The following is a 219,693-nucleotide window of genomic DNA, read 5'->3' as shown; positions in this document are numbered from 1 at the left end:
GGCGGCGCCATCTTTGCTCATGCCTGCGATTCTAGGCGCGCTGATAGCGCTACCGCGCGCTGGCCGACACGGCTACTTCTCGAGGTGCCGGCGCTGGTCGTAGGTCGGCTGCACCGGCAGGCCCTCGAGGTGCCGCGTATCGGCCCAATCGACGATCTCGATGCGATCGGGCGCGGCGGCATCGCCCAAGCGGATGCGGTTGAAGCCGGCATTGGGGATCTGGCTCTGGCGCGGGCCATTCAGCCCCAGACCGCGGGCGGTGCGCCAGACCATGTCGAGCACCCCGCCATGCGTCACCACCAGCACGGTCTGGCCCGGGTGCGCGGTGGCGATGCTGCCGAGCGCATCCATGATCCGCGCGTGGAACTGCCGTGCGGACTCGCCTTCGGGCATCGCATGGTCTTCGCGGAACTGCAGCCAGTCTTCCCATGCGCGCGGATGCAGGCTCTGGATCTCCTCGGCGCGCATGCCTTCGACGACGCCGAAGTTCTGCTCGCGCAGCGTGACCGAGGTGGCGATCGCGAGCTCGAGCTGCGCCGCCGCCGGAGTGGCGGTCTGCTGCGCGCGCATCAGGTCGCTGCTGACGAGATATTGCACAGCCTCGCGCGCCAGCCGCAGGCCCAGCCTGCGCGCCTGCTCGTGGCCCGTGTCGTTGAGGGGCACATCGATGTGGCCCTGAAATCGGAGTTCGCGGTTCCAGTCGGTTTCGCCGTGGCGGATCAGGATAAGTTCAGTGGGCATTGGGGCCTATTGTCCGCGCACCGGGTGACGTCGCGGTGTCCGCACGCAATCGCGGAGAATTCACGCATGCCACGTCTTGTCCTGTTGCCCGGCCTCGCCTGCGACGAGCGCCTCTGGGAAGCGCAGATCCCCGCCCTGCCGCCGACGCTCGATGTTCGCGTCACCGACGTGCACATGCGGCACGGCCGCATCGAGGCGATGGCGACCGCGCTGCTCGCCGAGCATCCCGGACCGCTGATCCTCTGCGGCGCATCGATGGGCGGCATGATCGCGATGGAAGCGGCCCGCCAGGCGCCCGGGCGGATCGCGGGACTGGCCCTGCTCGGCACCAACGCACGCCCCGAGACGCCCGAGATGTACGAGCTGCGCGAATCGGCGATCGAGCTGTTCGAGCGCGGCGAGGCGCGCGACGTGATCGAGTTCAACGCGGGCTTCGCGTTCCATCCGGTGCAGGCGCGCGACGCTGCACTCATCCGGCGCTACGTCGACCTGATCCTCGATGCGGGCGCGGCGCAACTGATCCGCCAGAACCGCGCGCTGATGGAGCGGCCCGACGCGCGGCCGCACCTCTCGCGCCTGCGCTGCCCGACGCTCGTGCTCTGCGGCGACGGCGACCGGCTCACGCCGCCCGAGTGCTCGCAGGAAATCGCATCGCTGATGCCCCACGCGGAACTCGTCTGGGTCGCCGAGTGCGGCCACATGCTGACGATGGAAAAGCCGGCCTTCGTCAATGCCACGCTCGGCCCGTGGCTGATGCGCGTTGCCGAGAGCGCTTGCTAGTGCAGTTGGCCGCCGATCTCGCGCACGTCCTCGCGTACGGCCAGTGACGTGCCGACGGCGATGCGCAATGCGGCGATCACGGACTCGAGCGACATGCTCGGCATCCCCGGAAACCGCGCCGCCTGCTCAGGCAGATAGGGAATGTGGATGAACCCGCCGCGCATGCCGGGCACGGGCCGGGTCGCGATGCGGTGCATGAGCCCGAAGAACAGGTGGTTGCACACGAAGGTGCCCGCCGAGTTGGACACCGCCGCCGGAATGCCTGCCGCGCGCAGGTCGCGCACGATCGCCTTGATCGGCAGGCTCGAGAAGTACCCCACCGGCGCCCCGGCGACCACCGGCTCGTCGATCGGCTGGCAACCGGCGTTGTCGCAGATGCGGCCGTCGTCGATGTTGATCGCCACGCGCTCGGGCGTGATCTCGCTGCGGCCGCCGGCCTGGCCGACGGCGATCACGAGTTGCGGCCGAAGCTCGTCGACGGCCGCATCGAGTTCGCGCAAGGCCGCGCCGAACACGCACGAGATGCGGCGCGCGTGCACGGTGGCGCCTTCGATGCGCCAGCCATCGAGCGCGCGCACCGCCTCCCAGGACGGATTGATCGCGTCCTTGTCGAAGGGCTCGAAACCGGTCAGGAGGATGTTGTTCTTCACGATGCGCGCCGGACCGCTTCAGGCTGTCGCCGCGACGGTGATCCCTTCGGCCGCGAGCCGTTCGCGGATGCGGCGCGCGAACGCCAGCGCATGCGCGCCGTCGCCGTGCAGGCACACCGTCTGCGCATTGACCGGCACCACGCTGCCGTCGATCGCAGTGACCTTGTGGTCGCGCACCAGCGAGAGCGTCTGCGCGAGCGACCTTTCTTCTTCCTCGATCAGCGCACCGGGCTGGCTGCGCGGCACCAGGCTGCCGTCGGGCTGGTAGCCGCGATCGGCGAACACCTCCTCGACCGGGGTGAGGCCCGCGCGCTCGGCCGCCGCGATCATGCCGCTGCCGGCGAGGCCGAAGAAGCGCAGCCTGGGATCGAAACGCCGCACCGCCTCGCAGATCGCATCGGCCAGCACCGGGTCCTTGACTGCCTGGTTGTAGAGCGCGCCGTGCGGCTTCACATGCGCGAGGGTTCCGCCTTCGGCCTTCACGATCGCCGCGAGCGCGCCGATCTGGTAGAGCATGCCGGCGACGATCTCCTCGGGCGGCAGGTTCATCGTGCTGCGGCCGAAGTTCTCGCGGTCCGGGAAACTCGGGTGCGCGCCGATCGCCACGCCTTTATCGATAGCCCAGCGCACGCACTGCCGCATGGTGCTCGCGTCACCCGCGTGCCAGCCGCAGGCGATGTTGGCCGAACTCACCAGCCCGAGCAGCGCCTCGTCGTTGTCGCAGCCTTCGCCCAGGTCGGCATTGAGATCAATCCGCATGCGTTTCTCCATGGGTGGAATTCTGCGCCGGCGCAAGCCACCCCATCGACACCAGGCCTTGCGCGAGGTGCGCGAGATAGCGCTTCTGCGCGTCCCATGCCGCGAGCGCCTCGGCGGCATCGACCACCCGGAAACGCAGGCGGCCATCGAGCGGCGCCTGCGCCAGTACCCAGAGGTCGGCGCGGATCACCACGCCGATGCGCGGGTACCCGCCGGTGGTTTGCGCGTCGCCCATGAGAATGATCGGCTGCCCCGAGGGCGGCACCTGGATCGTCCCTGGAATCACGCCTGACGAGAGCATGTCGCCGCTGCGCTTGCGCTTGAGTTCGGGGCCTTCGAGCCGGCTTCCCATGCGGTTGCTCTGCGGCGTGATGCGCCATGCATCGCGCCAGAGTTGTTCGCGCGACGCGACGGTGAAGAGCTCGAACTCGGGGCCCGGAAGAATGCGAAGCTCGATCACGCCATCGGCCGGATCGGCCTGCCACGCCGGCAGGCGCCCGCCGAACGGACGCGCCCCCAGTTGCGCGGCAGTGAGGGAGGATGCACCGCAGACCAGCGTGTCGCCGGCCTTCAGCGCCCGGCCCTCGTGGCCGCCGAAGCCGGCTTTCAGGTCGGTGCTGCGCGAACCGAGGATCACCGGAACGTCGACGCCGCCGGCAACCGCCAGCCAGGTTCGAATGCCTGCCTTCCTGGCGGACCGGTTGGCGCGTCCGAACTTGAGGATCTGCCCTGCGCGCACCGGCAGGCTCCAGCCCGGCCACACGGGCCGGCCGTCGAGCCGGGCATCGAAATCGTCGCCGGCCCATGCGATGCGCGTCGGCGCATCGAAGCGCAGTTCGCAGCCGCCCATGGTGATCTCCATCCCCGCCGCGCCGTCGGGATTGCCGACCAGGCGGTTCGCCAGCACCAGCGCCAGCGTGTCGAGCGCGCCACCGGGACAGATGCCGAGTTGCCGATGGCCGTGCCGGCCCAGGTCCTGCACCGAAGCCAGCATGCCCGGGCGCAAGACCGTGAACGCGGCCGTCATCATCAGAGTTCCACCCTTTCGGCGACGAAGCGAACACGGTCGCCGGGGCGCAGCAGCGTGGGCGCGTCGGCCAGCGGTTCGAACAGAGGCACCGAAGTCCGACCGATCAGGTTCCACCCGCCCGGCGAGACGATCGGATAGACCCCCGTCTGCTCGCCGCCGATGCCCACCGAACCCGCGGGCACCGCGACGCGGGGCGCGGCGCGGCGCGGCGTGGCGAGTTCCGTCGCGAGCCCGCCCATGAAGGCGAAGCCCGGCAGGAAGCCCAGCAGGTAGACGATGTAGTCGCCCTCGCTGTGCCGCCGGACGACCTCCGCTGGCGCGAGGCCGGTGTGCGCCGCCACGTCGGCCAGATCGGGCCCCCACTCGCCGCCATAGATCACGGGGATCTCGATGCGCCGTCCCTCGATCGTCGCCGCCGCGAGCTGCGGCCACGCCGACAGCACCTGCATCTCGAGCTCGACGCCATCGATCTCGTCGGGGTCGAAGAGCAGGCTCAGGTTGTTCATGCCGGGCAGCACCTCGCGCACGCCGCGCCATTGCATGGCTTCGGCCGCCAGGGCCCAGATCTGCCGTTGCTGCGCGAGCGTCGCCGGCGGCGGCAGTTCGCACACCAACGCCGCCTCGCCCAGGGGGTGCAGGCGAGGCAACGCCGCGGCGCTCGCGGCGCTCATTCAGCCCCCACGCTCGGCACTGCCGTGTCCTCGCTGCCCCCCGAGGGGGCCTGAGCTTGCTTGGGGCGGCCCGGCGCGGCGCTCATTCGCGCCCGAGGTTGCGTACCTTGGCGAGCAGGGCTTCCTGCACTTTCGGCGAGACGAACTTGTCGACCTCGCCGCCGAGCATCGCGATCTCGCGCACGAAGGTGCTGGAAATGAACTGGTACTTGTCGCTCGGCGTGAGGAACACCGTCTCCACTTCCGGCATCAGCGAACGGTTCATGCCGGCGAGCTGGAACTCGTAGTCGAAGTCGGTCACGGCGCGCAGCCCCCGCACCATCGCCTTGCCGCCGCGCGCGACGACGAAGTCGCGCAAGAGCCCCGAAAAGCTCTCGACGGTCACCTGGTCGCTGTATGCGGATACTGCGTTGCGGGCCATGTCGATGCGCTCCTGCAGCGTGAAGAGCGCCTTCTTGTGATGGCCTGCGGCGACGGCGACGATGACCTTGGAAAAAAGCTGGGTCGCGCGCCGCACCACGTCTTCGTGGCCGAGCGTCATCGGATCGAATGTGCCGGGGTATACCGCGATCACCTTGCTGGTCATGGTTGCTCCTCTCATGCAGCCGCTCGCGGCCCTGTGTTTCGGCGGATTATGCAGCCGCGTCCGCGTCACGCTGAAGAAGGTGCGCGTGCACCGCGCCGGCCCTGAAGTGCCGGTACACGACGAGGCCCAGCGAGGACAAGGCCTGCTCGTCCCACTGCCGTGCGGCTTCGAGGTAGATCACGCCGTCCGGGCGCAGCGCGCGTGCAGCGGCGCTCAATGCGGGCGCGTAGAGGGCCTCGTTGTCGAACGGCGGATCGAGGAAGACCGCATGAAGGCTGCCGGCGGGTGTGCGCTCGAGCGCAGTGACGCCGTTGCCGCGCTCGACGCGCACCGCTTCGGCCGAGAGCTTGGTCTTGAGCGCCTGCAATTGCAGGGCCAGCGCAGGGTCCTGCTCGCACAGCAGCACCGACCCGGCGCCGCGCGACGCGGCTTCCAGGCCGAGCGCGCCGGTGCCGGCAAAGGCATCGACACAGCGCCATCCAGGCAGCTCGCCGCCGCCGGCGCCCGCGAGGCTGGCCAGCCAGTTGAAGAGGGTCTCGCGAACCCGGTCGGGCGTGGGACGCAGGCCGGCCTTGTCGGCGACCGCGAGACGGGTTCGCTTCCATTGGCCGCCGATGATGCGGACGAAATGCGGCGCCTTGGACGAGGCCGCAGGGGAAGGCGATCGGGCGGGGACGGATTTTCGGGGCGCTGGCTTCACGCCCAAAGCTTAACGGCATCGAAGGCGCGAATCGCGCCTCCGAGCCCTCAGGGCTGCTTCGCCCCGACGATCACCGTCACCATGCGATCCGGCTGCAGCTTGCGCGCGAACGCCGCCTTGACGTCGGCCACCGTGACCGCGTTCATGCGGGCGGTCCAGGTTTCCAGGTAGTCGAGCGGCAGGTCGTACCAGGCGATGTTCGCGACGTTGCCGAGCAGCTTGCGATTGCTGTCCAGCAGCAGCGGGAAGCCGCCGATGAGGTTGTCCTTCGCGGCCTTGAGCTCGGCTTCGGTCGGCCCTTCGGCGACGAACTTCGCCAGCACTTCGCGCGAGACCTTGACCGCTTCCTCGGTCTGGTCCGGCCGTGTCTGGAACCCGATGCGGAACGCGCCCGCCTGCAGGCCCGGCGAGAAGCCGCTGTAGATGCTGTAGGTCAGACCGCGCTTCTCGCGCACCTGCTCCGTGAGCCGCGCAACGAAGCCGCCGCCGCCGAGCACGTAGTTGCCGAGGTTCAGCGCGAAGTGATCCGGGTCGGACCGACGGTAGCCCGGCTGGCCGATGAGCACATGCGCCTGCGCCGAATCGAAGGGAATGCGTTGCTCCTTCGCTGCCGCGAGCGGCTCGACTTCGGGCACCGCGGGCAGCTCGGGGCAGGACGCCGAGGACGGCAGGCGCGACAGCAGCGTCTTCGCGATGTCTTCCGCCTGCGCACGGGTCACGGCGCCGACGATGCTGATCCTGGCGCGGCAGGGCAGCATGAGTTGCTCGTAGCGCTTGCGCATCGTCGCCACGTCGATCTGCGCGAGCGTCGCCTCGGTCGTCTCGACGCCGTAGGGATGCGCGCCGTAGACCGCCTGCGCGAAGGCGCGTTCGGTGACGGTGGCGGGCTTGGTGTTGGCTTCCCTGATCGCCGCGTTGAGCACTTCGCGCTCCCGCTTCCAGACATCCTCCGGAAATGCCGGCTCGCCGATCTGGCGCGCGGCGAGCCGCACGGCCTTGTCGAGCAGCGCCGGCCGGGCCAGCGTGCGCAGCGTGAAGCTGGTGCGCTCGCCACCGGCGCTGACGTCGAAGTTGGCGCCGAGATCGGCCCAGGCTTCGCCGAGCGCGTTCTCGTCCATCGCCGGATCGCTGCCGCTCGCGCGGATGCCCTTCTCGACCATCGTGGCGCTCGCGCTGGCGAGGCCGGCCTGGACCGCGGGATCGCGCCGCGAACCGGCGTCGAAATCGGCCTGCACATCGACGATCGGCAAGGCGTTGGTGGCGGCGAGGTAGATCCTGGCGCCGTTCGGCAGGGTCCAGTGCTGGATCGGGATGGCGGCCTGGGCGCTCGCGCCGATCAGCAATGCGCCGCCAAGGAAGAAGGCGCGAAGGCCGCTTGTCGGGAACTTGAACATGGGTCTTTGGCCTTCCATCAACGCATTTCGCCCGAGGGCGCGGCGAATCCGCGCGGACGGCGGTTCGCTTCGGGGGGCAGCGGGCGCAATGTCGCGACCGTGAGCTGGTCATCGCCGAAGTACCTGGCGGCTGCGGCCTTCACCTGCTCCGCGGTGACGCTCTGGAGCCGCTCGATGATGCGCGCGCTCGCATCGAGCGCAAGCCCCTGCACCCAGTTGCTGCCGAGCTCGCGCGCCTGAGCCATCACCGAGTCGAGCTTGTAGGTCTCGCTCGCCACCCACTGGGTCTTGACGCGCGCGAGTTCGGCCTCGCCGACGCCTTCGCGCGCGATCTTCGCGACCTCGGCGCGCAGGGCGGCTTCGACCGCTTCGGCCGTCTTGCCGGCGGCGGGCACGCCTTCGAGCACGAACAATTGCGGCCCGCGACCGACGAAGCCCGAGTAGGCGCCCGCCGAATCCGCGACGCGATCCGGCCCCTGCGTCAGGGCGCGATCGAGCCGCGCCCCCGGATAGCCGTCGAGCACCGCGGCCAGCACCACGAGCGCGTAGGGATCGATGTCGCCCTTGAAGTTGTCGTCGGCCGTATCGATCTGCGGCACGCGGAAGGCAAGCGAGACATAGGCCTGCTCGGCCGGTGCCTTGTATTCGACGCGGCGGATGCCGCGCTGCGCGGGTTCGGTGCGCGGCTTGCGGGTCGGCACGGCGCGTGCGGGGATCGAGCCGTAGTACTTCTCGGCCATCGCGCGGACCTGCGCCACGTCGACGTCGCCCACCACCACGATCGCGGCGTTGGCCGGCGTGTACCAGCGCTCGATGAAGGCGCGGACATCGTCCGGAGTCATCGCATCGAGATCGCTCATCCAGCCGACCACCGGGCGGTGGTAGGGCGAGGCGGTGAACACCGCGGCGTTCTGCTGCTCGCCGAGCAGGGCGCGCGGCTGGTCGTCGGTGCGCATGCGGCGCTCTTCCTTGACGACCTCGATCTCGCGCTTGAACTCGTCGTCCGGCCACCGGTTGCTGGCGAAGCGGTCGGATTCGAGCTTCATGACCTGCTCCAGCTTGTCGACCGGGATCTGCTGGTAATAGCCGGTGTAGTCGCGCGTGGTGAAGGCGTTCTCGCGGCCGCCGAGCGCGGCGACACGGCGCGAGAATTCGCCGGCCTTGAGCGCCTTGCTGCCCTTGAACATCATGTGTTCGACCGCGTGCGCGACGCCCGAGGTGCCGTCCACTTCGTCCATCGAACCGACCCGGACCCAGAGCATCTGGACCGCGGTCGGTGCGCGCCGGTCGGGCTGCACGATCAGGGTCATGCCGTTGGCGAGGGTGAATTTCTCGGCGGCCGGCGTGCCGTTGGACGGCGACGCGGCGGCGGATTTCGAGGGGGAGGATTGCGCGAAGGCGGGCAACGCCCAGGGTGCCGAGAGCACCAAGGCCAGCACCGCACCCAGCGCAGCGCGGCGTGGCGAGGGGTGTTTCATAGAATGGCTCGGATTGTAAAAACCCGCCAATGTTCAGTTTCTTCAAGAAAAAACCGCAGCCCGATGCCGCCCAGGCACCGGCGCCTTCTCCCGAGATTTCATCGGGCGAAACAGCGGCGGCTCCGGCCACGCCAGCCAGGTCGGTCTTTTCGCCATCCAGCTGGTTCGGCAAGGCCGCAGCGCCGGCGCCGGCCGCCGCCGAGGTCGAATCGGCACCTCCGCCCACGGTTGCGCCCCAGGAGCCGGCGCTGCGGGCGCCCGAGCCGGCGTCTCCGGTCCAGGTCGAAATCCCCCGGCCGACGCCCCCCGTCCCGGCTCCCGTTCCCGCTCCTTCCCCGGCGGTCGTTGCATCCGCTCCCGCCCCGGCGCCCGAGCGCAGCGGCTGGCTGGGCAAGCTCAAGAGCGGCCTGCGCAAGACCGGCAACAGCATCACCGCCGCCTTCGTCAACGCCCAGATCGACGACGCGCTCTACGAGGAACTGGAAGCGGCGCTGCTGATGGCCGACACCGGCGTCAAGGCCACCGAGCATCTGCTGGAGGACTTGCGGCGGCGCGTGAAGAGCAACATGGCCACCGAGGCCAGCCAGGTCAGGACGCTGCTGGCGGACGCGATCGCCGATCTGCTGCGCCCGCTCGAAAAATCGCTGGTGATCGGCGAGTACACGCCGACCGTGATCATGGTGGCCGGCGTGAACGGTGCCGGCAAGACGACATCGATCGGCAAGCTGACCAAGCATCTGGCCAACGAAGGCGCCTCGGTGCTGCTGGCCGCTGCCGACACCTTCCGGGCCGCGGCACGGGAGCAATTGCTCGTCTGGGCGGACCGCAACACCGTCGAGATCGTCAGCCAGGAAGGCGGCGACCCCGCCGCGGTGAGCTTCGACGCGGTCAACGCCGGCAAGGCGCGCGGCAAGGACGTGGTGCTGGTCGATACGGCCGGCCGGCTACCGACGCAGATCCATCTCATGGATGAGCTCAAGAAGATCAAGCGCGTGGTCAACCGGGCCGACGCGACCGCGCCGCATGAAGTGCTCCTGGTCATCGACGGCAACACGGGCCAGAACGCGCTGGCGCAGGTCAAGGCATTCGACGAAGCGCTCGGCCTGACGGGCCTGATCGTCACCAAGCTCGACGGCACGGCCAAGGGCGGCGTGCTGTGCGCGATCGCGCGCGAGCGGCCGGTTCCGGTCTATTTCATCGGGGTCGGCGAAAAGCTGGAGGACCTGGAAACCTTCGACGCCCGGGAGTTCGCGCAGGCGCTGCTCGGCTAAATAGACGGTCGGGTTCATCCCCTTGGAGGCGCCTGGACCGGTCTGGCATCATGACCGCGGCACCAGAACAAGGAAACAGCATGGACACCACCACTGCCGCCCCGCTCACCGGCGCCGACCGGAAGGTCGACCGCCTGCTCGCCCACTATGAGGAGAGCCACCGGAACCCGGTCCACGAGGCCATCCACATGGTGGCGATCCCGGCGATCATGCTGAGCATCGTCGGGCTGCTGTTCGCCTTGCATCCCTGGGTCGCCTATGCGTTCGTGGCTGCCAGCCTGGTCTATTACGCGAGGCTCCACGCCCCGGTTTTCCTGGTCACCATGCTCGTCGGCACCGTGGTGCTTCTGGCCGTGGTGCACGCAATGGGAAGCCTTGTTTTGCCAGTTTCCGCCGCCATCTTCGTGGTGGCATGGATTTTCCAGTTCGTGGGCCACAAGATCGAGGGCAAGAAGCCCTCCTTCTTCGAGGACATCGAGTACCTCTGGGTTGGACCACTTTTTGTACTTTCCAGGATTTTTCAGCGCCTTGGTATTCGCTGGTGATACTCCAGACGCTGAGTCGGGGCGCCGAAGTCGGCGCTGTCAAGCTATCGCCACCATAGAGGCGGCGTGGGAACCCTTGTCTTAGCACTCCCTCTAATCGAGTGCTAACATGGCCAAGAACAAAGGAGTTCCCCGAATGACAACACTGTCTGGAGCCTCTGCCAACCAGCTGGCCGTCGCCAATCCGTGGTCGATGGTCCCTCCGCTGGGTAACCTGGACGCCTATATCTCGGCAACCAACCGGTTGCCCTTGCTGACGCTCGAGGAAGAGCAGGGCTACGCGCGCAAACTGCGCGACCACAACGATCTCGAAGCCGCCGGTGCGCTGATCCTGTCGCACCTGCGCCTGGTCGTCTCCATTTCGCGCCAGTACCTGGGTTACGGCCTGCCGCACGGCGACCTGATCCAGGAAGGCAATGTCGGCCTGATGAAGGCCGTGAAGCGCTTCGATCCCGATCAGGGCGTGCGGCTCGTGAGCTACGCCATGCACTGGATCAAGGCCGAGATCCACGAGTACATCCTGAAGAATTGGCGCATGGTCAAGGTCGCGACGACCAAGGCCCAGCGCAAGCTGTTCTTCAACCTGCGTTCGATGAAGCAGGGCTTCAAGGCCGGCGCCGCCATCGATGGCGAGACCTACCGCGACACCCTGAGCGCCGACGAGGTCACGCAGATGGCGACCCGCCTGAACGTGAAGCCGGAAGAAGTGCTCGAGATGGAAACCCGGCTTTCCGGCGGCGACGTGGTGCTCGACCCGAGCCCATCCGACGACGGCGAAGAAGGCTTCGGCCCGATCGCCTACCTGGCGGATGCGAGCCAGGAGCCGACGGCCCTGCTGGAGTCGCGCCAGCGCGACCGGCTGTCGACCGACGGCATCACGACGGCGCTCGAGGCGCTCGACGACCGCAGCCGCCGCATCGTCGAAGAACGCTGGCTCAAGGTGAACGACGACGGCTCGGGCGGCATGACGCTGCATGACCTGGCCGAGGTCTACGGCGTGAGCGCCGAACGCATCCGCCAGATCGAGGTGGCGGCCATGAAGAAGATGAAGAAGGCCCTCGCCGAATACGCGTAAGGCGCCTTTGCCGCCACAGGCCCGGCTCTCGCCGGGCTTTTCTTTTTCAGGACTTCAGCAGCGCCTTGATGTCGGCCACCATCGGCGGAATGCCGGCGCCGTAGCGTGCGTACAGCCTCAGGCGGCCCTGCGGGTCGTAGATGAAGCTGGCGGCGGAATGGTCCATCGAATAGCTGGTCGGCGTCTTGCCGTCGACCTTCTTGTAGTAGACCTTGAAGTCCTTGGCGAGCGGCGGCAACTGCTCGGCCGTCGGGATCAGCGCGACGAACGAGGGATCGAACGCGCCCATGTAGGCCTTCATGACCTCCGGCGTGTCGCGCTCGGGATCGACCGTGACGAACAGCACCTGCAGCTTGTCGCCGTCGCTTCCGAGCTCTTGCTTGACCTGCGCCATCTCGGTCATGGTGGTCGGACAGACGTCCGGGCACTGGGCGTAGCCGAAGAACAGCACGACCACCTTGCCCTTGAAGTCCGCCATGGTCCGCACGCGGCCGTTCGCGTCGGCGAGGGAGAAGTCCTTCGCGTAATCCGCGCCGGTGATGTCGACCGCGTTGAAGCTCGGCTTGGATTCGGAGCAGCCCACGAGGTTGACGCCCGCGCAGGCGGCCGCGACCGAAGCTGCCGCCATGGCGATCCGGCCGAGGGCCTGCCGCTTGTTGATGGATGAAGAAGTCATCGGAGATAGTGGTCGACGAGCAGCGCGGCGAACAGCACGCTCAGGTGGATCAGTGAAAAGCGGAAGGTCTTGCGCGCCAGCGCATCCGAGTAGTTGCGCCACAGCGCGAACGCATAGCCGGTGAAGCCGATGCTCACGCCGAAGGCCACCACGAGGTAGAGCCAGCCGCTCATTCCGTAGATGAAGGGCAAGAGGCATGCCGCGAAGAGGATCAGGGTGTAGAGCAGCACGTGCAGCCGCGTGAACTCGTTGCCGTGCGTCACCGGCAGCATCGGCAGGCCGGCCTTGCGATAGTCCTCGACCCGGTAGAGCGCCAGCGCCCAGAAGTGCGGCGGCGTCCAGAGGAAGATGATCAGGAACAGGATCAGCGCCTCGGGGCTGACCTCGCCGGTCATGGCGGCCCATCCGAGCACCGGCGGCATTGCGCCGGATGCGCCGCCGATCACGATGTTCTGCGGCGTCAGCGGCTTCAGGATCACGGTGTAGATCACGGCGTAGCCGACGAAGGTCGCGAAGGTCAGCCACATCGTGAGCGGGTTCACGGCGAACCAGAGGATCGCGGAGCCCAGGGCGCACAGCACCATCGAGAAGAGCAGCGTCTGGCGGTCGCTCAGCTCGCCGCGCGCGGTCGGGCGCCATGCGGTGCGCTTCATCTTGGCGTCGATGCCCTTTTCGACGAGGCAGTTGAACGCCGCCGCCGCGCCGGCGACCAGCCAGATGCCGAGGCAGGCCAGGACGGCTTGCTGCAGCTCGGCCCAGCCGGGAACGCCCGGCACGGCGAGCACCATGCCGATCAGCGCGCAGAACACGATCAACTGGACCACGCGCGGCTTGGTCAGCGCGTAGAACTGGCGCATCACGCTGGCGGTGTGCGAGCGGTGGATGGAAGCCGGTGCGCTCATGCCGCCTCCATCCCTTCGCGCCGGCCGGCGGCCGTCGCCGCCACCGTTGCGCGCTCGCGCCGGCTCTCGCACAAGGTCCAGGTCAGGACCACCGCGAGCGCCGCGGCGCCGCCGGTGTGCAGCACGGCGGCAGCGAGCGGCCAGCCGAGCAGCACATTGCCGAGGCCGGTCGCAAGCTGAAGCAGCGCGAGCCCGGCCAGCCAGCGAGCCTGCGGTCGCAGCGGCCGCACGCGAAGAAGGGAACGCACCAGCAGCGCAATGGCGACGAAGACGAGATAGGCCATCAGGCGGTGGACATAGTGAATCGCGGTCAAGGCAGCAAAGTCGATGGGGGCGCCGTCCGCCGTTTCCCCGAGGTGGCGCCAGATCTGGAATCCCTGCGCGAAGTTCATCGGCGGCCACCAACTGTCCTGGCAGGTCGGGAACTGCGTGCAGGCGAGGACGGCGTAGTTCGTGCTGACCCAGCCGCCGAGCGCGACCTGCAGCACCAGCAGCAAGGTGGTAGCGATCAGCAGGTTGCGCAATGCCGAAGGCACCGGCGTCGGCAGGCGCCCCATCGCATCCTGCTGGTAGCGCACGGCCTGGATGCACAGCAGCGCCAGCAGCACCATGGCGCCCAGAAGATGAAGGGTGACGATGGCGGGGAACAGTTTCCATGTCACGGTCAGCGCACCGAAGGCCCCCTGCAGGCAGACCCACGCCAGCGTCGCCGCGGGCCACCAGGCGCTGAGCGGCCTCGCGCCGGTGTGTTCCGCACGCTGTCGCCGCCGCGCAAGCCAGGTGGCGACGGCCAGCGCGAGGATGAGCGCGCCGACGCCGGTCGCCAGGTAGCGATGGACCATTTCCACCCAGGCCTTGCCGTGGGTGACCGGGCCGGTCGGCTGCGCGGCCTGCGCCATCGCGATCTCGTGCCGCGCACCGACCGGGCTTGCATTGCCGTAGCAGCCGGGCCAGTCGGGGCAGCCGAGGCCGGAATCCGTGAGGCGGGTGAAGGCGCCGAAGAGGGTGAGGTCGAAGGTCAGGAACAGCGTGAGCACCGTCAGCGCATGCAGCCGACGGGCCGGCCCGGAGCCGGCATTGCGCCGCCAGACCCAGACGAGGGGGCCGAGCGCGAGCAGCACGCCGACCGCCAGCAGCCAGGCGATCGGGGTGAGGTCATAGAGCGAGGTGGTTTCCATGGCCAGATCAGCGCCCCGGCTCGTCCCACGACGCGGAGGCGCGCATCAGCCGGTCGAGGTCGCGCTTGGCGCGGCTCGCACCGGCGGTATCCATGCGCGGCGGGAAACGCATCATCCAGTGGCCCATCGGATCGACCAGGTAGAGGTGATCCGGCAGCGCATGGCCGGCGGCGGGCGCCAGCCATTGCGCCAGCTGGGCCTCCGGCACGCGGACGACTGTCGCACCGCGCAGGCCGTTTTCGAGGCGCTTCGGAAGCGGCGCCGCGTCGCTGACGATCCAGACGCGATCGAGACGGTCCTTCTCACGCCCGAGGCTTTCGCGCAGCTGGCGCTGCAGGTAGAGCTGCTGCTCGCAGACCGAATCGCAGGCGGCGTCGGCCACCGCGATCAGCAGCCACTGCCCTTGCAGCGCCTGGAGCGGGATCGTCGCACCGTCGGCCGAGGTGGCCTGGATGTTCGGCATCGGGCGCTGCGGATCGATCAGCTCGCCGTAGACGCTCCGGCCCTCCGGCCGGATCACGTAGTAGGTGAAGTAGGAGGCGATAACCGGCGCCGCGCAACACAGCAGCACCAGGATCATCTTCCACCGCCCCGTCACCGTCCGCCGCGTCGCCGCAGCGTCGAGCGCCTGGCGCGGCGACGGCATCGAATGGACCGTCAGCCCGAGCGGCTCGTCAGCCACGGCGGGCAAGGCGTGAGCGGCGGTAGGGGGCGATGAATTGGAACCAGACATAGAGAATGAGGACGAGGGCCGACAACCCGAACCACTGGAATGCATAGCCGTAGTGCTTTTCGACACCCAGCGCGGGAGCCGGCCAGTCCCGCTGCAGCCCCTCGGAAGCCTCGCCGGTCTGCTGCAGGGAGATATCGGTCCGCAGGGGCAGACCGGTCTCGGTCCGAAACGCTTCAAGCTCGAGATTCTGCCGGATGGGGGAAGACCCCGCGCCATCCGGCATTGGTGCGCCCGGCTCGGATTTGCCCAGTTCCAGCAGACGCGCCGGCGGCGGCGCGATACTGGCCGTCACCTCGACCAGGCCAGACGGCGTCACGACAGGCTGGAGCTGGGTCCTGTCGGTGAAATTGCGCTGGATCCACCCCCTTTGCACCATCACGGTCTGATTGGAGCCTTCGATGGCGAACGGCGTCAGCACGTAGAAACCGGGGATGCCATGCATCTGCCGGTTGTCGAGATAGACGGTGTGCGGCGCGAGCCACAGCCCGCGCAGGCGAACCGGTCGGTGCAGAGCCGACGACGAAGCGTCGTCCAGCGCCATGAACTCGGCCTGCTCGAGCGGAGGCAGACTTTTCTGCGCATCGATCTCCGCCTGGATGGCCTCCTTCTGCGCAGCGCGCGAGAGCTGCCAGCGCCCGAGCGAGACGGTGCCCGCGAGGGCGATGACAGCCACCAGCGTGACCACCCAGAAGTATGAGCGGCGTGCGGGGGATGCGGCGACAGGGATATCTGTGTTCAAACCGTGAGGCCGTCTCTGCGGCCGATAATGTGATTCATGAAGTACTTTGTCGCCCTCGCCTTCGCGGGCATCCTGGCGAGCCTCGGGTTCGCGCTGTTCTTCATGCTGAGGGACGGGCGCAACGGCCGGGCCAAAAGCGGCGGCATGGCGCGCGCGCTGACGGTTCGGATCGGGCTGTCGGTGGTTTTGTTCCTGTGCATCCTGGTGGCCTGGAAACTCGGATACATCCAGCCAGGGGGTTTGCCGGTGGGCAAGTAGATCGCTCTCGTTGCCTGAGAACCATGAAAAAAGCGCCTTGCGGCGCTTTTTTATTGTGCCGTCGATGCTGCTCAAAGCCAGTAGACCGTGATGTAAAGGCCGAGCCACACGACGTCGACGAAGTGCCAGTACCAGGCTGCCCCCTCGAAGCCGAAATGACGCTCGGGCGTGAAGTGACCCGCACGAATGCGCAGGGTGATGAAGAAGAGCATCAGCATGCCGATGAACACGTGCAGGCCGTGGAAGCCGGTCAGCATGAAGAACGTCGAGCCGTAGGTGCCGGAACTGAGCTTGAGGTTCAGCTCGGTGTACAGGTGGTGGTACTCGTAGCCCTGCACGCAGAGGAACGCCAGGCCCAGCAGCACCGTCAGCCACATGAAGCGCACCGTCTGCGCACGATGGCCGGCACGCAGCGCGTGGTGCGCGATCGTGAGCGTCACGCCGGAGCTCAGCAGCAGCGCGGTGTTGATGGTCGGCAGCCAGAACGGACCCACGGTCTGGAACGGCTCGACGGTGTCGGCGGGCGACCCGGTCACGCCGGCGGCGACGGTCGGCCAAACGGCCTTGAAGTCAGGCCACAGGATGGCGTTGTCCAGGCTGCCGAGCGACGGCAGCGCATGCGTGCGGGCCCACCACAGCGCGGTGAAGAAGGCGCCGAAGAACATCACCTCCGAGAAGATGAACCAGCTCATGCTCCAGCGGTACGACAGGTCGACCTTGTAGCCGTACTTGCCGCTTTCGCTTTCGCCGATGGCGGTCCGGAACCACACGAACAGCGTGCCGAGCCAGACGATCATGCCGAGCAGCAGCGACCAGGCGCCCCACTGGTGGCCGTTGATCCACTGGGCCGCCCCGAAAATCACGAAGAGCAGGCCGGTCGCGGCCATCACCGGGTAGGCAGAGGGCGCGGGCACGAAGTAGTAGGGCGTGGTGCCGTTCGTCGTTGAACTCATATCAGGTCCTGGCTTTCTTCTCTCTCGGTTCAGTTTCTTGTGGGGTTGATCTTCACGAGGTGGCGACCCAGCGGACGAGCAGGATCAGCGCGCCGACAAAAAGCACCACGGCCACGAGGCCGACCGCGATGATGTGAAGCGGGTTGAGCTTGGTGAGGTCGTCCTGGAATCCGCTGCCCTTGCGCACGCCGAAGAACGACCAGCCGACCGCACGCACCGTGCGCCACAGCGATCCCTTGGGCGGCGTTTCGGGCGACGCCGTCATGAGCGCGGCTCCGTCGAAGGCGGCGTCGCAACGTTGGCCGCCACCGGCGCCGGGGGCGTCTTGCCGCCCACCTCGAAGAAGGTGTAGGACAGCGTGATCGTCTTCACGTCTTTCGAAATCTTGGGATCGATCACGAACGCGACAGGCCACTCCTTCTTCTCGCCCGGATCCAGCGTGTACTGGTTGAAGCAGAAGCATTGCAGCTTGTTGAAGTACGGGGCCGCCTGCTGCGGCGCGTAGCTCGGGATCGCCTGCGCGGCCATGCGGCGGTTCTGCACGTTCTGGAATTCGTACATGACCGTGTGCAGCTCGCCGGGATGCACCTCTATCGAGCTTTGCGCGGGCTTGAAGTCCCAGAGGCCATGGGCATTCGCATCGAACTCGACGGTGATGGTGCGGCTCGTGTCGACCTGCGTATTCGCGGGCACGCGCACGTCCTTGCCGCCGGAAGCGCCGCCCGGCACCTCGAGTTCGGACAGCGCGAGGATGTTGATGCCGGTCATCTCGCAGATGGCCCGGTACATCGGAACCAGCGCATAGCCGAAGCCGAACATGCCGGCCGCGACGACGGCCAGCTTGCTGACCATGCGGACGTTTTCCCGGCGGATACGCTGGCCGATGCCCATGGCGGTGCCCCTTAATGCCCAACCCAGACCATGCGGACGATGAAGCCGATGAAGAACATCAGCGCGATGGAGGCCAGTATCAGCCCCAGGCGGCGGTTGCTCTTCTTTTGCTCGGGTGTCATCACGCGCCTTGACTCAGCCGATCACCTTGGTGGCGGTGGCATCGAGCTTGGGCGGGGTCTCGAAGGTGTGGAACGGTGCCGGCGAAGGCACTTCCCACTCCAGGCCCTCGGCAGCCTCCCACGGCTTCTGGGTCGCCTTCTCGCCCTTGCCGAGCATCGTCGGCAGCACGATGAAGAAGAAGAAGTAGACCTGCGCCAGACCGAAGGCGAACGCGCCGACCGATGCGACTGCATTGAAGTCGGCGAACTGCATCGGGTAGTCGGCATAGCGACGGGGCATGCCGGCCAGACCCAGGAAGTGCATCGGGAAGAAGGTGACGTTGAACGAGATCAGCGACCACCAGAAGTGGACCTTGCCGCGCGCTTCGTTGTACATCACGCCGGTCCACTTCGGCGACCAGTAGTAGAAGCCGGCGAACATCGCATAGAGCGAGCCGGCCACGAGCACATAGTGGAAGTGGGCGACGACGTAGTAGGTGTCCTGCAGCTGCGTGTCGATCGGCGCCACTGCGAGGATCAGGCCGGTGAAGCCGCCCATCGTGAACACGAAGATGAAGCCGACCGCGAACAGCATCGGCGTCTCGAAGGTCATCGAGCCCTGCCACATGGTCGCGATCCAGTTGAAGATCTTCACCGCGGTCGGCACCGCGATCAGCATGGTCGCGTACATGAAGAACAGCTGGCCGGTGAGCGGCATGCCGGTCGTGAACATGTGGTGCGCCCAGACGATGAACGACAGGATCGCGATCGACGAAGTGGCATACACCATCGACGCATAGCCGAAGAGCTTCTTGCGCGCGAAGGCCGGGACGATCTGGCTGACGATGCCGAACGCCGGCAGGATCATGATGTAGACCTCGGGGTGGCCGAAGAACCAGAAGATGTGCTGGTACATCACCGGGTCGCCGCCGCCGGCGGGGTTGAAGAAGCTGGTGCCGAAGTGGCGGTCGGTCAGCGTCATCGTGATTGCGCCGGCGAGCACCGGCATCACCGCGATCAGCAGGTAGGCGGTGATGAGCCAGGTCCAGCAGAACATCGGCATCTTCATTAGCGTCATGCCGGGGGCGCGCATGTTGAGGATGGTCACGATGATGTTGATCGAGCCCATGATCGACGAAGCGCCCATGATGTGCATCGCGAAAATGCCGGCGTCCATCGAGGGGCCCATCTGCAAGGTGAGAGGCGCATACAGCGTCCAGCCCGCGGCCGGTGCGCCGCCGGGCATGAAGAACGAGCCCACGAGCATGATCGCCGCGGGGATCAGCAGCCAGAAGCTGAAGTTGTTCATGCGCGCGAACGCCATGTCCGAGGCGCCGATCTGCATCGGGATCATCCAGTTCGCGAAGCCGACGAAGGCCGGCATGATCGCGCCGAACACCATGATCAGGCCATGCATCGTGGTGAACTGGTTGAACAGCTCGGGGTTGACCAGTTGCAGGCCGGGCTGGAACAGCTCGGCGCGGATCAGGAGCGCCAGCACGCCGCCCACCATCAGCATGGTGAACGAGAACAGCAGGTACAGCGTGCCGATGTCCTTGTGGTTGGTCGCGAACACCCAGCGGCGCCAGCCGGTCGGCGCGTGGTGATGGTCGTCGTGGGCATGGTCGCCGTGGCCGTGTGCTTGACCGTGGGGATCGAGGACTGCGCTCATCTTGGTATTCCTTGCAAACTCTTCGTCACGGGGCGGGCGGCTTACTTGCCGCGCTCCGCCAGCACTTCGGCCGGTTGCACCAGCTGGCCGGTCTTGTTGGACCAGGCGTTCTTCGTGAAGGTCACCACGGCAGCGATGTCGGTGTCGCTCAGCGCCTTCCACGAAGGCATGGCGCCGTTGTTCTGGCCATTGAGCACCGTGTGGAGCTGCAGCTTGTGGTCCGCGTTGAGCACGGTCGGCGAGCCGTCCAGCGGCTTGATCGGGCCGGCGCCCTTGCCGTTGGCCTGGTGGCAGGCGGCGCAGTTGGCGGCGTAGACCTTCTCGCCGCGCGCCAGCATGTCCGGCAGCGTCCAGACCTTGTTGGGATCGTCCTGCTTGGCCGCGGCTTCCTTGCGCTTGCCGTCGACCCAGGCGGTGTAGTCGGCGGCGGCGAGCACCTTCACGTGGATCGGCATGAAGGCGTGCTCCTTGCCGCAGAGTTCCTGGCACTGGCCGAAGTAGTCGCCGACCTTCTCGACACGGAACCAGGTGTCGCGCACGAACCCGGGGATCGCGTCCTGCTTGACGCCGAACTGCGGCACCGCGAAGGCGTGGATCACGTCGTTGGCGGTGACGATGACGCGGACCTTGGTATTGACCGGCACGACCAGCGGGTTGTCGACCTTGAGCAGGAAGTTGTCGGGTACGTCGCCGTGGGCGCCCGCATCGGACAGCGCGCGGTGCGATGCGTCGAGCGTCGAGATGAACGAGAGGCCCTCGCCCTCGCCCTTGAGGTAGTCGTAGCCCCACTTCCACTGGTAGCCGGTGACCTTGATGGTGAGGTCGGAATTGGAGGTGTCCTTCTGCGCCACCAGGACCCGGGTCGCGGGCAGCGCCATCAGGATCACGATGATGAAGGGCACGACCGTCCAGATGACTTCGACCACCACCGACTCATGGAAGTTGGCCGCCTTGTGGCCGACCGACTTGCGGTGCTTCCAGATCGAATAGAACATGACCGAGAACACGGCCACGAAGATGATGGTGCAAAGCACCAGCATCACGGTGTGGAGGAAGTGTTGCTCCTGGGCGATCTTGGTGACCCCCACCGGAAGATTCAACTGACGCACCGACGGGCCGCCAGGCAGGTCGTTGACTGCGTGTGCTGCGCCGCTGAACGCCGCACTGGCCGCCAGCAGCAGATTCGCTGGCCAAATCTTGTTCCGCCAATTGCTCTTCATCGTGTTCACTTTTTCATTTTCCAGTTAACCCACCGGTCCCCACGGTGATGCATTCCGGCGCCCCCTCAGGCGCTGCGCAATGCCATGCGAATTTCGCGCGCCAGCGCCGCGCGCAACTCCGGGCGCACATAGCGCCCCACCCTGACCGAACGACCTTGACCCGAGACCTCGATCAGCGAACGGTCGCTGTCCTGGGGCTCGACCCGCACCTGGTGCGGCAAGAATTCCGTACGTTCGCAGTGGCCGCCGCTCTCGAGCTCGACCACCAGCCGCCCGCCCTGCAGGGCGATCTTTTCGCCGTCAGTGGCGTGGCGCGCGTAAAGGATGAATGCGATCCCGACCGCGGTGAGTTCGAGCCAGGTGAATGGTAGGACAAGGCGCGCGCCGCCCCGCCAGAAGAAAGCGCCGATGCCTAGGGAAACTACGCAGATAGATGCATACAGCCAGCCGAGCTGGCTCGGCGTGACCGAGCAATTGCGTTTCAGAAACCAATGAACGCTCTGTCCTGAAACGGTGGCAAAACGAAACACGGAATTCGACACGGGCGAGTTCAGCAAATCGGTGCGTCGATCGCTGTCAAACCCATGTTCGACAGGCCTCGGTCACGGGACAATACCCGGAGTTCACGCAGCGCCGGATTGTAGCGGTGAACAAGCGCCGCCTCACGCACCCGGGCGACCGCGTTGAAGCATCTCGCGCATCTCGCGCAGCGAGACCGCGCTCTCGCCGGAAAGCGCCACCCGCGGCGCGGGCTTGAAGGCGTGTCCGTAGATGATTTCGAAGGTCAGCGCGATCTTGCCTGCGCCCTCTTCGGCTGGCGCCAGCTCGGGCAGTGCCGCACAGAGCGCCTGCCGCCAGCGCTTGCCGCGCAGCGCCGGAAAGCGCGCCGGATGGAGGTTCCGGCCCAGCGATCGCAGTTCGGCCAGCGCCGCGTCCGCGCTGGTCCAGGTCAGGACGATGCGCTCCATGTCCATCACCGGCTCGGCGAAGCCGGCCCCGACCAGCATGTCGCCCCAGTCGTGCATGTCGGTGAACTGGTGGCTCGCCGGCGGCCAGCCGAGGCGCTCGTGGAGCGCGCGCAATTCCCGAAGGGTGTCCGGCCCGAAGCACGAGAACATCAGGAAGCCGTCGGTCGCCACGCGCTTGTGCCACTGGCCGATCAGCGCCCCAGGATCGGCCGCCATGTGCAGCGCCATGTTGGCCCAGAGCAGATCCACCCCGTCTTCCGGCGGGGCCTCGAACGTCGGCTGGCCACCCTGCCACCGCCGGGCGGTCCACCACGGGGCGGTCAGCGACTTCCCGGTCGGTACGACGAGCGAGGGCTCGGGCTCGATGACGTAGGCGGTGGCGTCCCGGTAGCGGCGCGCCACCCGCTCGTGGGTTTCCAGTCCGCCCCGAAGCGGCGACCAATCGGCCCAATGGCGCGGGCGGGACTTGATCCACTGGAGCCGGTCCTCCATGCGGCGCCCGATCTCCTCGTGCAGCCACGCAGATCCCGAAGACGGCGCGAGCCGGTTCCACCGCGCGGCCGCCGGGGCATCGATGGTCGGCGGGCGATGGGGAGGGACTGGGGGCATGGGCCGCTCAGTATATTGAGGGATGCTCAGACGCTGGGCCCAAAGGGCTTTCCCATCGATCGCGGCCGGACTGCCGAGCCAATGTGCCGTCTGCCGCGCCTGGCCGGCCCAGCCGATCTGCGATGCGTGCGTGGCGCGCTTTGCGTCGCCGATGCCGCGGTGCATCAGCTGTGCGCTGCCCGTCCCTGCGGGCGTTTCGCGCTGCGGCGCCTGCGTGTCGGACCCGCCGCCGCTCGACGCCTGCCTCGCCGCCTGCGCATATGCATGGCCCTGGCCGGAGCGCATCGCCGAATTCAAGTTTCGCGGCAACGCCGGACTCGCCTCCCCGCTCGCCACGCTGCTGCGAAGCGCGCCCTGGATCGAAGCAGCGATCGAACAGGCCGACATCGTGCTGCCGATGCCGCTGACCTCCGCCCGGATGCGCGAGCGTGGCTTCAATCAGGCGCACGAGCTGGCCAAGCGGCTCGCACCGGACACCACCGACCCCGCGATCCTGCTGCGCACGCGCGACGCCCCCGCCCAGAACCGGCTGACACGCGCGGAACGGCTGCGCAACCTGCGCGGCATGTTCGCCCTCGAGCCGCTGCGGGCCGCCGCCGTGCGCAACCGGCGTGTCGTGCTGGTGGACGATGTCATGACGACCGGCGCATCGGTCTTCACTGCCGCCGAGGTGCTGCGCCGGGGCGGCGCCTCGCACATCACGGCGATCGTGCTGGCACGAACCGACCTGCCGGCCTGATCGCCGCGCCGGCGCGGACAATCGCCGCCATGTTCCATATCGTTCTCGTCGAGCCCGAAATTCCGCCCAACACCGGCAACGTCATCCGGCTGGCGGCCAACACCGGCTGCACGCTGCATCTGGTCGAACCGCTCGGTTTTTCCATGGACGACAAGCTGCTGCGTCGCGCGGGCCTCGACTATCACGAGTACGCGAAGGTGCTGCGGCATCCGAGCTGGCAGGCATTGCTGGACAGCGAACGGCCTCCCGCCGACCGGATGTTCGCGCTCACCACGCGCGGCTCGCGGCCGGTCCACGACATCGCTTTCCGCCCCGGCGACTGGTTCGTCTTCGGCGCCGAGACCCGCGGACTGGCGCCCGAACTGCGCGATTCGTTCCCGCCGGCCCAGCGCCTGCGTCTGCCGATGCGCGAAGGGCAGCGAAGCCTGAACCTGTCGAACGCGGTGGCGGTCACCGTGTTCGAGGCCTGGCGGCAGAACGGATTTGCGTAAGGACGGTCAGGGATAGCGCCGCGCCACCGATTCGGCGACGCAGGCCGGCTTGGCCGATCCTTCGAGTTCGATCGTGACCTCCCAGGTCATCTGGAGCCCGTGGTTTGCGATCGGCTCCGACGACAGCAGCTTCAGGCGACCGCGCACCCGCCCGCCGACCGGCACCGGCGACATGAAGCGCACGCGGTTCAAGCCGTAGTTCACGCCCATGCCCGACTCGACCACGCTGATGGAGGAATCGAAGATGCGCGGCACCAGCGAGAGCGTCAGGAAACCATGCGCGATCGGTCCGCCGAAGGGCCCGGCCTTGGCCTTTTCGACATCGACGTGAATCCATTGATGATCGCCGGTCGCTTCGGCGAACAGGTTGACCTGTTCCTGCGTGACGGTGATCCACTCGCTCACCGCGACTTCCTGGCCGACGCATGCGGCCAGATCCTGAAGGGTCTGGAAGGTCTTTTGCATGCGGTTCACTTTAGCGGCGGGTCTGCGCGGCTCTTGTCCGCGCGGCGACATGCGCCTCTAGGGAAAACCAGCACCCGGCGAAGTCACTGGTCCAGCCAGCGGCAAATGGGCTCCCATTGCTCCAGATCGCGCTGGACCCGGCCGGGCGCGATGTCGAACAGCGTCAGCCCACGCGCCGCGAGCTGCACATAGTGCTGCGTGTCGCGCAGTTCGCCGAGAACCGGCACGTCGAGGCCGGCGACGAATTCGCGCAGCCGGTCGGCCGCGAGCGTGCGCGCATCCACCCGCATGCCGACCAGCGCGATCTGGGTCTTCTCGGCGCGGCGGTGCGAAAGCAGCTTGTCCAGGAAGTCGCGCGTCGCGTAGATGTCGAAGATGCTCGGCTGAAGCGGCACCAGCAACTTGTCGGCGAGCGCGACCACCTCCTTGAAGCGCGAACCGTGCAGCCCCGCCGGCGTGTCGATGACGGCATGCGTCGTGCCGCGCGGCGGCCGGACCACGTCGCCGTCCTCCGAAGCCTCCCAGGTCCTGATCTCGCGCGCCTCGGGGGGCCGCAGGCCAAGCCAGAGCCGGGACGACTGCTGGCGATCGATGTCGCCCAGCATCACCGCATGGCCGCGGCTGGCGAAGTACCCCGCGATGTTCGTCGCAAGCGTGGATTTTCCGACCCCACCCTTGGGATTGGCGACCAGGACCACCGGCATCTGTGACTCCTCGAGGCTGAAGACAGGCGTCATGGTAGCTGCCAGCCGAGTGCGCTATGTTCCGGGAATGCCCACAACAACAAGCACGGAAAGCGCCCCCCGCATCTATGTGATCGCCGCGCACCCCCGATGGCGCGATTCGCGCGTCAACCTCCAGTTGCTCAAGGCGTCACGCGGCATTCCGGGCGTCGACGTGAACGACCTCTACGACAGCTACCCCGATTACGCGGTCGACGTGAAGACCGAGCAGGCCCGCCTCGCCCGCGCCGAAATGCTGGTGCTGCTGCATCCCATCCAGTGGTACTCGATGCCGTCGCTGCAGAAGCTCTGGCTGGACGACGTCTTCAGCTACGGCTGGGCCTACGGCAAGGGCGGCAACAAGCTCGAAGGCAAGGACTTCTGGCTCGTCGCGACCACCGGCGGGCCGGAAGAGAGCTACCACCCGCAGCGCTACAACCGCTACTTCTTCGACGCCTTCCTGCCGCCGTACGAGCAGACGGCCGCCCTGTGCGGCATGCGCTTCCTGCCGCCGCTGATCTTCCATGGCGCGCGCAGCGCGTCGGATGCCGCGGTGGCCGAACACGTGGCCGTCTTCCGGGACCGGCTGCAGACCTACCCGACCTGGCCCGAGCTGGAAGACCTCGGCGAATGTGCGAGTTGCGTGGTGCCTGAAACCGACCGGCCTGTCGGCCAGGAAGAGACCTGACGATGGAACACCACCTGCCGGGCTGGCTGCTCAACTCGCTCATCTACCTCGGTGCCGCGGTGCTGGTCGTGCCGCTGTCCAAGGCGATCGGGCTGGGTTCGATCATCGGGTACCTCGCGGCCGGCATCGCCATCGGTCCGTGGGGGCTCGGGCTGGTGACGAACGTCGAGGACATCCTCCATTTCGCCGAGTTCGGCGTGGTGCTGATGCTGTTCCTCGTCGGCCTCGAGCTGGAGCCCAGGCGCCTGTGGAGCCTGCGCGGACCGATCTTCGGCTGGGGCTCGGCGCAGGTGCTGGGCTGCGCCGCGGTGCTCTTCCTGGCCGGCTGGCTGGCCGGGGCCAGCTGGCGCGTCGCGCTCGTGGCCGCGCTGGGACTGGCGCTGTCCTCGACCGCGATCGCGCTGCAGGTGTTCGGCGAGCGCAACCTGCTGCCGACGCCAAGCGGGCAGGCGGGTTTCTCGATCCTGCTGTTCCAGGACGTGGCGGCGATCCCGATCCTCGCGCTGCTGCCGCTGCTCGCGGCCGGCCACGATGCCGACACGGGCCTCGGCGGCATCGCCCGGCTGGTGGAGGGCCTGAAGATCGTCGCGGTGATCGCCGCCATCGTGATCGGCGGCCGGCTGGCCCTGCGGCCCCTGCTGCGCTGGATCGCGCGCAGCAAGTCGCCGGAGATCTTCACGGCCGCCTCGCTGCTGCTGGTGGTCGCCATCGCCGCGCTGATGCAGTCCATCGGCCTGTCGATGGCGCTGGGCGCCTTCCTGGCCGGCGTGCTGCTGGCCGAAAGCGAGTACCGGCGCGAACTCGAGACCGACATCGAGCCTTTCAAGGGCCTGCTGCTCGGCCTCTTCTTCATCGCGGTGGGGATGAGCATCGACTTCGGCGTGCTGCTCGCGCATCCGCTGCTGATGGCGATGGTCGTCGTCGGCTTCATGGTGCTGAAGGCCGCCGTGATCCATGGACTCGCCAGGCTGATGCACCTGGCTTACCAGGAACGTCCGGTGTTCACGCTGCTGCTCGCGCAGGGTGGCGAATTCGCCTTCGTGGTGTTCCAGGCGGCCGGGCCGGACGTGCTGCCGCCCGACGTGGCCTCGTTCCTCATCGGCGCGGTCGCGCTGTCGATGCTGCTTTCGCCGCTGCTGCTGGTGGCGATCGACAAGTGGGTGCTGGCGCGCCACGGCATCCAGGCGCCGAGCGCCATGGAGGAGATCTCCGAGCAGCAGGATGCGAAGGTGGTCATCTGCGGATTCGGCCGCTACGGACAGATCATCGGCCGCATGCTGATCGCGCAGGGACTGAAGATCACGGTGCTCGACCACGATCCGGACACCATCGAAAGCCTGCGCGAATTCGGTTTGCGCGTCTTCTATGGCGACGCGACCCGGCTCGACCTGCTGCGCACCGCCGGCGCGGGCACCGCCAAGGTGGTGGTTGTCGCCGTGGACGACATCGAGCAGTCGCTCAAGATCGTCGACCTGCTGCGCGAGCATTTCCCCAACGCCAAGATCGTCGCGCGGGCGCGCAACGTGGCGCATGTCTACCAGCTCCTCGACCGCAAGATCGAGACGGCCGAACGCGAAATGTTCGAGTCATCGCTGCGCAGCGGCCGCTCGGTGCTCGAAGGGCTGGGCTGGCCGGCGCACGAGGCGCGCGAAACGGCGATGCGCTTTCGCCTGCGCAACATCCAGCTCATGCACGAGACCTATCCGCACTACAAGGACCGCGCCAAGCTGATCGCGGTGGCCAAGGAAGGCCGCCAGCAGTTCCAGGAGCAGATGGCGCGCGAGCGCGAAGAGCGGCGGCAGCGGACCCATGTCGACTGGGACCGAAACTGAAGCTCACCCCCAGCCTCGCCCACTGCGTGTGGCTCGGACACCCCCTCTCCGGGGGCAACCCCGGCGGCCCGGCAGAGCCGGTTCCGCGGGGTTCCTGGTCTCGGCTGTACTGCTACGAACCTACTTGGCGGCGAGCTTCAGCAGGCGCACTGCGTTGTCCTTGAGGATGCCGGGCATCACCTCGGGCTTGAAGCCGGCTTCCTCGAAATCCTTCATCCAGCGGTCGGGCGTGATCAGCGGGTAGTCGCTGCCGAAGAGCACGCGGTCCTTGAGCAGCGTGTTGGCGTACTGCACGAGCTGCTTCGGAAAGTACTTGGGGCTCCAGCCGGAGAGGTCGATCCACACGTTGGGCTTGTGCGTCGCCACGCTGAGCGCCTCGTCCTGCCACGGGAAGCTCGGGTGCGCCATGACGATCTGCATGTCGGGGAAGTCGATCGCGACGTCGTCGAGGTGCATCGGGTTGCTGTACTCGAGCCGCAGCCCGCCGCCGCAGCGCATGCCGGAACCGATGCCGCTGTGGCCGGTGTGGAACACCGCCGGCAGGCCGTATTCGGCGATGACTTCGTAGATCGGCCAGGCCATCCGGTCGTAGGGGTGATAGCCCTGCACCGTCGGGTGGAACTTGAAGCCCTTGACGCCGTGCTCCTCGATGAGCCGCCGCGACTCGCGCGCGCCCATCTTGCCCTTGTGGGGATCGATGCTCGCGAAGGCGATCATGATGTCCGGGTTCTTCTGCGCCGCCTCGGCGATCTCCTCGTTCGGGATGCGCCGGCGGCCGAGGTTCGACTCCGCGTCGACCATGAACATCACGAGGCCGATCTTGCGTTCGCGGTAGTAGTCGATGCTTTCCTGGATGGTCGGGCGGCGGCTCGAACGGAAGTATTTGTCGGCCGCGCGGTCGTATTCCTCGCCATAGTTGTCGAAGGGGTTCCAGCAGCTCACTTCGGCGTGCGTGTGGGTGTCGATGGCGATCAGGTTCTCGTAGTCCATGGCGTTGTCTCCAACGGGTTTTAGGCTTAGGGTAAGTCCTCATGCCGCGGGTCCATGTGCGGCTTGAATTGGTTATTTTTCATAACCATAATCGATCGCAACCCGGAATGCAATCATGACCCACACCGATCTCCAGCTCGAACTCCAGGACGACATCGCCATCGTCCGCCTCACCCGCGCCAGCAAACGCAACGCGCTGTCCGACGCGCTGATCCTGGCGCTGCGCAACACCTTCGAAAACCTGCCGTCCTCGGTGCGCGCCGCGGTCATCGACGGCGAGGGCCCGCATTTCTGCGCCGGGCTCGATCTGTCCGAGCTGCAGGAGCGCGACGCCGGCCAGGGCCTCATCCATTCGCGCATGTGGCATGCGGCGCTCGACCTCGTGCAGCACGGCCCGGTGCCGGTGATCGCGGCGCTGCACGGCGCGGTGGTCGGCGGCGGCCTGGAACTCGCCAGCGCCTGCCACATCCGCGTCGCCGACAGCACCACCTTCTACGCACTGCCCGAAGGCTCGCGCGGCATCTTCGTCGGCGGCGGCGGTTCGGTCCGCATTCCCAAGCTCATCGGCGCGGCGCGCATGACCGACATGATGCTCACCGGCCGCGTCTACAACGCCGAGGAAGGCGAGCGCGCCGGCTTTGCGCAATACCTGGTTGCCGAGGGCGCCGCTTTCGACAAGGCCGTCGAACTCGCCAGGCGCGTCGCGACGAACGCACCGCTGACCAACTACGCGCTGATGCACGCGCTGCCGCGCATCGCCGAGCAGCCGGCCGACCACGGCTTCTTCACCGAAGCCCTGATGGCCGGCATCGCCCAGAGCGCGCCCGACGCCAAGGAGCGCGTGCGCGCCTTCCTGGAAGGCAAAGCGAACAAAGTGCAGAAGAACTGAGACATTCCGGAATCCCCATGTCAGCCACTCGCCAACCCACCATCTCGCCGCGCTACCGGCCGGTCACTTTCGGCGTGCGCCACGTCAACGTGCGTGAAGGCGCCGCCGGCGTGCGCTATCTCGAAGCGGCCGAGCCGCTTGGCAGCTATGCCGAGCGCATCACCGATCGCCTGATGCATTGGGCCGAGACCGCGCCCGACCGCAGCTTCATGGCCCGGCGCCAGCAGTTGGCAGACGGCACGACCGGCGAATGGCAGCACCTCAGCTACGCGAAGGTGCTGCAGGACGCGCGCCGCATCGGCCAGGGGCTGCTCAACCGCGGCCTCAACGCCGAGCGGCCGGTGATGATCCTGAGCGAGAACAGCCTCGAGCATGCGCAGCTCGCGCTCGGCTGCATCTATGCCGGCATCCCCTATTGCCCGGCATCGCCTGCCTACTCGACCGTCAGCCAGGACTACGAGAAGCTGCGCCACATCTTCAACACGCTGACGCCGGGGCTGGTGTTCGCGAGCGACGCGGCGCGCTTCGGCCGCGCGATCGCCGCCGTCGTGCCGGCCGATGTGGAAGTGGTGCTGCACCGCGAAACGCCGTCGCCCGATCTCGCGGGCCGCGCGGTCACCACGTTCCAGAGCCTGCTCGACACCCCCGCCACGCCGGCGGTCGATGCGGCCATGGCGGCCACCGGGCCGGACACGATCACCAAGTTCCTCTTCACCTCGGGCTCGACCAAGATGCCCAAGGCGGTGATCAACACGCAGCGCATGTGGTGCGCCAACCAGGTGCAGATCGCGCAGTCGATGCCCTCGCTCGCCGACGAGCCGCCGGTGCTCGTCGACTGGCTGCCCTGGAACCACACCTTCGGCAGCAACCACAACGTCGGCATCACGATCTACCACGGCGGCACGCTCTACATCGACGACGGCAAGCCGACGCCCGCGGGCATGGCCGAGACCCTGCGCAATCTGCGCGAGATCGCGCCGACGGTGTACTTCAACGTGCCGACCGGCTTCGAGGCCATCGCCAATGCGATGCGCACCGATGCGCAGCTGCGCAAGACGCTGCTGTCGCGCGTGCGCATGTTCTTCTACTCCGGCGCGGCGCTGGCGCAGCCGGTGTGGGACCTGCTCCATTCGATCCAGGAAGCCGAGATCGGCGAGCGCATCGTGATGGCGACCGGCCTCGGCATGACCGAATCCGGCCCTTCGGCGATGTTCATCAACAGCCCCGACGTGCGCGCCGGCGATGTCGGCGTGCCGACGCCGGGCATGACGCTCAAGCTCATCGAGGTCGACGGCAAGGTCGAGGTGCGCTACCGCGGGCCCAACGTCACGCCGGGCTACTGGCGCTCGCCGGAAGCCACGCGCGAGGCCTTCGACGAGGAAGGCTTCCTCTGCACCGGCGACGCGGTGAAGTGGATCGACGAGAACGACGTGCACCGCGGCCTGCGCTTCGACGGCCGCATCGCCGAGGACTTCAAGCTCGCCACCGGCACCTTCGTGAGCGTCGGCCCGCTGCGCGCGAGGATCATCGCCGCCGGTGCGCCCTACGTGCAGGACGTGGTGCTGACCGGCCTCAACCTGAAGGAAGTCGGCGCGCTGATCTTCCCGACGCAGGCGGTGCGCCAGCTCGCAGGCCTCGCATCCGACGCGCCGATGCAGGACGTGGTCGAAAGCGCGCCGGTGCAGGCGCAGCTGCAGCAAATGCTCGACACGCTCGCCGCGTCGAGCACCGGCAGCGCCAACCGCATCGCGCGCGCCCATATCGTTTCGGAGCCGCCCTCGATCGACAAGGGCGAAGTGACCGACAAGGGCTCGATCAACCAGCGCGCCGTGCTCAAGCACCGCGGCGAACTGGTGGATTCCCTGCATGCCGACACGCTGCCTTTCACGTTGAAGCCCCAGTAACAGACCCCACGGAGACACAAGCCATGAACATCCAAGGACAAGCCGCGCTCGTCACCGGCGGCGCCTCCGGCCTCGGCGAAGCGACCGCGCGCGAGCTCGCGCGACTCGGCGCCAAGGTCGCCGTACTGGACGTGAACGCCGCGCTCGCGGAAAAGGTGGCGGCCGAGATCGGCGGCATCTCCTGCGTCTGCGACATCACGCAGGCCGACAGCGTCAACGCGGCGCTCGACAAGGCCGAGGCCGCGCACGGCCCCGCGCGCATCCTGATGAATGTCGCCGGCATCGGCAGCGCCAAGCGCATCGTGGGCAAGGATGGCAACGCCGCACCGCTGGAAGACTTCGTGCGCGTGGTCAACGTCAACCTGATCGGTGCCTACAACATCAGCCGCCTGTACGCAGCACGCTGCGCGAAGCTCGAACCGCTCGAAGGCGGCGAGCGCGGCGTGATGCTGTTCACCGCATCGGTCGCGGCCTTCGACGGTCAGGTCGGCCAGCAGGCCTACAGCGCCTCGAAGGGCGGACTGGTCGGCATGACGCTGCCGATGGCGCGCGACCTCGCGCAGCACGGCATCCGCGTGTGCACGATCGCGCCGGGGCTGTTCGCGACGCCGCTGCTCAAGGAACTGCCGGAGCCCGTGCAGCAGTCGCTCGCCGCGTCGATCCCCTTCCCGCCGCGCCTTGGCAAGCCTTCGGAATTCGCCGAACTGGCCTGCCACATCGTGACCAACGGCCACTTGAACGGCGAAGTCATCCGCCTCGACGGCGCGCTGCGCATGGCCCCGCGCTGAACCACTTTCGTAGCGACCCCAAGGAGACAGTCAACATGAACTTCAAGAAAGCAACCCTCGCTGCCGCGCTCGCGCTCGGCCTCTTCGGCATCGCGCATGCCGACCTCACCGTGGGCGTGGTGCTGCCGCTCACCGGCCCGGCCTCGGGCCTCGGCATTCCGATGAAGAACCAGATCGCGCTGTGGCCCAAGTCCATCGCCGGCGAGAACCTCAAGGTCGTGGTGCTGGACGACGCCACGGACCCGACCACCGGCGTCAAGGATGCGCAGCGCCTCGTGACCGAGGACAAGGTCGACGTCATCATCGGCTCGGCCGCGACGCCGGTCGCGATCCCGATGGCCGACGTGGCTGCCGAATCGGGCACCGTGCAGCTCGCCGCGTCGCCGGCCGGCCTGCCGCCGGGCAAGGACAAGTGGACCTTCCGCCTGCCGCAATCGAATGACGTGATGGCCTACGCGGTGGTGCAGCACATGAAGAGCCAGAAGGTGAAGACCATCGGCTTCCTCGGCTACACCGACGCCTACGGCGAACTGTGGCTCAAGGCGCTGACCGCCGAGGCCGAGAAGAACGGCATGAAGATCGTCGCCGCCGAGCGCTTCGGCCGCGCCGACACCAGCGTCACCGCCCAGGTGCTGAAGCTCACCTCGGCCAATCCCGATGCGATCCTGATCGTGGCCTCGGGCAGCGGCGCCGGCATGCCGCAGAAGGCGGTGATGGAGCGCGGCTACAAGGGCAAGGTCTACCAGACCCATGCCGCCGCGACGCAGGACCTGATGCGCACCGCCGGCAAGGATGCCGAGGGCACCTTCGTCGTCTCCGGCCCCGCCACGGTCGCCGAGCAGTTGCCCGAGACCCATCCGTCGAAGAAGCAGGCGGTCGCCTTCGTCACCGGCTACGAGAAGGCCTACGGCCCCAACTCGCGCAACCAGTTCGCCGCCCACAGCGCCGATGCGCTCACCATCCTCGAAAAGGCGGTGCCGATCGCGCTCAAGAAGGCCAAGCCCGGTACGCCCGAATTCCGCGCCGCGCTGCGCGATGCGCTGGAGACCATGGGCCGCACGACGATCGCGCACGGCGTGCTCGAGTGGACGCCGCAGAACCACTGGGGCTACACCAACGAGACCGGCGTGATGCTGAAGGTCGTGGGCGGCCAGTTCAAGGTCGAGCAACCCCAGTAAGCGCAGCCAGCGAATCGCGCAGAGCCCCGCCATGGACTTCTCAATTGCCAGCATCCTGACGCTGGACGGACTCACGAACGGGGCGATCTACGCGCTGCTCGGCATGGGCATCGTGCTCGTGTTCACGGTGACCCGCGTCATCTTCATCCCGCAGGGCGAGTTCGTCGCCTATGGCGCGCTCACGCTCGCCATCTTCCAGACCGGCAAGGTGCCCGGCACGGTCTGGCTGCTGCTGATCCTCGCGGGCGTCGCGGCCGCCATGGAGCTCGTCGGCACCTGGCGTCACCGCGGCCGCATCGCGCCGGCGATCAAGGCGGCCGCGCGCATCTTCGTGCTGCCGGCCGTCGTCTGCGCGGTGTCGGCGTGGGCCGCGCCGCGCAACCTGCCGCTGGCGGTGCAGGCGTTTCTCACGCTCTGCATCGTCACGGCCTTCGGGCCGCTGGTCTACCGCGTGGCGTACCAGTCGCTGGCGGGCGCGAGTTCGCTGGTGCTGCTGATCGTCTCGGTCGGCGTGCATTTCGCGATGACCGGGCTCGGGCTGCTGTTCTTCGGCGCCGAAGGATTCCGCAACCCGCCGTTCTGGGACGACCGCTTCTCGATCGGGCCGCTCAACGTCAACGGACAGGCCGTGATCATCTTCCTCGCCTCCGCCGCGCTGATCGTGATGCTGTGGCTCTACTTCGAGCGCACGCTCTACGGCAAGGCGCTGCGCGCGACCGCCGTCAACCGGCTCGGTGCGCGGCTGATGGGCATCTCCACGCAGGCCGCCGGGCAGCTCACCTTCGCGATGGCAGCATTGATCGGCGCGCTCTCGGGCCTGCTGATCGGGCCCACCACCACCATCTTCTACGACTCGGGCTTCCTGATTGGCCTCAAGGGCTTCGTGGCCGGCGTGATCGCGGGGCTCGCAAGCTATCCGGGCGCGCTCGTGGGTGCGCTCGGCGTCGGGGTGATCGAATCCTTCGGCTCGTTCTGGGCCAGCTCGTTCAAGGAAGTGATCGTGTTCACGATCATCCTTCCGGTTCTGTTGTGGCGCTCGCTGCGCAGCGGCCACTCGGATGAGGATCATTGACATGCAGGCCACGTTGAATCTCCCCGTCGCGAATGCGCGCAAGAACCGACTGCGCACCTGGGGCCCGCTCGCACTGGTGGCCGTCCTCGCGCTGCTGCCGCTGCTTCCGCTGCCCAACTTCTGGATCATCCAGCTCAACTACATCGGCATCTACACGCTGCCGGTGCTGGGACTCGTGCTGCTCACCGGCGTGGGCGGCCTCACCTCCTTCGGGCAGGCGGCCTTCGTCGGCATCGGCGCCTACACCACCGCCTACCTGAGCGTGAACTACGGCCTCTCGCCCTGGCTCACGCTGTTCATCGGCCTGGCGCTGACGGGCATCAGCGCCGCGGTCATCGGCGGCATCACGCTGCGGATGTCGGGCCACTACCTGCCGCTCGCGACCATCGCCTGGGCGCTGTCGCTCTACTACCTGATGGGCAACCTCGAGGCGCTGGGCAAGTACGACGGCATCCTCGGCGTCAAGGGCCTCGCGCTCTTCGGCCTCGAGGTCGGCCAGCAGCGCGGGTTCTACGCCGTCACCTGGGCCTTCGCGCTGCTCGCGGCGTTCGCGGTGATCCGCCTGCTCGATTCGCGCAGCGGCCGCGCCATCCGCGCGCTGGCCGGCGGCTCGCAGATGGCCGAGGCGATGGGCGTCAACACGCTGCGCCACAAGGTCGGCATCTTCGTGCTCGCGGCCATGCTGGCGTCGGTCTCGGGCTGGCTCTTCGCGCACTTCCAGCGCACGGTGAACCCGTCGCCCTTCGGCATCAAGATGGGCATCGAGTACCTCTTCATGACGGTGCTCGGCGGCGCGGCGCATGTCTGGGGCGCGATCGCCGGCGCCGGCGTGGTCAAGCTGCTCGAGGACCAGTTGCAGGTGCTGCTGCCCAAGCTCATCGGCACCAGCGGCAGCTACGAGCTGATCGTCTTCGGGATCATGATCGTGCTGGTGCTCAAGTACCTGCCGGACGGGCTCTGGGACTTCATCGACCGGCGGCTGCCGCGCAGGCAGCGCGTGGTGGACTGGCAGGACGCGGCGGATCTTCCGGTCCGCACCAAGCCCGCGCCAGGCGAGGTCGTGCTCGACGTGCAGTCGATCCGCAAGACCTTCGGCGGCCTCGTGGCGGTGAACGACATCAGCTTCCAGACGCGCGCGGGCCAGGTGGTCGGCCTGATCGGTCCGAACGGCGCGGGCAAGTCGACCACCTTCAACCTCGTCACCGGCGTGCTTTCGCTCTCGGGCGGCCAGGTGCGCTTTCGCGGCGAAGCCATCGGCGGTCTTTCGTCGCGCGCCATTGCCGAGCGCGGCGTGTCGCGCACCTTCCAGCACGTGAAGATGGTGCCGGACATGACGGTGCTGGAGAACGTCGCGCTCGGCGCGCATCTGCGCGGCGGCAAGGGCGCCGTCGCCGCGATGCTGCACACCGACCGTGCCGAGGAGCGCCAGCTGTTCCGCGAAGCCGAGCGGCAACTGCAGCGCGTCGGCATGGGGGACTACCTGCACGAACTCGCGGGCAACCTCGCGATGGGACAGCAGCGCCTGCTGGAGATCGCCCGCGCGCTGTGCGCCGACCCGGCCCTGCTGCTGCTCGACGAGCCCGCGGCCGGCCTGCGGCACAAGGAAAAGCAGGCGCTGGCCGACGTGCTGCGCACCTTGCGCAACGAAGGCATGAGCATCCTGCTGGTCGAGCACGACATGGACCTCGTGATGGACATCTGCGACCACATCGTGGTGATGGAGTTCGGCACGCACCTGATGGAAGGCACGCCGGCCGAAGTGCAGGAAAGCCCCAAAGTGCGCGCGGCGTATCTCGGAACGGAACACTGACATGACCACGCCCCTCCTGCGAATCCGCAACCTGCGCGCCGGCTACGGCCGCGCCGAGGTGCTGCACGGCATCGACCTCGAAGCCGGCCAGGGCAGCGTCGCCACCGTGATCGGCCCCAACGGCGCGGGCAAGTCCACGCTGCTCAATGCGCTGATGGGCGTGCTGCCGTCCAAGGGCGTGATCGAGTTCCGCGGCCAGCCGATCGACGGCCTGTCGCTCGAAGAGCGCGTGATGCTCGGCATCGCGCTGGTGCCCGAGAAGCGCGAACTGTTCGGCACCATGCCGGTGGAAGACAACCTCGTGCTCGGCGGCTTTCGCCAGGTGCGCCTTGGCAACCGCCAGTGGCGCGAACGCATCGACGAGGTCTACACCATCTTCCCGCGCCTGAAGGAGCGCCGCACGCAGCTCGCGGGCACACTCTCGGGCGGCGAGAGGCAGATGCTCGCGGTGGGACGCGCGCTGATGTCGCGGCCTTCGCTGCTGATGCTCGACGAACCGAGCCTCGGCCTCGCGCCGCTGGTGGTGCAGGAGATCTTCCGCACCGTGAGCGCATTGCGCCAGACCGGCGTGACGATCCTGCTCGTGGAGCAGAACGCGCGCGCGGCGCTCGAAGTCGCGGATCACGGCTATGTGCTGGAGATGGGCAGCGTGAGTGTCGAAGGCGAAGCGCGCCAGCTCGCGAGCGATTCGCGGGTGATCGACACCTACCTCGGCGCCAAGCGGCGCTGATACGACAACGAGGCGAATCGTCGCCGGGAGACGCAAAGATGGATGCACGGATGAAGCTGCCGCTGTGGACCGCGGCATTGGGCTCTGCTGCCCTGATCGCTGCATGTGCCAGCGCGGGGGGCTCACCGCCGAAGCTCGGCGCGGCGCGGCCCGGTGCGCTGCAGTCCTGCAACGACCTCGCCGCCAAGGCCGCGTTGCCGGGCACGGTCTACACGCAGGTCTCATCGGTCGCGGCAGGCACGATCGGCGTCGGCAACGCGAGCGTCCCGGTGCCGGCGCACTGCCTCGTGCAGGGCCACATGAACGAACGCACGAGCCCGGTCGACGGCAACCGCTACGCGATCGGCTTCGAGATGCGCCTTCCGCTCGCATGGAACGGCCGCTTCTTCTACCAGGCCAACGGCGGGCTCGATGGCGTCGTGATCCCGGCGACGGGCGGCATCGGCGGCGGCGGCCCGACGACCACTGCACTGCAGATGGGCTTCGCGGTCATCAGCTCCGATGCGGGCCACGCGGGTTCGCTCGGCCCGCGCTTCGGCATCGATCCGCAGGCGCGGCTCGACTACGGCTACAACGCGGTCGCGCAGATCACGCCGATGGCGAAGAACCTCATCGCGCAGGCCTACGGACGCGGCCCCGACCGGTCGTACATCGTCGGCTGCTCCAACGGCGGACGGCACGCGATGGTCGCGGCGGCGCGCACGCCCGGGCAGTACGACGGCGTCCTCGCCGGCGACCCCGGCTACAACCTGCCGCGCGCCGCGGTGGCCCAGCTCTACGGCGCGCAGCAATACGCCAAGGTCGCAAGCGCAACCACCGCGGCCGGCCAGCCCGATCTGCAGAGCGCCTTCACGCCCGCCGAGATGAAGCTGGTCGCCGACCGCGTGCTCGCGCGCTGCGATGCGCTCGACGGCCTCGCGGACGGCATCGTCTCCGACGTGAAAGCCTGCCAGGCACGCTTCCACCTCGATACCGACGTGCCGACCTGCACCGGCGCGCGCGACGGCCAATGCCTCACCCCACAGCAGAAGACCGCGCTCGGCAATGTCTTCGCGGGTGCGCGCAACAGTGCCGGCAAGCCGATCTACAACAGCTTTCCGTTCGATTCGGGCGTGACCGGCAGCAACTGGCGCGAATGGAAGTTCGCGAGCCCGCCGACGCGCGATGCGGGCGCGGTCGGCTTCATCTTCACGACGCTGCCGCTCTCGAACCGCCCCGGCGGACTGCCGTTCGCGCTCGGTTTCGACATGGACAAGGACGCGCCGCTGATCGATGCCGCCAGCGGCATCTACCGCGAATCGGCGATGTCCTTCATGTCGCCGCCCGATGCCTCGAACCTTTCCCAGCTCCGCGACCGCGGCGCGAAGCTGATCGTCTACCACGGCACGAGCGACCCGGTGTTCTCGTCCGACGACACCGCGGCCTGGTACGAGCGGCTGCAAGGCGCGAACGGTGGCGATGCATCGGCCTTCGCACGCTACTTCCCGGTACCGGGCATGAACCACTGCGCCGGCGGTCCGGCCACCGACCAGTTCGACATGCTGAGCGCGCTGGTGAACTGGGTCGAGCAGGGCCAGGCCCCCGAGCGCGTGATCGCCTCCGCGCGCGGCGCTGGCGCTACGGCGGTCAATCCCGAGATCCCGGCCGACTGGTCGCCGCGCCGCACGCGGCCGCTGTGCCCCTATCCGCAAGTCGCGGTCTACACCGGCGGCGATACGGAGTCGGCAGCGAGTTTCGCCTGCCGCACCCGCACGCCTTGAAGTCGATGCCATGAACTACCAACCTCGCCCCGAAGATGTGGGCTTCATCCTCAATGCGGTGCTCCGCACCGTGCCCCGCCTGAACGCCCTGCCCGCCTTTGCCGACTACGACGAAGCGCTGCAAAGCCAGGTGCTCGAGGAAGCAGGCAAGTTCGTTGCCGAAGTCATCGCGCCGATCAACCGCGACGGCGACGAGATCGGCTGCCGGCTGATCGATGGCGCAGTCGTCACGCCGCCGGGCTTTCGCGATGCGTACCGCGCCTTCGTCGATGGCGGCTGGCCGGCACTCTCGGCCGCGACAGACGACGGAGGCCAAGGACTGCCCTCGGTGCTCGAAGCGGTGCTCTACGAATGGCTCAGCGCCGCGAACCATGGCCTGACGATGGCGCCCGGCCTGCTGCATGGCGCCTACGAGTGCATCCGCCACCATGGCAGCGATGAGCTCAAAGAGCGCTACCTTGCGAAGATCGCGACCGGCGAATGGCTCGCGACGATGTGCCTCACCGAGGCCCATGCCGGCAGCGATCTCGGCCAGGTGCGCACGCGCGCCGTCGCGCAGGCCGACAGCAGCTTCCGCGTCTCGGGCGGCAAGATCTTCATCTCCGGCGGCGAGCACGACCTTAGCGACAACATCGTCCACCTCGTGCTGTGCCGCCTGCCGGACGCGCCGGCGGGCCCCAAGGGCCTCTCGCTGGTGCTCGTGCCCAAGGTGCTGCCCGATGGTTCGCGCAACGCGGTGCACTGCGAGCGCATCGAGGAAAAGATGGGCCTGCACGGCAGCTCGACCTGCGTGATGCGCTTCGACGATGCGACCGGCTGGCTCATCGGCGAGCCGAACCGCGGGCTGGCCGCGATGTTCGTGATGATGAACGCCGCGCGCCTGCACGTCGCCCTGCAGGGCATCGGCCTGCTCGATGCGGCCTGGCAGAAGGCCGACGCCTATGCGCACGAACGCCGCCAGATGCGCGCGCCGGGCCCGGCCCCCGCGAGCCGTGGCGGCGAATCGGCCGACCTCGTGGCGGAGCACCCGGCGATCCGCCGCATCCTCGATACGCAGCGCGCATGGATCGACGGTGCGCGCGCCATCGCATACCGCACCGCGGTGCAGCTCGATGTCGCGCGCCATGATGCAGACGGCAAGGCGCGCGAACTGGCGCAGCGCTGGTGCGCGCTGGTCACGCCGGTCATCAAGGCGGCCTGCACGCAGCAGGCCTTCACCGGCGCGAGCGAATGCCTGCAAGTGTTCGGCGGCCACGGCTACGTGCGCGAATGGGGCATCGAGCAGGTGGTGCGCGACTCGCGCGTGACCATGATCTACGAGGGCACCAACGAGATCCAGGCGATCGACCTCTTGGTGCGCAAGGTGCTCGCCGACGGCGGCGCCGGCATGTCGGGCCTGCTGGTCGAACTGCGCGACGAGCTCGATGCCTCGCGCGAGATCGATGCCGACGTGCAGCGGCGGCTCGCGCAGCTGCGCTATCTCACGACCACCATCGCCATGGCGGCGCAGAAGGATGCGCAGCTTCCCTACGAGGTGGCCGACGACTACCTGCGCGTGGTGATGCTGGCATTCATGGCCTGGGCCTGGGCCCGGCTCGAACACGCCGCGCCGGGCGACGCCCGGTGGGCCGCACCGGCCGCCGCCTTCCGGCGCTGGGTGCTGCCCGAGTTCGAGATGCGGCTTGGCATCATCAAGCGTGCCTGCGAGGCGGCGACCCTGCCGTTGCCCGCCTGAACCGCCCGGGAAAACGCCGCCTGCATGGGCCCCGAAGGCAGTTACCCTCGCATCCATGCCAGCACCCCGCAAGAAAACCGCGCCCGTCGTCCCCCACCATGCACAGGCCCCTCGGTCCGATCGTCTGGATACCCGCGTGCTAGAGACTTTCGTCGGCTACAACGCGCGCAGGGCCTGGCTCGTGGTGACCCAGGTGTTCGCCGAACGCATGGCCGCCTACGGGCTCAAGCAGGCGGATTTCTCGGTGCTGTCGCTGCTCGCGCACAACCCCGGCGCGACCTCGCGCCAGCTTTGCGCCACGCTCGACATCCTGCCGCCCAACCTCGTGAGCCTGATCGCCGCGATGGACAGCCGCGGCCTGATCGAGCGTCGCCCGCATCCGCACGACGGGCGCGCGATCGGCCTGCATCTCACGCCAGCCGGCGAGGAACTGATCCGCGAGGCGGAGCGTACCGTGACGCAGCTCGAAGCCGATGCCAGCGCACGGCTCACGGCGCGCGAGCGCGAGACGCTCATCCGTCTGCTGCAGAAGATCTACCTGCCGCAGTCCTAGGGCTGGGACGCTAGACCGGAGTTCCCGCCCTCTGTAGTCACGCCAACGGCGGCAAGTACCTGTCGCTGCTGATAAATCCTCCTCTGTGGAGGATTTTTTTGGATGTAACATGTAGTCACTAAAATAGGTTGACTATTGGAGATGCATCGCCTAAAGTGATCAGCATGGCAGCCCGCACCGGTACCGCTCACGTCGTCACTACGACTCGCATCTACAAGGACCAGGTCTATCGCACCCACCTGCTGCGTCGCAGCTACCGCGAGGACGGCAAGGTCAAGAACGAGACGTTAGGCAATCTCTCGCACCTGCCCGATGAACTCATCGAGATCATCCGGCGCTCGCTGCAGGGCGAGACCTTCGTGCCGGTGGCCTCGGCGTTCGAGATCACGCGCTCGCGCCCCCACGGCCATGTGCAGGCCGTTGGCGCCGCGATGGCGGCCCTGGAGATGGCCTCGCTGCTCTCTTCCAAGCCCTGCCGCGAGCGCGACCTGGTGCTCGCGATGATCGCCGCGCGCATCGCAGCCCCCCACACCAAGCTCGCGACCACGCGCTGGTGGCACACCACCACGCTGGCCGAGGACTTCGGTGTCGCCGACGCCGACGAGGACGACCTGTACGCGGCGATGGACTGGCTGCTCGCGCGCCAGGATCGCATCCAGAAGAAGCTCGCCGCGCTCCACCTGGGCGCTGGCGCCCTGGTGCTGTACGACCTGTCGTCGAGTTACTTCGAAGGCAACTGCTGCCCTCTGGCCAGGCTCGGCTACAGCCGAGACGGCAGGAAGGGCATGCTGCAGGTCAACTACGGGCTGCTCACCGATGCGCGGGGCTGCCCGGTGGCGGTGTCGGTGCACGAGGGCAACGTCGCCGACAGCCAGACCTTGCTGCCCGAGGTCAAGCGGCTGCGCGAGGCCTTCGGCGTCCAGCAGTTGGTGATGGTGGGGGACCGCGGCATGATCTCCAGCAAGGCCATCCAGGAGATGCGCGAGTGCGAGGGCGTGGGCTGGATCAGTGCGCTGAAGAGCGCCTCGATCCGCGCGCTGGTCGAGCAGGGACACCTGCAGCTGGGCTTGTTCGACGAGCGCAACCTGCTCGAACTGAGCTCGCCGGACTTCCCCGGCGAGCGCCTGGTGGCGTGCCGCAATCCGGAGCTTGCCAAGCTGCGCACGCACAAGCGCGAGGAACTGCTCGCAGCCACTGAGGCCAGCCTCGCGAAGATCAAGGCCCGGGTGGATGCGGGCAAGCTCGCCGGCAAGGACGAGATCGGCCTGCGTGTGGGCAAGCTCGTCAACCAGTACAAGGTCGCCAAGCACTTCGAATTGGTGATCGGCGAGAACGCCTTCACCTTCGCGCGCAGGACAGACGCCGTCGCCGCCGAGGCGGCGCTGGACGGCATCTACATTATCCGCACGTCGGTGAGCGCGGCGCAGATGGACTCGGCTGAGTGCGTGCGCAACTACAAGTCCCTGGCCAACGTCGAGCGTGCGTTCCGCTCGCTCAAGACCATCGATCTGAAGGTGCGCCCCATCCATCACCACACGGCCGATCGGGTGCGCGCGCACATCTTCTTGTGCATGCTCGCCTACTACGTCGAGTGGCACATGCGCGAGGCCTGGCGCGCGTTGATGTTCGCCGACACCGACCAGCAGGCCAAGGCCGCGCGTGACCCCGTGGCACCGGCCACGCGCTCCAAGGCCGCTCAGGCGAAGGCGTCGCACCACGCACTGGAGGACGGCACGCCCGCGCACAGCTTCTCCACCCTGATGGCCGAGCTCGCCACCCTCGTGCGCAATACCTGCCGCGCGCCCAACGCAGCCCCCGAGGCGCCCACCTTCGAGCTGCTCACCAACGCGCAGCCACTTCACCTGCGCGCCCTCGCGCTCGTGCAAAACATCAAGCCGTAGACAGAAAACTTCCTGGCCAACTCAAGCAAGTGCTTGAGTCACAAAGGAATCTCGCTCGCCGCTTCGGGGAACTTCAGGCTAGAAGCGCTCCGTCATGCGCAGCACTTCGTGTGCGGCCTCGGCGACGCGCGCGGGGTTCGGGTAGTAGAGCTCGCCGTTGAAGTCGTGGCGCGCGTAGGCGGAACGCGCCTCGTGGTAGCGCTTGCGCGCCGTTTGCATCGCCGGCTTGCGCCAGCCGGGCTGCATCGCCTCCAGTCGCGCCCAGTGCGCGGCCGACAAGGTCGGACAGTCCGGCACCGGCGCGGCGCTCTCGCGCATCAGGAGCTCGCGGGCCTCGCGCGTGATCGGGTCGAGCACGCGAGCCCGGTCCCGAAAGTAGGCGAGGATATTGGACAGGAAGGTCGCCCCGAACAGGCTCAGCAGTGCCAAGCCGATACTGAAATCAATCGTACTCACCAGAACTTCCACCAGGGCGTCTTGCGCGCATACATCGAGGAAGCGGCCGGCGGCAGGGTCTGCAGGCCGGTATCGCGAATGCGGCGGCGTTGCTCCGCCTCGAGCGCCTGCGCCATGCGAAGCGCAAGCTGATCACCCTGCATCGCGCGAATACGCCACTCCGACGCGAGGTTCTGGAGCTCGTCGTCATTGAGGTTGGCGGGCGTCGTCGACGGGGCGGACATACCGAAATTCTGCCCCACACGCGGACATCGCGACAATCGTAGAGATTTGCATTACATCGCTCGCCGGTCACGCGACGAAGCCGTCCCACGTGAGCTTGATGCCGGTCAGCAGCATGCCGAGGTAGACGAAGCGGTAGAACCACCTGGCATCGATGCGGCGAGCGATGCGAACGCCCACCCACACGCCCAGCGGCGCGATCGGAAGCAGCACCAGCGAGGTCGCGAGATTGCGCCAGTCGAGCAGGCCCAGCCACGCATACGGCACCCACTTGCTGAGATTCACGACGAAGAAGAAATAGGCCATCGTGGCGGTGTAGGCCAGCGGCGACAGGCGCAGCGGAAGCACGTAGGCTGTCACCGGCGGCCCCCCCGCGTGCGCGATGAAGCTGGTGAAGCCGCTGATCGCGGTCAGCAGCGCGCCGGTGGTCTTCGAGGGCAAGGGCGAGTCCGGCTTCGACGGGAACATCAGCCGCTGTGCAAGGAAGACCAGCGTGAACACCCCGACGATGCCCGCGACGGTGTGCGCGGGCAGCACCTTGAAGAGCAGCGTGCCGGCCAGGGTGCCGATGAGCCCGCACGGAACCAGGAACCACAGCAGCCGCCTGTCGAAGTCGCGCCGGAAAGCGGCGAGCCCCAGCAGGTCCATGAGCAGCAGCACCGGCATGAGGATCGCGGCCGCCTGCGGAACGGTCACGGCCAGAGCCATGAGCGGAACCGCGAGGGAACCGAAGCCGGCGCCGAAGCCGCTCTTGCTGACACCGAGCAGCAGCACGGCAGGAATGGCAACCGCATAGAAGTGCGGGTCGGTGATGGCGGGAAGGCTCAAGATGAGGACGGCCGGCAGCGCGGCAGAGGGGAAGCGCGAAGGCTACATTCTCCACTCATGCAGACCTTCGACGCGAAGCGGACCGGCGCCCACCTTGCCTTCGACCGGCTCGTGCCTGTCTTGCGCGAAGCGTTCGCGGCCGACACCTCGGTGCCGCCGCGCCATGTGCACACCGTCGCGTGCGGCGATGACCGCGGCACCGTGCTGATCATGCCGGCGTGGAGCGAGGCCGGCTTCCTCGGCATCAAGACGATCAACATCTTTCCCGGCAACGGCGCGCATGGACTGCCCGGGCTGCACGCGACCTATGTGCTGTACGACGCGCACACCGGCGTGCCGCTGGCCCAGATGGACGGCAACGAGATCACGGCGCACCGGACTGCCGCGGCATCGGCGCTGGGCGCTTCGTATCTCGCGCGCGAGGATGCATCGACGCTGCTGGTGCTCGGCACCGGCCGCATCGCGCGCCTGCTGCCGGCGGCCCATGCGATCGCACGGCCGATCCGCCGGCTGCGCGTCTGGAATCACCGGCCCGAGGGCGCGCGCTCGCTGGCTGCGCAATGGCGGCAGGCGGGCTGGGATGCCGAAGCGGTCGACGACCTGCCGGCCGCGGTGCATGCCGCCGACATCGTGAGCTGCGCAACCCTCGCGACCGCGCCGCTGGTCCGCGGCGAATGGCTTGCGCCCGGATCGCACCTCGACCTGATCGGCAGCTTCACGCCTGCGATGAAGGAGGCCGCCCCCTCCTGCTTCGCCGATGCGCGCGTCTTCGTCGATACCGATGAAGCGCCCACCAAGGCCGGCGACCTGCTCGACGCATTCGCCGCCAAGACGCTCGCGCCGGATGGCATCCAGGCCACGCTCGCGCAGCTCTGTCGAGCCGAACGGCCCGGGAGGCTTTCGGCGTCGGAGCGCACCGTGTTCAAGGCCGTCGGCAGCGCGCTCGAAGACCTCGCCGCCGCGACGCTGGTGTGGACCGGCGCCGCGGGCGAAGGAATCAGACGCGCTCGAGAATGACCGCGATGCCCTGGCCGACGCCGATGCACATCGTGCACAGCGCATAGCGGCCGCCGCCCTTGTGCAGCTGGTTGATCGCGGTGGTCGCGAGGCGGGCACCGCTGGCGCCCAGCGGATGGCCGAGCGCGATCGCGCCGCCGTTGATGTTGACGCGGGCGTCGTCGTCCTTGAGGCCCAGCAGGCGCAGCACCGCCAGACCTTGCGCGGCGAAGGCTTCGTTGAGCTCGATGACGTCGATCTGGTCGAGCTTGAGGCCCGTCTGCGCGAGCACCTTCTGCGTCGCCGGCGCGGGGCCGATGCCCATGATGCGCGGCGCCACGCCGGCGGTCGCCATGCCGACCACGCGGGCGCGCGGCGTGAGGCCGTTCCTGGCTGCCGTCGCTTCGTCGGCGAGCAGCAGCGCGCAGGCGCCGTCGTTCACGCCGCTGGCATTGCCGGCAGTCACGGTGCCGTCGGGGCGCACCACGCCCTTGAGCTTGGCCAGCGCCTCGAGGCTGGTGTCGCGCGGATGCTCGTCCTTGGCGACGATGATCGGATCGCCCTTCTTCTGCGCCACGCTGACGGGCACGATCTCGGCGACGAAGAAGCCGGACTTCTGCGCCGCGACGGCGCGCTGCTGCGAAGCCAGCGCCATGCGGTCCTGCGCCTCGCGCTCGATCTTGTAGTCGGTGGCGACGTTCTCGGCCGTCTCGGGCATCGAATCGACGCCGTACTGCGCCTTCATCAGCTTGTTGACGAACCGCCAGCCGATGGTGGTGTCGTACACCGCGTTGTTGCGGCTGAAGGCGCTCTCGGCCTTGGGCATCACGAAGGGCGCGCGGCTCATGCTTTCGACGCCGCCCGCGATCATCAGGCCGGCTTCGCCCGCCTTGATCGCACGCGCGGCGCTGCCGACCGCATCGAGGCCCGAGCCGCACAGGCGGTTGATGGTGCCGCCGCCGACTTCGATCGGCAGGCCCGCGAGCAGGCCGGCCATGCGCGCCACGTTGCGGTTGTCTTCGCCGGCCTGGTTGGCGCAGCCGTAGAGCACGTCGGCGACCGCTTGCCAGTCGACGTTCTTGTTGCGCTCCATGAGGGCCTTGATCGGCACTGCGGCGAGGTCGTCGGCGCGAACGCTAGCGAGCGCGCCGCCGTAGCGGCCAAAGGGCGTGCGGATGGCGTCGCAGATGAAGGCTTCATTGGTCATGATGTGTGTCTCTCTCGAGTCGGTTCAGGGATTCGATTCAAACGGCGATCGGCAGGCCGACCAGCTTTTCGAGTTCGGCATGCCCGAGGCCGTCGACCTTGTCGATCAGCTTCAGGCCCGAAGGCGTGCATTCGATGGTCGCGAGATCGGAGTACACCCGCTTCACGCAGGCGATGCCGGTCAGGGGATAGGTGCATTTCTCGACGATCTTGCTTTCCCCCTTCTTGGTCAGCAGATCCATCATGACCCAGGTCTGCTTGGCGCCGATCGCGAGGTCCATCGCACCGCCCACGGCGGGAATTGCGCCCTCTTCGCCGGTACTCCAGTTCGCGAGGTCGCCGGTGGCCGACACCTGGAACGCGCCGAGCACGCAGATGTCGAGATGGCCGCCGCGCATCATCGCGAAGCTGTCGGCGTGGTGGAAGTAGGCGCCGCCCGGCAGCAGGGTCACGGGCTGCTTGCCGGCGTTGATGAGGTCGTAGTCCTCCTGCCCTTCGGCGGGCGCAGGGCCCATGCCGAGGATGCCGTTCTCGCTGTGCAGGATCACTTCGCGGCCGGCCGGCAGGTGGTTGGCGACCAGCGTCGGCTGGCCGATGCCGAGGTTGACGACGGCGCCGTCGAAGATGTCCTGCGCGACGCGCGCGGCGAGCTGGTCCTTGGTGCGGCGGACGTAGTTGGTCATGGTCATGCCTCCCGCCGAGCCGCCTCAAGGGAGGCATGCGCCCCCTCGGGGGGCAACGAATACACGAAGTGATGAGTGTGGGAGTACATGTTCATGCCTTCTTGAAGCCGCCCGCCTGGGTGGCGACGCGGTCGATCTTGACGATCCGGTGGACGAAGATGCCGGGCGTGACGATGGTCTCGGGGTCCATCTCGCCGAGTTCGGCTATCTCGTGCACGGTGGCGATGGTGCGGCTCGAGGCCATGGCCATCACCGGGCCGAAGTTGCGCGCGGCCTTGCGGTAGCTCAGGTTGCCCCAGCGGTCGCCGCGCTCGGCCTTGATGAGCGCGACGTCGCCACGGATCGGGTATTCGAGCACGTACTGCTTGCCGTCGATCTCGCGCGTTTCGCGCTCGCCCGCGAGCTCCGTGCCGAAGCCGGTCGGGCAGAAGAAGGCGCCGATGCCTGCGCCGGCGGCGCGGATGCGCTCGGCCAGGTTGCCCTGGGGCACCAGTTCGAGTTCGAGCTTGCCCGTGCGGTACAGCTCGTCGAAGACGTAGCTGTCGGCCTGGCGCGGGAAGCTGCAGATGATCTTGCGCACGCGGCCCGCCTTGAGCAGCGCGGCCAGGCCCGTGTCGCCGTTGCCTGCGTTGTTGTTGACCACGGTGAGGTCCCTGGCGCCCTGCTCGATCAGGCCGTCGATGAGCTCGCCGGGAATGCCGGCGGTGCCGAATCCGCCGATCAGCACCGTGGCGCCGTCCTGGATGCCGGCCATCGCGTCGGCGATCGAGCGCGCGATCTTGTTGATCATGAATCTGTCTTTCGGGAAGGGAAGAAGCCGGTTGAGAACTCGAACGCCCTGGCTTGGGAACATGTCGTCGATTTGTTCGATAGACGAACAAGTGTTCGTATAATGAATTCTAGAGAAGATCCCCACCCATGGCAACCCACAAGAAACAACCCGTTGCACCCGCACCCGGCGACAGCTACGTGCAGTCCTTCGCCCGCGGGCTGCAGGTGATCCGCTCCTTCAGCTCGAAGGCGCCGCGCCAGACGCTCACCGAGGTCGCGGCCGCGAGCGGCCTCACGCGGGCAGGGGCGCGGCGCATCCTGCTCACCCTGCAGACGCTGGGGTATGTGGCGTCCGACGGCAAGCTGTTCAGCCTCACGCCGCGCATCCTCGACCTGGGGTTCGCGTACCTCTCGTCGATGCCGATCTGGGACCGCGCCGAGCCCGTCATGGAAGCGCTGGTCCAGCAGGTGCGGGAATCGTGTTCGGCCGCAGTGCTCGATGCGACCGACATCGTCTACGTGCTGCGCGTGCCGACGCAGAAGATCATGCGGCTCAGCCTCGGCGTGGGTTCGCGCCTGCCGGCCTACTGCACCTCGATGGGCCGGCTGCTGCTCGCCGATCTCGACGACGACGAGATCCACGAGCGGCTGTCCGCTTCGACGCGCGAGGCCTTCACCAAGCACACCGTGACGGACCTCGACGCGCTCTTCGCCAAGGTGATGCAGGCGCGGCGGCAGGGCTGGTGCCTGGTCAACCAGGAACTGGAGGAAGGCCTGATCTCGATCGCGGCGCCGATCGTCGATCGCGCCGGCCGCACCGTGGCGGCGCTCAACATCAGCGGACAGGCCAACCGCACGAGCGCGAAGGTGATGCAGGAAACGATGCTGCCTGCGCTCCTGGATTCGGCGCGGACGATTTCGCGCCTGCTGTAGCGGCGCCTAGGCGTCCGAGCGGATGCCGCGCATCAGGATCACGCCACCGAGCTGCGTGGTGTCGGTGCGCATGCGGTAGGCCAGCGACTGCGGCGTGCCCGCATTCGCCTGCCAGCCGGCGGATAGCAGGCGCTCCTTGACTTCGGTGGAGTGGACGACCTCCAAGAGCGCGGCATTGAGCTTGGCGACCGCGGCCTGCGGCAGGCTCGCAGGCGCGGCGATCGCGGTCCAGATTTCGAGATCGGCGCCACGCACATTGGCCTCGCGCAGCGTCGGCAGTTCGGCAAAGAGCGGACTGCGTTCCGGCGAGGTCACGCCCACCGCCTTGAGCTTGCCCGACTTCACGTGCGGCTTGGCCAGGCCCGGCGGCAGCAGCGCCAGCTGGATCTTGCCGGCGAGCATCGCCTCGATGACCTGGGGGTTGCCGGTGAACGGCGCATGCACCGCGCGGATGCTGGTGCGGGTCTTCAAGAGCTCCATGCCCAGGTGGCCGACGGTACCGACGCCCGGCGTGCCGTACTTGCCCGTATCGCCGAGGTTGCGCGCCCACAGCAGCAGTTGTTCGGGATTGGAGCCCTCGGCGTCGCCCGACACCGCAAGCACCAGCGGCGCGGTGCCGATCAGGCTGACCGGCGAGAAGTCCTTCTCGGGATCGAAGGGCGTCTTCGGATTGAGCAGCTTCGCGATCGTGAGATTGCCGTTGATCAGCGCGCCGATGGTGTGGTCGTCCTGCGCCTTCGCGACCTGGTCGGCCGCGAGATTGCCGCTCGCGCCGGGGCGGTTCTCGACCACCACCGGCTGGCCGAGCAGCTTGGACAGCGGCTCGGCGATGGCCCGGGCCGCGAGGTCCGGCGAAGCGCCGGCCGGGAACCCGACCAGGAGCCGCACCGGCTTGTTCGGCCACGCCGCGGGGCCCGCGGCAGCGCGGGGAGCGCTGCGTGCACGCGACGCATCCTGGGCCCAGGCGCCCGAAGCGCAGAAGGTGGCGGCGAAGGCTTGCAGGAGGCGGCGTTTCGTGAGCATGAGGGCGGGGAAATCGTCAGTCTGGAAAGTAACAGGACGTTACGCGACGCCCCCTCCCCGTGCAAGTCAGCCCAAATGATTCGTTTCGAGCGTCCCACCCCCGTGACGGTTCGCTGAAAGAGTGGCGCGACCAGCGCCACGGGTCTAGACTTTTGGCCCCTTATCTGCCAACGGAGGCAGCATCATGGCCACTTTCATTTCCCTCCTCAACTTCACGGACCAGGGCATCCGCAACGTCAAGGAGTCGCCCAACCGTGCCGAAGCCTTCACCGCCCTGGCCACGAAGGCGGGCCTGAGCGTGAAGAGCATCCACTGGACCTCGGGCAGCTACGACCTCGTGGTCGTGACGGAAGGCAGCGACGAGGCGGCGATGGCTTCACTGCTGAGTCTGGGTGCGCTCGGCAACGTCCGGTCGCAAACGCTGCGTGCCTACGGCGCGGCGGAGATGAAGAAGATCATCTCGCAGATGCCGTGAGACTCAGGCCGGCTTGACCGCCGTGTACTCCGAGAAGATGCCGAGCTCGGTGTGGCGGTCGACCTGCTCGAAGCCCGCGTTGCCGAGGGCTTCGAGCACCAGGCTTGGGACGATGCACGCCTCGATCGTGTCCCAATAGAAGCGCCAGAGTTCCGCCGTGTCGTGCCGGTGGGCCACCACCTTGGCGATCACCGGCACCACGCTGCGCATGTAGGCCTTGAGCACCGCCGTGCCGACGCGGCCCGCGGGCTTGGTGATTTCGAGCACCAGCAGACGCCCGCCCGGGCGCAGCACACGGAAGAACTCGGCGAACGCCGCGTTCACGTCAGAGATGTGCCGCAGCGCGTAGCCCATGCTGACGAAGTCGCAGCTCGCATCGGGCCGGGGCAGTGCTTCGGCGCGGCCCTGCACCAGTTCCACGCCGGCGAGCGCCACCTCGCCCATCATGCCGGGGCTCGGGTCGACGCCGACCAGCCGGCCCTCCGGCCCGATGAGCCTCTGCGCCTCGCGCGCGACCAGCCCGGTGCCGATGCCGACGTCGAGCACCTCGTCGCCCTCGCGCAGCCCGGCGCGCTGCAGCGCCGCGCGCCGGTACCAGGGGCCCGAACCCATCGCGAGCACGCGCTCGATGCGGTCGTAGTCGGGTGCGGTGTCGTCGAAGATGCGGCGCAGGAACCGCTGGTGGTCCGCTTCGTCGCCGTAATAGTCGTGCAACGGCGCGTGGGGGGGCAGCGCCTCGTTCGAGGCGGCGGGGGAATGCGGTTCCTGCATGCGGGCGATTATGGCGGTCCGCCAGACCGGCGTCGATCAGTGCGGGCCAGGCTCCAGAACGAATTCGAAGCCCAGCGTGTGGAAGCGTCCCGCCTGCCTGCTCCCGTCCGGCGCGACGCCGTCGGGGCGCGACGCGAAGTTGCCGATGAGCGAACTGCGCACGCCGAACACCGCATCGCTGTCGAGGTAGGGATCGTCGCCGCGGAACACATGCGTGATCAGCGTCTCGTAGCCCGGCGCCTGGATCATGAAATGCACATGCGCGGGACGCCACGGATGCCGCTTCGTGGCCTTCAGCATCACGCCCACCGGGCCGTCGGTCGGGATCGGGTAGGCCACCGGCATCACGCCGCGGAACCACAGGCGTCCCTTCGCATCGGTGCGGAATACCGCGCGCCCCTGCGGCCGGTCGAGCCCGGCGCGCTGCACGTCGTAGAAGCCTTCGGCATCGGCTTCCCACACATCCACTACGGCATCGGCGACGGGCTCGCCATCGCGCCCGCGCACGGTCGCGTTGACGAACAGCGGCTCGCCCTTCGCGCCGCCGGAGATGTCGTCACCCAACGCCAGTTGTGGCGCACCCTGCACATGAAAGGGCCCGAACACGGTCGCTTCGGTCGCCTCTGCGCTCTTCGCGTGGTTGAGCGCGACGACCAGCATCGACAGCCCCAGCGTATCCGACAGCAGGATGAACTCCTGCCGCTTGTCGCTGCACTTGTGGCCTGTCGCGGTCAGGAAGTCGATGCCCGCGGCCCATTCGGCCTCGGTCAGCTTCACCTCGCGCGCGAAGTCGTGCATGTGGCGCACCAGCGCCGACATGATTTCCTTGAGGCGAGGACTCGGGCACTCCGCCATGCGATCGAGCACGGCCGCGGTGATGGTGTTCTCATTGATGTTTCGCATGAGCATGGAACTCCAGGTTGGATGCATGGGACGAGGGAGCCGCCGGCATCGCGCGCTTGGGCATCGCCGCATCGCGCAGCACCAGCCGCCGCTGCTTCGGGAAGAGCGACCAGCCCCAGCGCTGCTGGGCGAAGCCCCACAGCCCCTGCTTGAAGAAGATGGTGGTCACGATCGCGAGCAGGCCCAGGCCGAGCAGATACCAGGTGCCGTAGTCGCTCAGGAACTTGTTGAGCGCCCAGAAGATGACCGCCCCGACGATCGGCCCCTCGATGCGCCCGATACCGCCGATCACCACCATGAAGATCGCGAACGCGGTCCAGTTGACGCTGAAGGCCGCATCGGGGCTGATGCGCAGGTTGCCGACGAAGTAGAGCGCGCCCGCGAGCCCCGCGCCGAAGGCCGCGACGACGTACACCGCGAGCTTCATGCGCGCGACCGGGATGCCTTGCGACTCGGCCGCCACTTCGTTGTCGCGGATCGCGAGCAGCGCCAGGCCCCGCTTGCTGCGCAGGAACAAATACACCAGCGCAACCGCCGCCACGACGCAGGCCAGCGCCATCCAGTAGGTGACGCTCTCGCGCGTCGCGCGCTCGATGCCGCGCAGCGCCGTGAGCGTGGTGCCGGAGCCGCCGCCCACCGCCGACACATTGGCGAAACTGAGCCGGAACACCTCCGCGATCACCCAGGTGCCGATCGCGAAGTAGCCGCCAGACAGCCGGAACGCCACGAACGACACCGGCACCGCGATCAGCCCCGCCGCCAGCGCCCCGATCGGAATCGCGATGAACGGATTGAGTCCGGCGAAGTTGCCGAGGATCAGCATCACGTAGCCGCCGAAGCCGAAGAAGGCCTGCTGCCCGATGCTCACCATGCCGCCGTAGCCCGCGAGCAGGTTCCACATCATCGCGAAGATGAAGTAGCAGGCGATCTCGACGAACTCGCGCATCCAGCTCGATTCGCCCCAGAACGGCAGACTCGCCGCAACGGCCACGAGCGCGACCGCCAGCCACGCCGCCAGGCGGCTCGCGGCCGTGTTGCGCACCACGTCGAAGGAAGGAAGTGCCGTCATCTCGTCATCCACGGGTTTTGGGGAACAGTCCCTGCGGCCTCAGGACCAGGATCAGCAGGAACACCAGATGCCCGACCCAGATGCCCCAGCCCGGGTCGAGACGGAAGCCGATCTGCTGCGTGATGCCGAGGATCATCGCGCCGGCGAGCGTGCCCCAGAAGGAGCCCATGCCGCCGATGATCACGGCCTCGAACGCAAAGAGCAGCAGCAGCGGCCCATCGGAAGGCGACACCGTCGTGCGCATGCCTTGCAGCGCACCGGCGATCGCGATCAGCACGAAGGCGATGGCGGTCGCCAGCGCATAGACCTTCTTCGCATTGAGCCCCATGAGCTCGGCGATCTCGCGATCGTCCGACACCGCACGGAACGAACGCCCGATCGCGGTGTTCGCGAACAGCCATTGCAGCCCGCCCGTCGCGACCAGCGCGACCGCGAGGATGATCAGCGGCAGCACGCCCACCGACAGCGATTCGCCCAGGTGCAGGCCCTGCGTGTTGAGCCCGCCGGTCTCGATCGAGCGCGGATCGGCGGAGAAGAGTTCCAGGAGCAGGTTCTGGATCACGATCGACAACCCGAAGGTCACGACCAGCGAAGGCAGCGGGTCCTTTCCCAGCGTGCCGTTGAGCACGTAGCGCTGCAGCACGTAGCCGAAGCCGAAGGCCAGCGGCAGCACTGCGAGGGAGATCATGAGCGGCGCGTCACCGAACAGCGCGGTGCCCGCGATCACGGCGAAGGCACCCAGGATGATGAAGTCGCCCTGCGCGGTGTTGGTCAGGCGCATGACGCCGAACATCAGCGACTGGCCGAGCGCGAACAGCGTGTAGAGGCCGCCGAGCAGCACGCCCTGGACGATGGTTTCAAGCACTGAATGTCTCCCCGCTCAGAGGCCGAAGTAGGCCTGCGAGATCTGTTCGCGCGTGAGCGCATCGGAACGCCCCGAAAGCGACACACGCCCTTCCTGCAGGCAATAGATGCGCCTGGACACGCGCTGCGCCATGGTCACGTCCTGCTCGACGATCACCACGGTCATGCCTTCGCGCACCAGCGTCGGCATCGCGGCGTAGATCTCGTGGATCACGATCGGCGCGAGGCCGAGCGAGAGTTCGTCGCACAGCAGGAGCTCGGGGTTGCTCATCAGCGCGCGTCCGAGCGCGACCATCTGCTGCTGCCCGCCCGAGAGCGCGGTGCCGGGGTTGTGGCGCTTCTCCGCCAGGATCGGGAACAGCTCGTAGACGCGCGCAAGGCTCCACGGCCCCTTGCGGGCGGTGAGTCCGCCGATCTGCAGGTTCTCCTCCACGCTCAGGCTCGGGAACAGGCGCCGGCCTTCCGGCACCATCGCCAGCCCCCTCCGCACGATCTCGCCGGGCGCGAGGCCGCCGATCGCCTCGCCCTTGAACTGGATCGCCTCGCGCGGCGCGCGCACCAGCCCGGTGAGGCACTTGAGCAAGGTCGACTTGCCCGCGCCGTTGGCGCCGATGATCGCGACCACCTCGCCCTGCGAGAGCGAGAAGTCGACGCCGAACAGCGCCTGCGCGTCGCCGTAGAAGGCCTTGAGCCCTTGCGTAGCGAGTAGTGCCGTCATGCTTCCACCCCCATGTACACGCGCCGCACTTCGGGGTCGTTCATCACCGCCCGCGGCTCGCCCTCCGCGAGCTTCTGGCCGAAGTTGATGACGAAGAGCCGGTCGGCCAGCGAGAGCAGCGCGTGCACCACGTGCTCGATCCAGATCATGGTCACGCCGCGCGCCTTGATCTGCCTGAGCTCCTCGACGAGCTGCTTCGCCTCGGGCTCGGTGAGCCCGCCCGCGATCTCGTCGAGCAGCAGCAGCTTGGGCCGCGTCGCGAGGGCGCGCGCGAGTTCGAGCCGCTTGCGATCGAGCAGCGTCAGCCCGCCGGCCGGCTTGTTGGCATGCGCCATCAGGCCGGTCTGCACGAGGACTTCGTGCGCGGTCTGCCATGCCTCCTGTTCGCGCTCCTGCGCGCCGAAGCAGGCGGCGGTCACGAGGTTCTCGAACACGCTCATGTTGCCGAAGGGCTGCGGCACCTGGTAGCTGCGGCCGATGCCCGCGTGGCAGCGCTGGTGCGGTTTCAGCGCGGTCACGTCGGCGCCGTCGTATTCGACGCGGCCGGCATCCACGCGCGCATCGCCCGAGATCAGGTTGAACAGCGTGGTCTTGCCGGCGCCGTTGGGCCCGAGGATGCCCAGCGTCTCGCCCTCGGTCACCGCGAGCGAGATGTCGTCGGTGACCTTGAGCGCGCCGTAGGACTTGCTCACGGCATGAAGGACCAGGAGGGGCATCGCTCGAATTCCTCTTGTCGTGGCGCGATCAGGTCGGCATCGCCCGGAGCGTGCCGGCGGTCGGAATACTGGGCGCCGCCTCGTTGTTCACGATGGTCAGCTCGTACTTGAACTTCTTGCCCTTGCCCCACTGCCCCAGCACCAGCGGCGTCTTGCTGACGTTCTTGAACGGACCTGGCCCGCCCCACTTCACCTGTCCGACGACGGTGTGGAGCGAGGTCGCCGCCACCGCGTCGCGCACATCCGCCGCCTTTGTCGACTTGGCGCGCGAAAGCGTATCGGCGGCCACCTCGAAGAGCGCATGCGCGAAGCCGATCGGCTGCGTCCACTGCTTCTTCGTGCCGGCCTCGTAGGCCTCGGAGAGCGACTTGGCGCTCTGCTTCGTCAGGCTCGAGGTGAAGGGATGCGACGGGCTCCACCAGACCTCGGTCGAAAGGCCATCGCCCAGATCGCCGAGCGCCTCGATCGCGCCCGGGAACAGCAGCGCCTTGCCGAGCGTGATGACTTTCGGGCGGAAGCCTTGCTGCCTGGCCTGCGTGAGGAAGGTCTTGGCATCGGGCGGGATCACCACGCCGGTGACGATCTCGACGCCGCCGCTCTTGAAGGCTGCGATCTGGGCGCTGAAGTCCTGCGTGCCGTTCTGGAAACGGCCCGGATCGATGAGCGTGAAGCCCATCTGCGACAGGGGCTTCGGAAAGCCCAGCTCCTTGTCGCCCCAGGCGTTGCCGTCGCCGTCGTTCGGGAACAGGCCGCCGACCTTCTTGTTGGTCGGCACCGTCTTCCAGCCGTTGGTGAAGTTCGCGATGACGTCCTCCAGCCCCCAGAACAGGTGGTACGTCCAGTCGAAGCCCTTGGCCGGATTGCCCTTGCGGCCGAAGAACCACGGCTGCCAGGGCACCACGCTGGAGATGCACGGCAGCTCGTTGAGCTCGCAGGCATCGCTGACCGGATTGGCGGTCTCGGGGGTGCCTGCGGTGAGCACCAGCGCCACCTTGTCCTTGAGGATCAGGTCGTTGGCCACTTCGCCCGCGCGGTTCGGGTTGGACTGGCTGTCCTTGAGCACGATCTGCACCGCGTACTTCTTGCCGCCGATCGGGATGCCGTCCTTGAAGGCGGCCTTCATCTGGTCGATGACCCACTTGTCGGCCTCGCCGAAGGGCGCGAGCGGCCCGGTCTGCGGCGACACGTAGCCGATCTTGATGGTGTCGGCAGCGAAGGCGCGCGGCACGGCACTGGTGGCGGCCAGCGCAGCGGCGGCCTGGGTGAACTGTCTGCGATTCAATGTCATGGTCGTCTCCTTTTCTCTTCTTTCTCTTCCAGCACAAAAAATCGCGGGGATTCAGCGCGGCGGATCGCCGTCGAAGGCGCGCTGCAGCAGCGCGCGGATCGCATCGCGCTCGGCGGCCCCGAAGGGCCGCGGGTTCCAGTAGGGGTTGCCGACGGCAATGTCGGCGGCGCGGTCGAGGTCCTCGGCCTTCATGCCGATGTCCTTGAGCGCGATGGGGGCGCCGTTGTCGCGCGCCAGCGCCTGCAGGCCCGCCGGGGCGGCTGCGGCGCCGAGCGCCTTTGCGATGCGCGCCATCGCGCGCGGCGCGGCCTCGGCGTTGAAGGCGATCGCATGCGGCAGCACCACGGTGTGCACTTCGGCATGCGGCAGGTTGAAGCTGCCGCCGAGCGTGTGGCAGAGCTTGTGATGCAGCGCCATGCCGACGCTACCGAGCACCGTGCCGCAGAGCCAGGCGCCGTAGAGCGCATCGGCGCGCGCCTCGATGTCGTCGGGCTGCCGGCGGATCAGCGGCAGCGCGCGGGCGATCGCGGCGATGCCTTCCTCGGCCATCAGGTCCATCACCGGATTGCTGTCCTGCGCGTAGAGCCCCTCGGCCGCATGCGCGATCGCGTTGATGCCGCTGGTCACGCTCAGGCCCACCGGCAGGCTGCGCGAGAGCTCGGGGTCGTAGATCACGGTGCGCGGCAGCACGCGCGGGTCCTTGCCGGTCTTCTTGAGGCCGGCTTCGGTGAGGCCGTAGATCGGCGTCATCTCGCTGCCCGCGTAGGTGGTCGGTATCGCGAGGATCGGCAGGCCCGAATCGAGCGCGATCGCCTTGCCGAGCCCGGTGGTCGAGCCGCCGCCGATCGCCACCGCGCAGTCCGCACCGAGCCGTCTTGCGACCTCGCGCGCCTCACGCGCCGTCTCGATCGGCACATGCATCACCGCGCGATCGAAAACGCCAGCCGCATGCGCGCCGAGCATGTCGGCCACGCGCTCGGCCTGGCCGCGCTGCTCGGGCGTCGACAGCACGAGCGCACGTTTCGCGCCCAGCGCATCGATCTCGCGTGCCAGGTGACGCAGCGAGCCCGCGCCGAAGACGACTCGTTGCGGATGGCTGGTGTAGACGAAGTCGCGCATGGCGTTCTTCTTCAGCGCACGAAGTGCGGCGGGACCTGCGCGTCGATGTTCACCCACACGCTCTTGACCTGCGTGTACTCCCGCATCGCATCGAAGCCCATCTCGCGGCCATAGCCGCTCTGGCCGACGCCGCCGAAAGGCGAGCCGGGGTTCACGCGCTTGTAGCTGTTGATCCAGACCATGCCCGCGTGCAGGTCGCGCGCCACCTTGTGGGCGCGCTGCAGGTTGCTGGTCCACAGGCCGCTGCCGAGGCCGTAGTCGGTGCCGTTGGCGATCTCCATCGCCTCCTCGTCGTTGCTGAAAGTGAGCACGGTGACGAAGGGGCCGAAGACTTCTTCCTGCGCCACCCGGTCGCGAAACGACTTCGCGCGCACGATGGTCGGCTCGACATAGCAGCCGCCCTGCAGCTCGCCGCCCGGCGCCTTGCCGCCGGCGAGCACGTCGCCGCCCTCGCCCTTGGCGACCTCGACGTAGCTCAGCACGCGCTCCTGGTGCTGTGCGCTGGTGAGCGGGCCCATCTCGGTCGCATCGTCGAGCGGATTGCCGAGGCGGATCGACTTCGCGAGCGGCAGGAACCTGTCCAGGAATTCGTCGGCGATCTTCTCGTGCAGCATCAGCCGCGAGCCCGCGATGCAGGCCTGCCCCTGGTTGTGGAAGATGGCCCAGGCGCTGCCGTTGACCGCGGCGGGCAGGAAGGCATCCTCGAACACGATGTTCGGCCCCTTGCCGCCGAGTTCGAGCTGCACCTTCTTCAGGTTGCCCGCGCTGGCCTGCACCACGCGCCTTCCGGTCGCGGTGCTGCCGGTGAAGGCGATCTTCGCGATCTCCGGATGCTCGGCGATGTACTGCCCGACCACATGGCCGAGCCCCGGCACCATGTTGACCACGCCGTCGGGCATGCCGGCCTCGGCCATCAGCTCGACGATCTTGAGCGAACTCAGCGGCGTGATTTCCGCCGGCTTCATCACGATGCAGTTGCCGGCCGCGAGCGCCGGGCCCATCTTCCAGCTCGTGAACATCAGCGGGAAGTTCCACGGCACCACCTGCCCGACGATGCCGACCGGCTCGCGCAGCGTGTAGTTGAGGAAGCCCGCCTCGACCGGAATGGTCTCGCCCTGGAACTTGTCGGCCATGCCGCCGAAGTAGCGGAAGCACGCAGCCGTGCGCGGCACGTCGAGCTTGCGCGAATCGCGCACCGGGTGGCCGGTGTCGAGCGATTCGAGGCGCGCGAGCTCTTCGGTGTTGGCTTCGATCAGGTCGGCCAGCTTCAGCAGGATGCGCCCGCGGTCCGCCGCCGCCATGCGGCTCCAGGCCGGAAACGCGCGCTTCGCAGCCGTCACCGCCTTGTCGACGTCGGCCTTGCCGGCCAGCGCGACATCGGCAATGGTCGAGTTGTCGTGCGGATTCAGCGTCGCGAGCGTCTCGCCCGACTCGGCATCGACGAAGCGGCCGTCGATGAAGAGCTGGTGGCGGATCGGTGTCTTCAGGCCCGCGGCCTGCTGGATGTCTGCGAGGTTCATGGCGTCAGGTGTTCATTCGGTCTTGCCGGCAAGCCAGGGATAACGGGCCGTGTCCTTGCCCGCATAGTCGGGGTCGAGATAGATGAAGCAGCGCTGGATCAGCCAATCGCGCACCTCGAACACGTCGCACCAGCGGCCCGCGCCCCACTCGGGCACGCCGGCGCGCCAGGGGCCGTCCGCGTGCTCGCCGTAGCTCGTGCCTTCGCAGGCGAAGAGGTCGGTGTGCGTCATGATCCAGTTGAAGCCCGCGTAGTCGTGCCGGATGGACTTGCCGCGGCTGCCGACCTCGCCGAACAGCTTGCCGATCTGCTCCTTGCCGTTCGCGAGGCCCCACTTGGGGAAGTACACCTGCGCGTCGTCCGCGAACAGATCGAGGATCGATCCGCCGGAGGACGTGACGCCGCCGTTGTCATAGGCCTTGAGGTATTCGAGGGCCACCGACTTGCGCTGCTCGTCGGTCATGGTTTGACGTGTGAGTGCCATGGTGCGTCTCCTTGCTTGGGTTGAGTCACTTGAGCGATTGGATGTAGTCGACCAGCGCGGCGCGCTTCTTCGGGTCGTCCTGGAAATAGGCCATCGTGCTGCCCGGAGCGACGGCCTGGGAGTCCGTCAGCCAGCGTTCGAGCAGGGCGCGATCCCAGGTCTTGTCCTTCATGGCCGCGACGTACTGCTTCGAATAGGTGAAGCCCGGGCTCGCCGCCGCCTGGCGGCCGAGCAGGCCGAACAGGTTCGGCCCGACGCCGTTCGGTTCGCCCTTGCCGAAGGTATGGCACTGGGTGCAGGCGGCCTGCGCGAGGCGCTCGCCCGGCGACTGGGCATGCGCCGCGATCGCCCAGAAGGCCAGCAGGCCGAGCGCGAGGGTGGAGGCAAGTCGGCGTTTCATCATGCTGCGCTCGCGGTTTCGGCGTGCGCCGCGTTGGCGGCACGGTACGAGAAGGCGATGATCGGACCCAGCGTGGCGCCGCCCGCCCAGTAGGCGCGGCCCGAGGCCGAGGCCACGCAGTTGCCGACGCCGTAGAGCCCCGGGATCGGCTGGTCGCGCGCATCGAGCACGCGGCCGTGCGTGTCCGTCTTCGGGCCGCCCTTGGTGTCCAGGGTGCCCGGCACGACCAGCGCGGCGTAGTACGGCCCCGCGTCCGAGATCGGCCACATGGTGGGGTTGCTGCGGCCCGGCTCCTCTTTCACGTCGCCATTGAACAGCAGCTCGACCACGCGCTCGCCGCGCTTGAAGTCCAGGTCCTTGCCGGTCTTGGCGAATCCGTTGAAGCGCGCGATCGCGGCCTGCAGGTTCGGCAGGAAGTCTGCCGAGAGCTTCGCACCGCCGGTCACGCCTGCGTACTTGGCCATGCGTTCGTCGATCGCCCGGGCCAGCTCCGCGAGCGTGGCGCCCTTGATCACGTGGCGGTCGTCGGTGCCCGGCGGAACAATCAGCCGGCCGTACTCGGCGCTCGCCGAATGGTCCTGCGAACGCTGGTCCCACACCGCGACGCGGACCAGGTTGGGGTACTCGGCCCTGGCGCCGTCCCATTCGAAGAAGGTCTGGGCCAGCTCGTTGTACTGCAGCTTCTCGTTGGCGGTGCGCCGGCCGTACTTGTTGACGAAGATCATCGAGTCCCCGGCCACCGAGAACATGCCCGACATCGATCCGTCGCGGGCCACCGCCTTCTCGAGCGGCACGGGGCAGCTCCAGGCGTAGTTCATGTTGCGCAGCTGGGCGCCCAGCGCACCCGCCATCTGGACGAAATCGCCTTCGTTGCTGGGTGCGGCGCAGCCACCGTAGATCGGGCCGCTCAGGAAGTTCTTGCGCAGTTCCACGTTGTGCGTGAATCCGCCGGTCGCGAAGATCACGGCCTTGCGGGCGCGGATGCGCGTCACGGCACCGAGCTCGTCCTCGGCCTCGACGCCGATCACGCGGCCGGCCGGGTTCTGCAGGATCTTTTTCACCCGCATGCCGGTGCGGATCGGGATGCCTTCCTGGCGCGCCTTGCTCGACATGGTGCGCACCGCGACCAGGCCGCCGTCGGACATGCTGGGAATGGCCTCGGCCGGCACCAGCACACGGCCCTTGGGCGCCTTGTCCTCGGGCAGTTCGGCGAAGTAGTCCGGCACGTCGGGCACGTGGCGGTAGGGCAGCGCGCCCTTGGCGGCGAGCAGCTCGGCCGCCGGCGAGGCGCTGTCGTAAATGGCGCCGCACATGTCGTATTCCCACTGCGTCAGGCCGTAGCGCGGATGTGCGGGATCGAAGCCCTGCGGATTCGACAGCCGCGCCACGTACTTCAGGAAGTCCGGCTTCGGATCGGCGATGCCGGCCTTCTTCATGGCCTCGTTGTTCGGAACCCAGTACCAGAAGGCCGCCTTCGCGGTGGTGCCGCCGATGCTGCCCGCCTTCTCGAGGATCACGGCGGTGTTGCCTTGCCAGCGCGAGAAGAGCGCCGAGGCCAGGCCGCCGCAGCCGCTGCCGCAGACCACCATGTCGTAGCTTGCGTCGAAGGCCTGTGCCGCTTCGGCGGGGGCTGCCGACAGCCCCAGCGATGCGGCAGCGACGGCCGCCGAGCCAATGCCTGCCTGTTGCATGAAAAGTCGGCGCGAGGCTGCGCCGGCACCTGACCGGATGGGGTCTGCCATGTCGATGTCTCCTTGTGGTGGCGCCGCGCGGCCGGGCCGCGCGCGGGCCGGGGCGAACTAGAACTGGACCGGGATCTCCGGGCTCTCGCCCTTCTGGATCTCGTAGACGAGGCTGGGCGACCCGTTCTCCCAGACCAGCAGCATCGAGCGCTTCGGGCTGTAGCCCTGATGGCGGCAGTAGGCGGGCATGGCGGCCATGTCGCCGGCCTTCATGATCACGCGCGCCATGGGCTTGCCGGTGTTCTTGTCGCCGCAGTCCCAGTGGATCTCGTCGGTCATCTGGAAGAACCACTCGACGCGGTCGTTGCCGTGGATGATCGGCAGGATGTGCTCCTCGGTGGTCGGGCACATGTAGCTGTACTTCACGACCGAGGTGAAGCTCGGGTTCCACGTCACCTGCGAGCGGCTCAGGAAGCCGAAGAGGTTGAAGGCATGCACCTCGTTCTCGAAACCGGGCTCGGGATGCAGTTCGGGCTGGCTCTGCGGCACGTCGGCGAAGGCGCGGTTGATCGGGGCGCCGCGCTCGTCGCTGCGCAGGTCGAGGTCGCCCTTCAGGCCGACGCAGCGCTTGGCCAGTTCGCGGGCGCGGGTGATCTTCGCGGTGTTGTTGCCGTTCTTGCGGCCGTAGGGCGTGCCGGTTTCCTGCGGCGCGGCGAAGGGGTCGAAGGTCTGGTTGGTCCAGTCGTCGAGCATCGCCTCGAAGGTGGCGCGGATCTGCGCGGTCGGGAAGTTCTCCAAGAGGTCGATGCCGGCCTCCTTCATCGTGCCGTTGTAGCTGCCGGCGTAGAGGTCCACCGACTGGTAGTGGTTGACCGTGCCGACCACGTCGTCGAAATTGACCCAGCCGTAGAAGAAGCCCCAGGCCACGTCGCGCATCAATGCGCGCAGGTAGTTGCCGACGTCCATCGTGTGACTCATCGGCCGGCCGTCGCGGGTCTTCCAGGTGATGTGGGCGAAGTACTCGTCGCGGTGGAAGCCGAAGCTGCCAAGCGTGAAATCCTTGTAGCCGAGCGTGGCGTCCGGCTTGGACGCGATGACCTTGGCGAGTTCAGCGGGTGCGTTCATGTTTGTCTCCTGGTCAATGCGTCTGGCAGATGTCGGCCCACTTCTCTACGGAGAGGTCGCCCTTGCACGTCTGAAGGACGATGACGCCGGGCTCGCCGGCGACGCGGAACTGGTAGGCGGTGTTCTTGGGCAGCAGGCCCTGGTGCCCGCGCGTGAGCTTCATCCAGCCCATCGTCTGGCCCTTGGGCTCGCCCTTCACGAGCACGGCGCCGTTCTTCTCGGTGTCCTGCACGGTCTGGCCGGCGTCGAGCTTCACGAGGTGCACCTCGACCTCGCCGTCCATCACCAGCGCGAACTCGTCATGCGCGCTGGTGTACCAGGGCGACGTGCCTTCGGCGCGCAGCGTCTCCAGCACATAGATCTGGTTCTGGCCGAACACCACCTTCTCGTAGGGCTTGCTCTTGTTCGCGATGTCGAAGCAGTTCGAAAACGCGTAGTGGCGCACGTCGTCGGCGATCGGCTCGACGTGGCCCTTGTCGTAATGCTTGAGCGACCCGAAACGGGTCTGGTAGGCAGCGGTCATGTGGGTCTCCTGGGGTGCCAACGGTGCAGCGATCGGGCTGCGGTGAAGGAACTTTAGGAAACGGAACCCGCCTTTGGTAGGGATCAAATGCGGGCCGCATTGTTCGGTGGATCCGATCAATCGGCAGGGTTTACCCGGGATACCTCTACTGCCAATTGCCGCTTTTCTGCCCGGCTTTGAGCCAAGCGAATTCGTCTATTTCAGGAGAAATTTCTTCCGCCCATTTCTACCCGCGGAGGAATGACTCGTAATTAGGATGAAATCTCACATTTTTGAAAGGCTTGGCGTTACTCGCTCCAGGCTTCCGACGCCGTTCTTGATTTACCAGCCGATGAAAGGAATATGAGCGTACTGTTAATAATCATCTGCACAGTGGCCGCATACGAGTTTCATAAAAGAAAGAGACACGCTATCGCTCTCATCTTTGAAGCTATCGCTCTCATCTTTGATGCGGCTTCCATAATTTTCATAGTTTTGTCTCTAGAGGCGTATGAGACTCGCTGGTAGTTTGACCTTGGCTGCATCGTTGGCGCTTGCCGGCTGCTTCGCCTCGACGCAGACCGTGGAGGTACGCATCACGCCCGATGCGTATCAAGTAGGTGACGTCAAATCGGCGCTCGCAACGCCCGCCGTGGACGAGGTGGTGCGCATCAATCCTCGCCGGGTTTGGTGATGTGCCGCACCACACCGCCGGCCAAGATCATTCAATTCGAGATCGAACTCAGAGCGCGCAACAAGGCCGAACTACAAGGGACTCACACGGACCAAGGATGTCCGGCATAGCGACCGTCCAGCCCGCGGCGTTGCAGAGCCGGATCGAGTGATCGGCGTCAGTCCGCAATCAGCCCCTCGGGGATCATTCCGCGATCGATCATGGCCGCATCCCAAGGCGGCACCTTCGTGAATGCAGCCGTGAGATGCTCGATGAAGAGCCGCAGCTTGAACGCATTGCGCGAGGTCCCCGCGTAGACCGCATTGAGCGAGAAAGACGACAGCTGGTGCTCGGCCAGCACCACCTGCAGCTCGCCGCGCAGGATCGCGTCGCCCGCCACCAGCGTGGGCAGGCACACGATGCCGGCGTGCTCCATGGCGTACTCGCGCAGCAGGTGCACGCTGTTGGTCAGGAGCGCGGCGCTCATGTAGAGCGTGACCTGCTCGCCCGCGTGATGGAAGGTCCAGCGGTCGCGTGTCGGGTAGCCCGAATAGAGCCCGAGCGTGTGCTTGTGCAGGTCGCGCGGGCTTTCCGGCACGCCGTGCGCGCGCAGGTACTCGGGCGTGGCGCAGAACACGCGGCGCACCGGGAAGAGCGGACGCGACACGAGTTCGGTCGAGGCGGCCGGGAAGATCTGCAGCGCGCAATCGACGCCGGCCTTGACCGGATCGACCACGGCATCGCTCACGATCAGCTCGAGGTGGATGTCCGGGAAGCCGACCTGGAACGCGCGCAGCAGCGTCGCGAAGTGGCCGAGCACGAAGCCCGTCAGCGCATGGATGCGCAGGGTGCCGGTCGGACCGGCGCGTGCGTCGCGCATCTGGTCCATGAGGTCGTTGGCCCGCCCGACCAGTTCGGTGCAGTCGCGCAGGAACGCCTGGCCCACGTCACTGAGCCGCACCACGCGCGTGCTGCGGTGAAAAAGGGGTGCGCCGACGTGGTCCTCGAGCTGCTTCACGCGAGTGGTGACCACCGACTTGGCGACGCGCATCTGCCGCGCGGCCTCGGCGAAGCTCTGGGTCTGCGCGACGCGCACGAAGGTCTCGATGTTTTCCAGGCGATCCATGAACCGGCAATGTAGCCGCGGGCCGGCCTGTGCGCAGTGAGGGTCGGTGCTAACCTCTGCCCATGTTCAATCCCACCCAGGAAGAAGTCCGCCGCTTCTTCTGCGACGTCTTCGCCAAGAGCCGGCGCGGCGAGCCGATGGAAGCGCTCGAGATCATCGCCGCCCGCTGGATCGACGAGCACCCCGAATACCACGCCGACCTCGCCGATGCCGATGCGGCCGCCCTGCGCGTCTACGACGGCAAGGACGGGCGCGAGAACCCGTTCCTGCATCTGTCGATGCACCTGTCGATCAGCGAGCAGTGCTCGATCGACCAGCCGCGCGGCATCCGGCAGGCCGTCGAGCTCTTGGCCAAGCGGCGCGATTCGCTGATGGACGCCCATCACGAGGCCATGGAATGCCTCGGCCAGATGATGTGGGAGAGCCAGCGCGCCGGCCGCGCGCCCGATGGCGAGGGCTACGTGGCCTGCGTCCAGCGGCGGGCGACACGGGACTGATCCGCCGCGGTCGCCACACAAACGACAAAGCCCGCATTTCGGCGGGCTTTGATTCTGGTGAAGCGATGCGCGAGGCTTACTTGGCTTCGTGGAAACGCGATTCCGGCACCGTCTTCAGGTCGCCGGGCAGCGCGCTGATGTAGCTCGTGAGCTCCTTGATTTCCGCATTGGTGAACTTCTTCGCCTGGCTGCCCATCACGGGGTGCGCGCGGCCGATCTGCATGCGGTTCTGGACCTTGTACGACTTCAGCGCGACATAGAGATAGTCGGCATGCTGGCCGGCCAGCTTCGGGACCGAGCCGTCGTTCGGCGTGTTGAAGTTGGCGCCGTGGCACTTGGTGCAGGAGTTGTCCTTGTCGCGCGCGATCAGGTCCGCAACGCGCGGGCTCGGCGCGGCGGCGGTGGCCGGCGGCGGCGCGTCGCCTTCCTTGAGACCGAGCTGGCTGTAATAGGCGGCCAGATCGGCGATGTCCTGCTCGCTCAGGGTGTCCGCGATGGCGTGCATGGTGGGGTGCTTGCGCTCGCCGCCCTTGTACTGGGTGAGCGCGGAAACGATGTAGGTGGCGCTCTGGCCCGCAATCATCGGGACCTTGTGGATCTCGGGGAAGCTGGCCTGGTAGCCGATGATGCCGTGGCAGCCGGTGCACATGGCAACCTTCTTGGCGCCTGCTTCCGCGTTGCCGGTGATCTTCTGTGCCTGGGCCGAGACCGTCACGCAAGCGACAGTGAAGGCAAACATCGTGGTCAACAACTTCTTCATTTTGCGCGCACAATCTCGTGGAGTTTTAGGGCAAATCAACGTTTGATTATATGGGTCGCCCTTGTCGGAACCCATGCGGCGGCCTCCCCGAGCGGCTCGCATCGCGAATCGATGTTGTGTTCCACCAACCAACCATCCCGCTCGAAGCCATCCATGAAATTCAAGGGTTCAGACAACTACGTCGCCACACAGGATCTGATGCTCGCGGTCAACGCGGCCATCACGCTCAAACGACCGCTGCTCGTCAAGGGTGAGCCGGGCACCGGCAAGACGATGCTCGCGGAAGAAGTGTCGCAGGCGCTCAACCTGCCGCTCCTGCAGTGGCACATCAAGTCCACCACCAAGGCGCAGCAGGGCCTCTATGAATACGACGCGGTGAGCCGCCTGCGCGATTCGCAGCTCGGCGACGCGCGCGTGAAGGACATCCACAACTACATCGTCAAGGGCGTGCTGTGGCAGGCGTTCACGGCCGACGAGCCGGTGGCGCTGCTGATCGACGAGATCGACAAGGCCGACATCGAATTCCCCAACGACCTGCTGCGCGAGCTCGACCGCATGGAGTTCTACTGCTACGAGACGCACGAGCTGGTTCGCGCCAAACACCGGCCGGTGGTCTTCATCACCTCCAACAACGAGAAGGAACTGCCCGACGCCTTCCTGCGCCGCTGCTTCTTCCACTACATCAAGTTCCCCGACGCGGAGACGATGAAGAGCATCGTCGCGGTGCACTTCCCCGACCTCAAGCACGAGCTGCTCGCGGCGGCGATGAAGACCTTCTACGACGTGCGCAACCTGCCCGGCCTGAAGAAGAAGCCCTCGACCTCCGAGCTGCTCGACTGGCTCAAGCTGCTGGTCGCCGAGGACATCCCGCTCGAGGCGCTGCAAAGCAAGGACGACAAGGTCGCCGTGCCGCCGCTGGTGGGCGCGCTGCTCAAGAACGAGCAGGACGTGACGCTGTTCGAGAAGCTCGTCTTCATGCAGCGCCACAACCGCTGAAGGCTGCGATGGCCTTCGTCGAACCTGTCACCCTCAAGGCGCGCGGCATCGCGCTGGTGCCGCTCTCGCTCGACCACGAAGAAGGCCTGCGCGCAGCGGCGGCCGACGGCGAGCTGTGGAACATCCGCGTGACCTCGGTGCCAGAGCCGCACGAAACGCGCGCCTACATCGAGAGCGCACTGAAGATGCGCGAGGACGGCAACCGCTTCGCCTTCGCAGTGACCGACGAGGCCACCGGCACGGTGCTCGGCAGCACGAGCTACCACGACATCCTGCCGGCCGTGAAGCGCGTCGAGATCGGCTACACCTGGTACGCCAGGCGCTGCCAGCGCACGCACGTCAACACCACCTGCAAGCTGCTGATGCTCACGCATGCCTTCGATGCGCTCGGCTGCCATGTGGTGGGCTGGCGCACCGACAACTTCAACCATGCATCGCAGCGCGCCATCGAGCGCCTCGGCGCCAGGAAGGACGGCGTGATCCGCGGCCACGCGCTGCGCCGGGACGGCACGATCCGCGACACCGTGATGTACAGCCTGCGCTCGGGCGAATGGCCCGAGGTGCGCGCCCAGCTGAATTACCTGCTGGACAAGCCCCGGCCGCAGGGAGAGGAGTGATTCGCCATGCTGATCGACTTCTTCTACACCCTGCGTTCGGCCAAGCTGCCGGTGTCGGTCAAGGAATACCTGACCCTGCTCGAAGCGCTGCAGGCCGATGTCGTCGGTCCCAATTCCGATGATGCGTTCAGTCTCGACGACTTCTACTACCTCTCGCGCACCGCGCTGGTGAAGGACGAGAAGCACTTCGACAAGTTCGACCGCGCCTTCGCCGCCTACTTCAAGGGCGTGGAGATGCTGACCGACTTCACCAAGGACGTGCCGCTCGACTGGCTGCGCAAGACACTGGAGCGCGAGTTCACCGCCGAGGAAAAGGCCAAGATCGAGAAGATGGGCTGGGACGAGCTCATGGAGACGCTGAAGAAGCGCTTCGAGGAGCAGAAGGAACGCCACGAGGGCGGCAGCAAGTGGATCGGCACCGGCGGCACCTCGCCCTTCGGCCATGGCGGCTACAACCCGCAGGGCGTGCGCATCGGCGGCGCGGGCAAGAACCGAAGCGCGGTGAAGGTGTGGGAACAGCGCGCCTACAAGGACTACGACGACAGCCAGGAACTCGGCACGCGCAACATCAAGATGGCCTTGCGCAAGCTTCGCAAGTTCGCGCGTGAAGGCCACGAGGACGAGCTGGATCTCGAAGAAACCATCAGCAAGACCGCCGCCAATGCGGGCTACCTCGACATCAAGATGCGGCCCGAGCGCCACAACAACGTGAAGGTGCTGCTGCTGATGGACGTGGGCGGCACGATGGACGAGCACATCCAGCGCGTCGAGGAGCTGTTCTCGGCCGTCAAGACCGAGTTCAAGCACCTGGAGTTCTACTACTTCCACAACTGCGTCTACGACTTCATGTGGAAGAACAACCGCCGGCGCTACTCCGAGAAGTTCCCGACCTGGGACATCATCCGCAAGTACAACAAGGACTACAAGCTGGTCTTCGTCGGCGACGCCACCATGAGCCCCTACGAGATCCTCCAGCCCGGCGGCAGCGTCGAATACAACAACGAGGAAGCCGGCGCGGAGTGGCTCCAGCGCCTCACGCACGCCTTCCCGAAATTCGCGTGGATCAACCCCGAGCCGCAGGGCGTCTGGCAATACCGCCAGAGCATCGCGGTGATCCAGCAACTGGTGTCGAACCGCATGTTCCCGCTGACCCTGCGCGGACTCGAGGACGCGATGCGGCTCTTGTCCAAATAGTTCGCGCCCGAAGCGGCGCCCCATGCTGTCAGAATCGGCAGCGTGCGTCGGGTTGTTTCATCTCTCACGCCGGCTTGGATGCCGGCGTTGTTGTTTGCAGGCATCCTTCTTCTGCAGGGATGCAGCCTGCTGCCGCAAAAGGAACCCGAGGAACGCGACGCGGCCGCCAGTCCCATCGCTGGCGAATCGAGCGCCTCGGGGCGCGAAGCCTTCACCGTCGACGTGCAGGCGCCCGACTCGGTGCGCGACTTCCTCACGCGCAACCTGGAGATCCAGCGTTACCGCGGACTCGAGGATCTCGGCGCGATCGAGCTTTCGCGCCTGATGGTCGCGGCCGAGTCGAACGCGCGCGAGCTGCTCAACACCATGGGCTTCTTCACGCCCACGCTCACGCTGGAGCTGCGCGAAACGCCCGGCGGCAAGGCGCCGCGCGAAGTCAGGATCACCGTCGTGCCCGGCGAGATCACGCACGTGAGCGATGTGCAGGTCGACTTCACCGGCCCGATCGCAGAGACGTCGGAATCGGAGGCCAGGCGCAATGCGATCCGCACCGACTGGCCGCTGCGCAGGGGCCAGCCCTTCAGCCAGCAGGCCTGGGACAACGCCAAGTCCACCACGCTGCGCAGCCTCACGGCCAGGCGCTACCCCACCGGCAGCATCGTCACCAGCCGCGCCGAGGTCGATGCCGATCGCAGCGAAGCCCGCCTCAGCGCGACCTACGATTCCGGACCGGCCTACCGCTTCGGCCCGCTGATGGTGCGCGGCTTGCAGCGCTACGACCCCGATGCGATGCGCCGCATCGCGCGCATCCCGACCGGGTCCGACTACGACCAGCAGCAACTGCTCGATGCCCAGCAGCGGCTCGCGAGCAGCGGCTACTTCAATTCGGTGTTCCTCACGCTCGACACCACCCACAACGACCCGCAAACCGCGCCCGTCATCGCGCAGGTGCAGGAGGCACCGCTGCAGAAGATCGTCGCCGGCGTGGGCTACACCACCGACAGCGGGCCGCGGCTTTCGCTCGACCACATCCACAACCAGATGCCGCTGCTCGGATGGCGCGCGGTGTCCAGGCTCTATCTCGATCGCGACACGCAATCGCTCGGCACGGAATGGAGCGCCATTCCGCGCGACAGCGGCTGGCGCACCTTCACGGCGGCACAGCTCAAGAGCGAGGTGTCGGGCGACTACAAGGTCGACAGCGGCCGGCTGCGCGGCGGCGAGAGCAAGGCCAGCGACCACATCGACCGCAGCCTCTTCGTGCAGTACGACTACGCGAGGAGCCGCGGCTTCAATCCGCCGCCGACGGCTTCGGCGCTGAGCCTGAACTGGAACTGGACCGGCCGCTACTTCGACAACGCCAATGCGCCGACCCGCGGCCAGGGCGTCGCGCTGGAGCTCGCCGCGGGCTACACGCTGACCGGCGAGCGCCTGCCCTTCACGCGCACCTATGCGCGCTGGGTGGGCTTCGTGCCCGCGGGCACCGTCTACAGCGACGACCGGACGCAATCGCGCAGTGCCCGCATCCAGTTGCGCGCCGAGCTCGGCGCGCTGGTCGCCAAGGACAGCGCGCAGATCCCCAGCACGCTCGCCTTCCTGACCGGCGGCGACACCACGGTGCGCGGCTACAGTTTCCGCTCCATCGGCACGGTGCGGCCGGGCGGCACCGTCATCGCCGGCCGCTACATGGGTGTCGCGAGCGTCGAGTGGCAGCGCCCCTTCGTCTACAACGGAAAGCTCAGCGACTGGGAAAGCACGGTGTTCGTCGACGCCGGCTCGGTCGCGGACAAGGTCGGCAACCTCGAAGCCAAGGTCGGCGTCGGTGTCGGCGCGCGCTGGCGCAGCCCCATCGGGCCTATTCAGATGGACCTCGCGTATGGCGTCGACGTGAAGGCATTCAGGCTGCATTTCCGCTTCGGCTTCACTTTCTGACCATGGCCGACGAAACGCCCGCAACACCGCCCGCAGCGCCGAAGCGCTCGCGCATGCGCCGCGTGCTGCGCGGGTTCGCCTGGTTCATCGGCGGACTGGTGACGCTGGTGATCGCGCTGGCCGCCGGCGCCTGGTGGTGGCTGGGAACGGACGAATCGCTGGCCTTCGCGCTGTCGCGCACCGCACGCTTGCTGCCTGCGGACCAGACGCTGGAAAGCCGCGACGTCTCGGGGTCGCTGCGCGCAGGCGGCCGCATCGGCTGGCTGCGCTGGCAAGGCCCGACGCTGGCGGTCGAAGTGAGCGACGCGCGCATCGGCTGGCGGCTCGCGCCGCTGTTGCAGCGCCGCGTGCAACTGGGCGAAGTGCACGCCGGCCAGGTGGTGATCGAGCGGCGCGGCACGCCCGAGGAGAAGCCGGTCGAGCCGCTCGAGCAGATCGTGCTGCCGGTGCAGATCGAGCTGCCCTTCTCGATCGACGACCTGCGCTGGACCGGTCCGCCGGCATTGCAGGCCACCCGGCTGGCCGGCAGCTACCGGTACACCAGCGAGCACCATCACGTCCTCGAGATCACCGGCGTGGACGTGGCCGAAGGCCACTACGGCGCGCAGGTCGATCTGCAAGGGCCGGCGCCGATGGCGATCGACGCCAGGATGAACGGCCGGATACGCGCCTCGCTCACCCAGGAGAACCCCCCGCTCGACGTGCTCGCCAATGCCAGCGTGACGGGCACGCTGTCCGGCGCGGAGGCCCGCCTCGCGGTCGCCGCGGATCTGCAGCCCGTCGACGAAAGCGCCGAAGCGCCGATGCGCGCGCAGCTGCGGGCCCACATCGCCCCCTGGCAGCCGCAGCCCGTGATCGACGCCGAGGCGGAACTGGAGAACGTGGATCTCGCCCGGCTGTGGCCCGACGCGCCGGCCACGCTCCTCACCGGCCACGTCGAGGCCGGCCCCCAAGGCAGCGCGAACAACACGAGCTGGAAAGCCAGCGCCGACATCCGCAACGCGATCGCCGGGCCGTGGGATGCCGGCAAGCTGCCCGTCGAGCAGGTCGAGGCGCAAGCCGCCTACGATGGCACCACATGGATGGTGCCCGAAGCCACCGTGCACCTCGGCGGCGGACGCATCGAAGCCCAAGGGAGCTGGAGCCCCGCGCCCGAACCCTGGCAGGCGCGCGCCACGGTGCTCGGCGTACAGCTCGGACAACTGCATTCGGAGCTCGGCGGCGCGCCGCTGGGCGGAACCATCCAGGCCGATCAGGCGGGCGACACGATCCGCTTCGACGTCGCGCTGCGTGCCGAAGGCGGCGCCGGCGTGCAGGGTGTGCTCGTCGAACGGGCCATCGCGCAGGGCCAGTGGCAGAACCAGGTGCTGGACCTCAAGACGCTGCGCGTCGAAGTCCGCCACGCCACGCTCGAGGGCCGCGTGCAGGTGCAGGTGGCCGAACAGGGCGGCAGCGGCGACCTCCGCCTCGTGGTGCCGGGCGGCAAGCTCCAGGCGCAGGGGCGCATCGCTCCGGCGAGCGGCAGCGGGCAGATTCGCGCGCAGATCGATGACGCCGCCGCGCTGCAGCGCTGGATCGAATCCCTGCCGGAAATGGAAAGGCGCTTCGGCGGTTCGCTCGTGCAGGGCAGCGCACGGCTCGAAGCGAGCTGGAAAGGCGGCTGGCAGGCGGTGCAGCGGCGCCTGCAGGCCGCGAACGAGCCGGCCCCGCGCGGCACCGCCGAACCGACGATCGACGCCACGCTGACCGTGCCCCAGCTCGACGTCGCGCTCGCGCCGACCGAAACGGGCGAGGCGACCCGCATCGCCCTCGCCAATGTCCGCGCCGAGCTGGCGGGCAGCCTTGCGCAATCCACCGTGGCGCTCAAGGGCGAAGCCAGCACGGGCACGCACAAGCTCACGCTCGACGCGCGCGGCGGCGGCGGCATCGATCGCGCCAACCAATGGCGCGCCGCGCTCGCCACCTTCCGCGCCCAGTACACGGACAGCACGCGGCCGGGCCCGTGGACGCTGGCGCTGAACCGCGCCTTCAGCGCCACCATCCGCTCGGTCGACGGCGGCGCGCCGCGCCTCGAAGTCGAGGCATCGGCAGCCGGCGCGGAAGTGACCGGCCCTGTGCCGGGCATGCTGAAGATCGACTGGCAGCCGCTGCGCTTCAGCCAGAGCGGCTCGGGCGCGACCCGTTCGACGCGGCTTCAATCCAAGGGCCAGTTCCAGGGCCTGCCCATGGCCTGGGCCGAGGCCTTCGGCGAGACCGACACGCTCGAACGCATCGGCTTCAGCGGCGACCTGCTGTTCAACGGCGAATGGGACATCGACGCCGCCGACACGCTGCGCGGCCATGTGCGCATCAATCGCCAGAGCGGCGACCTTCGCGTGCAGGCCGGCGAGGCGGCGCTGGTCACGCGCGTCCACAGCACCGGCACCGGCGCGCGCAGCGAGATCACCATGGACGCGGCGGGCGCGGGCGTCAGCACGCCGGCCGGATTGCGGCAGGCCGAGTTCCGCCTCGATGCCGAGGGCGACACGGTCCGGGGCCTTCTGGCGTGGGAGAGCGAGCGCGCCGGCCAGATCCGCGTGGAGGCGAGCACGCGCCTGCTGCAACGGCCCGGCGGCTGGCAGTGGGCCGCCGACGCGCCGCTCGCGGGCCGCGTCAGCGCGAAGATGCCCAACCTCGGCGTGTGGTCGATGCTCGCGCCGCCGGGCTGGCGCATCGCCGGCACGCTGCAGGCGGATGCCACCCTCTCAGGCAACCGCAACGACCCGCGCTGGAACGGCACGCTCGCCGCCGACCAGCTCGCCGTGCGCGCGCTGGTCGACGGCCTCGACCTGCGTGATGGCCGCCTGCGCACGACGCTGGCCGGCAACCACGTCGAGGTCAACGAGTTCACCCTCCAGGGCGGCCTCGGCAGCCAGACCCGCATCCCCGGACAGGGCGGCAACCTCAGCACCGCCGCGAGCGAAGCCGCGAGGGGCGGCGGCACGCTCACCGTGCGCGGCGACATGTCCTGGGGTCCGGCGCCGGCCCCGGGCGCCGGCAGCGGGATCCGGATGGCGATGCAGGCGCAACTGCGCTCGCTGCGCACCCTGGTGCGATCCGACCGGCAGCTGACGCTCTCGGGCGACGTGCAGGCGCGGCTCGACAACGGCCAGTTCACCGTGCGCGGCGATCTGCGCACCGATCGCGCCGTCATCATCCTCCCGGACCAGACCGCGCCCAGCCTCGGCAGCGACGTCGTGGTCCGCTCGGCGGTGCGCGACCGCGAAGCGAAGGAAGATGCCGAACGCGCCGCCGAAGCGACCGAACGCCTCGGCGCCCGGCCGCAGACCGCGAAGCCGCCGGACGTGATGGTGAGCTTCGACCTCGGCGAGGACTTCGCGGTCCAGGGCCGCGGCATCACCACGCGCCTGGCCGGCAAGCTCAACATCCAGGGCACCGCACTGGACGCCCCGCCGCGCGTGACCGGCGAAGTGCGCACCGTCGCCGGGCAGTACCGCGCCTACGGGCAGCAACTCAACATCGAGACCGGCATCGCCCGGTTCAACGGGCCCATCGACAACCCGCAGCTCGACATCCTGGCGATCCGGCCGAACATCCAGCAGCGCGTCGGCGTCGCCATCACCGGCACGGCGCAATCGCCGCGCGTGCGCCTGTACTCGGAGCCCCAGCTCTCCGATCAGGAAACGCTTTCATGGCTGGTGCTGGGACGCGGCTCCGCGACCAGCGGCAACGAGTCGGCCGTCCTGCAGCAGGCCGCGCTGGCGCTGCTCGGCGGCCTGGGCAGCGGCGGCACCGGGGGCGGGCTGGCGAGCCGCTTCGGACTCGACGAAATCGGCTTCCGCGGCCCGAGCAACGGCAGCGAGGTGCGCGACTCGTCCGTCACCGTCGGCAAGCGCATCGCGCGCGACTTCTACGTCACCTACGAACGCAGCCTCGCGGGCACGCTCGGCACGCTGTTCGTCTTCTATGACCTCACGCGCAACCTCACGCTGCGCGCACAGGCCGGCCAACCGAGCGGGATCGACCTGATCTACACATTGAAGTTCGACTGAACTGGTACAGTTGCGGGCCTTCGTCCTCGTAGTTCAATGGATAGAACGGGGTCCTCCTAAGACTCAGATACAGGTTCGATTCCTGTCGAGGGCACCAGCCCGCACCGCCATCCTCAGCGGCCCACGAGCGCGTAGTCCGTGTACTCGGCGTGGCTCCAGCGGATCGTGACCTTGAGCCTGGCCTCGGTCGGCTGCGCAGCGGGCACGGCAAAGCGACAGTTGAGGCTCACGTCGCCGTCCTCGCCGAACAGCTCGTTTCGGCTGCCCTCCTCGCAGGTCAGCGGCTGACCGCCCAGCGCCGGGCGGATGCTGACCCTCGTGTCGTCGTGGCTGCCCGAGAAGCGCGCGATGAACTCGAAGCGTCGCTGCATCGCTTCGCCGGCCGGAATGATGCAAAGCACGTCCTTCGAATCGAAGGTCTGGGACTCGATGCTGCATGCCGGTTGACTGGCTTCGGCAGGGTTCGAGAAGACAAGAATGCAGAGCAGGAAAGGCAAGACGCGTCGCATGAATCCTCCAGGCCAAGGCCCGTCGCCTGGGCCGAAGGCCGGCATCTTGCTGCAAGCGTGTGACAGCAGCTTGAAGGCCGCCCGAACACGGCCCGTGCGGACCGCGAATCGGGATAGGGGCCGGTCACGAAGACCGGACCCCTCCCACACCACCCGGCATGCGGGTCCGCACCGGGCGGTTCGAGAAGTTGAGGTCAGCATAGCCGGGGAATGCCGAAGTTGTCGAAGTACGCGTTGGTCAGCACCCGATTGACGAGGTTGGCGCTGCAATACCACCAGCGACGGGCGTGGGCAGCCACTTGCGCGGCCAGATCGACAGAAGCGCCCAAGGCGCGAAGTTCCCGGAATACGGTCGTTCCACGGCACCAGAACTTCAACTGGATCGCTCTGAGCCGATGGCGCAGCCAACTGTCCAGTTCGCGGAACGTGCTGGGCGTCTGCGTCAACCGGAAGTAGGCCTTCCAGCCGGGCATGAATGCCTGCAAGTCCTTGGCGATCTGATCAAAGCTGCGGCCGGTCTGCCGCCGGGTGAGTTGCCTCACCCGCTGACGGTAGCGCTGTAGCGCTGCCGCCGCCACATCCCTATGGACTTTGCCTGTGGTCTTCGAGAGCCAGAAGCAGTAGCCCAGAAACTTGCGTTTCCAAACCAGCGCCACTGCCGTCTTGGCCTCGTTGACCGACAGGCGCAGTTTCGCGTAGCAGCGCCGCAGTCCTGCCAGCACCCGCTTACCCGCCGCGATGCTCTTGACGTAGACATTGCAGTCGTCGGCATAGCGCACGAAGTTGTGCCCCCTGCGTTCGAGTTCGCGGTCCACTTCGTCGAGCATCACGTTGGCCAGCAGAGGCGACAGAGGCCCGCCTTGCGGCGTGCCCTCGTGGCGCTCCAGTTGAAGCCCGCCGTCCATGATCCCGGCCTGAAGATATTTGCGGATCAGCCACAGCACCGCCTTGTCGGCGATGCGTCGGGCCAGTCGCTCCATCAGGATGTCGTGGTTCACGCGGTCGAAGAATTTCTCTAGGTCCACGTCCACCACTACCGTGCATCCCTGCTGGACATAGCTGTGCGCCAGCAATACGGCCCCGTGCGCGCTGCGCCCGGGCCGGAACCCGAAGCTGTGCTCGCTGAATGTAGGGTCGATCACCGGTTGCAACACTTGCAGCAGGGCCTGCTGGATCAGTCGATCAACAACCGTAGGGATACCCAACTCCCTGTACTCACCGCCCAGTTTCGGAATCTGCACGCGGCGCACCGGACTGGGCCGGTACGTTCCAAGCAGAAGACTTTGCCGGATGTCAGGCCAGTGGCGCTTGAGGTACCCCTCGGTCTGCTCTACCGTGCGCCCATCGACGCCGGCGCTTCCCTTGTTGGCTTTGACGCGTTTCCACGCCGCCGCCATGTTGCGCTTCGCCAGCGCCTGCCCAAGCAGGTCCTCTGGCCCCCAGTGCGTTTGTTCATCCCGCGCCGGTCGCGATTCATCACGTGCGGGCTCACACCGGGCTTCACCCTGTGCGCGGCCTACGCGCCCCGCTGAACCAGCGGGCTTCTGATGCGATTCACTTCCGAGCGACATGTCTCGTCACTGTCCTTCTCGTTTGGCCCTTCGTCAGGTCGCCCCGACTACTACGACCGCTGCTGACTTCTCGCTCCGGACAAGCCCGTCGCCCTTTCAGGCATAAGGCGAGATCTCCCCAGGTAAGAACGCGATCCTTCACCGCACAGTCGCCCCATTTACGCCACCTCGCCTTGACCACAAGAGCTTCGCAGCCTTTTGCCTGCTCGCCCTGCTCGGCAGCGCCTCAGATGAGGTTCGTGTACCTCGACTCACGGTTTACGCTCCACGCTTCCTTTCCACGCTCGGTCGCCCTCACGCAGTTGCGCTTCGCTTGCCTCACTGTGGTCAGCTCGGCCGGGGACTTCCACCCCGAAGATCGCGCCCATGCTGGGCGCACAAAAAGAAAACCCGCCGAAGCGGGTTCAAAACAGCCGAGACATGGAAGGCTGTCATTGCCGAGCATCGCAGACGGGCCTGACCGGGGCCTGAGTTCCCTCTGGCGCTCCCCGCCGCTAGCATGCCGGGATGAGTTTCCTCGTCGGCACCGCCTCGTGGACTGACAAGACGCTGATCGAGTGCGGGCGCTTCTACCCTCCGGCCTGCAGGACGCCCGAAGCGCGCCTGCGCTACTACGCGTCGGTCTTCCCGCTGGTCGAGGTCGACAGCAGCTACTACGCCATCCCGACGCCGATGACGGCGCAGCAATGGGCCCTGCGCACGCCCGATCACTTCGTCTTCAACATCAAGGCCTTTCGCCTGTTCACCGGACACTTCACCGAGACGCGGGTGATGCACAAGGACCTGCAGCAGGCGCTTGGGGTGGACCGGAAGCTCTACTACAAGGACGTGCCGGAAGACATCCGGGCCGAGCTCTGGAAGCGCTTCGTCGAAGCCCTTGAGCCGCTGCGGCTGGCGGGCAAGCTGGGGCTGGTCCACTTCCAGTTTCCCCCGCGGCTGAAGTTCAGCCGGGAAGCGATGGCGCATATCGAACGTTGCATCGCATGGATGCCCAACTGCACCCTGAGCATCGAGTTCCGGCACAGGTCGTGGTGGGAGGGTCCGGCGCGCATCGCGAGCACCCTGGCCTTCCTGCGGGAGCATGGCCTGGTGCACACCATCGTCGATGGCCCCCAGGGCGCGGACAACAGCGTTCCGGCCGTCTGGGAGACCACGCATCCGGACTACCTGCTGCTGCGGCTGCATGGCCGGAACATGGAGGCCTACAACGCGCCGGCGCAGACCGCGGCCGAACGCTTCGACTATGACTACCCCGATCGTGAACTCGGAGAGCTCGCGGCCGAACTGGTGCGCATCGCCTACAAGGTGCGCAACAAGCACGTCATCTTCAACAACTGCGACGAGGACAAAGGCCAGCGCAATGGCATCACCTTCCTGAAGATGCTGCTGGCGCATGGCTGAACTCCGAGATTTCTCCCAGATGGGCCCGCAAACTCCGTCCTGCAGCCGGAAGTCTTCACAGACCCCTCCACTCCCTCCACCATCCGGCTGTTTCAACCCGCTTCGGCGGGTTTCTTTTTGTCCGCTCGAACCCCAATGCCCTGGGTTTTCCCTCTCCTCTGGGGACAAGCTTGGGGACAACAGCACTGGATTCGCATCGGATCGACCTCTGGAGCGGCTCCGAACACGATGCCCACGAATTAGGCAATCGCCCGGCGGCGGCCCCGACCTGGAGGCGCGGCTAGAATCCGGGGCTCATGCCCCGCTGGCTCATCGCCTCTTTCATCGCTTTCGTGCTTTGCTGCTTCGGCTTCGCTGCCGCCGCGCAAGCCAGGACGGGCGAAGTCCACCCTGCGGACGACTGCAAGGCGACGGTGGCATCGATCCAGCAAGACAAGGCCCCGGCCGACGATGCATCCTCGGCGGACACGAGCGACGAGGTCGCGGATCTCGACGAACCCGGGGACTTCAACGAATTCCTCACGGGCATTCGCCCGCTCCTCGTCCCGGCGGTCGCCGCGGTGTGGCCACCCCGCCTGACACCGCTCGGCGCGCCCCTGCCCCCGCTCGAGCGGCCCAAGCGGCCGCCTCGCGGCAGCGTCTTCCTCGTCTAGCTCGCAAGCTCGAAGGCCTTGGGCCTTCGTCTTCTCGATGCGAGCCCCTGCATCGCGGCGCCGGCGCGCGCGATGCGATCGATCCGGCGACCGACCGCCGACCCCGTCAGGAACAAGTAGGAAGGAATCAACGATGCGTCTCACCACCAAAGGCCGTTTTGCCGTCACGGCCATGATCGACGTGGCGCTGCAGGGCTCGGCAGGGCCCGTCAACCTGGGCTCCATCAGCCGGCGCCAGCGGATTTCGCTGTCGCATCTCGAACAGCTCTTCGCCAGGCTGCGCCGCCACGATCTGGTCGAATCCACGCGCGGCCCGGGCGGTGGCTATTCGCTCAGCCGCAAGCCCGCCGAGATCACCGTGGCGAACATCATCCAGGCGATCGACGGCGACGGCCAGGAAAAGACCCGGCCCCTGCAACCCGCGCTCCCGGGTGCGGTGAACCGCCACGCCACCGACGAGCTGTGGGCCTCGGTCAGCCGGCGCGCGCTGGAATTCCTCGACACCGTCACGCTGCAGAGCCTGGTGGACGAGCAGATCGCGCGCGGCGTCGAGGTCGAACGCGAACGCAGCGCGCGGCGCCTGCCGCTCCCTACGACGCGCGTCAAGCCCCAACCGGTCAATGCGCCGAACTCAGTCTTCGCGCTGGGCGCGATGCTCGCGAAACGTTCCTGACGCGGCACGGCGGCGCCGGGGACGCGCATCCGATGGCCGGCACGGGACTGGCATGGGCCGAGCGCCTATGCTTGGCATCCTCATGACCGCTTCCATTTCCCGCCCTCACGATCTCGCGGTCCTCATCGGCCGCTTTCAGCCTTTTCACAACGGTCATCTCTCGCTCCTCACGCAGGCGCTCGATCTGGCGCCGCGCATCGTCGTCGTGATCGGCTCGGCGTTCGGTGCGCGCTCGCCGAAAGTGCCTTTCGACTGGCAGGAGTGCGCACGCATGATGCGCGACGCGGCCCCTGAATCCGAACGCGCGCGCATCCTCTGCGTACCGGTGCGCGATCACTTCGACGAGGCGCGCTGGGTGGCCGCGGTGCGCGGCGCGGTCGCGCAGGTCCTGGCGGAGCACCACGCGGCACCCCCCGCATCGACGGTGCTGGTCGGCCACTTTCGCGATCCGACGCGCGATTACCTGCGTGCCTTTCCGGACTGGACGCTGCACCTGGCCGAAGAGACGCCCATCCGGCGCGCGAGCGCCCTGCGCGGCGCCGTGTTCGAGCACCCCGAGAAAGGGCTGGCCGGCATTTCCGGCGAGGTGCCGGCGAGCACCGTCCGCTTCCTGCGCGAATGGAGCGCCCGCCCCTCCTTCGAGGCCTTGCGGCAGGAAGCGGCCATCCTGCGCGAGTACGACATCGCGTGGTCCGTCGCGCCCTATCCGCCGATCCTGGTCACCGTCGACTGCGTGGTGAAGTGCCGCGACAGGGTGCTGCTGATCCAGCGCGGCCACTCGCCCGGCAAGGGCCTGCTCGCGGTGCCGGGCGGATTCCTGGAGCAGCGCGAAAGCACTTTTCAGGCGGCCCTGCGCGAACTCGACGAGGAAACGCACCTCGCGGTGCCGCACGCGATGCTACAAGCCTGCCTCAAAGGTAACGACGTGTTCGACCGCCCCGACCGGAGCCAGCGCGGCCGCACCATCACGCACGGCTTCTTCTTCGATCTGGGCGATCGCGAACCGCCGCCGATCCGCGCGGACGACGATGCCGCGGCGGCGAGCTGGACGCCGATCGACCAGCTCTGTGCGAGCGAGGATCGCTTTCTGGACGACCATTTCCAGATGCTCGACCACTACCTCGTGCTGCTGCCGCGCCAGGCCGCCCTGTAGGCACCCGCCGACGCCGTCCCCCAGTCTTCTCCGGCAGCGGGCGCGACGAGCAGCGCCTATCTTGTTTTCAAACGCATACCGAACTCTTGCCGATGAAGGGCAATATCCACTGAGCGACGATTCCTCCTCCCGGCGCTTCCCTGCGCCGTTCTACAGCGCCCCCCGGGGCGCTGTTTTTTGGGTGCACCGAGCGCGTGCCTACTTCAGCTCGCGGCGCAGTTCCTGGACGTCGTCGTGCAGGCTCTTGGCCCAGGCGCGCCGTTCTCGGCCATGCGAGGACTGGGGCTCGCCGAAGCGCACGATCGCGAGCAGCGGCGGCGCCTTCAGCGTGTTCCAGACGGACGAGAGCAGGTTGTCCTCGCCGATGTAGCGCGGCGCGTAGCTCGTCTCGCCGGACTCCGCATCGGCAAAGCGCAGCGCGGCCGGCTGCACCGGGGCGCCGCAGGAAATCGCCGCCTGCAGCAAATTGGCATGGAACGGCAACAAGGTGTGGCCATCGCTGGTCGTGCCTTCGGGGAAGACCGCGATCACATCGCCGTCCTGCAGCGCTTCCGCCATGTGGTGCACCACCCGCATCGCGTCGCGCCGCCGCTCGCGCTCGATGTAGAGCGAGCCGGCACCGTCCGACAGCGTGCCGATCACCGGCCAGTGCCGCACATTGGACTTCGACACGAAGCGCACATGCCGCGCCGCGTGAATGGTGAGGATGTCCAGCCACGACAGGTGGTTGCAGATCAGCAGCACCGGCCCGTGCGCCGGCGGCGTGCCCTGCACGCTGAGCCGGATGCCCAAGAGGTTGAGCATGCGCTCGGCCCAGCGCTGCACGTGCGCCTGGCGCTCGGCAACCGAAAGCGCCGGAAACCTCGTGCGGATGATCCACCAGCCCCGGGAGATATGCGCGATGGCGCGCAGCAGCTTCAGGCTGGCGGAGAGTGCGTGCATCGGGCGAGCTGGCTCTTTCAGTCGTGGTTCAGTCGTGGACGACACGGCCGCCGACCAGCGTGAAGCGCGCGCGGCCGTGCAGCGCATAGCCGCCGAAGGGGGTGTGCTTGCCCTGGCTCTTGAGCGCTTCGGGCGTGACCTGCCACTCGTGCGCCGGGTCGACCACGCACAGGTCCGCCGCACCGCCTTGCGCCAGGCGGCCGATACCGTCGGTGCCGATCAGGCCGGCAGGCGCGGCGGTGACCACCTCGATCGCGCGCATCAGGCCGGCGCCGCTGTGCTCGCCCCATTGCAGCGCGAGCGGCAACAGCAGTTCGAGACCGGTCGCGCCCGCTTCGCTTTCAGCGAAGGGCAGCGTCTTGGCATCGGCTTCGACCGGTGTGTGGTCGGACACCAGTGCATCGATGGTGCCGTCGGCCAGCGCGGCCGAGAGCGCATCGCGGTCGCGCTGCTGCCGCAATGGAGGACTGAGCCGTGCGCGGCTGTCGAAATAGCCGATGTCGGTATCGACCAGGTGCAGCGAGTTGATGCTGACGTCGCAGGTCAGCGGCAGCCCTTCCGCCTTGGCGGCGCGCACCTGCGCCACGCCGGCCGCGCTCGAGAGCCGGCACAGATGCACGCGCGCACCGGTCGCGCGCATGAGCTCGACGATGGTGAAGATGGCGATCGTCTCCGCCGCCGCCGGCACGCCGGCGAGGCCGAGGCGCGTCGCGAGCGGACCGCTCGCCGCCACGCCCTTGCCCAGGTCGCGATCCTGGGGGCGCAGCCACACGGCGTAGCCGAAGGTGCTCGCGTACTGCAGCGCACGTTGCAGCACCTGCGTGTTGCCGAGCGGAACATCGGCCTGCCCGAAGGCCACGCAGCCGGCCTCGGTCAGCTCGGCCATTTCGGTCAGCACCTCGCCCGCCAGAGCGCGCGTCAACGCGCCTTGCGGAAACAGGCGCGCGCGCTGGAGCTTCTCGGCGCGGAACTTGAGCATCTCGACGAGGCCCGGCTCGTCGAGCACCGGGTCGGTGTCGGGCGGGCACACGAGGCTCGTGACGCCGCCGGCCACGGCCGCGGCCATTTCGCTTTCGAGCATGCGCTCGTGCTCGTAGCCGGGCTCGCGCAGCCGCGCCGAGAGATCGACGAGCCCCGGCACGACGAGGCAGCCCTGCGCATCGAGTGTGCGGTCCGCGCGGAAGTCGCTGCCGACGTTGCCGATCGCGACGATCTTTCCGTCGGCGATCGCCACGTCGGCCTGTCGATCGAGCCTGGATGCCGGGTCGACGACGCGCCCGTTGGTGATCAGGACTGTGCTGCTGCTCATGACTCGTTCCCTGCGACGATGCTCATCACGGCCATGCGCACCGCGATGCCGAAAGTGACCTGCGGCAGGATCACGCTCTGCCGTCCATCGACCACGGCGGAGTCGATCTCCACGCCGCGGTTGATCGGCCCCGGATGCATGACGATCGCATCCGGCTTGGCGAGCTGCAGCTTGTCCGGCGTGAGGCCGTAGGTCTTGAAGAATTCCTGCGAGGACGGCAGCAGCGCGCCGCTCATCCGTTCGTTCTGCAGGCGCAGCATGATGACCACGTCGCAGTCCTTGATGCCTTCCTCCAGCGTGTGGCACACGCGCACGCCCATCTGCGCGAGATCGCCCGGCACCAGCGTCTTCGGGCCGACCACGCGCACCTCGGCGCAGCCCAGCGTGGTCAGCGCATGGATGTCGGAGCGTGCCACGCGCGAATGCAGCACGTCGCCGACGATCGCGACGGTGAGGTTCGCGAAGTCCTTCTTGTAGTGGCGGATCGTGTACATGTCGAGCAGGCCCTGCGTCGGATGCGCATGGCGTCCGTCGCCCGCATTCACGACGTGCACGTGCGGCGCGACGTGCTGCGCGATCAGGTAGGGTGCACCCGATTCGCTGTGGCGCACCACGAAGAGATCGGCGGCCATCGCGCTCAGGTTCGCGATGGTGTCGAGCAGCGATTCGCCCTTGGACGCCGACGAGCGCGAGATGTCGAGGTTGATCACGTCGGCCGACAGCCGCTTGGCCGCGATCTCGAAGGTGGTGCGGGTGCGCGTGGAGTTCTCGAAGAACAGGTTGAACACGCTCTTGCCACGCAGGAGCGGCACCTTCTTGACCTCGCGGTCGCTCACGCTGGTGAAGTTGGCCGCGGTGTCGAGGATGTGGGTGAGGATGTCCTTGGGCAGGCCCTCGATCGAGAGCAGATGGATCAGCTCGCCGTTCTTGTTGAGCTGCGGGTTTCGCTTGTAGAGCATTAATCAGGCCTCCGCGAATACACGAAGTGATGAGCGTGGGGGTCCATCAGGTCTCCTCCACTTTGAAGCTGAACGCGCCCGAATCCGATCGCGCGAGCGCGAGCAGCTGGGTTGCGGGCAATTCGAGCTTCTGCGCCGCGAAGTCCGCGGCCACCGGCAGCTCGCGTCCGCCGCGATCGATCATGACGGCGAGGCGCACGCACGCCGGACGGCCGAAGTCGAACAGCTCGTTGAGCACGGCGCGGATCGTCCGGCCGGTGTAGAGCACGTCGTCGAGCAGCAGCACGTCGGCGCCTTCGACGTCGAAGGGCAGCGAAGTCTGCGCGCTCGCGGCGAGGCCGCGGCGCGCGAAATCGTCGCGGTGCATCGCGGACGAGATCACGCCGGGCGCACCGGCCAGGCCCAGGTCTTTCTGCAGCCGCTCGACCAGCCAGGCGCCGCCGGAGGTCACGCCGACGAGGTGGGTGTCATCGCGCATCAGGGATTTCACGCCGCGCAACAACTCGAGGTAGAGCGCTTCGGCGTCAGGGATGGAGTTCACGGAAGGCTCCTCAGGAACTGTTCAAGGATGATGCAGGCCGACGCGGCGTCGGCGTCGCGTGCGCCCGAGGCGAGCGCCTCGGTGGTGCTGTAGCGCTCGTCGACCTCGTACACGGGCAGCTTGAAGCGGCCGTGCAACTGGCGCGCGAAGCGCTGCGCCGCGCGGGTGTTGTCGTGCGGCGCACCGTCGGGATGGCGCGGCACGCCGACGACGAGCGCGTCGGGTTGCCACTCGCGGATGCGGGCTTCCACCTTCGCGAAGCGGGCGTCGCCTTCGGCCTTGATGGTGGCCTGCGGCGTCGCGGTTTTCAGCAGGCGGTTGCCGCTCGCGACACCCGTCCGCTTCTGGCCGAAGTCGAAGGCCAGAAAACTTTGGAAGTGGGAAGGAACGGAAAGCGGAGGGGCTGCGCGGTCAGGCATCAGCGCTGCGCTCATGCATGCCCCGCGTCGGGCGAGAGCGTCCAGGCCTGAAGGCCCAGCAGCGACAACGCCTTGTCGTAGCGCTGCTCGACGGGGGTGTCGAAGATCACGACCGGATCGGCGCCGACGGTCAGCCAGCTGTTCTCGGCCAGTTCGGATTCGAGCTGGCCTTCGCCCCAGGCGGAGTAACCGAGCGAAACAAGCACCTTGCGCGGACCGGCGCCGGTGGCGAGCGCCTCCAGCACATCCTTGGAAGTGGTCATTTCCAGCCCGCCGGGGATGGTCATGGTCGAGGCGTAGACGGATTCATTCGGCTTGTCGGAGCGCGCGAAGACCGGCTCGTGGAGCACGAAGCCGCGCTCGGTCTGCACGGGGCCGCCCTGGAAGACCGGCGCCTTGCCGAGTTCGGGGCTGGCGAGGTGCAGTTCGATCTTCTCGAACAGCGCGCCGAGGTTGATGTCGCTGGGCTTGTTGATCACCAGGCCGAGCGCGCCGCGCTCGCTGTGTTCGCAGAGGTAGACCACGCTGCGGCTGAACGCCTTGTCTTCCAGACCCGGCATCGCAATCAGGAAATGATGCGTCAAGTTCATCGGGGCAGAATCAGAGGCCATGCCGCCGATTTTACTTGCCGTCGACAAGATCTATCCCAAGGGGCTTATGTGGTTTCGTCGCGATCTCCGGGTCGACGACAACGCGGCGCTCTACCAGGCGCTGCGGGCCTGCCGGCAGGTGGTTTGCGTGTTCGTCTTCGATCGCGCGATCCTCGATGCGCTGCCGCGCGCGGACCGGCGGGTGGAATTCATCCGCGAATCGCTGGTCGAGCTCGACGCAGAGCTGCGCACGCTCGGCGGCGGGCTGATCGTGCGGCACGCGGTCGCCGAAGACGAGATCGCAGCGCTCGCCCGCGCACTGGACGTGCAGGCGGTGTTCGCGAACCGCGACGACGAGCCCGAGGCGACGGACCGCGACGCCAAGGTGCTGGGCGCACTGGCGAATGCCGGGATCGCCTTGCACACCTACAAGGACCAGGCCGTCTTCGACCGCGACGAGGTGGTGACGCAGCTCGGGCAGCCCTACACCGTCTTCACCGCCTACAAGCGCGCGTGGCTCGCCAAGGTCGATGGGTTCTACCTGAAGGCCTATCCGGTGCGCAGCTACGCGGAGGCGCTGGCCCCTGCGCCCGAGAAGTACCGGGCACCGGTCCCGGAGCTGGCGCAGCTCGGCTTCGAGAAAACCAATCTCGCCGAACTGGAGATTCCCACCGGCAGCCAGGGCGGCTCGGCGCTGTTCGACGACTTCTCCCGGCGCATCGACCGCTACCACGACGCGCGCGACTTCCCCTCGGTGCGCGGGCCGAGCTACCTGGGCATCCACCTGCGCTTCGGCACCGTGTCGATCCGGCAACTCGCGGGCGCGGCGCACCAGTTGGCGCAACAGGGCGACCCGGGTGGCGCGAGCTGGCTCGGCGAACTGATCTGGCGCGACTTCTACTTCCAGATCCTGGCGCACCATCCCCACATGGTGGAAGGCGGCAAGCGGCGCAGCTTCAGGCCCGAGTTCGACCGGATCCAGTGGCACCACGGCAAGCACGCCGACCTGCTCTTTCACGCCTGGTGCGAGGGCCGGACCGGCTACCCGCTCGTCGATGCCGCGATGGCGCAGATCAACCAGACCGGCTACATGCACAACCGGCTGCGCATGGTGGTCGCGAGTTTCCTGTGCAAGGACCTCGGGCTCGACTGGCGGCGCGGCGAGCGCTACTTCGAGCTCCATCTCAACGACTTCGAGCTGTCGTCGAACAACGGCAACTGGCAATGGGCGAGTTCGAGCGGCTGCGTCGCCCAGCCGTACTTCAGGATCTTCAACCCCGTCACGCAGAGCGAGAAGTTCGACCCCGAAGGCAGGTTCATCCGGCGCTATCTGCCGCAGCTTTCCAACCTGTCCAATGCGGCGATCCATGCGCCCTGGACGGCAGCGCCGCTGGAGCTGGAAGCGGCCGGCGTCAGACTCGGCGAGAACTACCCCAAGCCGATCGTCGACCACGCCGAAGCGCGGGAGCGCACGCTCCTGCGCTATGCGGTGGTGAAGGAGGCGCAGCGCGATTCGCGCTAGCGCCCCCCGCCACGTCGATCAGGCCACGAGCGCCACGGGCAGCTCCACGCCCGTGTAGCTGCGCACCAGTCGCAGCAGCTCCTCTTCCGAATACGGCTTGCCGAGGTAGTGATTCACGCCCAGCGCACGCGCGTGGTCGTGGTGCTTCTCGGCGATGCGCGAGGTGATCATGATGATCGGCAGGTCGGCCAGCGAAGCGTCCGCGCGGATGTTGCGCGCGAGGTCGAAGCCATCCATGCGCGGCATCTCGATGTCCGACAGCACGACCGCGGGGCGCTCCTGCTGCAGCCGTTCGAGTGCCTGCAGGCCATCCGCCGCCAGCGCGACCCGATAGCCTTCGCGCTGCAGCAGACGCTGCGTGACGCGCCGCACGGTGATCGAGTCGTCCACCACCAGCACCAGCGGCACCTGCGACGGCGCGTGGGCGACCGGTGCCGTCGGCTGGGCACCGCCCGTGTCCCGGGTCGCGACGGCGCGGCCCGCTGCAGCCTGGAAGCTGCGCGCCTTCTCGCCATGGACCGAGGCCAGCGCCACCGGGTTGTAGATCAGCGCGACCGCACCCGATGCGAGCACCGAGATCGCCGCCATGCCCGGCAGCCGCGAAAGCTGCGGACCGAGGTTCTTGACCACGACTTCCTGGTTGCCCAGCACTTCGTCCACGTGCAGCGCCACGCGCTGCGCCGCGCTTCGGACGACGACGATCGTGTTCGCCTTGCCCGGCGCGCGTTCGCTGCCCGGAGACGACTGCAGCAGCGCACCGGCCCAGTAGAACGGCACTTCCTCACCGCCGAACGGGTAGTGGCTGTCCAGATAGGCCTTCTCGAGCTCCGATGCACCGGCGCGCAGCACCAGTTCGACGAGGTTGGAAGGCACGCCGATGTTGACCGCGCCGGCGCGCATCATCACCACGTGCGTCACCGCCGTCGTGAGCGGCAGCACCAGCTTGAAGGTGGTCCCCTGCCCCGGCTTGCTGTGGGTCTCGATGCGGCCGCCGAGGCCGGCGACCTGCGCGCGCACCACGTCCATGCCGATGCCGCGGCCCGCCAGTTCGGAGACCTGCTCGGCGGTCGAGAAGCCGGGCTGATAGATCAGCTCCGCCGCCTCCTGGTCGCTGATCTGCTGGCCCTCGGCGACGAGGCCGAGCGAGCGCGCACGGGCGACGATCCGGTCGTACTTGAGGCCGCCGCCGTCGTCCTGGAAGCTCACCGAGACGTCATTGCCTTCCTGGTGCAGCTCGATGACGATCAGGCCGCTCGGATCCTTGCCGGCCTTTTCGCGCACCGCCGCATCCTCGATGCCGTGCGCCACGCAGTTGCGCAGCAGATGCTCGAAGGCCGGCGTCATCCGTTCGAGGACGCCGCGATCCATCTCGATCGAGCCGCCAGTGATGTCGAGCCGTACCTGCTTGCCGGTGTCCTTCGAGGCCTGGCGCACCACGCGATACAGGCGGTCGGAAATGCCCTCGAATTCCACCATGCGCGTGCGCAGCAGGCCGCGCTGCAGTTCGCGCGTCTGGCGCGCCTGCGCGCTCAGGTCGTCCTCGGTCGCCTGCACGGTCTTCTGGAGCGTGCGCTGCACGGTCGCCACGTCGTTGACCGACTCGGCCATCATGCGGGTGAGTTCCTGCACGCGGGTGAAGCGATCGAACTCGAGCGGATCGAAGCCCTGCTGCGAATCCTTGGCCTGCGCGAGGCGGGACTGCATCTGGCTTTCGGCCTGCAGCTCGATGTCGCGCAGCTGCTGGCGCAGGCGGTCGAGGTTGCCCGTGAGATCCGCGAGCGAACTGCGCAACTGCCCCAGTTCGGCCTCGAGGCGCGAGCGCGTGATGATGACTTCGCCCGCCTGGGCCACCAGGCGATCGAGCAGGTGCGTGCGGATGCGCACCGCCTGGCTCGACACCGCGCGCAGCGGCGTGAGCACCGAGGGCGAAGGCATCGCGACCGCCGCGCGCGCCACGAGCGGCTCTGCGGGGGTCGCTTGCTCGACCGGTATCGGCTCGGCGGCAGCCGGCACCGCATCGTGCTCGGGCGCGGCCGCCTCGACCACCGGTGGGGTCGCCGGGGCTTCCGCTTCCGGCGCGGCCACGGTGACGACCGGCGTGACAGACGTGACGGGCGTGGCGGCAAGCTGGACCAGCTCGGCCTGCGTCGCATCGTCCGCGGCCCGCAGCGCATCGAAGTTGGCCTGCAGGGCGTCGAAGCGCGTGAGCAGCTGCTCGATCGCCTGCCGGTCGGCGCCCTCGGAACCGATCGCCTCGATGTCCGATTCCATGCGATGGGCGCGCTCGCCCAGGCGCATGGCGCCGGCCAGGCGCGCACTGCCCTTCAGCGTGTGCAGCGTGCGCAGCGCGCTGCTGCGCGCAGCCCTGTTGTCGGGGTTCTGCGCCCAATCGCGCAACGCGGCGCCGAGCTGCGGCAGCAGGTCGCCCGCCTCTTCCTCGAAGATCGGGAACAGGTCCATGTCGACCGCATCGACGACGTCGGAGCCTTCGTCGGCATCGTCGAGCAACACATCCGACCCGGCATCGCGCACCAGGTGAAGCGGCGCGGCGGCAGGCTCGACGACCGCTTCCGGGGGCGGCAGTTGCGAGGCGGCGACGTTGCGCAGCGCCTCCAGCGTGTCTTCAGCCGGGTCGCGCAGGAATCCGGCCGCGAACTGGTGCAGCAGGCGCCGTTGTTCCTCCGCGGCGGCGACGAGGATCGCGCCCTGTTCCGGCGTGCCGCGGCCCAGCGTGTGCAGATGGTCGAGCGCGGTCTCGAACAGCCGCGCCATGCCCGAGAGGCTCTGGAACCCCACGGTGGCGGAGCTGCCGGCCAGCGAATGCGCCAGGCTGATCGCCGACATCGGGACCCGCTCGTGGGTTTCGAGCGCCCATTCGCCCACCTCGGTCGCGAGCTGGCGCGACCATTCGTCGGCTTCGTTCAGATAGACGTTGTAGAGCGCGATGCCGATGCGCAGCGGGCCGATGACCTTGACCTGCTCCTCGGCACTCGGCGCTGGCGTGGGTTCCGGCTGGGGCGCCTCGGGCGCTGCCGCAAGGGCTTCGACGGGCGCTGCCTCGACGGGCGGCTCTGAGACGACCGCGGGCGGGAGCTCTGCGGTCGCGAACTCGAGCGGCGCTTCGTCATGAACAGCCGGCGGCTCCTCGATGACGGGCGTTTCGGCCACGGCGGCAGCCTCGACTTCGGGCTCGAGGCTCAACGCAAATGCAAGCTCGGGCTCGGGGGCGGATGCCACTTGCGGCTCGGGCAGAAGCTCTTCTGCTGCCGGCTCGGGTTCGGGCTCCGCCTCGGGCTGCGGGGCTGCGGCGACCTCGGGCTCCAGCGCCAGCGCGGGCAGTTCTGCGGGCTCGGGTTCGGGCTCAGGCTGCGGCCGCGACGCGGCCGCCACGAGCGAGGGCTCGAGCGCGGTATGGACGGTTTCGAGGAAATCGACGTCCTCGTAGTCGCCCAGCGCCACGGACTGTTCGGGCGGCGGCTCGGGCTTGCCATCGAAGTCGAGGAAGTCCGTCGATGCAAATCCGTCGTCGGAACGCGGAGCCTCCGAGGCCGGCGCGACTGCCGCCTCCTCGGAAGGCGGCTGGTCCTCCTCGCCCTTCAGGTCGATTTCGAGTTCCAGATCGCGAAGATCGGGCAGCTCCGGCAGCGGCACGGGCTCCAGCGCGGGCGGCGGCACTTCGGCGGCGGACTCCGCCGCGATGTGGCGCGCGGCGGCAACGAGCGCCTCGGCGTCGGCGACACGGGCCGGGATCTGCAGCGGCTCGCCGGTGCGCAGCGATTCGGCGATCGCCAGGAAAGGCGCCGACTTCCAGGGGTGCGACCCGCCCGCGGCGATCGCTTCCACCCACTTGGCGAAGTCCTGGAGCGCATTGCGTGTGCCGGTGAGCAGTTCCGGCGTCGCCGGGCGCTGGTCGGCCAGCCAGGTGTTCAGCACCTGTTCGAGGGACCATGCGGCCTCGCCGAAATCCATCAGCCCGACCATGCGCGAGCTGCCCTTGAGCGTATGGAAGGCACGCCGCAGGATGGTCAGCTCGCCTTCATCGTCCGGGCGCGTCCCGAGCGCCGACACCGCCGCCAGGCCGTTGTGCAGGACTTCGCGGGCTTCGTCGAGGAAGATGTTCTGGAGGTCGTCTTCCTCCAGTTCGGTCACCTCGGTGTCGGGCAGCGCCTCGAGCGGCGCGGGGCCGGTGATCTTGGAGGTCCAGCTCGTGGCCGCCTGGCTGAATTCCTCGATCGGCGACGGCGCCGGCTTGCGCGCGCCGGGGGTCGCGAGCGCGGCCAGCTTGGCGGCGATCTGCGCGTCGACTTGCTCGACGCTCATGACCGCCTCGGTCACCGCGACCGGGCCGGATGCCGCTGCGAAAGCCGCGGGCGCAGCCGCCTCGGAGGAGGCATCGCCGGCCTGGCGCCCCATGAGCGGCTTGAGTTCGCCAATGTCCGCATCGAACACGAACAGCCGCTTGGCCAGCGCCGGCTGGTAGCTGAGCATGTCGATCAGGAAACCGAGTGCGCCCAGGTTGTTGCCGAGCGAATCGAAGGCGCGGATCTCGTCGGCCGGCGACTCTTCGGTCAGCAGCTGGTCGACGTTCTCGCGCATGCGCTGCACGGTCTGCGCGGCCTGATCGAGGCCGAGCACCGAGAACACCCCGCGCATCTGCAGCAGCTGCGAGGGCACGTTGCGCAGCAGGCTCTTCTCGGTCGGGCGGCGGAAGAACTGATCGAGCGATTTTTCGAGCTCGCCCAGGTGGCTGCGCAGCTCGCCGACCACGGTGCCCATGGTCTGGCGGTCGCTCACGCGGCGATAGAGCTCCTCCATCCAGGGCTCGAGCGGCTCCGAGCGCCCGCCGTCGCGCGCGCGGTCGATGCGCCCGGCCAGCTGGACGGTGCGGGCGGTGAGCTGCCGGTCCTGCGGATCGAGATCCTCGAAAGCGGCTTCGAGATACAGCACCGAGGTGGCGACTTCCATCGCGAGCTCGGTGCCGGGCGCCTTGCTGGAACGGACCGAGGCGTCGACCGCGTTGTTCAGTGCCTGCACCATCGGCAGGCTGGGCGGATGCAGTTTCTGCAGCGACTCGCCGAGCTGCGCGAAGGTGTCCACGACCTGCCGCATGCGGCTCACCTCGCCGCCGGACAGCGCCGACCACATTTCCTTCGCGGTCTCGATGCGCTTGCGCGCCTGCGCGAGGACCACCGGGTCGAAGCGGCCGAACTGCTCGACGGTGTAGTCGACCTTCTGCTCGTTGGCGACGCCCCAGGCCGCGCGCACCGCGCGCAAGGTGGCGGCTTCGTCGTTCGCTCCCGGAACGGCCTGGGCGCAGAAGAAGAGCAGGTCCCGGCCGAGGCGGTCGGACACTGTGTTGTCGCCGCGTGCCAGCGTCGCGTACTGCAGCAGCACGCGCGATGCGGCGCGCTTGACGTGCGAATCGGCCGGAATCAGCGCCAGCGCCAGCGCCTCGAAGAAGCCGGCGGCAAGCGTCCAGAAGCTCGCCACCCGCGGCACCGAGGCGCCACGGCCGAGGCCGAGGCACAAGGCCTGCAGCCGGCGTGCCGCATGGTCGTCGCCGCTCTTGACGACCTGCAAGACCTCGCGATCGAGCTTCGAGCGGACGGCGGGGTCGTACACCAGCGCGGCCTGGGTCGGCGCGGGCTTGATCTCGACCCAGCGCCAGGTCATGTTCCACAGATCGGCCGGGTGGACGCGCTCGTTGCCGACCAGTTCGAGCACTTCGCGGTACTGCGGGAACAGCGCGACGGACGAAACCGCCTTGCCTGCGACCACCGCGTTCAGGAAATCGGCGACGGCGAAGCCGGCCCGCTCGATCTTCTGGACTGCGGCGTCGTTGCAGCGCAGCGGCTCGGTAACGAAGCTCTGGACCGCGAACTCCATCGCGCCCAGCACCAGGGCGGGCGCCGTGTGGCCCACCATCTGCAGCGCGCCGACGGCCTGATGCAGCTGCTGCCGGGCCTGTCGCACCGGCAAGGTGTCGATCTCCGAACCCGGCAGGGCCGACGCGGCGTCGCGCGAGAAGCGCCGCAGGGTCTTGCCCACGGCATCGAGCGACTTCTGGATTTCTCCGAGAACCCAGGCCAGCGGCCCAAGATCCTCCGTTGCCGGCGCATTGCCGGCGATGTGGGCTGCGGGACTTTGCATCGACACGTTGGACGCTCGGCGTTCAGGAAATCTTGAAACGAGCCACCGACTGACGCAGCTCCTCGGCCATGTGCGAGAGCTCGCGCACCTGCTGGGCCGTGGTGCGCGTGCCTTCGCCGGTCTGCTCGGTCACGGCGAAGATGTGCTGGATGTTGGCGGCCACCACGTTGGCGGAATCCGCTTCGCGGGATGCCGAGAGCGAGATCTGCTCGATCAGGTCCGCCAGACGGCGCGACACGCGGTCGATCTCGGAGAGCGCCGTACCGGCGTTGTCGGACAGCTTCGCGCCCTCGACCACACCCTGCGTGGAACGCTCCATGGCGCCCACCGCATCCTGCGTGTCGGTCTGAATCGCCTTCACCAGCGCCGAGATCTGGCGCGTCGCGTCCGCGGAGCGTTCGGCCAGTCGCTGGACTTCTTCCGCCACCACCGAGAAGCCGCGGCCGGCCTCGCCGGCGGATGCGGCCTGGATGGCGGCGTTGAGCGCCAGCACGTTCGTCTGTTCGGTAATATCCGAGATCAGCTCGGTGATTTCACCGATCTCCTGCGACGATTCGCCCAGGCGCTTGATCCGCTTGGAGGTTTCCTGGATCTGGTCGCGGATGGCGTTCATGCCGCCAATGGCGTTCTGCACCGCCTGCAGGCCCGACGAAGCGGCCTGCAGCGACTGGCGCGCCACCGTTGCCGATTCCTGCGCCTGCGAGGACACACCGTTGATCCGCTCGGCCATCGTGAGCACCGACTGGCCGGTTTCGCGGATCTCGCGAAGCTGTTCGGTCGATGCGGCGAGCAGTTCGGTCGAGGTGTTTTCCACCTGCGACGTGGTGTGGGCCACGCGGGTCGCCGTGTTCTGCACGTTGCCCACCAGGAGGCGCAGTTCTTCCACCGTGTAGTTCACCGAGTCGGCGATGGCGCCGGTGATGTCCTCGGTCACGGTCGCCTCCTGCGTCAGATCGCCTTCGGCGACGGTCTGCAGTTCGTTCATGAGTCGCAAGATCGCGGCCTGGTTGGCGGCGTTGACGCGCGCAGCGTCTTCACTGGCGCGCTCGGCTTCGACACGCTCGCGCTCGGCGGATGCGGCACGCTCGCGCCCTTCGCGGACCTGCACGAAGCCGATCGCGCCGGCCAGCGCCAGCGCGGCCAGCGACAGCACGAACAGCATCACGACGGTGCCGGCGCCCAGGCCGGTGCGGGCCGAGAGCTTTTCCTGCAGGTCGCCGAGCGCGTTCCGCAGGGGTTCGCTGTCGGCCAGGATCGCGGCCTGCGCTTCGCGCGCGGCGACCAGGCCCTGCAGGTTGCCCAGGATGGCGCTGGCCTGCGTGCGGGTCTGCTCGTAGGTCTTGAGGATGGCGTCGAGTTGCTGGCGGGTCTGCGCGTCACGCGTGCCGGGCAGGCGCTGCTGGCTGCTGCCGTCGAGCAGGCCGCGCGTGATTTCCTGGAACGAGTTCAGGTCCTTGCCGAGCAGGAACACCGCGTCCGGGCTAACGCCTTCGACCGTCAGGAATTCGTTGGCCGACTTGCCGATGCGCTGGGTCAGCATCACGAGCTGGCCGGCCGCGGAGATCTCGGGCAGGGTCGCGTTCTGCTGCATCTTGAGCGAGGCGACGGTCTCGGTCATTTCGAGCAGGTCGGACGACTGGCGATTGATGTCGCGCAGCGCGTTGCCCACCTGCGTGAGGATCTTCTGCTGGGCCAGGACCGCCTTGGCGCTCTTGTCCGCGCGCTCGACCAGCGGCGTGATCTTGCCGAGTTCGATGTCGTACTGGGTGCCGACGCGCTCCAGCTTGAGCGCATCGTCACCGCTCGCCAGGCCCTGCACGCGGCGGCTCAGGTCGTCCGAGCTTTCCTTGACTTCGGTGAAGGCGCTCACATTGCCGACCAGCGCCTGCGAAACCGATTTGGCAAGACGCTGCGACTGCATCAGCGACTGGCCGGTGGCAGCCACCTGCTGGGCAAGACGCTCGGCGCGAAGAATGGCGGAACCGGCGACCAGCATCAGCAACAGCACCACGCCGGCCAGCGCGAGCGCAAGGATCCGCTGCTGCCGGGCCGGGCTGGAGCGTTGCGAGCGCCTGGAACGCGACCTTGCCGAGCTGGACGACGCGGCCGGAATCGCGTCCTCGATCTGGGGCGCCTGATCCGTGGGGCCAGACACGCCATCGCCCGACGTGGACGCATCGGCGGACTGCGCCGCCGATGCCTTCGCGGCATCGCGCGGCACCGCCACGGTGGGCTCGTCCGCGTTCTGCACGGTTTCGATGTTGTCCATCGACAGCGTGGCGGCGCTGTCGGCGCCCACGCGGACGTTGCCGCCGCTCACGGGCATGAACTTCTTGAACTTGTCGGCGATCGAGCTCACGGTGAGTCCTTCAGGTTGGGGTCGGTGCAGGGCGGAGCGCTCAGGCGCCGATGCTCAAAAAACGGGGTTGCTGGGAAAGCGCCTGGAGATTGACCTCCTGCCAACGCCCCCCGGTGGAATCGGTGTATGTGTGGCCGAGCCAGGCCGGCGCATCGGCGTCCGGGGCCTCGGAGGCAACGAAGGCGTCCACGCCCCGCAAGCCGACCAGCCGGTCGATCCGCAAGGCGCAGTTGACTTCGAGCATCTCGTTGAGCGCGACCAGGCGGGACTGTGCATGCGCCGCCTCGCTGGTCGCCGGCGCAGCCTGTGCACCGGTCAGGAAGCCGGCGAGCTCGACGACGCCGTACAGGCCGCCGCGAAGATTGGCCACACCGAGGAACCACGGCTCGGTGTAGGGCACATGCTGCGGCGGGACCCAGGGAAAGATTTCGCCCGCGTGCCCGAGCGGGAACAGGTAGTTGGCATCGCCGGCCTCGACCGCGAGCCACGATGCGGAAACACCCGACGTGCGCGCAGCCTGCAAGCGGCCGGCAAGCCGGGACTGGAATGCACGGAGGGCATCTCGATTGGCCATGAGAATCGAAAGCTAGCGGGAATCAGGCCAGCGCACTGATCTTGGCCATCAACTCTGCCGGATTCACCGGCTTGACGATGTAGTCCTTCGCCCCCTGACGCATGCCCCACACGCGGTCGGTTTCCTGGTTCTTGCTGGTGCACAGGATGATCGGCACCGTTGCGTACTGGGGATGGCGAGCGATCGCGCGGGTGAGCTGGAAGCCGTTCTGGCCGGGCATCACGACATCCATCAGGATCAGGTCGGGCTGCTCTTCCTCGAGGCGGCGCATGGCGTCGTCCGCGTTCTCCGCGGTCTTCACCGAAAAGCCGTTCTTCTGGAGGAGCTCGGAGAGAAAAACCAGCTCGGTCTTCGAGTCGTCGACCACGAGCACTTTGCGAATGGGCATTTACTACGCTTCCTGAAGGGTGCCGAACTGCTGCACGGCGTTGAGCAATTGGTCTTTGGTGAAGGGTTTGGTGAGGTAGTCCTGCGAACCGACCATGCGGCCGCGGGCCTTGTCGAACACACCGTCCTTGGACGAGAGCATCACGACGGGAACATTGGAGAAGTGCGAATTGCGCTTGATGATGGCGCAAGTCTGATAGCCGTCCAGGCGCGGCATCAGGATGTCGCAAAAAATGAGGTGGGGCTTGTGGTCGTTGACCTTGGACAGGGCATCGAAGCCGTCTTCGGCGAGGAGAACTTCATGCCCGCCCTGCTTGAGGAAGATCTCGGCGCTGCGCCGAATGGTGTTGCTGTCGTCGATGACAAGCACCTTGTAGCCGGATCCATTCGCGCTCATATGCACCGCTCCTTGTGACGCTTTGGGATGGGACCGCTGTGCCCCCCCGGGGAGCACAGGAAGCGCGGCCCTATGCCATGCTTCAGATCTCAACCATCTCGAAATCTTCCTTGCGTGCCCCGCATTCCGGGCAGGTCCAGTTCATCGGAACATCTGCCCACGCCGTCCCGGGCGCAATACCATCTTCCGGTACTCCGACCGACTCGTCGTAGATCCACCCGCAAATCAGGCACATCCAGGTTTTCGTATTCATCGCAGCTTAAAGTCCCTGTACATCAAATGCAACGATCGTATCCAAACGTATCAATAAATCTCGTGACAAGCGTCTCAGATATGCCACCATGCCGGTGAGCCCTGATTGGGTATGAAAACTTCCCTACTACCAACAGAGCACGATCACAAAGTGAGCGATCTTACCGACCCCCAGAACGACGAAGACACCGCGGAAGGTGGCCCGAATCCGCCCTGCGTGCTCGTCTTCAATGCAAACGATCCGAGCGGCGCGGGCGGCTTGGCCGCGGACGCGGTGGCAATGGCCTCCGTGGGGGCCCACATGCTACCCGTCGTCACGGGCGCCTACGCGCGTGACACGGCCGAAATCTTCGACTTCTTTGCGTTCGACGAGGAAGCGGTGTCGGAGCAGGCGCGCTCGATCCTCGAGGACGTGGAGGTGCAGCTCATCAAGATCGGCTTCGTCGGCTCGCCCGAGAGCCTGAGCAACGTGGCCGAGGCCGCGACCGACTATCCCGAAGTCCCGGTCGTGGCCTACATGCCCAACCTGTCGTGGTGGGACGAGACCCAGATCGACGCCTACCTCGACGCCTTCCGCGACCTCGTGCTGCCGCAGACCACGGTGCTGGTCGGCAATCACAGCACGCTGTGGCGATGGCTTCTGCCCGACTGGGGCGGCGAGCGCCCGCCCAGCGCGCGCGACATCGCCAAGGCGGCCGGCGAATTCGGCGTGCCCTACACGCTGGTCACCGGGATCGTCCTGCCCGAGCAGTACATCGACAACGTGCTGGCGTCGCCGCAATCGGTGCTCGCCAGCGAGAAGTACGAACGCCTCGATGCGGTTTTCGCCGGCGCCGGCGACACGCTGTCCGCCGCGCTCGCCGCGCTGCTCGCGAGCGGCACCGATCTCGCGGCCGCCGCGACCGAGGCCTTGAGCTACATGGACCGCTGCCTGGACGCCGGCTTCCGGCCGGGCATGGGCCACGTGCTGCCGGACAGGCTCTTCTGGGCCCAGCCCGAAGAGGAAGACAACGGCGATGCGGGTTCGCCGCCGGATTTCGCGCTCCCGCCGCACGACACCCGGCACTGAGTTTCCGGGCGGCCATATGAAAGATACTCGGCCGATGCCACACACTGATCAGAACGAAGTCCTTTTCGAGCGCGCCCGCGCTGTCATCCCCGGGGGCGTCAACTCGCCGGTGCGCGCCTTCCGGGCCGTCGGCGGCACGCCGCGATTCGTGAAGCGCGCGCAGGGCGCGTACTTCTGGGACGCGACGGACAAGCGCTACATCGACTACATCGGTTCCTGGGGCCCGATGATCCTGGGCCACGGGCACCCCGCGGTGGTCGAGGCGGTGCAGCGTGCCGTCACCGAGGGTTTTTCGTTCGGTGCGCCGACCGAGCGCGAGATCGAGCTCGCGGAAGCGATCCTCGCGCTCGTGCCTTCGATGGAAATGGTGCGCCTCGTCAGCTCGGGCACCGAAGCGGCGATGAGCGCGCTGCGCCTCGCGCGCGGCGCGACCGGCCGCAAGTACATCATCAAGTTCGAGGGCTGCTACCACGGCCATGCCGATGCATTGCTGGTCAAGGCGGGCTCGGGCCTCGCGACCTTCGGCAACCCGACCTCCGCCGGCGTGCCGCCCGAGGTGGTGCAGCACACGCTGGTGCTCGAATACAACAACATCGCCCAGCTCGAGGAAGCCTTCGCGCTGCATGGCCATGAAATCGCAGGCCTCATGATCGAGGCCATCGCAGGCAACATGAATTTCGTGCGCGCGAGCGGCGAATTTGCCAAGCGCTGCCGCGAGCTCTGCACGCAGAACGGCGCGCTGCTCATCTTCGACGAGGTCATGACCGGCTTTCGCGTCGGCGCGCGCGGCGCGCAGGGCGTGCTGGGCATCACGCCCGATCTCACGGTGCTCGGCAAGGTGATCGGCGGCGGCATGCCGCTCGCGGCATTCGGCGGGCCGCGCGCGATCATGGAGCAGCTCGCGCCCCTCGGGCCGGTCTACCAGGCCGGCACGCTGTCAGGCAACCCGGTGGCGACCGCCTGCGGACTCGCCACGCTCAAGGAAGTGGCCAGGCCCGGATTCTTCGAGGCGCTCTCGAAGAAGACGCGCGCGCTGGTCGACGGCCTCCAAGCGGCAGCGGCTGCCCAAGGCGTGCCCTTCAGCGCGGACTGCGAAGGCGGCATGTTCGGCTTCTTCCTGCTCGATGCGCTGCCGCAGAACTACACCGCCGTCATGAAGAGCGACGGCAGCAAATTCAACACCCTCTTCCACGGCCTGCTGGACCGCGGCGTCTACATCGCGCCCGCGCTGTACGAGGCCGGCTTCGTCAGCGCGGCCCACAGCGACGAAGACATCGCCGCGACCATCGAAGCGGCACGCCAGATCTTCGCGAGCTTCTGATCACCGTCCGGCCTGGCCTTCGCCGCGCCGGCTCAGTGTCTGAAATGGCGCACGCCCGAGAACACCATCACGACGCCGCGCTCATCCGCGGCATCGATGACTTCCTGGTCGCGCATCGAGCCGCCCGGCTGGATCACCGAGGTCGCACCCGCATCGACCACGACGTCCAGCCCGTCGCGGAACGGGAAGAACGCATCGCTCGCCACTGCCGTACCCGACAGCGTGAGATTCGCGTGCTGCGCCTTGATGCTCGCGATGCGCGCTGAGTCGAGTCGGCTCATCTGGCCGGCGCCGACGCCCATCGTCATGCCGTCGGCGCAGAACACGATCGCGTTGCTCTTGACGTACTTGGCAACCTTCCACGCGAACAGCAGGTCCTGGAGCTGCTGCGGCGTCGGCTGCTTCTTGCTCACGACCTTGAGCTCGCCCGCCGACAGCTCGCGGTTGTCGGCGGTCTGCATCAGGAGACCCGAGCCGATGCGCTTGACGTCGACCGCATTGCGGCCGTTCTCCCAATCGGTCTTGCCGCCCGGCGGCAGCGCGATCTCGAGGATGCGCACGTTGACCTTGCTCTTGAACACTTCGAGCGCTTCGGGCGCATAGCCCGGCGCCATCAGCACTTCGACGAACTGCTTGCTCACCGCTTCGGCGGCGGCGCGGTCCAGCGGACGGTTGAAGGCGATGATGCCGCCGAAGGCCGAGGTCGGATCGGTCTTGAAGGCCTTGCCGTAGGCCTCCAGCGCATCCTTGCCCACGGCGACGCCGCAGGGGTTGGCATGCTTCACGATCACGCAGGCCGGGGCATCGAAGCTCTTCACGCATTCCCACGCCGCATCGGCGTCGGCGATGTTGTTGTAGCTCAGCTCCTTGCCCTGCAACTGCTTCGCCGTGACCAGCGAGCCCGGCGCCGGATACAGGTCGCGGTAGAAGGCGGCCTGCTGGTGCGGGTTCTCGCCATAGCGCAGGTCCTGCAGCTTGACGAAGCGGCCATTGCTCTGCGCCGGGAACAGCGCATGCGTGCCGTCTTCCTGAAGCGCCGAGAGGTAGTCGCTGATCGCGCCGTCGTACTGGCTGATGCGGTTGAACGCCGCGACCGAGAAGGCGAACTTGGTCTTGTCGCTGAGCTTGCCGCCGGCCTTCAGTTCGGCGAGGGCCACCGGGTACTGCGAGGCGTCGGTCAGAACGCCGACATCCTTCCAGTTCTTGGCTGCGCTGCGCACCATCGCGGGGCCGCCGATGTCGATGTTCTCGATCGCGTCTTCCAGCGTGCAGCCGGGCTTGGCCACCGTGGCTTCGAACGGATAGAGATTGACCACCAGCAAGTCGATGGTGTCGATGCCGTGTTCCTTCAGCGCGGCCATGTGCGCCGGCAGGTCGCGGCGGGCCAGCAGGCCGCCGTGCACCTTGGGGTGCAGCGTCTTCACGCGGCCGTCGAGCATTTCGGGGAAGCCCGTGACTTCGGCCACCTCGGTCACCGGCAGGCCGGCGTCGGCCAGGAGCTTGGCCGTTCCGCCGGTCGAAAGGAGCTTGATCCCCAGCGCATGCAGCGCCTGGGCAAATTCGAGGATACCGGTCTTGTCGGAAACGGAAATCAGTGCATTCATCGGGAGTTACTTCAGCAGTTTGTGTTCGACCAGCTTCTTGCGCAGCGTGTTGCGGTTGAGGCCGAGCCATTGCGCGGCCTTGGATTGGTTGCCTTCGGCCCGCGTCATGACGACATCGAGCAAAGGCTTTTCGACGACGCGAACCAGCATGTCGTACATGCCGTCGGGCTCGGTGCCTCGGAGGTCACGGAAATAACTGTCCAGGCTGCTGCGTACGCAGTCTTCGATGTGTTTCTTGCTCATGGCTTTCTCTTCTTCTCCTTGTTCTGCTCTTCTTACGCCAGTGCATCGACCATCTGCTCGTCCACCGGATCGAGCGAGCCCTCGGCTGCGGCAGGAATGCGATCCATCTGCCCGGCAAGCAGGTCGAAGAACGCCGCGACCGCACGCCATTGCGCATCGCAATCCTCGATCGCATTCATCGCGAAGCGGAACGCCTCGCCACCGGGAAGCGCGCGCACATACCAGCCGATGTGCTTGCGCGCCGTTCGCACGCCGCTGTATTCGCCGTAGAGGGCGTAGTGCTCCTTCAGGTGATCGAGCATGAGACGACGCACTTCGGCCACCAGCGGCGGGGCCAGATGCGTACCCGTGTCGAGGAAATGCGCGATCTCGCGGAAGATCCACGGCCGGCCCTGCGCGGCACGGCCGACCATGATGGCGTCCGCGCCGGTCGATGCCAGAACGTCGCGTGCTTTCTCTGGTGAAGTGATGTCGCCGTTGGCGACAACCGGAATCCGGACCGCGGCCTTGACCGCCGCGATCGTGTCGTATTCGGCATGGCCCTTGTAGCCCTGCTCGCGCGTGCGTCCGTGCACGGTCAGCATTTGCACGCCGGCGGCCTCGAAGCGTCGCGCCAGCGTGACGGCATTGCGATGGTCTTCGCTCCAGCCGGTGCGCATCTTGAGCGTGACCGGAACGTTGTGCGGCGCAGCGGACCTGACCACCGCCTCCACGATCTCCAGCGCCAGCGGCTCGTCGCGCATCAACGCGGAGCCGGCCCATTTGTTGCAGACCTTCTTGGCCGGGCAGCCCATGTTGATGTCGATGATCTGCGCGCCGCGATCGATGTTGTATTGCGTGGCCTCGGACATCATGTCCGCATCGGTGCCGGCGATCTGCACCGAAATGGGGCCGGGCTCGCCATCGTGATTGGCGCGTCGCGAGGTCTTGAGGCTGTTCCACAGCTCCTTGCGCGAAGTGACCATCTCGCTCACTGCATAGCCCGCACCGAGTTCGCGGCACAACATGCGAAACGGCCGGTCCGTGACACCCGCCATGGGTGCGACGAACAGGCGGTTTTCCAGCGCGATGTTGCCGATGTGCAAGGTCATGAAGAGGAGAGTGGCGCGCGCCGGGCCTGCTGAAAAATGAGGCACGATTGTAGCGGGGCGGGCATGCCCCGGCTGCAACGATTTGCACTCTTTGCGCATCCTGATGGCAAGTCAGCGACAGTCGGTATCCATACTTGCACCTACACGCCATCGCGCGGGCGCCTTTCTATACTCCGGCGCTCATGCAAGCCTGGCTCGACTCACTTCTCGCGCTTCTCGCCCTGCCACACTACGGCCTGAGCACGCTCTTCATCGCCGCATTCGTGTCGGCAACGCTGATCCCCGTGGGCTCGGAGCCGGCGCTGTTCGGACTGCTCAAGCTCAATCCCGAACTGTTCTGGCCGGCGATCTTCGTCGCCACCGCGGGCAACACGCTGGGTGGCGCCGTCACCTGGTGGATGGGCTGGGGCGCCCACAAGGTCGCGGACAAGTACGCCCATTCGAAGACGCATCTGCGCGCCCTCGCGTGGCTCGAACGCCTCGGGCCCAAGGCATGCCTCCTGGCCTGGTTGCCGGTCGTCGGCGATCCGCTGTGCGCAGTGGCCGGGTGGCTGAAACTTCCCTTCTGGCCCTGCGTGGCCTACATGGCGATCGGCAAGTTCCTGCGCTACGTCACGATGACGGTGGCGCTGCTCTATATCTGGCCGAACTGAAGCCGTGCCCGTTCAGGCCAAAAGGCCATAAGGCCCGCCGCGCTCCAGTGCACGCCGATAGGCGGGCCGTGCGTGGATGCGTTCGAGATAGGCCATCAACTTCGGCCGCGACGCATCGAGCCCGCCGCGCGCCGCGGCGGCTTCGACCGGAAAGCTCATCTGGATGTCGGCGCCGGTGAACGCATCGCCCGCGAACCACAGGCTCTTGCCCAGCTCCGCTTCCATGAAGTCCAGGTGGGCCCGGATGTTGGGCATGACGAAGCTGGACTTGGCCTTCTGCGCGATCGACTTCGCGATGGGCTTCGCGAAGAAGGGCATGCGCGCCTTCTCGATCCGGTCGAACACCAGCTTGAGCAGCAGCGGCGACATCGCCGAGCCTTCGGCGAAGTGCAGCCAGTAGCGATAGCGGACCGCCTCCGGCGTGCCGGCCGGCGGAATGAGGCGGCCCTGCCCGTAGCGCTCGATCAATGTCTCGACGATCGCGCCCGACTCGGCCAGCGTGATCCCGTCATCGGTCGTCACCACCGGCGACTTGCCCAGCGGATGCACCGCGCGCAACGAGGTCGGCGCGAGCATCGTCTTCGGGTCGCGCTGATAGCGCACGATCTCGTAGGGCACGCCCAGCTCTTCGAGGAGCCAGAGCACACGCTGGGAACGGGAGTTGTCGAGGTGGTGGACGGTGATCATCGATGCGCTTTCCCGAAGCAGGAATCGTGCTCAGGAGCTGAAAAGGAAGTTCATCACGTCGCCATCCTTGACGACATAGTCCTTGCCTTCGGCGCGCATCTTGCCCGCATCCTTCGCGCCCTGCTCGCCCTTGTAGGCGATGAAGTCATTGAAGCTGATGGTCTGGGCGCGGATGTAGCCCTTCTCGAAATCGGTGTGGATCACGCCGGCCGCCTGCGGGCCGGTGTCGCCGATGTGGATGGTCCAGGCGCGCACTTCCTTCACGCCGGCGGTGAAGTAGGTCTGCAGGCCCAGCAGCGAGTAAGCGGCGCGGATCAGGCGATTCAGGCCCGGCTCTTCCTGGCCGATCTCGGCGAGGAACATCTGGCGGTCCTCGTCGTCCATGTCCGCCAGTTCGGCTTCGATCTTGGCGCAGATGGCCACCACGGGCGCGTTCTGCGCCGCGGCGTATTCGCGCAGGCGGTCGAGGAAGGGGTTGTTCTCGAAGCCGTCCTCGGCCACGTTGCCGACGAACATCGCGGGCTTGGCGGTGATGAGCGAGAACTGCTTGATCAGCGGCCGGTCTTCCTTGCTGAATTCGACCGAGCGCACGGGCTTGCTGTCGTTGAGCGCGGCCTGGCACTTCTCGAGCAGGCCGACGAGCTTGATCGCCTCCTTGTCGCCCGAGCGCGCCGTCTTGGTGTGGCGCGCGAGCGCCTTCTCGACCGTCGAGAGGTCGGCGAGGCACAGCTCGGTCTGGATGACCTCGATGTCGGAGATCGGATCGACCTTGCCGGCCACGTGCACCACGTTGTCGTCCTCGAAGCAGCGCACCACGTTCACGATCGCGTCGGTTTCGCGGATGTGCGCGAGGAACTGGTTGCCGAGGCCCTCGCCCTGGCTCGCGCCGGCCACGAGGCCCGCGATGTCGACGAATTCGACGATCGCCGGAACGGTGCGCTCGGGCTTGACGATCTCGGCCAGCTGATCGAGCCGCGGATCCGGCACCTCGACCACGCCGACGTTCGGCTCGATCGTGCAGAAGGGATAGTTCTCGGCGGCGATGCCCGCCTTGGTCAATGCATTGAAGAGGGTGGACTTGCCGACGTTGGGCAGGCCGACGATGCCGCACTGGAGGCTCATGGCGGGTGCTTTCAGAAATCTTGGGGGGAACCGGCGATTTTAGGCGCCCGGCCCCCGGGGCGTCCGCGTCACTCGAAGCGCAGGTTGGCGCCCACGCGCTGGCCGACCCGCAAAGCATGATCCACGCCCGTGAGCACGATCGCATTCATCCCGAAAGTGATCGCGCCATCGACGCGCGGATCGGCACGGTAGGTGCGGAGCAGGTCGCCGACTTCGGGACTGCTCGTGCCGGTCGCGGGATCGATGTCGGGGATCGGGCAGCGCGCGCAGGGCTTGACCGGCTTCAGGCTGGCCTCGCCCTCCTCGGTCGCGATGTGAAGCGTATCGACGCGGTCTTCGTCATGCGCCTCGATGCCGGCGAGAACCACATTGGGGCGGAAGCGCTCGATGCCCACCGCCTCGTGGCCCGCCGCCGCGAGGCGCGCATTGAGCTCGGCGATCGATCCCTCGCTGGCGACGAGCACCGGAAAGCCATCCGCGAACTGGTTGGGCGCCTCCACGCCGGCGGTCCATTTGAGGCTCGACAGCCGCCGCACCTCGGGATCGAAGCGCACCATGCGCAGCTTCCTGGGCTTGCCCGGCTCTGAAAGAAAGTCGCTGAACCACTGCGCCGCCAGGTCGCCCATGTCGTAGGCCGCCACCTCGTCCTGCCACACGCGCACGCGCGTCGGCGCCTCGACGCGGTCGAAGGCGATGTGCAGGGCCAGCATGCCGGGCGCCCGGAGCACCATTTCGGCATGCTTGAGCTGCGGGCGGATGAGCGCCATGCGCGGCAACTCGCGCTGGGAGACGAACTCGCCCGCCTCGTCGACCACCATCCATGCGCGGTCGAATTCGAGGCCGGTCTCGATGAGCAGCGCTTCCGGCACCTCGACGCCGGCGCACGATTTGACGGGGTAGACGAAAAGCCGGGCGATCGTGGCCTCGAGGTCGAATTCGGAGGTTTTCACGGCAACGCGCATCCAAATATGAGAAGCGGCGATTCTCCCGCATGCCGCCGCGCCGGGAGCTCGCTCCTACAATGCCAGGATGGCTCTCCCCCCCGAGGTTTGCATTCGCGGCGCCGGCATCGTCGGACGCACCCTGGCCCTGCTGCTGGCACGCGAGCGCGTGCGCGTCGCGCTCGTGGCGCCGGACACCCAACCCGCCGCGGAGGACGTACGCGCCTACGCGCTCAATGCCGCCTCCAAGCAGCTACTCGAGTCGCTGCGCGCCTGGCCCGACATCGCCTACGCGACGCCGGTGCGCGAGATGCTGATCTACGGCGACGAAGGCGGCCGCGTCCAGTTCAGCGCCGCCCGCCAGAAGGTCGAGGCGCTGGCGTGGATCGTCGATGTTCCGGCGCTCGAGAGGCAACTGAGCGACGCGGTGCGCTTCCAGCCGCGCATCGAGCTGGTGAGCGCGCCGGTCGCGGCGCCGCTGACCGTCATCTGCGAAGGGCGCCTCTCCGCCACCCGCGAAACGCTCGGCGTCGGCCATGAAGTCACGCGCTATCCCCAGCATGCGATCGCGGCGCGGCTCGAAGCCGAGCGTCCGCACGATGGCACCGCGCGGCAGTGGTTCAACGACAAGGGCGAGGTGCTGGCGCTGCTGCCGCTCGCCGATGCGAACCGGCCCGCCGATGCCCATGCGCTGGACCGTTCGCTCGCGCTGGTCTGGTCGGTCGACCAGCATCGCGCGCCGGAACTGCTGGCGCAGAGTGCCGAGGTGTTCTGCGCCAGCCTGCGCGACGCCACGCACGACGCGCTCGGCGCGCTCAGGCTGACCAGCGAGCGCGCGGCCTGGCCGCTGCAGCGCGCCATTGCCGAGCGCTGGACCGGCCGCTTCGACAACGGCGCCGCGTGGGCGCTGGCCGGCGACGCCGCCCACTCGGTGCATCCGCTCGCGGGCCAGGGATTGAACCTGGGCCTCGGCGACGCGGCGGCACTGGCGGAGATCATCAAGTCGCGCGACTACTGGCGCAGCGTCGGCGACCCGCGGCTGCTGCGCCGCTACGAGCGCACCCGCCGCACCGGCGTGCTGTCGATGAGCCTCGCCACCGACGGGCTTCAGCAACTCTTCGCGCACAGCGCCGATCCTCTGCCGGCGTTGCGCAACTGGGGCATGCGCGGTTTCGACCGCACACGGCTCGTCAAGAACTGGATCGCGCGGCAGGCCATGGGCCTGCACTGAATGCCGGGAACACCATCATGAAGAAACTCGCACGCCCCCTTCTCGCCTCGCTGCTTGCACTCACGCTGGGCCATGCCCTGACCGCTTCGGCCGGCGAAGCCGAGATCCGCAAGAACCTGGCCGCGCGCATCCCGCAGTTCGCCAAGATCGACGAGATCACGAAGTCGCCGGTGCCGGGCCTGTATGAAGTGCGTATCAACGGCTTCGAGATCTTCTACACCGACGAGCAGGGCAACTACCTGCTGCAGGGCAACCTGATCGACGTCAAGGCGCGGCGCAACCTCACCGAGGAACGCATCGAGAAGCTCAGCGAAGTGGCCTTCGACAAGCTGCCCTTCAAGGACGCCATCAAGATCGTGCGCGGCAACGGCAAGCGGCAGCTCGCGGTGTTCGCCGATCCGAACTGCGGCTATTGCAAGCAGTTCGAGCGCGACATGACGAAGGTCGACAACGTGACCATCCAGCTCTTCCTCTATCCGGTGCTGGGCCCCGATTCGGTGGTCAAGGCGCGCAACATCTGGTGCGCCAAGGACAAGGCCAAGGCCTGGAACGACTGGATGCAGCGCGGCGTGGTGCCGGAGACCGGGGAGTGCGACACGGCCGCGCTGACGCGCAATCGCGAGTTCGGCCAGAAATACAACGTCACCGGCACGCCGACGCTGTTCTTCAGCGACGGCACGCGCGCGCCGGGCGCCATTCCCGCGGCACAGGTCGAGAAACAACTCGCCGCGCTCAATTGATGGCCGCGCCGGCCGTCCATTACCGCGTCGAGTGCGCGGATCGCAAGGCGCACCTCTTCGGCGTCTCGCTCGTCGTCGATGAACCCGCGGCCATCCAGCGGGTCACGTTGCCGATCTGGATCCCGGGCAGCTACCTGGTGCGCGAGTTCTCGAAGAATCTGCAGAACCTGCGCGCGACCCAGGGCCGCCGCAAGCTCGCCGTCCGGCAGCTCGACAAGTGCACCTGGGAAATCGAGTGCTTGCCGGGCAAGCCGCTGGCGCTTCGCTACGAGGTGTGCGCCTACGACAACTCGGTGCGCACGGCATGGCTCGACGAGGAGCGCGGCTTCTTCAACGGCACCAGCCTCTGCCTGCGGGTCGAAGGCCTGGCCGATGCGCCGCATCACATCGAGATCGTCGCGCCCGCCGAGCCGAAGGAAGGCCCGCGCTGGTCCTGCGCCACCGCGCTCGAGGCGGCGCACGCCGACCGCCACGGCTTCGGCAAGTACGTGGCCTCCGGCTACGACGAACTGGCCGACAGCCCCGTCGAGATGGGCGCCTTCTGGAGCGGCGAATTCGAAGCCTGCGGCGTGCCGCATCGCTTCGTCGTCGCGGGTGCGACGGCGTCCTTCGACGGCGACCGGCTTTTGTCCGACACGCGCGCCATCTGCGAGGCGCAGATGCGTTTCTGGCACGGCGACAAGGTCGGCAAGCGCCATGGACCCAAGCCGCCGCACGACCGGTACGTCTTCATGCTCAATGCGGTGGACGACGGCTACGGAGGCCTCGAGCATCGCCATTCGACCGCGCTCATCTGCACGCGCCGCGACCTGCCGCAAGAGGGCGCGCGCAAGCAGCCGGACGGCTACACGACGCTGCTCGGCCTGATCAGCCACGAGTACTTCCACACCTGGAACGTGAAGCGCCTGCGGCCGGCCGAATTCGCACGCTACGACTACAGCCGGGAGAACTACACGCAGCTTCTCTGGCTGTTCGAAGGCTTCACGAGCTACTACGACGACCTGCTGCTGCGCCGCGCGGGGCTCGTCGACGACGCGAACTACCTCAAGCTGCTCAACAAGACGATCAACCAGGTGCTGCAGACACCGGGCCGGCTCGTGCAGTCGGTGGCCGAGGCCAGCTTCGACGCCTGGGTCAAGTACTACCGGCAGGACGAGCAGACGCCCAACACCACGGTGAGCTACTACACCAAGGGCGCGCTGGTCGCGCTGTGCCTCGACCTCACGCTGCGCGCCGAAGGCAAGGGCACGCTCGACGAGGCCATGCGCGGGCTGTGGAACCGCAGCGAAGGCGGTCCGGTCGACGAGGCCGATTTCGCCGCCGCGCTCGAAGCGGCAGGCGGCCGCTCGTTCTCGAAGGAGATCGCGCGCTGGGTGCATTCGACGGACGAGTTGCCGCTGGCCGACCTGCTGCGCGCCCACGGCGTCGCCACGCTCGACGATCCGGCGCAGCGCGCGCAGGAGCTGGGCCTTCGCGTGGCCGAATCGAACGGCGCCGTGCAGATCAAGGCGGTCCTTCGCGGCGGCGCGGGCGAGCAGGCCGGCTTCTCGGCCAACGACGAATGGATCGGCATCGAACTGCCGGCCGCCAGGAGCCGCCCCGCGCAGGGCTGGCGGATTGCGCGGCTCGACGATCTGGCGCTCTATCTCGGCCCGCTGAAGAAATTCACCGCGCTGGTTGCGCGCGACCGGCGTCTGCTGCGGCTGCCGGTGGCCCTGCCGACCGGCGTGACGACGTGGCGCCTGTTCGCGCAGGATGCCGCGAAGCTGGCGCGGTGGCTCGCCCGGACCTAGCGCGGCGCCTCGCGCCCGATCATTCAGTTTCCAAGACCAAGGAGATACGCATGAGCTACGAAACCATCGAAGTACGGGTCGAAGCCGAGAAGGTCGGCATCATCACGCTCAACCGCCCGAAGGCGCTCAATGCGCTCAACGACCAGCTGATGACCGAGCTCGGCCAGGCGCTGAAGGCCTTCGACGCCGACGAGGCCATCGGCTGCATCATCGTCACCGGCAGCGAAAAGGCGTTTGCCGCCGGGGCCGACATCGCCGCCATGGCCAAGTACACCTTTCTCGATGCGTACAAGGGCGACTTCATCACCCGCAACTGGGAAACCATCCGCTCCATCCGCAAGCCGGTGATCGCCGCGGTCGCGGGCTTCGCGCTCGGCGGCGGCTGCGAGCTGGCGATGATGTGCGACTTCATCATCGCGGGCGACAACGCGAAGTTCGGCCAGCCCGAGATCAAGATCGGCGTCATCCCCGGCGCCGGCGGCACGCAGCGCCTGCCGCGCGCGGTCGGCAAGTCCAAGGCGATGGACATGGTCCTCACCGCCCGCATGATGGACGCCGCCGAAGCCGAGCGCGCCGGACTGGTGAGCCGCGTCGTGCCGCTGGACAAGCTGATGGAAGAAACGCTCGGCGCCGCGCTCGTGATCTCGGGCTTCTCGCAGCTGTCGGTGATGGCGGCCAAGGAATCGGTCAATCGGGCATTCGAAAGCGGCCTCGCGGACGGCGTGATGTTCGAGCGGCGCCTGTTCCACTCGCTGTTTGCGACCGCCGACCAGAAGGAAGGCATGGACGCCTTCCTGACCAAGCGGGCGCCGGACTTCAAGCACCAATAGGCAAGGCGGCTCAGGGGCTGCGCGACGGCTCGCCCGGCGCGGGCTGTGGCGCCTGCACCGCACGCCCGAGCGCGTCTCGCAGCGCGGAGAGCGCGCCGGCCGACGGCGTGCCCGTTGCCGCCGGCGTACGGCCCTCGCGCCAACGCACCTGCGGCCCCGAGACTTCGAAGACGGCCAGCACATCGGCGCCGCGCTCCAAGGTCACGCGCCACTCCGGCGTGCCCCTGAGCGGCTGGGGCCCCACCGCGGAAAGCGCGGCCGAGCCCATCAGCGCACTGATCTCGCGCGCATCGGCGCGCTGCAGGCTGCGGCTTTCGCCGCCACGCTTCGAGATCGTGATCTGGTTCCACCGCCCGAGCGCCTCGAAGCTCGGCGGCTCGGTCTCATCCGTGCGAACGGACGATGAAGCCGGGGGAGCCTGCGCTGTCGCAGGTCTGGCGGATGCCACTGCTTCGCGTGGCGGCGGCGGTGATGCAGCCGGCGGCAAGGACGGCACGGGCGGCTGCGGCGCCTTCTGGGCCTTCGGCGGCGGCGATGGCGCCTCTGCAGGCGGCGCGACCGCGGTCTTCCTGGTCGGCGGCGCGGGTGGTGTCGGGGCCGGGGCAGGCGCCGATTCCGGTTCCGGCTCCGGCGCGGGCAGCTCCGGCTTTGCAAAGAAGCTCGGCGGCAACAGCGGAATGGATGAGGGATCGCTCGGCGGCGGCCGGGATGCCGAGGGCGCCGGCATCGGCGTTGGCTCTTCGGTCGTGCGCGCGTTCGAGGCCACCGGCGTCTTGTCGTCGAGCGGCGGCGCGGGCGACGGAGCAGGCTCGCGCCGCCAGAGCATGATCGCCACGAAGGCGACCATCATCGCCGCGACGGCCACGGGCCAGCGCCGCTTCGACTTCTCGCGGCCTGCGCGCCCCTCGGCGAGGCGCTGCCACCAGGATTGCGCGGCGCGCTCCAGTTCGGCCTCGGCGTCCTCGGGATCAGGCTCGCCGATCGCGGCGTGCGCGCTTCTCAGGATCTCCTTGCGCACCCGCCAGTCGGGCACCGCGCCCTGGTCCGGCGCGTGTTCCAGCGCCCGCCACAGGCGCGGGTCGTGCAGATCGCCCGTGCCGGCGTAGTCGGAGCTCATGCCTGACGCTGCCGCCGACAGGTAGCGCTCCATGCAGTCCTGCAATCTGTCGAGACCGATGCGCAGGCGGTCAGCGGCGGTTTCGGCATCGACGCCCAGTGTGCGGCCCACCACCTCGAGCGTGAAGCCTTCTTCGTGATGCAGCAGGAAGGCCGCGCGCTGCGCGTCGGACAGCTCGTCGAGGCAGGCCTGCAGCCGGCGTCCCGCTGCGCGCCAGAAGGCCAGTTCCTCCACCGAGGGATGCGCGTCAGCCGGGCCGCCGCGCAGCACACCGAGGCCGAAGAGGTGCGCGGCCTCGAGGCCATCGCCGTCCTCGTCGTGCGCGTAGAACGCCGCTTCCCGGCCGCTCAGACGGAGCTCTTCCGTGGCCAGCTCGTAGCCGATGGCGTAGGCCCAGACGCGCCAGTTGCTTTCCTCGGGCGCGAAGGTGTCGCGGGCCGAGACGATGCGTGCCCAGGTTGCCTGGAACAGCTCGCCGACCTCCGCGGCGAGACGCACGCCGAGTAGACGCCGCACGAAGCGGAAGATCCCGCTCTCGTGGCGCGCATACAGCACATCGAATGCGGACGCGTCGCCGCCGACGTAGGCCAGCATGAGCTGGTCGTCGGCCGTGGCATCGGGGCGATCTGGGGCGTCGGCGGTCGCGGACATCGGCGGATTTTTACCGCAGCTCGTGCGGCTGGCGATGCAGGCCGGTTTCCCGCGGTGAGGCCGGACGTTCAGAAAACTTTGGCGCGGCGCCGAAGTCCGCTTCCGAACGGTTATAATTGTGGGCTCGGCTCTTTAGCTCAGTCGGTTAGAGCGATGGAATCATAATCCACAGGTCCGCGGTTCGAGTCCGTGAAGAGCCACCAAAAAACGAAAAAAGCCCCGCAGGTCAATGACTTGCGGGGCTTTTCCTTTTGGCGAAATTGCCGGCCGAATACCGGCCGAATGCCGACCCGGGTGTTCAGGCCTCGACGATGATCGGGAAACGCGCCTGGAGGCCGTCCGGCCCGGGTGTGAACGGCACAGTCACCGCGGCACGGGCGCTCTCGTCGAGGCTGCGCCATATCCCGTCGCGCGCGTTGCCGGGATCGCCCGCCACGTAGAGCTGCGTCGTGAGGAGCTCGCGCCGGTCGAGCTTCACTTTCACGTGGATGTGCGCCGTGCGGCCGCTGTACGGAACAGGCCGGATCGTATGGAAGCGGTAGCGGCCGTCGGCCCCGACCGTCACGCGGCCGAAACCCTGGAACGCCGCATCCGCCCGATTGCCGTCGCCCGGATGGTGATAGTGCCCCGCTTCGTCGCACTGCCAGATCTCGACCTGCGCGCCAGCGACCGGCCGTCCTGCGATGTCGGTCACGGTGCCTTCGACCCAGGCCGGGTGCCCGGTCGCGTAAGGCGGGCGGTCCCCGTTGCGCAGCAGGTCGTAGTCCGAGTCCTTCGGGATCTCGACGGGGTAGAACGGGCCTTCGGTCTGTGCCGGCGTCAGCATCCGCCGCGTCGGCGGTGTCTGGGCCCGCGCGCCGAGCCACAGGGCCGGCATGCCGATCAGTGCGGCCGCCACTGCGCGGCGCTGCAAGCGGAAACGGGGAGGTGGGTTGGTTGGGCGCATGGCCATCGGATCGACGCGCCCGCGGGCAAGTTCCGGCGCCGAGGCTGGCGCGGCACGCCGCGGCGGCGGCCGTCGCAAAGATCGACTCTATAGCCTACGAATCGATCGGAGCCACGGTCGAGCCCGACACCGGCCGCTCGGCGCGCGACAGGATCCCTTCGAGCATGACGGGCAGTTCGAACACCGCCCGGTTCTGCACCTTGCGCGTCGCCGCCTGGTAGCGATCCAGATGCCGGATGAGCTCGGCGGCCGCCTCGTCCACCCGGGCAAAGCTGCGGCACACCAGGCCCAGGCCGTGCTCCCGGATCCACTGGGTGTTGTAGCGCTCCTGAGGCAGCGTCCAGCGGTTGCGGACCACGATCACCGGCAGGCCCATGTGGACCGCCTCGCTCAGGCTGCCGGGACCGGGCTTGCCGATGAAGAAATCGGCCAGCGCCATGTAGCGGGGGACGTCGGGCGTGAAGCCCAGCACCAGCCGCGGCGCGCGCGCAGGCAGCTCGCGCAGGGCGTCGGCGAGCTTCGCGTTGTGGCCGCAGGCCAGGATGAGCTGCGTATCGGGCAGGCTGCGCGCGATGCCGAGCATCGCCTTCGAGCCCTGACCGCCGAAGAGCACGATGCCGGTCGGCCGATCCGGGTCGAGCCCCAGGCGCGCGCGCTCCGCCTTGCGGTCGACCGAACGCTCGTCGTAGAAGGACGCGCGGATGATCATTCCGGAGCTGGCGTGGACCCGCTGCGGTGCATGGCCGGCGGCGAGCGCCTGCGCCACCGCCTTGGCCGAGCCGCAGACCAGGTCCTGGTCCAGGCCTTCCTCGATCCAGAAATTCGGCGGATGGTCGGCGAGGTCGGTCAGGACCGTCACATAGGGCACGCCCGGCAAGGTCGACGACAGCGCCTCGCAGAGCGCGCGGTTGAAGTTCGGGATCAGGGACACGACCATGTCCGGCTCGGTGGCCAGCCAGTGCTGCTGCAACTGCCGCACCAGCGTGGCGTGGCACCAGCGGATCATTCCCTGCAGCAGCTTGAGTTCCTGTGCGAGGCCGAGCGTCCATCCGCGCGCCAAGCGCTTGTTGTAGACATCCTCCGGGTCCATGCCGGTCAGGCGGCGGAAGCCGTCCTTGGGGTCGAGCACTTCGCGCAGGTTGACCAGCCGCACCGTCCACGGCAGACCGGCGCGCTGGATCGCCGATTCGAGCGCCAGCGCGGAGGCGCGGTGGCCGCCGCCGGCGTTGAAGTAGACGAGGTCGACGGTACGCCCAGCCCTCATTGCCCAACCTCCGCGCAGCAGCGCTGCGGTATTCGTCTTGGGGCGGCCCGGCGACTCACTGGACTACCCTCGCGCAGCAGCGCTTCGGGATTCGCATTCGGAACGGCCGGGCGGCTCATGCGTGCACCGGCTCCCGCCGCGAGGACGCACGCCCGGCCTGCGTCGCCACCGGCATGTGATCGGCCCAGTGCAGGATCTCCAGCCTTCCGTCCGCATGCTCGGCGAGCGCGGTCAGGCTCTCGACCCAGTCGCCATCGTTGGCGTACAGGATGCCGTCGATGTCGCGCAGTTCGGCGTGATGGATGTGGCCGCACACCACGCCGTGCACGCCGCGCCGGCGTGCTTCGCGGGCCACCGCGTTCTCGAAATCGCCGACATAGCTGACGGCGCGCTTGACCTTCAGCTTGAGGTACTTGGACAGCGACCAGTACGGCAAGCCCATCCGCGCCCGCATCGAATTGAGGTGGCGGTTGAGCTTGAGGGTGAATTCGTAGAGCGAGTCGCCGACATGCGCCAGCCACTTGGCGCACTGGATCACGCCGTCGAACAGGTCGCCGTGCATGATCCAGAGCTTGCGGCCGTCGGCGGTCTCGTGGATCCACTCATCGGCGACGTCGATGCCGCCGAAGTTGTGGTTGAGGTACTTGCGCGCGAACTCGTCGTGGTTGCCCGGGATGAAGATCACCCGCGAGCCCTTGCGCGCCTTGCGAAGCAGCTTCTGGATCACGTCGTTGTGCGCCTGCGGCCAGTACCAATGGCGCTTGAGCTGCCAGCCGTCGATGATGTCGCCGACCAGGAACAGCGTCTCGCACTCGGTGTGCTTGAGGAAGTCGAGCAGCATCCGCGCCTGGCAGCCGGGCGTGCCCAGGTGCAGGTCCGAGATCCACAGGGCGCGAAAGCGCTGCACCGGCCGCGTGAAATCGGCCTCCTCCGCCTCCGGGATCTGCGGCACCCTTTCGCTCCATGCGCGAAGAAAAGCGTCATCTCTTTGCATGGCCCAGCACGTTCGCAGCCGCGCATGACGGGGTCATGGCAGCACGATGACGCGCCGACGACACCGCCGCCGGGGCGCCGCCCTGGGGCAAACCATGACGCTGCAGTGACGGCGACAAGAGCGCGGGCCGGGACAATCGACCTCATGCGCCCCGGCCAGATCATCGTCCTCGCAACGCCTGTCTTCTTCCTGCTGATCGGGATCGAATTCCTCGTCGGCCGCCGGCGCGCGAAGCTCGGGACCGGCCATGACACCTACCGCCTGCCCGACACGATCAACAGCCTCGGCCTCGGCATCCTGAGCCAGATCAGCGCAGTCCTCACCGGGCTGCTGCGCATCGGCCTCTACACCGCCTGCTGGTCGGCGTTCGCCCTGTTCCCGAACGAACATTTCTGGACGCAGTGGCACGGCTGGCTGCTGGCGCTGGTCTTCTACGACCTCTGCTACTACTGGCTGCACCGCTTCGGTCACGAGAGTGCGGTGCTGTGGGCCGCGCACGTGGTGCATCACCAGAGCCAGCACTACAACCTGTCGACCGCGCTGCGGCAGACCTCGAGCGGTGCGCTGCTCGGCTGGATCTTCTACCTGCCGATGGCGATCGCGGGCGTGCCGCCGCTGGTCTTCGGCGTGGTCGCGCTCGTCGACCTGCTCTACCAGTTCTGGGTGCACACCGAGCAGGTCGGCCGGCTCGGCTGGTTCGACCGCTGGTTCTGTTCGCCGTCGAACCACCGCGTGCACCACGCGGTCAACGACCGCTACATCGATCGCAACTACGGCGGGGTCCTCATCGTGTGGGACCGGCTCTTCGGCACTTTCAAGGAAGAAGACGAGCCCTGCGTCTACGGCACGCGCAGCCCGCTGCGCAGCTGGGACCCGATCTGGGCCAATGCCGAGGTGTACTGGGCCCTCGCGCGCGACAGCTGGCGCACCCGCCGCTGGAGCGACAAGCTGCGCGTGTGGATCAAGCCGCCCGGCTGGCGGCCGGCGGATGTGGCGGCGATCGACCCCAAGCCGGCCTTCGACATCCGTCAGGTGCAGCGCTACGAGCCGCAGGCGTCCGGCAGCGTACGGGCTTTCGCCGCCGCGCAGTTCGCCCTGCTGCTGGCGGGCGCCATCGCCTTCCTGTGGTTCTCGGACACGCTGCCTTTGGCCACTTCGCTGGTGTGGCTCGCGGCGCTGACCGCGGGGCTGTGGGCGACCGGCGCGGCGCTGCAGGGTCGGCTGACGGTGGCGGAAGTCCTCTTCATCGACGCGGCGGCGCTGGCGACGGCCAGCGGCGCGCTGGGCATCGGGCAGCTTCATGGGGTGTTCAAGCCGCTCGCGCTCGCGGTGCTCATCGGCTTTGCGCTGACGCGCCATCGCGCGCCCGAGGTGCCGGGACGCTTCGCGCGGCTGCTGATCGCCGGCCTCGTCGCCTCGCTGGCCGGCGACGTGCTGCTGATGTGGCCGCAGTTCTTCGTGCCGGGGCTCGTGTGCTTCCTGCTCGCCCACCTGGCCTACATCGGGCTGTTCGCGCAAGGCGTCGGGCTGTTTCCGCGGCCGAATGCCCTCGCCGCGACGCTCGGCATCGGCGCGGTCATGTATGCCTTCCTGTGGTGGGGCGGGCTGCCGGGCGGCCTGCGCATTCCGGTCGGTCTCTACGTGGTGGTGATCGCCTGCATGGCGGCGCAGGCCATCGGGCGCGCCGCGGTCGCGGGCGATCGGGCATCGCTCAAGGTCGCGGTCGGCGCCTCTTTCTTCATGCTGAGCGATTCGCTGCTGGCGACCAACCGCTTCGTCCTGACGCTGCCGGTGGCGTCGCTGTGGGTGCTGGCGACCTACTACGCGGCGCAGTGGCTGATCGCGGCCCATGTGCGGCCGGCCGGCGAAGCGGCGGCCGATCAGCTTCCGAACATGTCGCCCTCGCGCTGAGGCGCGGCGACGCCGAGATGCCGGTACGCGGCGAGGGTCGCGATGCGCCCGCGCGGCGTGCGCTGCAGGTAGCCCTGCTGGATCAGATAGGGCTCGATCACGTCCTCGATCGTGCCGGCCTCCTCGCCGATGCTCGCGGCGATGTTGTCGAGCCCGACCGGGCCGCCGTCGAAGCGGTGGATGACGGCTTCGAGCAGCTTGCGGTCCATCAGGTCGAAGCCCTGCGGATCGACGTCGAGCATCGCCAGCGCCTTGTGCGCGACGTCGGCCGTGATGCGGCCGTCGCTCTTGACCTGCGCATAGTCGCGCACCCGGCGCAGCAGGCGATTCGCGATGCGCGGCGTGCCACGCGAACGGCGCGCGATCTCCAGGCCGCCGGCCTCGTCCGCCGGCACCCCGAGCAGGCCCGCGCTGCGATGGACGATGCGCGCCAGTTCCTCCGCCGTATAGAACTCGAGCCGCGCGACGATGCCGAAGCGATCGCGCAGCGGATTGGTCAGCATGCCGGCGCGGGTGGTCGCGCCGACGAGCGTGAAAGGCTGCAGGTCGAGCTTGATGCTGCGCGCCGCGGGGCCTTCGCCGATCATGATGTCGATCTGGTAGTCCTCCAGCGCGGGGTAGAGGATTTCCTCGACCACCGGCGAGAGGCGATGGATCTCGTCGATGAAGAGCACGTCGTTGCGCTCGAGATTGGTGAGCAGCGCCGCGAGGTCCTTGGGTTTTTCGAGCACCGGGCCGGAGGTCTGCCGCAGGTTGACGCCGAGCTCGGCCGCGATGATGTGCGACAGCGTGGTCTTGCCGAGCCCCGGCGGACCGAAGAGCAGCACATGGTCCAGCGCTTCCTTCCGGTGGCGTGCCGCACCGATAAAGATTTCGAGCTGTTCGCGCACCTTCGCCTGGCCGACGTATTCGTCGAGCAGCTTGGGACGCAGCGCGCGTTCGATCGCTTCTTCATTGGGCGAGGCGGGCGCGGCGGACACCACGCGTTGCGGCGCCGGGGCGAAATCGTCGGTCTGGATGGTCATGGGCTTGCGGGCTGAGCGAGCAGTTTAGTCGGGCGGCCGCGGCGACGCGCCATACGGCAGAATGCGCCACCGGGAAGGGGCGAGAACCTTGTCGATCACCAGCATGAATGACAACGATCGCGCGCTGTGCGCTGCCACGGCCGGCCTGCTGCGCGCCAGCGGGATGCTGGCGGCCTGGGGGCTGGCGCTTTCGTGCATCGCCGGGCTGGTGCTCTCGCTGACAGGCCGATCGCTCCCATCGGTCTCGTGGGGCGCCTACGCGGTGGTGGCGCTGGTCGGCTTGCTCGAACGCTACCTGGCGCTGCGCCTGCGGCTCGACGCGGGCACGTACGAGGCGCTCGCGCAAGGCGCCGTCGGCTCGCTGGCCAGCCTGGACGGCACCCTCGAACGACTGGGACTGCGGCGCGCCGCCGATGCCTCGCGCCCGCTGGCCGACCGGGTCCTTCTGGCCCGCCAGCTGATGCAGCGGCACGGCATCGCGGTGGCCGTGCAGACCGTGATGTTCGCGCTGGCGCTCGCGGTGCAGGACTGGCGTTGAACGCCGGCCGCTACTTGGCCAGGGCCCGCAGCGCCAGCTTGATCCCCTCGCCCACCGCCACATCCTTGGGCAGGGCCTTGAGCGCGGCAGCGGCTTCCTTGTCGCTGTAGCCGAGCGCGACCAGCGCCTGCAGGATGTCGGCCTGGTTGTCGGTGGCCGCATGCGCGGGCAGCGCGATCTCGGCGCCGAGCTTGCCCTTGAGCTCCAGCAGCAACCGCTCGGCCGTCTTCTTGCCGATGCCGGGGATCCTGACCAGGCGGCCCGCCTCCTGCAGCGTGATCGCCTGCGACAACTCGCTCACGCTCATGCCGCTGAGCACGCCCAGCGCGGTGCGCGGCCCGACGCCGGAGATCTTGATCAACTGCCGGAAGGCCGCGCGCTCGGCGGCGGTGCCGAAGCCATAGAGGATCTGCGCGTCCTCGCGCACCACGAAATGCGTGAGCAGCGACACCCGCTCGCCCGCGGCCGGCAGGTTGTAGAAGGTGCTCATGGGCACATCCACCTCGTAGCCGACGCCATGGCAGTCCACCACGATCTGCGGAGGATTGCGTTCGGCCAGGATGCCGGTGAGTTTGCCTATCATGGGTGCCCTTCTCGCTTTTGGAAATGAAACTCGCGTGATTCTGCGACACACCTTCGCCCCGCCCAACAACACACGCCTGGGGCATCTTTGCGGTCCGCTCGACGCGAACCTGCGGCGCATCGAGGAAGCGCTCAACGTCAAGATCGCGCACCGGCACGAGCAGTTCAAGGTCGAAGGCGCCAAGGCGAACGCCGAGCGCGCGATGGACGTGCTGCAGGCGCTCTACGAGATCGCGCAGCGGCCGATCGATGCGGCAGTGGTGCAGCTCACGCTGGCCGGCGACGGCTCGATGACCGAGGCGGAGGACGGCGCCATCGTCCTCGCCACCCGGCGCGCCGATCTGCGCGCACGCACGCCGAACCAGAGCGTCTACCTGCAGAACATCGCGGGCCACGACATCACGCTCGGCATCGGCCCCGCCGGCACCGGCAAGACCTACCTTGCCGTCGCGAGCGCGGTGGATGCGCTCGAACGCAGCGCGGTCCAGCGCATCGTGCTCACGCGCCCCGCGGTCGAGGCCGGCGAGCGGCTCGGCTTTCTGCCGGGCGACCTGACGCAGAAGGTCGATCCCTATCTTCGGCCGCTGTACGACGCGCTCTACGACCTGATGGGCTTCGACCGCGTGCAGAAGGCCTTCGAGCGCAATGCGCTCGAGATCGCGCCGCTGGCCTTCATGCGCGGCCGCACGCTGAACAACGCCTTCGTGATCCTCGACGAGGCCCAGAACACCACGCCGGAGCAGATGAAGATGTTCCTCACGCGCATCGGCTTCGGCGCCAAGGCGGTGGTCACCGGCGACGTCAGCCAGATCGACCTGCCGAAGGGGCAGCTCAGCGGGCTGATCGACGCCGAGCGCATCCTCAAGCGCGTCAACGGCATCGCGATCACGCACTTCACGAGCGCGGACGTGGTGCGCCATCCGCTGGTGGCGCGGATCGTCGACGCCTACGACAGCGCCAGGAAGAGGGTCGCCTGAGATGGCGTTGCCGGCACTCTCCCTTTCGCTTCAGTTCGGCCGCTTCAAGGGCGTGGAGCGTCATCGCGGCGCGCTGCCGCGGCACAGCGTCGCGCGCTGGATCCGCCATGCGCTCGATGCCGACGCCGAGATCACGGTGCGCATCGTCGACGCCGACGAAGGCCAGCGGCTGAATCGCGAGTTCCGGGGCAAGGACTATGCGACCAACGTGCTGACTTTCGACTATGCAGAGGCGCCGGTCGTGATGGCCGACCTCGTGCTGTGCGCGCCGGTCGTCGCCAGGGAGGCGAAGGAACAGCGCAAGACGCTCGCCGCGCACTACGCGCACCTGCTGGTGCACGGCACGCTTCACGCGCAGGGCTGGGACCACGAGACCAGCGACGCAGACGCCGAGGCGATGGAGGCGCGCGAGATCGAGATCCTGGCGCGGCTCGGCATCAAGAACCCCTACTAAGACCTTATCCGTAATTAGGTAAACTGTCGATCCGAGCCGCATTGGGCGCGGCGCTGGATCGAGATCTTGGCGAAACGTGTTGAGTCGTGGGTGGTGACCGATGAGTTCTGGCAGCGGGTGGAGCCGCTGATTCCTGCGCGCTCGGCGGCAGACAAGGTCTACGTGCGCAAGCCCGGGGCCGGTCGACCGCCAAAGCCGGCTCGACTGGTGTTCGAGGCAATCGTCTACGTGCTGCGCACGGGCTGCCAGTGGAAGGCGCTGCCCAAGGAGCGCTTCGGCAGCGCGAGCGCCATCCACAAGCGATTCCTTGAGTGGGAAGCCGCGGGATTCTTCGAAGCTCTGTGGAAGGCGGGCTTGGCCGAGTACGACCAGATGCAGGGCATTGCCTAGCGCTGGCAGAGTGTCGACGGCGCGATGATGAAGGCGCCGCTGGCTCAGCAAGCCGTCGGCCGCAATCCGACGGATCGGGGGAAAAAAGGGCAGCAAGCGCCACCTGTTGGTGGACGGCCGTGGCGTCCCGTTGTCGCTCGTCGTGACCGGGGCCAACGTCCATGACTGCAAGCGCCTTGACGATGTGCTCAGCACCATCGTCGTCACGCGCCAGGATCCGCCACATCGGCGAAGCAAACATCTGTGCGCCGACGCGGGCTACCGTGGAGCCGAACACCGTCGCACCATCGAGGGCCACGGCTACATCCCTCACGTCGTTGGTCGACGTACCGAAGCCGACATCAAGCGGCGCGATCCGAACAAGAAAGCCCGCCGCTGGGTTGTCGAGGTCTGCCATAGCTGGTTCAACCGCTTCCGAAAACTGCTCGTGCGCTACGAGAAACTCGAGCGCAGCTTTGTCGCGCTCAACCATCTCGCCGCCGCCATCATCGCCTTCCGCAAGGTACCTGCCGACGTCAACATAATTTACGGATAAGCTCTAAGAAGCGTTATCCCGTATGAACCAAGACAGGAACATCGCAGCCGAGATCCTGAAGTCGTTTCATGAGGCGACGGATGGTCTTGGATCGATCCTGGCGATCGAAGTGGTCGCTGCCCAGGTCGTTGTATTCGGTGCCGTCGCGAAGCATGTGGTACGCGGCGGTGAGCATCGAGGCGGCCACGGCGAGGATGGCCTTCTTGGCTCCGCGACGTGCCTTGATACGCAGGAACTGCGCACGCAGGTAGCTGGTCTTCACGCGCACCGCGGCCCAGGCGGCGGTGACCAGTGCCGTCTTGATCCAGGTGCCGCTCTTGCGCACGCGGGTGGAGCGGCGCTTGCCGGCGCTCTCGTCGCTGCGCGGACACAATCCGGCCCACGAGATCAGATGGCCGGCACTGGGGAAGCGCGACATGTCCACGCCGATCTCCGCCACCACGACGCTGGCCGTCAGGTCACTGACCCCCGGCATCGTCGCGAGCAGGCGGGCGCGCTGCCGGATCGGCGCCAGCGCTTTTCCCACGGCCGCATCCAGTTCGGCCAGCGTGCGCTGCAAAGCGTCGATCACCTGCAGGTGCAGCCTGAGCATCGTGCGGTGGTGCTCGGTGATGCGCCCGCGCAGCGCCTCGCGCAATTCGGCGCTCTTGCTGCGCGCCGTGCCCTGCGCCAGCGCGGCCAGGTGCGCCGGATCACTCTGGCCGGCCACGATGGCATCGAGCATCGCACGGCCGCTCTTGCCCAGTACATCCGACAGGACGCTGCCCAACTTGAGGTTGGCGTCCTCCAGCACCTTCTGGATACGCAGCGAGTGCTGGGAGACCTCCCGCACGAGTTGCTTGCGGGTGCGCGTGAGGTCGCGCAACTGCTGGATCGCCTGCGGCGGCACGAAGCTGGAGCGGATGAGGCCGTGCGCCAAGAGATCGGCAATCCACATCGCGTCGTTCACGTCGGTCTTGCGACCCGGCACGTTGCGGATATGCGCAGCGTTGGCCAGCACCAACTCGAACTCCGCTTCCAGCACGTGCCACACCGGCTTCCAGTACACGCCGGTGGCTTCCATGGCCACATGGGTGCAGTCGTGCTCGGCCAGCCAATCGGCCAGTTCGAGCAACTGGGCCGTCGTGGTGCCGAAGCTGCGCACCTCCTGATGCATGGGCGGCGAGACGCATCGCACGCAGGCCACGATGGTGTCCTTGTGCACGTCCAGGCCCGCACAGCGCGTGTAAAGCACTTGCATGAGAACCTCCTGGCGGTTGATGGGCACCGCAGGCAGTCCTCGTCATCGGACTCTACTAAGCGTGCTTCGGGGCGTTGCCGCCCTCTGCCACATTCCGGGGTGCTCGCAGGACTGCGGGTCCAACTACTGAACGGGCTTGTCGCACCAAGGGGAAGCCGACCTCGTCAGCAGCGCCCAAATTCATCCTACAACCACGCGCCATCCGTCGTCCACGTCCCCCGCTTCATGCGCCGGGGTCGGGTCCACCCGATGGCCAACTACTGAAGCGCGCTGCTGCCGCGCTCATTGGGTAACCTCCGTGCTCCGCAGTGCGGTGCGAGCCCCCTTCGGAACGGCCGGGCGGGGGCTCATGGCGCCATCTGCAGCAGAATGGTCACCGGGCCATCGTTGACCAGATGCACCTTCATGTCGGCGCCGAATTCGCCGGTCGCGACCACCGGATGCGCCGCCCGGGCCTTCGAAACGAAATGCTCGTAAAGCCGCCGGCCTTCATCGGGCGCGGCCGCCTGCGTGAAGCTCGGCCGATTGCCTGCGCTCGCATCGGCCGCGAGCGTGAACTGGCTCACGACCAGCAAGCCGCCGGCCACGTCCTCGAGGCTCAGGTTCATCTTGCCAGCGTCGTCCGAGAAGATGCGCAGCTTCAGGATCTTGGCGAGCATGCGGTCGGCCTGCGCATCGGTGTCGCCGCGCTCCGCGCACAAGAGGACGAGCAGGCCCGAATCGATGGCACCGGCGATGCGGCCGTCGATGTCGACGCGCGCACTGCTGACGCGCTGCAGGAGTGCTTTCATGGCGAGTGTTCCTTTTGGGTGGCGCGCGCCTCCATCCCGAGCGGCAGGAGCTGGATGGTGACGCGCAGACCAGGCACGGCGTCCATCAGGTCCTGCTCGAGCGCATCGCGCAGACCGGCTGCGCGCTCCAGCGACCACGCGCCCGGCACGTGCATGTGCAGATCGGCAAAGCGCCGCTGTCCGGCGCGCCGGGTGACCATGTCGTCGAAGCGCAGCTGTGCGCCTTCCGGGACGCCGGCGGCGAACCGCTCGAGGGTGGCGCGCAGAACGGACTGGGTCTTCGCATCCAGCGCCTCGTCCATCAGCCCTTGCGATGACCGCCAGACCAGCTTCACGCCTTCGCGCAGGATGTTCAGCGCCACGCCGATGCCCAGCACGGGATCGAGCCAGAGCCAGCCCGTCAGTGCAACCGCGGCGACGCCGACCAGCACCCCGACCGACGTCCAGACGTCGCTGAGCAGATGGCGCGCATCGGCCTCCAGCGCGATGGAACGGTGCACCTCGGCCGCCCGAAACAGCACGAAGGCGAGCAGGCCGTTGAAGACCGAGCTCAGGACCGAGAGCGCCAGCCCCCATCCGAGCTGTTCGAGCGGCTGGGGCGACAAGAGACGCGCGACCGCCGCCCAGATGATCGCGACTGCGGCGGCGACGATCAGGACGCCTTCGAATCCCGACGAGAAGTATTCGGCCTTGTGATGCCCATAGGGGTGGTCCTCGTCCGCCGGACGCATGGCGATCGTGACCATGACCAGGGCGAAGGTCGCGCTCGCGAGGTTCACGAAGGACTCCATCGCGTCCGAGATCAGGCCCATCGAGTTCGTGATGTACCCCGCCCACCCCTTCAGCACGATGGTGATGAGGGCGACCGCGATCGAGACGCGCAGCAGCGCCCGCGGGCTCAATGTGGAGAGCCTGGAGAAGCGGAGGAGAGAGTACAAGGGCTGAGCAAAGTCTCAAAAAGCCGCTGAATTATCGCGAGACGCACCGCACCTCCGAGGGCTTTCGGCACGATTCACGTACTATTTACTACACACCGGAAGCCACAGCAGATTCTCTTGTGATCCAACGAAGCATCGCACGGGCCCTATGCGGCCTTGTTCTCGTCTGTGCCAGCGCGAGCACACTGGTACAGACCGCGCCCAATTCCCCCAGCGCGCAAGCCGGCGTGCAGGCGGGCGTCCTCAAGTCCGTGCGCGGGGACGTGCGCCTGCTCGCGACGGACGGATCGATGCGGACCGCCCAATCCGGCGACGTCGTCGCGCCCATCGACCGCATCGTGACCGGCCCGACCACGCAGGACGGCGGCATGCTGATCGCCCTGCTGCAGGGCTCTGCGCGGATGATCACCGGCCTGATCGGCAAGACGCATCCCGATGCGGTTCGCGTCGAGACGCCCACCGCGGTCATCAGTATTCGCGGCACCGATTTCATCGTTCAAGCCGACCCGCAACCTTGACACCGCTATCTCGCATTTCTGCTCGCGCGGCCTCGCGGCGACGCTAGCCATCACGGCGTGCTCGACTCCTGGGGCGCGCGTGGTGCTGCTGCCGGAGCCGGACGGCAAGCCGTCCGCCGTCATCTTGACGTCCACCCCGCCCTGAAGGATGGGGATTCCTACTGCGCGGGCGTTGGCCTGAGGTGAGCTCCTGCCAACGCCTTTGCTTCGGTGGGTTCCTGCTTCGCCGGAGCAGCGCGAGACGGCCTTTCGGCCGCTTCGCGACTGACATCTCCTCCACAGGCATCGCCGAGCGCGCCTTGCCGCTCACTCAGCCAAGCCGCGCGCCCCGCGGCTAGAACGTTCTTCGCGGCGTGCACATCCGCGTTTTCCGTGTGGCCACAGGCCACGCAGGCGAAATTCGCCTGACTTTTCCGATTTTCTGCACTCTCGTGCCCGCAACAGCGGCACGTGCGGCTCGTGTATGCGGGATTGACCAGGATGACCCGGCCGCCTCGCCACTGCACCTTGTACACGAGTTGCCGCGCGAACTCGCCCCACGCGGCATCGAGGATGCCGCGATTGAGGCCGGCCTTCGCTCGAACGTTTCGCCCCCGCGCCTGGGCCGTGCCGCGCGCCGAAGCGGTCATGTTGACGATGCGAAGGTCTTCCAGCGCAATGACGGCGTGCCTGTCTGCCAGGTCGGTCGTGAGCTTGTGCAGCCAGTCGCTGCGCTGGCGGGCGATCTTACGGTGCAGGTTGCCGAGACGCGCCACCGCCTTGCGGCGATTGGCCGAGCCCTTCTTCTTGCGCGCCACCGCGCGCTGATAGCGCGCGAGGCGGCGCTGCTGGCGCGACAGCGCCTGCAGCGGCTCGACCGACGTCTCGTCGCTCAGCGCCGCGAACTTGGCAAGCCCCAGGTCCGAAACCGCGCTGACGCCGGCATTGCAGTGGGCGCTCAACGAAGCCTTTGCCGCTGCACGGGCGCGCAGCGGCGGCGAGATCGTCGTGACCGGCCATACCGACACCGTCGGGACGGTCGCGCACAACGACGAACTCTCGCGCGTGCGCGCGGCACTGGTGCGACAGATCTTCGTGGACAGAGGCTCCAGCCCGATCGCGTCGAGGCGGTCGGCCGAGGTGCGCGCGAGCCCGCCATCCAGACGGGCGACGAGGTCGCGGAGCCCCGGAACCGCCGCGTGACCCAGGTGCGCGACAAGCCCCGTCCTCCAGGGCGGGGAAGGAAAGCGCGGACGGCGCCGTCCGACGATGGGCTGGACGGGCTGGACGGGCTGGACGGGCTGGGCGGGCTGGGCGGCGACGACAGAAATTTGCGCAACCCTGCCCTAGCGCAAACCCGAGTCGCCTGCGTATGCTGAATTGATCATGCAGGACATCAAGGCATACCGCTTCCAGATGCGTACTCGACCGAAGGTCGAGGCGCAGCTGCGCCGGTTCGCCGGCATGGGGCGCTGGGTGTGGTGCCGGGCGCTTGCCGAGCAGCGCGCGCGGCACGCGCGAGGCGAGAAGTACGCCGGCTATGCGCAGATGTGCACCTGGCTCACGGACTGGCGCAACGACCCGAAGACCGGCTGGCTGGCCGACGGGCCGGTCCACCCGCAGCAGCAGGTGCTGCGGCGGCTGGACGAGGCGTACAAGCGATTCTTCGCGACCGTGAAGGCTGGCGGCGGGCGCGCAGGGCCGCCGAGGTTCAAGCGCTACGGCGAAGAGCCAGGCATCCGCTTTCCCGATCCAAAGCAGTTCGTCTTGGACGCGGCTAATGGCCGCCTCAAGCTCCCCAAGCTCGGTTGGGTGCGCCTGCGCATGAGCCAGCCGCTCGATGGGGTGGTGCGCAACGTCAGCGTCACCCGCGAGGGTGAGCGCTGGTTCGTCTCGCTGCAGGTCGAGTCGAAGGAGGTTGCGCCGGCGCTCGATGTCGCGCCGACTCTCGGCATCGACCTGGGGCTCGCCAAGTTCGCGGCGCTGAGTGACGAGACGTCGGTCGAGCCCCTGAAGGCGCTGGAGCGCCAGCAGCGGCGACTCGCGCGCTATCAGCGCGCCGTGGCGCGCAAGAAGAAGGGCTCGACCAACCGCCGCAAGGCGGTGGTGCGGCTGGGTAACCTGTATCGCAGGATCGCCCGACAGCGCAGCGACTGGCTGCACAAGCTCACGACCGAGTTGGCCGATCGGCACGCGGTGATCGCTCTGGAGGACCTTCGCATCGCCAGCATGAGCGCCTCGGCGCGCGGCACGGTCGAGGCGCCAGGGAAGAACGTTCGCGCGAAGGCGGGCCTCAACCGCGGCATCCTCGATGCCGCGTGGGGCGAGTTCGCGCGGCAGCTCGCGTACAAGGTGCAGTGGCGAGGCGGCCGGGTCATCCTAGTCAACCCCGCGTACACAAGCCGGACGTGCCGCTGTTGCGGCCATGAGCGCGCGGAGAACCGGAAGACGCAGGCCGTCTTCAGCTGTGCGGCCTGTGGCCACACGGAAAACGCGGACGTGCACGCCGCGAAGAACATTCTGGCCGCGGGGCGCGCGACCTGGCTCAGCGAGCGGCAAGGCGCGCGCAGCCATGCCTGTGGAGGAGACGTCAGTCGCAAAGCGGCCGCAAGGCCGCCTCGCGCAGCTCCTGCGAAGCAGGAACCCACCGAAGCAAAGGCGTTGGCATGAGCTCACCTCAGGCCAACGCCCGCGCAGCAGGAATCCCCGTCCTTCAGGGCGGGGAGGACGTCAACATCGAAGTCCGCTGACCCGGTGCTGGAAGGACGCCCCCTGGTGTCCGGTCGCTCAGCTCAGATGGACGCGCGCGAACTTGCGCTTGCCGACCTGCACCACGTAGCTTCCGGCGGACAGCTTCATGCCCTTGTCGCTGACCACGCTGGAGTCGACGCGCACGCCGCCGCCGTCGATGAGCCGGTTGCCCTCGGACGCCGACGGCGCGAGGCCCGCCTGCTTGAGCAGCTGGGCGATGCCCAGCGGGGCGCCTGACAGGCTCACTTCCGGAATCTCGTCAGGCACACCGCCCTTGCTCCGGTTGATGAAATCCTGCTCGGCGGCATCCGCGAGCGCCGCGCTGTGGAAGCGCGCGGTGATCTCCTTGGCGAGCCCCACCTTGGCGTCCTTGGGATTGCGGCCGGCCTCGACCTCGGCCTTGAGCGCCTCGATCTCGGCGATCGACTTGAAGCTCAGCAGCGTGTACCAGCGCCACATCAGGGTGTCCGAGATCGACAGGACCTTGGCGAACATGGTGTTCGGGTCTTCGCTGATGCCGATGTAGTTGTTCTTGCTCTTCGACATCTTCTCAACGCCGTCGAGTCCCTCGAGGAGCGGCATAGTGAGTATGCACTGCGGCTCCTGACCGTACTCCTGCTGGAGGTGCCTGCCCATCAGCAGGTTGAACTTCTGGTCGGTGCCGCCCAGTTCGAGGTCCGACCGCAGCGCGACCGAGTCGTAGCCCTGCATCAGCGGGTAGAGGAACTCGTGCACCGAGATCGACTGGCCGGCCTTGAAGCGCTTGCTGAAATCCTCGCGCTCCATCATGCGGGCCACGGTGTACTTCGCCGCGAGCTGGATCATGCCGCGCGCGCCGAGCGGATCGCTCCACTCGGAGTTGTAGCGGATCTCGGTCCTGGCCGGATCGAGCACCAGGCTGGCCTGCCGGTAGTAGGTCTGGGCGTTGGCCTCGATCTGCTCGCGGGTCAGCGGCGGCCGGGTCGAGTTGCGGCCCGAGGGATCGCCGATGGTGGTCGTGAAATCGCCGATCAGGAAGATCACGGTGTGCCCGAGATCCTGGAGCTGGCGCATCTTGTTGAGCACCACGGTATGGCCGATGTGGATGTCCGGGGCCGTGGGGTCGAGGCCGAGCTTGATTCGCAGCGGCGTCCCCATCGCCTCGGACCGCTGGAGCTTTCGTATCCACTCGTCCTGGGGAAGAAGCTCGTCAGTCCCACGAAGTGAAATTTCGAGCGCTCTTCCTACGCCTTCGGACAGACTTGCGGATGTAACAAAACCGGATTTCATTGGGCTTTAGGGCAGTGCTTCTATGGCATAAGTCATGCCACGGCTATACTTTGCCCGTTTCTCTCAAGCGCCGGATTCTAAGCGGCGCTGCTCCCCGCACCGTCCTGCCGCCCGTTCGACACGGCCCCCGCAGCGCGGTTTCGCCGAACCTGAGCTGGAATTCGAAGTTTTGATCAACGGCATTCTTGCTGCCGAGGAGCTGATTGCTTCCCGCGTGGCCCACATATTCCGGACCTATCCGAAGCAGATCACGGCTGCCGTTGCCGTGCTGCTTCTGTCCGCGGGCGGCGGCGCCTTTGCCGTCGCCTCCCTCGCTCCCGATGCGGCCGACCTCCCCGTCAAGCAGGTGTTCGAATCGGTCACCCCGCTGTCCTTCGCTGAGCAGGTCCAAGCGCTCGACAACCACAGCTTTACCCTTTTCCGCACCGAGATCACGCGCTCGAGTGACACGGCCGAAGCGCTCCTGCAGCGACTGGGGCTCGCCGATCCCTCCGCGGCTGCCTTCGTGCGCGGCAATCCCGAGGCGCGCAGCGCATTCCTGAGCCGCGCCGGACGGACCGTGACCGCCGAAGCCACGCAGGAGAACACCCTGCAAAAGCTCAGCGCGCGCTGGATCCCGGACGGCGACGGCAACTTCAAGCGCGTCGTCATCGAAAAGACGCCCGCGGGCTTTCGGGCGCGGTCCGAAACCGACGTCCTGACGCCGGGCACCCGGCTTGCGAGCGGCATCGTTCGCAGTTCGCTGTTCGCGGCAACGGACGACGCCGGCATTCCCGACGCGGTCGCGAGCCAGCTGGCGGACGTTTTTTCCGGCGACGTCGACTTCCGGTCACTGCGCAAGGGCGACCGCTTCGCCGTCGTCTACGAGACCTTCGATGCAGACGGCCAGACGCTGCGCACGGGCCGCGTCCTGTCCGCCGAATTCGAAAGCGGCGGCAAGCTGCATCAGGCGCTGTGGTTCCAGGCGCCCGGGCAAAAAGGAAGCTACTACCGCCCGAACGGCGACAGCCTGCGTCACGCCTATCTGGCCTCGCCGGTCGAGTTCACCCGGGTGAGCAGCGGCTTCGCGATGCGGCTGCACCCGATCCTGAACAGCTGGCGCCAGCATCACGGCATCGATTTCGCGGCACCCACCGGAACGCCGGTTCGTGCCGTCGGTGACGGCACCGTCGAATTCGCCGGCACCCAGAGCGGCTACGGAAACATCGTGATCCTGAAGCACAGCAGCACCCAGGAAACCGCCTATGCGCACCTGAGCCGCATCGACGTCAGGGTCGGCCAGAGCGTGAGCCAGAGCCAGACCCTGGGTGCGGTCGGCATGACCGGCTGGGCCACCGGCCCTCACCTGCACTTCGAATTCCGCGTCGACGGCGAGTATCGCGATCCGTCCACGATTGCCCAGAATGGCGGCGCCCCGATCAGCGTTGCGTCGCGCCCCGCTTTCGAGCGGCTCGCGGTCGCGACGCGCGCCGAGTTGTCCGCCGCCTTCTCGGTGGTTCAGGCAAGCGCGGACTGACGCGGGCCCCGCAGCGCCGGATCGGCTCGACCCGAAAGATGGCTGAACTCTTCATCGGCCTGATGTCGGGGACGTCGATGGACGGCGTCGATGGCGTGCTCGCGGATTTCTCGGCCGGACGCATTGCGGTACGAGGCTACGCGGCGGCGCCGTTCCCGGCCGCACTGCGCGCCGAGCTCATGGCACTCAACACCCCCGGCGACAACGAGTTGCATCGGGCGGCCCTGGCCGGCAACCGCCTCGCCCACGCCTATGCGGGGGTGGTGCATCAACTGATGGCCGATGCCAGCCTGTCGCCCGGCGCCGTGACGGCGATCGGTGCGCACGGCCAGACCGTGCGGCACCGGCCCGGAGAGTTCGACGACGTCGGCTACACGCTGCAGATCAACAACCCTTCCCTGCTTGCCGAGCTGACCGGCATCCCGGTCGTCGCGGATTTCCGCAGCCGGGATGTCGCTGCCGGCGGGCAGGGGGCGCCGCTCGTTCCCGGCTTTCACCGGGCGCTGTTCGCGCGCAGCGACCAGGCGGTCGCGGTGCTGAACATCGGCGGCATTTCCAATCTCAGCATCCTTCCGGCGGGTGAAGGCACGGTGCTCGGCTTCGACTGCGGACCGGGCAATGCACTGATCGACCACTGGTGCCAGACGCACATCGGCCAGCCCTACGACGTCGGCGGCCAATGGGCGGCGAGCGGCCGCGTGGTGCCCGAACTGTTGGCGCGGCTGCTAGGCGACGCCTATTTCGCCAAGAGCCCGCCCAAGAGCACCGGCCGCGACCTGTTCAACCCGGACTGGCTGGCCGCACACCTCTCCACCTCCGAAGCCGACCCCGCGGACGTGCAGGCCACGTTGACGGAACTGACGGCCTGCGTCTGTGCCGAGCATCTGAAGCGGTATGGTGCCGGCAGCCAGCTGCTGATCGTGTGCGGCGGTGGCGCGCTCAACGATCACCTCCTCTCACGGCTGCGCGCCCTGCTGCCGACCGTCGAGGTCGTGTCGTCCGGCGAACGCGGCCTGCCGCCCCAGGAAGTGGAGGCCGCCGCCTTCGCCTGGCTGGCGCGCGGTGCGCTGCGCGGCGAGCCCGGCAATCTCGCGAGCGTGACCGGCGCCCGCGGTCCGCGCGTTCTCGGCGCCGTCTACCCTGCGTGAGCGGGGCGAGCGCCGCCCCTCAGCCCTGCCCCGAGACTTCCGGCTGCGCCGGCTGAACCGCCGCCGCGCAGAAGTTCGGAAAAGGGACAGGCAGCAAAAAGCCGCCCGGAGGCGGCTTTGTCAAACGGCACGAACCGGCCGGTCGCATCAAGCCGAGAAGCTCGATCCGCAGCCGCAGGTGCTGGTGGCGTTCGGGTTCTTGATCACGAACTGCGCGCCCTGGAGATCTTCCTTGTAGTCGATCTCGGCGCCGACGAGGTATTGATAGCTCATCGCGTCGATCAGAAGTGACACGCCGTTCTTGGTCATCGTCGTGTCGTCTTCGTTGGTGATTTCATCGAAGGTGAAACCGTACTGGAAACCGGAGCAACCGCCACCCTGCACGAACACGCGCAGCTTGAGGTCGGGATTGCCTTCCTCGGCGATCAGGTCGGCCACCTTGGCCGCCGCGCTGTCCGTGAAGACGATCGGGTCGGGCATCTGGGTCTGAACATTTTCTGCAACGGCACTCATCGAGAGAACTCCTGTGGGGCCGGTCGAGCGGCCGAATAAATGAATGCTACTTCAATCAGCAAAAAGCCGCCCGAAGGCGGCTTTTTTGACAGCTCGGGCGGTAAGCCCAAAAACGCTTCGGATTTAGCGCTTCGAGAACTGCTTGCGGCGGCGTGCGGAATGCAGACCGACCTTCTTACGCTCGACTTCACGCGCATCGCGGGTGACGAAGCCGGCCTGGCTCAGCACGGGCTTCAGCGAGGCGTCGTAGTCGATCAGGGCGCGGGTGATGCCGTGGCGCGTTGCGCCGGCCTGGCCCGATTCGCCACCGCCCGCCACGTTGACCAGGATGTCGAAGGTTTCGACATTGTTGGTCAGGTACAGGGGCTGCTTGGCGATCATGATCGAGGTTTCGCGGCCAAAGAAATCCTGGATGTCCTTGCCGTTCACCGTGATCTTGCCGGTGCCCTTTTTCAGAAACACGCGGGCGACGCTGGATTTGCGACGGCCGGTGCCGTTGTTCCATTCACCAATCATTCTCAAGGCTCCTTACAGTTCCAGCACTTTGGGCTGTTGGGCGGTATGCGGGTGCTCTGCGCCACCGTACACCTTGAGTTTCTTGATCATGGCGTAACCGAGCGGGCCCTTGGGCAGCATGCCCTTGACGGCCTTTTCCAGGGCGCGGCCCGGGTGCTTGGCTTGCATGTCGCGGAAGCTGGTGGCCGTGATGCCGCCCGGATAGCCCGAGTGGCGGTAGTACACCTTGTCAAGCGGCTTGGCGCCGGTGACACGCAGTTGCGATGCGTTGATGATGACGATGAAGTCGCCGGTATCGACGTGAGGCGTATAAATGGCCTTGTGTTTGCCGCGCAGACGGAGAGCAACTTCGCTGGCTACTCGTCCGAGGACCTTGTCGGTCGCGTCAATCACAAACCACTCGTGCTTCACGTCAGCGGGCTTGGCGCTGAACGTAGACATGAGTTTTCTCTTTCAAAAGAGGGTTTGGGAGGCCCTTTTCCACGGTCGGTGTTCCTCTGACGGGAATCTCTTAGGTGGGTGAAAATACCTCGCCGCGGGGCCACAAAAACGCTGCGAAGCCTGCCATTATACGAAAAACAGCCGGGAGGCCGCAATCGGCCCGGCCCAAAGGCGCCGGATGGTTACCATCGAGGGATATGTTCAGCTACCGCCACGCATTCCACGCCGGCAACCACGCCGACGTGCTCAAGCACACGGTGCTGATTGCCACGCTCGACCACCTGCTCGAAAAGGACGCGGCGCTGACCGTCGTCGACACGCATGCCGGCGCCGGCCTGTACCGCCTCGACGGCGACTACGCGGGCACCAGCGGCGAGGCGGTCGACGGCGTGCTGCGGCTCTTCGCGGGCCCTGAAGCCGACGCCCCGCTCGCCGATGCGCTCGCGCGCTACGTGGAGGTCGTCCGCGACTTCAATGCCAAGGGCCATGTGCGGATCTACCCCGGCTCGCCGTTCATCACCCATCACCTGCTGCGCGACCACGACAAGCTCAAGCTGTTCGAGCTGCACCCCACCGATGCCCGCTCGCTCGACGCCAACATCGCCCAGCTCGACGCCGGACGGCAGATCGCGGTGCTGCGGGAAGACGGCTTCGGCAGCGCGACCAAATTCCTGCCGCCCCCCTCGCGCCGCGCGCTGGTGCTCTGCGATCCGAGCTACGAGATCAAGAGCGACTACGCGCGCGTGCTCGACTTCGTCACCGGCGCGCTCAAGCGCTTCGCCACCGGGACCTACGCCGTCTGGTATCCGATCATCCCGCGGCCCGAGGCGCATGACTTGCCGCGCCGCCTCAAGACGCTCGCGACCAAGGCCGGCAAGCCGTGGCTGCATGCAACGCTGACGGTCAAGTCGAGCAAGATCGTCACGGATTCGTCCGGCGCCAAGCACCGCCCCGGCCTGCCGGCGAGCGGCATGTTCCTCATCAACCCGCCCTACACGCTGAAGGCCCAGCTGCAGGCCGCGCTGCCCCAGATGGCCGAGAGGCTGGCGCAGGACCGCAACGCCGCCTTCTCGCTCGACAGCGGCGGCAACTGAAGAGGCACGAGGCGGCGCGCCTCAGCGCCGCTTGCGGGGCGGGACCTTGCGCTTCGCCCGGGCCGGCGTTTCCGGCGCGTCCTGCACCGGTGATTCGGCTTCGCCGACGGGGGTGCCCGCGCAGTTGTCCTCCTTGTCGACGACCGACAGGGCGACCTGCTTGATCCCGAGCCCCACCAGCCCGATGGACTCGGCCGCGGCACGGCTCAGGTCGATGATCCGTCCCATGGCGTAAGGCCCCCGGTCGTTGATGCGGACCAGCACCTCACGCCCGTTCACCAGACTGCGCACGCACACGCGGGTATTGAAGGGCAGCGTCCTGTGCGCGGCAGTGAACGCGGTCATGTCGAAGCGCTCGCCGCTGGCGGTCTTGCGCTGGTGGAACTGGATGCCGTACCAGGACGCGCCGCCGCGCTCGAAGATCTCGCGGTTGGGGTCCTCCGGCAGCCCGTCGTCCTGCTCGCCGGCGCCCGACACCGCGAGGTCGTAGCGCACCGAGGGCACGTGGGAGCGCGGCGGCGCACCGGGCGGCAGCGCCGGTTGCTTGACCAGCGGCCGCAGCCCGCCCTGCTTGGCAGCACCCGAACCATCGGTCGGCGGCGTCGAACAGGCGGCGAGCAGCACCGCCACCGCAGCCGCCGCGACAAGCCTGGCGAGACGGGCGCCCGACCTCATGCGCTCCAGCCGAGGCGCTCCAGCACGCCCAGCGTCGCCGCCGACTGGTTCATCGTGTAGAAGTGCAGCGCCGGAGCGCCGCCCTCGCGAAGCCGCGCGCAGAGCGCGGACACCACGTCGAGCCCGAACGATTTGATCGATGCAGTGTCGTCGCCGAAGCTCTGCAGCCGCAGACGGATCCAGCGCGGGATCTCCGCGCCGCAGGCATCCGAGAAGCGCATGAGCTGCGTCGAACTGGTGATCGGCATGATGCCCGGCACGATCGGCGTGTCGATGCCCAGCGCCCGCACTTCATCGACGAAGCGCCAGTACGCCTCGGGGCTGAAGAAGTACTGCGTGATGGCCGAATCCGCGCCCGCGCGGACCTTGGCCACAAAGGCCTTCAGATCCGCCTCGGGCGATTTGGCCTGTGGATGCACTTCGGGATAGCACGCCACCTCGATGTGGAAATCGCGCCCGGTCTCCGCGCGGATGAAGGCGACGAGGTCGCTCGCGTAGAGGAATTCGCCGCCGATGCCGTAGCCGCTCGGCAGGTCGCCGCGCAGCGCGACCAGGCGCTTGACGCCCATCGCCTTCAGCTCGGCCAGCTGCGTACGCACCGTCGCCTTCGTCGCGCCGATGCACGAGAAGTGGCAGGCCGCGGACACGCCCTCGCCGAGGATTTCGCGCACGGTGCCGAAGGTGCCGTCGTGCGTGGAGCCGCCCGCACCGTAGGTCACCGAGCAGAACTCGGGGCTCATCGCATAGAGCTGCTGGCGCACGGCGCGCAGCTTGGCCGCGCCTTCGGGGGTCTTGGGCGGAAAGAACTCAAAACTGAGCGGAAGGCGCACGGCCTACTCCTTGTTCACTGGTTCGCCGTTCGCGTGAACGGCATGAATGAAAAACTCACGATTGCCATCGCCGCCCACGATCGGGCTCGCGAGCCATTGCGCCACGCGCAGGCCCAGCGATGCACAGGCATCGCGCAAGCGCTGCTCGACCACGGCGTAGAGCGCAGGGTCGCGCACGATGCCGCCCTTGCCGATCTGGCCGGGCTGCAGCTCGAACTGCGGCTTGACGAGCATCAGCAGGTCGCCACCACGCTTGAGCAGCGGCGCCAGCGCCGGCAGGACGAGGGTCAGCGAAATGAAGGACAGATCGCCGACAACGAGGTCGAAGCTCGAATCCTCGGGCGAGCGCGACGCCCATGCATCGCGACCGAGCGATCGGGCGTTGACGCCCTCGACCGCCGTCACGCGCGCGTCCGCCCGTAGGCGCGGATGCAACTGCCCATGGCCCACGTCGACGCCCACCACATGCTCGGCGCCGTGCTGCAGCAGGCAGTCGGTGAAGCCACCGGTCGACTGCCCCACATCGAGGCAGCGCTTGCCCTTGGCATCGACGCCGCTGGAGGCCAGCGCGCCTTCGAGCTTCAGCCCGCCGCGCGACACGTAGCGTGCCTCGGCCGCATCGAGCAGCTCGAGCTCGGCCGTCTCCGGCACCTCGTCGCCGTTCTTGGCCACGGTGCGCCAGTCGGCGCCATCACGCCAACGCAATCCGGCCGCGATGAGCCGCGCCGCCTGCGAGCGCGACGCGGCGAGGCCGCGTTCGACGAGCAACTGATCGGCGCGCAAGACGCTACGCCCGCCCCGCTCAATAGCGGTAGGTGTCCGGCTTGTAAGGGCCGTTCTTGTCGACGCCGATGTAGGCGGCCTGCGCATCGGTGAGTTCGGTCAGCATTGCGCCGACCTTCTTCAGGTGCAGGCGCGCGACCTTCTCGTCGAGGTGCTTGGGCAGCACGTAGACCTTGCCGGCCTGGTAGGCGCCGGGCTTGGTGAAGAGCTCGATCTGCGCGATCGTCTGGTTCGCGAACGACGAGGACATCACGAAGCTCGGGTGGCCGGTGCCGCAGCCGAGGTTCACGAGGCGGCCCTTGGCCAGGAGGATGATCTTCTTGCCGTCCGGGAAGGTGATGTGGTCGACCTGCGGCTTGATCTCTTCCCACTCGTACTTCTCGAGCGAGGCGACGTCGATCTCGTTGTCGAAGTGGCCGATGTTGCAGACGATCGCCTGGTCCTTCATCGCGGCCATGTGCTCGTGGCGGATCACGTCGCGGTTGCCGGTGGTGGTCACGAAGATGTCGGCCTTGTCGGCCGCGTATTCCATCGTCACGACCTTGTAGCCTTCCATCGCGGCCTGCAGCGCGTTGATCGGGTCGATCTCGGTCACCCACACCTGCGCGCTCAACGCACGCAGCGCCTGGGCCGAGCCCTTGCCCACGTCGCCGTAGCCGGCCACGCAGGCGACCTTGCCGGCGACCATCACGTCGGTGGCGCGCTTGATGCCGTCCACCAGCGATTCGCGGCAGCCGTAGAGGTTGTCGAACTTGCTCTTGGTGACCGAGTCGTTGACGTTGATCGCGCGGAACAGCAGCGTGCCCTTGGCGCTCATCTCGTTCAGGCGGTGCACGCCGGTGGTCGTTTCCTCGGTCACGCCGATGATCTCGGCCGACTTGCGGGTGTACCAGCTCGGATCGACGGCCAGCTTGGCCTTGATCGCAGCGTAGAGGATGCGTTCTTCCTCGCTCGTCGGGTTGGCGAGCACGCCCTGGTCCTTCTCGGCGCGCTGGCCCAGGTGCATCAGCAGCGTGGCGTCGCCGCCGTCGTCGAGGATCATGTTCGGGCCTTCGCCGGCCGAGCCCTTGGGGCCGAAGTCGAAGATGCGATGGGTGTAGTCCCAGTAATCGGCGAGCGATTCGCCCTTGACCGCGAACACCGGCGTGCCGGCGGCGGCGATGGCGGCGGCCGCGTGGTCCTGCGTCGAGAAGATGTTGCACGAAGCCCAGCGCACGGTCGCGCCCAGCGCCTGCAGGGTTTCGATCAGCACCGCGGTCTGGATCGTCATGTGCAGCGAGCCGGTGATGCGCGCGCCCTTCAGCGGCTGGCTCTTGGCGAATTCTTCGCGGATGGCCATCAGGCCGGGCATTTCGGTTTCGGCGATGCGGATTTCCTTGCGGCCCCAGGCAGCGAGCGAAATATCGGCGATGGCCTGATCGGCGGGGGATTTGAGAACGGCGCTCATGTCGGCTCCAAAGCAAGTTTGAAAGATGCCACTGCGTTCGGGGAAGGACTCACCGCGAGACGAGCGGGTGAGCGTGGTTGCGATGTGGATCCGAGCCTCACGCCTGCCGGCGCTGCAACGCTCCTCGGATAAGCGGCGGATTTTACCGCGTTGCCGCCGGAACGCTGCGAGCGGCGGTTTCCGGTTCGCCCTAGACTGCCGGGCACCGCATCTTCCGGGAAGGTTGGCATGTCCAGAGTTCGACTTCTTGCAGCATCTTTGTTCGTCGCCGCTTCGGCGGCAGCACCGCTCATCAGTTCCGCACAGGCGCCGGAACCCGCTGTGCGGGTGCGCGGCGTCATCGAACAGGTCGATTCGAAATCCCTGACGGTCAAGGACCGGAGCGGCGAAGTCGTGACGCTCGTTCGTCCGGCCGACATGAATGTGTCGGAAGTGGTGCCGCTCAGCATGGCCGACATCAAGCCCGACAGCTTCGTCGGCGCGGGCGCCATGCCACAGCCGGACGGCACCCAGCGCGCATTGGAAGTGCTGGTGTTCCCCGAAGCCGGGCGCGGCACCGGCGAAGGCTTCCGCCCCTGGGACTACATGCCGGACAGCACGATGACCAATGCCACCGTCGCCACGCTCGCCGAGGCCCCGTCGTCGACGCCGGGCGGCCAGAAGATGGTGCTGCGCTACAAGGACGGCGAGCAGACCGTCATCGTCCCGCCGGGCACACCCGTCGTGACCGTCAAGCCGGGCAATGCCGATCAGGCGGCGCTGGTGGTCCCGGGCGCGAAGGTGGTGGTCACCGCCCAGGTGAAGGACGGCAAGCCGACCGCGACGCGGATGCTCGTCGGCCGCAACGGGTTCACGCCGCCCCTGTGACGCCGAGGGTCCGACGAGCGTTCGCCGACTGGGGCGAGGTGTTCCCCAACGCGGCGTGCGTCGTCTCGCTCGTGGACCGCCTCATGCACCGCGCCGAGGTCGTGCGCATCGAGGGCGAGTCCTATCGCGCCAAGGAAGCTCAGGAGCGGCTGGCCGCACGCGCCAGGCAGCGCTCGGGCAAGCCAGCCAGGAGCAAGCCGTGAGCTCGCGCGACGCCGCACCGCCCAAGCTGCCCACGCACTGGACGCCCGAGCAGGCGCTGGCCGTCTTCGAGTGCCTGCACGCGCTGCGCGAGCAGCTGTGGTCGATGTACGGATCGGCCGCACAACAAGCCTGGCGCGATCAGCTCGCGCCGCTCTTGCCCCTGCCCGAGTTCGATCCTGACCAGCCCTTTTGATCGCCGCGAGAGCCTCGCTCAGAATGGCTCGAAGCCGAACTCGGCATCGTCAAGCAGGTGCCTCTGTCGCTTCAGCCAGCGCTTGGTCGCCGCCACATCGCCCAGCATGCGCATGTCGCGTTGTTGCTCGCTCAGTTCGGCTCGCCACTGGCGGCTCGTCTGCTCAAGCACCTCGCCCAGCCTGCCCGGGTTCATTCCCCGACCCGGCTCCAGGCCGAACTCCATGCAGAACCCCATCTCCACGCCGTCCACCTGTGACCTGAGTTCGGCCAACTGCTCGCTCAGCACCTTGTTGTAGTGCTTCAAGCGCTGGGCGCTGGCAGTCGCGGCGTGGCTCGCATCGATCTGCTCGATCTCCAGTTGCAGCTCCAGCAGCGCGAGCAGGTCGTTGCCCGCATAGGCCTGGTTGACCCGTTGCATCAGCGCGGTCTTCTCTGCGCGTTGCCGCTCATCCGTCTCGCGATCCGGGTGCAAGGCGCTGGCAAGCTTGCGATAGATCTCGCGCACCGACTGCGTGGCCTGTTGCGCCTCGGCCTCGCGCCGCTGTTGTGCCGCGCCCTTGCGGCGGCGCGCAGACTTCGCCTCGCGCTCAGCTTCCTCGGCCGCCGCGCGGTCCTGCAGGCCTTGCTGCATGCGCGCGAACAGATCCGCATCCGTATCGATCCCTTCCTCGTCACCCAGGTCCAGCCCGGTCATCGCCTCTGTCAGGTCCTTCATCGCCCGCATCATCTCGCGCTGCTCGGTATCGAAGTCCACCTCGGCATGCTTGTCGAACAGCGCCTTCAGCGCTGCGTCCTCGCCGCGCGCGGCCAGCAGCTCCCCCGCGGCGTCGCACAGCAGCTCGCGCAGCGTGCCGCGCTCCGCCTGGGTCCAGCTGCGCTGGTCAAGCAGCGCATCCAACGCAACGACCCATTGCCTGCGTCCCGCAATCAGCTCGGCCTGCAGCGGCCTGAGCACCTGGGCATGCGCTTGGCGATACGCCGCAATGTTCTCGTGCCACGCCGCCAGCGTCCGCCGCGCCTGCGCGATCTGCCGGATGAGGCTGTTGAACCGCTTTTGCGGCGGCGTCAATGCAGGCCCGGACTTGTTCAACGAGATTTGAAGGGCGTCAGTGCGCGACACGGGCCAGCTCCAGCTTCAATGAGGCCGCCATTGTCGTTCATGGCCCGACCTCAAACAGCCGCTGGGCCGAATCCGCCCCTCAAAACCGCGTCCTCACCACCATATAGAAGCGGGTCTACACCGCCGCCAACAGCCGGAAGCCGTCGTAGGCAAACGCTCCGGCAATCTTGTCGCAATCGGCAGGCGATACCCCGGCACCGCGCGCGGTTGAAAACCACAGATCGCGGACCTGCGCTTCCATCGTGTCGATGATCGCCGTGGCTTCATCGCGCTCCAGCAAAAAGCGCGCGCTTTGCGACAGCAGGTTCGAGGCATTCGCGAACCTGCCTGCGTCGCCGCATTCCATCGCCAGATCGCGCCGCTCGATGCTCACCGGTACAGCAGGGGTCAGGTCGTACGCTGGCGAAACCTTCCAGTCCCTTTCTTGCGCAATCAGGGCATGGTTGCGCGGGTGATCGTCGATGTTCGAGATCAGCGCGTTGAAGCACATGCGGCGGAACACTTCCGCCGCGTTGGCTGCCGGTTCGGCGCAGACGCGGCGAACCTCTTCGGCAAGCTGCACATAGGACCAGCGGTCACGCGATTGATAGTTGTCTTCGGCGCGGAGCAAAGTGAGCGCGCTGATCATGCGGGCGCGCAGATATCCGGCGTCAGTCTTTTCGCGGTCGAAGCGTTTGACCAACAAAACGTCGCGGCCCGCGACTTCGACAACGCGGCTTTCCGCCGTCGTAAGGCCGCAGGCGCGGGCCAGGAGCAGCATGGCGTGTTCAACACGCGCGCTGTTCCATGGGTCGGTCGCGACATTGAACTTCGCAATCCACAGGCCATAGGCATCTTCGACGACGGCCTTGGGGCGCGCGCCCCCCATAGACGTGCCGACTAGCAGCAGATTGCCGACATGTTCAATGACGGCATCTGGCGGGACTTCGTCCTCGGCAATGATGGCGTCGGCGGTCGCCTGCACCTTCGCAAGTTCAAGGGTCTGGTTGAAGCTGCGTTTTGGTGCTGGCGGCACCTGGTTGAGGCCAAAACCAAGTGCACCCGCACGGTCGTCCGGCGAGTACAGCAGATAGTCGAGTTCGCCGGGCTGTGCCACGCCGAGGTGCTTTTGAATGACGCGGCGTCCCCAATAGTCGGGACTTGCGTCGCGCAACGCACCGAAGACGCCGTTCAGGGCGTTGGTTGAATAGGTCCGGTCGGCAAGCTTCAGCTCAATCGGGTCAAGCGGAACAGCATCCTGGCGGGCGAGGTAGCTGCGACCGTAGACGAAGCGGCCCTCCGACACACCGCGCCTGTTGGGCTGAAGCTGAAAGCGGCCCGCTGTTACCGGCGCGGTCTGTCCCGGCAGGGTGATGTAGACGAAGCATTCGCGCGGGGTTTCAGAAGTCATTGCTCAACCCCGGCTTTGTTCTGGCGCGGCCAGGGTCACGGGCAAGGGCGAGGGTCTGGCCTTCCTGGTCCTTTTCCGGGAGGGCGACCTCGTCGAGCTGAGGCAGGAGGTCAAGCGCCCACAGCATCGCGGCGTAGACTGCCATGCTCGTAGAGGGCTTCCCCTTTTCGGCATCGCTGATCGCCCGGGGACCGGTCCCGATCCTTCCGGCCATGTCCTCGATGGTCATGTTGCGACGGACCCGCGCCGTGCGCAGGTCGGTGCCCAGCCGCTTGAGCGATTGCTCAACGGCATAGGGAGGCGCGGTCAGGAGCTTATTGCGGGCTGTCATGGCGTCACCGTCTGCAGGTCAGTCTTCAAGGTAGCACGTTCGCCCTCCCAAAACAAAATACGCTCTTAAGGGTGTATTAACCATGTTAATCAGCTCTTAAGAGCAGATTGAATCTCGAATTGATGATTAAAAAATATGCAGCTCTTGATCCTATCGATCAACTGCCGCATGAAACCTATCCACACAGGATAGAGGCGCGACAGGTCGCCTGTGGGCTTTAGCTCTCAAGCCGGGCAGCGCCAGCCATAAGCGAAAATACGGGGATCACCAGCGCGCCAGGGTTCCAGAAGCATCCGCCCGACCTGCGTACATAGCTGCGTACATATTCAAGAATTTCTCCTCATGCAGAACGGCAACTTCCAAGCAGAGACGCGGCGCAGACGCACCTTCGCGATCATTTCCCACCCCGACGCGGGCAAGACCACGCTGACGGAAAAGCTACTGCTCTTCTCCGGCGCGATCCAGATCGCGGGCTCGGTCAAGGCGCGCAAGGCATCGCGGCATGCCACCTCGGACTGGATGGAAATCGAGAAGCAGCGCGGCATCTCGGTGGCGTCCTCGGTGATGCAGATGGCGTACCGCGAGCACGTCATCAACCTGCTCGACACACCCGGCCACAAGGACTTCTCGGAAGACACCTACCGCGTGCTGACCGCGGTCGATTCGGCGCTCATGGTGATCGATGCGGCGAACGGTGTCGAAGCCCAGACGCGCCGCCTGATCGAGGTCTGCCGCCAGCGCGATACGCCGATCCTCACCTTCGTCAACAAGATGGACCGCGAGGTGCGCGAGCCGCTCGAACTGCTCGACGAGATCGAGCGCGAGCTCGGCATGCCCTGCGTGCCGATGACCTGGCCGGTGGGCCAGGGCAAGGCCTTCGGCGGCATCGTCAACCTGCGCACGCAGGCGATGACGGTGTTCGAATCGGGCAGCGAGCGCCTGCCGCAGGACTTCGAGACCATCCCGCTGACCGAGCGCCAGCAGCTCCAGAAGCGCTTCGGCCACGAGTTCGACACCGCGATGGAGAGCATGGAACTCGCCACCGGCGCGTCGCCCACCTGGGACCGCGAGGCCTTCCTCGCCGGCAAGCAGACGCCGGTGTTCTTCGGCTCCGGCGTCAACAACTTCGGCGTGATGGAGGTGCTCGATGCGCTGGTCGACCTCGCACCGCCGCCGCAGCCGCGCGTGAGCACCACGCTGGTCAACCGCCAGCCGGTGACCCAGGAGATCCAGCCGGACGACAAGGACTTCGCCGGCGTGGTCTTCAAGGTGCAGGCCAACATGGACGCCAACCACCGCGACCGCATCGCCTTCGTGCGCATGGCCTCCGGCCGCTACACGCCGGGCATGAAGCTCAAGGTGCAGCGCACCAGCAAGGAGCTTCGCCCGACCAGCGTCGTGACCTTCATGAGCCAGCGGCGCGAGGCGGTCGAGGAGGCCTACGCGGGCGACATCGTCGGCTTCACCACGCACGGCGGCGTGCAGCTCGGCGACACGATCACCGACGGCGCCTCGCTGCAGTTCACCGGCCTGCCCTTCTTCGCGCCCGAGCTGTTCATGACGGTGATCCTCAAGAACCCGCTGCGCACCAAGCAGCTCCAGCAGGGGCTCGCGCAGCTCGGCGAGGAGGGCGCGATCCAGGTCTTCCGCCCCGAGATCGGCGGCCCGATGCTGCTCGGCGCGGTCGGGCAGCTCCAGTTCGAAGTCGTGCAGCACCGCCTCAAGACCGAGTACGACGCCGACATCCGCCTCGAGGGCTGCCAGTACACCGGCGCGCGCTGGATCACCGCCGATACGCCCGCGGAGCTGCGCACCTTCGTCGATGCCTATCCGCAGCGCATGGCGCGCGACGCGGCCGACACGCTGGCGTTCCTGTGCACCTCGCCGTACGACGTGCGGCTGGCGCAGGAGCGTTTTCCGAAGATCCACTTCCATCCGCTGCGCGAACACGCGGGCCTGGCATTGCAGTCCGCCGGCGGATGAGCAGCTCCACGGGCGAGGCCAACGGGCGTCTGATGCAGCCGCTCGCGGACTGGCCGCTTCCGGCGCGGCGGCGGCTGGTCGGCGTCTTCACCGACATCGACGACACGCTGACGACCGAACGCGCGATCACGCCCGATGCGCTGGAAGCCATGGCTGCGTTGAAGGCGGCCGGCCTCCACGTCGTGGCGGTGACCGGCCGCCCCGTCGGCTGGAGCGAGCCCTTCGCGGCCGTCTGGCCGATCGATGCGATCGTGGCCGAGAACGGCGCGGTCGCGCTGGTGCCGACCGGCGACGGCCGCCTCGAGAAGCGCTACCAGCAGGATGCAGCGACGCGCGAACGCAATTTCGGGCGCATGCAGGCGATGCTCGAGCGCATCGAGAAGAACATCCCCGGCGCGCGCCGCGCCACCGATTCGGCGGGTCGCGAATGCGACATCGCGATCGATCACAGCGAATTCACGACTCTCGGCGACGAGACGATCGCCGAGGTGGTCGCCACGATGCGCAGCGAAGGCATGCACGCCACCGTCAGCAGCATCCACGTCAACGGCTGGTGGGGCGATCACAACAAGCTGGCCGGCGCGCGCTGGATCGTGCGCGAGCTCTGGGCGCGCAATCTCGAAGACGAAACGGATCTCTGGGCCTACGTCGGCGACTCGACCAACGACGCGCTGATGTTCGAGCACTTCGCGCACAGCATCGGCGTGGCCAACGTCCGCCGCTTCGAGAGCGCGCTGCCGCACCTTCCGCGCTACGTCTCGAAGCACGAGCGCGGTGCGGGCTTCGCGGAAGCGGCCGCCGCCGTGCTCGCGGCGAAAAGCCTCAGCGCACGCTGAAGGCAACGGTCTTCGCGCGCGCGATCACGTTGCCGGTGGCGGTGTTGCTCATGAGTTCGAGCCGCGCGCTGTAGTCGCCCTTCGGCGGGTTCAGCCACAACTCGGTCTGTCCGCCGTCGAGCTCGATGATCTCCGCCTTCTGGCCCGAGCGCTCCAGCACCAGCCGGAAGTGGCCGGTGTCCGGCACCTTGGGCCCGGCGTGCGAGATGTTGAAGCCCGTCGCATGCATCTGCACGCGCAGCGGCGTCTGCACCGTCGCGCGGTCGCCCGGGCTCAGTACCTCGATGCGCGGCGGACCCTGCAGGCTGGCCGCCGTCACGCCCTGGTTCTGCCGGCTCACCGTGAACTTCAGCGGCTTGCTGTAAACGAAGTACGGGATATGCCCCTGGTCCGCCAGCACCAGCCGCATCGTGTACGTGCCCGGGGGCAGATTCACCACCGCTTCCATCTGGCCCTTGCCGAAGTGGATGTAGTGCTCGGTGAACGGCAGCGGCTTCGTAAAGTCGAGCGGCAGCGGCTGGTCGATCAACAGGTGGTGATGGCCCGCGGTGCCCGCCGTCTTGCCGGCCGGAACGATCCCGCGCATCGACAGGCCGAATCGCGCGACGAAAGGCGATTCCAGCGTGACGCCGTCCTTGAGGTTCGTGAAGTAGGCCTCCGGCGACCAGTTCGGCGGCGGCACCACCCAGGGATGCGTGACGACTTCGATGCCCTCGCCCGGCGGACCCGCCTGCGCGGCGGCGGTGACTGCCGCCAGCGAGGCCAAGACCGAGAACACCCCCATGCCGGCTGCGCGGCGTATTCCATCCAACATGCCAACTCCTCCAGAAGTCGGCAAATTGTGTCATCGAGTTACTGATTTAGTTGCACTTCCAGATGACATTCAGGAAATTCGGTCACACCATGGCCGCTTGTCCCGGAACAATCTGCCCATGAACGTTGCGATACGAACGCTGCGAGGCGATGAGATCCAGCTCGCGATCGATGCCGCGGCGCTCGAAGGCTGGAATCCGGGCCTGCACGATGCGCGCTGCTTCCATGCGGCCGATGCGGACGGCTTCCTCGTGGCCGAGCACGACGGACTGCCCGTGGGCTTCATCAGCGCGGTGTCGTATGGCGGGCGCTTCGGCTTCATCGGCCTGTACATCGTCGCGCCGACCTGGCGCGGCCGGGGCATCGGCATGCAGCTCTGGAAGGCCGGCATGGCAAGGCTCAAGGGCCACGTCGTCGGCCTCGACGGCGTGCCGGCGCAGCAGGACAACTACCGGCGAAGCGGCTTCGAGCTGGCATGGAACAACGTGCGATTCGCCGGCGTCGCGCAGAGTGCGAGCGGCGCCAGGCCGCCGCAGATCGTTCCTCTCAGGACGATCGATTTCGACCTGCTGTGCGCCGACGACCGGCGCGTGTTTCCCGCCCCGCGCGAGGCCTTTCTGCGCATCTGGATCTCGATGCCCGAATCCACCGGGCTCGCATGGATGGATCGGAACCGGCTCGCCGGCTGGGGAGTGATCCGGCGCTGCCGAGAGGGCCGCAAGATCGGTCCGCTCGTGGCCGAAAGCCCCGAAGTCGCGAACGCGCTTTTCGAAGCGCTTCGTGCGAGCGTGCCGGCCGGTGAAACGGTCTACCTCGACATTCCGCTGCCCAATGCCGATGCGGTGACACTGGTCGAAGCGCACGGCATGCAAAGCGTGTTCGAGACCGCCCGCATGTATGCGGGCCCGGCGCCGGCCTGCGAGCTGGAGCGGGTCTACGGCATCACGACCTTCGAGATCGGCTGACGCCCAAAAACAAAAGCCCCGCATCGCGGGGCTCTCGTTGGGATCGCAGCAGTTCAGTGCTGGAGGATCTTGTTGAGGAAGTCCTTGGTGCGAGGCTGACGGTTTTCGGGATGCCCGAAGAACTCTTCTTTCGAGCAGTCCTCCAGGATGCGGCCGCCGACGTCGATGAAGATCACGCGGCTCGCGACCTTGCGCGCGAAGCCCATTTCGTGCGTGACGACCATCATCGTCATGCCTTCCTTGGCGAGCGACACCATCACGTCGAGCACTTCGCCGACCATCTCGGGATCGAGCGCCGAGGTCGGCTCGTCGAACAGCATCACGATCGGGTCCATCGACAGCGCACGCGCGATCGCCACGCGCTGCTGCTGGCCGCCGGAGAGCTGGCCCGGGAACTTGTCCTTGTGCGCCATCAGGCCCACGCGGTCGAGCATCTTGAGGCCCCGGGCCTTGGCCTCGTCGAGGCTGCGGCCCAGCACCTTGACCTGCGCGATCGTGAGGTTCTCGGTCACTGACAGGTGCGGGAACAGCTCGAAATGCTGGAACACCATGCCCACCTTCGAGCGCAGCTTCGGCAGATCGGTCTTGGGGTCGCTGACCCGCACGCCGTTGACGGTGATGTCGCCCTTCTGGATCGGCTCCAGCGCGTTGACGGTCTTGATGAGCGTGGACTTGCCCGAGCCGGACGGTCCGCACACCACCACCACATCGCCCTTGGCGATGCTCACCGAGCAGTCATTGAGCACCTGCACGGGCCCGTACCACTTGGAAACGTTCTTGATTTCGATCATGTTCTCAGCCATGACTTTCCCTTTCGGTGTTCAGCGAATGATGGCGATCTTCTTGTGAAGACGCTTGACCAGGTACGAGAGCGCGTAGCAGATGATGAAGTACAGCACCGCCGCGAGCAGGTAGGACTCGATGGGCCGGCCGAAATTCTTGCCGGCGGTCTCGAAGCCCTTGAGCAGGTCGTAGGCGCCGATGGCATACACCAGCGACGTGTCCTGGAACAGGATGATGGTCTGCGTGAGCAGCACCGGCAGCATGTTTCGGAAGGCCTGGGGCAGCACCACCAGCGTCATGTTCTGCCTGTAGGTCATGCCCATGGCCTGGCCGGCGAAGACCTGGCCGCGCGGAATCGACTGGATGCCCGCACGCATGATCTCACTGAAGTACGCCGCCTCGAAGGCGATGAAGGTGACGATCGCCGACACCTCGGCGCCGATCGGCCGCCCGATGATGAAGGGCACCAGCAGGAAGAACCACAGGATCACCATCACCAGCGGAATGCTTCGCATGCCGTTGACGTAGATGGCCGCGGGCGCGTCCAGCCATTTCTTGCCCGACAGGCGCATCAGCGCGAGCAAGGTGCCGAAGAACACGCCGCCCAGCGTTGCCACGACAGTGAGGAACAGGCTGAAGTACAGCCCCTTCATCAGGAAGCCGGTGATGACGTCCCAGTTGTAGAACGAGAAGTCCAGATGCATGTCAGTGTCCTCCCCCGCCGGCGGAGGCAATGAAGCCGGGCACCCGCGTCCTCTTCTCGATGGAGGCCATGATGCGGTTGATCGCGAAGGCCGAGATCACGTAGAGCACGGTGACTGCGAGGTACATCTCCATCGGCCGCGCCGTCTCTTCGCCGGCCTGCATCGCGAACTGCGTCATCTCCGCGATCGACACCGCGAAGGCCACGGACGAGTTCTTGAAGATGTTCATCGACTCGCTGGTCAGCGGCGGAATGATGATCCGGTAGGCCATCGGCAGGATCACGTAGCGGTAGTACTGCGGGGTCGTGAAGCCCACCGCCATGCCCGCATAGCGCTGGCCGCGCGGCAGGGCCTGGATGCCGGAGCGCAGCTGTTCGGCGATCCGCGCGGAGGTGAAAAAGCCCAGCGCCAGCACCACGAGGATGAACGGCGGCACGTCGCGCATGGCCGGGAAGATGGCGGGCACCACGTGGTACCAGAGGAAGATCTGGACCAGGAGCGGGATGTTGCGGAACAGCTCGACCCAGGCATTGCCGAAGCGCACCCACAGCGGGCTGTTCGGCAAGGTGCGGATGACGCCGATGACCGATCCGAGAACGAGCGCGATCACCAGTGCGGTCAGGGCCACCGAAATGGTCCAGCCCCAGGCCGACAAGAGCCATTGCCAATAGGTCGGGATCTTTCCTCCCGGATCCTGCAGGAAGACCTGCCAATCCCAATTCCCCATCGGGATCTCCTCAAGCTATGTTGTTGGTTGGTTGATTTCCGAAAACAAACGCCCGCCGCAAGGGCGGGCGTTTGAGTTTCAGGCCATGCCGATCACTTCTTGTTGAAGTCTTCCATCGGCCGGTTGTTGGGGTTCGCCCATGCCGCCTTGGTCGCTTCGGACATCGGCAGGCCGACCTTGGTGTTGGTCGGCGGGATCGGCTGCATGAACCACTTGTCGTAGAGCTTGGCCAGCGAGCCGTCGGCGATCTGGCGCTTGATGCTGTCGTCCACCGACTTCAGGAAGGCCGGGTCGTCCTTGCGCACCATGCAGGCGATCGGCTCGATCGACAGCGGCTCGCCGACGATCTTGAAGCCGCTCGGGTTCTTCGACTTGGAGATGTTGCCCGCGAGGATCTGGCCATCCATCACGAAGGCGTCGGCACGGCCCGATTCGAGCAGCAGGAAGCTGTCGGCGTGGTCCTTGCCCATGACTTCCTTGAAGTCGATGCCTTGCGCGCGCTCGTTCTTGCGCAGCGTCTGCACCGAGGTCGTGCCGGTGGTGGTCGCGACCGTCTTGTTGTTCAGGTCCTTGATCGAGTTGATGCCCGAGTCGGCCTTGACGGCGATGCGCACTTCCTCGACGTAGGTGGTCACGGCGAAGGACACGTCCTTCTGGCGGGTCAGGTTGTTGGTGGTGGAGCCGCACTCGAGATCGACGGTGCCGTTCTGCACGAGCGGGATGCGGTTCTGCGAAGTCACCAGCTGGCGCTTGATGTCGAGCTTGGGCAGGCCGAGCTGCTTCTGGATGTCGGCCAGGATGCGCTCGGACATCTCGGTATGGAAGCCGACGTACTTGCCGTCGCCAATCGTGTAGGCCAATGCGCCGGACGAATCGCGCACACCCATGGTGACGCTGCCGCTCGCTTTGATCTTGGCGAGGGTGTCATTGGCCTGGGCGAATGCTGCGCTCGCGGCCAGCGCCAAGACGGCCAATGCCAATACCTGCTTCTTCATAGGGACTCCTGAGTGACTGAAAGGTAGGTCGGGATTCTAGACATTCACATTCTTTGGGAAACCGGGACCAACCCGGTGCGTTACGCACCGGTGCCCTGCCGCATTCAGTGCGCAGGAGCTCCGCACTGGTGCGACCGACGCATGACGCCTGGCCCAAGCTCACTAAGCAGCCTTTGTGCCCGGTGCGTCGACCTGCTCACGAGGCCGCCTCCCTGCACAAGTCTGTGTGACAGCGAACTGCGCGCACTTTAAGCAAGACGCATCGCGAGCGCCAATGCCGTATGCGGCGCATGGCATGCGCGGCATACATAGATTTGTGCAATGCACAAGGGAACGCAGGGACGCGCTCAGCGGACCGGCTGCGTCTGGACGAGGTAGGCCCACAGCGCTTCGACCGTGCCCTTGGCCTGCGCCGGCGCGGACTCGCCCTTGCCGGCGCGGCCGGCACCCTTGGCCGACGCGGCCGGGCGCTCGCGATAGGCACGGATCTCCATGGTCGCTTCGAGCCGGTCGATCTCCGGCGGCAGCGCGCTCACGAGCGTGCGGGCGCGGGCTTCCTTGCGCACCGCGCTCTGGGGCAGGAAGGCGATGCCATGCCCTTCCAGCGCCATGACCTTGAGGCCCTCGGCCATGTCGGTCTCGTAGACCCGGTCCAGATGGATGGCGGTGCCCGATTCCCTGAGCAATTGGTCGACCACGCGCCCGAGGTACGCCCCCGGCGCATAGCCGAGATATGGCAGCGGCTGCCCCGGACGACCGGGCAGCCGGAAGCGCGGCGCGCCATCGGCATCGGGCTTGACCCAGGGCGCCACGACTTCCTCGCCGAGGCTCACCATCTCGTAGCGGTTGGCATCGAGCGGCAGCGGCTGGGAGGGATGGTGGTACGCGATGAGCAGGTCGCAGCTGCCTTCGACCAGGCGCAGCACGGCATCGTGCACGTTGAGCGCGATGAGCCGGCTCTTCATCGGCCCGAACTGCTCGCGCAGGCTGGTCACCCACGACGGGAAGAAGGTGAAGGCCAGCGTGTGCGGAACGGCGAACTCGATCACGTCCTGCCCCGCGGCCGAATGGCCCCGCAGCATGGCGCGCGTGCTTTGCAGCGCCTGGAGCATTTCGATGGCCTGCCCGTAGAGCGTCTGCCCCGCGGGCGTGAGGCGCGTCGGATACGAACTGCGGTCGACCAGATCGGTGCCGGCCCATCCCTCGAGCGCCTGGATGCGCCGCGAGAAGGCCGGCTGCGTCACGTGACGCAACTGCGCCGAGCGGCTGAAACTGCGCGTCTCGGCAAGGCTGACGAAGTCTTCAAGCCACTTGGTTTCCATGAAGGCCGATTATGCGAGCGCTGCGACAACCGCCCGTCCGGCCTAGACCGGCGACACGACGCCCCGGCCGGCGAAGTGCCCGTCGGCGTTCGCCATGAACCGGTCGACCGACGCCTGCGTCGCCTCGGGAGACCAGCCGGCCATGTGCGGCGTCAGCAGCACGTTGTCGAGGCCGATCAGCGGCTCGGGACGCCGGGGCTCGCTCTCGTACACATCGAGCCCCGCGCCGGCGATGCGCCCCGAGCGCAGCGCGGCCGCCAGCGCCTCGGTGTCGACGACGCTGCCGCGCGAGATGTTCACCAGGTAGCCCTCCGGCCCGATCGCATCGAGCACCCTGGCATTGACCAGATGCCGCGTGCCGGGGCCGCCGGGCGTCGCCACGACCAGCACGTCGGCCCATTGGGCCAGCGCTTCCAGGCTGTCGAAATAGCGATGCGGCGCGCCCTCGCGCGGCTTGCGGTTGTGATAGCCGACCGCCATGTCGAAACCCGCGGCGCGCCTGGCGATCTTCTGCCCGATGGTGCCGAGCCCGAGGATGCCGAGCTTCTTGCCCGAGACATTGGGTGGCTGCGGGATCTCCTCGCGCCAGACCCCGTCGCGGCACAAGCGGTCGAGCGTGCGGATGCGTCGCACGATGCCGATCAGCAGGCCGAAGGCATGGTCCGCCACACAGTCGTCGTTGGTTCCGGCGCCGTTCGCGACCACGATGCCGCGCGAACGCGCCGCTTCCACCGCGATGCGCTCATAGCCCGCGCCCATCGCGCACACGAGTTCGAGCTTCGGCATCGCCGCGATTTCTTCCGACGTGAGGCCGATGACGCCGATCGTCAGCACCGCGCGGTATTTCGCGCCATGCGCGGCAATGGCCGCCGTGCGCTCGGCCGGCGTGGGCGCGTAGGTCAGGTCGTAGACCGCCGCGATCCGCGCCTGGTGCGCGCTCGAAAGACTGTTCAATACCAAGAGGGGGATCTTCCCGGACATTCAGGCAACTCCAAAAGAAATCAAAGCACGGGCTCGGCCTCGAGCTTCTGCAATCTCCACATCTGCGCGTACTTGCCCTGGCTGGCCAGCAGTTCGGCGTGCGTGCCGCGCTCGACGATCACGCCGCCCTCGAGCACGAGGATCTCGTGCGCATCGACCACCGTCGACAGGCGGTGCGCGATCACCAGCGTGGTCTTGTTGCGAGCCGCGCTCTTGAGTTCGGCCTGGATCGCGCGCTCGTTGGCGGAATCGAGCGCCGAAGTCGCTTCATCGAAGATCACGATCGGCGGGTTCTTCAGCAGCGTGCGCGCGATCGCCACGCGCTGCTTCTCGCCGCCCGAGAGCTTCAGCCCGCGCTCGCCGACCATCGTCTCGTAGCCCTTGGGCGTGTGCGCGATGAAGTCGTGGATCCGCGCGGCGCGCGCCGCCTCTTCGACCTCGGCGCGGCTGGCACCGGGACGGCCGTAGGCGATGTTGAACTCGATGGTGTCGTTGAAGAGCACCGTGTCCTGCGGCACGATGCCGATCGACTGCCGCACGCTGGCCTGCGTCACGCCGCGGATGTCTTCGCCGCCGATGGTGATGTGGCCCTGCTGGACATCGTAGAAGCGGTAGAGCAGTCGCGCGAGCGTGGACTTGCCCGAGCCCGACGGCCCGACCACCGCGACGGTCTTGCCGGCGGGGATCTCGAAGCTCACGTTCTTGAGGATCGGCCGCGCGGCTTCATAGGCAAAGTGCACGTGCTCGAAGCGCACCGTCGAATCCATGCCCGCCAGCGGGAGCGCGCCCGGCGCATCGCGCACCTCGCGCTCTCTTTCGAGCAGCACGAACATCTTGTCGAGGTCGGTCAGGCTCTGCTTGATCTCGCGGTAGATCACGCCAAGGAAGTTCAGCGGGATGTAGAGCTGGATCATGAAGGCGTTGACCATCACGAGATCGCCGAGCGTCATGCGCCCGTCGACCACGCCCTGCGTCGCGCGATAGAGCATCGCGACGAGGCTGATCGCGATGATGAACTGCTGGCCCGCGTTGAGCATGCTCAGCGTGGTCTGGCTCTTGACGGCGGCGCGGCGGTAGCGCTCCAGGCTCGCGTCGTAGCGTCCGGCCTCGAAGTCCTCGTTGTTGAAGTACTTGACCGTCTCGTAGTTGAGCAGCGAATCGACCGCGCGGCTCTGCGCCATCGTGTCGAGCTCGTTCATCGTCTTGCGGAACTGGGTGCGCCACTCGGTCACCGTCACGGTGAAGGTGATGTAGAACACCAGCGCGGCCAGCGTGATCCAGACGAAGAGCGCGTCGAACTTCACGCCGAGCACCGAGAGCACCAGCGTCAGCTCGATGATCGTCGGCACGATGCTGTAGAGCGACATCGAGATCAGCGAATGCACGCCGCGCGTGCCGCGTTCGATGTCGCGGGTCATGCCGCCCGTCTGGCGCTCCAGGTGGAAGCGCAGGCTCAGCGAATGCAGGTGGCGGAACACCTCCAGCGAGATGCTGCGCGCCGCGCCCTCGGTCGCCTTGGCGAAAACCAGTTCGCGCAGCTCGTTGAAGACCGAGGTCGAAAGCCGCAGCAGGCCGTACGCCAGCAGCAGCCCGATCGGCACCACCAGCAGCGACGCCGCGCTGCCGGGCTTGATCGACATGGCATCGACCAGGTTCTTGAGCAGGAGCGGCACGCCGACGTTCGCGACCTTGGCGCCGACCATGAAGGCCAGCGCCGCCAGCACGCGCCACTTGTAGCGCCAGAGATAGGGAAACAGCCGGCGCAAGGTGGCCCAGTCGGAGCGGTCGCTCCGCGCAGGCTCGCTGGCCGACACGTGATGGGGGGATGAAAGGGCTTCGCCGCCGCGGCGCATGGGAGACAATCGTGGGGTTTTGTTTCACCCGATTGTGCCCATGTCCGCTTCTCCCAGTGCCAACGTGGCCGCCACGCTCAAGAGCCTGCCCGCCGACATGGAGCTGGTGCTCAAGGTCATCCCGATGCCGGCCGACTGCAACGCCAACGGCGACATCTTCGGCGGCTGGGTGATGGCGCAGTGCGACCTGGCCGGCTCCGTCATCCCGGCGCGCTACGCCAAGGGCCGCATGGCGACGGTCGCAGTCAATGAATTCGTCTTCAAGCAGCCGGTCCGGCTGGGCGACATCCTGTCGTTCTACTCGAAGCTGGTGAAGATCGGGCGCACCTCGATCACGGTCACGGTCGAGGTCTTCGCCGAGCGCTTCCGGGCGCAGGGCGAGTACATCAAGGTGACCGAGGCCACCTTTACCTACGTGGCGATCGACGACAACGGCCGCCCTCGGCCGATCGCCAGCGAGTGAGCGCGGGCGCGGTCAGACCTTCGAGAAGTCTGGCTTGCGCTTTTCCATGAAGGCCGTGAAGGCCTCGCGTGCGGCCGGTTCGCGCAGCATGCGGCCGAAGCTCTGGCCTTCCTCGCCCATGCGTTCCAGCACTGTGGATTGCTGCGACTTCTTCATCAGGCGCTTGGTCTCGACGAGCGCGCTCAGCGGCTTGGCCGCCAGCTTGCGCGCCTGCGCCTGGGCGATCGCATTGCATTCGGTCGGCGGCACCACGCGGTTGACGAAGCCGATTTCCAGCGCCGCTTCGGCCATGAAGGGGTCGCCCAGCAGCAGAGCCTCGGCGGCACGGTGATAGCCGAACATCTGCGGCACCAGCAAGCTCGAAGCCGCCTCGGGGCAGAGGCCCAGGTTCACGAAGGGCATCGAGAAGGCGGCGTTGTCCCCCGCATAGACGAGGTCGCAATGGAACAGCATCGTGGTCCCGATGCCCACCGCCGGGCCGCAGACCGCTGCCACGATCGGCTTCGGAAAGCCCGCGATGCCGCGCAGGAAGCGGAACACCGGCGATTCCTGCGTGGAGGGCGGGGCGTTGAGGAAGTCGCCGATGTCGTTGCCGGCGCTGAAGACGGTGGCGTCGCCCTGGATCAGCACGGTGCGGACCGCGCTGTCCTGCTCGGCCTTTGCCAGCGCATCGGCGAGCTCGGCGTACATCGCGCTCGTGATCGAGTTCTTCTTGTCGAGACGGTTGAAGGTGATGGTCATCACACCGGCTTCGGTGTGGACGAGGATGTCGCTCATGGTGAGTCCTTGCAAAAAATGATCAGGCGTCGAGCGCCTCGCGCACGAAATCGAGCCGGTCCTGGCCCCAGAACATCTGCCGGCCAACGAACATGGTGGGCGCGCCGAACACGCCGCGCTCCACCGCCTCCTGCGTGACCGCCTTGAGGCGGTCCTTCACGTCCTGGGCATTGGCCAGGGCCAGTATTTTCGCGGCATCGAAGCCGGCTTCCTGCAGCACCGCGCCGACCGTCGCGGGATCGTTCAGGTTGCGCGGCACGGCCCACATGGCGCGGTACATCGCATCGACGTAGGCTGCGAAGCGCTCCGGCTCGCGCATCTGCAGGCCGGTCGCGCCGCGCATCAGCAGCAGCGTGTTGACCGGGAAATGCGGGTTGAAGCTGAACGGCACGCCGTAGCGGCGGGCGAAGCGCGCCAGGTCCGCGACCATGTAGGGCGCCTTGGCCGGGATCGTCGCCGGCGAGTGGTTGCCGGTGGCCTGGAACACGCCGCCGAGAAGCATCGGCTTCCACACCAGTTCGGCATTCGCCTCGGCGCACAGGCCCGGCAGTTGCGTCGCGGCCAGATACGAAGCGGGGCTGCCGAGGTCGAAATAGAACTCGACGGATTTCGTCATGCGTATCGTCTCCTCAGAACTTTTCGGACCACGGGCGCAGGTCGAGCTCGTGGGTCCAGGCATCGCGCGGCTGCGAATGCAGCATCCAGTAGGCATCGGCGATGTGCTCGGGGTTGAGGATGCCATCCTGCGCCTTCAATGCATAGCGCTCGGGGAAGTTGGTGCGGATGAACTCGGTGTCGATCGCGCCGTCGATGATCGTGTGCGCGACGTGGATGCCGCGCGGGCCGAGTTCGCGCGCCATGCTCTGGGCGAGCGCGCGCAGCGCCATCTTCGCGCCGGAGAAGGCGCCGAAGTTGGCGCCGCCGCGCAACGAGGCGGTCGCGCCGGTGAACAGGATCGTCCCCCGGTGCGCGCCCTCCGCTGTCACCAGGCCCCCCTGGCTTGCCACTTCGTGTGCTTCGCCACCCCCCGCGGGGGAGGCTCGGCCGCCTTGGGGCGGCCCGGCGGCGGCCAGCTCGCGCGCCACCATGCGCCTGGCGACCTCCCGGGCGTTGAGGAAGCCCGCGAAGCAGGCCATCTCCCACACCTTGAAGTACTTGCGCGCGGTTTCGGTGAGGATGCTCTCCGGCACGTTGGCCCCGATGTTGAACACCAGCACCTCGATCGGACCGATGGTGGATTCGATCTGCTCGACGAGCGCGACGACCTCCTCTTCCTTGCGCGCATCGCTCGCGAAGGCATGCGCCCTGCCGCCCTCGGCTTCGATCTGCGCGACCAGCGGCTGGAGCTTGTCGAGGCTGCGGCGCGTGACGCAGGTGGCATAGCCCTCGCGGGCGAACCGGCGGGCGATCGCGCCGCCGGTCGCGTCGCCGGCGCCGACGATCAGTGCGGCCTTGGTGGATGCCATCGCTTCATTCCTTGAAGTAGACGATCTGGTTGCTGGTCGCGAGCAGCGCGCCGGTTTCGCTCCAGAGCTGCGCCGCCTGGTCGAAATAGCCGTTGCGGAACTGCTGCCCCGTGGCTCGGCCGAGCAGGTAGCCGCTGCCCACCTGCGCGAGCAGCGATGCGTCGGTATGGAAATAGGTCGTGATCGACACCGTGCCGATCGGCACCGGCGTGGCGCGCCGCAGCCACACGCGCGGATAGAAGGTATCGCTCAGCGCCGCGAGCGACGCGAAGTCCAGCGGACGGACCGGATCATCGCGCAGCCACATGAGCGTCTCGCTGTGGTCGCCGCCGCCGTCCCATTGCGTCGGCAGCGTGCCGCTGACCGGGCGCATCTCGTAGCGCTGCAGCCACGCGACGCCCTTGGGCCCGATCGCGAGGCGCGGCACCGCTTCGGGCGCGGGCACATCGGGCATCGGCAGATCGTTGGCGCTCCAGGTCTCGCGGCGCACCGCGGTCACCACGGTGCCGGTGGTCGTGACGTGCAAGCGGCCCTCGGCGTCGGCCTGCGACATCGCGATGGTCCAGTGCTGCGTCGAGCGGTTGGTGCGAACCGGCAACGCCTGGATCTCGAACGCGCCGGGGCCGACCGCGGCGGCGTAGTTCACGGTGAGCGCCACCGGGTCGCCGAGCAGGTCGGGGTGCTTCAGCACCGACTGCAGCATGATCGCCGCCGTCGTGCCGCCGAAGGGGCCGACCATGTTCCAGTAGTCCTGGCCCATGGTGCCGGTGAAATGCCCCGCCCGGATGTCGCTGTGCGCCAGCGCGAGGGTCTTGTCGAGGGGATGCGTTGTCTTCATGGCGCCAGTGTGCCTCCGTGACAAAGAGCGGCGCAGTCGTCTCGGGGACGCCGCGCCTCCTCACAAACCCTGAACGATCAGACTCTCTCGAAGATCCCCGCGGCGCCCTGGCCCATGCCCACGCACATCGTGACCATGCCGTACTTGAGCTTCTTGCGCTGCAATGCATGGACCACGGTGGCCGAGCGGATCGCGCCGGTCGCACCCAGCGGATGGCCCAGCGCGATCGCGCCGCCCATCGGATTGACCTTGGCCGGATCGAGGCCCAGCGTGTTCATCACCGCGAGCGACTGCGCGGCGAAGGCTTCGTTGAGCTCGAACCAATCGATCTGGTCCTGCGTGAGGCCGGCGTAGCGCAGCGCGGCCGGGATCGCCTCGATCGGGCCGATGCCCATGATGTGCGGCGGAACACCCTTGCTCGCGAAGCTCACGAAGCGCGCGAGCGGCTTCAAGTCGAACTGCTTGCAGGCCTTCTCGCTCGCCAGGATCAGCGCGCCCGCGCCGTCCGAGGTCTGCGAGCTGTTGCCGGCGGTCACTGTGCCACGCGCGGCGAACACGGTGCGCAGCTTGGCGAGGCCTTCGATCGTGGTGTCGGGGCGCGCGCCCTCGTCGAGATTGACGGTGCGCTTCTTGGTGATCACTTCGCCGGTCGCGAGATCGGGGATGCGGTCCGTCACCTCGATCGGCGTGATCTCGGCGGCGAATTCGCCGGCCTGCTGCGCGGCGAGCGCACGCTGGTGCGATTGCAGCGCGAAGGCGTCCTGCGCGTCGCGGCTGACCTTCCACTGCTGCGCGACCTTCTCGGCCGTGAGGCCCATGCCGTAGGCGATGCCCACGTCGCCGTCGCGCTCGAAGATCGATGGCGACAGCGAGGGCGAGTTGCCCATCATCGGCACCATGCTCATGCTCTCCACGCCGGCCGCGATCATCACCTCGGCTTCGCCGACGCGGATGCGATCGGCCGCCATCTGCACCGCCGACAGGCCGGAAGCGCAGAAGCGGTTGACCGTGATGCCGCCGACGCTGGTCGGCAGGCCCGCCAGCACCGCGCCGATGCGCGCGACGTTCAGGCCCTGCTGCGCCTCGGGGATCGCGCAGCCGCAGATGATGTCCTCGATCACCTTCGGATCGAGGTTCGGCACCGCCGCGAGCGCCGATTTCAGCGTGGTGGCGAGCAGGTCGTCCGGCCGGTAGTTGCGGAAGTAACCGCGATGCGACTTGCCGATCGGCGTGCGGGTCGCGGAAACGATGTAGGCGTCTTGAATCTGTTTCATGAGTGTTCCTGCCGCGTATCAGTTGCGGACGGGCTTGCCCGTGGAGAGCATGCCCATGATTCGCTCTTGCGTTTTCGGATGGACGATCAGCGAGCAGAAGGCCTTGCGTTCGAGGGTCATCAGGTACTCCTCGGTGACGAGACTGCCGGCATCGACATCGCCGCCGGTCACCACGTGGGCGATCAGGCTCGCGATGTGGAAGTCGTGCTGGCTGATGAAGCCGCCGTCGCGCATGTTCACGAGCTGGCCCTTGATGGTCGCGGCGCCGCTGCGGCCCGCGACCTTGAACTGCCGGCGCAGCGGCGGACGCCAGCCGGCGTCGGCCATCGCCTTGGCCTGCTGCAGCGCGACATAGAGCAGCTCGTCCTTGTTCGGAACGATCACATCGCTTTCGAGCAGATAGCCGAGCTTCTTCGAATCCAGTGCACCGGTGCCAACCTTTGCCATCGCGGCGGCGGTGAAGCCCTCGGTGAGGAAAGGAAGGATGTCGGTGCCGGTCGAAGCCGAGGCGTTCTCGGCGGCACGACGTGCGATGTAGGTCAGGCCGCCCGCGCCGGGGACCAGCCCCACGCCGACTTCGACGAGGCCGATGTAGCTTTCCATCGCCGCAACGCGCTTCGCGGAATGGATCGCAAGCTCGCAGCCGCCGCCCAGCGCCATGCCGCGCACGGCGGAGATCACCGGCACGTTGGCGTAGCGGATCTTGAGCATGACCTTCTGCAGCTCTTCTTCGGCCGCTTCGACCGCGCCGATACCGGCAACGACGAAGGCCGGCAGCATCGCCTGCAGGTCCGCACCGACCGAGAACATCTCGTCGGGCGACCAGATCACGAGGCCCTTGTAGTCCTTCTCGGCCAGATCGACCGCTGCCGAGAGGCCTTCGGCCACGTCGGGGCTGATGGCGTGCATCTTCGAGTGGATGCTCGCGATCAGCACTTCGCCATCGAGCGTCCAGATGCGCACGTCGCCTTCATCCTGGATCGTGGTGCCGGCCTGGTTCGCGTCGGGTGCGTTCGCGCCGAGCACGCTTTCGGGGAAGAGCTGGCGCTCGTGCACCGGCAGGCGGCGCTGCGGCACGAAGGCATTGGCCGATGCGCTCCACGAGCCCTGCGGCGTGTGCACGCCACCGGCCTCGGCCACCGGGCCCTCGAAGACCCACTTCGGCAGCGGCGCGCTCGACAGGGCCTTGCCGCTTTCGATGTCTTCCTGGATCCAGGTCGCGACCTGCTTCCAGCCGGCTTCCTGCCAGAGCTCGAACGGGCCCTGCTTCATGCCGAAGCCCCAGCGCATCGCGAAGTCGATGTCGCGCGCGCTTTCGGCGATGGTCGCCAGATGCAGCGCCGCGTAGTGGAAGCTGTCGCGCAGGATCGCCCACAGGAACTGCCCTTGCGCGCCTTCGCTCTCGCGCAGCAGCTTCAGGCGTTCGCCGGCCGGCTTCTTGAGCATGCGGCCGTAGACCTCGTCGGCCTTCTCGCCCGAGGGCACGTACTCGCCCTTCGCCAAGTCGAAGCGCAGGATGTCGCGCCCGGCCTTCTTGAAGAAACCGGCCTTGGTCTTCTGGCCGAGGTTGCCGAGTTCGAGCAGCTTCGCAAGCACCGGCGGCGTCGCGAAGTTGGGATAGAACGGATCGCTCTTCTCGTCGAGGTTGTCCTGCAAGGTCTTGATGACGTGGGCCATCGTGTCGAGGCCGACCACGTCCGCGGTGCGGAAGGTGCCCGAGCTCGCGCGGCCGAGCTTCTTGCCGGTGAGGTCGTCCACCACGTCTTGTGTGAGGCCGAACTTCTCGACTTCCTTCAGTGTCGCCAGCATGCCGGCGATGCCCACGCGGTTGGCGATGAAGTTGGGCGTGTCGTGCGCGCGCACCACGCCCTTGCCGAGCGTGCTGGTCACGAAGGCTTCGAGCTGGTCGAGCACCTGCGGCTCGGTGGTCGGCGTGTTGATCAGCTCGACCAGGAACATGTAGCGCGGCGGGTTGAAGAAGTGGATGCCGCAGAAGCGCGGCTTGAGCGCCTCCGGCAGCGCCTCGCTGAGCTTGGTGATCGACAGGCCCGAGGTGTTCGAAGCCAGGATCGCGTGGCTTGCGACATGCGGCGCGATCTTCTTGTAGAGATCGAGCTTCCAGTCCATGCGTTCGGCGATCGCTTCGATCACCAGGTCGCATTCGCCGAGCTTGGCGAGGTCGTCTTCGTAGTTGGCCTGCTCGATCAGCGCGGCATCGGCGAGGTCGCCGAGCGGTGCGGGCTTGAGCTTCTTGAGGTTGTCGATCGCGCGACTCACGATGCCGTTCTTCGCGGCACCTTGAGCGACATTGCCTGTCGCGTCCTTCGCCGGCAAATCGAACAGCACGACCGGCACGCGCACGTTGACGAGATGCGCCGCGATCTGCGCGCCCATCACGCCGGCGCCGAGCACGGCGACCTTTTTCACTTGGAATCTGGACATGGTGTGTTTGCTACTTGATTGAGTGGCCGCGCTCACTGCGCGCGGGTCCAGGTTTGGGTACGCCAGAAGGGGCCCAGATAGCCGCGAACTTCCAGCTTCTTGCCACCATCGATCGGCGTGAAGCTGGCGCGGTATTCCTTGCCGTTCTCAGGGTCGAGGATCTTTCCGCCTTCCCAGACGTCCTTGCCCTCGGCCTTCTTGCCGCCGCGGATGATGTCGAGGCCAACCATCGGCTTGCCCTTGCGGTCGTCGGTGCACTCGTCGCAGGCTGCATCGGGCTTCGCGTCCTTGCGGAGCGTCTTCTCGATGCGGCCCTGCAACCCGCCGCCCGATTCGGCGATGCGGATCTCGGCCTTCGATTCGCCGGTCTTGTCGTCGACGCTGCGCCAGAGCCCCACGGGGCTCATCTGCGCCATCGCCGACGCGCTGCCGGCGAGCAGGAGGATCGATGCGAGCAAGGACTTCATGGCGTTCAGGCCAAGGCGGCGTCGGTGTTCATGAGCGGCGCGGCGCCGGCGCGCGCGGTGCGCATCAAGGTCGCGGTCTCGGGGAACAGCTTCGCGAAGTAGAAGCGCGCGGTCTGCAGCTTGGCCTGGTAGAACGGATCGGTGTTGCCGGCCGCGATCTCGCGCAGCGCGGTGCGCGCCATCAGCGCGAACAGGTAGCCGAACACGAAGTGGCCCGCGACGCGCAGGTAGTCGACCGCGGCGGCGCCGACTTCATCGGGGTTCTGGAAGCCCTTGAAGCCGATCTCGGTCGTGAACTTGGTGAGCTGGTCGCCGAGGACCGCGATCGGGGTGATGAACTCGCTCATCTTCTCGTTCACGCCTTCTTCTTCCACCAGCTTTCCGACGAGCTTGCCGAACTTCTTGAGCGTCGCGCCGTTGTTGCCCAGCACCTTGCGGCCCAGCAGGTCGAGCGACTGAATGGTGTTGGTGCCTTCGTAGATCATGTTGATGCGGTTGTCGCGCACGAACTGCTCCATGCCCCATTCCTTGACGAAGCCGTGGCCGCCGAAGACCTGCATGCAGGCGTTGGTCGAGATGTGACCGTTGTCGGTGATGAAGGCCTTCACGATCGGCGTCAGCAGCGCGACGAGTTCGCCGCTGTCCTTGCGGACCTTCTCGTCGGGGTGGCCATGCTCCTTGTCGAGCAGCAGCGCGCAGAACGTGGCGAGCGCGCGGCCGCCTTCGGCGTAGGCCTTGGCGGTCATGAGCATCTTGCGCACGTCGGGGTGGACGATGATCGGATCGGCTTCCTTGTCCTTGGCCTTCACGCCAGAGAGGGAGCGCATCTGGATGCGGTCCTTGGCATAGGCCAGCGCGTTCTGGAACGCGACTTCGGTCAGGCCCAGCGACTGGTTGCCGACGCCGAGGCGCGCGGCGTTCATCATCACGAACATCGCGGCCAGTCCCTTGTTGGGTTCGCCGACCAGCGTGCCGACAGCGTTCTCCAGAACCATCTGCGCGGTGGCGTTGCCGTGGATGCCCATCTTGTGCTCGAGGCCGCCGCAGTAGATGCCGTTGCGGCTGCCGAGCGAACCGTCGGCCTTGACGTTGAACTTGGGCACCACGAACAGGCTGATGCCCTTGCTGCCCTTCGGCGCATCCGGCAGGCGCGCGAGCACCAGGTGGATGATGTTCTGGGCCATGTCGTGCTCGCCGGCCGAGATGAAGATCTTGTTGCCGGTCAGCTTGTAGCTGCCGTCGGCCTGCGGTTCGGCCTTGGTGCGCAGCATGCCGAGGTCGGTGCCGCAATGGGGTTCGGTCAGGCACATGGTGCCGGTCCATTCGCCGGTGACGAGCTTGGGCAGGTATGTCTTCTTCTGTTCGTCGGTGCCATGCGCGGCGAGGGCTTCGTAGGCGCCGTGCGAGAGGCCCGGGTACATGGTCCAGGCCTGGTTGGCCGAATTCAGCATCTCGAAGAACTGCTGGTTGACGACGAACGGCAAGCCCTGGCCGCCGAAGGCCGGATCGCACGACAGCGCCGCCCAGCCGCCTTCGATGTACTGCGCGTAGGCTTCCTTGAAGCCCTTGGGCGTCTTCACTTCATGCGTGGTCTTGTCGAGCACGCAGCCTTCCTCGTCGCCGCTGATGTTGAGCGGGAAGGTCACTTCGGAGGCGAACTTGCCGCCTTCTTCAAGCACCGCGTTGATGGTGTCGACGTCGACCTCCGCATGCCGGGGGATGGCCTTGAGCTCCGCGGTGACATTCAGGACCTCGTGCATCACAAACTGCATGTCGCGAAGAGGAGGGTTGTAGGCGGGCATGTGGAGATCTCCGGAAAGTGAAACTGAAAGGTTGAAAAGAAAATGGGTCGGACCGGCGCGATCAGCGGACGGTCTTGAGGCGGCGCCGCGCGGCGTCGAGGGCCATGCCGGGGGCGTCCGGCGAAGCCGAGCGCGCGAGGATGTTGTCGAAGCCCGCATTGGCGCGGGCCAGCGAATCGGGCGAGCGCAGGAAGCGCGCTTCGTAGTGCAGGGCGAGGATCAGCGCGTGGATCTCGAAGGCGATCTGCTTCTCGTCCGCATCCTCCTGCAGATGGCCTTCGGCCTTGGCCTGCACCACCGCACGGTACATGGCGGCGAGCCAGGTGTTGACCGAATCGGCGAGCGCATCGCGCACCGGGCCGGGCCGGTCGTCGAATTCCACCGCACCGCTGATGTAGATGCAGCCCGAATCGATCTCGGCGGAGGTGCGCTTCATCCAGTTCGCGAACATGGCGCGAAGGCGCGGCAACCCGCGCGGCTCGTCGAGCGCCGGGTAGAAGACTTCCTGCTCGAAGCGGGTGTGGTATTCGCGCACCACCGAGATCTGCAGTTCCTCGCGCGAACCGAAGTGGGCGAAGACGCCCGACTTGCTCATCTGCGTGACTTCCGCGATCGCGCCGATCGACAGCCCTTCCAGGCCGATCTGGGCCGCGAGGTTCAGGGCCGCGTCGATGATCACGGCCTTGGTCTGCTGCCCTTTCTGGGGCGCGCGGGCTGTCTTGGCGGTGGCGGCGGGGCGAGGTGGCATCGAGCGGGAAAATAAAACGAACGATCGTTCTATTTTGCAGGAGTTTTCCGCCTTCAGAAAGTCGAAAGACCTTGAAGTCCGCTTGGTCTTTCCGGGTTGCGGAACTCTGGCCCAAAGGAAGCCCCTATTGGCCGCGTGGCATTCACACGACGAGCAGACCGAGCGAGACAAATGGCCCCTCCCACTCGCCCACTGCGAAAAGCCGCCGCGCCCCTTTCCGCCCGTTAAGAAACTTCGACGACAAGCGCAGGATTGAAGCCCTCATTCTCGTTGGATGCCCTGCTTCGCCCGAGCATGTAGCCGCGGGGGTTGCATACCACCCGGCAGTTGTCCACCTTGTAATCAAAGCTGGTATGCGTATGGCCATGCACCCAGAGCACCGGCACCTCGAAAAAGTGATCCCGCAACTCGCTCACGAACGCACCGGACACCCAGTCGGATGCGTAGAGTGCAGACAATGAGCCGCGATGGGGTGCGTGGTGCGTGACCACGACCGTTGGTCCCTCAAACGGGTCGTTCAACTTTTGACGGAGCCACTTGCGATGTGCTTGATGCAGGGCGATCGTGTCAGCGGGGCGCAGCGCGCGCTTGAACGGCTTTTCCTTGCTGGGCATCGCTTCGGTTCCTCTGCTCTGCAAGATCCGGATTGCCCTGTAGTCCGACATCACGGTTCCCGATTCGCCGGCCGCGCGCTCGACATCCACCTTGAGACCATCGGGCGTATCGATCCGAAGTGCGAAGTCGGTCCATAAAGTGCATCCGAGGAAGCGAACGCCGCCAATGATTGCCTCGCCGCAATCGAGGGCATAGACATTCGTTCCGGCAGCGGCGCGCTGCATGTTGGCCAATCCACTGGACAACACGTCGGCATAGAACTCATGATTTCCTGGCACGAAGATCACGGGCTTCGTCTCTCCGAAGTTTGTTGCCCGACGGATCCAAGCAATCGCCTTGGTCGCCGGCACAGCGATATCACCCGCCAGGATGGCGACATCGAACTCGACGTCCGGTACCTGGAAGGCACCGAACTCAAGGTGCAGGTCCGAGAGGATCAGCAACCTCATAGGTCAGACCTCCAACACCAAGCCGGGATTGAACCGCGCGTTCTCGAACTCGCCGTGCCAGTTCAGATAGCCGCGCGGATTGCTCACGACGCGGCAGCCGCCGACTTCATAGTCGAAACTGTCGTGGGTGTGTCCATGAACCCAAAGGACGGGCACCTCGAAGAACTCGCTCAACATTTCGTTGACGAAGCCGCCGGAAGACCAGTCCTGCGCGTAGCGCGCCGCAAGCGAGTTCCGATGCGGGGCATGGTGGGTCACAACGACCGTCGGCCCGTCGAATGGCTCAGCCACCCGTCTGCGAAGCCAGGATCGGTGCCGCCTATGGATCCGCAGGGTGTCCATCGGTACCAGGCGCCGCGAGCCGCGCGAGTTTGAAGTTCCAGGGTCCTCGATCCGGATGGCTGAATAGTCAGCCAGGTAGCGGGAGCTCTCCACCATCGCGCGGCATCGATCCGACAGCAGACGCACCGGCTGCCCCGCGAAGCCCGGGTTGTCGATTCGCAGCCGGAAGTCGGTCCACAAAGTGCACCCCAGGAATCGCACGCCGCCAATCACCACCTCGTCGCAATTGAGGAAGTGAACGTCGTGCTCTTGCGCCTGTCTGCGCATCTCAGCCTCTTCCTGATCGAGCACGGTCTCGTAGTACTCATGGTTGCCAGCGACCTGCACGATCGGCTTGTCGCCAAAGCGCGCGGGGTGCCGCAACCAGCGCGCAGCCACGCGCCCAGGCGCGACGATGTCACCCGCCAAGATGGCCACGTCATAGTCCAGCCCCGTCGGGACCTCGAACGTCTCGAATTCAGCGTGCAGGTCGGAAAGTATCAGAAGCTTCATGGTCGGTCAGTGGGCGTAGGCGGTTGCGGCGGCCAGAACGCGCTGGACCGGCATCCCCTGCTCGAGCGCCACTCGCGGCGTCAAGCCGCCCAGCGCCGATGCCGGGGTTTCAAGAAAGTCGAAGATCTGCCAGCAGTCCCTCGTGCCCAGCGATCGACCGATTCGCTGAATCGACGACCACGCCGAAGGCTCAAACTGCCATCGAGGCAGCTTCATCGCGCCGTCCGGGTCTCCAAGCCCGATGCACTTGCCGGCGACGATCCAAGCCGCGATCGTCGAGTCGTCCACACCCATGATCAACCCGGCCTCCTCAACTGTGATCATGTCAGCCGCCCGCAAGCGATCATGACGGTACTGCTGTCCTTCGCGTAGCAAGGCGGCGGCCTCGGCCGCTGACACATAGATATCTCTGGTCATGTGCGATGCCCATCCTTCCGATCCGGCACGTGGAGCACCAAGCCTGGATCGAAGTTGCCGTTTTCTGTCCTGCCGCTCCAGTTGACGTAGGCGCGGGGGTTGCAAACGACGCGGCAAGAGCGCACCCGATAGTCAAAGCTCTGGTGACAGTGGCCGTGCACCCAGAGCGCGGGCACGTCGAAGTACACCTCCGGTAGTTCACTTACGAAAGCGGCCGACACCCAATCCCGCGCGTATCGCTCGGAAAGGGAGCCGCGATGCGGCGCGTGATGCGTGACGACGACAGTGGGCCCCTCAAAGGGCACGGAAAGCATGGCGCTCAGCCATCTGTGCTGCCTCAGATGAATCTGGCGCGTGTCTGCGGCCTCCAGCTTCCGCCCGTGGCGAGCGCGCCAGGTGTCGGGCTCGGCGCTTTCATCGGCAGCGCGAATCAGGGCATAGTCGTTCATGAGGTTGCTTGCCTTCCTCATGCTCACGGATGCGTCGCTGCGCCGGCCGTCTGGCGTGTCAATTGCGAGCTCGAAATCCGTCCAAAGCGTCGCGCCGAGAAAGCGCACTCCGTTTATCACGACCTGGTCGCCGTCAAGCAGATGGACACCGAGGGACGATGCAGCGGTCCGAGCCTCTGCGAGCGTCTGGTCCATTCGTGTGTCGTAGAACTCATGGTTGCCCGGGACATAGACCACCGGCTTGCCGCCGAAGCGCGCGACATCGCCAGCCCAACGAGCGGCCTTGACCGCAGGGCAATGGATATCGCCGGCGAGGATTGCTACGTCGAAGTCCAGGTCACCTGGTGGCTCGAACGGTGCGAACTCCAGATGCAGGTCGGAGATGATCAGCAATTTCATTTCGCCAAGCCTTCAAAGTGAGCGCGCAGAGCCAATTCCGCGGCTTCATCAAAGCCGACGAACGATCCGCAGACCACCAAGCGGTGGAGGTATCGGTCGAATTGCCACTCGGCGTCATCAGGCGCGACCCAAGGCTGCTCGACGCCGCCGTGGGTCTCCAGCCAGGCCAGGATTTCGCCCTCACGTCGTGCCGGCGCGTAACCCCCAGGACCGCGAACAGGCAACGGCGTCACGCCAACGATGCGATGCCGGAGATCGTCGGAGAAGAACTCTCGAAGCTGGTCGAGCGTATGGCGCTCTCGCCACATGGAACTGATGACGATTCGCACCTCCGCGAACTCGCGCAGCAATGCTTCCAGTCGCGGCAAGAAGCAGAAAGGCGACTCCACCGGGAGATGGCCCTCGCCTTCGAGGTGCAGGACGCCATCGAAATCGAGGAACAGGATCACTTCCGCTCCTCCTCTTTGTTCGGCCACCCCCAGTCACTGGCAGACATCCAGATAGAACCCTTCCAGTCCTTGTGGCCCTCATCGAACGTGTCCGCACGATGCTCTGGGCAGAGCGATGCCCAAGGACCTCGGTCGTTGTTGATCTCCGCCGGCGCGCCGCAGACGATGCACCGGCATCTCAGCCTGAGCTCCAGCCGCAGAACGATCTCATTGATCGCGAGAGCGACCGGATCATGTCCCTGGGCGGGCTCGCATTCGTGACGATGAACTTCGGTCGGCCGATGGATATTGATCGCCACGCGCGCCTTGCCGACCATCTGATAGGCGAAGCTTGGCGAGCCGAACTTCTCCCGCATCCTCGTCCAGTGAAAGCCACGCTTGTCTGCACCGAGTCGCGCATCGATGTCTTCGCGGGCCTGTACCAAGGCCGGCAACCACCCTCGGAAGAACGTGTAAGCGCGGCGGCGCGCCTCCCCTTCGAGCGGAAACATGTAGGGGAAGCGCGCATGGAGAGAGGCTGGCGTGATGTCGTTCATACCGGTTCAACTCCCGACCACAAATATGAAGACCTCGTCGTCACCGCCCTCCTTCGGCTTCGGAGGGGCCGACGCCGTGCGAGCCGGCAGATCGAAATCCGCATCCTCGAAGTGGCGACGTCCCTCGTACGCGGCCGCCCCCAAAGCCCGCTCGCAGGCCATGCGGATCTGGCGCGGCGTGAGCCAGGCGAGCCGGCACATCTGCAGGTTCGTCGCGTGCTCGAAAGTCGCGCGAACGCTTTCGACTGGCACCATGCGCTCCAGGGTCGCTCGGAAGATGCTGTGAGCCAGAACGAGGCGCCCATCGATGTCGGGCTCTTCAATGAAGAACTCGACGAAGCGAGAACGCACCGGCGCGCTGATGCGTTCCGCATCATTGGCAGTCGCCACGTAGATCACGTAGCTCGCGTCGAACTCGAAATCGGCGCTCATGTCCTTCACCTTTGAAGCCGTGACCGGCTCGAGCAAGGTGAGCAGCGCATCGACAGGGCGATAGTTGTTGCCGCCCTGGGCGCCCTTGTCGATCTCGTCCAGCAAGACGATCGGGTTTGCCTGCTTGCCGAGAACGATGAGTTCCCACAACGCGCCCACAGACGTATTGGCCCAATATCTTTCGGCACCGCGTAGGCCCGAGTTCGACTGGGGGTTGTCGAAGGCCTGCCGATGTATCGCGGTCTGCAGAACCTCTGCCAGCCGATGGGTGAAATGGGTCTTGCCGACGCCGGGCTCGCCAAGCAACAGGATGGGCGGCAGCGCCGGTGGGCGACCCGTCAGGTCTGCGAGCGCAAGCGCGCGGCCGATCGCGTCCACGACAGGGGCGAAGTTCGGCATCTCGGAGGCCAGTTGCGCAAGATCCTCGCGCCAGGCAAGCGGTCGAGCGATCGAGCGCCAAGGTCCTTCGGCCATGGCCTTGGCGAAGTGTCTCAGATCCCGCGCCACAACATCCCTGTCGCCACTCGCAGGGTTGTTTTTCAGGGCATCAAAGCGCTCGCGCGCAGCCTCCCAGTCGAACACCGCAACGGCGCCGGGCGGCGCGGAAGGCAGTTCCGCGGGCACCGTCAATGCCTGCGCAGCCTGGTACGGCGTCAAGGACGGCCGATGGGCCGGTGGAGGTGGTGGCTTTGCAGCAATCTCCGCCTCGATTCTTTCCTCCTCGGCCAGCCGCCTCGCCTTGTAGGCAGCATCGGCTGCGGCGCGAGCACGAGCCGCTTCCTCGTACTCCAGTCGCTCTCTCTCGAGAGCTTCGAGTTCCAGTTGCTCGACCAGCACAGCCGGCACGAGGAGATGAACATCCTTGGGGAGATCTTGCGGACCGACTGCGTTCCGGTGGACGCCGTAACCGGGCGGGATCCTGTTGGGCTTCTTCTTGCTGACCATTCTGGGCTCCTGGCGGAGCCGGATGGATCAGCTCCTTAAGACTGGGAAATGAAGTTGGACATCGGTGGGCGTTCGATCACTGCTTGCTTGGAATTTCGTTCCGAGGTGCGCGAGCCCATGGACATGCACGCGCCCACGCGCATGCCGATGGCGGCCTGCTCGATGGTGGTTGCGTGGTTCAGCATGTCGATTCCAAAAAGTCTTGAAGGATGGACACATCTTAAGAGCCTCATCGGTTCATCCGCAAGTGCTCATGTCGCGATGGGCCAACACAAAAGATTAAGGTCGCCGGCAGACTGGAAAGCGCTTGGCAGACGGGCCGTTCACCCACCGCGATCTCCCGAACGTGTAGGCATCGCGCGTTCCACAAACTCCGCAATTGACTGAGGAAGTTCTCAACTACAACGACTTTGTTTTGGGTCAACGAGATCGAAGTTGCTGCACAAGCTCCTGAGGCAAAGGGAATACGGCGGCCAACTACTTCAAAGCACTACATTTTTCTTGCTCCCTCTGGGGGCCTGGCCACGTGGAACCCGCCGGCGCTCGCATGTTGGCCGCGCCCGGAGTTGGTCGAACATTCGACCAAGTAGGCGTGTCACGCGCCCCAAGCGGGGTTGGTCGAAGTCTGGTTGATTGCTAGACCATGATCTTGCGGCCCCACTATTCATCGGAAAAATTGGTTGAAGTCTGGTTGAACGTTCGACCAGCACGGAGCATCGGACCGGCACGCTTCCAGACTTATCCCATCGTTAGGCCAATCCTGGTCGAAGTCTGTTCCCTCGCCAGGCCTCGCAGGGTCCGCTCATTTCCGCTGGTCGAGCGCTCGACCAACATTGAACTAGCGCTGGCCTAGCGCCTACTTGGTTGAGCGCTGCGCCACCAAGGATGGCGACGTTGGAGTGGTCGAATACGACCCTCTTCCCGTCCGTCGCGTTTGGCGTCGATCGCCGCCGCTATGAACTCGAGGAGCGCCACAGCGAGAACGTCAAGGCGTGACGTACAACGGCGAATCCTTCGTCGTCGGGCTGGACGTGATGAGCCGCGCCGCCTCCAGCTCGGACTCGGGCGCCACCTGGACGAAAAGTACTACGTTGGCGCCCCGTACCACGCTCTCATCGGGGTGCTCTCTCTTATATGGACGAGGACCACATCGACGTGCTCGTCCTGGGCCTGCCCGTCAGCCACTTCCGCGATCCGAGCAAGCCGGCGGCGCTCAAGAAGGCCTACACGGGCACCATCGATCTGGATGGCGTGCGCAGCGTGGTCATCGACAAGGTCGTCGTGCGCCCGCAGCCCATGGGTGGCTTCTACAGCCTCAATCGGCACATCGACGGCATCAACAAGGTCATCGCCAAGTACCCGCAATCGGGCCTGAAACCCCTGGCGGACTGGAACCAGCTGGTCGACACCATGACGATCGTGACGGTCGACCCGGGCGAGTACACGCTGGACTGGCTCCTCGTGAACCGCGGCCGGCCCAATACCGACGTGTCGGGAGCTGCGGCCGATGCGGGCCGCCACCGCGTCATGACCACGGTCAAGGAGCACCTGGAGTCGAAGATCGGCCGCACGATCGCCCCGTCGAACCTGAACCGCTTGAACAACTCGCTGCGTACCGGCGCCGTCTTCAAGCTCGACGGCCGCGCGATCGACATGGCAGATCCTGAGATCTTGGCCGCAGCGCGCCGCGCCGTACGCGACCCGGTGGGCATCATGATGAACGGCATCAAGGGCGCCTGGGACATCATCGACACGGTCGTGATGGTCGGTGGCCACCCGGCGCACTACGCCGAAGAGATCGCCGAGCGCATGCCCGACATGCCGATCTACGTGCCCAAGCACTCGGTCTTCGCCAACGTTGAGGGCCTACAGCTCATCGGCGAAGGCATCGCGAAAGCCGAGGCTCTGGCCGGGGCCGAAGCGGCTTGAAGGGCAATTGGCGATGAAGAAAATCGGAGACCAAGCCACCAACGACGACGTCCTCGACATTCGGATTCGGTTCCTTCGGCGTGAGAGCCCGATGCTGTTTCGTGCCATCGAGCAGTTCAGTGGGCGCCCCGGCGACCGCGCACGAAACGGCTTCATCCGCCAGCTCATGGAGATGGGCCTGGTCGTCCAAGAGGAGCGCCTGCGCCGCATGGACGCATGGACGGCCTCTCGACCCGGATCTCCGGAGGCCTGGTCGATGAGGTGATCGGCACGGTTTCGAACGTCCAGCGCGCACCGACGCCGGCCACGCCAGCGGCAGACTCGCAGGCTCCGCTCGCTCCGATAACTGCGACCGAGAGTTCGGTTACGTCCGAACAGGCTCCAGCGAGCCTGTCGCCCGCTCGCGTCGATCCGATGTCTGCGACCTCGTTCGCCGTGCCCGCGGTGAAGCAGGAGCCGGCGCCCGTAGCGCGGCCCGAGCAAAGCACCCCCTCGAACGCCGAACCACCGGCCGCGACAGCTGCGCGCGACGACGACCGCCCTCCTCCGCGCGTCCCCGGCTTCGCAGGCCGCCGAATGCTGGCCGGCGAGTCGTACGAATGAAACCGCCGAGCCGCGGAGCCCAAATGAACAGCACGGAACTGGAGCTAAGCATGCTTAGCTCCAGTTGGCTGTCTGCTGGCGCCCGCGTTGTTCGGAAATCATGCAAACGAACTGGTGCTAACCATGCTTAGGCCCAGTTGCCTGTCAGGTTTTGGCGGCTTTCCACGTTGCGCGCAACTGGAGCTAAACATGCTTAGCTCCAGTTGCTTGGCGAATGGGCCCGGCTCGTCGCGCAAGGGCAGCTGCGGGCAACTGGAGCTAAGCGCGCTTAGTGCCAGTCGAGCGCGCCCGTGGCGCCGGCAGTCGCCGACCTCCCGATTTTTCAACGGGACCCGGCGCGGGGGGCGAGGTTACAGGCAACTGGAGCTAAGCATGTTTAGCTCCAGTTGCTCGCAAGGACCGATTCGGACCCGTTTTCGGCCGATTTCTGGCAGTTGTTTCCAAAACTCGTCACATTTATCGGCCATTTTGGGGGAATCGGGGGGGAGCGCCCCTGAGGAACCTGCAGTCCCGAGCGGACCCAGCTGGCCGTCGGCCCCGTCCCTTGCGAGCCATGGTCGAGAGATGGCCTAAGTCCACACCAGAACCAATCGACCGCTTGAACCAGACCCTCCGAGCGCCGGCCTGGCGCCCGGACCATGCACCAGATGAACAGCAATCAAGACTTGAACCGCAGCTCGCAAGCGAACGACTCCGTTGGGGAGCCGACCCACAACGGACACCCGTCCCCGGAAAGCCCGCAGATCGCGCCTCCCATCCAGGACCCTCTCTCGCAGGCCGACGCTCCGACGGAGCGTCTCAGCAGCTGGTACGAATCCGCTGTGCAGCCCGTCACTGACAAGACCGCCGTCAGCTATCGGCGGAACTACTTCATGCTGGTGGACCGCACCGCCGCCGCAATCAACCTGGATCCCGATTTCGTAACGGTCGCAGACTTGATCGAGCAACTGCGCGCGGACACGACACTCACCGATGGCACCAAGAGCACCTATCGAGCCGCCATCGTGTGGGCCCTGAAGCAACCCAGCATCGACTTTCTGCCTGCCGATCGCGAAAAGGGGCTCGAGCTCATCAGCGCATTCAATCCACGACAAGGCGCTGCTCAAGAAATCAAACGCAACGGCCGGGTGAAAGCGCGGGCCATTCCTGAGCAGGATCTCGGGCCGTTGCTCAACGGCCTTCTCGCCGCCCGATCCTCCCCGCAGTCCTGAGGCACGAAGACCACGGCCTGATTGAATGCCGGCATTGCCACTGGGGCCCGCCCAGGTGAATGGGAGACCGCGTACTGGTTCGATCGCGATCGCCGGATCCTCCGACTGCCGAATGCGAAGCTGAAGAAGCAGGCAGTGTTCGCCTGGCAGCACATTCCCGAACGACTCCTGAATCGCGCAGATGCAGATTTGGCCATGATGGCCGAGGCCGATCTGGAGAACGTCTCCGCTGTCATCTCGGCGGCCAAGCGCCACTCGGATGCGCTCGCCAAGAATCTGGCCTTCTTCGACCAAGCAGAAGCTGGGACCGCTTCGAGCAACGCTGCCGCCATCGAAAGCCTTCGTCGCCTTCGGGCGTGGGAACTGCGAAATGCCGGACTCGCGTGGCGCGACATTGAGGTACCGCCCCGTTGGGTTGGAGCTGTGGACGCTCGCCTGACCAACTTGCGCCAGTACCTGACCGGAGAAGGCAGTGACGCGTGGGGCTTCCAGCGCTACTTCGACGGTTGCAGGGCGGCTTTGCGCAAGGCCTGCTTGCGCGCATTCCCTGACGGCCGGCTCTATTCGCTCTACGACACCCGTTCGACCGCTGCCGCAAACATGCAGGCGACCATCGGATCCGAGGTCACGGCGATGGTCATGGGGCACTACAAGAAACGCAAGCGCACGATCGCCGAGAACTACGCAGGTTCGGATCGTGCGTTCCGCCGCGCCGGCAGATTCGCCCCCGGCCTGGCGGACGCACAGAACCAGCGCGACCAGGCAGCGGATCGGCAAGCGGAACTATTAATCCAGTCGGCTTCGACCGAATCCGGTCACGCGCCTGCAGCTGACGGTCCCACTGATCACGCGCAGGCCGAGCTATGAAGTTTGTTGCGCTCATTGTTGCGTCACGAAACGATCCGCGAAACAACACGGATCGGGAGGTTCCCGGGCGCCGTGACCGCACGTGGGAACCCGGTTGCGGCCGGCGCTCCCTAAAACATTGAGTTCCCCAAGGTCGACCATCGACCTTTTCCGCCCCACGCCGACCGAACCGGCTGGGGCGTTTTTACTTGCCCAGTGCGTACACGTCATGTGACAGCTAAACCTGACATCGGCACTTCCTTCGCCTGGCTCCTGGCGCTTCAACGGTGTGCGTCGTCTTGGGCTCACGGCAGGGTGAACCGCGAATTCATCTAACCCTGAACTTTCAGGTTCGCCGGCGGAGGCGATACCATGTCGAGCAAGCCGTGAGATTGCAGAAGGTCCGCAAGCGTGCCTTCTTCGAGGGCATAGACGCCACGGCGCTCCCTCCAGATCAGTGCCTTGTCCTGCAATGCAACCAAGACCTGCTGCACATTGGAGGTGTCGGGCTCGATGCGCTCCTCCGGCGCGATGGCATTCAGCACCTGGCGATAGGCGGCGAGAGTGTCGGCCTCGAACGGGGCGAAGTCGGCACCCCGTGCCGCCATGACCCGAAGAACCGCCGATTGCAGAGGCGTGAGCCCATGCACAACTCTCAACATCTGGGCGTCCCCGGCCTGAATCTGCTCGTCGACGGCCGCGGCGAATCGTGCGGGAACGTCCTTTGCCGCAAGGGAGAAGTCGAACCTAAGCAGGTCCGCGGCTGCGCCGATCACTTCGGGCCGGAAGGCTGCTCGCGCGAAAAGCTTCTCAACGTCTGGGGGAGACAGTGGTGCCGGAAGTTGGATACGGCTGCAGAACCATTCGATGAAGTCCGCTCCCAACGCAGGAAACTGAACCAGCGGCGCACCGAAGAAGGCCTGGTCCTTGCTGTTTCGCAGCATGGCCAACTTGTCTCTGTTGGATCCGGTGGCAACGATGCGAAGGCCGTGATGGCCGCTGCCGTTCAACTCGTCGCGCCCGGCCTTCAGAGCGAAGAGGGCATCGTAGCCATCCTCGGTAGTGATCGCGTGTTGAGCTTCGTCGATGATCAGGACGATCGTTCGCTTCACCTCATCCGACAACGCGGCCAGTGCTGAGCTGAGCGATACCTGCGCACCCAGTCCAACTCGATCCAGCGAGAACGTGACGCCGCCGACGTTCACCTTTTCCATTCCTGCCGACCGGGCCAGGCGGGTGATGACGCCTTCGTGTTTGGCAAGTTCAGCGCGGATCGCCGAAACGATGGCGAGGCCAGGGTTCGCCTTCCGGTCGGCCCAGAGATCGACGTACAAGACCAGGGCGCCCTCTGCCTCAAGCTGGGGGCGCAGGTCCTCGCGTAGAAACGTGGACTTGCCAGTGCGCCGCGGCGCGGCAAGGAAGAGGCCGGAGCCGGAGGCAGAAGGAGTCCCCGACAACAGTATCTGTCTTGCCATGTTCGCGGCAAGAGCGCTTCGGTGGAAGACGATCGCCTCATTCATGGTGCGCCTCGCATAGGAGAATATTGCCAATTATAGCAAACTATAGTGAATTATAAAATCCAGGTGGCGGCGCTCCGCCGCTCGAACGGGTTGTTGCGCTTCCCCCCGCTCGGCGACCCCGATCGCCTTCTCTCTCGCGGCGGGGGTGGGCGCGGGCGGCCGGCGCCGCACTGCCGCCAACGGGACTTCGCCGTCCACTGGCTTTTCCAGGAAGTCCCCCGCCCCCAGCTTCATGGCGTCCACGCCAGCGCTCAGGTCGCCGCGTCCGGTGATGAAGATCACCGGCGGCGCGTCTCCCCGCTCGAGCAGGCGCTGCTGCAACTGCGGCCCCGAAACGCCCGGCATCTGAACGTCGAGCAGGATGCAGGCCACGTCGCCAGCGGGCGGATTGACAATGACCTCGTCGGCCGAGGCAAATGCGGCGCTTGCCCACCCCCGCGCCATCGAGCAGGCGCAGCAGGCTGCCGCGCACGGCGGGATCGTCGTCGATGACGTGCTGATTCAACCGGTCGATGCAACGATCTGGCTGAACGTTTCAGCCGGCGTTTGGAAGTCGAGAGTCTTCCTGGGTCGTTCGTTCAATCTGCGTGTCAGCGCAATGAGCTTGGCCTGTGAGTAGGTCGAGACATCGCGAAGGGTCCCGTGGGAGTCGCCGCCGCTGTCTTGTTCGTTGTCGTGCTGTCGATGTCGGTACTCGCCGCGCTGAACTGGGCGCTCCTTGCCGCGCCGGCACGCCATTTCACTCGGCTTCACCCAAGTGCACGCACCGCTCGGACTGGTCATGCTCGCACTGACCGCCGTGATGGGGCTCTTCTTCGCCTACGTGATCTTCCTGCAGGGCTCGATTCTTTTCGAGACCCGTCGCCATACCAGGGAGATGCAGGCCAAGCGCGGTCTGGCCGACAAGGCGCGCGCCATGACACGCTCCTGGCGCGCATCGCGCAGCTCGAAAACCGTCTCGATCAGCGCTCTTCGCCGTCGGCGGCCTGAACCGGCCGCTTGGCAAGGACCGCCGACGCGCCCATCAGAGCTTGAACGGAATCACTTCCTGCCGCTGCTCGCCCAGGCCTTCGATGCCGAGCGTCATTACGTCGCCCTTCTTGAGATAGAGGGGCGGCTTCATGCCGAGGCCGACGCCGGGCGGCGTGCCGGTGGTGATCACGTCGCCGGGCAAGAGCGTCATGAACTGGCTCAGGTAGCTCACGATCCTGGCGACGTTGAAGATCATGGTCTTGGTATTGCCGGTCTGCATGCGCTTGCCGTTGAGGTCGAGCCACATCGAGAGCTTCTGCGGATTGGGCACGTCGTCGCGCGTGACCAGCCACGGGCCGATCGGGCCGAAGGTGTCACAGCCCTTGCCCTTGTCCCAGGTGCCGCCGCGCTCGATCTGGTATTCGCGCTCGCTGACGTCGTTAACCACGCAGTAGCCGGCGACGTAGTTCAGCGCGTCCTTCTGCGACACGTAGCGTGCGCGCGCACCGATCACAACGCCGAGCTCGACTTCCCAGTCGCTCTTGACCGAGCCCTTGGGCAGCATGACCGGATCGTCCGGGCCCTGGATGCAACTCGTCGCCTTCATGAAGACCACCGGCTCGGCGGGAATGGGCAGCCCCGATTCCGCCGCGTGGTCTGCATAGTTGAGACCGATGGCGATGAACTTGCCGACGTTCGCGACCGGCGAGCCGTAGCGCGGCTTGCCCTTGACCAGCGGGAGCTTGTCGACCTTGACCTTGCGCAGCTTGGCGAGCGCGGCGTCGCTGAGCTGCTCGGGTCCGATGTCCTTAACCACCGCGCTCAGGTCGCGCAGATTGCCGTCGCCATCGATGAGGCCCGGCTTCTCCTTGCCCGGGTTGCCATAGCGAACGAGTTTCATCAGTCTTTCCTTTCGTTGTGCTTGATTTCAGTGTCAGTAAGTCGATCGGCCGCCGGAGAGGTCGAACACGGCGCCGGTCGAGAACGAGCATTCTTCCGTGCAGAGCCACGCGACCATCGCCGCGATCTCCTCGATCTTGCCAAAGCGGCCCATCGGGATTTTCGACAACATGAAGGCGATATGGTCCGGCGTCATCTGGTCGAAGATCGCGGTCTTCACCGCGGCGGGCGTCACGCAATTGACGCGCACGCCGGTGTCGGCGAGCTCCTTGCCGAGCGACTTGGTGAGCGCGATCAGGCCCGCCTTGCTCGCGCTGTAGGCGCTGGCGTTGGGATTGCCGTCCTTGCCCGCGACCGATGCGATGTTGACGATGCGCCCGTAGCCCTGCGAGCGCATCTGGCCGACGACTTCGCGGCAGCAGATGAAGGGGCCATTCAGATTCACCTCCATCACCTCGCGCCATGCGTCCACCGGGTAGTCCCAGAGCCGGGTGTTGGGTCCGGTGATGCCCGCGCTGTTGACGAGCGCATCGATGCGCCCCGCCTGCGCCAGCGTGGCCGCGACCGCCTTCGCGACCGAAGGCTGCCGGGCCACGTCGACCGTGAGCGCGAAGGTCTTCGCACCGAGCGACCACGCAGCCTTGGTCGCCGCTTCGCCGTTGCTGTCCCAGATGGTCACGCTGCCGCCCGAGGCCAGCAGGCGCTGCGCAATGCCGTAGCCGAGCCCGGTGGCGCCGCCGGTGATGACGGCATGCCGGCCGGAGAAATCGAGCTGGTTCATATCGTGATGCCGCCGTCGACCGCGTAGGCCTGCCCGGTGACGAACTGCGATTCGTCGCTCGCGAGGAACACGACGAGCGGCGCGATCTCCTCCGCCTGCGCGAGACGACCCATCGGCTGCCGCGCGATGAAGGCCTTGCGCGCTTCGACCGGATCGGCATTGGCATTGATGCGGTCGGTGAGCGACGGCGTGTCGACCGTGCCCGGGCACACCGCGTTGCAGCGGACGCCCTGCGCCACGTAGTCCGCCGCGATGCTCTTCGTCAATCCAATGACGGCCGCCTTGGTGGTGCCGTACACGCAGCGGTTGGGCAGCCCCTTGATGCTCGAACACACGCTGGCCATGTTGATGATGCTGCCCTGCCCCTTGGCGAGCATGCCCGGCAGCACCGCCTTGATCAGCCGGAACTGGGCGCGCACGTTGAGATGGAAGGCGAAATCCAGATCCTCATCGCTCGCCTGCAACGCGGCGCCGTTGTGCACCACGCCCGCGCAATTGAAGAGCACGTCCAATGCCGGAATGCCCTTGACGAACGCCGCGATCGCATCCTTGTCGAGCACGTCGAGCCTCGTGGCGTGAATGTTGGCGATGCCCGCATAGCGCTCGAGCAGTTTCTCGTTCACGTCGGTCGCCCAGACCTGCGCGCCCTCGGCCGCCAGCGCGAGCGCGCTTGCATGCCCTATGCCCTGCCCGGCCGCGGTCACGAGCGCGGTCTTGCCCTGGAGTCTCATGGAGTGTCCTCGTTGAAGCTTTCGAATGGCCTTCGGCCGCAGCGGCCGCAACGTTCAGGGTTTCGCCCGATGGCTGCCGTACGATGCGCTCCGTATTCTGAATTGGCCTGACCACTTGTCCAATTCAGGGACAACCCTAAAGTCTCCAACGCCGTGCCTCTCCAGACCGTCGAGCCCCGCCGCCTGTACCGTCAGATCGCCGATCAGCTTCGCGCGCTGATCGCGAACGGCGAGTTCGCGATCGGCGATCGTTTGCCGGCAGAACGCGACCTCTCCCACCAGCTCGGCGTGAGTCGCCCTTCGGTGCGCGAGGCACTCATCGCGCTCGAGGTCGAAGGCTGGGTCGAGGTGCGCACGGGCTCCGGCATCTACGTGCTCGATCGCTCGCATCGCACTGCCGAACCCATCGCTGCGGCGGAATGGGGTCCGCTCGAACTCATTCGTGCGCGCCGCGTGGTCGAGGGCGAGACCGCGGCGCTCGCGGCCACGCTCGGCAAGCGCAAGGACGTCGACGCGATGACGCGCGCGATCGACGCCATGCGCGAGATGGCCGACCGCAACGTCATGCCGCTCGAAGGCGACCGGGCCTTTCACCTCGCGGTCGTCGACGCCTGCGGCAACGTGGTGCTGTCGGAGACGGTGCAAGCCTTCTGGGATTCGCGCAAGGGGCCGATCTTCACGCGCCTCGGCGGCTACTTCGAGACCGTGAAGTCATGGCGCTGCGCGATCGCCGAGCACGAAGCGATCCGCGACGCCATCGCGGCCCGCGATGCGGACGGCGCGCGGCGCGCGATGCACGAGCACATGGACAAGTCGCACCAGCGATTCAGCGCGAGCTGGCGCCGCGCGAAGGCAAGCTGATGCTGATCACCTCCATGGCGTCGCTGGTACTTCCGCTGCCCAAAATATTCCTCCAGGCGGCTCCGATCGCCATTCCGAGACCCACACGATGAACCCCTTTATCCGTCTACACCCAGCCGATGACGTCGTGATCGCACGCGGCCAGTTGCTCGGCGGCACGCCCGTCGAGGGCGTGACTGCCCGCGGCCTGATCCCACCGGGCCACAAGATCGCCGTGCGCGCGATCGCGCAGGGCGAGCCGGTGCGGCGCTACAACCAGATCATCGGCTTCGCGAGCCGGGCGATCGCGCCCGGCGAGCACGTGCACACGCACAACCTCGACATGGGGCCGGACAAGGGCCACTTCGAGCGCGACTACGCCTTCGGCGCCGACGTGAAGCCGGCGCCCGCGCACCGCGAAGCGAGCTTCATGGGCATCCGGCGCGCCGATGGCCGCGTGGCGACGCGCAACTACATCGGCGTGCTCACCAGCGTGAACTGCTCGGCCACCGCGGCGCGCGCGATCGCGGATCACTTCTCGCGCAAGACCAATCCGGCCGCGCTCGCAGCCTTTCCGAACGTCGACGGCGTGGTGGCGCTCACGCACGGCACCGGTTGCGGCATGGACGCCGGCGGGCTCGGCATGCAGATCCTCGAGCGCACGCTCACCGGTTATGCGACGCACGCCAACTTCGCGGCCGTGCTGGTCGTCGGCCTCGGCTGCGAGGCGAACCAGATCAATGCATGGCTCGCAACGGGCAATCTCCAGGAAGGCGAGAACCTGCGCGTCTTCAACATCCAGGACACCGGCGGCACGCGCAAGACGGTCGAGAAAGGCATCGCACTGATCAACGAGATGCTGCCGCGCGCCAATGTGGTGAAGCGCGAGCCCTGCAGCGCTTCGCACATCACGATCGGGCTGCAGTGCGGCGGCTCGGATGGCTACTCGGGCATCAGCGCCAACCCCGCGCTCGGCGCGGCGGTGGATCTGCTGGTGGCGCATGGCGGCACGGCGATCCTTTCCGAAACGCCCGAGGTCTATGGCGCCGAGCACCTGCTCACGCGCCGCGCCGTGCGGCGCGAGGTCGGCGAGAAGCTGGTCGAGCGCATCCGCTGGTGGGAGCACTACACCGCCATCAACGAAGGCGAGATGAACAACAACCCCTCGCCGGGCAACAAGGCCGGCGGGCTCACGACGATCCTCGAGAAGTCGCTCGGCGCGGTCGCCAAGGGCGGCACCAGCAACCTCGAGGCGGTCTACGAATACGCCGAGCCGGTGACCGCGCACGGCTTCGTCTACATGGACACGCCCGGCTACGACCCGGTCAGCGCCACCGGGCAGGTCGCGGGCGGCGCGAACATGATCTGCTTCACCACCGGCCGCGGGTCGGCGTACGGATGCGCGCCCTCGCCTTCGCTCAAGCTCGCGACCAACTCCGCGCTCTGGCAGCGGCAGGAAGAGGACATGGACATCAACTGCGGCGAGATCGTCGAAGGCACGGCGTCGATCCAGGAGATGGGCCGGCGCATCTTTGAGCTGGTGCTGGCGACCGCGTCCGGCGAGCAATCGAAAAGCGAGAAGCACGGCTACGGCCAGAACGAGTTCGTGCCCTGGCAAGTCGGCGCGGTCATGTGAGAAAGAGAGACCCATGTCCAGAACCATCCAGGCATCCACGCTCCGCAAGCAGGTCGCGGCCATCGTTCAAGCAGCGGGCAGTTCCCCGGCGGAGGCCGAACAGGTCGCAGGCAACCTCGTGCTGGCCAATCTGAGCGGCCACGATTCCCACGGTGTCGGCATGGTGCCGCGCTATGTCGATGCGGTGGCCGAGGGCGGGCTCAAGCCCAATGCATCGATCGCGGTCAAGCTCGATGCAGGCGCGATCCTGGCGCTCGACGGGCAGCACGGCTACGGGCAGATCGTCGGCGTGCAGGCGATGGAACTCGGCATCGCGCGCGCGAAGCAGAACGGAAGCTGCATCGTCTCGCTCGCCGAATCGCACCATCTGGGGCGCATCGGCCACTTCGCCGAGATGGCGACCGCAGAGGGCCTCGTGTCGATGCACTTCGTCAACGTGCTGTCGCGCCCGGTGGTCGCGCCTTGGGGCGGCGGCGATGGCCGCTTCGGCACCAACCCCTGCTGCATCGGCGTGCCGCTCGCGGGCGCAGAACCCTTCATCCTCGACTTCGCGACCAGCCGCGTGGCGCAGGGCAAGATGCGCGTCGCGCACAACAAGGGTGAGCGCGTGCCCACCGGCTACCTGATCGACGAGCACGGCGCACCGACCACCGATCCGGGCGTGGTCGTGGTGCCGCAAAGCAATGGTCTCTTCGGCGCGCTCATGACTTTCGGCGAGCACAAGGGCTATGGCATGGCGGTGGCCTGCGAGCTGCTCGGCGGGGCGCTGACCGGCGGCGGCACATGGCATCGCCCGGCCGACACCGCGCGCACGGTGCTCAACGGGATGCTCACGGTCCTCATCGACCCCGCGAAGCTCGGCACCGAGGCCACTTTCGAGCAGGAGGCCCGGGCCTTCATCGACTGGTTGCGCCAGAGTCCTCCGGGCGCCGGCTTCGATGCGGTGCAGATCGCCGGCGAACCCGAACGCAGGGCGCGCGCCGCGCGCGAGCAGGACGGCATCTGGCTCGACGACGCCACCTGGCGCGAGATCGTCGACGCCGGGAAAAAGGTCGGCGTCGGCGTCGATTGAGGGGTTTTCCGGTGCGTTCAGGCGCCCGGCGGCCACGCCGGCGCCCAGTCGATTGTTTCCAATTTGGTGACGCCGCGCTTCCTTTTCTGAGGGTTTTTACCTAGAAAAATCGCGCAAACTTCATCCCACGGACCAGCCGACAACCAGCTGATCTGGACGAACAGGCACTGAGCGCTGTTGGCCTCCGAAAGGATGGCGACACACCCCGCGACCGGTTCGGAATCGTCCAAACGCATTGAAGGAACCTGACATGAACACCTCGAAGATCATCGCCGCGGCTGCCCTCTCCCTCCTCGCCGTCGCTGGCGCCAACGCCGAAACCTATGACGGCGTGCATCCCCTGACCACCGGCGCGAGCCGCGCCGACGTGCAAGGCAGCGCCGTGGCTGCGGCCCGCGCCGGCAACGCGTACGGCGACGCCGCCAACGCGGGCGTGGAAATCGTGGCATCGACGACCAATCGCGCCATCGTGCGTGAAGAGGCCGTCGCAACCGCCCACAACCCGCTGCAAAGCCTCGACCGTCGCGCCTTCTACCGCGACCAAGTGCCTTCGGCGTACAACAAGCCGAAGGTTTCGTTCACCCGCCAAGCCGCCCTGTAATCAGCGCGTCGGGGCAAGAAAGAGCCGGAACCGCAGCAATGCGGTTCCGGCTTTTTTTCGTCCGCTGTCGTCAGCGGGCGTTCAGGGGATCGCCCACCGGGTCCATCTGCCGGTGGAGTTGCGCGCGCACGTAGTCCACGTGCTGCCGCAAGGTATAGACGCGGTCGGAGAAGTCCAGTGGAAACCGGGTTTCCACGATCTCGTCCTCGATCCGATCGAGCCGCGACAGGGCATCGTCGAGCTCGCCCTTGCCAAGCTTGCGCGATGCGAGGTCCTGCTCCAGAAACTTGAGCTCGCCGTAGCGGCGGTACAGCCGGCTGCGGCGTCGCCATCCGATGAGCATCGGCAGCACCCGCGCCAACGGCACCAGGATCGCCACCAGCGGCACCACCAGCAGAAGCAGCCGCTGCACATAGTTGGCGGCCCAGAACGGCAGGTAGCTCTGGAGGAAGGGCCGGCCCTGCCTGAAGTACCGCTCGGCCTGGTCCGACAAGGGAAAGTCGGTGCCCTGCGGACTCGGAAAATCCTCCGGCCGGTTGATGAGACTGGGTTGCCGGTGCACCTTCCTGGCGGCTTCCAGCAGCAGGTAGGCCAATGCCGGATGCAACTCGTCACGCACCACGAGGTTGGCCGTCGTTGCGAGCAGATGAATGTCCGTTGGCGGCAGATCGCGCCGCGGATCGACAGAACCCCGTTTCAGGCTGACCGGCTGGAAGTACGGGTATCGGCGTGCCAGCCCCTCGACATGATCGAGCGACGCCAGCCGCATGCTCGAATCGGCAAGAAGCTTCTGCACCGCGGGCGCCTGCGGGGCCGCGATGATGATTGCGGCGTCCACCTCGCCCTTGGCGAGCAGGTCGACCACGGCGAGGCCACCGGCGTTCACGAAGGTCGTGCCGTCGGACGAAATCTGCTGCCCTTCCGGCGCGGTCACGCCGTAGATGCCCAGCAACTGGATCGCCACCTGATAGTTGCCGCTGCCAGGCACCCCGACCGCGATGCGCTTGCCGGCGAGCGCTTGCAGCCCTTTCGAGACATCGACCGAGCGCGTGAAGATCCAGACCGGCTCGAAGGCCACCGTCGCGAGCGAGCGAAGCGGCGTCGAATCGGCCGGCGCATCGGGGTCGAGCGCCAGGACGCCCGTTCCACCTTGCACGAACGCGACCTCGACGGTGCCGTCATTCAGTCGCTTCAGGTTCTCGACGCCGCCGCTCGAAGGCCGCAATTCGAGGCGGATGCCCTCGGCCTTCAGAAGCTCCTGATAGCGCAGGCCGAAGCGGTGATAGGCGCCGTCGGTGGCGCCGGTGCTCATCACGATCGTGCGAGGAGGCAGCGGGCTCACATAGCGCACGACGAGCCAGATCGCCAGGGCAACAACGGCGATCAATGCAAGCCAGAGAGCGAGGTGTCGGCCGGTGGGCAGTGTCGGCATCGCCGGAGTCTTCATGCTTCAACAGGCGCGCGTTGGCATGCCAGCATTCTGCCCACGAACTGTGTGAACCTCCCCCACTAAACGGCAAGCCGCTGTGTAGTGGGGGCATCCGAATACCCCATGGCTTATGGTGAACCTAAGCCACAGCATGGAACGCGGAGCCATTGGAGGCCCCGGCCTCCAAGTGACCAGTACGCTCCTGATCGGACGTAACTTCGAGATGTTCCTTCTCTAGGGCCCGGGTTCGCTTGCGCGCGAAGGCCACTCGCTTCTTCCGTCGTTGCTCCTCAGCCGGGAGATCGCCGGAACGAACTTTCTCGATCGTCCACAGCTTGAGCACCCGTGCGGCATTGACGTCGGCATCGGCCTGGTGGCCGCAGCTCAGGCACGCAAAGAGTTGACCTTTGCGATTGCCTGCGTCGCGATGCCCGCAGCGCGAACACGTCTGGGACGAGTACGCCGGCGGCAGCTTGTAGACGAGCTTGTTGCGCTTCTTCGCCTTGTAGGTCGTGAAGCGTTGGACCGAACCCCAGGCGCTGCGAAGAATCGCGGCATTGAGTCCGGCCTTGGCGGCGGAGCCGTTGCGGGCCCAGCGGCCTTCCGCATCCAGCTTCGGGGCTGGCGCGGCGGTCATGTTCTTGATCTTCAGGTCTTCGAATGCGAAGACCTCGGCGTTGGACGCGACCAGTGCATGGCTTGTCTGATGCGCGAATTCCTGGCGCACGTTGCGGCCGTACTCGGCCTTCTTCGCTGCCTTGCGCTTGAGCTTGAGGTAGCCTTGGCTCACGCGGCTCTTGCCGTCGGCGCCCTTGACCTTCTGAGCTCGAGCCATGCGCTTCTGGTACTTGCGCTTGCCGCTCTCGGCGCGCGCGAGACGCGCCTTGTGCACGTCGCTGAAGTCCCAGGTCTTGCCGTCGGAGCCTGCAAGCGGCGTGTGCACGCCGCGGTCGCCGGCCCAGACTCGATCTTCGAGATCGGGGAGGCCCTGGATTTCGTAGAGGAGCTCCTCCGCCGTGCGGATATGGTCTGCGGCGCTGAGGTCGCGGGCGGCGCCTTTGCGATCGACCTCGATGGCCTCACCCTCGTACGAGAAGCTGACGAACCAGCGACCCGAGGGCTCCACCGAGATGATGATCTGGTTAGGCAAGCTCCATGCGCGGTGGGCATGGAACGAGAGCCTGCCAACCGGATTGGCCTTGGTCCCGAGTTCGATCACCCAGCCCTCGCGATCGCTGCGCCCGGTGACGGGCATGGGCAGGAAGCGAAAGAGCTCCTTGGTGATCAGAACCGACTGCCGTCCGTGGCGTCGTTTAATCTTGGGAGCGCCACCCAAGCCAGCGCGGAATCGCTGCAGGCCGGCGTAGAACCGCACGGCGCCGTTGCGCAGGATCTGCGAGGGCACATCCGACAGGAAGGCGGTCTCTTCGGTGACCAGGTGCGCGTACTTCTGCGAGTCTTCGTGATGTCGACCCTCAAGATAGGCCGCATTGCGCTCCCGGGTCTTGGCGTTGCGCATGAAGCGCTGGTGCCCGATCCACTGGCGCAGATGACCATTCAGAGGATCTTGCACGCTCAGCGGAGAGGAGAACCGGACCCCGGAAGTCATTGCTCGGGATTATGGCGAGCAACTGGATGAACGTACAGTCGCAATAGCGCGACACCAGAAATATCGCGCCGCTTGACCCGCGACTAAACGGGTCGGCTACGCGGTCAACCCGCTATAGTCGGCGATACGCGGCGCATTTCATTCAATGTCGTCGCGCTCCTGCCTCGGGCTTGCGCTAGTCTTCGCGCGCTTTCTCCCATTTCAAGGAGGTCCGCATGAATCACTTCACCCGGCACGGATTGGTGCTCGTCCTCGTGGGCGCGCTCGGCTGCGCGCACGCGCAAGGCCTGGATGCTCTCAAGGGCCTCGCCGGAGGAGCGAGTCCGGGCGCGGGTTCGATGGCCTCGGGCAGCCTTGGCAACGCCGCAGGCGTGCTGGAGTACTGCCTGAAGAACAACTACCTGAGCGGCGCCGGTGCCTCGTCGATCAAGGACCAGCTCATGAGCAAGATCCCCGGAGGCCAGCCGGCCTCCGACGCAGGCTACGTCGACGGCTCCAAGGGCATCCTGACGAGCAGCGACGGCAAGAAGATGGACCTGACCGGCGGCGGGCTCAAGGCAGAGCTCACCAAGAAGGCCTGCGACTTCGTCCTGAACCAGGCGAAATCGATGATCTGACAAGGCCCCGCCGAAGGGCGAGCCCCCGCTCTTCGTCTGCACGGCCTTTTCGACGCGCGCCATCGCGTCGGGCTCCGCCTGGCGGAAGCGGCCGATCGCGCTCTCGATGACGCCAGAAACATTTTGTTTCATGCGTTTGCACGGGCGATGCAAGCCCCTCACAAAGCACTCAAGCTGCCCGCGCATGCTCGATGGGTTCGCCGCGCCCATTCGCCCAAGGCGCTCAACATGCCAAAAGCAAGAATGCCAACACGATGATGATTGCGACCCCCTCCCATGGATGAAGCGTCCGTCTTGTGGTTGACGGGGCTTTCCGGTGCGGGCAAGTCCACGATTGCGCGCCATCTTCGTGCTTGTTTGCTGGGCCGCGGAGCCGCCGTGGCCGTCCTGGACGGGGACGAGATCCGCGGTGGCCTGAGCCAGGGCCTGGGATTCAGTGATGTCGATCGGCGCGAGAACATCCGGCGAATCGCCGAGATGGCTCGCCTGTTGAGCACTCAAGGGATCGTCGTGATCGTGGCAGCCATCGCTCCCTTGAGCAGGCACAGGGGGTTGGCGCGCAGCATCATCGGAGCGCCTTACCGCGAGGTCTATGTCAAGGCCTCGCTGTCCGATTGCGAACGCCGCGACGTCAAGGGCCTGTACGCCAGGGCGCGCCGCGGAGAGGTGGCGAAGTTCACCGGCGTGACCGACGCCTACGAGCCGCCCCTGAATCCCGACCTGCTCGTCGATACGTCCACCCACGGCGTCGACGTGGCGGTGAGCAGCCTGATGGCCTTGCTCGAGAGATGCCAGGCGAGGCAGACGGTGAGGCAACTGGCATGAAGAACCATCTGCTGATCGCCGGCACGGGCCGGGCCGGGACCACCTTCCTGGTGGAATATCTCGCTGCCTGCGGATTGGATACCCAGCTTGCGCGCAAGGGGCGCCACGCCTACGACGACGCCGCCAATGCGGGTCTGGAAGACCTGCTCATCGGCGAACCCGATGCGCCCTATGTATGCAAGTCGCCGTGGCTCTACGAATTCGTGGAGCGGCTGCTCGCGGACGGCGAGGTGATCATCGATGCGGTCATCGTTCCGATGCGCAGCCTCGTGGAGGCGTCCACCAGCCGGGTCGTCAACGAGATGCGTGCCCGGTACGCCACCACCGCGATGCCGGACGACTGCAAGCAGTGGGCATCCTGGGGCTCGACTCCGGGCGGCGTTGTCTATTCCCTCAACCCGATCGATCAGGCGCGCCTACTCGCGCTCGGCTTCCATGAACTGTTGCATGTCCTCATCCGACGCAACATTCCCGTTGTGCTTCTCGACTTCCCTCGCTTCGTCGAGGACCACGACTACCTTTACGAGTCGCTCGACTCAGTCCTCGGCCACCGGGTCGACCGCGTGTCGGCGCAGCGCGCGCACGAGCGCCTGGCCATGCCGGCGAAGGTCCGGGTCGGCAGGGAACTCGCGGCGGACGGCGACGTCAAGAAGCACCTCGCGCGACCCGGCGGACCACAGCGTGTCGAGTTCCCTTCTCATGAGGCACTGGATCGCATCGCTCTCGTGCGCGAACTGGCGGCGACACGAGTGACCCTGGACAAGATGAAGGCACGCGTCGCCCATGCCGACGCGATCGAGGCCTCGACCTCCTGGCGCATCACGGCCCCCTTGCGAGCGTTGTCCGGCCGACTCAGACGGTGGACAGCGCGCTGATGCAACTCAGAGCATCAGCGCAACCGCCGCATCCAGATTCTCGGAGGGCGCGCGCCGGAATCCCGAGCGCGCGAAGCGCTGGAGCCGTCCCACCACGAAGGCGGTGAGCGCGGAGGCCCGCACCTGCGCATCGACGGTGGGCGTGGCCGAGCCCTCACCCGACGCGGCATCGCGCAGGGTCTGGCGGAGGGTGGCCTCGATCTTGTCGAAGAACTGGTTCATGCGGTTCTGCAGGCGCTCGTTCTCGAACACCAGCGCATCGCCGACCATCACGCGGGTCATGCCGGGGTTCTTTTCGGCGAACTGCACCACCATCGCGACAATGCGCGCGGCCCGATCGCGGCCTGCGTCCTCGCGTTCGACGATCTGGTTGACGAGGGTGAACACGCTCTGCTCGATGAAGTCGATGAGGCCCTCGAACATCTGCGCCTTGCTCGCGAAGTGTCGGTAAAGTGCGGCCTCACTGACGTCGAGGCGCGCGGCCAGCGCCGCGGTGGTCACACGTTCGGCACCTGGCTGCTCGAGCATTGCGGCCAGCGCCTGGAGAATCTGCACGCGCCGTTCCCCCGGCTTGGGGCGCTTGCGCACCGGCGGTGCGGCCACCGTGTCTGAACTGTCGCTGGGGGCGCCAACGGCGCTAGGCTCGTCGTTCTGCATGGGCACGCGCAAAATGTAAAAAAATGATTCTCGCACAGGGGTGTGAGCGCCTGCCAAGCGGGCAAGCCCTGCTTGTCGCGCAGAATCGACACATCTTTTCAACCGGCCTGGATCGAATTCGATGAGCACAAGCATTCTTGTCACCGGCGGCGCCGGCTTTATCGGCAGCCACACCTGCGTGGCCTTGGCGCAGGCCGGCTACACGCCGGTGATCCTGGACAACCTCGTCAACAGCGATGTGCGGGTGCTCGACCGGCTGGAACGGATCATCGGCAAGAAGCCGCAGTTCATCGAAGGCGATGTCCGCGACCGGGCGCTGCTCGACAAGCTGTTCCGCGACCAGCCCATCGGCGGCGTCATCCATTTCGCCGGGCTGAAGGCGGTCGGCGACTCCGTGGCCGACCCGATCACCTATTACGACAACAACGTCTACGGCACCCTGGTGCTGGCGGCGGCGATGCAGGCCGCCGGCGTGCATACGCTGATCTTCTCGTCGTCGGCGACCGTCTACGGCGACCCCGACCGCTCGCCGATTCCCGAGAACGCGGCGCTGCGCCCGGCCAATCCGTACGGGCGGTCGAAGCTGATGGTCGAAGAGGCCTTGTCCGATCTGCAGCACGCCCGCCCGGAGTGGCGGATCGCGCTGCTGCGCTATTTCAATCCGGTCGGCGCCCACGAAAGCGGCCTGATCGGCGAGCACCCGCAGGGCAAGCCCAACAACCTGATGCCCTTCGTCTGCCAGGTGGCGGTCGGATTGCGCGAAAAGCTGGCGGTGCACGGCGGCGACTACCCGACCGCCGACGGCACCGGCGTGCGCGACTACGTGCACGTGATGGATCTCGCCGAGGGACATGTGGCGGCGCTGCGTCACGCGGAAAAGCAGCCGGGCCTGCTGAAGGTCAACCTCGGTACCGGCCAGGGGGCGTCGGTCCTCGACGTGGTGAAGGCCTTCGAGCGCGCCAGCGGCCGCCCGCTGAAGTACGAAATCGGGCCCCGCCGGCCGGGCGACGTTCCGGCCTACTGGGCCGACCCGTCACTGGCCCAGGAGATCCTCGGCTGGCGCGCCCGCCGCGGCCTGGACCAGATGTGCGCCGACAGCTGGCGCTGGCAGCAAGCCAACCCCAAGGGCTACGAACGCTGAAAGGACGACGGGCCTACCGGGCCCGGATCATCGTCCCGAAGGCCTGCTCGGTCAGGATTTCGAGCAGCATCGCGTGCGGCACGCGGCCGTCGATGATGTGCACCGCGTTCACGCCGCTCTTGGCCGCATCGAGCGCACCTTCGATCTTGGGCAGCATGCCGCCGGAGATCGTGCCGTCGGCAAAGAGTTCGTCGATCTCGCGCGCGCTCAGGTCGGTCAGGAGCTTGCCGTTCTTGTCGAGCACGCCGGGCGTGTTGGTCAGCATCATCAGCTTCTCGGCCTTGAGCACCGTGGCCAGCTTGCCGGCGACGACGTCGGCATTGATGTTGTAGCTCTCGTTCTCCTCGCCGAAGCCGATCGGGCTCACGACCGGGATGAAGGCGTCGTCCTGCAGCGCCTTGACCACGCTCGGGTCGATCGAGACGATGTCGCCGACCTGTCCCACGTCGTGATGCAGGTTCGGATCGTTCCGGTCGGCCATCCTGAGCTTCTGGGCGCGGATCAGGCCGCCGTCGCGACCGGTCAAGCCCACCGCCTTGCCGCCGGCCTGGTTGATGAGGCCCACGATGTCCTGCTGCACTTCGCCGGCCAGCACCCACTCGACGACTTCCATGGTCTCGGAGTCCGTCACGCGCATGCCCTGGATGAAGTGGCCCTTCTTGCCGAGCCGGTTGAGCGCCGCCTCGATCTGCGGGCCGCCGCCATGCACCACCACCGGATTCATGCCCACCAGCTTGAGCAGCACCACGTCCTCCGCGAAGTCCGCCTGCAGTTCGGGATCGGTCATGGCGTTGCCGCCGTACTTGATGACGATGGTCTTGCCGTGGAACTTGCGGATGTACGGCAGCGCCTGGGCCAGGATCTCGGCCTTGTCGCGGGGGGAGATGTTGAGGAAGGAATCGGTCATGGTGGGCGGTCGAAAGACGAAGTCCGGATTCGGGAATTGTGACGCCGAACTCAGGGCCGCAGCCAGCGCGGGACCTTGAAGCGCACGATCATGAGGTAGGCGGCCACGTAGGTCGCGATGAACAGGATGCAGAAGGCGACCAGCACGAGGGTGTTGTTCCAGAACAGCACCGCCGGCACCACGGTCAGCGCGGCGAAGATCCACAGGTACGGCGAGGTCCGGTTGTTGCGCGCGAGCAGCTGGCGCGCCTCGTCGTCCGCAAAGGCCACGCGGACGATGCGGCGGAAGATCAGCTGGTGGAAGTGCAGCGCATCGGCCATGCCGGGCGACTGGCCGCGCGCGACCTTCCGGTAGATCGAAAACACCGTCTCCCAGACCGGATAGATCAGCAGCAGCATCGGAAACCACGGCGACACGACCCGGTGCCGCTGCACCAGCGTGACCGCCGCGATGGCGATCACCATGCCCCAGACGTAGGCGCCGCCGTCGCCGGCGAAGATCTTGCCACGCGGGTAGTTCCACATCAGGAAACCCACGGTGGCGCCGACCAGGCAGATCACCATCGCCGCGAGCTGCCGGTCGCCGACTTGCAGCGCCACGTGCGAGATCGCGAGGCACACCAGCACCGCCACGGTGCCGGCCAGCCCGTTGTAGCCGTCGATGATGTTGAAGGCATGCGGAAGGCCGCCGATCGCCAACGCCGCGATCAGCAGCGCCATGTAGGGCATCGCCTGCAGCCAGCCGTCGAGGACCGGGAGGCCGGTGCGGTACACGCCGATGTTGAGCACCCAGCACACCACCAGCGCGCAGCCGATCGTGAGGCTGAGCCGGTAGCGGACCGACACCTGCTGCGTCACGTCCTCGATGATGCCGCCGAGCACGGCCGGCGAAATGCACACCAGCGTGAGAAGCGAGGTCTTGAGCGGCCACGACACATTGAAGGGATCGGAGGGGATCCCGGCGACCAGCCACGCCACCCCCATCCCCATGAGAATGCCCGCGCCGCCGAGGCGCGGCACATGGCCTTTGTGAAAGCGCTGCGGCATGTCGGCCGCGTAGCGCCGCGCGTGCCGGCGGGCCCGGCGCATGAAGATCTGCACGCCCAGGGCGGAGATGAGGAAGCTGATGACGATCAATGCAATCATGGGTATGGAGCGGGAACCCTAGAATCCCCGGGCGAAATTAGACCATGCCGACGCCCACCCTCTCCCTGGACAAACCCATCACCGTATCGATCGTGAGCCACGGTCAGCTGGCGCTGGTCAAGCCGCTGCTGGAGCAGCTGGACCGGTTCAGCCACGGGGTGGTCGGGAAGGTGGTGCTGACCATCAACGTGCCGGAACCCGACGTGCTCGCCGGCGCCAGCTGGCGCTTTGCGCTGGAGCGCATCGACAACGCGGCGCCGATGGGGTTCGGGGCGAATCACAACCAGGCCTTCGGGCATTGCGGCACGCCGTGGTTCCTGGTGCTCAATCCGGACATCCGCTTCGACGCGGACGTGCTCGGGCCGCTGATCGGTGAGGCCGGGCCCCGAAGCGGCCTGCTGACGCCGCGCATCCTGGAGCCCGGCAAGGACGCGCCCGAGCAGCATCGGGCGATCATCACGCCGCGCGAGATCCTTACGCGCAAGCGCCCCGACTACGTCCGGCCGGTCGTGCCGCACTGGATTCCCGGGCTCTTCATGCTGTTTCGCAGCGAGACGTACCGCGAGATCGGCGGCTTCGACGAGCGCTTCTTCATGTACGGCGAGGACTTCGACATCTGCGCCCGCACCCAGCTCGCGGGCTGGAGGCTCCAGGTGGCCGAGGACCTGCTCGCGCGCCACGACGCCCAGCGCGCCAGCCGCACCGATGCGAAGCATCTGTACTGGCACGTGACCAGCCTGCTCAAGGTGTGGAGCTCGCGCGCGTTCTGGCGCTTTCGCGCGGCGATGCGAAAGAATCAAGCCTCGGTGCGGTAGATCCGGCGGAAGCCGCGGAACACCGGCAGCTTGGTCGCGGCGCCGACGGCGCGCACCATCCCGGGCGAGCTGTGGGCCAGCAGGAAGCGGGTGATCCGCAGCTTGGTCTTGGCGCGCACGCCCACGTAGGGGTTGGTGAGCACCATGTGGACGTAGTCGTCGAGATGCTCGAACATCTCGCCGCGGTATTCGTTGTCGAGCTTGATGGCCTGGATCGCGTGGTCGACGAAGAGCTTGCCGAAGCGCGGCATCAGGTAGTCGCGCAGGTAGAAGCGTCCGCGCTTGGGCTCGTCGGGAAAGGTCTCCGCCAGCTTCTTGAAGAAGCGGTAACGGCTGCGGATCATGCGAATGCCGAACGAGGTGCTCTCGGTGTGGATGCACCAGACCGTCACCGCGCGATCGAGATAGTGGTTGCTGTAGCCCTTGCGGAAGATGCGAAGGAACAGGTCGTCGTCCTCGAAGCCCATGAACTGCGCATCGAATCCGCCCACGGCTTCGAAGGCCGCGCGGCTCACCAGCGTGGCCGACGGCAGCACGAACATGTCGTAGCGCAGCAGGTCGAAGATGCTCGTCTTGGGGTTGTGCTTGGCGTGCTGCTTGACCAGTTCGGTGCGCACCACGTTGCCATCGACATCGGCTTCGTACAGGTCCGCATAGACGTACCCGAAGCGCGCGTCGTCCGCCGGAATCGCATTGACCAGGAGCTCGATGTGATTCGGAAGGTAGAAGTCGTCCTGGTCCAGGAAGCAGATGAAATCCGAGCTCGACGCCGCAACGCCGGCATTGCGCGCCGAACCCTGGCCGCCGTTCTCCTTGTCGATGATCCTGAACGGAAAGCGTGCATTCAGCGCGCCCAGCGCTTCGCGCTCCTCGGGCCGCGAACCGTCGTTGACGACGATCACCTCGTCGGCGGGAACCGTCTGGTTGAACACGCTCTTGACCGAGCGCTCGATGAAGTCGGCACCGTTGTAGAACGGGATGACGACCACGACCGTGGGTCTGGCGTCGCGGCGGATGGCGTTGGTATCGGACATTCCGGGTGCGAGTATCGGGTTTCTTCTAGACGGATTCGAAAAGGTCGCGCACGACGCCGCGCGTGCCGCGGCCGAACTTGTTGTAACGGCCGGTCATCGCCTCGCGCAGCACGGGCACGCAGCGGGCGAGCCGCGAGGGCGGAAGCGCCGCCCGGAACCTCTGGTGCTCGAGCTTGTCGCGCAGCTTCTGGATGGTATCCGGCGAGACAAGCCCCCCCAGGGACAACAGCCGATCGAGCAGTTGCTCGGCCTTGAGCGCACGCTTGACGTGCGTGTCGCCGCGCGAAGCCAGCGCCTTGCGCACCTTGCCCATGAAGGAATCGCGGCGCGCGCCGATCTGGTTGCCGCCGTGCTGGCGGTACTCGATGAGCTCCTGCTCCAGCACGTCGACGCGGCCGATCGAGGAAGCGACGATCGCCAGCCACTCGTCGTGAATCCACTCTTTCGGGAACGGCACGGCGTGTTCGAGCAGCGAGCGGCGGAAGACCGTCGTCGCGCCGGTGACCAGGTTGCGGCGCAAGAAGACGTCGAAGGCCTGCCCCCCATGAATCCAGTCCAATTCGAACTGCTTGACTTCCAGCGCGTGGAAAAGCGATTGGCCCAGATCGCGCCGCTCGCCATCGACCAGCCGCGCATCGGAGTGCAGCAGCAGCAGATCGGCGCGCTTCTCGAACTCGGCCGCCATGCGCGCCAGGCGCTCCGGATGCCAGACGTCGTCCTGGTCGCTCAATGCGATCAGGTCGCCCGTGCAGGCAGCGACCGCCTGCTCGAAGTTCTTGGTGACCCGCAGGGCGGTCGCGTTGCGAATGACGCGCAGCGCAATCGAATGGCCAGGGCGTTCGGCGAGGCAGGCCTCCAGCGTCGCGCGCGCCACTTCGATGCAATCGTCGGTCGATGCATCGTCCGACAGCACGATTTCCGACGGCGGCCGGGTCTGGGCGCAGATGCTGCGGACCTGTTCGGCGATGAAACGCGCGCCGTTGTAGGTGCACAGGGCGACCGAGATCGAGAGCGTCATGGTTTCGCCGCTCCGGTCAGCCATGGCACGCGCGGCGGCCATGCGAGGCCGAAATCTTCCGCGTAGACGGTGAGGTTCGGGTTGTAGGCCGGGTCCCTGGCGATCAGGGCCCCCCAATGCGATCTCATGTAGGCCTGCTCCTGGTCAAAACGCTGGCGATGCTCCGGGGAGAAATCGGATCCCCGGGTCGCGGATTCATGATGGAAGAGTTTGGCATGCGGCGTCCAGAGGTTGCGATAACCGGCTTCGCCCAGGCGAAGGCAGAAATCGACGTCGTTGTAGGCCACCTTGAGCTCGACTTCGTTCAGGCCGCCGACTTTTTCATAGAGTGCCTTGCGCACCACGAGGCAAGCCGCCGTGACCGCCGAGAAGGACTGCAGCGCCAGGGAACGGCCCATGTAGCCGCCGTCCCAGGCCGAGAGGAACTTGTTCGCGTGGGCCGCGATGCTCGTCGCGCCGCCTACGCCGAGCAGGACCCCGCCGTGCTGGATCGTCTCATCCGGATAGAGGAGCTTGGCGCCCACCGCACCGACGCCTGGCTGGAGTGCCAGCGACACCATCTCGTCCAGCCAGCCGGGGGAGATGACTTCGATGTCGTTGTTGATCAACCCGATCACCTCGCCACGGGCGTGCCGCACGGCCATGTTGTTCAGCGCCGAGTAGTTGAACGGACTGTCGTCGCGGATCACGGTGATGCCAGGCTGGCGGCGCAGCTCCTCGAAGTACGCCAGGGCGTTCGGATCGTCCGAGCCGTTGTCGACCAGCAAGATCTCGTAGTTGGGATAGGTGGTCTCCGCGACGATGCTTTCGATGCACTGCCTGACGAGGGCCAGCCCGTTGCGCGTCGGGATGATCAGCGAAACCAGGGGCGGCTCGGCGGGCAGCCCGTAGCGGATACAGCGCCCACCGTCGGCATCGACCACCTCTGCAGCGGTTCCGGCGCGAGAGAAATGATCGATCAGCGCGCGTTTCTCCGCCTCGCCCGTGCTTGCGTCCGGCGCGACGATGGATAGCTCTCGAAGACGGTGGCAAAGCACGCGAGGGATGTGGCGGACCCGTTCCCCGCCCCAGGCTTCGGTCATCCGGAGCACCAGGTCATAGACGGGAGCCGGATCGAAATCTTCGCGAAAGCCGCCAGCCTCGAGCGCCGCGAGCCTCGAGATCGCGACATGGCTCGAGATGAAATCCCTCGAGTAGAAAAGCTCAGGATTCCAGTCGGGCTTGAAGCGCGGATTGCTGCGGCGGCCCTGGGAGTCGACGTCATCCTCGTCCGCGTAGATGATCCGCCCTTCGGGATGCGCTTCGATCTCGCTGGCCAGGTGGCACAGCGCATGGGCCGCAAGGACATCGCCTGGCTTCAGCAGGAGGAGCCAGTCCCCCTTGGCCGCGTCGACCGCTGCGTTCAGCGAGCGCGAGATGGGCTGATTGCGGTCGACCGGGACCCGCACGCGGCGCGTGCTTTCGACGCCCGCACTCGCGCAATCCGCGTCGATTGCAGAAAGGGAATCCGCGTTCGCCGCGACCACGACGTCGAAGCGCGCATAGGCCTGGGCACCGATGGAGGCACAGGTTGCCGCGATCATGGGTGCAGTCGCCGCCCCCGGGACAAGGATGACCGAAATCGACGGCGGCCGCGGGCGAGCGTTCATCTCCGAACAAAGACGGTCCGCGACGCCGGGGGCAGGGGTGTCGTAGAGCCGTACCCACTCCTCATAGGTCTCTGCGCGCCGCAGGGTTACGGCGTCCGCGAGGCCGTCGACCGGCCGCAGCCGGCGGCTCAGCCAGCGCAGGGGCGCCGAGACGCGCCAACTGGTCGACTTGCGAAGCGCCTCGATCTGCCCTTCCAAATTCGCCACCCGATTCTGGAGCGCCCGGATTTCGCTGTTCAATCGCGCCTGCTCGGGCCCCGCGCTTGACGTGCGTCGGCTGCTGGACAACTGCGCCGTCGGCAGCGTGGGTTTGGACATTTGGTCGGAATTCGAGTCGCTGATAGGTGAGGAGGCCACCCGCCACGGGTCCCATCAGGGGCGGCCGGTAAAATTATCGCCCGTCCAGTTACCAGCAAAAAATAATGCGCTTGCTATCCGTTGTCCTCTCGGGAGGCGCCGGCTCCCGACTTTGGCCCGCATCGCGTCAAGCCTTCCCCAAGCCTTTCATGAAGATCGGGGGCTCGACCCTGCTTCAGCAGGCGATCGAGCGGGGCCAAGCCTGTGGCACAGGCGACCTGATGATCGTCACCAACAAGGACCATCAGTTCCTGACGAAGGATGTGCTGAAGCAGATGGCCGATCCCCCCGATACCACGCTGCTGCTCGAACCGAAGGGCCGCAATACGGGTCCCGCGATCGCGCTCGCGGCGCTCCAGTGCGCCAAGCAGTTCGGCGGCGACACCGTGATGCTGGTGCTCTCGGCCGACCACCTCGTCCCGGACGTCGAGGCCTTCGTGGCCAGCGCTAGCCAGGCCTTCAGGCTGGCTCTACAGGGCAACGTCGTCGTGTTCGGCATCAGCCCGACGAGCCCCGACACCGGCTTCGGCTACATCGAGGTGGAACACGCATCCCGCGAGAGCCAGCGTGCGAAACGATTCGTCGAGAAGCCGGATCTCCAGACGGCGCAGGAGTACCTGGCAACCGGGCGCTATTACTGGAACAGCGGCATGTTCTGCTTCACGGCAGACACCATCATCAGCGCCCTGGAACGCCATGCCCCCGAGGTCATCTCCAGCGCCCGTCGCGCGCTCGACTCGTCCAAGGCGGCCGACCACGCGATCCAGTTCGACCTGCATGCATTCGGGCTGCAGCCGGACATCAGCATCGACTACGCCGTGATGGAGCAGGCGGACAACGTCCACGTGGTGCCCGCGAAATTCAGCTGGAGCGATGTCGGTTCCTGGCCTTCGGTCGCCAAGGCCCACACGCCCGATGCGAGCGGGAACACCATGCCCGCGGATTCCGTCGCCATCGACACCACCGGCACGCACGTGCAGATCGACAGCCACGGCCCGAAGACTGTCGCCGCGCTGGGCGTGCACGATCTCGTGATCGTGGACACGCCCGATGCCCTGCTGGTCGCCCACAAGAGCCACGCCCAGGATGTGAAGCGCGTCGTCGACACGCTCAAGGAAAGAAATCACGAGACGGTCCACCTGCCTGCCGTGGTGCACCGCCCATGGGGCACCTACGCCTCGCTGAAGGAAGAGGACGGCTACAAGGTCAAGCGCATCACGGTCAAGCCGGGCGAGGCCCTGTCGCTTCAATACCATCACCAGCGCGCGGAGCACTGGGTGGTCGTCCGCGGCACGGCCATGGTCCAGGTCGGCGATACCGAGTACAAGACGCTCCCCGGCGAATACCGCTACATCCCGCTCAAGGAAAAACACAGATTGACGAATATTGGTGAGGACGAGCTGGTGCTCGTCGAAGTGCAATGCGGCGCCTACCTCGGCGAAGACGACATCGTTCGACTGGCCGACACGTACGGGCGCGTATGAGCCAGGCGCATTCCAATCTTCATCGAAGCGCCTGGGGCGACTGGTGGGAAGGCACCCGCCGAACGGACATCTGGTGGACGCTCGCCTGGTTCGACATCGTGCTGCGGTACCGGCGCTCGATGCTGGGGCCGCTGTGGCTCACGCTGAGCATGGGCGCGATGATCGGCGGCATGGGGCCGCTCTACAGCTCGCTGTTCGGCACCGAGTTGTCGAAGTTCTTCCCTCACCTTGCGCTCGGCATCATCTTCTGGGGCTTCTTCTCCAGCATGGTGACCGACTCGTGCAACGCGTTCATCGGCTCGGCCAACTACCTCAAGCAGGGCTACTTTCCGATCAGCCTGTTCGTGTGGCGCAGCATGGCGCGCAACCTGATCCAGTTCGCCCACCATATCGTGCTGTACATCCCGGTGGCGATCTGGGCCGGCGTCACGCTGACGTGGTCGGCGTTGCTCTTCATCCCGGCCTTCCTGCTGGTCCTTGTGAACGCGCAGGCAGTGGGCATCGCGCTCGGACTGGTCTGCACGCGCTTCCGCGACGTGACCCAGATCGTGACCAGCGTGATGCAGATGCTGATGTTCCTGACGCCGGTGTTCTGGCTGCCGTCGAGCCTGCCCGGCCGCGCCCAGTACATCCTGTGGAATCCTTTCGCGCAGATGCTGGATCTGCTGCGTACGCCGCTCATGGGCGGCGCGGCGGAAAGCCACAACTGGTGGGGCATTCTGGCCTGGACCGCGGCGACGCTGATCGCGTCGAGCTACCTTTTCGCGAAGTACCGCCGTCGCGTCGTCTATTGGCTGTAAAAAAAGATGGCTCTCATTTCCCTCAAAGACGTCGCCGTCAATTTCCCGATCTACGGCGCCGGCGCCGCCTCATTCAAGAAGACGCTCGCAGCATCCGTCACCGGCGGCCGCTTCGGCAAGGAGACCGGCGTCAACGTGGTGCAGGCTCTCAGCGGCATCAACCTCGAGTTGCGCGCCGGCGACCGCCTGGGCCTCATCGGCCACAACGGCGCCGGCAAGTCGACCTTGCTGCGCACCCTGGCCGGCGTGTACGAGCCGTCCTCCGGCGAATTCGTGCGCCAGGGAACGGTGTCGAGCCTGATCGATCCTGCACTGGGCATCGAGATGGACGCCACCGGCATCGAGAACATCATGCTGCGCGGCCTGGTAATGGGCATGAGCAAGAAGCAGATCGACTCCCTCACGCCCGAGATCTGCGAGTTCAGCGGACTGGGCGAATACGTCAACATGCCGGTGCGCACCTATTCGACCGGCATGCTGATGCGCCTGGCCTTCTCGATCTCGACCAGCGTCGAGGCCGACATCCTGCTGATGGATGAATGGTTGTCGGTCGGCGATGCCGAGTTCACCGAAAAGGCCGAGAAGCGAATGAAGGACGTGGTGGCGAAGTCGGGCATCCTGGTGCTGGCATCGCATTCACCGGAACTGATCGCCAAGGAGTGCAACCGGGTGATCCACCTCGAGCACGGCCGGATCGTGGGAACCTAGCCTTGAGCAATCCGATCGTCGCTCCCCTCCTTGCCGCGGCCCGCCGGCTCCTGCCGCCCGAGAGCCCGGTCCGGCAGAAGCTCAATGCGCTGCTGGTCAAGCGCTTTCCGCAACTGCACGGCCGACTGAAGCGCAAGCTGCGCGGCAGCAGTAACGTGCTGCTGCTGGACTCGCACCCCATGACGCTGGGCCGCATGCATTCGCCCTCGACGCTGCATCCCGTGCTGTCCGACCCGGACCTGCTGTCGCTGGCACGCCCCAAGGCGGCATACCTCGACCCGGAAAGCTTTCATTGGGCGCCCACGGGCGAGATCCTGGAACCGGTCGTCGAGATGAACCAGATGCGCCAGAGCCCGGCATCGGTCTGCTTCATCGTGCCAGTGCGTGGCAACGACATGGCGGCACTGGAGCGCACGCTGCAGTCCGCACTTCGGCAAACGGACCCGTGCTGGGAATTGCTCCTCGGATGCGATGAAGAGCACGCCCCGCTCGTGCCGGACTGGCTCGAGACCGACTGGCGCGTGCGCCGCGTCGAGATGGACGGCATTCCGACGGAAAGTCATTGGCTGAAAGCCGCTGCGAAGGAGGCCACCACCGTCTTCGTTGGCCTGCTGTCACAGGGAGACGTCGTGGACGACGACCTCGTCAAGATGCTCGGCGACAAGCTGCGCAACACGCCGGATCTCGACATCGTCTACACCGACGAGGCGAGCCGGCTTCAGGACGACAAGGTCGGCCGGCAGTTCTACAAACCGGACTGGTCGCCGGAGCACCAACAGTCGGTGAACATGCTGGGACGGTTCACCGCGATCCGCAAGAAGCTGCTGCTTTCGCTTCCCGAACCCCAGGGGCGCGAGGATGCGGCCGCCGAATACGAACTGGCGCTTGCTGCGTCCGCGAGCGCGGCCTCGATCGGGCACATCGACGACCTGCTCTATTTCAGGACCGCGGCGAAGTCCGAGTCGGCGCTTGGCGGCTTCTTCCCTCCAAAGGCTCTGCAAGAGGCCCGGAGCGCCCTCGAGCGCCAGATTCACCGGCAATGCCCGGCCGCAAGGATCGAAGCGATGGCCGACAAGGGAAGCCTTCGCATCCTGTGGCCCGAGCCCACCACGCCAGTGACCCTCGTCATCCTGACCGGCATGTACGAAAGGGACGTCCCGGGACGCGGAAAGATCGTTCTTGCCACGCACTTCGTCCAATCGATCATTTCGAGTTCGACCTGCGCCAACTACAAGATCCTGCTGGTCGACGACGGCTTCGTGCCCGAGGAGATGAAAGCGCTGTTGGCGGCCCATGGCCATTCCTCGGTGTCGTATCCGAAGCAGAAGACCTTCTCCTTCGCCCACAAGGCGAACTTCGCCACGGCGCAAGTGCGCGAAGGGATCGTGATCCTTCTCAACGACGACCTGGAAGTCATCGCACCCGACTGGATCCAGGCGCTGGCGTCCCAGGCGGCCCGGCCCGAAATCGGCGCCGTGGGCGGCAAGCTCCTGTTCCCCGACGGCAGCCTGCAGCACGCCGGCATCGCGCTCGGCTTTCACGGATCGGCCGGACACGTGTTCCATCGAGCCCCTGACGACGGCGGCGACTACGCAGGGTTCGCCTCCATCGACCGCAACTACAGTGCGGTCACCGGTGCCGTGATGGCCTATCGGAAGGAAGTGTTCGATGAAGTCGGCGGCTTCGACCTGCAGTTCTCCACCGACTACAACGACCTCGATTTCTGCCTCAAGTGCATCGAGGCCGGCTATCGCGTGGTCTACACGCCGGCGGCAAAGCTCTATCACTTCCACAACTCGAGCCTGAATCGGGCCCACGACAATGCGAAGGAAAAGAAGGCCTTCCTGCAAAAGTGGGAGCACCTCATCGCCAGGGACCCGTATTTCAGCAAGCACTTTCAAAAGGACTCCCACGACCGTCCTTTGCTGGGAGCCTGAATCTTGAGCGCCATCGCCCCCCAACCCACCCAGATGGACGCGGACCCCTTGTCCGAATCGACCTATCGAGACCTGCGCCAACGTCTCGCCGCCAACGCAAGGGAAGTTGCGCAGCGGCTCGATCTCGACTGGAACGCGGTGATGCAGCCCGGCGCCGATCGCCACACACCTGCGAAGCAGGCGCTGGTTCTGCTCGAACTCGGCCTCTTCGATCAGGAGTACTACCTGTCGAGCTACCCTGACATCGTGGCCGCAGGCTTTGAACCGATCGCCCACTACATCAATCTCGGCGACGCGGAAGGCAGGAAGCCCAATCCGGTCTTCGACCCGGACTTCTACCGCAGCCAGTTCGATCGCGGCGAGCCGGGAAGCGTCACTGCCCTGTATCACTACGCGGTGATCGGCGAAGCCTTGGGGCTGAAGGCCTCCAGCTCGTTCTCCCCGCGCCGGTATCTGCAGTCCAACTCGGAATTGCAGCCGTGGCTGGACAGGCCACTCACGCACTATGTGAATCTCGGCCGCAAGATCGGCCTCATGGTGAATCATCGGGCACGGCTGTCCGACGCCCAGAAAGTCCGCTTCGAGCGCGAGGACCTGCCGCCGCCGCAGAAGCGCGTCGATCCGGCCAGGGGCCTGAATGTCATCGGACCGCTCGACCGGGTCTCGGGGCTCGGGGTCAGCGCGCGAGGCTACCTGGATGGTCTGCGAAGAGCCGGCCTCACCCGCCTGGGCTGCCGTGCCCAACAGCGCGAATTTGCGATCCAGTCGAGCATCGAGGGTACGCCTGAATTTCCGGCCTACCTCGACGACGGGGACGTGAACCTCGTCCACATGAACGGCGACACGCTCCCGGTCATGGTGGCCCACGGCGGCGACGAACTGTTTCGCGACAAGTACAACATCGCGGTCTGGTACTGGGAACTGCCGACCCTGCGCCCGGAGTGGCAGGTGTCGATGAAGTACTTCCACGAGTTCTGGGCGCCGACACCCTTCATCTACCGCATGCTCCGGCAGTCGACCGCGAAGCCCGTGCACTTGCTGCCGCCCTATCTGGCGTACCTGACGGGATTGGAGCGGCACCATGCGTCCGAATCAGGCGAGACGACCTTCGTCTATTGCTTCGACGCCAACAGCATCCTGGAGAGAAAGAACCCGAGCGCGCTCCTCGATGCCTTCCTGCAGGCCTTTCCGAAGGGGTCCTCGGCCAAGGTGCGACTGACCTTCAAGATCACCTATCCGAACCGCAAGGTCCCCGAGGTCGACTACCTCTATCAGACCGCCGAGAAGGACAGTCGGATCAAGATCATCGACCATCTCCTCACCGACGCCGAGCTGCATTCGCTGATCAGCGGCGCCTCGGCCTACGTCTCCCCGCATCGGTCGGAGGGGCTGGGCCTCACGGTGATCGAGGCGATGGGTGCCGGGGTCCCGGTGATCTCCACGGCCTTCGGCGGGGTCGATGCTTTCGTCAATGCGGAATCCGCATACCCCGTGGACTACCGCTTGATCGAGCTTGAGGACGACTACATCCCGTACCCTCGCGGATTCGTCTGGGCCGACCCCGATGTGGCTTCCATCGCGGCGCAACTGCTTGAGGTCTATCGGAATCCGGCCGAGGCGGACCGCAGGGCGGCGGTGGCGCAGAAGATGGTGCTCGACTACTTCTGCTCCGACGAATTGATCGGGCGCTACGCGGCCGAATTGCAGCGGATCTCCCGCGGCTGACAGTGAACGCTTGCGGCAGATCGTCCTCTGCCACAATCCATGAATGAACGAGGATCCTAAATGAAGAAATGTGCAGTGGTGACAGGCATCACCGGTCAGGACGGGGCCTATCTTGCCGAACTCCTCCTGAGTAAGGGGTACACGGTGTACGGCACCTATCGCCGCACCAGTTCCGTTAATTTCTGGCGCATCGAGGAACTGGGAATCCAGGACAACCCCAACCTCAAGTTGGTCGAATATGACCTCACGGACTTGGGCAGTTCTCTCGCCTTGATTCGGGACACTCAGCCGGACGAGGTGTACAACCTTGCCGCCCAAAGCTTTGTCGGTGTGAGCTTCAATCAACCTGCGGCGACGGCGCAAATTACCGCCATTGGCGCGCTCCACCTCCTGGAAGCTATCCGGTTGACCGATACGAAGATTCGCTACTACCAAGCGTCGACTTCGGAAATGTTTGGCAAGGTACAGGCGGTGCCGCAAGTAGAAGACACGCCCTTCTATCCGCGCAGCCCCTATGGTGTAGCGAAGCTCTATGCTCACTGGATCACGGTGAACTACCGCGAAAGCTATGGCATCTTCGGGAGCAGCGGCATCCTCTTCAATCATGAGAGCCCTCTGCGGGGCAGGGAGTTCGTCACGCGTAAGATTACGGACTCTGTAGCCAAGATCAAGTTGAACCAACTTGACGTACTGGAACTGGGCAATCTCGACGCGAAGCGCGACTGGGGCTTTGCCAAGGAGTACGTGGAGGGGATGTGGCGGATGCTGCAGGCCGCGGAGCCAGACACCTTTGTGCTCGCCACCAATCGGACCGAGACGGTACGCGATTTCGTGCGCATGGCATTCAAAGGTGCCGGCATTGCCGTTGAGTTCCAAGGCTCCGGCGAGCAAGAATCGGCGGTCGATGCTGCCACCGGCAAGACCGTGATGCGTATTAACCCAAAGTTCTATCGGCCAGCAGAAGTGGATCTACTCATCGGGGATCCGGCGCGTGCTAAGGCCAAATTGGGCTGGGAGCCGAAGACCTCACTTGAGCAGTTGTGCCAGATGATGGTCGAGGCCGACCTGCGACGTAACGCTCAGGGCTTCTCGTTTTGAAACTTCTACTGACAGGTGCCGACGGGTTCACTGGGCGGCCCTTCGCCGAACAAGCTGCAAGGGCGGGGCACGAGATCGTCGCGCTCAGATCGGACCTCACCGATCGCGAGGCTTTACATAGCGAAGTTCTCGAAGTGAACCCTGAGGCGGTCGTGCACCTCGCCGGCATCAGCTTCGTCGGCCATGCACACGAGGAGGCCTTCTATGCCGTCAACGTCGTGGGCACGACCAATTTGCTCGACGCATTGCTACGGTTGCCCCATCGCCCTGAGCGGGTCCTCCTCGCCAGCAGCGCGAATATTTATGGCAACAGTGCGTGCTCGCCACTGGTTGAGACGCAAGTACCCGCGCCGGTCAATCACTACGCGATGAGCAAACTAGCCATGGAATACATGGCACGTACATATGCCGACCGGTTGAATGTGGTGATCACCCGGCCATTCAACTACACCGGGCCGGGCCAGGACCCGAACTTCGTTATCCCCAAGCTTGCGCAGCATTTTGCGGCGCGGGCGCCATCCATTGCTCTCGGCAACATCGATGTCGAGCGTGAATTCAACGACGTCCGCATGGTCTGCGATGCCTATCTGCACCTGTTGCGTTGGGGCGAGACCGGTGAGGTCTACAACGTCTGCTCCAACAGGCCGTTCACATTGCAGCATGTGATTGACATGTTCGCGCGTTTGACGGGGCACCAGATCCGTATCGAGGTAGACGCGAGGTTCGTGCGGCCTAACGAGGTACACCGGCTGTGTGGGAGTGCCGACAAGCTCGAGCGACTACTGGCACAGCACGGCGCCACGTTGCGATCTCCGCCGCTCGACGACACTCTTGAACAGATGCTCGTCTACGCGAGATCGATCGCCTGAGGACGATCGTTTCGACCAAACCGTCTCTTTGTCTTCGCAAGACCGCAGGGACGTCAAAGATTCAGAGGAGCAGTTACTTGAAAGCCGTCATTCTTGCCGGGGGACTCGGAACCAGGATCTCAGAGGAAACCCACCTCAAGCCCAAGCCGATGATCGAGATCGGAGGCAAGCCGGTGCTGTGGCACATCATGAAGATCTATTCCGCTCATGGAATCCACGATTTCATCATCTGCTGCGGCTACAAGGGCTACGTGATCAAGGAATACTTCGCAAACTATTTTCTGCACATGTCCGATGTCACCTTCGACATGCAGGAGAACAGGATGCAGGTGCACCAACGCTATGCAGAGCCTTGGAAGGTCACGCTGGTCGATACGGGCGAGGACACGATGACCGGCGGCCGTCTTAGGCGAGTCGCCGAACACCTTCAGGGCGAGCAGGATTTTTGCTTCACCTACGGCGATGGAGTGAGCGACATCGACATCACACGGCTGATCGAGTTCCATCGTGCCAACAAACTCAAGGCAACATTGACCGCGACCTTGCCGCCCGGACGATTCGGCGCGCTGGAATTGCGCGACGAGAAGGTCGTGGCCTTCCAAGAAAAGCCCAAGGGCGATGGCGGGCATATCAACGGTGGTTTCTTCGTGCTGTCGCCCTCAGTGATCGACTACGTCACTGACGACCGTACCATTTGGGAACGTGAACCGCTGGAGCGACTGGCCGCGGAAAACCAACTCGGAGCCTACAAGCACGACGGCTTCTGGCAACCCATGGACACTCTCCGCGACAAGACCTACCTTGAAGACCTGTGGCAGAGCGGCAAGGCCCCATGGAAGGCTTGGACATGAGCGGCTCGTTCTGGTCCGGCAAGCGCGTCTTTCTGACTGGCCACACAGGTTTCAAAGGCTGCTGGCTGGCGCTGTGGCTGGCGAAGCAGGGCGCACACGTGACGGGCTACGCGCTCGCCGCTGACACGAGGCCTAGTCTCCATGCACTGACGGGCGAAGCCGGCGCTGCCGAATCCATTATCGCGGACATCCGCGATCTGGAAAGGCTGCGCAAGGCCATGCACGGCTCTCACCCCGACGTTGTCTTCCATCTGGCCGCTCAACCGCTCGTGCGTCGATCGTATGCCGATCCCGTCGAAACATATTCGACCAATGTCATGGGAACCGTCCATCTGCTGGAGGCCGTGCGTTCCTGCGATTCGGTCCGAGCCGTGCTGGTGGTGACGAGCGACAAGTGCTACGAGAACCGCGAATGGCAATGGGGTTACCGCGAGAACGAACCCATGGGGGGCTACGACCCCTATAGCAACAGCAAGGGTTGCGCAGAGCTAGTCTGCGCCTCCTATCGTTCGTCCTTCTTCAACCCGGACCGCCATAACGAGCATGGCGTCGCACTGGCTACCGCGCGGGCGGGCAACGTCATTGGCGGCGGCGATTGGTCCGAAGATCGATTGCTTCCCGATCTTCTGCGTGCCTTCGGCCAAAATCGCGCTGCCGATATCCGTAACCCGTCGGCGATCCGCCCGTGGCAACACGTGCTCGAACCCCTCCGAGGCTACATGATGCTTGCGGAGAACCTTTACCAGCATGGGCCGGCCTGGGCTCAGGCCTGGAATTTCGGTCCAAACGACTCGGACGCGAAGCCTGTGAGCTGGATTGCGGACCGGCTGGCCGACCTATGGGGTGGCACCGCAACTTGGCGCACCGACGCAGGCCCCGATCAACCTCATGAGGCTCGCTGGCTGAAGCTCGATTGCTCCAAAGCCCGCCAGACACTGGGCTGGGTTCCGCGTTGGGACCTTGAGCGGGGCTTGTCTGCCATTGTCGAATGGCAGCGCGCCTGGGCAGTTGGCCATGCCATGACCGACTTCACTCTGCAGCAGATAGCGACCTATGAAAGCAGCGCCAATGACTGAAATCTCATTCCAGAAGAACGAACTACGCAAGAAGATCCTGGCACTGGTAGCCGAGTACGGCGAACTGGATAGTAAGCCTCAGCCCTTTGTGCCCGGTGAAACGCTGGTGCCGCCATCGGGAAAGGTGATTGGCGCTCCCGAGATGCAGCTGATGGTCGATGCCTCGCTAGACGCCTGGCTCACCACCGGCCGCTTCAACGCCCTCTTCGAAAGCCGTCTCGCCGCCTTTCTTGGCGTCAAGCACCTAATCACGGTGAACTCCGGCTCCTCGGCTAATCTGGTGGCCTTCTCCACCTTGACTTCGCCTAAACTCGGCGACCGCGCAATCCGCCCCGGCGACGAGGTGATTGGAGTCGCAGCAGGCTTTCCAACCACGGTCAATCCGATCCTGCAGTGCGGCGCGGTGCCAGTGTTTGTCGACGTCCAAATCCCAACCTACAACATTGACCCCGATCTGCTGGAGGCAGCCATCGGGCCGCGCACCAAGGCCATCATGCTGGCACACACCTTGGGCAATCCATACAACCTGAAGGTCGTCAAGGCTGTCTGCGAGAAACACGGCCTGTGGCTGGTCGAAGACTGCTGCGACGCGCTGGGTTCGCGTTACGAGGGCCAGTTGGTTGGCACCTTCGGCGATATTGGCACCTTGAGCTTCTATCCGGCCCATCACATCACCATGGGAGAGGGCGGGGCCGTATTCACCAACAACGACGAACTGCGGCTAATTGCCGAGTCCGTCCGCGACTGGGGCCGCGACTGTTACTGCGCTCCAGGCAAAGACAACACCTGCGGTAAACGCTTCTGCTGGAAGTTGGGCGACCTCCCCGAGGGCTACGATCACAAGTACACCTATTCCCACCTTGGCTACAACTTGAAGATCACCGACATGCAGGCCGCATGCGCCCTAGCCCAGCTTGATCGACTGGAGGGGTTCATAGCAGCACGCAAGAAGAACTTCGATTACCTGAAGGAGCGTCTGCGGGGCGCCGAGGAGTTCCTTGAGCTACCCGAAGCCACTCCTGGCTCGGAGCCGTCCTGGTTCGGCTTCCCTATCACCCTGCGCGAGGCAGCCAATACGCGACGGGTCGACTTGCTGACCTACCTTGACCAACAGAAGGTTGGGACGCGGCTACTCTTCGCCGGCAATCTCCTGCGCCAACCGTACATGATCGGACGCAACTACCGTGTGGTCGGCGAACTCAAGAACACCGATCGCATCATGAACGATACCTTCTGGGTCGGTGTCTATCCTGGTCTGACGGAGCCGATGCTCGATCACACCATCGAGAGCATTGAGACCTACCTTGGCCTTCGATTCGACTGAATCCGTTGGACCGGTGCCGCGGTCCGATCTCGACGAATTGTTGAGAGGAACCTCGCCGCAGGTATGGGAAGCCCTGCGCCACCAATCGATGCTCATCACCGGTGGAACGGGCTTCGTTGGCAAGTGGCTACTCGAAGCTCTTCTGCATGCCGACCGGGAATTCGAACTCGGGCTAACGTTGAGCGTACTCACGCGCGACCCCAACCGGTTCGGACGCTCGAGCGCGCACCTCGCACACGCGGCACCAGTCGACGTGATCCGCGGCGACGTCTGCGATTTTGAGGTTGCAAATCGAACCTTCTCCTCGATCATTCATGCGGCGCTGCCGGTGAGCGCGCCCAATGCGTCAGGAGACGACCTGGCGCAACTTGCCGAAGCCGGTACACGGCGGGTCTGCGAAGTCGCAGCGTCAAGCGGTGCGGGCCGTCTCCTTCACATCAGTTCGGGCGCGGTCTATGGCCCCCCCCGGAATGAATTGCCGCTGATGGAAGAGTCGCACTGGAACGAATCGCAGGTGAACGAATACACTCGGGCGAAGCGTCTCGCAGAGACTGTTGTACGAGAACAATGGCCGTTCGAGGTCGTGATTGCGCGGTGCTTCGCCTTCATTGGTCCGGCCATGTTGCCGTCAAGCGGTTCGGCGGCGGCCCAATTCATAGAAAGCGCTGCGCTTGGCCAGGGCATCGTCGTACACGGCACCGGCGAAACGCTTCGCAGCTACCAATATGCGAGCGACATGGCTCGCTGGCTTCTGACCTGCCTAATACTAGGCAGACCGAGCCGCGCGTACAACGTCGGGCACGCCAGCGGCGTCACTATCGCTCAGCTCGCATGCCAAGTGACGCGACTGGCAGCCCTTGAGACCGACGTGCGCATCGAGGGCCATGCGACATCGGGCCTGGCCAGCGCCCGCTACCTTCCGGACGTGCACCGCGCGGAACGCGAACTGGGCTTGCACAATTCGGTGGATCTTCAAGATGCAATCCTACGCACCCTGGCATGGCGAAAAGCGAATTGCATGTACCCGTAGAGCTCACATGAAACCTCGATTCAACCCCTCCAGCCTACGAAAGACAGTGATCGAGATGGCTTACGCCGGAAACGCCGTACATCTCGGCTGCGCGTTCTCCATCGTCGAGCTGTTGTCTTGCCTCTATCGTCGGCACATGCGCTATGACGAGGGCAATCCAGACCACTCTCAGCGCGACTATCTCGTGCTGAGCAAAGGGCACGGCGTGATGGCGCAATACGCTTGCCTGTACGAGCTTGGATGGCTGACCCGAGCAGACATTGACAACTACTTCCATGACGGGTCGCGACTCAAGGGCCTTTCCGACGCACACGTTCCTGGTTGCGAGGTCACTTCCGGCACTCTTGGGCACGGGCTGTCGGTTGGCGTCGGGCTGGCCTTGGCCGCGCAACGCAAGAAGTCTGGTCAGAAATGCTACGTGATCATTGGCGATGGAGAAATCAACGAAGGCCCGATCTGGGAAGCCATGCTGTTTGCTGCCCATGCGCAGCTCGACAACTTGATGGTCATCGTGGACGCCAATGGATTTCAAGCGATGGGCACGACCGACGAGGTGATGAAGCTCGGCGATCTGAGCGCGAAATTTGCCGCATTTGATTTCGACGTACTGTCGGTGAACGGACACGATATGGATGCAATATCCAACGCCATCGACGCGCTCGAGTCGCGCAAGAACGGCTACCCAAAGGCACTGATCGCGGCGACGGTGAAGGGCAAAGGTGTCTCGTACATGGAGAATGTCAACGCTTGGCACTATTCGCGACTCAATCCTGAGCTCTATGCGCAGGCAATGACCGAACTTGAAGGAGCAAGCGAATGAGGGCTGCTTTCTCCAATGCACTGGTGGAAGCTGCAACGAAGGACGAGCGCGTCATACTGCTCACCGGCGATCACGGCTATGCGCTTTTCGACGAGTTTCGCAAACGCTGTCCTAGTCAGTACGTCAACGCGGGCATCGCGGAACAGAACATGGTCGGCGTGGCTGCGGGATTGGCGAAAGCCGGATTCCGGCCTATTGTGTACGGACTGAGCGCGTTTGTCCCGATTCGGGTGCTGGAACAAATCAAGATCGATGTCTGCTACGAGCAGCTACCGGTCATATTCACTGGCGACGGCGCTGGCTTGGTCTACAGCACACTGGGCACGAGCCATCAGAGTTTCGAGGACATCGCGTGCTTGCGTTCTGTTCCGAACATCGAGATCATGTCGCCGTGCGATGCGCACGAGCTGACTGCCTGTATGCGTATGGCCCTCGAACAGGCGGGACCCGTTTATTTGCGCATGGGCAAGGCCGATGTCGGCGCGGTGCATGCAACCCAGCCGACGTTATCGCGCGGTGGACTGGTTCAGGTCCGCGAAGGTCGTCATCCGGTGACGCTCATTGCAACCGGCTCGATGGTCAAGACGGCGTGCACACTGGGTAGCGAAATCGACGCGCCGGTCTGGAGCGCGCCTTGGATCAAGCCGCTTGACGCCAGTCAGCTCGCGTTGCTTGCGTCATCGTCCCGAGCTTTCGTCACGCTCGAAGAGCACTCGGTGGCCGGCGGCCTCGGCGGTGCGGTACTCGAGGCTATCGCGGAGACCCACCCGATGCCAGTGCTGCGCATCGGCATTGGCGAGCGGTTCTCCGAAACCTGCGGCAGCTACGCGCATGCGACGCGCGAGCACGGCATCGACATTGGCTCGGTGCGCGATCGCATATCGCCCTTCGCGGCACGCTGGAAAGCACCTTGAGGTGCTGAACTCGCAACTGGTCCGCTTCCTCTTGGTTGGCGGGCTCAATACCATCGTCGGCTACGCGATCTTCGCCCTCTTCATCTGGGCAGGGCTTCGGTATCCGATCGCGATCGGCCTCGCGACGGTGCTGGGTGTCGCGTTCAATTTCCAGAGCACTGGAAGGCTTGTCTTCGGCGGCGCCCGCTGGTCACAACTCCTGCGCTTCGTCGCCGCCTATGCAGTTGTGTACCTTGTCAACATCGGCGCGGTCGCGCTAATGCTGCGTGCGGGACTGAACGTCTACATGGCCAACGCGATAGTTATCCTGCCGCTGGCGCTCATGGCTTTCCTGCTGCAGCGCAGATTCGTCTTTGGAGCCACATGAAACACATCACGGTCGTCACGCCCTGCTACAACGAAGAAGACAACGTGGAAGAGGTCTATCGCCAGACCCGTGCTGTCTTTGCCGACATCTCCGGCGTGACCTACTCCCACCTCTTCATTGATAACTGCTCGACCGACCGCACGCCCGATTTGCTGCGTGCCATGGCGGGTCAAGACCTGCACGTGCAGGTCATTCTGAACGCGCGCAACTTCGGCCATATCCGATCTCCCTACCATGGACTTCTGCAAGCGGACGGGGACGCGGCCATCCTCCTGGTGTGCGACCTGCAGGATCCGCCAGAGTTGATGAAGCAGTTCGTTGCCGAGTGGGCGGCTGGCGCTAAGCTGGTCATCGGCGTCAAGCCGAGTGCAGACGAGTCGGGAATGATGTTCGCTATTCGTCGCCTCTACTACCGGACGGTGACGCGCATCGCTGATGTCAAGCTAATCCAGAATTTCACTGGCTTCGGTCTCTACGACCGGACGGTCCTCGAGCAGCTGCGAAAAATCGACGATCCATATCCGTATCTACGCGGTTTGATCTCGGAGGTCGGGTTCGAGCCGGTACAGATCTCCTACAACCAGCCGCGCCGCAAGCGCGGCATCACGAAGAACAACTTCTATACGCTCTACGACATCGCAATGCTCGGCATCACCTCGCATTCGAGGGTTCCGCTGCGGATCGCGACGATGGCAGGATTCGTGCTGTCGGGACTGAGCCTCATGGTGTCGCTGGTCTATCTGGTACTCAAGCTGGTCTTCTGGAAGGAGTTTTCGGCAGGCACGGCGCCGATTCTGATTGGGATGTTCTTTTTTGCATCTGTCCAGTTGTTCTTCATCGGGCTTTTGGGTGAGTACGTTGGGGCCATCTTGACGCAGGTCATGAAGAGGCCGCTCGTGGTGGAGCGGGAGAGGATCAATATCGGGAAGGCGGCAGATGACTAGTCCTGCATCGCTACGCGTCGGTCTGACGCAAGTCGAGATCGATCGTCGGGATGCGTTTGTTGCCCTCGCGCTCGCAGTACTGTCCGCCCTGCTCGGCTGGCAACTCATCGGCGGGAGTCACTTCGATTGGCACGTCCCTCTCTTGTATGGACGCGACTCGCTTCTCCATTTGGTCTTCATCAAGCGATTGATCGATGGGCACGGCTATTTCTTGAACGATGCCCAAGGATTTCCGGTCGGCTCCGAACTGTATGACTTTCCAGGATCGGACGGAGTGAGTTTGGCTGCCCTCTGGGCACTCGGACGAGCGACTGGAAGCGCACCGATGGCGCTAAACATCTACTATGTCCTGGGGTTTCCGCTGGCCGCGATGTCGGCCTATCTCGTTTTTCGCAAGTTATCCGTCACCAGAGCAACGTCGGCAGCCTTTTCGCTTCTGTTCGCGCTAGCGCCGTTTCACTTCCTCCGACTGGAGCATCTCTACTTCACGTGGTATTTCACGATCCCGATCTTTGTCTGGTATGGCTTGCGAGTCTGTAGCACCCTCGTCGCGTCAAGGAAGCTAGCTGGCAATCGCCGCACTTGGCTAGCCTGGATTTCCACGCGGGGTAGTTGGGCTAACAGAGGGGCCTGTTGCTGAGCTCCACAAGGCTACGCCGACATGCGCAAGGAATGGCCGTTCCACCAGGGGATGGAAACCGGAGTATTGAGCAATCCGGAAGCGAGGATGATGGGCAAGTGGGCGCGGCGGTGGAAGTGGACCTGGACCTCGGAGTCGGTGACTGAGACGTCGGCGGGCGTGTCGATAAGGTCACGGAAGATGTGGCGAGCCTGGGCATCGGCGTAGCCGCGCATGCGACGCGCCAGCAGCCGGTACAGGCCACTGGCGATGACCAGCAGGGTCATGTCGAAGTCCACTTTCATTCCGACTGCCGAGGACAACGCATCCATGTGAAAGAAGCGAACGGCGTCGGACAGGGCGTTCTCGATGAGCATGCGCTGGGCGTAGCGGGTGAGCAGCTTGGCGTGAGAGGTGTCACGGTCGTTGGTCAGGAGGATCGTGGGCTGTTCGTGGCCGAGATCGACGACGAAGAGCTGACGCAAGGTGGCGCCGGCCAGGCTGATCGACTGCTCGAACACGCGAGGGTTCTTGAACTTGCGGGCGGGCACATCGAGACTGACCCGGCGCCAGGCCGAGGCGGGAAGATCGTCCACCTCCTGCAGCAGCGCCGCAGAGCGGCGACGCAGCGTCATGAAGGTGATGCCCATCTGGTCCAGGCGCGCCAGGTGGGCGTAGGTGGTCAGGCGCGAATCGAACACCAGATGCCGCGGGAGCTCACCGTGCTGACGCTTCCAGAACTCGATGAAGCGGAAGATTTCTTCGGCCTCCTCGCCCTTGCGCAGATCGGCATTGGAGTAGCAGAAGGCGCGACCGCTGGCGTCCTGCGCGAGGAAGGCCAGCACGCTGGGTTGCGCGCGACTGCGTGCGGACACGAAGTGGCGCTGGACCTGGGGATCGTCGCCGTAGTACGGCACCGAGTGGAAGTCGAGGTTGAACGAGCGGGCATCGAACAGATGCTCCTCGGTGACGGCGCGGTGCCAGGCCCCCAGCAGCGAGACGGTGCGCTCACGTTCGACGCGAGAGGAATACTCGCACAAGTAGCTCTTCTTGGGCACGACGTTCAGGCCGCAGAACAGGGCCAGGCCCGGATCGGTGACGAAGGCCATGACATGGCTCTTGCGCTCGATCGACCACAGCTTGAGCGCGAGTGCGCAGCGCAGTGCGTGAGACGAGGGGATCATCCTGGAGCCGGGCAGCTTGGCGCGCGCGGCGATCTCCTCGAACTGCAGGCGCACCAGATCGGGCAGGAAGAGGAGCAAGCCCCCGCAGCGCGTGGTGAACTGCGTGCCCGGGCGTAGCGCGAACTCGCGCACATCGGCCACGGCTTCGGCGATGGGCCCCAGCCGATCGAGTCGCTCGTCGTCGCCGCGCCGCGGCAGCGGCGCGAACCCCTCCTCGCGCAGCACCTCGCGCACGGCGGTGGGACTCAGGGGCGTGCCGTGCGCCTTGAGGGCCTGGCTGATCTCGTAGACCGAATGGTTCTGCTTGCGCAGGGCGACCGCCAAGTCGTGAGCCTTGGACTTGTGCGGCTGGGTGCGCGGACCATGGCTGGGAGAGGCGAAGAACTGCGGATCGGGATCGCGGCGGAACTGATGGCACAGCACACGGAAGGACCCTGGCGTGTAGCCGAAGGCGCGGGCGACTTCGTGGGAGGGGTGACCTTCGACGAAGAAGGCGCGAAGGGCTTCGTACTGTCGCTGGCGGGGATGGGAGGGCTCGGCGAAGAATCGTCGGATATCTGTTATGTCTTTAGGTACGCCTATACCCATAAAAGCATTGTTGTACATACATACAGCCATGTCAACAAGAATCTCCCCCGAACCAGTGAAGATCGCTCAAAAAGTCAAGCTGCATGCGGCTGGGCAGGTGATCTGCCCGTGGCTGGCGCGAGCCATGCACAAGCGCAGACGGCCCCGCATGGGGGCCGTCTGGCCTATGGGTGGGCGCGCACAAATTGCTAACGCTGGAGGGCTCCTGGCCACTCGGGCGCGCGAGCAAGAACTGGTCTGCCCTATCGAGCAGCGTTAGCCAAAAAGTGGTGCGTGGAAATCCAGGCTAGTTGACTTCACAGTCCTCGCCGCGAGTGCATCGCTGGGTATCTACTATGCATTCTTCGGCGCCATTATCGTTGCGCTTTCCGGCCTCTACGGCTACTTGCGGGACCGCGTTCTATCGCCCTTGGTGCACGCAGCGGTCCTGATCGCATTTGTCATGGCCGGCGTGCTGATCAACATCGCCCCAAATCTGTTCTACATCATTGAGAACGGGCGCAACCCCGCCGTCGCTCAGCGAAGCGCGATGGAAACCGAGATCTATGGCCTGAAGATTGTGCAATTTCTGCTTCCCCGGAAGGACCACAGGCTGCCTCTACTCGCTGATGTAGCCAAAAACTATGCCGACACGTTTCCGCTCGTCAATGAGAATTTGAGCGCTTCATTCGGCTTCGTCGGAAGCTTCGGGTTCTTGCTCCTCGTCTATGTGGCATTGACTCCACGTCGGACCGAGGCGGGCTCAGCTCACGCTTCGAGGCAACTTGCTTTCATTGCTGTCGCGCTCGTGATGATCGCGACCGTTGGCGGCTTTTCATCGCTCTTTGCACAGTTCGTTTCGCCGTTGATCCGCGCCTGGAACCGCGTCAGCATATTCATCGCCTTCATGTCACTTACTGCAATGGCGCTGGCGTTCGACTCGATCTTCGCCCGCCGCTGGAGACCGGCCCCTACTTTCGTCGCAGCCACGTTGGTAGCGCTCTTTGGCGTGTGGGACCAGACGGCCTCCGTCGACCTAGCCCGCCTCAAGGCAAGGCGGGAAGAATTTCGCGCCGATCAAGACTTCATGTCCAATCTTGAGAAGCATCTGGCCGCCGGCAGTGCCATCTATCAACTGCCCTATATGACATTTCCAGAATCACCACCGGTCCAGTCGTTAGGTAGCTACGATATGGCGAAAGGCTACCTGCATGCTGACAACCTTCGATGGAGCTTCGGTGCGACCGCTGGTCGTCGCGGCGATGATGTTTTTGAGGGGCTATCCCATCTGCCGATAAGCACGCAGATCGAACTGCTCAATTACATGGGCTTTCAGGGAATCTATGTCGATCGAAGGGGGTATGCCGATCACGGAATCGATCTGGATGCAGAAATCCGGAAGGCGACAGGCGAGGTACCGATGCTGCAGCCGGGCGTAGGGCTCGCCTTCTACCCTCTTCCGCGACGAGACAAGCATGTGCATCTCTCACCAGAAGCCGAGAAAGCGAGGAAGACTCTTGGCATTGTCCGGGAGGGCGGGAAACTCACCTTCGACGGCACTTCACCATTCGACATTGATTTCACCCGTTCCGTGGCGACTCAGTTCCGGTCCTCCTCGGGACTCTACAAGGCCGAGTCTTGGGGATCCTGGACCATGGGCTCGACAGTGACGGTAAGACTGAAGGAGCAGTTACCGCGGGACTTTGTCTTACAGCTGACGGCAAGGGGCTTTGGTCCGAATCTGGGTGCTCCTGCGACTGTCACCGTGGACGACGTGACTCGCTCCTTCGTTCCGGGTCCGCAATTCCAGCGATTCGACCTGCCCTTTTCGACAAACGAGAGTACCGACACTATCGTCATCACAGTTCCGCACCCTGCCGTACCCAAGGACCTCGGAATCAATGCCGACACACGCCTGCTCGGCCTCGGGCTCCTCGATTTGAAAGTTGTCGCGCAGCACTAGGCCGAGCTTTGAAGACTGAAGCTCGGCAGAGCGAGCATTGGCGCGGGTTCGCGCCTTTTTTTGGGCCGATTGTGTTCCCATGTAAATGGTGTATGTTTTCCTTGTAAATACGGCTTCATTGAATACCATGTAACGCATGTACATCGAGACCGTCCCCAACCGCAACTCCCCGCCCGCCGTGCTGCTGCGCGAGGGCTATCGCGAAGGCGGCAAGATCGTCAAGCGCACCCTGGCCAACCTGTCGCACTGGGATGCGCAACTGGTCGAGCACTTTCGCCTCCTGCTCAAGGGCGGCGTGGCCGTCGAGTCGCTCGACGCGGTCATGACCATCGAGCGCAGCTTGCCCCACGGCCATGTGGCCGCCGTGCTCGGCGCGGCGCGCGCCTGTGGGGCCGAGAAGTGGTTTGCCAGCGCGCCCGAGCAGTTGCGATCGGTGCTGCTGGCCATGCTGTGCGCACGCGTGCTGGGACCCGCTTCCAAGCTCGCCACGCATCGCATGCTGCACGACGACACCGCCACCAGCTCGCTGGGCCGCGTGCTGGGCGTGCGTCAATGCCAGGCCGATGACCTGTACCGCGCCCTGGACTGGCTGCACGAGGCGCAGCCCACCCTGGAGCGGGCCTTGGCGCGCAAGCACCTGGTGGGCAGCACGCTGGTGCTGTACGACCTCACCTCGACCTGGCTGACGGGACACTGCTGCGAGCTGGCCGCCCGGGGCCATTCACGCGACGGCAAGCGTGACGATCCGCAGATCGTCTTCGGGCTGGTGTGCACGAGCGAAGGCTGCCCGATCGCGGTGGAGGTGTTCAAGGGCAACACGGCTGACCCGGCCACGGTGGCCTCACAGGTGGCCAAGCTCAAGGAGCGCTTCGGCAT

General features: G+C 66.5%; 218 protein-coding genes, 2 tRNA genes, 5 pseudogenes and 1 riboswitch (1 of these 226 running past the window's edge). Of the genes and pseudogenes, 93 read left to right on the top strand and 132 right to left on the bottom strand.

The window, feature by feature from the left end; genetic code table 11:
• Both VAR608DRAFT_RS18125 and VAR608DRAFT_RS18120 read right to left on the bottom strand, forming a co-directional pair.
• Positions 1-21, bottom strand: partial view of a LacI family DNA-binding transcriptional regulator gene (locus VAR608DRAFT_RS18125; protein ID WP_088955316.1) — the 5' end (the start) only. It extends 1,014 nt beyond the left edge of the window; only the first 21 of its 1,035 coding nucleotides appear in the window; the start codon lies at positions 19-21; its stop codon lies beyond the left edge, outside the window.
• A 51-nt stretch (positions 22-72) separates the two neighbouring features.
• Positions 73-741, bottom strand: coding sequence for a histidine phosphatase family protein (locus VAR608DRAFT_RS18120; RefSeq protein ID WP_088955315.1), 669 nt, complete (start codon positions 739-741; stop codon positions 73-75).
• 66 nt (positions 742-807) lie between these two features.
• Here VAR608DRAFT_RS18120 and VAR608DRAFT_RS18115 point away from each other — a divergent pair, with 66 nt between their 5' ends.
• On the top strand, positions 808-1,521 hold the full coding sequence (locus tag VAR608DRAFT_RS18115) for an alpha/beta fold hydrolase (protein ID WP_172843868.1): 714 nt from the start codon (positions 808-810) through the stop codon (positions 1,519-1,521).
• Here the strand turns inward: VAR608DRAFT_RS18115 and pcp are convergent.
• From pcp to VAR608DRAFT_RS18075, 8 genes are all read right to left on the bottom strand, one after another.
• Entirely contained in the window at positions 1,518-2,174 is a 657-nt protein-coding gene (pcp, locus tag VAR608DRAFT_RS18110) for a pyroglutamyl-peptidase I (RefSeq protein WP_443082955.1), read from the bottom strand. The genes VAR608DRAFT_RS18115 and pcp overlap by 4 nt on opposite strands.
• A 15-nt stretch (positions 2,175-2,189) precedes the next feature.
• Positions 2,190-2,930: a 5-oxoprolinase subunit PxpA gene (gene pxpA / locus VAR608DRAFT_RS18105; RefSeq protein WP_088955314.1), complete on the bottom strand. Its 741-nt coding sequence runs from the start codon at positions 2,928-2,930 to the stop codon at positions 2,190-2,192.
• Positions 2,920-3,960 (bottom strand): biotin-dependent carboxyltransferase family protein, encoded by a 1,041-nt coding sequence (locus VAR608DRAFT_RS18100; protein WP_231973545.1) that lies wholly within the window; start codon positions 3,958-3,960, stop codon positions 2,920-2,922. The genes pxpA and VAR608DRAFT_RS18100 overlap by 11 nt, the downstream gene beginning before the upstream one ends.
• On the bottom strand, positions 3,960-4,631 hold the full coding sequence (gene pxpB / locus VAR608DRAFT_RS18095) for a 5-oxoprolinase subunit PxpB (protein ID WP_172843867.1): 672 nt from the start codon (positions 4,629-4,631) through the stop codon (positions 3,960-3,962). Before pxpB ends, VAR608DRAFT_RS18100 begins: the two co-directional genes overlap by 1 nt.
• An 82-nt stretch (positions 4,632-4,713) precedes the next feature.
• The gene (gene coaD, locus VAR608DRAFT_RS18090) at positions 4,714-5,217 is read right to left on the bottom strand and encodes a pantetheine-phosphate adenylyltransferase (RefSeq protein WP_088955313.1); all 504 of its coding nucleotides are present in this window, start codon (positions 5,215-5,217) and stop codon (positions 4,714-4,716) included.
• A gap of 46 nt (positions 5,218-5,263) precedes the next feature.
• Positions 5,264-5,917, bottom strand: coding sequence for an RsmD family RNA methyltransferase (locus VAR608DRAFT_RS18085; protein ID WP_088958842.1), 654 nt, complete (start codon positions 5,915-5,917; stop codon positions 5,264-5,266).
• Between the two features lie 47 nt (positions 5,918-5,964).
• Positions 5,965-7,311, bottom strand: a complete 1,347-nt coding sequence (locus VAR608DRAFT_RS18080; protein ID WP_088955312.1) for a M16 family metallopeptidase — start codon at positions 7,309-7,311, stop codon at positions 5,965-5,967.
• Between the two features lie 17 nt (positions 7,312-7,328).
• Positions 7,329-8,789 (bottom strand): M16 family metallopeptidase, encoded by a 1,461-nt coding sequence (locus VAR608DRAFT_RS18075; protein ID WP_088955311.1) that lies wholly within the window; start codon positions 8,787-8,789, stop codon positions 7,329-7,331.
• 29 nt (positions 8,790-8,818) lie between these two features.
• Here VAR608DRAFT_RS18075 and ftsY point away from each other — a divergent pair, with 29 nt between their 5' ends.
• The 3 genes from ftsY (at position 8,819) to rpoH (ending at position 11,680) form a co-directional block, all read left to right on the top strand.
• Positions 8,819-10,060 carry a signal recognition particle-docking protein FtsY gene (gene ftsY / locus VAR608DRAFT_RS18070; RefSeq protein ID WP_088955310.1) on the top strand — a complete coding sequence of 414 codons (1,242 nt, stop codon included), beginning with the start codon at positions 8,819-8,821 and terminating at the stop codon, positions 10,058-10,060.
• 80 nt (positions 10,061-10,140) lie between these two features.
• A complete protein-coding gene (locus VAR608DRAFT_RS18065; protein WP_088955309.1) occupies positions 10,141-10,605 on the top strand; it encodes an Mpo1 family 2-hydroxy fatty acid dioxygenase in 465 nt (154 codons plus the stop codon).
• A 136-nt stretch (positions 10,606-10,741) separates the two neighbouring features.
• A complete protein-coding gene (gene rpoH / locus VAR608DRAFT_RS18060) occupies positions 10,742-11,680 on the top strand; it encodes an RNA polymerase sigma factor RpoH (RefSeq protein WP_088955308.1) in 939 nt (312 codons plus the stop codon).
• A 46-nt stretch (positions 11,681-11,726) separates the two neighbouring features.
• On the opposite strand, the gene VAR608DRAFT_RS18055 is transcribed toward rpoH, so the two are convergent.
• Genes VAR608DRAFT_RS18055 through VAR608DRAFT_RS18035 form a run of 5 tightly spaced genes read right to left on the bottom strand, consistent with a single transcriptional unit; the run spans position 11,727 to position 15,908 of the window.
• Positions 11,727-12,356, bottom strand: coding sequence for an SCO family protein (locus VAR608DRAFT_RS18055; RefSeq protein ID WP_088955307.1), 630 nt, complete (start codon positions 12,354-12,356; stop codon positions 11,727-11,729).
• Positions 12,353-13,258: a heme o synthase gene (cyoE, locus tag VAR608DRAFT_RS18050; protein ID WP_088955306.1), complete on the bottom strand. Its 906-nt coding sequence runs from the start codon at positions 13,256-13,258 to the stop codon at positions 12,353-12,355. Before cyoE ends, VAR608DRAFT_RS18055 begins: the two co-directional genes overlap by 4 nt.
• Entirely contained in the window at positions 13,255-14,436 is a 1,182-nt protein-coding gene (locus VAR608DRAFT_RS18045) for a COX15/CtaA family protein (RefSeq protein WP_088955305.1), read from the bottom strand. Before VAR608DRAFT_RS18045 ends, cyoE begins: the two co-directional genes overlap by 4 nt.
• Before the next feature lie 7 nt (positions 14,437-14,443).
• On the bottom strand, positions 14,444-15,169 hold the full coding sequence (locus VAR608DRAFT_RS18040; protein ID WP_088955304.1) for an SCO family protein: 726 nt from the start codon (positions 15,167-15,169) through the stop codon (positions 14,444-14,446).
• Positions 15,111-15,908, bottom strand: coding sequence for an SURF1 family protein (locus tag VAR608DRAFT_RS18035; protein ID WP_231973544.1), 798 nt, complete (start codon positions 15,906-15,908; stop codon positions 15,111-15,113). The genes VAR608DRAFT_RS18040 and VAR608DRAFT_RS18035 overlap by 59 nt, the downstream gene beginning before the upstream one ends.
• Before the next feature lie 36 nt (positions 15,909-15,944).
• Between VAR608DRAFT_RS18035 and VAR608DRAFT_RS18030 the strand changes: the two genes are divergently transcribed.
• Positions 15,945-16,166: a twin transmembrane helix small protein gene (locus VAR608DRAFT_RS18030; protein WP_088955303.1), complete on the top strand. Its 222-nt coding sequence runs from the start codon at positions 15,945-15,947 to the stop codon at positions 16,164-16,166.
• A gap of 71 nt (positions 16,167-16,237) precedes the next feature.
• Here VAR608DRAFT_RS18030 and VAR608DRAFT_RS18025 read toward each other — a convergent pair whose 3' ends face one another.
• From VAR608DRAFT_RS18025 to VAR608DRAFT_RS17995, 8 genes are all read right to left on the bottom strand, one after another.
• Entirely contained in the window at positions 16,238-17,119 is an 882-nt protein-coding gene (locus tag VAR608DRAFT_RS18025) for a cytochrome c oxidase subunit 3 (protein ID WP_088955302.1), read from the bottom strand.
• Between the two features lie 52 nt (positions 17,120-17,171).
• Complete coding sequence (locus VAR608DRAFT_RS18020; RefSeq protein ID WP_088955301.1) at positions 17,172-17,384, bottom strand: DUF2970 domain-containing protein; 213 nt, start codon at positions 17,382-17,384, stop codon at positions 17,172-17,174.
• Positions 17,381-18,010 carry a cytochrome c oxidase assembly protein gene (locus VAR608DRAFT_RS18015; protein ID WP_088955300.1) on the bottom strand — a complete coding sequence of 210 codons (630 nt, stop codon included), beginning with the start codon at positions 18,008-18,010 and terminating at the stop codon, positions 17,381-17,383. Before VAR608DRAFT_RS18015 ends, VAR608DRAFT_RS18020 begins: the two co-directional genes overlap by 4 nt.
• Positions 18,011-18,021: 11 nt before the next feature.
• A complete protein-coding gene (locus VAR608DRAFT_RS38040) occupies positions 18,022-18,132 on the bottom strand; it encodes a cytochrome oxidase small assembly protein (protein WP_443082943.1) in 111 nt (36 codons plus the stop codon).
• A 13-nt stretch (positions 18,133-18,145) separates the two neighbouring features.
• Positions 18,146-19,783: a cytochrome c oxidase subunit I gene (gene ctaD / locus VAR608DRAFT_RS18010; RefSeq protein ID WP_088955299.1), complete on the bottom strand. Its 1,638-nt coding sequence runs from the start codon at positions 19,781-19,783 to the stop codon at positions 18,146-18,148.
• A gap of 41 nt (positions 19,784-19,824) precedes the next feature.
• On the bottom strand, positions 19,825-21,003 hold the full coding sequence (gene coxB, locus VAR608DRAFT_RS18005) for a cytochrome c oxidase subunit II (protein ID WP_088955298.1): 1,179 nt from the start codon (positions 21,001-21,003) through the stop codon (positions 19,825-19,827).
• 65 nt (positions 21,004-21,068) lie between these two features.
• Complete coding sequence (locus tag VAR608DRAFT_RS18000) at positions 21,069-21,545, bottom strand: DUF2244 domain-containing protein (RefSeq protein ID WP_088958840.1); 477 nt, start codon at positions 21,543-21,545, stop codon at positions 21,069-21,071.
• A gap of 120 nt (positions 21,546-21,665) precedes the next feature.
• The gene (locus tag VAR608DRAFT_RS17995; RefSeq protein ID WP_088955297.1) at positions 21,666-22,580 is read right to left on the bottom strand and encodes a biotin synthase; all 915 of its coding nucleotides are present in this window, start codon (positions 22,578-22,580) and stop codon (positions 21,666-21,668) included.
• 22 nt (positions 22,581-22,602) lie between these two features.
• Between VAR608DRAFT_RS17995 and VAR608DRAFT_RS17990 the strand changes: the two genes are divergently transcribed.
• Both VAR608DRAFT_RS17990 and VAR608DRAFT_RS17985 read left to right on the top strand, forming a co-directional pair.
• Positions 22,603-23,319 carry a ComF family protein gene (locus tag VAR608DRAFT_RS17990; RefSeq protein WP_088955296.1) on the top strand — a complete coding sequence of 239 codons (717 nt, stop codon included), beginning with the start codon at positions 22,603-22,605 and terminating at the stop codon, positions 23,317-23,319.
• 29 nt (positions 23,320-23,348) lie between these two features.
• Positions 23,349-23,810: a tRNA (cytidine(34)-2'-O)-methyltransferase gene (locus VAR608DRAFT_RS17985; protein WP_088955295.1), complete on the top strand. Its 462-nt coding sequence runs from the start codon at positions 23,349-23,351 to the stop codon at positions 23,808-23,810.
• Positions 23,811-23,816: 6 nt separating this feature from the next.
• Here the strand turns inward: VAR608DRAFT_RS17985 and VAR608DRAFT_RS17980 are convergent, their stop codons facing one another.
• Both VAR608DRAFT_RS17980 and VAR608DRAFT_RS17975 read right to left on the bottom strand, forming a co-directional pair.
• A complete protein-coding gene (locus tag VAR608DRAFT_RS17980) occupies positions 23,817-24,275 on the bottom strand; it encodes a MaoC family dehydratase (RefSeq protein WP_172843866.1) in 459 nt (152 codons plus the stop codon).
• Positions 24,276-24,358: 83 nt separating this feature from the next.
• The gene (locus tag VAR608DRAFT_RS17975; protein ID WP_088958839.1) at positions 24,359-24,979 is read right to left on the bottom strand and encodes a ParA family protein; all 621 of its coding nucleotides are present in this window, start codon (positions 24,977-24,979) and stop codon (positions 24,359-24,361) included.
• A gap of 67 nt (positions 24,980-25,046) precedes the next feature.
• Between VAR608DRAFT_RS17975 and kefF the strand changes: the two genes are divergently transcribed.
• Both kefF and kefC read left to right on the top strand, forming a co-directional pair.
• Positions 25,047-25,685, top strand: coding sequence for a glutathione-regulated potassium-efflux system oxidoreductase KefF (kefF, locus tag VAR608DRAFT_RS17970; protein WP_088955293.1), 639 nt, complete (start codon positions 25,047-25,049; stop codon positions 25,683-25,685).
• 2 nt (positions 25,686-25,687) lie between these two features.
• Entirely contained in the window at positions 25,688-27,517 is a 1,830-nt protein-coding gene (gene kefC / locus VAR608DRAFT_RS17965; RefSeq protein WP_088955292.1) for a glutathione-regulated potassium-efflux system protein KefC, read from the top strand.
• 120 nt (positions 27,518-27,637) lie between these two features.
• Here kefC and VAR608DRAFT_RS17960 read toward each other — a convergent pair whose 3' ends face one another.
• Entirely contained in the window at positions 27,638-28,507 is an 870-nt protein-coding gene (locus VAR608DRAFT_RS17960) for an amidohydrolase family protein (RefSeq protein ID WP_088955291.1), read from the bottom strand.
• 115 nt (positions 28,508-28,622) lie between these two features.
• Between VAR608DRAFT_RS17960 and VAR608DRAFT_RS17955 the strand changes: the two genes are divergently transcribed.
• The 11 genes from VAR608DRAFT_RS17955 to VAR608DRAFT_RS17905 all read left to right on the top strand — a co-directional run bounded on the left by VAR608DRAFT_RS17955 (position 28,623) and on the right by VAR608DRAFT_RS17905 (position 42,827).
• Complete coding sequence (locus VAR608DRAFT_RS17955; protein WP_088955290.1) at positions 28,623-29,396, top strand: crotonase/enoyl-CoA hydratase family protein; 774 nt, start codon at positions 28,623-28,625, stop codon at positions 29,394-29,396.
• A 17-nt stretch (positions 29,397-29,413) separates the two neighbouring features.
• Positions 29,414-31,300, top strand: a complete 1,887-nt coding sequence (locus tag VAR608DRAFT_RS17950; RefSeq protein WP_088955289.1) for a feruloyl-CoA synthase — start codon at positions 29,414-29,416, stop codon at positions 31,298-31,300.
• A gap of 23 nt (positions 31,301-31,323) precedes the next feature.
• Positions 31,324-32,088: an SDR family NAD(P)-dependent oxidoreductase gene (locus tag VAR608DRAFT_RS17945; protein ID WP_088955288.1), complete on the top strand. Its 765-nt coding sequence runs from the start codon at positions 31,324-31,326 to the stop codon at positions 32,086-32,088.
• 35 nt (positions 32,089-32,123) lie between these two features.
• Positions 32,124-33,266, top strand: a complete 1,143-nt coding sequence (locus VAR608DRAFT_RS17940; RefSeq protein WP_088955287.1) for an ABC transporter substrate-binding protein — start codon at positions 32,124-32,126, stop codon at positions 33,264-33,266.
• 31 nt (positions 33,267-33,297) lie between these two features.
• Positions 33,298-34,338: a branched-chain amino acid ABC transporter permease gene (locus VAR608DRAFT_RS17935; protein ID WP_088955286.1), complete on the top strand. Its 1,041-nt coding sequence runs from the start codon at positions 33,298-33,300 to the stop codon at positions 34,336-34,338.
• Position 34,339: 1 nt separating this feature from the next.
• The gene (locus tag VAR608DRAFT_RS17930) at positions 34,340-36,148 is read left to right on the top strand and encodes a branched-chain amino acid ABC transporter ATP-binding protein/permease (RefSeq protein ID WP_088955285.1); all 1,809 of its coding nucleotides are present in this window, start codon (positions 34,340-34,342) and stop codon (positions 36,146-36,148) included.
• 1 nt (position 36,149) lies between these two features.
• Positions 36,150-36,878, top strand: coding sequence for an ABC transporter ATP-binding protein (locus VAR608DRAFT_RS17925; protein WP_088955284.1), 729 nt, complete (start codon positions 36,150-36,152; stop codon positions 36,876-36,878).
• Positions 36,879-36,916: 38 nt separating this feature from the next.
• Positions 36,917-38,638, top strand: coding sequence for a tannase/feruloyl esterase family alpha/beta hydrolase (locus tag VAR608DRAFT_RS17920; protein ID WP_088955283.1), 1,722 nt, complete (start codon positions 36,917-36,919; stop codon positions 38,636-38,638).
• Positions 38,639-38,648: 10 nt separating this feature from the next.
• Positions 38,649-40,373: an acyl-CoA dehydrogenase family protein gene (locus VAR608DRAFT_RS17915; protein WP_088955282.1), complete on the top strand. Its 1,725-nt coding sequence runs from the start codon at positions 38,649-38,651 to the stop codon at positions 40,371-40,373.
• 55 nt (positions 40,374-40,428) lie between these two features.
• Positions 40,429-40,926 (top strand): MarR family winged helix-turn-helix transcriptional regulator, encoded by a 498-nt coding sequence (locus VAR608DRAFT_RS17910; RefSeq protein WP_088955281.1) that lies wholly within the window; start codon positions 40,429-40,431, stop codon positions 40,924-40,926.
• Between the two features lie 164 nt (positions 40,927-41,090).
• A complete protein-coding gene (locus tag VAR608DRAFT_RS17905; protein WP_088958838.1) occupies positions 41,091-42,827 on the top strand; it encodes an IS1634 family transposase in 1,737 nt (578 codons plus the stop codon).
• Positions 42,828-42,905: 78 nt separating this feature from the next.
• On the opposite strand, the gene VAR608DRAFT_RS17900 is transcribed toward VAR608DRAFT_RS17905, so the two are convergent.
• From VAR608DRAFT_RS17900 to VAR608DRAFT_RS17890, 3 genes are all read right to left on the bottom strand, one after another.
• Positions 42,906-43,283 carry a hypothetical protein gene (locus VAR608DRAFT_RS17900; protein ID WP_157731042.1) on the bottom strand — a complete coding sequence of 126 codons (378 nt, stop codon included), beginning with the start codon at positions 43,281-43,283 and terminating at the stop codon, positions 42,906-42,908.
• On the bottom strand, positions 43,280-43,507 hold the full coding sequence (locus VAR608DRAFT_RS17895) for a hypothetical protein (RefSeq protein WP_088955279.1): 228 nt from the start codon (positions 43,505-43,507) through the stop codon (positions 43,280-43,282). The genes VAR608DRAFT_RS17900 and VAR608DRAFT_RS17895 overlap by 4 nt, the downstream gene beginning before the upstream one ends.
• Positions 43,508-43,574: 67 nt before the next feature.
• Positions 43,575-44,333 (bottom strand): sulfite exporter TauE/SafE family protein, encoded by a 759-nt coding sequence (locus tag VAR608DRAFT_RS17890; RefSeq protein ID WP_088955278.1) that lies wholly within the window; start codon positions 44,331-44,333, stop codon positions 43,575-43,577.
• 57 nt (positions 44,334-44,390) lie between these two features.
• On the opposite strand from VAR608DRAFT_RS17890, the gene VAR608DRAFT_RS17885 reads away from it, so the two are divergent.
• On the top strand, positions 44,391-45,350 hold the full coding sequence (locus tag VAR608DRAFT_RS17885; protein ID WP_088955277.1) for an ornithine cyclodeaminase family protein: 960 nt from the start codon (positions 44,391-44,393) through the stop codon (positions 45,348-45,350).
• On the opposite strand, the gene pcaF is transcribed toward VAR608DRAFT_RS17885, so the two are convergent.
• The 3 genes from pcaF to VAR608DRAFT_RS17870 all read right to left on the bottom strand — a co-directional run bounded on the left by pcaF (position 45,331) and on the right by VAR608DRAFT_RS17870 (position 48,008).
• Positions 45,331-46,536: a 3-oxoadipyl-CoA thiolase gene (gene pcaF / locus VAR608DRAFT_RS17880; RefSeq protein WP_088955276.1), complete on the bottom strand. Its 1,206-nt coding sequence runs from the start codon at positions 46,534-46,536 to the stop codon at positions 45,331-45,333. The genes VAR608DRAFT_RS17885 and pcaF overlap by 20 nt on opposite strands.
• A gap of 37 nt (positions 46,537-46,573) precedes the next feature.
• Positions 46,574-47,224: a 3-oxoacid CoA-transferase subunit B gene (locus VAR608DRAFT_RS17875; RefSeq protein ID WP_088955275.1), complete on the bottom strand. Its 651-nt coding sequence runs from the start codon at positions 47,222-47,224 to the stop codon at positions 46,574-46,576.
• Positions 47,225-47,309: 85 nt separating this feature from the next.
• The gene (locus tag VAR608DRAFT_RS17870; RefSeq protein WP_088955274.1) at positions 47,310-48,008 is read right to left on the bottom strand and encodes a 3-oxoacid CoA-transferase subunit A; all 699 of its coding nucleotides are present in this window, start codon (positions 48,006-48,008) and stop codon (positions 47,310-47,312) included.
• A gap of 128 nt (positions 48,009-48,136) precedes the next feature.
• Here VAR608DRAFT_RS17870 and VAR608DRAFT_RS17865 point away from each other — a divergent pair, with 128 nt between their 5' ends.
• On the top strand, positions 48,137-48,922 hold the full coding sequence (locus VAR608DRAFT_RS17865; protein ID WP_088955273.1) for an IclR family transcriptional regulator domain-containing protein: 786 nt from the start codon (positions 48,137-48,139) through the stop codon (positions 48,920-48,922).
• A gap of 6 nt (positions 48,923-48,928) precedes the next feature.
• Here VAR608DRAFT_RS17865 and VAR608DRAFT_RS17860 read toward each other — a convergent pair whose 3' ends face one another.
• Complete coding sequence (locus tag VAR608DRAFT_RS17860; protein WP_088955272.1) at positions 48,929-49,945, bottom strand: Bug family tripartite tricarboxylate transporter substrate binding protein; 1,017 nt, start codon at positions 49,943-49,945, stop codon at positions 48,929-48,931.
• A gap of 184 nt (positions 49,946-50,129) precedes the next feature.
• Here VAR608DRAFT_RS17860 and VAR608DRAFT_RS17855 point away from each other — a divergent pair, with 184 nt between their 5' ends.
• Complete coding sequence (locus VAR608DRAFT_RS17855; RefSeq protein ID WP_088955271.1) at positions 50,130-50,420, top strand: GYD domain-containing protein; 291 nt, start codon at positions 50,130-50,132, stop codon at positions 50,418-50,420.
• A 3-nt stretch (positions 50,421-50,423) separates the two neighbouring features.
• Here VAR608DRAFT_RS17855 and VAR608DRAFT_RS17850 read toward each other — a convergent pair whose 3' ends face one another.
• From VAR608DRAFT_RS17850 to VAR608DRAFT_RS17780, 15 genes are all read right to left on the bottom strand, one after another.
• Positions 50,424-51,191: a class I SAM-dependent methyltransferase gene (locus tag VAR608DRAFT_RS17850; protein ID WP_088955270.1), complete on the bottom strand. Its 768-nt coding sequence runs from the start codon at positions 51,189-51,191 to the stop codon at positions 50,424-50,426.
• A 36-nt stretch (positions 51,192-51,227) separates the two neighbouring features.
• Entirely contained in the window at positions 51,228-52,094 is an 867-nt protein-coding gene (locus VAR608DRAFT_RS17845; protein ID WP_088958837.1) for an intradiol ring-cleavage dioxygenase, read from the bottom strand.
• Complete coding sequence (locus VAR608DRAFT_RS17840) at positions 52,078-53,163, bottom strand: branched-chain amino acid ABC transporter permease (protein WP_088955269.1); 1,086 nt, start codon at positions 53,161-53,163, stop codon at positions 52,078-52,080. The genes VAR608DRAFT_RS17845 and VAR608DRAFT_RS17840 overlap by 17 nt, the downstream gene beginning before the upstream one ends.
• A 4-nt stretch (positions 53,164-53,167) precedes the next feature.
• Complete coding sequence (locus VAR608DRAFT_RS17835) at positions 53,168-54,028, bottom strand: branched-chain amino acid ABC transporter permease (RefSeq protein WP_088955268.1); 861 nt, start codon at positions 54,026-54,028, stop codon at positions 53,168-53,170.
• 15 nt (positions 54,029-54,043) lie between these two features.
• Positions 54,044-54,745: an ABC transporter ATP-binding protein gene (locus VAR608DRAFT_RS17830; protein WP_088955267.1), complete on the bottom strand. Its 702-nt coding sequence runs from the start codon at positions 54,743-54,745 to the stop codon at positions 54,044-54,046.
• Positions 54,742-55,461, bottom strand: coding sequence for an ABC transporter ATP-binding protein (locus tag VAR608DRAFT_RS17825; protein WP_088955266.1), 720 nt, complete (start codon positions 55,459-55,461; stop codon positions 54,742-54,744). The genes VAR608DRAFT_RS17830 and VAR608DRAFT_RS17825 overlap by 4 nt, the downstream gene beginning before the upstream one ends.
• Positions 55,462-55,489: 28 nt before the next feature.
• Complete coding sequence (locus VAR608DRAFT_RS17820) at positions 55,490-56,749, bottom strand: ABC transporter substrate-binding protein (RefSeq protein WP_088955265.1); 1,260 nt, start codon at positions 56,747-56,749, stop codon at positions 55,490-55,492.
• A gap of 51 nt (positions 56,750-56,800) precedes the next feature.
• Positions 56,801-57,868 (bottom strand): maleylacetate reductase, encoded by a 1,068-nt coding sequence (locus VAR608DRAFT_RS17815; RefSeq protein ID WP_088955264.1) that lies wholly within the window; start codon positions 57,866-57,868, stop codon positions 56,801-56,803.
• An 11-nt stretch (positions 57,869-57,879) separates the two neighbouring features.
• On the bottom strand, positions 57,880-59,343 hold the full coding sequence (locus VAR608DRAFT_RS17810; RefSeq protein ID WP_172843983.1) for an aldehyde dehydrogenase family protein: 1,464 nt from the start codon (positions 59,341-59,343) through the stop codon (positions 57,880-57,882).
• Between the two features lie 57 nt (positions 59,344-59,400).
• Entirely contained in the window at positions 59,401-59,871 is a 471-nt protein-coding gene (locus VAR608DRAFT_RS17805) for a nuclear transport factor 2 family protein (RefSeq protein ID WP_088955262.1), read from the bottom strand.
• 25 nt (positions 59,872-59,896) lie between these two features.
• Positions 59,897-60,274, bottom strand: coding sequence for a c-type cytochrome (locus tag VAR608DRAFT_RS17800; RefSeq protein WP_231973542.1), 378 nt, complete (start codon positions 60,272-60,274; stop codon positions 59,897-59,899).
• A complete protein-coding gene (locus VAR608DRAFT_RS17795) occupies positions 60,271-62,013 on the bottom strand; it encodes an FAD-dependent oxidoreductase (RefSeq protein WP_088955260.1) in 1,743 nt (580 codons plus the stop codon). The genes VAR608DRAFT_RS17800 and VAR608DRAFT_RS17795 overlap by 4 nt, the downstream gene beginning before the upstream one ends.
• Positions 62,014-62,070: 57 nt before the next feature.
• Positions 62,071-63,078 carry a hydroxyquinol 1,2-dioxygenase gene (locus tag VAR608DRAFT_RS17790; RefSeq protein ID WP_088955259.1) on the bottom strand — a complete coding sequence of 336 codons (1,008 nt, stop codon included), beginning with the start codon at positions 63,076-63,078 and terminating at the stop codon, positions 62,071-62,073.
• Positions 63,079-63,091: 13 nt separating this feature from the next.
• Positions 63,092-63,601 (bottom strand): hydroxyquinol 1,2-dioxygenase, encoded by a 510-nt coding sequence (locus tag VAR608DRAFT_RS17785; RefSeq protein ID WP_088955258.1) that lies wholly within the window; start codon positions 63,599-63,601, stop codon positions 63,092-63,094.
• A gap of 830 nt (positions 63,602-64,431) precedes the next feature.
• Positions 64,432-65,379 (bottom strand): LysR family transcriptional regulator, encoded by a 948-nt coding sequence (locus VAR608DRAFT_RS17780; RefSeq protein ID WP_088955257.1) that lies wholly within the window; start codon positions 65,377-65,379, stop codon positions 64,432-64,434.
• 62 nt (positions 65,380-65,441) lie between these two features.
• Between VAR608DRAFT_RS17780 and VAR608DRAFT_RS17775 the strand changes: the two genes are divergently transcribed.
• Positions 65,442-65,876: a DUF1841 family protein gene (locus VAR608DRAFT_RS17775; RefSeq protein WP_088955256.1), complete on the top strand. Its 435-nt coding sequence runs from the start codon at positions 65,442-65,444 to the stop codon at positions 65,874-65,876.
• 76 nt (positions 65,877-65,952) lie between these two features.
• On the opposite strand, the gene VAR608DRAFT_RS17770 is transcribed toward VAR608DRAFT_RS17775, so the two are convergent.
• Entirely contained in the window at positions 65,953-66,636 is a 684-nt protein-coding gene (locus VAR608DRAFT_RS17770; RefSeq protein ID WP_088955255.1) for a c-type cytochrome, read from the bottom strand.
• A gap of 153 nt (positions 66,637-66,789) precedes the next feature.
• On the opposite strand from VAR608DRAFT_RS17770, the gene VAR608DRAFT_RS17765 reads away from it, so the two are divergent.
• The 6 genes from VAR608DRAFT_RS17765 to VAR608DRAFT_RS17740 all read left to right on the top strand — a co-directional run bounded on the left by VAR608DRAFT_RS17765 (position 66,790) and on the right by VAR608DRAFT_RS17740 (position 75,524).
• On the top strand, positions 66,790-67,632 hold the full coding sequence (locus VAR608DRAFT_RS17765) for an AAA family ATPase (RefSeq protein WP_088955254.1): 843 nt from the start codon (positions 66,790-66,792) through the stop codon (positions 67,630-67,632).
• An 8-nt stretch (positions 67,633-67,640) separates the two neighbouring features.
• Positions 67,641-68,249, top strand: coding sequence for a GNAT family N-acetyltransferase (locus VAR608DRAFT_RS17760; RefSeq protein ID WP_088955253.1), 609 nt, complete (start codon positions 67,641-67,643; stop codon positions 68,247-68,249).
• Between the two features lie 6 nt (positions 68,250-68,255).
• Positions 68,256-69,443 carry a vWA domain-containing protein gene (locus VAR608DRAFT_RS17755; protein ID WP_088955252.1) on the top strand — a complete coding sequence of 396 codons (1,188 nt, stop codon included), beginning with the start codon at positions 68,256-68,258 and terminating at the stop codon, positions 69,441-69,443.
• A 78-nt stretch (positions 69,444-69,521) separates the two neighbouring features.
• Positions 69,522-71,375 (top strand): autotransporter assembly complex protein TamA, encoded by a 1,854-nt coding sequence (locus VAR608DRAFT_RS17750; RefSeq protein ID WP_172843982.1) that lies wholly within the window; start codon positions 69,522-69,524, stop codon positions 71,373-71,375.
• Between the two features lie 2 nt (positions 71,376-71,377).
• A complete protein-coding gene (locus tag VAR608DRAFT_RS17745) occupies positions 71,378-75,427 on the top strand; it encodes a translocation/assembly module TamB domain-containing protein (protein WP_088955250.1) in 4,050 nt (1,349 codons plus the stop codon).
• A gap of 22 nt (positions 75,428-75,449) precedes the next feature.
• Positions 75,450-75,524: transfer RNA gene (locus VAR608DRAFT_RS17740), tRNA-Arg, on the top strand.
• Between the two features lie 16 nt (positions 75,525-75,540).
• Here VAR608DRAFT_RS17740 and VAR608DRAFT_RS17735 read toward each other — a convergent pair.
• Both VAR608DRAFT_RS17735 and ltrA read right to left on the bottom strand, forming a co-directional pair.
• Entirely contained in the window at positions 75,541-75,936 is a 396-nt protein-coding gene (locus VAR608DRAFT_RS17735; RefSeq protein ID WP_088955249.1) for a hypothetical protein, read from the bottom strand.
• A 194-nt stretch (positions 75,937-76,130) separates the two neighbouring features.
• Complete coding sequence (gene ltrA, locus VAR608DRAFT_RS17730; protein ID WP_088955248.1) at positions 76,131-77,507, bottom strand: group II intron reverse transcriptase/maturase; 1,377 nt, start codon at positions 77,505-77,507, stop codon at positions 76,131-76,133.
• A 507-nt stretch (positions 77,508-78,014) separates the two neighbouring features.
• Here ltrA and VAR608DRAFT_RS17720 point away from each other — a divergent pair.
• From VAR608DRAFT_RS17720 to VAR608DRAFT_RS17705, 4 genes are all read left to right on the top strand, one after another.
• Positions 78,015-78,908, top strand: a complete 894-nt coding sequence (locus tag VAR608DRAFT_RS17720) for a DUF72 domain-containing protein (protein ID WP_088955247.1) — start codon at positions 78,015-78,017, stop codon at positions 78,906-78,908.
• Positions 78,909-79,204: 296 nt separating this feature from the next.
• Positions 79,205-79,561, top strand: a complete 357-nt coding sequence (locus VAR608DRAFT_RS17715; protein WP_088955246.1) for a hypothetical protein — start codon at positions 79,205-79,207, stop codon at positions 79,559-79,561.
• 133 nt (positions 79,562-79,694) lie between these two features.
• The gene (locus VAR608DRAFT_RS17710) at positions 79,695-80,234 is read left to right on the top strand and encodes an Rrf2 family transcriptional regulator (RefSeq protein ID WP_088955245.1); all 540 of its coding nucleotides are present in this window, start codon (positions 79,695-79,697) and stop codon (positions 80,232-80,234) included.
• 82 nt (positions 80,235-80,316) lie between these two features.
• The gene (locus VAR608DRAFT_RS17705) at positions 80,317-81,387 is read left to right on the top strand and encodes an NUDIX domain-containing protein (protein ID WP_088958836.1); all 1,071 of its coding nucleotides are present in this window, start codon (positions 80,317-80,319) and stop codon (positions 81,385-81,387) included.
• 198 nt (positions 81,388-81,585) lie between these two features.
• Here the strand turns inward: VAR608DRAFT_RS17705 and VAR608DRAFT_RS17700 are convergent, their stop codons facing one another.
• Genes VAR608DRAFT_RS17700 through VAR608DRAFT_RS17675 form a run of 6 tightly spaced genes read right to left on the bottom strand, consistent with a single transcriptional unit; the run spans position 81,586 to position 86,168 of the window.
• On the bottom strand, positions 81,586-82,329 hold the full coding sequence (locus VAR608DRAFT_RS17700) for a lysophospholipid acyltransferase family protein (RefSeq protein WP_088955244.1): 744 nt from the start codon (positions 82,327-82,329) through the stop codon (positions 81,586-81,588).
• A 28-nt stretch (positions 82,330-82,357) separates the two neighbouring features.
• The gene (locus VAR608DRAFT_RS17695) at positions 82,358-83,638 is read right to left on the bottom strand and encodes a dihydroorotase (protein WP_088955243.1); all 1,281 of its coding nucleotides are present in this window, start codon (positions 83,636-83,638) and stop codon (positions 82,358-82,360) included.
• Positions 83,635-84,597 carry an aspartate carbamoyltransferase catalytic subunit gene (locus VAR608DRAFT_RS17690; RefSeq protein WP_088955242.1) on the bottom strand — a complete coding sequence of 321 codons (963 nt, stop codon included), beginning with the start codon at positions 84,595-84,597 and terminating at the stop codon, positions 83,635-83,637. The genes VAR608DRAFT_RS17695 and VAR608DRAFT_RS17690 overlap by 4 nt, the downstream gene beginning before the upstream one ends.
• A gap of 46 nt (positions 84,598-84,643) precedes the next feature.
• Positions 84,644-85,138 carry a bifunctional pyr operon transcriptional regulator/uracil phosphoribosyltransferase PyrR gene (pyrR, locus tag VAR608DRAFT_RS17685; protein WP_088955241.1) on the bottom strand — a complete coding sequence of 165 codons (495 nt, stop codon included), beginning with the start codon at positions 85,136-85,138 and terminating at the stop codon, positions 84,644-84,646.
• Positions 85,135-85,557: a Holliday junction resolvase RuvX gene (gene ruvX, locus VAR608DRAFT_RS17680; RefSeq protein WP_088958835.1), complete on the bottom strand. Its 423-nt coding sequence runs from the start codon at positions 85,555-85,557 to the stop codon at positions 85,135-85,137. Before ruvX ends, pyrR begins: the two co-directional genes overlap by 4 nt.
• 11 nt (positions 85,558-85,568) lie before the next feature.
• The gene (locus tag VAR608DRAFT_RS17675; protein WP_088955240.1) at positions 85,569-86,168 is read right to left on the bottom strand and encodes a YqgE/AlgH family protein; all 600 of its coding nucleotides are present in this window, start codon (positions 86,166-86,168) and stop codon (positions 85,569-85,571) included.
• Between VAR608DRAFT_RS17675 and VAR608DRAFT_RS17670 the strand changes: the two genes are divergently transcribed.
• Entirely contained in the window at positions 86,167-87,669 is a 1,503-nt protein-coding gene (locus tag VAR608DRAFT_RS17670) for a cryptochrome/photolyase family protein (protein WP_088955239.1), read from the top strand. The two genes, VAR608DRAFT_RS17675 and VAR608DRAFT_RS17670, sit on opposite strands and share 2 nt — an antisense overlap.
• A gap of 18 nt (positions 87,670-87,687) precedes the next feature.
• Here the strand turns inward: VAR608DRAFT_RS17670 and VAR608DRAFT_RS17665 are convergent, their stop codons facing one another.
• The 6 genes from VAR608DRAFT_RS17665 to VAR608DRAFT_RS17640 all read right to left on the bottom strand — a co-directional run bounded on the left by VAR608DRAFT_RS17665 (position 87,688) and on the right by VAR608DRAFT_RS17640 (position 97,789).
• The gene (locus VAR608DRAFT_RS17665) at positions 87,688-93,825 is read right to left on the bottom strand and encodes an Hpt domain-containing protein (RefSeq protein WP_088955238.1); all 6,138 of its coding nucleotides are present in this window, start codon (positions 93,823-93,825) and stop codon (positions 87,688-87,690) included.
• 16 nt (positions 93,826-93,841) lie between these two features.
• Entirely contained in the window at positions 93,842-96,088 is a 2,247-nt protein-coding gene (locus VAR608DRAFT_RS17660) for a methyl-accepting chemotaxis protein (protein ID WP_443082954.1), read from the bottom strand.
• Positions 96,089-96,218: 130 nt separating this feature from the next.
• Positions 96,219-96,752: a chemotaxis protein CheW gene (locus tag VAR608DRAFT_RS17655; protein ID WP_088955236.1), complete on the bottom strand. Its 534-nt coding sequence runs from the start codon at positions 96,750-96,752 to the stop codon at positions 96,219-96,221.
• 22 nt (positions 96,753-96,774) lie between these two features.
• On the bottom strand, positions 96,775-97,140 hold the full coding sequence (locus VAR608DRAFT_RS17650) for a response regulator transcription factor (RefSeq protein ID WP_088955235.1): 366 nt from the start codon (positions 97,138-97,140) through the stop codon (positions 96,775-96,777).
• 3 nt (positions 97,141-97,143) lie between these two features.
• Complete coding sequence (locus tag VAR608DRAFT_RS17645) at positions 97,144-97,536, bottom strand: response regulator (protein WP_088955234.1); 393 nt, start codon at positions 97,534-97,536, stop codon at positions 97,144-97,146.
• A gap of 82 nt (positions 97,537-97,618) precedes the next feature.
• Positions 97,619-97,789: a rubredoxin gene (locus VAR608DRAFT_RS17640; RefSeq protein WP_088955233.1), complete on the bottom strand. Its 171-nt coding sequence runs from the start codon at positions 97,787-97,789 to the stop codon at positions 97,619-97,621.
• Positions 97,790-97,900: 111 nt separating this feature from the next.
• On the opposite strand from VAR608DRAFT_RS17640, the gene thiD reads away from it, so the two are divergent.
• Both thiD and hemL read left to right on the top strand, forming a co-directional pair.
• Positions 97,901-98,857 carry a bifunctional hydroxymethylpyrimidine kinase/phosphomethylpyrimidine kinase gene (gene thiD / locus VAR608DRAFT_RS17635; protein WP_088955232.1) on the top strand — a complete coding sequence of 319 codons (957 nt, stop codon included), beginning with the start codon at positions 97,901-97,903 and terminating at the stop codon, positions 98,855-98,857.
• A gap of 34 nt (positions 98,858-98,891) precedes the next feature.
• The gene (hemL, locus tag VAR608DRAFT_RS17630; RefSeq protein WP_088955231.1) at positions 98,892-100,178 is read left to right on the top strand and encodes a glutamate-1-semialdehyde 2,1-aminomutase; all 1,287 of its coding nucleotides are present in this window, start codon (positions 98,892-98,894) and stop codon (positions 100,176-100,178) included.
• Positions 100,179-100,210: 32 nt separating this feature from the next.
• On the opposite strand, the gene purH is transcribed toward hemL, so the two are convergent.
• From purH to dusB, 3 genes are read right to left on the bottom strand one after another with little or no spacing between them, the layout of a single operon-like run.
• Positions 100,211-101,782 carry a bifunctional phosphoribosylaminoimidazolecarboxamide formyltransferase/IMP cyclohydrolase gene (gene purH, locus VAR608DRAFT_RS17625; protein WP_088955230.1) on the bottom strand — a complete coding sequence of 524 codons (1,572 nt, stop codon included), beginning with the start codon at positions 101,780-101,782 and terminating at the stop codon, positions 100,211-100,213.
• A gap of 6 nt (positions 101,783-101,788) precedes the next feature.
• Positions 101,789-102,025: a Fis family transcriptional regulator gene (locus tag VAR608DRAFT_RS17620; protein WP_068683508.1), complete on the bottom strand. Its 237-nt coding sequence runs from the start codon at positions 102,023-102,025 to the stop codon at positions 101,789-101,791.
• Between the two features lie 32 nt (positions 102,026-102,057).
• Positions 102,058-103,116 carry a tRNA dihydrouridine synthase DusB gene (gene dusB / locus VAR608DRAFT_RS17615; protein WP_088955229.1) on the bottom strand — a complete coding sequence of 353 codons (1,059 nt, stop codon included), beginning with the start codon at positions 103,114-103,116 and terminating at the stop codon, positions 102,058-102,060.
• A 182-nt stretch (positions 103,117-103,298) separates the two neighbouring features.
• Here dusB and VAR608DRAFT_RS17610 point away from each other — a divergent pair, with 182 nt between their 5' ends.
• The gene (locus VAR608DRAFT_RS17610) at positions 103,299-103,769 is read left to right on the top strand and encodes a YqaA family protein (protein WP_088955228.1); all 471 of its coding nucleotides are present in this window, start codon (positions 103,299-103,301) and stop codon (positions 103,767-103,769) included.
• Between the two features lie 12 nt (positions 103,770-103,781).
• Here the strand turns inward: VAR608DRAFT_RS17610 and VAR608DRAFT_RS17605 are convergent, their stop codons facing one another.
• The 3 genes from VAR608DRAFT_RS17605 to VAR608DRAFT_RS17595 all read right to left on the bottom strand — a co-directional run bounded on the left by VAR608DRAFT_RS17605 (position 103,782) and on the right by VAR608DRAFT_RS17595 (position 106,528).
• On the bottom strand, positions 103,782-104,456 hold the full coding sequence (locus VAR608DRAFT_RS17605; RefSeq protein WP_088955227.1) for a glutathione S-transferase: 675 nt from the start codon (positions 104,454-104,456) through the stop codon (positions 103,782-103,784).
• A 30-nt stretch (positions 104,457-104,486) separates the two neighbouring features.
• Positions 104,487-105,578, bottom strand: a complete 1,092-nt coding sequence (gene ychF, locus VAR608DRAFT_RS17600; RefSeq protein WP_088955226.1) for a redox-regulated ATPase YchF — start codon at positions 105,576-105,578, stop codon at positions 104,487-104,489.
• 68 nt (positions 105,579-105,646) lie between these two features.
• Positions 105,647-106,528, bottom strand: coding sequence for an MOSC domain-containing protein (locus VAR608DRAFT_RS17595; RefSeq protein ID WP_443082942.1), 882 nt, complete (start codon positions 106,526-106,528; stop codon positions 105,647-105,649).
• Between the two features lie 79 nt (positions 106,529-106,607).
• On the opposite strand from VAR608DRAFT_RS17595, the gene VAR608DRAFT_RS17590 reads away from it, so the two are divergent.
• Genes VAR608DRAFT_RS17590 through VAR608DRAFT_RS17575 form a run of 4 tightly spaced genes read left to right on the top strand, consistent with a single transcriptional unit; the run spans position 106,608 to position 111,113 of the window.
• Positions 106,608-107,750: an FAD-dependent monooxygenase gene (locus tag VAR608DRAFT_RS17590; RefSeq protein WP_088955224.1), complete on the top strand. Its 1,143-nt coding sequence runs from the start codon at positions 106,608-106,610 to the stop codon at positions 107,748-107,750.
• Positions 107,751-107,767: 17 nt separating this feature from the next.
• Positions 107,768-108,490, top strand: a complete 723-nt coding sequence (locus VAR608DRAFT_RS17585; protein ID WP_088955223.1) for a DsbC family protein — start codon at positions 107,768-107,770, stop codon at positions 108,488-108,490.
• The gene (locus VAR608DRAFT_RS17580; protein WP_088955222.1) at positions 108,490-110,283 is read left to right on the top strand and encodes a M61 family metallopeptidase; all 1,794 of its coding nucleotides are present in this window, start codon (positions 108,490-108,492) and stop codon (positions 110,281-110,283) included. Before VAR608DRAFT_RS17585 ends, VAR608DRAFT_RS17580 begins: the two co-directional genes overlap by 1 nt.
• A 50-nt stretch (positions 110,284-110,333) precedes the next feature.
• Complete coding sequence (locus tag VAR608DRAFT_RS17575; protein WP_088955221.1) at positions 110,334-111,113, top strand: enoyl-CoA hydratase; 780 nt, start codon at positions 110,334-110,336, stop codon at positions 111,111-111,113.
• Between the two features lie 10 nt (positions 111,114-111,123).
• Here the strand turns inward: VAR608DRAFT_RS17575 and VAR608DRAFT_RS37620 are convergent, their stop codons facing one another.
• On the bottom strand, positions 111,124-112,881 hold the full coding sequence (locus VAR608DRAFT_RS37620; protein WP_088955220.1) for a sigma-70 family RNA polymerase sigma factor: 1,758 nt from the start codon (positions 112,879-112,881) through the stop codon (positions 111,124-111,126).
• Between the two features lie 126 nt (positions 112,882-113,007).
• Between VAR608DRAFT_RS37620 and VAR608DRAFT_RS17565 the strand changes: the two genes are divergently transcribed.
• Positions 113,008-113,084: transfer RNA gene (locus VAR608DRAFT_RS17565), tRNA-Met, on the top strand.
• Between the two features lie 95 nt (positions 113,085-113,179).
• Here VAR608DRAFT_RS17565 and VAR608DRAFT_RS17560 read toward each other — a convergent pair.
• The 3 genes from VAR608DRAFT_RS17560 to VAR608DRAFT_RS17550 form a co-directional block, all read right to left on the bottom strand.
• Entirely contained in the window at positions 113,180-113,827 is a 648-nt protein-coding gene (locus VAR608DRAFT_RS17560; RefSeq protein WP_443082941.1) for a dioxygenase family protein, read from the bottom strand.
• 94 nt (positions 113,828-113,921) lie between these two features.
• The gene (locus VAR608DRAFT_RS17555) at positions 113,922-115,091 is read right to left on the bottom strand and encodes a glycosyltransferase (RefSeq protein WP_088955219.1); all 1,170 of its coding nucleotides are present in this window, start codon (positions 115,089-115,091) and stop codon (positions 113,922-113,924) included.
• 115 nt (positions 115,092-115,206) lie between these two features.
• On the bottom strand, positions 115,207-116,085 hold the full coding sequence (locus VAR608DRAFT_RS17550; protein WP_088955218.1) for a UDP-2,3-diacylglucosamine diphosphatase: 879 nt from the start codon (positions 116,083-116,085) through the stop codon (positions 115,207-115,209).
• Between the two features lie 144 nt (positions 116,086-116,229).
• On the opposite strand from VAR608DRAFT_RS17550, the gene VAR608DRAFT_RS17545 reads away from it, so the two are divergent.
• Positions 116,230-117,996 carry a lysoplasmalogenase family protein gene (locus VAR608DRAFT_RS17545; protein WP_088955217.1) on the top strand — a complete coding sequence of 589 codons (1,767 nt, stop codon included), beginning with the start codon at positions 116,230-116,232 and terminating at the stop codon, positions 117,994-117,996.
• Here VAR608DRAFT_RS17545 and ruvB read toward each other — a convergent pair.
• Complete coding sequence (ruvB, locus tag VAR608DRAFT_RS17540) at positions 117,966-119,021, bottom strand: Holliday junction branch migration DNA helicase RuvB (RefSeq protein ID WP_088955216.1); 1,056 nt, start codon at positions 119,019-119,021, stop codon at positions 117,966-117,968. The two genes, VAR608DRAFT_RS17545 and ruvB, sit on opposite strands and share 31 nt — an antisense overlap.
• Positions 119,022-119,124: 103 nt before the next feature.
• On the opposite strand from ruvB, the gene VAR608DRAFT_RS17535 reads away from it, so the two are divergent.
• Positions 119,125-119,559, top strand: a complete 435-nt coding sequence (locus VAR608DRAFT_RS17535) for a hypothetical protein (protein WP_088958833.1) — start codon at positions 119,125-119,127, stop codon at positions 119,557-119,559.
• Between the two features lie 10 nt (positions 119,560-119,569).
• On the opposite strand, the gene ruvA is transcribed toward VAR608DRAFT_RS17535, so the two are convergent.
• Positions 119,570-120,142: a Holliday junction branch migration protein RuvA gene (ruvA, locus tag VAR608DRAFT_RS17530; protein WP_088955215.1), complete on the bottom strand. Its 573-nt coding sequence runs from the start codon at positions 120,140-120,142 to the stop codon at positions 119,570-119,572.
• A gap of 34 nt (positions 120,143-120,176) precedes the next feature.
• Here ruvA and VAR608DRAFT_RS17525 point away from each other — a divergent pair, with 34 nt between their 5' ends.
• The 3 genes and pseudogenes from VAR608DRAFT_RS17525 (at position 120,177) to VAR608DRAFT_RS17515 (ending at position 122,497) form a co-directional block, all read left to right on the top strand.
• Positions 120,177-121,118: a PhoH family protein gene (locus VAR608DRAFT_RS17525; RefSeq protein ID WP_088955214.1), complete on the top strand. Its 942-nt coding sequence runs from the start codon at positions 120,177-120,179 to the stop codon at positions 121,116-121,118.
• 1 nt (position 121,119) lies between these two features.
• Positions 121,120-121,572: an rRNA maturation RNase YbeY gene (ybeY, locus tag VAR608DRAFT_RS17520; protein WP_088955213.1), complete on the top strand. Its 453-nt coding sequence runs from the start codon at positions 121,120-121,122 to the stop codon at positions 121,570-121,572.
• A gap of 66 nt (positions 121,573-121,638) precedes the next feature.
• Positions 121,639-122,497: pseudogene (locus tag VAR608DRAFT_RS17515) on the top strand (IS5 family transposase).
• Between the two features lie 13 nt (positions 122,498-122,510).
• Here the strand turns inward: VAR608DRAFT_RS17515 and VAR608DRAFT_RS17510 are convergent.
• The 3 genes from VAR608DRAFT_RS17510 to VAR608DRAFT_RS17500 all read right to left on the bottom strand — a co-directional run bounded on the left by VAR608DRAFT_RS17510 (position 122,511) and on the right by VAR608DRAFT_RS17500 (position 125,466).
• Complete coding sequence (locus VAR608DRAFT_RS17510) at positions 122,511-123,737, bottom strand: IS110 family transposase (protein WP_088955212.1); 1,227 nt, start codon at positions 123,735-123,737, stop codon at positions 122,511-122,513.
• A 347-nt stretch (positions 123,738-124,084) separates the two neighbouring features.
• Positions 124,085-124,528 (bottom strand): D-aminoacyl-tRNA deacylase, encoded by a 444-nt coding sequence (dtd, locus tag VAR608DRAFT_RS17505; protein ID WP_088955211.1) that lies wholly within the window; start codon positions 124,526-124,528, stop codon positions 124,085-124,087.
• Positions 124,525-125,466 (bottom strand): cation diffusion facilitator family transporter, encoded by a 942-nt coding sequence (locus tag VAR608DRAFT_RS17500; RefSeq protein WP_088955210.1) that lies wholly within the window; start codon positions 125,464-125,466, stop codon positions 124,525-124,527. The genes dtd and VAR608DRAFT_RS17500 overlap by 4 nt, the downstream gene beginning before the upstream one ends.
• Before the next feature lie 119 nt (positions 125,467-125,585).
• Here VAR608DRAFT_RS17500 and VAR608DRAFT_RS17495 point away from each other — a divergent pair, with 119 nt between their 5' ends.
• On the top strand, positions 125,586-125,984 hold the full coding sequence (locus tag VAR608DRAFT_RS17495; protein ID WP_157731041.1) for a FecR domain-containing protein: 399 nt from the start codon (positions 125,586-125,588) through the stop codon (positions 125,982-125,984).
• 158 nt (positions 125,985-126,142) lie between these two features.
• Here the strand turns inward: VAR608DRAFT_RS17495 and VAR608DRAFT_RS17490 are convergent, their stop codons facing one another.
• Positions 126,143-127,012 carry an RNA-guided endonuclease InsQ/TnpB family protein gene (locus VAR608DRAFT_RS17490; protein ID WP_231973541.1) on the bottom strand — a complete coding sequence of 290 codons (870 nt, stop codon included), beginning with the start codon at positions 127,010-127,012 and terminating at the stop codon, positions 126,143-126,145.
• Here VAR608DRAFT_RS17490 and VAR608DRAFT_RS38035 point away from each other — a divergent pair.
• A complete protein-coding gene (locus VAR608DRAFT_RS38035; RefSeq protein WP_231973540.1) occupies positions 126,909-127,166 on the top strand; it encodes an OmpA family protein in 258 nt (85 codons plus the stop codon). The genes VAR608DRAFT_RS17490 and VAR608DRAFT_RS38035 overlap by 104 nt on opposite strands.
• Before the next feature lie 183 nt (positions 127,167-127,349).
• Positions 127,350-128,633 (top strand): RNA-guided endonuclease InsQ/TnpB family protein, encoded by a 1,284-nt coding sequence (locus tag VAR608DRAFT_RS17480; RefSeq protein WP_088955208.1) that lies wholly within the window; start codon positions 127,350-127,352, stop codon positions 128,631-128,633.
• A 117-nt stretch (positions 128,634-128,750) separates the two neighbouring features.
• Here VAR608DRAFT_RS17480 and tyrS read toward each other — a convergent pair whose 3' ends face one another.
• Entirely contained in the window at positions 128,751-129,983 is a 1,233-nt protein-coding gene (gene tyrS, locus VAR608DRAFT_RS17475) for a tyrosine--tRNA ligase (protein ID WP_088955207.1), read from the bottom strand.
• A gap of 169 nt (positions 129,984-130,152) precedes the next feature.
• Between tyrS and VAR608DRAFT_RS17470 the strand changes: the two genes are divergently transcribed.
• Entirely contained in the window at positions 130,153-131,499 is a 1,347-nt protein-coding gene (locus VAR608DRAFT_RS17470) for a M23 family metallopeptidase (protein ID WP_088955206.1), read from the top strand.
• Between the two features lie 38 nt (positions 131,500-131,537).
• The gene (locus tag VAR608DRAFT_RS17465; protein ID WP_088955205.1) at positions 131,538-132,647 is read left to right on the top strand and encodes an anhydro-N-acetylmuramic acid kinase; all 1,110 of its coding nucleotides are present in this window, start codon (positions 131,538-131,540) and stop codon (positions 132,645-132,647) included.
• A 147-nt stretch (positions 132,648-132,794) separates the two neighbouring features.
• Here the strand turns inward: VAR608DRAFT_RS17465 and erpA are convergent, their stop codons facing one another.
• The 3 genes from erpA to rplM form a co-directional block, all read right to left on the bottom strand.
• Positions 132,795-133,160 (bottom strand): iron-sulfur cluster insertion protein ErpA, encoded by a 366-nt coding sequence (erpA, locus tag VAR608DRAFT_RS17460; RefSeq protein ID WP_088955204.1) that lies wholly within the window; start codon positions 133,158-133,160, stop codon positions 132,795-132,797.
• A 123-nt stretch (positions 133,161-133,283) separates the two neighbouring features.
• Entirely contained in the window at positions 133,284-133,676 is a 393-nt protein-coding gene (gene rpsI / locus VAR608DRAFT_RS17455; RefSeq protein WP_088955203.1) for a 30S ribosomal protein S9, read from the bottom strand.
• A gap of 12 nt (positions 133,677-133,688) precedes the next feature.
• Positions 133,689-134,117, bottom strand: coding sequence for a 50S ribosomal protein L13 (gene rplM / locus VAR608DRAFT_RS17450; protein ID WP_088955202.1), 429 nt, complete (start codon positions 134,115-134,117; stop codon positions 133,689-133,691).
• A 197-nt stretch (positions 134,118-134,314) separates the two neighbouring features.
• Between rplM and VAR608DRAFT_RS17445 the strand changes: the two genes are divergently transcribed.
• Positions 134,315-135,211, top strand: coding sequence for a 23S rRNA (adenine(2030)-N(6))-methyltransferase RlmJ (locus VAR608DRAFT_RS17445; protein WP_088955201.1), 897 nt, complete (start codon positions 134,315-134,317; stop codon positions 135,209-135,211).
• A 21-nt stretch (positions 135,212-135,232) separates the two neighbouring features.
• On the opposite strand, the gene VAR608DRAFT_RS17440 is transcribed toward VAR608DRAFT_RS17445, so the two are convergent.
• Genes VAR608DRAFT_RS17440 through ahcY form a run of 4 tightly spaced genes read right to left on the bottom strand, consistent with a single transcriptional unit; the run spans position 135,233 to position 138,946 of the window.
• On the bottom strand, positions 135,233-135,886 hold the full coding sequence (locus VAR608DRAFT_RS17440) for a septal ring lytic transglycosylase RlpA family protein (RefSeq protein ID WP_088955200.1): 654 nt from the start codon (positions 135,884-135,886) through the stop codon (positions 135,233-135,235).
• Positions 135,883-136,716 (bottom strand): methylenetetrahydrofolate reductase [NAD(P)H], encoded by an 834-nt coding sequence (gene metF, locus VAR608DRAFT_RS17435; RefSeq protein ID WP_088955199.1) that lies wholly within the window; start codon positions 136,714-136,716, stop codon positions 135,883-135,885. Before metF ends, VAR608DRAFT_RS17440 begins: the two co-directional genes overlap by 4 nt.
• Before the next feature lie 3 nt (positions 136,717-136,719).
• On the bottom strand, positions 136,720-137,499 hold the full coding sequence (locus VAR608DRAFT_RS17430) for a TlyA family RNA methyltransferase (protein ID WP_088955198.1): 780 nt from the start codon (positions 137,497-137,499) through the stop codon (positions 136,720-136,722).
• Between the two features lie 19 nt (positions 137,500-137,518).
• Complete coding sequence (gene ahcY / locus VAR608DRAFT_RS17425) at positions 137,519-138,946, bottom strand: adenosylhomocysteinase (RefSeq protein ID WP_088955197.1); 1,428 nt, start codon at positions 138,944-138,946, stop codon at positions 137,519-137,521.
• 62 nt (positions 138,947-139,008) lie between these two features.
• A riboswitch (S-adenosyl-L-homocysteine riboswitch) is annotated at positions 139,009-139,078 on the bottom strand.
• 96 nt (positions 139,079-139,174) lie between these two features.
• Between ahcY and VAR608DRAFT_RS17420 the strand changes: the two genes are divergently transcribed.
• From VAR608DRAFT_RS17420 to VAR608DRAFT_RS17410, 3 genes and pseudogenes are all read left to right on the top strand, one after another.
• Positions 139,175-139,813 (top strand): hypothetical protein, encoded by a 639-nt coding sequence (locus VAR608DRAFT_RS17420; protein WP_088955196.1) that lies wholly within the window; start codon positions 139,175-139,177, stop codon positions 139,811-139,813.
• 14 nt (positions 139,814-139,827) lie between these two features.
• Positions 139,828-140,016 (top strand): annotated as a pseudogene (locus tag VAR608DRAFT_RS17415) (ATP-binding protein); the annotation flags it as partial.
• Positions 140,013-140,210, top strand: a complete 198-nt coding sequence (locus VAR608DRAFT_RS17410; protein WP_088955195.1) for a hypothetical protein — start codon at positions 140,013-140,015, stop codon at positions 140,208-140,210. The pseudogene VAR608DRAFT_RS17415 and the gene VAR608DRAFT_RS17410, both read left to right, overlap by 4 nt.
• Before the next feature lie 18 nt (positions 140,211-140,228).
• Here the strand turns inward: VAR608DRAFT_RS17410 and VAR608DRAFT_RS17405 are convergent, their stop codons facing one another.
• The 3 genes from VAR608DRAFT_RS17405 to VAR608DRAFT_RS17395 form a co-directional block, all read right to left on the bottom strand.
• On the bottom strand, positions 140,229-141,332 hold the full coding sequence (locus VAR608DRAFT_RS17405) for a J domain-containing protein (RefSeq protein WP_157731039.1): 1,104 nt from the start codon (positions 141,330-141,332) through the stop codon (positions 140,229-140,231).
• A gap of 115 nt (positions 141,333-141,447) precedes the next feature.
• Positions 141,448-142,722 (bottom strand): type II toxin-antitoxin system HipA family toxin, encoded by a 1,275-nt coding sequence (locus tag VAR608DRAFT_RS17400; protein ID WP_088955193.1) that lies wholly within the window; start codon positions 142,720-142,722, stop codon positions 141,448-141,450.
• Positions 142,712-143,053 (bottom strand): helix-turn-helix domain-containing protein, encoded by a 342-nt coding sequence (locus VAR608DRAFT_RS17395; protein WP_088955192.1) that lies wholly within the window; start codon positions 143,051-143,053, stop codon positions 142,712-142,714. Before VAR608DRAFT_RS17395 ends, VAR608DRAFT_RS17400 begins: the two co-directional genes overlap by 11 nt.
• Positions 143,054-143,395: 342 nt before the next feature.
• Between VAR608DRAFT_RS17395 and VAR608DRAFT_RS17390 the strand changes: the two genes are divergently transcribed.
• Together VAR608DRAFT_RS17390 and VAR608DRAFT_RS17385 are read left to right on the top strand one after the other, a co-directional pair.
• Positions 143,396-145,036, top strand: a complete 1,641-nt coding sequence (locus tag VAR608DRAFT_RS17390; RefSeq protein WP_088955191.1) for a peptide chain release factor 3 — start codon at positions 143,396-143,398, stop codon at positions 145,034-145,036.
• Positions 145,037-145,068: 32 nt separating this feature from the next.
• Positions 145,069-145,872, top strand: a complete 804-nt coding sequence (locus tag VAR608DRAFT_RS17385) for an HAD-IIB family hydrolase (RefSeq protein WP_088958831.1) — start codon at positions 145,069-145,071, stop codon at positions 145,870-145,872.
• On the opposite strand, the gene VAR608DRAFT_RS17380 is transcribed toward VAR608DRAFT_RS17385, so the two are convergent.
• A complete protein-coding gene (locus tag VAR608DRAFT_RS17380; RefSeq protein ID WP_231973539.1) occupies positions 145,859-146,686 on the bottom strand; it encodes a DUF4399 domain-containing protein in 828 nt (275 codons plus the stop codon). The two genes, VAR608DRAFT_RS17385 and VAR608DRAFT_RS17380, sit on opposite strands and share 14 nt — an antisense overlap.
• A gap of 118 nt (positions 146,687-146,804) precedes the next feature.
• On the opposite strand from VAR608DRAFT_RS17380, the gene VAR608DRAFT_RS17375 reads away from it, so the two are divergent.
• A complete protein-coding gene (locus tag VAR608DRAFT_RS17375; RefSeq protein WP_088955189.1) occupies positions 146,805-147,650 on the top strand; it encodes a GNAT family N-acetyltransferase in 846 nt (281 codons plus the stop codon).
• Positions 147,651-147,703: 53 nt separating this feature from the next.
• Here VAR608DRAFT_RS17375 and VAR608DRAFT_RS17370 read toward each other — a convergent pair whose 3' ends face one another.
• From VAR608DRAFT_RS17370 to VAR608DRAFT_RS17340, 7 genes are all read right to left on the bottom strand, one after another.
• On the bottom strand, positions 147,704-148,441 hold the full coding sequence (locus tag VAR608DRAFT_RS17370; RefSeq protein WP_088958830.1) for an amino acid ABC transporter ATP-binding protein: 738 nt from the start codon (positions 148,439-148,441) through the stop codon (positions 147,704-147,706).
• Between the two features lie 30 nt (positions 148,442-148,471).
• The gene (locus VAR608DRAFT_RS17365; protein ID WP_088955188.1) at positions 148,472-149,137 is read right to left on the bottom strand and encodes an amino acid ABC transporter permease; all 666 of its coding nucleotides are present in this window, start codon (positions 149,135-149,137) and stop codon (positions 148,472-148,474) included.
• Position 149,138: 1 nt separating this feature from the next.
• On the bottom strand, positions 149,139-149,864 hold the full coding sequence (locus VAR608DRAFT_RS17360) for an amino acid ABC transporter permease (protein WP_088955187.1): 726 nt from the start codon (positions 149,862-149,864) through the stop codon (positions 149,139-149,141).
• Positions 149,865-149,956: 92 nt separating this feature from the next.
• Positions 149,957-150,859 carry an amino acid ABC transporter substrate-binding protein gene (locus VAR608DRAFT_RS17355; RefSeq protein WP_088955186.1) on the bottom strand — a complete coding sequence of 301 codons (903 nt, stop codon included), beginning with the start codon at positions 150,857-150,859 and terminating at the stop codon, positions 149,957-149,959.
• A 347-nt stretch (positions 150,860-151,206) separates the two neighbouring features.
• Positions 151,207-152,181 (bottom strand): LysR substrate-binding domain-containing protein, encoded by a 975-nt coding sequence (locus VAR608DRAFT_RS17350; protein ID WP_088955185.1) that lies wholly within the window; start codon positions 152,179-152,181, stop codon positions 151,207-151,209.
• 42 nt (positions 152,182-152,223) lie between these two features.
• Positions 152,224-153,162 (bottom strand): 2-hydroxyacid dehydrogenase, encoded by a 939-nt coding sequence (locus tag VAR608DRAFT_RS17345; protein WP_088955184.1) that lies wholly within the window; start codon positions 153,160-153,162, stop codon positions 152,224-152,226.
• Positions 153,163-153,182: 20 nt separating this feature from the next.
• Positions 153,183-155,015, bottom strand: a complete 1,833-nt coding sequence (locus VAR608DRAFT_RS17340) for an ABCB family ABC transporter ATP-binding protein/permease (RefSeq protein WP_088955183.1) — start codon at positions 155,013-155,015, stop codon at positions 153,183-153,185.
• A 40-nt stretch (positions 155,016-155,055) separates the two neighbouring features.
• Between VAR608DRAFT_RS17340 and VAR608DRAFT_RS17335 the strand changes: the two genes are divergently transcribed.
• Entirely contained in the window at positions 155,056-155,478 is a 423-nt protein-coding gene (locus tag VAR608DRAFT_RS17335) for an acyl-CoA thioesterase (RefSeq protein WP_088955182.1), read from the top strand.
• Positions 155,479-155,490: 12 nt separating this feature from the next.
• Here the strand turns inward: VAR608DRAFT_RS17335 and VAR608DRAFT_RS17330 are convergent, their stop codons facing one another.
• From VAR608DRAFT_RS17330 to VAR608DRAFT_RS37115, 17 genes are all read right to left on the bottom strand, one after another.
• Positions 155,491-156,255, bottom strand: coding sequence for an enoyl-CoA hydratase (locus VAR608DRAFT_RS17330; protein ID WP_088955181.1), 765 nt, complete (start codon positions 156,253-156,255; stop codon positions 155,491-155,493).
• A 22-nt stretch (positions 156,256-156,277) separates the two neighbouring features.
• Positions 156,278-156,871 carry a 2-hydroxychromene-2-carboxylate isomerase gene (locus VAR608DRAFT_RS17325; RefSeq protein WP_088955180.1) on the bottom strand — a complete coding sequence of 198 codons (594 nt, stop codon included), beginning with the start codon at positions 156,869-156,871 and terminating at the stop codon, positions 156,278-156,280.
• A 13-nt stretch (positions 156,872-156,884) separates the two neighbouring features.
• A complete protein-coding gene (locus VAR608DRAFT_RS17320) occupies positions 156,885-157,721 on the bottom strand; it encodes an SDR family oxidoreductase (protein ID WP_088955179.1) in 837 nt (278 codons plus the stop codon).
• Positions 157,722-157,725: 4 nt separating this feature from the next.
• Positions 157,726-158,559, bottom strand: coding sequence for an acyl-CoA thioesterase (locus VAR608DRAFT_RS17315; protein ID WP_088955178.1), 834 nt, complete (start codon positions 158,557-158,559; stop codon positions 157,726-157,728).
• A 77-nt stretch (positions 158,560-158,636) separates the two neighbouring features.
• On the bottom strand, positions 158,637-159,833 hold the full coding sequence (locus VAR608DRAFT_RS17310; protein ID WP_088955177.1) for an acetyl-CoA C-acyltransferase: 1,197 nt from the start codon (positions 159,831-159,833) through the stop codon (positions 158,637-158,639).
• A gap of 18 nt (positions 159,834-159,851) precedes the next feature.
• The gene (locus VAR608DRAFT_RS17305; protein WP_088955176.1) at positions 159,852-162,275 is read right to left on the bottom strand and encodes a 3-hydroxyacyl-CoA dehydrogenase/enoyl-CoA hydratase family protein; all 2,424 of its coding nucleotides are present in this window, start codon (positions 162,273-162,275) and stop codon (positions 159,852-159,854) included.
• 32 nt (positions 162,276-162,307) lie between these two features.
• A complete protein-coding gene (locus VAR608DRAFT_RS17300; protein ID WP_088955175.1) occupies positions 162,308-162,742 on the bottom strand; it encodes a DUF2147 domain-containing protein in 435 nt (144 codons plus the stop codon).
• Between the two features lie 5 nt (positions 162,743-162,747).
• Positions 162,748-164,544, bottom strand: a complete 1,797-nt coding sequence (locus VAR608DRAFT_RS17295) for an acyl-CoA dehydrogenase C-terminal domain-containing protein (protein ID WP_088955174.1) — start codon at positions 164,542-164,544, stop codon at positions 162,748-162,750.
• 61 nt (positions 164,545-164,605) lie between these two features.
• Positions 164,606-165,292, bottom strand: coding sequence for a TetR/AcrR family transcriptional regulator (locus VAR608DRAFT_RS17290; RefSeq protein ID WP_088955173.1), 687 nt, complete (start codon positions 165,290-165,292; stop codon positions 164,606-164,608).
• Positions 165,293-165,516: 224 nt separating this feature from the next.
• Complete coding sequence (locus VAR608DRAFT_RS17285) at positions 165,517-166,356, bottom strand: metallophosphoesterase (protein ID WP_088955172.1); 840 nt, start codon at positions 166,354-166,356, stop codon at positions 165,517-165,519.
• Between the two features lie 3 nt (positions 166,357-166,359).
• On the bottom strand, positions 166,360-167,190 hold the full coding sequence (locus VAR608DRAFT_RS17280) for a metallophosphoesterase (RefSeq protein ID WP_088955171.1): 831 nt from the start codon (positions 167,188-167,190) through the stop codon (positions 166,360-166,362).
• Positions 167,191-167,196: 6 nt separating this feature from the next.
• Positions 167,197-167,607, bottom strand: coding sequence for a hypothetical protein (locus VAR608DRAFT_RS17275; RefSeq protein ID WP_088955170.1), 411 nt, complete (start codon positions 167,605-167,607; stop codon positions 167,197-167,199).
• Positions 167,604-168,455 (bottom strand): metallophosphoesterase, encoded by an 852-nt coding sequence (locus tag VAR608DRAFT_RS17270; protein ID WP_088955169.1) that lies wholly within the window; start codon positions 168,453-168,455, stop codon positions 167,604-167,606. Before VAR608DRAFT_RS17270 ends, VAR608DRAFT_RS17275 begins: the two co-directional genes overlap by 4 nt.
• A complete protein-coding gene (locus VAR608DRAFT_RS17265; RefSeq protein WP_088955168.1) occupies positions 168,452-168,904 on the bottom strand; it encodes an HAD domain-containing protein in 453 nt (150 codons plus the stop codon). Before VAR608DRAFT_RS17265 ends, VAR608DRAFT_RS17270 begins: the two co-directional genes overlap by 4 nt.
• Positions 168,901-169,440, bottom strand: coding sequence for a hypothetical protein (locus tag VAR608DRAFT_RS17260; protein ID WP_088955167.1), 540 nt, complete (start codon positions 169,438-169,440; stop codon positions 168,901-168,903). Before VAR608DRAFT_RS17260 ends, VAR608DRAFT_RS17265 begins: the two co-directional genes overlap by 4 nt.
• 6 nt (positions 169,441-169,446) lie before the next feature.
• Positions 169,447-170,817: an AAA family ATPase gene (locus VAR608DRAFT_RS17255; RefSeq protein ID WP_088955166.1), complete on the bottom strand. Its 1,371-nt coding sequence runs from the start codon at positions 170,815-170,817 to the stop codon at positions 169,447-169,449.
• Between the two features lie 35 nt (positions 170,818-170,852).
• Entirely contained in the window at positions 170,853-171,002 is a 150-nt protein-coding gene (locus tag VAR608DRAFT_RS37115; protein WP_157731038.1) for a hypothetical protein, read from the bottom strand.
• A 946-nt stretch (positions 171,003-171,948) separates the two neighbouring features.
• On the opposite strand from VAR608DRAFT_RS37115, the pseudogene VAR608DRAFT_RS38395 reads away from it, so the two are divergent.
• From VAR608DRAFT_RS38395 to VAR608DRAFT_RS17230, 5 genes and pseudogenes are all read left to right on the top strand, one after another.
• Positions 171,949-172,107 (top strand): annotated as a pseudogene (locus tag VAR608DRAFT_RS38395) (hypothetical protein); the annotation flags it as partial.
• A 6-nt stretch (positions 172,108-172,113) separates the two neighbouring features.
• Positions 172,114-172,746, top strand: a complete 633-nt coding sequence (locus VAR608DRAFT_RS17250) for a hypothetical protein (protein ID WP_331713039.1) — start codon at positions 172,114-172,116, stop codon at positions 172,744-172,746.
• Between the two features lie 7 nt (positions 172,747-172,753).
• Complete coding sequence (locus VAR608DRAFT_RS17245) at positions 172,754-173,011, top strand: hypothetical protein (RefSeq protein ID WP_088955164.1); 258 nt, start codon at positions 172,754-172,756, stop codon at positions 173,009-173,011.
• 976 nt (positions 173,012-173,987) lie between these two features.
• On the top strand, positions 173,988-174,560 hold the full coding sequence (locus tag VAR608DRAFT_RS17235) for a hypothetical protein (protein ID WP_088955162.1): 573 nt from the start codon (positions 173,988-173,990) through the stop codon (positions 174,558-174,560).
• A 21-nt stretch (positions 174,561-174,581) separates the two neighbouring features.
• The gene (locus VAR608DRAFT_RS17230; protein ID WP_088955161.1) at positions 174,582-175,427 is read left to right on the top strand and encodes a hypothetical protein; all 846 of its coding nucleotides are present in this window, start codon (positions 174,582-174,584) and stop codon (positions 175,425-175,427) included.
• Between the two features lie 311 nt (positions 175,428-175,738).
• Here VAR608DRAFT_RS17230 and VAR608DRAFT_RS17225 read toward each other — a convergent pair whose 3' ends face one another.
• The 3 genes and pseudogenes from VAR608DRAFT_RS17225 to VAR608DRAFT_RS38025 all read right to left on the bottom strand — a co-directional run.
• Positions 175,739-176,926 carry an ATPase gene (locus VAR608DRAFT_RS17225; RefSeq protein WP_088958829.1) on the bottom strand — a complete coding sequence of 396 codons (1,188 nt, stop codon included), beginning with the start codon at positions 176,924-176,926 and terminating at the stop codon, positions 175,739-175,741.
• A 30-nt stretch (positions 176,927-176,956) separates the two neighbouring features.
• Positions 176,957-177,298, bottom strand: a complete 342-nt coding sequence (locus VAR608DRAFT_RS38285) for a response regulator (protein ID WP_269458566.1) — start codon at positions 177,296-177,298, stop codon at positions 176,957-176,959.
• Positions 177,299-177,427: 129 nt separating this feature from the next.
• A pseudogene (locus tag VAR608DRAFT_RS38025) lies at positions 177,428-177,550 on the bottom strand (IS30 family transposase); the annotation flags it as partial.
• Between the two features lie 60 nt (positions 177,551-177,610).
• On the opposite strand from VAR608DRAFT_RS38025, the pseudogene VAR608DRAFT_RS38560 reads away from it, so the two are divergent.
• Positions 177,611-177,842, top strand: a pseudogene (locus VAR608DRAFT_RS38560) (LapA family protein); the annotation flags it as partial.
• 108 nt (positions 177,843-177,950) lie between these two features.
• Here VAR608DRAFT_RS38560 and VAR608DRAFT_RS17210 read toward each other — a convergent pair.
• Genes VAR608DRAFT_RS17210 through VAR608DRAFT_RS17200 form a run of 3 tightly spaced genes read right to left on the bottom strand, consistent with a single transcriptional unit; the run spans position 177,951 to position 180,310 of the window.
• Positions 177,951-178,799, bottom strand: coding sequence for a fumarylacetoacetate hydrolase family protein (locus tag VAR608DRAFT_RS17210; protein WP_088955159.1), 849 nt, complete (start codon positions 178,797-178,799; stop codon positions 177,951-177,953).
• A gap of 33 nt (positions 178,800-178,832) precedes the next feature.
• A complete protein-coding gene (locus VAR608DRAFT_RS17205; protein ID WP_088955158.1) occupies positions 178,833-179,579 on the bottom strand; it encodes an SDR family NAD(P)-dependent oxidoreductase in 747 nt (248 codons plus the stop codon).
• The gene (locus tag VAR608DRAFT_RS17200) at positions 179,576-180,310 is read right to left on the bottom strand and encodes an SDR family oxidoreductase (protein WP_088955157.1); all 735 of its coding nucleotides are present in this window, start codon (positions 180,308-180,310) and stop codon (positions 179,576-179,578) included. The genes VAR608DRAFT_RS17205 and VAR608DRAFT_RS17200 overlap by 4 nt, the downstream gene beginning before the upstream one ends.
• 153 nt (positions 180,311-180,463) lie before the next feature.
• Here VAR608DRAFT_RS17200 and VAR608DRAFT_RS17195 point away from each other — a divergent pair, with 153 nt between their 5' ends.
• The 3 genes from VAR608DRAFT_RS17195 (at position 180,464) to VAR608DRAFT_RS17185 (ending at position 183,858) form a co-directional block, all read left to right on the top strand.
• On the top strand, positions 180,464-181,171 hold the full coding sequence (locus VAR608DRAFT_RS17195) for a FadR/GntR family transcriptional regulator (protein ID WP_088955156.1): 708 nt from the start codon (positions 180,464-180,466) through the stop codon (positions 181,169-181,171).
• 88 nt (positions 181,172-181,259) lie between these two features.
• Positions 181,260-182,786: a UxaA family hydrolase gene (locus tag VAR608DRAFT_RS17190; protein WP_088955155.1), complete on the top strand. Its 1,527-nt coding sequence runs from the start codon at positions 181,260-181,262 to the stop codon at positions 182,784-182,786.
• 13 nt (positions 182,787-182,799) lie between these two features.
• Positions 182,800-183,858 (top strand): malate/lactate/ureidoglycolate dehydrogenase, encoded by a 1,059-nt coding sequence (locus tag VAR608DRAFT_RS17185; RefSeq protein ID WP_088955154.1) that lies wholly within the window; start codon positions 182,800-182,802, stop codon positions 183,856-183,858.
• 17 nt (positions 183,859-183,875) lie between these two features.
• On the opposite strand, the gene VAR608DRAFT_RS37110 is transcribed toward VAR608DRAFT_RS17185, so the two are convergent.
• Positions 183,876-184,094 carry a hypothetical protein gene (locus VAR608DRAFT_RS37110; RefSeq protein ID WP_157731037.1) on the bottom strand — a complete coding sequence of 73 codons (219 nt, stop codon included), beginning with the start codon at positions 184,092-184,094 and terminating at the stop codon, positions 183,876-183,878.
• A 14-nt stretch (positions 184,095-184,108) separates the two neighbouring features.
• On the opposite strand from VAR608DRAFT_RS37110, the gene VAR608DRAFT_RS17180 reads away from it, so the two are divergent.
• A complete protein-coding gene (locus tag VAR608DRAFT_RS17180) occupies positions 184,109-184,459 on the top strand; it encodes an alpha/beta hydrolase (RefSeq protein WP_088955153.1) in 351 nt (116 codons plus the stop codon).
• A 70-nt stretch (positions 184,460-184,529) separates the two neighbouring features.
• Here VAR608DRAFT_RS17180 and VAR608DRAFT_RS17175 read toward each other — a convergent pair whose 3' ends face one another.
• Together VAR608DRAFT_RS17175 and VAR608DRAFT_RS17170 are read right to left on the bottom strand one after the other, a co-directional pair.
• Positions 184,530-185,891, bottom strand: coding sequence for a TAXI family TRAP transporter solute-binding subunit (locus VAR608DRAFT_RS17175; protein WP_172843864.1), 1,362 nt, complete (start codon positions 185,889-185,891; stop codon positions 184,530-184,532).
• A 136-nt stretch (positions 185,892-186,027) separates the two neighbouring features.
• On the bottom strand, positions 186,028-187,497 hold the full coding sequence (locus VAR608DRAFT_RS17170; protein ID WP_088955151.1) for an RNA-guided endonuclease InsQ/TnpB family protein: 1,470 nt from the start codon (positions 187,495-187,497) through the stop codon (positions 186,028-186,030).
• A gap of 215 nt (positions 187,498-187,712) precedes the next feature.
• On the opposite strand from VAR608DRAFT_RS17170, the gene VAR608DRAFT_RS17165 reads away from it, so the two are divergent.
• From VAR608DRAFT_RS17165 to VAR608DRAFT_RS17155, 3 genes are all read left to right on the top strand, one after another.
• Positions 187,713-188,114, top strand: a complete 402-nt coding sequence (locus VAR608DRAFT_RS17165; protein ID WP_088955150.1) for a DUF2501 domain-containing protein — start codon at positions 187,713-187,715, stop codon at positions 188,112-188,114.
• 276 nt (positions 188,115-188,390) lie between these two features.
• Positions 188,391-188,939, top strand: a complete 549-nt coding sequence (gene cysC / locus VAR608DRAFT_RS17160) for an adenylyl-sulfate kinase (protein ID WP_088955149.1) — start codon at positions 188,391-188,393, stop codon at positions 188,937-188,939.
• On the top strand, positions 188,936-189,814 hold the full coding sequence (locus VAR608DRAFT_RS17155; protein WP_088955148.1) for a hypothetical protein: 879 nt from the start codon (positions 188,936-188,938) through the stop codon (positions 189,812-189,814). The genes cysC and VAR608DRAFT_RS17155 overlap by 4 nt, the downstream gene beginning before the upstream one ends.
• Before the next feature lie 6 nt (positions 189,815-189,820).
• Here VAR608DRAFT_RS17155 and slmA read toward each other — a convergent pair whose 3' ends face one another.
• Positions 189,821-190,471: a nucleoid occlusion factor SlmA gene (gene slmA / locus VAR608DRAFT_RS17150; RefSeq protein ID WP_088955147.1), complete on the bottom strand. Its 651-nt coding sequence runs from the start codon at positions 190,469-190,471 to the stop codon at positions 189,821-189,823.
• 121 nt (positions 190,472-190,592) lie between these two features.
• Between slmA and galE the strand changes: the two genes are divergently transcribed.
• A complete protein-coding gene (gene galE / locus VAR608DRAFT_RS17145; protein ID WP_088955146.1) occupies positions 190,593-191,612 on the top strand; it encodes a UDP-glucose 4-epimerase GalE in 1,020 nt (339 codons plus the stop codon).
• Positions 191,613-191,625: 13 nt separating this feature from the next.
• Here the strand turns inward: galE and argB are convergent, their stop codons facing one another.
• A complete protein-coding gene (gene argB, locus VAR608DRAFT_RS17140) occupies positions 191,626-192,519 on the bottom strand; it encodes an acetylglutamate kinase (protein WP_088955145.1) in 894 nt (297 codons plus the stop codon).
• 50 nt (positions 192,520-192,569) lie between these two features.
• Positions 192,570-193,664, bottom strand: a complete 1,095-nt coding sequence (locus VAR608DRAFT_RS17135) for a glycosyltransferase family 4 protein (protein ID WP_088955144.1) — start codon at positions 193,662-193,664, stop codon at positions 192,570-192,572.
• A 44-nt stretch (positions 193,665-193,708) separates the two neighbouring features.
• Here VAR608DRAFT_RS17135 and VAR608DRAFT_RS17130 point away from each other — a divergent pair, with 44 nt between their 5' ends.
• Positions 193,709-194,479: a glycosyltransferase family 2 protein gene (locus VAR608DRAFT_RS17130; RefSeq protein WP_088955143.1), complete on the top strand. Its 771-nt coding sequence runs from the start codon at positions 193,709-193,711 to the stop codon at positions 194,477-194,479.
• Here VAR608DRAFT_RS17130 and VAR608DRAFT_RS17125 read toward each other — a convergent pair.
• Genes VAR608DRAFT_RS17125 through VAR608DRAFT_RS17115 form a run of 3 tightly spaced genes read right to left on the bottom strand, consistent with a single transcriptional unit; the run spans position 194,461 to position 198,498 of the window.
• Positions 194,461-195,513: a glycosyltransferase family 2 protein gene (locus VAR608DRAFT_RS17125; protein ID WP_088955142.1), complete on the bottom strand. Its 1,053-nt coding sequence runs from the start codon at positions 195,511-195,513 to the stop codon at positions 194,461-194,463. The genes VAR608DRAFT_RS17130 and VAR608DRAFT_RS17125 overlap by 19 nt on opposite strands.
• 25 nt (positions 195,514-195,538) lie before the next feature.
• Positions 195,539-196,531, bottom strand: coding sequence for a glycosyltransferase family 2 protein (locus VAR608DRAFT_RS17120; protein WP_088958828.1), 993 nt, complete (start codon positions 196,529-196,531; stop codon positions 195,539-195,541).
• Positions 196,528-198,498, bottom strand: coding sequence for a glycosyltransferase family 2 protein (locus tag VAR608DRAFT_RS17115; protein WP_088955141.1), 1,971 nt, complete (start codon positions 198,496-198,498; stop codon positions 196,528-196,530). The genes VAR608DRAFT_RS17120 and VAR608DRAFT_RS17115 overlap by 4 nt, the downstream gene beginning before the upstream one ends.
• A gap of 104 nt (positions 198,499-198,602) precedes the next feature.
• Between VAR608DRAFT_RS17115 and VAR608DRAFT_RS17110 the strand changes: the two genes are divergently transcribed.
• The 15 genes from VAR608DRAFT_RS17110 to VAR608DRAFT_RS17040 all read left to right on the top strand — a co-directional run bounded on the left by VAR608DRAFT_RS17110 (position 198,603) and on the right by VAR608DRAFT_RS17040 (position 214,484).
• The gene (locus VAR608DRAFT_RS17110; protein WP_088955140.1) at positions 198,603-200,021 is read left to right on the top strand and encodes a mannose-1-phosphate guanylyltransferase/mannose-6-phosphate isomerase; all 1,419 of its coding nucleotides are present in this window, start codon (positions 198,603-198,605) and stop codon (positions 200,019-200,021) included.
• Complete coding sequence (locus VAR608DRAFT_RS17105; RefSeq protein WP_088955139.1) at positions 200,018-200,821, top strand: ABC transporter permease; 804 nt, start codon at positions 200,018-200,020, stop codon at positions 200,819-200,821. Before VAR608DRAFT_RS17110 ends, VAR608DRAFT_RS17105 begins: the two co-directional genes overlap by 4 nt.
• 6 nt (positions 200,822-200,827) lie before the next feature.
• Positions 200,828-201,529: an ABC transporter ATP-binding protein gene (locus VAR608DRAFT_RS17100; RefSeq protein ID WP_088955138.1), complete on the top strand. Its 702-nt coding sequence runs from the start codon at positions 200,828-200,830 to the stop codon at positions 201,527-201,529.
• A 2-nt stretch (positions 201,530-201,531) separates the two neighbouring features.
• Positions 201,532-203,466, top strand: coding sequence for a glycosyltransferase family 2 protein (locus tag VAR608DRAFT_RS17095; RefSeq protein ID WP_088955137.1), 1,935 nt, complete (start codon positions 201,532-201,534; stop codon positions 203,464-203,466).
• A gap of 3 nt (positions 203,467-203,469) precedes the next feature.
• Positions 203,470-205,191, top strand: coding sequence for a glycosyltransferase family 4 protein (locus VAR608DRAFT_RS17090; RefSeq protein WP_157731035.1), 1,722 nt, complete (start codon positions 203,470-203,472; stop codon positions 205,189-205,191).
• A gap of 60 nt (positions 205,192-205,251) precedes the next feature.
• On the top strand, positions 205,252-206,289 hold the full coding sequence (gene gmd / locus VAR608DRAFT_RS17085; RefSeq protein WP_088955135.1) for a GDP-mannose 4,6-dehydratase: 1,038 nt from the start codon (positions 205,252-205,254) through the stop codon (positions 206,287-206,289).
• Positions 206,286-207,158, top strand: a complete 873-nt coding sequence (locus VAR608DRAFT_RS17080) for a GDP-mannose 4,6-dehydratase (RefSeq protein WP_088955134.1) — start codon at positions 206,286-206,288, stop codon at positions 207,156-207,158. Before gmd ends, VAR608DRAFT_RS17080 begins: the two co-directional genes overlap by 4 nt.
• A gap of 77 nt (positions 207,159-207,235) precedes the next feature.
• Entirely contained in the window at positions 207,236-208,009 is a 774-nt protein-coding gene (gene rfbF / locus VAR608DRAFT_RS17075; RefSeq protein WP_088955133.1) for a glucose-1-phosphate cytidylyltransferase, read from the top strand.
• Positions 208,006-209,085: a CDP-glucose 4,6-dehydratase gene (rfbG, locus tag VAR608DRAFT_RS17070; RefSeq protein ID WP_088955132.1), complete on the top strand. Its 1,080-nt coding sequence runs from the start codon at positions 208,006-208,008 to the stop codon at positions 209,083-209,085. The genes rfbF and rfbG overlap by 4 nt, the downstream gene beginning before the upstream one ends.
• Positions 209,078-210,409, top strand: a complete 1,332-nt coding sequence (gene rfbH / locus VAR608DRAFT_RS17065; protein ID WP_088955131.1) for a lipopolysaccharide biosynthesis protein RfbH — start codon at positions 209,078-209,080, stop codon at positions 210,407-210,409. The genes rfbG and rfbH overlap by 8 nt, the downstream gene beginning before the upstream one ends.
• Positions 210,390-211,439: an NAD-dependent epimerase/dehydratase family protein gene (locus VAR608DRAFT_RS17060; RefSeq protein ID WP_157731033.1), complete on the top strand. Its 1,050-nt coding sequence runs from the start codon at positions 210,390-210,392 to the stop codon at positions 211,437-211,439. Before rfbH ends, VAR608DRAFT_RS17060 begins: the two co-directional genes overlap by 20 nt.
• Positions 211,440-211,446: 7 nt before the next feature.
• Positions 211,447-212,259 carry a transketolase gene (locus VAR608DRAFT_RS17055; protein WP_088955129.1) on the top strand — a complete coding sequence of 271 codons (813 nt, stop codon included), beginning with the start codon at positions 211,447-211,449 and terminating at the stop codon, positions 212,257-212,259.
• Entirely contained in the window at positions 212,256-213,173 is a 918-nt protein-coding gene (locus tag VAR608DRAFT_RS17050) for a transketolase family protein (RefSeq protein WP_088955128.1), read from the top strand. Before VAR608DRAFT_RS17055 ends, VAR608DRAFT_RS17050 begins: the two co-directional genes overlap by 4 nt.
• A gap of 1 nt (position 213,174) precedes the next feature.
• The gene (locus VAR608DRAFT_RS17045; RefSeq protein ID WP_231973538.1) at positions 213,175-213,540 is read left to right on the top strand and encodes a GtrA family protein; all 366 of its coding nucleotides are present in this window, start codon (positions 213,175-213,177) and stop codon (positions 213,538-213,540) included.
• On the top strand, positions 213,537-214,484 hold the full coding sequence (locus VAR608DRAFT_RS17040; RefSeq protein WP_088955126.1) for a glycosyltransferase family 2 protein: 948 nt from the start codon (positions 213,537-213,539) through the stop codon (positions 214,482-214,484). The genes VAR608DRAFT_RS17045 and VAR608DRAFT_RS17040 overlap by 4 nt, the downstream gene beginning before the upstream one ends.
• Before the next feature lie 10 nt (positions 214,485-214,494).
• Here VAR608DRAFT_RS17040 and VAR608DRAFT_RS17035 read toward each other — a convergent pair whose 3' ends face one another.
• Together VAR608DRAFT_RS17035 and VAR608DRAFT_RS17025 are read right to left on the bottom strand one after the other, a co-directional pair.
• Positions 214,495-214,686, bottom strand: coding sequence for a hypothetical protein (locus VAR608DRAFT_RS17035; RefSeq protein WP_157731031.1), 192 nt, complete (start codon positions 214,684-214,686; stop codon positions 214,495-214,497).
• 449 nt (positions 214,687-215,135) lie between these two features.
• On the bottom strand, positions 215,136-216,893 hold the full coding sequence (locus VAR608DRAFT_RS17025) for a hypothetical protein (RefSeq protein WP_157730628.1): 1,758 nt from the start codon (positions 216,891-216,893) through the stop codon (positions 215,136-215,138).
• 424 nt (positions 216,894-217,317) lie between these two features.
• On the opposite strand from VAR608DRAFT_RS17025, the gene VAR608DRAFT_RS17020 reads away from it, so the two are divergent.
• Positions 217,318-218,817 (top strand): DUF7024 domain-containing protein, encoded by a 1,500-nt coding sequence (locus VAR608DRAFT_RS17020; protein ID WP_088955123.1) that lies wholly within the window; start codon positions 217,318-217,320, stop codon positions 218,815-218,817.
• A gap of 136 nt (positions 218,818-218,953) precedes the next feature.
• Positions 218,954-219,693, top strand: a 740-nt coding sequence (locus VAR608DRAFT_RS17015; RefSeq protein ID WP_443082940.1) for an IS1634 family transposase, incomplete at its 3' end; no start/stop codon positions are given.

It is taken from the genome of Variovorax sp. HW608, assembly GCF_900090195.1.
Taxonomy (GTDB): domain Bacteria; phylum Pseudomonadota; class Gammaproteobacteria; order Burkholderiales; family Burkholderiaceae_C; genus Variovorax.
Note: the sequence above shows the minus strand (reverse complement) of the source record. Positions and strands in the feature narration are given on the sequence as shown.

What these genes read in the sequence shown, in the direction of transcription:
- VAR608DRAFT_RS17385 (WP_088958831.1), top strand. Translation starts at nt 145,069, where the DNA reads ATGCAGCCGCTCGCGGACTGGCCGCTTCCGGCGCGGCGGCGGCTGGTC.
- VAR608DRAFT_RS17875 (WP_088955275.1), bottom strand. Translation starts at nt 47,224, where the DNA reads ATGACCATGACCAACTACGTCCGCCGCACCAAGGACCAGCTCGCCGCG.
- VAR608DRAFT_RS17905 (WP_088958838.1), top strand. Translation starts at nt 41,091, where the DNA reads ATGGCAGCCCGCACCGGTACCGCTCACGTCGTCACTACGACTCGCATC.
- VAR608DRAFT_RS17775 (WP_088955256.1), top strand. Translation starts at nt 65,442, where the DNA reads ATGTTCAATCCCACCCAGGAAGAAGTCCGCCGCTTCTTCTGCGACGTC.
- VAR608DRAFT_RS17590 (WP_088955224.1), top strand. Translation starts at nt 106,608, where the DNA reads ATGGCTCTCCCCCCCGAGGTTTGCATTCGCGGCGCCGGCATCGTCGGA.
- VAR608DRAFT_RS17125 (WP_088955142.1), bottom strand. Translation starts at nt 195,513, where the DNA reads ATGTCCGATACCAACGCCATCCGCCGCGACGCCAGACCCACGGTCGTG.
- VAR608DRAFT_RS17805 (WP_088955262.1), bottom strand. Translation starts at nt 59,871, where the DNA reads ATGGCACTCACACGTCAAACCATGACCGACGAGCAGCGCAAGTCGGTG.
- VAR608DRAFT_RS17575 (WP_088955221.1), top strand. Translation starts at nt 110,334, where the DNA reads ATGAGCTACGAAACCATCGAAGTACGGGTCGAAGCCGAGAAGGTCGGC.
- VAR608DRAFT_RS17815 (WP_088955264.1), bottom strand. Translation starts at nt 57,868, where the DNA reads ATGCGCGACTTCGTCTACACCAGCCATCCGCAACGAGTCGTCTTCGGC.
- VAR608DRAFT_RS17550 (WP_088955218.1), bottom strand. Translation starts at nt 116,085, where the DNA reads ATGCAAAGAGATGACGCTTTTCTTCGCGCATGGAGCGAAAGGGTGCCG.
- VAR608DRAFT_RS17290 (WP_088955173.1), bottom strand. Translation starts at nt 165,292, where the DNA reads ATGCCACCTCGCCCCGCCGCCACCGCCAAGACAGCCCGCGCGCCCCAG.
- VAR608DRAFT_RS17105 (WP_088955139.1), top strand. Translation starts at nt 200,018, where the DNA reads ATGAGCCAGGCGCATTCCAATCTTCATCGAAGCGCCTGGGGCGACTGG.
- VAR608DRAFT_RS17305 (WP_088955176.1), bottom strand. Translation starts at nt 162,275, where the DNA reads ATGTCCAGATTCCAAGTGAAAAAGGTCGCCGTGCTCGGCGCCGGCGTG.
- VAR608DRAFT_RS17795 (WP_088955260.1), bottom strand. Translation starts at nt 62,013, where the DNA reads ATGGCAGACCCCATCCGGTCAGGTGCCGGCGCAGCCTCGCGCCGACTT.
- VAR608DRAFT_RS17110 (WP_088955140.1), top strand. Translation starts at nt 198,603, where the DNA reads ATGCGCTTGCTATCCGTTGTCCTCTCGGGAGGCGCCGGCTCCCGACTT.
- VAR608DRAFT_RS17670 (WP_088955239.1), top strand. Translation starts at nt 86,167, where the DNA reads ATGCCGCCGATTTTACTTGCCGTCGACAAGATCTATCCCAAGGGGCTT.
- VAR608DRAFT_RS18120 (WP_088955315.1), bottom strand. Translation starts at nt 741, where the DNA reads ATGCCCACTGAACTTATCCTGATCCGCCACGGCGAAACCGACTGGAAC.
- slmA (WP_088955147.1), bottom strand. Translation starts at nt 190,471, where the DNA reads ATGCAGAACGACGAGCCTAGCGCCGTTGGCGCCCCCAGCGACAGTTCA.
- VAR608DRAFT_RS17445 (WP_088955201.1), top strand. Translation starts at nt 134,315, where the DNA reads ATGTTCAGCTACCGCCACGCATTCCACGCCGGCAACCACGCCGACGTG.
- rplM (WP_088955202.1), bottom strand. Translation starts at nt 134,117, where the DNA reads ATGTCTACGTTCAGCGCCAAGCCCGCTGACGTGAAGCACGAGTGGTTT.
- VAR608DRAFT_RS18030 (WP_088955303.1), top strand. Translation starts at nt 15,945, where the DNA reads ATGAAGTACTTTGTCGCCCTCGCCTTCGCGGGCATCCTGGCGAGCCTC.
- VAR608DRAFT_RS17940 (WP_088955287.1), top strand. Translation starts at nt 32,124, where the DNA reads ATGAACTTCAAGAAAGCAACCCTCGCTGCCGCGCTCGCGCTCGGCCTC.
- VAR608DRAFT_RS17660 (WP_443082954.1), bottom strand. Translation starts at nt 96,088, where the DNA reads ATGGACAACATCGAAACCGTGCAGAACGCGGACGAGCCCACCGTGGCG.
- VAR608DRAFT_RS17300 (WP_088955175.1), bottom strand. Translation starts at nt 162,742, where the DNA reads ATGAAGTCCTTGCTCGCATCGATCCTCCTGCTCGCCGGCAGCGCGTCG.
- VAR608DRAFT_RS17135 (WP_088955144.1), bottom strand. Translation starts at nt 193,664, where the DNA reads ATGATTGCATTGATCGTCATCAGCTTCCTCATCTCCGCCCTGGGCGTG.
- VAR608DRAFT_RS17235 (WP_088955162.1), top strand. Translation starts at nt 173,988, where the DNA reads ATGCACCAGATGAACAGCAATCAAGACTTGAACCGCAGCTCGCAAGCG.
- VAR608DRAFT_RS17825 (WP_088955266.1), bottom strand. Translation starts at nt 55,461, where the DNA reads ATGCCCCTCCTGGTCCTTCATGCCGTGAGCAAGTCCTACGGCGCGCTC.
- VAR608DRAFT_RS17180 (WP_088955153.1), top strand. Translation starts at nt 184,109, where the DNA reads ATGAACACCTCGAAGATCATCGCCGCGGCTGCCCTCTCCCTCCTCGCC.
- pxpB (WP_172843867.1), bottom strand. Translation starts at nt 4,631, where the DNA reads ATGAGCGCCGCGAGCGCCGCGGCGTTGCCTCGCCTGCACCCCCTGGGC.
- VAR608DRAFT_RS17605 (WP_088955227.1), bottom strand. Translation starts at nt 104,456, where the DNA reads ATGATCACCGTCCACCACCTCGACAACTCCCGTTCCCAGCGTGTGCTC.
- VAR608DRAFT_RS17930 (WP_088955285.1), top strand. Translation starts at nt 34,340, where the DNA reads ATGCAGGCCACGTTGAATCTCCCCGTCGCGAATGCGCGCAAGAACCGA.
- VAR608DRAFT_RS17510 (WP_088955212.1), bottom strand. Translation starts at nt 123,737, where the DNA reads ATGCAAGTGCTTTACACGCGCTGTGCGGGCCTGGACGTGCACAAGGAC.
- dusB (WP_088955229.1), bottom strand. Translation starts at nt 103,116, where the DNA reads ATGACCTTGCACATCGGCAACATCGCGCTGGAAAACCGCCTGTTCGTC.
- VAR608DRAFT_RS17655 (WP_088955236.1), bottom strand. Translation starts at nt 96,752, where the DNA reads ATGGCCAATCGAGATGCCCTCCGTGCATTCCAGTCCCGGCTTGCCGGC.
- VAR608DRAFT_RS17620 (WP_068683508.1), bottom strand. Translation starts at nt 102,025, where the DNA reads ATGAGCAAGAAACACATCGAAGACTGCGTACGCAGCAGCCTGGACAGT.
- VAR608DRAFT_RS17250 (WP_331713039.1), top strand. Translation starts at nt 172,114, where the DNA reads ATGGGTGGCTTCTACAGCCTCAATCGGCACATCGACGGCATCAACAAG.
- VAR608DRAFT_RS17255 (WP_088955166.1), bottom strand. Translation starts at nt 170,817, where the DNA reads ATGGTCAGCAAGAAGAAGCCCAACAGGATCCCGCCCGGTTACGGCGTC.
- VAR608DRAFT_RS17165 (WP_088955150.1), top strand. Translation starts at nt 187,713, where the DNA reads ATGAATCACTTCACCCGGCACGGATTGGTGCTCGTCCTCGTGGGCGCG.
- VAR608DRAFT_RS17695 (WP_088955243.1), bottom strand. Translation starts at nt 83,638, where the DNA reads ATGAGCAGCAGCACAGTCCTGATCACCAACGGGCGCGTCGTCGACCCG.
- VAR608DRAFT_RS17705 (WP_088958836.1), top strand. Translation starts at nt 80,317, where the DNA reads ATGACCGCTTCCATTTCCCGCCCTCACGATCTCGCGGTCCTCATCGGC.
- VAR608DRAFT_RS17870 (WP_088955274.1), bottom strand. Translation starts at nt 48,008, where the DNA reads ATGATCAACAAGATCGCGCGCTCGATCGCCGACGCGATGGCCGGCATC.
- VAR608DRAFT_RS17275 (WP_088955170.1), bottom strand. Translation starts at nt 167,607, where the DNA reads ATGACCAGAGATATCTATGTGTCAGCGGCCGAGGCCGCCGCCTTGCTA.
- VAR608DRAFT_RS17745 (WP_088955250.1), top strand. Translation starts at nt 71,378, where the DNA reads ATGGCCGACGAAACGCCCGCAACACCGCCCGCAGCGCCGAAGCGCTCG.
- pcaF (WP_088955276.1), bottom strand. Translation starts at nt 46,536, where the DNA reads ATGACCAATGAAGCCTTCATCTGCGACGCCATCCGCACGCCCTTTGGC.
- ctaD (WP_088955299.1), bottom strand. Translation starts at nt 19,783, where the DNA reads ATGAGCGCAGTCCTCGATCCCCACGGTCAAGCACACGGCCACGGCGAC.
- VAR608DRAFT_RS17365 (WP_088955188.1), bottom strand. Translation starts at nt 149,137, where the DNA reads ATGCATCTGGACTTCTCGTTCTACAACTGGGACGTCATCACCGGCTTC.
- VAR608DRAFT_RS17980 (WP_172843866.1), bottom strand. Translation starts at nt 24,275, where the DNA reads ATGCAAAAGACCTTCCAGACCCTTCAGGATCTGGCCGCATGCGTCGGC.
- VAR608DRAFT_RS17280 (WP_088955171.1), bottom strand. Translation starts at nt 167,190, where the DNA reads ATGAAGCTTCTGATACTTTCCGACCTGCACGCTGAATTCGAGACGTTC.
- VAR608DRAFT_RS17545 (WP_088955217.1), top strand. Translation starts at nt 116,230, where the DNA reads ATGCGCCCCGGCCAGATCATCGTCCTCGCAACGCCTGTCTTCTTCCTG.
- cyoE (WP_088955306.1), bottom strand. Translation starts at nt 13,258, where the DNA reads ATGAGCGCACCGGCTTCCATCCACCGCTCGCACACCGCCAGCGTGATG.
- VAR608DRAFT_RS17210 (WP_088955159.1), bottom strand. Translation starts at nt 178,799, where the DNA reads ATGAAACTCGTTCGCTATGGCAACCCGGGCAAGGAGAAGCCGGGCCTC.
- VAR608DRAFT_RS17395 (WP_088955192.1), bottom strand. Translation starts at nt 143,053, where the DNA reads ATGACAGCCCGCAATAAGCTCCTGACCGCGCCTCCCTATGCCGTTGAG.
- rfbG (WP_088955132.1), top strand. Translation starts at nt 208,006, where the DNA reads ATGAGCGGCTCGTTCTGGTCCGGCAAGCGCGTCTTTCTGACTGGCCAC.
- VAR608DRAFT_RS17950 (WP_088955289.1), top strand. Translation starts at nt 29,414, where the DNA reads ATGTCAGCCACTCGCCAACCCACCATCTCGCCGCGCTACCGGCCGGTC.
- VAR608DRAFT_RS17120 (WP_088958828.1), bottom strand. Translation starts at nt 196,531, where the DNA reads ATGACGCTCTCGATCTCGGTCGCCCTGTGCACCTACAACGGCGCGCGT.
- VAR608DRAFT_RS18040 (WP_088955304.1), bottom strand. Translation starts at nt 15,169, where the DNA reads ATGTCTGGTTCCAATTCATCGCCCCCTACCGCCGCTCACGCCTTGCCC.
- VAR608DRAFT_RS17690 (WP_088955242.1), bottom strand. Translation starts at nt 84,597, where the DNA reads ATGCTCTACAAGCGAAACCCGCAGCTCAACAAGAACGGCGAGCTGATC.
- VAR608DRAFT_RS17830 (WP_088955267.1), bottom strand. Translation starts at nt 54,745, where the DNA reads ATGACGGCACTACTCGCTACGCAAGGGCTCAAGGCCTTCTACGGCGAC.
- VAR608DRAFT_RS17260 (WP_088955167.1), bottom strand. Translation starts at nt 169,440, where the DNA reads ATGAACGACATCACGCCAGCCTCTCTCCATGCGCGCTTCCCCTACATG.
- VAR608DRAFT_RS17920 (WP_088955283.1), top strand. Translation starts at nt 36,917, where the DNA reads ATGGATGCACGGATGAAGCTGCCGCTGTGGACCGCGGCATTGGGCTCT.
- VAR608DRAFT_RS17400 (WP_088955193.1), bottom strand. Translation starts at nt 142,722, where the DNA reads ATGACTTCTGAAACCCCGCGCGAATGCTTCGTCTACATCACCCTGCCG.
- VAR608DRAFT_RS17325 (WP_088955180.1), bottom strand. Translation starts at nt 156,871, where the DNA reads ATGACGAAATCCGTCGAGTTCTATTTCGACCTCGGCAGCCCCGCTTCG.
- VAR608DRAFT_RS17985 (WP_088955295.1), top strand. Translation starts at nt 23,349, where the DNA reads ATGTTCCATATCGTTCTCGTCGAGCCCGAAATTCCGCCCAACACCGGC.
- ltrA (WP_088955248.1), bottom strand. Translation starts at nt 77,507, where the DNA reads ATGTCGCTCGGAAGTGAATCGCATCAGAAGCCCGCTGGTTCAGCGGGG.
- VAR608DRAFT_RS18045 (WP_088955305.1), bottom strand. Translation starts at nt 14,436, where the DNA reads ATGGAAACCACCTCGCTCTATGACCTCACCCCGATCGCCTGGCTGCTG.
- VAR608DRAFT_RS17560 (WP_443082941.1), bottom strand. Translation starts at nt 113,827, where the DNA reads ATGCGCCCAACCAACCCACCTCCCCGTTTCCGCTTGCAGCGCCGCGCA.
- VAR608DRAFT_RS17440 (WP_088955200.1), bottom strand. Translation starts at nt 135,886, where the DNA reads ATGAGGTCGGGCGCCCGTCTCGCCAGGCTTGTCGCGGCGGCTGCGGTG.
- VAR608DRAFT_RS17960 (WP_088955291.1), bottom strand. Translation starts at nt 28,507, where the DNA reads ATGGACTACGAGAACCTGATCGCCATCGACACCCACACGCACGCCGAA.
- VAR608DRAFT_RS17610 (WP_088955228.1), top strand. Translation starts at nt 103,299, where the DNA reads ATGCAAGCCTGGCTCGACTCACTTCTCGCGCTTCTCGCCCTGCCACAC.
- VAR608DRAFT_RS17640 (WP_088955233.1), bottom strand. Translation starts at nt 97,789, where the DNA reads ATGAATACGAAAACCTGGATGTGCCTGATTTGCGGGTGGATCTACGAC.
- VAR608DRAFT_RS18065 (WP_088955309.1), top strand. Translation starts at nt 10,141, where the DNA reads ATGGACACCACCACTGCCGCCCCGCTCACCGGCGCCGACCGGAAGGTC.
- VAR608DRAFT_RS17355 (WP_088955186.1), bottom strand. Translation starts at nt 150,859, where the DNA reads ATGAAGAAGCAGGTATTGGCATTGGCCGTCTTGGCGCTGGCCGCGAGC.
- rpoH (WP_088955308.1), top strand. Translation starts at nt 10,742, where the DNA reads ATGACAACACTGTCTGGAGCCTCTGCCAACCAGCTGGCCGTCGCCAAT.
- argB (WP_088955145.1), bottom strand. Translation starts at nt 192,519, where the DNA reads ATGACCGATTCCTTCCTCAACATCTCCCCCCGCGACAAGGCCGAGATC.
- VAR608DRAFT_RS17295 (WP_088955174.1), bottom strand. Translation starts at nt 164,544, where the DNA reads ATGCCCGCCTACAACCCTCCTCTTCGCGACATGCAGTTTGTGATGCAC.
- VAR608DRAFT_RS17380 (WP_231973539.1), bottom strand. Translation starts at nt 146,686, where the DNA reads ATGTTGGATGGAATACGCCGCGCAGCCGGCATGGGGGTGTTCTCGGTC.
- VAR608DRAFT_RS17700 (WP_088955244.1), bottom strand. Translation starts at nt 82,329, where the DNA reads ATGCACGCACTCTCCGCCAGCCTGAAGCTGCTGCGCGCCATCGCGCAT.
- VAR608DRAFT_RS18075 (WP_088955311.1), bottom strand. Translation starts at nt 8,789, where the DNA reads ATGAAACACCCCTCGCCACGCCGCGCTGCGCTGGGTGCGGTGCTGGCC.
- VAR608DRAFT_RS17225 (WP_088958829.1), bottom strand. Translation starts at nt 176,926, where the DNA reads ATGAATGAGGCGATCGTCTTCCACCGAAGCGCTCTTGCCGCGAACATG.
- VAR608DRAFT_RS17925 (WP_088955284.1), top strand. Translation starts at nt 36,150, where the DNA reads ATGACCACGCCCCTCCTGCGAATCCGCAACCTGCGCGCCGGCTACGGC.
- ftsY (WP_088955310.1), top strand. Translation starts at nt 8,819, where the DNA reads ATGTTCAGTTTCTTCAAGAAAAAACCGCAGCCCGATGCCGCCCAGGCA.
- tyrS (WP_088955207.1), bottom strand. Translation starts at nt 129,983, where the DNA reads ATGAAATCCGGTTTTGTTACATCCGCAAGTCTGTCCGAAGGCGTAGGA.
- VAR608DRAFT_RS17850 (WP_088955270.1), bottom strand. Translation starts at nt 51,191, where the DNA reads ATGCAGGAACCGCATTCCCCCGCCGCCTCGAACGAGGCGCTGCCCCCC.
- VAR608DRAFT_RS17650 (WP_088955235.1), bottom strand. Translation starts at nt 97,140, where the DNA reads ATGCCCATTCGCAAAGTGCTCGTGGTCGACGACTCGAAGACCGAGCTG.
- VAR608DRAFT_RS37110 (WP_157731037.1), bottom strand. Translation starts at nt 184,094, where the DNA reads ATGCGTTTGGACGATTCCGAACCGGTCGCGGGGTGTGTCGCCATCCTT.
- VAR608DRAFT_RS17765 (WP_088955254.1), top strand. Translation starts at nt 66,790, where the DNA reads ATGAAATTCAAGGGTTCAGACAACTACGTCGCCACACAGGATCTGATG.
- VAR608DRAFT_RS17335 (WP_088955182.1), top strand. Translation starts at nt 155,056, where the DNA reads ATGTCCGCTTCTCCCAGTGCCAACGTGGCCGCCACGCTCAAGAGCCTG.
- VAR608DRAFT_RS17420 (WP_088955196.1), top strand. Translation starts at nt 139,175, where the DNA reads ATGTCCAGAGTTCGACTTCTTGCAGCATCTTTGTTCGTCGCCGCTTCG.
- VAR608DRAFT_RS17370 (WP_088958830.1), bottom strand. Translation starts at nt 148,441, where the DNA reads ATGATCGAAATCAAGAACGTTTCCAAGTGGTACGGGCCCGTGCAGGTG.
- VAR608DRAFT_RS17465 (WP_088955205.1), top strand. Translation starts at nt 131,538, where the DNA reads ATGGCTGAACTCTTCATCGGCCTGATGTCGGGGACGTCGATGGACGGC.
- VAR608DRAFT_RS17580 (WP_088955222.1), top strand. Translation starts at nt 108,490, where the DNA reads ATGGCCGCGCCGGCCGTCCATTACCGCGTCGAGTGCGCGGATCGCAAG.
- rfbH (WP_088955131.1), top strand. Translation starts at nt 209,078, where the DNA reads ATGACTGAAATCTCATTCCAGAAGAACGAACTACGCAAGAAGATCCTG.
- VAR608DRAFT_RS37115 (WP_157731038.1), bottom strand. Translation starts at nt 171,002, where the DNA reads ATGCTGAACCACGCAACCACCATCGAGCAGGCCGCCATCGGCATGCGC.
- VAR608DRAFT_RS17025 (WP_157730628.1), bottom strand. Translation starts at nt 216,893, where the DNA reads ATGTACAACAATGCTTTTATGGGTATAGGCGTACCTAAAGACATAACA.
- VAR608DRAFT_RS17100 (WP_088955138.1), top strand. Translation starts at nt 200,828, where the DNA reads ATGGCTCTCATTTCCCTCAAAGACGTCGCCGTCAATTTCCCGATCTAC.
- VAR608DRAFT_RS17040 (WP_088955126.1), top strand. Translation starts at nt 213,537, where the DNA reads ATGAAACACATCACGGTCGTCACGCCCTGCTACAACGAAGAAGACAAC.
- VAR608DRAFT_RS17350 (WP_088955185.1), bottom strand. Translation starts at nt 152,181, where the DNA reads ATGGAAACCAAGTGGCTTGAAGACTTCGTCAGCCTTGCCGAGACGCGC.
- VAR608DRAFT_RS17585 (WP_088955223.1), top strand. Translation starts at nt 107,768, where the DNA reads ATGAAGAAACTCGCACGCCCCCTTCTCGCCTCGCTGCTTGCACTCACG.
- VAR608DRAFT_RS17755 (WP_088955252.1), top strand. Translation starts at nt 68,256, where the DNA reads ATGCTGATCGACTTCTTCTACACCCTGCGTTCGGCCAAGCTGCCGGTG.
- VAR608DRAFT_RS17770 (WP_088955255.1), bottom strand. Translation starts at nt 66,636, where the DNA reads ATGAAGAAGTTGTTGACCACGATGTTTGCCTTCACTGTCGCTTGCGTG.
- rpsI (WP_088955203.1), bottom strand. Translation starts at nt 133,676, where the DNA reads ATGATTGGTGAATGGAACAACGGCACCGGCCGTCGCAAATCCAGCGTC.
- VAR608DRAFT_RS17535 (WP_088958833.1), top strand. Translation starts at nt 119,125, where the DNA reads ATGAATGACAACGATCGCGCGCTGTGCGCTGCCACGGCCGGCCTGCTG.
- VAR608DRAFT_RS38040 (WP_443082943.1), bottom strand. Translation starts at nt 18,132, where the DNA reads ATGACACCCGAGCAAAAGAAGAGCAACCGCCGCCTGGGGCTGATACTG.
- hemL (WP_088955231.1), top strand. Translation starts at nt 98,892, where the DNA reads ATGCCACACACTGATCAGAACGAAGTCCTTTTCGAGCGCGCCCGCGCT.
- VAR608DRAFT_RS17270 (WP_088955169.1), bottom strand. Translation starts at nt 168,455, where the DNA reads ATGAAATTGCTGATCATCTCCGACCTGCATCTGGAGTTCGCACCGTTC.
- VAR608DRAFT_RS17480 (WP_088955208.1), top strand. Translation starts at nt 127,350, where the DNA reads ATGCAGGACATCAAGGCATACCGCTTCCAGATGCGTACTCGACCGAAG.
- kefF (WP_088955293.1), top strand. Translation starts at nt 25,047, where the DNA reads ATGCCCACAACAACAAGCACGGAAAGCGCCCCCCGCATCTATGTGATC.
- VAR608DRAFT_RS17050 (WP_088955128.1), top strand. Translation starts at nt 212,256, where the DNA reads ATGAGGGCTGCTTTCTCCAATGCACTGGTGGAAGCTGCAACGAAGGAC.
- VAR608DRAFT_RS18115 (WP_172843868.1), top strand. Translation starts at nt 808, where the DNA reads ATGCCACGTCTTGTCCTGTTGCCCGGCCTCGCCTGCGACGAGCGCCTC.
- VAR608DRAFT_RS17720 (WP_088955247.1), top strand. Translation starts at nt 78,015, where the DNA reads ATGAGTTTCCTCGTCGGCACCGCCTCGTGGACTGACAAGACGCTGATC.
- VAR608DRAFT_RS17310 (WP_088955177.1), bottom strand. Translation starts at nt 159,833, where the DNA reads ATGAAACAGATTCAAGACGCCTACATCGTTTCCGCGACCCGCACGCCG.
- VAR608DRAFT_RS18080 (WP_088955312.1), bottom strand. Translation starts at nt 7,311, where the DNA reads ATGTTCAAGTTCCCGACAAGCGGCCTTCGCGCCTTCTTCCTTGGCGGC.
- thiD (WP_088955232.1), top strand. Translation starts at nt 97,901, where the DNA reads ATGAAAACTTCCCTACTACCAACAGAGCACGATCACAAAGTGAGCGAT.
- VAR608DRAFT_RS17945 (WP_088955288.1), top strand. Translation starts at nt 31,324, where the DNA reads ATGAACATCCAAGGACAAGCCGCGCTCGTCACCGGCGGCGCCTCCGGC.
- cysC (WP_088955149.1), top strand. Translation starts at nt 188,391, where the DNA reads ATGGATGAAGCGTCCGTCTTGTGGTTGACGGGGCTTTCCGGTGCGGGC.
- VAR608DRAFT_RS17340 (WP_088955183.1), bottom strand. Translation starts at nt 155,015, where the DNA reads ATGCGCCGCGGCGGCGAAGCCCTTTCATCCCCCCATCACGTGTCGGCC.
- VAR608DRAFT_RS18015 (WP_088955300.1), bottom strand. Translation starts at nt 18,010, where the DNA reads ATGGGCATCGGCCAGCGTATCCGCCGGGAAAACGTCCGCATGGTCAGC.
- VAR608DRAFT_RS17760 (WP_088955253.1), top strand. Translation starts at nt 67,641, where the DNA reads ATGGCCTTCGTCGAACCTGTCACCCTCAAGGCGCGCGGCATCGCGCTG.
- VAR608DRAFT_RS17955 (WP_088955290.1), top strand. Translation starts at nt 28,623, where the DNA reads ATGACCCACACCGATCTCCAGCTCGAACTCCAGGACGACATCGCCATC.
- purH (WP_088955230.1), bottom strand. Translation starts at nt 101,782, where the DNA reads ATGAATGCACTGATTTCCGTTTCCGACAAGACCGGTATCCTCGAATTT.
- VAR608DRAFT_RS17735 (WP_088955249.1), bottom strand. Translation starts at nt 75,936, where the DNA reads ATGCGACGCGTCTTGCCTTTCCTGCTCTGCATTCTTGTCTTCTCGAAC.
- VAR608DRAFT_RS17190 (WP_088955155.1), top strand. Translation starts at nt 181,260, where the DNA reads ATGAACCCCTTTATCCGTCTACACCCAGCCGATGACGTCGTGATCGCA.
- VAR608DRAFT_RS17320 (WP_088955179.1), bottom strand. Translation starts at nt 157,721, where the DNA reads ATGGCATCCACCAAGGCCGCACTGATCGTCGGCGCCGGCGACGCGACC.
- VAR608DRAFT_RS17555 (WP_088955219.1), bottom strand. Translation starts at nt 115,091, where the DNA reads ATGAGGGCTGGGCGTACCGTCGACCTCGTCTACTTCAACGCCGGCGGC.
- ruvA (WP_088955215.1), bottom strand. Translation starts at nt 120,142, where the DNA reads ATGATAGGCAAACTCACCGGCATCCTGGCCGAACGCAATCCTCCGCAG.
- VAR608DRAFT_RS17840 (WP_088955269.1), bottom strand. Translation starts at nt 53,163, where the DNA reads ATGACGGCACTTCCTTCCTTCGACGTGGTGCGCAACACGGCCGCGAGC.
- VAR608DRAFT_RS17715 (WP_088955246.1), top strand. Translation starts at nt 79,205, where the DNA reads ATGCCCCGCTGGCTCATCGCCTCTTTCATCGCTTTCGTGCTTTGCTGC.
- VAR608DRAFT_RS17865 (WP_088955273.1), top strand. Translation starts at nt 48,137, where the DNA reads ATGGCAACCCACAAGAAACAACCCGTTGCACCCGCACCCGGCGACAGC.
- VAR608DRAFT_RS17675 (WP_088955240.1), bottom strand. Translation starts at nt 86,168, where the DNA reads ATGGCCTCTGATTCTGCCCCGATGAACTTGACGCATCATTTCCTGATT.
- VAR608DRAFT_RS17820 (WP_088955265.1), bottom strand. Translation starts at nt 56,749, where the DNA reads ATGACATTGAATCGCAGACAGTTCACCCAGGCCGCCGCTGCGCTGGCC.
- dtd (WP_088955211.1), bottom strand. Translation starts at nt 124,528, where the DNA reads ATGAAAGCACTCCTGCAGCGCGTCAGCAGTGCGCGCGTCGACATCGAC.
- VAR608DRAFT_RS17885 (WP_088955277.1), top strand. Translation starts at nt 44,391, where the DNA reads ATGCAGACCTTCGACGCGAAGCGGACCGGCGCCCACCTTGCCTTCGAC.
- VAR608DRAFT_RS17860 (WP_088955272.1), bottom strand. Translation starts at nt 49,945, where the DNA reads ATGCTCACGAAACGCCGCCTCCTGCAAGCCTTCGCCGCCACCTTCTGC.
- VAR608DRAFT_RS17330 (WP_088955181.1), bottom strand. Translation starts at nt 156,255, where the DNA reads ATGAGCGACATCCTCGTCCACACCGAAGCCGGTGTGATGACCATCACC.
- VAR608DRAFT_RS18020 (WP_088955301.1), bottom strand. Translation starts at nt 17,384, where the DNA reads ATGACGGCGTCGCCCGAAACGCCGCCCAAGGGATCGCTGTGGCGCACG.
- VAR608DRAFT_RS17170 (WP_088955151.1), bottom strand. Translation starts at nt 187,497, where the DNA reads ATGACTTCCGGGGTCCGGTTCTCCTCTCCGCTGAGCGTGCAAGATCCT.
- VAR608DRAFT_RS17895 (WP_088955279.1), bottom strand. Translation starts at nt 43,507, where the DNA reads ATGTCCGCCCCGTCGACGACGCCCGCCAACCTCAATGACGACGAGCTC.
- kefC (WP_088955292.1), top strand. Translation starts at nt 25,688, where the DNA reads ATGGAACACCACCTGCCGGGCTGGCTGCTCAACTCGCTCATCTACCTC.
- VAR608DRAFT_RS17130 (WP_088955143.1), top strand. Translation starts at nt 193,709, where the DNA reads ATGCCGACGCCCACCCTCTCCCTGGACAAACCCATCACCGTATCGATC.
- VAR608DRAFT_RS17205 (WP_088955158.1), bottom strand. Translation starts at nt 179,579, where the DNA reads ATGAACCAGCTCGATTTCTCCGGCCGGCATGCCGTCATCACCGGCGGC.
- VAR608DRAFT_RS18025 (WP_088955302.1), bottom strand. Translation starts at nt 17,119, where the DNA reads ATGAGTTCAACGACGAACGGCACCACGCCCTACTACTTCGTGCCCGCG.
- VAR608DRAFT_RS17710 (WP_088955245.1), top strand. Translation starts at nt 79,695, where the DNA reads ATGCGTCTCACCACCAAAGGCCGTTTTGCCGTCACGGCCATGATCGAC.
- VAR608DRAFT_RS17360 (WP_088955187.1), bottom strand. Translation starts at nt 149,864, where the DNA reads ATGGGGAATTGGGATTGGCAGGTCTTCCTGCAGGATCCGGGAGGAAAG.
- pxpA (WP_088955314.1), bottom strand. Translation starts at nt 2,930, where the DNA reads ATGCGGATTGATCTCAATGCCGACCTGGGCGAAGGCTGCGACAACGAC.
- VAR608DRAFT_RS17935 (WP_088955286.1), top strand. Translation starts at nt 33,298, where the DNA reads ATGGACTTCTCAATTGCCAGCATCCTGACGCTGGACGGACTCACGAAC.
- VAR608DRAFT_RS17115 (WP_088955141.1), bottom strand. Translation starts at nt 198,498, where the DNA reads ATGTCCAAACCCACGCTGCCGACGGCGCAGTTGTCCAGCAGCCGACGC.
- VAR608DRAFT_RS17910 (WP_088955281.1), top strand. Translation starts at nt 40,429, where the DNA reads ATGCCAGCACCCCGCAAGAAAACCGCGCCCGTCGTCCCCCACCATGCA.
- VAR608DRAFT_RS17055 (WP_088955129.1), top strand. Translation starts at nt 211,447, where the DNA reads ATGAAACCTCGATTCAACCCCTCCAGCCTACGAAAGACAGTGATCGAG.
- VAR608DRAFT_RS17845 (WP_088958837.1), bottom strand. Translation starts at nt 52,094, where the DNA reads ATGCGAAACATCAATGAGAACACCATCACCGCGGCCGTGCTCGATCGC.
- VAR608DRAFT_RS17995 (WP_088955297.1), bottom strand. Translation starts at nt 22,580, where the DNA reads ATGCCCCCAGTCCCTCCCCATCGCCCGCCGACCATCGATGCCCCGGCG.
- ybeY (WP_088955213.1), top strand. Translation starts at nt 121,120, where the DNA reads ATGGCGTTGCCGGCACTCTCCCTTTCGCTTCAGTTCGGCCGCTTCAAG.
- VAR608DRAFT_RS17780 (WP_088955257.1), bottom strand. Translation starts at nt 65,379, where the DNA reads ATGGATCGCCTGGAAAACATCGAGACCTTCGTGCGCGTCGCGCAGACC.
- VAR608DRAFT_RS17785 (WP_088955258.1), bottom strand. Translation starts at nt 63,601, where the DNA reads ATGACCGCTGCCTACCAGACCCGTTTCGGGTCGCTCAAGCATTACGAC.
- VAR608DRAFT_RS17645 (WP_088955234.1), bottom strand. Translation starts at nt 97,536, where the DNA reads ATGAGCGCGAATGGATCCGGCTACAAGGTGCTTGTCATCGACGACAGC.
- VAR608DRAFT_RS17990 (WP_088955296.1), top strand. Translation starts at nt 22,603, where the DNA reads ATGCTCAGACGCTGGGCCCAAAGGGCTTTCCCATCGATCGCGGCCGGA.
- gmd (WP_088955135.1), top strand. Translation starts at nt 205,252, where the DNA reads ATGAAGAAATGTGCAGTGGTGACAGGCATCACCGGTCAGGACGGGGCC.
- galE (WP_088955146.1), top strand. Translation starts at nt 190,593, where the DNA reads ATGAGCACAAGCATTCTTGTCACCGGCGGCGCCGGCTTTATCGGCAGC.
- VAR608DRAFT_RS17800 (WP_231973542.1), bottom strand. Translation starts at nt 60,274, where the DNA reads ATGATGAAACGCCGACTTGCCTCCACCCTCGCGCTCGGCCTGCTGGCC.
- coaD (WP_088955313.1), bottom strand. Translation starts at nt 5,217, where the DNA reads ATGACCAGCAAGGTGATCGCGGTATACCCCGGCACATTCGATCCGATG.
- VAR608DRAFT_RS17315 (WP_088955178.1), bottom strand. Translation starts at nt 158,559, where the DNA reads ATGAAGACAACGCATCCCCTCGACAAGACCCTCGCGCTGGCGCACAGC.
- ahcY (WP_088955197.1), bottom strand. Translation starts at nt 138,946, where the DNA reads ATGAGCGCCGTTCTCAAATCCCCCGCCGATCAGGCCATCGCCGATATT.
- VAR608DRAFT_RS17790 (WP_088955259.1), bottom strand. Translation starts at nt 63,078, where the DNA reads ATGAACGCACCCGCTGAACTCGCCAAGGTCATCGCGTCCAAGCCGGAC.
- VAR608DRAFT_RS17750 (WP_172843982.1), top strand. Translation starts at nt 69,522, where the DNA reads ATGCCGGCGTTGTTGTTTGCAGGCATCCTTCTTCTGCAGGGATGCAGC.
- VAR608DRAFT_RS17390 (WP_088955191.1), top strand. Translation starts at nt 143,396, where the DNA reads ATGCAGAACGGCAACTTCCAAGCAGAGACGCGGCGCAGACGCACCTTC.
- VAR608DRAFT_RS17155 (WP_088955148.1), top strand. Translation starts at nt 188,936, where the DNA reads ATGAAGAACCATCTGCTGATCGCCGGCACGGGCCGGGCCGGGACCACC.
- ruvB (WP_088955216.1), bottom strand. Translation starts at nt 119,021, where the DNA reads ATGACCATCCAGACCGACGATTTCGCCCCGGCGCCGCAACGCGTGGTG.
- VAR608DRAFT_RS17200 (WP_088955157.1), bottom strand. Translation starts at nt 180,310, where the DNA reads ATGAGACTCCAGGGCAAGACCGCGCTCGTGACCGCGGCCGGGCAGGGC.
- coxB (WP_088955298.1), bottom strand. Translation starts at nt 21,003, where the DNA reads ATGAAGAGCAATTGGCGGAACAAGATTTGGCCAGCGAATCTGCTGCTG.
- VAR608DRAFT_RS17915 (WP_088955282.1), top strand. Translation starts at nt 38,649, where the DNA reads ATGAACTACCAACCTCGCCCCGAAGATGTGGGCTTCATCCTCAATGCG.
- VAR608DRAFT_RS17185 (WP_088955154.1), top strand. Translation starts at nt 182,800, where the DNA reads ATGTCCAGAACCATCCAGGCATCCACGCTCCGCAAGCAGGTCGCGGCC.
- VAR608DRAFT_RS17020 (WP_088955123.1), top strand. Translation starts at nt 217,318, where the DNA reads ATGGCCGGCGTGCTGATCAACATCGCCCCAAATCTGTTCTACATCATT.
- VAR608DRAFT_RS17285 (WP_088955172.1), bottom strand. Translation starts at nt 166,356, where the DNA reads ATGAGGTTGCTGATCCTCTCGGACCTGCACCTTGAGTTCGGTGCCTTC.
- VAR608DRAFT_RS18055 (WP_088955307.1), bottom strand. Translation starts at nt 12,356, where the DNA reads ATGACTTCTTCATCCATCAACAAGCGGCAGGCCCTCGGCCGGATCGCC.
- VAR608DRAFT_RS17375 (WP_088955189.1), top strand. Translation starts at nt 146,805, where the DNA reads ATGAACGTTGCGATACGAACGCTGCGAGGCGATGAGATCCAGCTCGCG.
- erpA (WP_088955204.1), bottom strand. Translation starts at nt 133,160, where the DNA reads ATGAGTGCCGTTGCAGAAAATGTTCAGACCCAGATGCCCGACCCGATC.
- VAR608DRAFT_RS17975 (WP_088958839.1), bottom strand. Translation starts at nt 24,979, where the DNA reads ATGCCGGTGGTCCTGGTCGCCAATCCCAAGGGTGGGGTCGGAAAATCC.
- VAR608DRAFT_RS17855 (WP_088955271.1), top strand. Translation starts at nt 50,130, where the DNA reads ATGGCCACTTTCATTTCCCTCCTCAACTTCACGGACCAGGGCATCCGC.
- VAR608DRAFT_RS37620 (WP_088955220.1), bottom strand. Translation starts at nt 112,881, where the DNA reads ATGTCCGCGACCGCCGACGCCCCAGATCGCCCCGATGCCACGGCCGAC.
- ruvX (WP_088958835.1), bottom strand. Translation starts at nt 85,557, where the DNA reads ATGCCTGACCGCGCAGCCCCTCCGCTTTCCGTTCCTTCCCACTTCCAA.
- ychF (WP_088955226.1), bottom strand. Translation starts at nt 105,578, where the DNA reads ATGAGCCTCCAGTGCGGCATCGTCGGCCTGCCCAACGTCGGCAAGTCC.
- VAR608DRAFT_RS17175 (WP_172843864.1), bottom strand. Translation starts at nt 185,891, where the DNA reads ATGCCGACACTGCCCACCGGCCGACACCTCGCTCTCTGGCTTGCATTG.
- VAR608DRAFT_RS18100 (WP_231973545.1), bottom strand. Translation starts at nt 3,960, where the DNA reads ATGATGACGGCCGCGTTCACGGTCTTGCGCCCGGGCATGCTGGCTTCG.
- VAR608DRAFT_RS17345 (WP_088955184.1), bottom strand. Translation starts at nt 153,162, where the DNA reads ATGTCCGGGAAGATCCCCCTCTTGGTATTGAACAGTCTTTCGAGCGCG.